This is a genomic window from Acinetobacter sp. S54, assembly GCF_016624945.1.
Lineage (GTDB): Bacteria > Pseudomonadota > Gammaproteobacteria > Pseudomonadales > Moraxellaceae > Acinetobacter.
The window spans coordinates 170,489-401,174 of sequence record NZ_JACVUI010000002.1 but is presented as its reverse complement, the minus strand read 5'-3'; the positions used below and the strand labels follow the sequence as shown (position 1 = coordinate 401,174).

Genomic DNA, 230,686 nt, shown 5'->3' with positions numbered 1-230,686 from the left:
AGTACTCAAAAAGAAAAGTGTTCAGCAAATTGAAAAAATTATTCGCCGTATTGCACCCCATCTTAAAACCATTCCGACTTTGGTTCCAACAGTCAATGAAGTAGAAAAATCGAGTTTAAAAGATTTATTTAATAAAGGCTTTGCCTTTGGCACGTTTTTAATCTGGTTTACCTTTTTTATGAGTCTGCTCATTATTTATATGATTTCAAGCTGGATGCCGACTTTACTCACCAACCAAGGCTTTAATTTATCCAATGCATCGTGGTTGACTTCGATTTTTCAAATTGGGGGAACGTTGGGCGCAATTATTTTAGGCTTATTGATGGATAAAATGGATGCGACAAAAATTCTAAGTACAGCTTATGTGTTTGGTGGTATTTTTCTGATTTGTCTGGGATTTGGTATTGAGCAGAGCAATATTATTTTATTAATGTTTGCCATGTTTGGTGTGGGGGCAGGTATTAGTGGTTCTCAAGTAGGAGCAAATGCATTTGCATCAAGTTTTTATCCGACGCATTGTCGTGCAACAGGAGTGAGTTGGGCTAACGCTGTAGGACGTTCTGGATCAATCGTTGGGTCGATTATGGGGGGATGGCTCATGTCTTTAAATTTATCCAGCTTTGAAATTCTAAGTATTTTAGCAATCCCTGCATTCTGTGCTGCTGGATCATTACTCCTGATTAATCATCTAAAAAAATCAAGATCACAAATTGCAACCCGCTTTAGTTAAAGCCATCTACACGATATCTTGGGACTGGAGAAGACCAGTCTCAATTTATTTCAATCATTGACATCACAATTAAGCTTGTAGAATGATTATAAATAAAAACGATTGTATGAAACAAAATAAGTATTGGCATTTAATGGTCGTTTTTTTCATGCTTAGTCTGTTTTAAATAAACGCTGCTTTAGGTGGATATCTGGATAAAACAAGGAATTGAATTTATCCGAATTGTTTGATGGCAATTTTCTCATTTGTCCTCCTTAAAACGGTATGCGTTCAATTTTGCAGTTTAAGGAAAGATGAATGTCAAACTCTGCTGTTATTGAATCGGTTGCCTTGGCTTTAAGACAAGCTGAATTCTCAAAAATTGCTATTGCTCCCATTCGAACTGAGTTGGGGGATGATCAGGCAAACGTAGACATCGCCTATGCGGTACAGGAAATTAATACTCATCGCGCACTTTCAGAAGGACGTCGTTTAGTCGGGCGTAAGATTGGATTAACGTCGAAAGTTGTCCAGTCGCAGCTTGGTGTAGATCAGCCTGATTTTGGCATGTTGTTTGCCGACATGGCTTATGGTGATGGTGAAGTTATTCCTACCCATCAGTTGATTCAGCCTAAAGTTGAAGCTGAAATTGCCTTGGTTCTTAAAACTGATTTAACTCAAAGCCGCCATACTTATGCCGATATTATTAGTGCAACTGACTACGCTTTAGCTGCTATTGAGGTCGTAGATAGCCGAATCGAAAATTGGAAAATTTCGTTAATTGATACGGTGGCAGACAATGCTTCTAGTGCAGCTTTTGTGTTGGGATCACGACCTGTCAAGTTAGATCAACTTGATCTTGTAAATTGCAAAATGATTATGACACGTAGCAGTGAAATTGTGTCACAAGGCGTAGGAAAAGCATGTCTGGCAAATCCTCTCAATGCAGCAATTTGGTTGGCAGATGAAATGGTACGTCGCGGGAGACCTCTCAGAGCGGGAGACATTGTACTCACGGGTGCATTAGGCCCAATGGTGGTGGTTCAACCGGGCGATGAATTTAAAGTTGAAATCGAAGGTTTTGACCCCGTGACCGCAATATTTGCCAAGTAACAGGATAAAGAATATGCAAAAAATTAAATGTGCCATTATCGGTTCTGGCAATATCGGAACAGACCTCATGATTAAAATCATGCGTAATTCAAAACAACTTGAAGTTGGTGCAATGGTTGGGATTGACCCCAATTCAGATGGTCTGGCTCGTGCGGCTCGTTTTGGGGTGGAAACCACAGCTGAAGGGATCGAAGGGCTGTTAAAATTACCATGTTTTAGTGAGATTCGCATTGCATTTGATGCGACTTCTGCAAATGCCCATGCTCGTCATAATGCCGTGTTGCAGCAGCATGGAATTCAAGTCATTGATTTGACACCAGCAGCAATCGGTCCTTATGTGATTCCTGTGGTTAATCTCGATGAACATCTGGATGCAGCCAATATTAATATGGTGACCTGTGGCGGACAAGCCACCATTCCGATGGTACATGCCGTATCTCAGGTAGCAAAAGTTCATTACGCAGAAATTATTGCTTCTATTGCCAGTAAATCTGCTGGTCCGGGAACACGTGCCAATATTGATGAATTTACCGAAACCACCTCTAAAGCAATTGAAGAAGTAGGGGGGGCGCAAAAAGGTAAAGCTATTATCGTATTAAATCCAGCTGAACCACCTTTAATGATGCGTGACACAGTATATTGTCTGGCTGATAAAGACGCAGATCAGGATGCCATTCGGGTGTCGGTGAATAAAATGGCAGAAGCCGTACATGCTTATGTCCCGGGTTATCGTTTGAAGCAGGAAGTACAATTTGAACGATTTGATGAAGCTCATGCATTGAATATTCCTGGGTTGGGCAAAATGCCAGGCCTAAAAGTTTCGATTTTTCTTGAGGTAGAAGGCGCAGCACATTATTTACCTGCTTATGCAGGCAATCTGGATATTATGACCAGTGCAGCCTTAGCTGCTGCTGAACGCTTTGCAGAAACCCATTTAAGTAAAAAGACCGCATAAGGAGCAGGTAACATGATTGATCAGCAAAGAAAAATATATGTTTCCGATGTGACTTTACGTGATGGGATGCATGCAGTTCGTCATCAATATTCACTTGATCAGGTTCGCCAGATTGCTCGTGCACTGGATGAAGCAGGTGTAGATAGTATTGAAGTTGCACATGGTGATGGTTTGCAAGGTTCAAGCTTTAACTATGGTTTTGGTGCACATACAGACCTAGAGTGGATAGAAGCTGTTGCTAGTGAAGTGAAGAAGGCCAAAGTAGCAACTTTATTATTGCCGGGCATTGGTACGGTTCATGATTTAAAAGCAGCTTATGACGCAGGTGCGCGTGTGGTACGTGTCGCAACGCACTGTACTGAAGCAGATGTTTCTCGTCAGCACATTGAATATGCTAGAGAATTAGGTATGGATACCGTTGGCTTTCTAATGATGAGCCATATGAATACCCCAGAAGGCTTGGCGCAACAAGGTAAGCTCATGGAAAGCTACGGAGCCCAATGCATTTATGTGGTGGATTCGGGCGGTGCGATGAATATGTATGATATCGCGGATCGTTTTAAAGCAATGAAAGATGTACTTGATCCTGCAACAGAAACAGGCATGCATGCGCATCATAATTTAAGTCTTGGAGTTGCAAACAGTATTGTTGCCCTAGAACATGGTTGTAACCGTATTGATGCCAGTTTAACAGGGATGGGCGCAGGCGCAGGAAATGCGCCGTTAGAAGTGTTCATTGCTGCGGTTGAGCGTATGGGGCTAAATCATGGCTGTGATGTCAAAGGATTGATTGATGCAGCTGAAGATATTGTGCGTCCGTTGCAGGAGCGACCAGTTCGTGTAGACCGCGAAACTTTAGCACTGGGTTATGCAGGTGTCTATTCAAGCTTTTTACGTCATACCGAAGTTGCTGCCGCCAAATATGGACTATCGGCATTTGATATTTTGGTTGAACTGGGTAAACGCCGAATGGTGGGTGGTCAGGAAGACATGATTGTTGATGTGGCTTTGACTTTGGCAAAAGCAAAAGAGCTAAAAGTTTAAAATATAATCAATAAATAAAAGCACTCAAATGAGTGCTTTTTTGTTTTTAATAGATTGAGTTATATAAAATAAATCAGATATAAGTGTTTTTTTATATAAAAATAAAAAAGAGAGGATTAAAAATATCGGAATGTATTTAAAGAAAAAAACGATTAAAAAAATAATATTTGATTGTATTTTGGCCATAAATTTGCATATTATTTATAAATAACAAATAGATATAGTATTAAAATTTCCATATTTTATTGTAGAAAGTCATCTATTAAAAATATAAGACCTTGGTGGAAATCATCATTTTTAAGTAATGCCGAAAAAAAGTTTCAAATAATTAATACTCTAGTCGAATTTTTCAAAAAAATAGAGTTCAGCATCATAGCCGTTCTCCACATGGAATGTTCAGGAAAATACGCGATGTATCGTCAAACATTATGGACAGCAATAATGTGTGCAATGACTGCCACAGCTACAACGACTAGTTTTGCTGACTTTATTGAAGATAGTCAAATTCAGCTTAAATTTAAAAATTTTTATTTGGATCGTCAATATAACACTACACCAGCAAAAAATTGGGGAAGCTGGTCACAGGCAGCCACATTGGATGCTAAATCTGGTTATGCACAAGTCGGTAATGTGCAACTGGGCATAGATGTATTGGCCCAGTATGCGGTACGTCTGGATGGCCGTGATCGCAATGCAGACTGGGTACTACCCTATAACGGTGTTTCAGGCACGGGCACAGGTCAGCAAGACCGTGATTTTGGTAAAATTGGGGCTACACTCAAAGCCAAAATAAGCCAGACCGAATTGCGGGTCGGTGAGATTTTGCCTATTACACCTGTGGTGGTATTTGACCCTTCACGCCAGTTATTAACGACTTATAACGGGGTATGGTTAGAGTCTAAAGACATTAAAAATACTAAATTAACATTAGGTTATTTGGATAGTATTAATGCGCGTTATGAAAATCAGCCTATGGATTTTGGGCTATGGCCAAAGCCTTTGAATAATGATGGAAAAACCGATGGTATGTACGTTGCGGGCATAGATTATCAGTTTAATAATCATTGGTCTGCAAGTTACTTTTATGGAGATGTTACCAATATCTATCGCCAAAATTATTTGGGTATGAATTATAAAAATAACTATGATCGATTCAAGCTTGATACGCATATACGTCTTTTTGACAATGCTGAGTCTGGTGATGCCTTATATGGAGATATTGACAATCAAGCATTATCGTTTGGTTCAATGTTGACGTATGGCGCTCATAGCTTTGGTTTGTCCTATCAGCAAATGTTTGGAGATCAGGGCCAAAATGGAAGTGCAGCCACAGGTGCACCTTACTTTCCATCACTTGCAGGCTGGGTGCCACAGCCCTATCTGGACAATTGGTCTGTGGTCAGCTTCGTCCGTAAACATGAAAAATCAGTTGGATTTACCTATAGCTATGACTTTAATGAGTTAGGTCTAAAAGGTTTGAAAACGACTGCAAAATATTGGCATGGTTGGGATGTCAACTCGAATTACGAATCCAGTGCATTAACTGGCAAAGGTAAGGAAGCCGAATTCAATTTTATTTTGAACTATGTAGTTCCAGAAGGAAAATTGAAAGGTCTAGGGTTCCAATGGATGTACATTAATGTCGATTTTGACAATATTGCAGGCCAGCCGAGCGACTTACAGGAACATCGTATTGCAACGACTTACACTTATACTTTTTAATCAATAAATTTATTTAAATAACAGTTGGTTATTAATATTTTTTTTGTCTCAACTGATCATAAAGAAGTATCAGTTAGTCGTTAAATAGCGAGTAAGATGGTCTGGTAAGGACATTAAATCCACTGATTTAAGGCAGCTGTTTTTTAGCATGCTTTGGAAATGACACGAGGAATGATATGGGTACAGTGCAAATCCCCGAATATAAAACAGATCCTTTTTTTGGTCTGGAAGATAAATGGATTGAAACAGCAGCAGGTGAATTGACGCATTATCATGAGATAGGCGAAGGCACCCCACTTTTATTTTTGCATGGTTCGGGAACAGGTGTATCAGCCGCAGCAAATTGGTGGTTGAATTTACCGCAAATTGCTGAACAGGCTCGCTGTATTGCGATTGATTCTATTGGTTATGGTCAGACTGTGGTTGCAGAAGGCACAGCTTATGGTATTCGGGCATGGGTCGATCATGCTGTGCGCGTACTGGATGCGTTGGGCATAGAAAAAACATGGTTAGTCGGGAATTCTTTAGGTGGTTGGCTAGCATTTCAGTTTGTAATGGATTATCCAGAGCGTGTGCTAGGCATCGTTTCAATGGGTACAGGTGGAGCAAAACAAACCGCAGCACTGAAAGCCCATGCTAATCCTGAGTTGACTGAATCGGGTATCCGCAAAACTCTGGAAATGTTTGTGGTAGATAAATCATTGGTCACTGACGAACTGGTCAAAGTCCGTTTTAATGCAGCTAAAAATGATTATGCATCCGATCGTCTGATGGATGTAGTCGGTGCGCGTGATCGTGATCGTTTTGAGTTTCCGCTGGATTTTGACAAAATGAAGACGATTGATATTCCTGTTTTACTGATTCATGGTGTACAGGATGTGGTGATTCCGGTGTCTCGTACATGGGATATTTTAAATATTGTACCTTATGCGGATGCCCATATTTTTAGTCAGTGTGGTCATTGGTCACAAGTTGAAAAAGCGGATGAGTTTAATCAGATTATTAAACAATATTTAGCAAAACATAATGTGACATAAATCCTAAAAAGATTAGGACGAAAAATATTTCGTTCTAATCATTCATTATCAATATATAGACTTTGGTATAACCTAATAAAAGCTAGATTCTATTAATATCTAAATAAAAAACTTTACTCAGTAAATCAATAAACGCTTTTACTCCCGTTGATACGGCATCTTTACGATAACTGACAAATAAATCCAGATGAGGTAAATCTACATCTAAAGGATGTGTCACAATATTATTCAATGTCAATGGGGCAATATAGCTAGGTAAAATACCGCAACCTAGTCCCATCCCAATCGAATTAATATTAAATAGAATATTATCGGCCTGTTGAACAATATTTAATTTAATATGATGTAATTCAGCAAACTCTAAAATTGTTTTATGTAAAACAGCTGACTGTTTTGATGCAGGAATAATAAAGTCAATATGATGCAACGCTTTGATAGGTACGCGATCGTATTTAGTCAATGGATGATCCTTAGGGAGTAATAAAATAAGTGGCTCCCGTAGAACAAATTGGCTTTGAATTTCGTCCGTATTTAAATTATCCCGCATAAAGGCAATATCAATTTCACCTTTTTTTAGTGCCTCCATTTGTTCGGTATTATTCATACTGAGTAATGAAATTTTAAGTTCAGGATTCTGAATACGCAGATTTGGAAGCACATAGGGAAAAACTTTCATTTCAACCACAGGCACAAAACCCACTGTGAGCTGCTGTTTTTTGAGTTTAGATACTTGTCTGGCCATTGCAATGGTTTTGTCTGCTTGAGCCAGTGTCAGCCGTGCTTGTTCTAAAAAAACACTGCCTTCCTCAGTCAGTTCTACTTTGCGTTTAGTACGGTGTAAAAGTTTAACGCCAACTTCATCTTCGAGATCTTTAATTTGCTGGCTCAAAGACGGTTGGGCTGTATAGAGACGTAAGGCAGCTTTGCTAAAGTTAAGCTCTTCTGCAACCATAATAAAATAGCGTAGGTGACGTAATTCCATATCAAGGGTGATCCTAAATCCTGAATTTCACTTTGCTCTGGTAGGCCAAAGTAAGTAAAAAATAAAAAACGATAAATTCCGTTTGTGAAATCACTGTTGTGTATCAGTCTGATCTAAGTCTAGTGGTTAACTCTGGGGATGAGTAATTCATAAAACGTCTAAATTGAAACAAATAAAATATTTCACTTAAAAGTCTTAAAAAATCATTATCCACTCAGATTGAATGTTTACGTTGTGCTTTTTTGGCGACAGCAGGAGTGCTTATCATGAATGGAAAAATTGATGTGTGCGAAATCGATGCATTAGTCGATGCACAAAATGGACGTATCTCGCCATCTATCTATACCGATCCTCATTTATATGAATTAGAGCTTGAACGTGTTTTTGGTCGTTGTTGGTTATTTCTTTGCCATGAAAGCCAAATTCCCAAAGCGGGTGATTTTTTTAATACCTATATGGGAGAAGATCCGATTATTGTTACTCGTCAGAAAGATGGCTCGATTAAAGCACTTTTAAATCAGTGTCGCCATCGTTCCATGCGCGTCAGTTATGCGGATTGTGGAAATACCCGTGCATTTACCTGTCCATACCATGGCTGGTCTTATGGAATCGATGGTTCATTAAAGGATATTCCACTCGAAAATATTGCATTTCCACAGGGGGCCTGTAAAGAAAAATGGGGACTTCAGGAAGTAACGCGTGTTGAAAGTTACAAGGGTTTGGTCTTTGGCTGTTGGGCAGAAGATACTCCTGATTTACGCACTTACATGGGCGATATTGCTTGGTACTTAGATGCCATGATTGATCGTCGTGAAGGTGGTTCCGAAGTAATTGGTGGGATCCATAAATGGGAAATTAACTGTAACTGGAAATTTGCAGCAGAACAGTTTGCTTCGGACCAATATCATGCACCGTATTCGCATGCTTCAGCAGTTCAGGTCTTAGGTGGTAAGCCAAATGATGAGTCATCAAAAGCACTAGGATCAGCACAAACAGCGCGTCCAGTCTGGGAAACAGCCCAAAGTTGCGTGCAGTATGGGCAACGTGGTCACGGTTCAGGTTTTTTCCTGACTGAAAAACCCGATGCAAATTTCTGGGTGGATGGTCAAGTTGCCGATTATTTCCGTGAAACTTATGAAGAGACAAAAGAACGCCTTGGTGATACACGCGCCCTGCGTTTAGCTGGGCATAACAATATGTTTCCCACTTTATCGTGGCTAAATGGTATGACGACCATGCGAATTTGGCATCCACGCGGGCCAGATAAAACGGAAGTCTGGGCATTTTGTATTACCGATAAAGCAGCCCCACAACATATTAAAGAAGCAATGGAACTCAATGCATGCCGTGCATTTGGACCTTCTGGCTTTGCAGAAGCTGACGATGGTGAAAACTGGATTGAGATTCAGAAAGTTTTACGCGGCTACAAAGCCCGTCAAAGCAAGCTGATTATGGAAATGGGTCTGGGTAATGAACAATATCGTGAAGACGGTATTCCGGGTATTACCAATCATGTGTTCTCTGAAACAGCCGCACGTGGATTGTATCGTCATTGGGCGAATTTGTTGATGCATGAAAAATGGGAAGATGTTGAACGTGCAGATGAAGCATATGAGCAGGGACTACTCAGCAAATCAGCTAAAACTGATGAGAAGGAGCTTGTAAAATGAATCAGATAGTTGAAACGTTAACACCTCAACCTGTATGGCGCTCGATCAGCGTGGAACTTTACCATGATCTAAGCCAGTTTCTATATGCTGAAGCGCAGTTACTGGATGATTGGAAGTTTCGTGACTGGCTGGATATTTTAAGTGAAGACATTTTATATACGCTTAAAACGACCACCAATGCGCAAACCCGTGATCGTCGTAAATGTATTTCACCACCGTCCACCTGGATCTATCACGACGACAAATTTGTACTGGAACGCCGTGTTGCGAAGTTAGAAACCGGTATGTCGTGGTCAGAAGAACCTCCATCCCGTACTCGTCATTTGATTACCAATATTCGAGTTGAAGCCACAGAACATGCAAATGAATATGCTGTATATAGCAACTATCTGCTGTATCGCTCACAAAAAGAAAAAGATGTGTTGACCTATGTGGGTAAACGTATTGACCTGATTCGCAGAGACGAAAATAGTCGCTTGGGCTGGATGATTGCCAAACGCGATATTACCCTCGATCAGGCAACCTTGATTTCCCATAATATTACGGTGTTTTTCTAATGGATAAAATTTTTGTTTGTCAGGTTGATGATCTGGAAGAAGGTGAAGCCGTAAAAGTAGATTGCAATCTGGAGGGTATCGCGGCACTGGCAGTCTTCAATTTTAATGGTGATTTTTTTGCCATGAACGATAAATGCAGCCACGGTAATGCTTCGATGTCCGAAGGTTATCTGGAAGATGATGGCACGGTGGAGTGCCCATTACACGCATCACGATTTTGTCTAAAAACAGGTGTTCCCCAGTGTGTACCCGCCACTGATCCAATACAGACATTTCCTGTCGTGATTGAAGATGGTGCTTTGTATGTTGAACTGGTGGGAGCATAGTCATGGGATGGTTACAAGGTGAAGTTGCCCTGATTACTGGCGGTGGTTCAGGACTAGGCTTAGCGCTGGTTGAACGGTTTTTACAAGAAGGCGCACATGTAGGTGTATTGCAACGTTCACAATCCAAAGTCGATGAATTGGTCGCACGTTATGGTGACAAAATTGTTGCTGTGGCAGGCGATGTTGCTAATTTTCAGGACAATGTTCGCGCAGTTCAGGCGACGGTTGAACGTTTTGGAAAACTGGATTGTTTTATCGGCAATGCAGGAATCTGGGATCATTATGCAGATATTGTTCAGATGAGCGGTGAACAACTGGATAAAGCCTTTGATGAAATCATGGGGATTAATACCAAAGGTTATTTGCTGGGCGCAAAAGCTGCATTGGATGAATTATTGAAGACCGAAGGCTCCATAATTTTTACTTTATCCAATTCTGCATTTTACTCATCAGGTGGTGGCCCAATTTATACCGCATCCAAGCATGCAGGGGTTGGTTTAGTGCGTGAGTTGGCTTATGAACTTGCGCCAAAAGTACGAGTTAATGCTGTTGCGCCTTCTGGTATGAATGTCAATGTAAAAGGGGCGGCATCTCTAGGACAAGAAAACGCGGGTTTGTTGGATGTACGTGATCCAGAGAAAATTGGTCAGGGAATGCCACTCAAATTTTTACCAGAACCCGAAGATATGACGGGCTCTTACGTGTTATTGGCTTCTCGCCAAAATAACCGTCCATTGTCGGGTGTTTTTATTAATGCTGATTGTGGTTTAGGGATTCGTGGTTTACGTCAGGCCAATGCTGGATTTTTTGACCTATAAATTACTGCTGATTTTAAAGGAATAAACAGGTAGCAATACGCTTACCTCTGTTTCGGAGTCCACCATGACTGTAAAACTTATTTGTGCTTCGCATAGTCCCTTAATGGAATTTGCATCTCCAGCGGAACAACGTCAGGAACAATTAGTTCGTGCGACCTTTGAAAAAATGGCTGCTGAAGTACGCACTTATAATCCAACATTGATCATTGCTTTTGGGCCTGATCATTTTAATGGTTTTTTCTATGACTTGATGCCAAGTTTTTGTGTTGGTGTTCGTGCGACTGCAGCAGGCGATTGGGATTATGGTCCTGGAAAGTTAAATGTTCCCGAACAAACGTCATTGGCACTCATTCGTCAAGTCTTGGACGAAGGCGTGGATGTTGCCTACTCATATCGTATGCAGGCTGACCATGGTGTGACTCAACCCTTACATTTTTTATGTAATGGTGAGCTTGATCGTTATCCAACGATTCCTATCTTTATTAATGGGGCGGCTGCGCCTATGCCAACGACTAAACGTGTGATTGCATTGGGTCGTGCGGTGGGAGCCTTTATTCAATCCCTGAATGCCGAAAATGAACGTGTTTTGATTTTGGGAACAGGTGGCCTGTCACACGATCCGCCGACGCCACAAATGGGTTCAGCTCCACCTGAAGTTGAGGAGTTTTTGATTGCTGGGCGGAATCCAACCCCCGAAGCACGTCAAAATCGTCAGGCTAAGATCATTTCTGTTGGGCAACGTCTTGCCGCTGGTGATCAATCGGTTGCGGTTCCACTCAATCCAGAATGGGATCGGGAATTATTGGAAACTTTCAAACGTGCCGATTTCGCAGCCTTGGAAGCGATGAGTGAAGATGAAATTCGTCGTGATGGTGGACGGGGGGGACAAGAAGTCCGTACATGGATTGCTGCTTTTGCGGCCTTACAGACCTTGGGCGAATATGACATGACCATCCATTGCTATGAAGCAATCAGTGAATGGATTGCCGGTTTTGGCATAGTGTCTGCTGAGTTGAAATAAAGGACAAGACGGATGAATACTCAAACTATTGTTATTGTGGGAGCTGGGCAGGCAGGTGCAAGTGCTATTTTGGAGTTACGTGGCCACCAATATAATGGGAAAATTATTTTAATTGGTGATGAAGTACATTTACCTTATGAACGTCCACCTTTATCTAAAGATGCTATTTTAAAACCGGATCAGACTAAAGTCGAAATCTTGTCACAAGAAAAACTTGATGAACTCGACGTAGAAATGATTCGTAATAATGCAGTGATACGCATTTTGCCAGACCAGCATCAGGTTGTACTACAAAACGGTGAACAGATTCATTATGACAAGTTGTTAGTAGCAACAGGTGGTGCAGCCAGACGTTTTCCACTGTTAGATGCATTGGGAAAACATGTTTACACTTTGCGTAATCTTGAAGACTCTCAAGCTTTAATTCCTGTCTTTGATGCCGGTCGACGTATTTTATTGGTCGGTGGTGGCGTGATTGGTTTAGAGTTGGCATCCAGTGCGCGTTTTAAAGATTGCCAAGTCACAGTCCTTGAACAAAGTCCTATGATTATGGGACGCTCGCCCGATATTATTCGTCAATTTCTGCTTGAACAGCATCAGACAAAAGGTGTGGATATTCGCTTAAATGCCAAAATTTCCAGCGCCTCTATACGTGATGAAAGCGTTGCGGTGACTTTAGAAAATGGTGAGGAATTGGTCGCTGATGCAATCGTCTATGGCATCGGTATTATTCCAAATGCGCAACTTGCAAGCGAAGCCGGTTTGGATGTCGAATTTGCAATTAAAGTCAATGAAAATTGCCAAAGTTCTCATCCAGATATTTATGCAGCGGGAGATGTCGCGACTCAATTGCGTGCAAATGGACAATATAGCCGTATTGAAACGTGGGAAAATGCGAATCATCAGGCAGGTATTTTTGCACGTCATGTGATGGGCATTGAACATCCGTTGGCTAGTCCATCATGGTTTTGGACAGATCAATTCGATCACAACTATCAATTTGTCGGTGATATGTTGGCAGAAGAATGGTATGTCCGTGGCAATATGAACACTGAGCAAAATCAACTCCCTAAATTCACTTTATTTGGTGTTAATGACGGTATTATCGTCGCGGGAATTGCGGTTAATCAGGGTAAAGATGTCCGTTTTTTAAAGAAAATGGTGTCTCAATCTATGCCATTTAATCAGGAAAAATTATTGGATGTGTCCGTAGAGTTAAAAAAACTTATTTAATTAAGAGGGTTCTGGGTTTAGCATAAACGCTCAAACCAAATTTTCAATTGAGCTTTTAAGTCTTTTAAACACCCATCTTACCCAAAGTAGGATGGTTTTTTTATATTTAACAATATAGTTTAATTTACCAAGATAATAATGTGTCCCTTTTTTAAAATAAGAAATGTACTCGGAAAATGATCAATATTTAATTTGAATCTTATGATCGTTTTTAGCTCTTAGTCTTTCAACCATTTTATCGAGTGAATAAACGTTTTTTTATATCATATAAAATTGAGTAATTTAGTGTGTTTTTTAACACTTTGTAATTTAACATGATTTAAATCTAAAACTAAATTTTTAGATAATTTTTATATAAAAACTCAATTTGATAAATGAGAAAAGTGGAACATTCATAAGCGGCTGTTTTCGCTTTATCAAACTTAAGGCTAGTATGGTCTTTATAAAAATTAATCAATGATCATCGATGAGTTTCTCTAGGGTTAGAAAAGGACTTTTCTATGGATCGTGCAGGACAAAGGCACTCTGTTATTACAATTGCAATTTGTTTTCTCATTGCTGTTATTGAAGGTATTGATATTCAGGCTGCTGGAATCGCAGCCGCTGGTATTCGTGAATCTTTCGGTTTAAGTAGTTCACAACTGGGCATTTTCTTTAGTGCCGGTATTTTAGGTTTACTTCCAGGTGCATTATTGGGCGGACGATATGCCGATGTCGTCGGCCGAAAAATGATCTTAATCTGGTCGGTTGCTATTTTTGCCGTTTTCACACTGTGTACGGTTTGGGTGAATAGTTTTTATTCTTTACTCTTGGTTCGTTTTCTTGCTGGAGCTGGCCTTGGTGCGGCTATGCCGAATTTGATTGCTTTGGTCTCTGAGTCAGTTTCACCAGAAAAACGAGGTCGCGCAGTCGGTTTAATGTATTGCGGTATGCCTATCGGTGCGATTTTAGTCTCTCTTTTGGCCGCTTACGATAGCAACGGTCAATGGCAAACGATTTTCTACGTGGGAGGATTAGCTCCACTGATTGTTATTCCGATCATGATTAAGTTTTTACCCGAATCTAAAGAATTTTTAAGAACAAAATTAGAGGATAAATCTAGCCAGCAAGCCCAAGCAGCCTTTAAGGATTTGTTTAAAAAACCGTATGCGGGACAGACGCTTTTGTTATGGGCCAGCTATTTTTTCACCTTGATGGTGGTTTACATCATGTTGAGCTGGTTACCTTCATTGTTTATGGAGCTTGGATTTTCCCGTCAGCAAGGCAGCATGGCTCAGGTATTTTTCCAAATGGGGGCGGCCGTTGGTACGGTGGTTCTGGGAATCCTGATGGATCGCTGGAATAAAGCCTATGTCATTATTTTAATGTACATCGGAATATTAGCGGGTCTATTTAGCTTAAATGGTGCAAGTAGTTTAACTGCTATGTATGCAGCAGCGGCTTTGATGGGCACCTTTACCATTGGTGGTCAAGGTGTTTTATATGCTTTCGGTAGCATTGTATATCCAACCGAAATTCGTGCAACAGGCATTGGCAGCGCTGCGGCTGTAGGGCGCATCGGTGCAATGTTGGGACCTGCGATTGCAGGTCAATTACTGGCTATGGGTAGCGGTGCGGCAGGTGTAATTTCGGCAGCTATACCAGGAATTATTATCTCCGCCTTATTCATGTTGATTGTCATTCGTAAGCTTAAACACGCCGCATAATTTCAACTCAATATACCGAATGAAACAGTTTTTAAAATGCTTCATTCGGTTTCCATATCAATCCACGTTTTCGTAAGTCGACTTATTATTCTGAGAAGCTAATATTAGTTTGACCAAATGGATTGAATTTTTAATATCAATGATATTGAGGAAAAGATGCATCCTGTTGTAACGCAGAGACTTTGGAATCGTTGTTTTATTCTTTGTATATTGAATAATTTGTTTTTATTCATTTATTACTATGCTTTATTAACAGTACTGCCACTTTATATTTTAAAAGAACTTTCCGGTTCTGTAAGTCAGGCTGGATTAGCATTAACACTATTCCTGATTTCTTCTATTCTTACCCGCCCTTTTTCTGGTCTGATCATCGAACGCCTAGGTAAAAAGTACGCATTACTGGGAACAGCCGTATTATTTGTACTGTTTGCATTTACCTATTTATGGGCCGATCAGCTTTGGGTGTTACTTGGGGTGCGTTTTATGCATGGAATCTGGTTCAGTATTTTGACTACCGTTACTGTACCTGTCGTCAATGATTTTATTCCAGAGCAACGAAAAGGCGAGGGAATGGGATATTTCGTAATGTCGACCAATCTCGCGGTGGTCTTGGGCCCGTTGTTTGCACTGACTGCCATACAATATATAAGTTTTTATCAATTATTTGTTTTACTTAACTTCATTATTTGCTTGGGTTTGATTTTTTGCTTTTTTATTCCAGTTTCGTCTGGGCCTAAAGCTGAAATTCAGAACACACTGAACCAGATCACTTTGCAAGATATCTTTGAGAAAAATGTTATTCCAGTGGGGATGGTTGCTTTGTTTACTGCTATTTCCTATTCAAGCATTATGAGTTTTATTAGTGTTTATAGTGAAACCAAAGGATTATTAGCCGCAACCAGCCTCTTTTTTATGATTTTTGCACTTTCCATGATGATTGTGCGCCCTTGGATTGGACACTCGTATGACCTAAGAGGGCCCAATTCAGTGGTATATCCTTCCTTTATTTGTTTTTCAATAGGATTGTTTTTGATTGGCTGTATGCAGTCTCAATGGATCTATTGGTTAGCCGCTGTTTTTATCGGTGTCGGATATGGTTCTCTTTTTCCTATCTTTCAAACTATGGCGATTCAGTCGGTTGAAAAACAGCGTATTGGTCATGCTGTTTCAACATTTTTTACTTTGTTCGATCTGGGTATGGCAATTGGCTCCGTCGTGATGGGATTGCTGATTGCGCGCATAGGGTATGAGATGACCTATCAATTTTGTGGATGGATGGTACTCGGTACTTTACTTTTATATCGTCTAATATGTCATCAGAGCAGGCAAGCTTTCGTCAGGGATTAATATGGAATTACGTCATTTACGCTATTTTGTTGCAGTAGCAGAAGAACTAAATTTTACCAAAGCCGCTTTACGCATGCACACGGTTCAACCTTCGCTAAGTCAACAGATTAAAGATCTGGAAGAAGAAGTAGGTGTTCAGCTTTTTATTCGTAGTAAACGTAAAGTTGAACTCACACAGGCAGGAGACGTATTTTTTAAAGAAGCTTTGATTATTTTGGAACACACGGAAAGAGCAGTGAGTTTAGCCCGACAAGTGGCCAAAGAACAGCAAGAACAACTCAATATAGGCGTTGTTCCAGTCGCCGAAATGAAAATTTTCCCTTACATCATACCCAATATTCGTGCCCATTTTCCTGAATTAAAAATCGATTTTCATAGTTTAACGGATGATTTACAGTTAAATGCGTTAAAAAAAGGGGAGATCGATATCGCGTTTACACGTTACGGTTTTGAATCAGATGACATCACCTCTATTCAAGTGTTTCAGGAACCATTGACATTAATTATTCCTAAAAACTCAGCAGAAGTAGAGCACGAACGAATTAGCATTAAACGTTTTGAACAACATGATTTTGTAATTTGTAATGAAGGGTCATCTCCACAGCTTTATCGCATTATTCAAGATTTTTTTAAGAAAAATAAACTGAATGTCCCTATTGTGCAGCATTCAACCAATATTTTACTCAATGTTAATTTGGTTGGAATGGAAATAGGATGGAGTTTAGTCCCTCAATATGTAATTCCTTTATTGGGAGATAAAATTGTGGTTAAAAAAACGGTCGAACCTTTACCCATGATTGGCTTATATGTTTCTTATCGCAAGGACCAAGTAAATAATGCAATAGAATTAATTCTAGAGGTATTGAAAAAACAGTTTTATCTGGATTTTACTGGATAAAGTAAAAAGCCACTCTATAAGAGTGGCTAAAGGTTAAGTTACTACTTAAATTAAGTGCATCTTTTCAAAGAGTCTTTCACTGATATTGTTGACCGTTTGCGGAATTGCAAGCCCTGCTACAAAGCGATCGGGACGCAGGATCACCATAGATTGAGTAGTTTGTCCGAACCATGAACGTATTTCAGTGCCAATTTCACCAATCGTAGTCACATTTTCAATGGATTTTCGATTTGGATCATCCAGTTGTAATGATGGTATGACTTGAATAAACTGAACGCCTAATTTTTCCCACTTTTGCATTACTTCTTCAGATAGGCCCCAGGTCGGATTTACTCCCCAGGCCAGTATTGCAAATTGATTACCAATTACATCGTCAAGCAATACTTGTGTCTTATTTTCAAGTTGAACGTAGGGTTGAATAAACATTTTTCCAACGGGCGTTTTTTTATTTGAATCTGAAACTAAAATACCCTCATGGTATTTTGGCATGGGTTTAAAGCGCATTTCTAATAAATAACGCTTAATGGGTTGAATATAATTAAGCATATAAGCAATCCCATCACGCACAACACCTTGCCATTTTTTAGGGGGTGCGAGTACATGGCCTGCCATAACCGATAAATCAATCATAGCTTGAGCGTGATCTTTTCTTTCTATTTGATAACTATCCAGAATTTCTGATCCTGCAATCTTTTTAATAACCAATGCTATTTTCCATGCAAGATTGAAAGCATCCCGCATTCCACTATTGTATCCCTGACCTTGCCATACTGGCATGATATGCGCTGCATCACCCGCCAGTAAAATGCGGTCAACACGGAAACGATCAGCAATACGTGCATTGTGAGTATAGACACGTTGACGAATGACTTCGATATGATTGGTATGTGGAAGTACTTTACTAAGTAAGCGATTAATATTTTCAGGTTTACTGAGTTCTTCTTGCGTTTCTCCAGGCATAACCATAAATTCAAAGCGGCGAATACCGTGCGGGAGTGCTGCGGAAACATAGGGACGGACAGGATCACAACATAAATAAACATGAGGGGTTGCTAAAGGATCGTTTTTTAAATCGATAACAATCCATTGATTGGGTGCTGTTTCACCCTCAAAATTGATATTGAGGTGACGTCTTACAAATGAGTTCCCCCCATCACAAGCAATCAGATATTGTGCTTGAATAGTTTCTTTGGATCTGTCTTTTTGGGTTAAGTTTAGAGTGACAGAGGTTTGATCTTGACTAAACTGATCTAATTGCCGTGAAAAAAGAATTTTGCTTTCTGGATAGGCAGCCAAACCTTCTAAAAGTACACGATCAACCTGTGGCTGAATAAATGCATTGCGACGTGGCCAGCCAAATTCACGTGTTAAAGGTTGAATATCTGCAAAACAGCGCCCTTTCGGAGTTAAAAAACGCATAGCATGGTTGGGCGTGGTATGAGGCAAAACTTGTTTAATTAATCCCAATGACTGGATGGTACGTAAAGATTCATCATCAATACCAATTGCACGAGGATAGTCGATCAGTTGATCAAGCTGTTCAATAACAGTGACTTGTATGCCTTGTTTACTTAAATAGTTTGCAATTGTAAGTCCAACAGGACCTGCGCCCAAAATTGCTACGTCAGTAATGTGATGATGAGCTTGATTCACGATGAATATCCCTATTAACAAATTTTATTACTTCGTAATTAATAGCAAAAAATGGTCGTATATGAACTTAATCTATAGTTCTAATATTTAATAAAATAGATCATGTGGAAAGTTTTATTGTTTATAAGGTTTTGAATTTTAATATATTTTATTTTGGTCTTAATATGTATTTTAAACTCTATGATTGTTTTAAATTATAAGTTGAAGCGTATCTAAATAAGTTTCTTTATCTTAAGAAATTCAGTAATTCTATTTTACGCATTAGGAAAACTATATTTCAAAGATGACAAAGCGTGAGTTGGCCGAACTTCGATTGATGACAAAGGATATAGCTTATTTTAATATTTGAATAGCACAGAAAATCAAAAAAAATTTTAACAGCTGTAAATCTTAGCTCGTTTAAATGAGAGTGTGACCTTTTAATTGATTCTGCACTGAAATGATGTGGGACTGTGTGGGAACTGGTGGGATGGAGTGGGATGGATCGTTTGAGCTGTAAGAGTTTGCGGATTTTTTAAAGTGGGTAAAGCTGGATCAGGGCTTTACCCACTTTTTTGCACTAAATTATGAGGATTCTGGGGAATAGAGATTTTTTTGGGTTTTATTCTGCACTAAATTTTTTTGTCAGGAACGGAGCTTGCCGTCTTTAGACATGATTCAAATATTTTGTGGGCTTCGCCAGCATCTTTTCCGTATACATCCAATTCAATTTTGCACCCATTGATTTCTACTTTCAATGTCGTGCGCTGTTGGCGATTATCTTCTGTGTTGTTGTTGAAGAATTGGATTAAGTTATTTTCGGGCATGTTAAGCAGCACTCCTTACCAGTTGTATTGTTGTTTGTTCAATGGCTTCTTTGTTTGAAGCATCACCAATATATAACGTGTAAATAGCTATTATCAATAAAGTTTTTTTATAAGGCGACATAGAACGACGTGCTTTTTCTAATTCATTTTCCAGGTTAAAAATTGCTGTTTTAAGTAGTTGATTGTCAAAAGGTTGAGCCGAAATATCAATTAATGCTGTATAGAGCATTACAATAAACTCAGACTTTGCACCTGGTTGCATAATTTTATGTTGATCTTTAAGTGCTTGTTCTGTTGTTTCAAATGCTTGCTGTAATTTTGGCTTATCAATTTGGGTCGAAATAACTAAGCCATCTTCTTCAATAGACTCTTCAATCTGCCGTTCAATAATTTCATCATATGAATAGATTGGAAATGGTACTCCAGCGCCATGTCGAATCCAATCCTCATCAGCACCAGTAGCTAGAGAAATTTTACTTGCTACAGAATTATGCATTGTGCTGTTGCCTTTATTAAAAATACCAAAAACAGTTGATCTGGATAAACCTATTCTACCCGTCCACCCATATAAAGATTCATTTTCTCCACGTGGCATTTTGCTATGCACCATTAAAAAGTACATTCGCTTTTGAATTGGTGTTATTTGATGTTCGTATTTAAATTCTTTAAATTGCGAACACTTGTCGAAATTAAAATCAGAAAAACGAACATCTAAATTTCTTTTTTTATCAGTCATTTGTGATTAAACCCTAAAAATTTGTTCGTAAAAATAATTACGAACTATTTACAACGAACAAATTACGAATTAATCTATCGTTAGATTCAACAAACGTTGATTCTAACGAGCTAAAAAAATGCCATTAGGCACGGGTTAAGGAGTTCTTATGGGTGCGATAGCACAAAGCCCAAGCGAACAAATTTGGGATAAACATGCAATTAAAGCTGCAATATGCAGAAAAGGTAAAAGCCTTGCAGCCTTAGCACGTGATCACCAAATGCCTGAATCTTCTTTAAGAAGTGCTTTAGTCAAACCTACTAAAGAAGCGGAGCTAGTTATCTCTCAATTTCTTGAAAAGCCTTTATTTGAGCTATTTCCAGAAAGATGGACTGAAGATAACAAGCGTATTTATCCACGTTATAACAAGAGCGATTGTAAATGAAGGTCTATTACAGCATAGCTGATTTACAAGCACTTGAATTGGCTGGTTTGCCAACGACTCGTCGGGGGTTAGAAAAATACGTTTTAAGCAAGCAATTCAAGTATAGAGAAGTTGCAAGTAGAGGGAAAGGGGGTGTAAAGCGTGAATACGAACTAAATGACGAACTAAAACAGTTGGTTGTTATTAGAAAAGTTAAAAATGATGCTGTTGAATTGGTAAATTGCGAACTAAATACAGTTGTATCAGCCCAACCTAATCATTTTCAAAACCCAAATGATTTAATGGACTGGCAACGTGAAGTTGCTGAGAACAGATTGTTTGTTGTGAGATTTATTGACCAGAAAGTTAAAGCAGGTCTTAAAAAGACTAAGGCTGTTGAGCAATTCATCCTCGATGCAGCATCTAAAAATTTACCAGGTGAAATGCAGGAAGCTGTTCGTAAAGCAAATGCCAAAGCGGGTGAAGATCGCCACGTGAGCAGACGTACTGTATTTGATTGGATCAAAGCCGTTGAAGATGCTGAGAAACACAAAATCAATATTTTGAGTGTATTAGCGCCGAAACAACGTACTAGCTCCATACCTGCATGGGCGGGAGCGTTACTTAAGCTTTGGGGGCAACCACAAAAGCCGACTTTGCCTGCTGTACTGGAAGTACTTCCTAGTTATCTGGAAAACAACATTCAATGTCCAAGCTATGCTCAAGCCTATCGTTTTTTAAATGAAAAAATGGGTAACGTCGATTTGCAGAAAGGACGTATGGGTGCGCGTGAACTCAAGAATATCAAAGGGTTTATCCGTCGCGATACTTCAAATATGTACGCTACCGATGTTTATACAGCGGATGGTCATTGCTTTGATGCTGAAATTGCACATCCGATTCATGGTAAGCCCTTTAGACCTGAAATAACGTCAATCATTGATGTTGCAACACGACGGATTGTCGGCTGGTCAATTGACTTGTCTGAAAACCGTTGGGCTGTATTAGATGCGATCCGCATGAGCGCAACTGAATGTGGCATCCCTGCGATTTTCTATGTCGATAATGGTTCGGGCTATAAAAATGACTTACTCAAAGGTCGGGCGAATGGGATTCTTAGTCGTTTAAACGTCACAGTAAGCCATGCATTGCCTTATAACTCTCAAGCCAAAGGCCTAATTGAACGTAGTCATCAGACTCTTTGGGTGAAGGCTGCTAAGAATTTACCAACATACATTGGTAAAGACATGGATGCTGAAGCCAGTAATAAAGCGCACAAGCTGACACGTAGCGAGATTATTAAGTTTGGTCAATCCAAGTCTTTAATGTCGTGGACTGATTTTGTGAATTATGCCGCCAATGTTGTCGATGCCTATAACAACAAACCGCATAGCAGTCTTAAACGGATTACTGATCCTGTGACGATGAAAAGCCGTCATATGACCCCGTTAGAAATGTGGAATGCAGCGTTAGATCAAGAGCAACCGATTGACCGAGTTGATGATTGGGATTTAGAGAACTTCTTTAGACCAACAATTGAACGCAAAGTACGTCGTTGTGAAATTGAGTTGTTTAGCAATCGTTATTTTCACCGTGATCTTGAGCAGTATCACGATGAATTAGTCCAGGTCGGTTATGACATTCATTGTGCTGAAAAAGTCACAGTCCGCGATATGGATGGTCGACTGATTTGTATCGCAATTTGGAATCACAACAAACGTGATTACTTCCCGAAAACTGTGATCGAACAGGCCAGAGAAAAACGTGCGGATGGTCGTTTACGTCGTCTTGCTGTTAAGCAAGCTGAAGCAATTGCAGAACTGAACCCACAAAAAGTGATTGAGCATCTTGAAAATCAGAATGTTATTCCATTTGACCAGATTAAACGCCAAAAGCTGATGACAGAACTAGAAGCATTACCTGTCCAGCCTAAACCTGAAGAACGGATCTATTTTAAAGATGTGAACTTACCCAAAGATAAAGATGACAAAACAGCGCAGGTTTTCAATACGCCTGTAGAACGCTGGATGTTCATTGATGAACAAATTTTAAATAACGCGGAGGAAATATCAAAAGAGGATCAGGATTTTTGGACTCTGTTCCAAATGTCCAAAAAATTCAAACAACTTAGTTTAGATGACGAAACGCTCAAAACGTATTTAGAGCGTCGTCAGGTGTCGTGATGGTATGACAGTACCAGCACAAAATTCAATCTACACAAATATGGTGATTTAAATGACTGCAAATGTCAATCCTGTTTTAAATAACATCGCTATGAATGGCGGTATTGCCAATATTCGTAATATTGCACAGTGCTATGAAGCGGTAAATCGTACTTTACAGCGTAATCCTCTACTGCCAGGCATATCTGCATTTTATGGCCCAAGTGGGTTTGGTAAATCAACTGCTGCTAACTATGTGGCAACAAAAACCAATGCTTTTTATGTGCAAGTGAAATCAACTTATACCAAGAAAGCTTTTGCTCAAGCGTTATTGCGTGAAATGAGTATTCCTATGCCAGGTACATTGAGCGAGATGATGGAGCTTGCCAGTGCTGAACTGGCAAAGTCTGGTCGTCCATTAATTATTGATGAGTTTGATCATCTGGTGAATAGCTCGAAAGTTGAGATTGTTCGTGATTTGTATGAAGCCAGTCAGGGGACATTCTTAATCATTGGAGAAGAACTGCTAGCACGAAAATTAGAAAAATGGGAACGCTTTCATGGTCGAGTATTGAATTGGGTTCCAGCATTAGCTTCTGATCTTGAAGATGCATTTCAACTAAGCCGTATTTATGCACCTAGCATTGAAATTGATTCAAGTGTTCTGGAACAGTTAATTGTTGCAGTGCGTGGTTCAACACGACGGGTATCAACAAACCTTGAAATGCTACATGAACAGGCATTGGAGGTAGGCGTTAAACATATCTCAACAAAAGAATTAAATCTTGTTTTACCGCATGGCTTTGTCACAGGCGAAAGCCCAAAGCCACGGAGTTTTTGATCATGGATTTAGTCACATTTTTTAGACCACATTTTAAGGAATTAGACATCATGAACTCAAAAACTCCCTATGAGTCACCCCGTCAAAGAGTATGGAACGCGATTAGAAATAATCGTAATGAATTTACAATTATTCAAGTGGCTGAAATTGGTGCTGCAACCTATGAGTCTACTCGTGATTTTGTTTCAAAACTGACTAAAGCAGGTTTTGTTCAATGTACTAATGTTCAGAATAAAGAGAAGACATTTGAATTGATTAAGGACTGTGGTTATGCATACCCATCTTTTAATAAAGATGGTCAAGTGGTCAGTGATATCACTGGTAACAAAGCAATGTGGAATACCCTAAGAATTACAAAAATGGCTGTCAATGCTTATGAGTTAGCCAAAATTTCTAGCACAGATGATCAAGTAATTAGTTTGGAAACAGCTAATAACTATTTGATGACTCTATATAAAGCGGGTTATCTGAAAAAAGTTAAAGCTGCAAAAGTGACAGGTGGTAAGGCTAAATATATTTTGCTCCCTGACATGAATACTGGCCCAAAACCTCCGCAAATTCAGCGTACCAAACATGTGTTTGATCCAAATATTAATACCGTCATGTTTGCAGAACGTCCTGAATTAGATGAAGAAATTAAACATGGAACTTTGTTGGGGGTATTAGATGCATAAATTTAGCCCTGAACATTTTGAACAGCGTGAAAAATATTTCAATCGTCATCGTACTCAGCTTTTTTTAGAGCGTAATGCATTTTTAGAAAGAGCTGAAACGGCTGAGTTTGAATTGCGTTACCAGCGCGAAAAGTTCCGAACCATGTTTTTAACCTTGTTGACAATCATTCTAGCACTTGCATGGAGTCTGACCTATGTCGTGTTCTTCTGATTTGCCTGATTGGAAACAATTGGTTCATGCACGTATTGAACAACTTGGGAGTATTCAAGCTGTTGCTGAAGAACTTAGCTATTCAAGAACCAGTTTGTCACTTGCGCTAAGGGGCAAGTATGTGGGGAAGACTGACAAACTTGAACAAAGAGTATTCGAGGTTTTAGGTCAGATTCAATGCCCATTTTTAAATCAACCGATAAGCACTGCTCAATGTAGAGCTTACTCAGAAAGAGAAGCACCGACACAAAATCCTGCCGAGATGCGGCACTGGAGAGTGTGTCATGGGTGTCCGAATAAGTAATGAATTGTTTAAAGGAAACATTATGAATGTTTTAGAAATTCCATCTGGCTACCGCCAAGACATGAAGGGACGTTTGATTCCAGAAGTTCAAATTAAAGCAATTGACATTGAACGCAGTGATTTGGTTGAGCGTTTGATTGAACAAGCAAAGGAAAAGAAATCGTTTCTACGTGAATTTAAAGAACTAGCTTTTGCTGATATTGCAGCATTTGTCGAATTATCGGCTGAACAATATGAAGTCACTCTAGGAGGTGCAAAAGGCAATTTAACACTCTACAGCTTTGATGGGCGTTACAAGATTGTTCGCCAGTGTCAGGACTATATCCGTTTTGATGAACGTTTACAGGCCGCAAAAGTTCTGATTGATGAATGTATCCAGTCTTGGTCTGCCGAGTCGAATATCAACCTGAAAACTTTAGTTTTAGATGCTTTTCAGGTCGATAAAGAAGGGAAGATTTCAACTGGTCGCGTACTCGGATTACGTCGTTACAACATCGACGATCCGAAGTGGCAAATAGCAATGAAGGCTATTAGTGACAGCATTATTGTGACTGATAGCAAAGATTACGTTCGTTTCTATGAGCGTGATTCAGATGGTAAATATCAAGCAATTTCGCTTGATTTCTCAAATGTTTAATTTTTCGTAAGGTTATGAAAATGAATCAAAAAGAACTTATTCAATCTATCGCAGATAAATCTGGTCTTAGTTTTAAAGATGCTGAAAAGGCATTTACCGCATTTCGTTTATCAGTGGAAACCACACTTAAACAGGGTGGTTCTGTCAATTTGGTTGGCTTCGGTACTTTCAGCGTAAAAGAACGCGCAGCGCGTATTGGTCGTAACCCTAAAACAGGTGAAGAACTTCAAATTGCTGCAAGCAAAGTGCCTACTTTTAAAGCGGGTAAGGCGTTTAAGGAGTCGGTGAATTAATGCTAACTATAGATATTAATGATTTTTGCACACAGTTACGCAAAGGTGATCTGGATGAGCAAATTTCTGATTTAGAGGAAACAGCTCAAGAGCAGCTTGAATATAACCATCCTCTTAAACCACAAACAGTTGCTGAACAACATTTTTGGGGGAATTACAACCTTAAAGCGGTTGAGCTTTTTAAGCAATTAAAGGCGCATATAGAAAGTGGTGAACGTGCTGTAGATGAGTTTAAAGCATAAAGCGAAACATAGGCATTCGTGCTTATGTCTGCCAGTCGTCGTTGACTGGTACTGACGAGCAGCGAGGCAATTATGAAATACATCATGTTTAAACGTGACCAAGGTGATTTAAGCAAATTAATTCCAGTCATATTCCCCAATGATTTAGTACATGCGGATGTGGCAAAAGCATTACAAGAATCAGTTTTAAAAGGTACATCGATAGTTTCAGCAGGTTCAATTAGCCCATTAAATTTACAGGCTGAAGGTCGCTCAGAGACTTTGAATATTGGATCAAATCCTATTCTTGATTCACATGTTATCAAGATGAATGACTACGGAGTTGGCTATATATGATCCTCAAAGAAGATTTAGACAATTTACCGCCTGAAGTCGTGGAAAGTATTAAGGAGACAACATAATGAGCATGACCCGTGAAGAAGCCATTCTAAAAATCAAAAAGTGTTTGGCTTTGGCGAAATCAGCAAATGAAAACGAGGCAGCTATTGCCTTACGCCAAGCACAATCGTTGATGCGCGAGTTTCAGATTGATCCTGATTTACTCGATATTGTTGAAGCCAGTTGTTATAGCAATGTTAAAAAAACGCCACAGGCTTGGGAATCAACATTGGTCTCAATTATTGCACGGTCAATGCAATGCCGATTGATTTTTTCATCAGGAAATCCGTTCTTTGGTACAAAGGCACAATGGACATTTATTGGTGTCGATCCAGCTCCAGAGATTGCATCCTATGTATTTGATGTTCTGTATCGTCAGGCAAATCGTGCAAGAAAAACCTTTATTGAAACAACACTTAAACGTGTCACAGTTAAGAAAAATAAAGTTCGTCGCGCTGATTTATTTTGCGAAGGTTGGGTGGATACAGTTAAACATCTGATTACTGACTCAAATCTTGAAGTACCAGCGAATACTACCGAACGTATAAAAAAGTATATGGATCAGGCTCATACTAATCTTGGTTCATTTACACCTAAAGATCGTAATAGTGGTAAGGCTCTTAATCCACTTGACTACCATGCAGGCAAGCAATCTGGAAAATCAGCAAAGCTTAATCATGCAATGAATGGCGGTAAGCAATATGAAAGATTGGGAGCTGAGTCATGACAGAACTAATACCAATGGAGCTTACTGAAGATGAACAACGCATGATTTTAGAACGTCGTGCTGAAGAGGAACATATTGCAAAGACATATGAATTTCATACAAAAGTTCTAATGGTTGCTAGTGATTATCTAAAATATCTAAATCAAGAGGGCTATGGGACGAGCTTTTCTACTTTTGTGAATTCATTTGGTTACGACCTAAAAGATAGCAGCATGGTGTATCAAGCTGTGCTTAAAATTTTTGATGTAGTGAATACTTTTGAAGTGCCAAAGGAGAAAACCCATGACTCTAACTAAGGCGCAGAAAGATTTTGTAGTTAACCGATTAAAAAGCCAATGGCGACAAGTAAAACTTAAATGTGATGGTTTTGAAGTTACTTTGGGTTTAATTCAGGTTACGGATACAAAACTTGCCGTTGAAATTTATATCAATAATTTTTTTAAAGGTACTTGGGTACTTAACCCTGAGAAACATATTGAAAGTAAGTTTTTACCTATTCGTTATTTATGGCTTTGGAGTCCTAAAGAGAAAAAAGAGATTTTAAAAAAGTTTGGTAAACGTGCTGCATATAAAAATTTCCCTGATCTTGATAAGAGGTTAGAACATAAAACCACTCATTTCACTTCTGGTCGTGCAGCAATCAATCATCTAATCAAAGTTTGTGATTCTATTGAACTCATTACGGAGATACCAGGATGAAAAAAGCATCTCGTAACCAACGCATTGCTGCTATCCACATGGGCAAAAAACAGCTTGGTCTCGATGAAGATATTTATCGAGACCTGCTGGAGCAAGTGACAGGGAAACGATCGGCTAAAGACATGACTGATGATGATCTAGTCAAAGTGTTGCAGCACATGGAAAAACTTGGCTTTAGTAAAAAAGAGTTCGGACACAAGCCAAGTGTCACGCTGAGCAAAGCCCAATTAATCAATAAAATTGAAGCCTTGCTTGCCGATATGGGCAAGCATTGGAACTATGCGCATGGATGCGCACGAAAAATGTTTAAAAAAGACCAGGTGCAATTTTGCACAGAGTATGAGCTTTGGAAAGTTGTTGCAGCGTTAGAAATTAACAAAAAGAGGAAGTCAAAAGATGGATGATGAATTTTTAAGAAAATTCCCTGAAACCATTCAGACGATTATCCGTTTGACTGACGTTTCAACGGCATTAACACTGGTTAAAAAATACGGTGGAGTAGATCTTCATTTTCCACCACTTAAATTGGTCAATCCGAATCATGAGTTGGCTGCCTTGATTGGTTTTAATAATCTGCAACAGCTTTGTCGCTATTGGAATGGCGATACGATCTATATGCCGAAAAGTGACGAGTACGTGAAGTTTCTACGTCTTGAAAAGATCATTCGGGACAGTGAAAAACTTGGTACTAAAGAACTTGCGGTTAAGTATGGATTGAGCAATCGCTGGATTCGTGAGTTAAAGAGTCGGCATAAAAAAGGGATTGTGGTTGAGAGAAAAAAGGATGATCGACAGCTTGATATGTTCAACTGATTAATAGCCCCACAGAATGGGGCTTTATTTTTACCAGAATAAAAATAGGAAGTCGTTCCGTCTAACTTTATAGACTGATTTTTTCACAATAACCCTATCGTATGATGAGGTTTTTTATTGTGTCAAAACAAGTATATGTACTTTCCAAAGAAAGCTTGTCACGCCTTGCAGGGGTTAATCCTAAGCTGGTCAGTGTGGTAAAACGAGCAATTGAATTCACGACCCAAGACTTTAAAGTTTTAGAAGGTGTGCGTACTAAAGAGCAATGCTATATCAATTATGGCAAGGGTCGAACAATGAGCCAATGCCAAGCAAAAGGTGTTCCTGCTGGGTATGCTCAACCGAGTTTAGCTAAGGTTACATGGCTAAATGATCCTCTTGCCAGCAAACATGTTACAGGTCAAGCGGTTGATCTGGTTCCATACCCCGTTGATTGGAATGACCTATCTAAATTCGATGCTGTAGCAAAAGCAATGTTTGCCGCAGCCAAAGAGCTGAATGTCAAAATCCGTTGGGGTGCGGATTGGGATAACGATGGTAAATATCGTGAAAAGGGTGAGTATGATTCACCACATTTCGAGTTGGCTTGAGGGAGAAACGATGAAAAAAACTCAGCGTAAAGTTCCACACAACTTAGTGCCTTCTCCAAAAATTGATCCAGTCGCTCATGCTCAACTTAACTCAAAAGTGGATGAGCTGACTTTGAAATTAGCTCAGGCCAACCAAGATAAATCGGATCAAGCAAAACGTCATCAGATTCGGGTGACTGAACTTAAAGAACAAATTGCTAAACAGGCTGATCAATTAACACCTTTGTTGGGCGTATCGGACGTTCATATCAATGATGGCTTTTTAGTACAGAACTGGAAAACAGGCTGGAAATGGGTAAGCAATTGGATGTTTGTTCTTATTGGTTTTATTTCAGTTTATGGTGTACCCACTGAAATTGTGAATTTAATTCCTGATGCATCACAAGGGAAGGTGACTGCTATATTAGCCATTTTAGGTTTTATATGCCGCTTCATTAATCAAAGCCGACCAAAAGAAAATCCAAATTCAAATGTGGAGGTCAAATGACAATCACGCTTGAACCTTATCAAGTCTTTTTGGTACTGGCGACAATCATTGGTGCAGTTTTCACAATGGTGAAACTTTTAGGTTCACAGATTAATGCGAATCTTCAACAAAGCTTTGTTTCTACAAATGAAAAGATTGAGCAGCTTTCAAAGCAGACCAACGAGAAAATCGATTTAGTTTCAAAACAAAATGAAAAGAGTCAAACAGAACTGCGAGATCTTGAACGCAAGTTTTTTCAGTTTGAAATTGATCTACCTAAAAATTATGTTTTGCGGAATGACTATATCCGTGGACAGACTGTAATTGATGCCAAGCTTGATGCAATCGCCTCAAAGCTTGAAACCGTACAAATTCAACAAGGAATGCAACGATGACAGATATCGAAAAAGCTCGTCGTGAAGGAATGCGCTGGCAGTTATTAAATGCTCTCAATAAAGGCCGTCCAATCGGTGCGATGGACGTTTTACTACTTTCAGTTATGCAGGATCTTTATTCAGATTGCACCGTGAATGAGTTGCATACACAACTTGAATATTTAGATGATCGTAAACTCATCGAAATTGTAAAAAAACCTGACGGTCATTGGTTTAGCAAGTTGACGCATTACGGGATCGACATCGTTGAGTATACGGTGGATTGCTATCCAGGTATTGCCCGTCCGCCTAAATATTGGAAGGGCTGATTATGGGACGCGAATCTGCAATTGATCAATTAAATCCTGATGACAAGCAATGGCTGGATCGTCGCTTCATGGACTGCGGTTTTAATGGTTATGAAGAAATTGCAGCGATTCTGGCAGAGCGCGGCTATAACATCGGAAAGTCCAGTATTCATCGTTACGGTCAAAAACTTGAAAATAAGCTTGCGGCAATTAAGGCAAGTACACAGGCTGCATTATTGTTTCAAGAATCTGTTAAGGATGATGGTGAAGGTCTAAATGCTGCTGTTTTATCAATGGTTCAGACTGAATATTTTGAATGCTTTATTGCACTTCAAGAATTAAAAGAAGAGTCAAGTCCTGAAGATCGTTTGGCACTTTTAGCAAAAGTTAGTAAAGGCGTGGCTGAGATTTCAAAAGCATCCGTCAATCAGAAAAAATGGGAAATGGAGATTCGTGAAAAAGTCGAAGCCGCTGCTAAAGCTGTGGAAAACATTCTTAAAAAGGGCGGTTTATCTGGTAATGCTGCGACTGAAATTCGAGCGCAAATTTTAGGGATTGCTAAAAAATGACAATGAATGCAACGCCAATCGCTGACTTATTGCCTGATTTTGACAGTGTTCCTGCTGTATTACTGCCATACCAACAAGAATGGGTGGCAGATGAAAGTCCTCTTAAAGTGGCAGAGAAATCGCGTCGTATTGGACTAACTTGGGCTGAAGCTGCGGACGTTGCACTTATTGCATCTACGGATCGAAGTGCTGGTGGACAGAATATTTATTATGTTGGTTATAACAAGGATATGACTGTCGAATTTATCCAGGCATGTGCGATGTGGGCAAAAGCTTATGATTTAGCAGCAGCAGAAATTGAAGATGGTATTTGGGAGGATGGTGATAAGCAGATCCAGACGTTTATTATCCGTTTTCCAAAGTCTGGACTGCGTATTGAAGCACTTACCAGCCGACCATCCAACTTACGTGGTCGACAAGGTGTTTTAGTGCTAGATGAGGCGGCATTCCACGAAGACCTAGACGAACTGATTAAAGCTGCAATGGCATTTTTGATTTGGGGCGGTAAGGTTCGGATCATTAGTACCCATGACGGTGAAGACAATCCTTTTAATAATCTGATTCAAGAAATTAAGGCAGGCAAGCGTAAGGGTACAGTCCACCGAACGACGTTTATGGAAGCAGTGCAACAGGGGCTTTATAAACGTGTCTGTATGCGGAAGGACATTCCTTATGATGCAGATGAGGAAATTGTTTGGGTCAAGGATATCTATAGTTTTTATGGTGATGGTGCATCTGAAGAACTGGATGTGATCCCAAGTAATGGAGGGGGTAAATGGCTATCCGTTGCATTGCTTTCCAAGCGTCAAAACTTTGATATTCCTGTCCTGAGGTTCACTGCACCGAAACATTGGGAACATGCGGATACTTCAGAACAAAGCCGCATGACTGAAATGGAAGAGTGGTTTGATGAGAACTTAAAATCATTACTTGAAGCCCTTCCACGCAACGAAGAAAGCTATTACGGACTGGACTTTGCACGTAAGAAAAATGCTTGTTCATTCTGGATGAATCAACGTCGTCAAGATGGCCGTCGTTATTGTCCATTTGTTTTTGAAATGTTCAATGTGCCGTATAAGCAACAGGAAAAAGTCATGCTGCTCATTCTGGCTCAACTGAGCAATTTTAGAAAGGGCGCACAGGATGCAACGGGTAACGGTGGTTATTTGGCTGAAGCTTTAAAAATCATTTATGGCGAGCGCATTGAGGCCGTAATGCTGAATGAAGGCTGGTATCGAGAGAATACACCGCACTTTAAAGCTGCACTGGAAGACGGTGAAATCATTGATATGCCAGCCGATAAAGATATTCAGGAAGATCATCGGGCATTTGTCTTGGTGAAAGGTGTCGCTCGTATTCCAGAGGCAGGCAAATCTAATACAGATAAAAACCGACACGGGGACAGTGGTATCGCGCATTTGCTTTGCGATTATGCAAGCTGTAATCCAGAAGCACCGATTGAATTTATTGCATTATCGGGTCATTCAGAGTTTGAAGATAATCACGACCTTGAAGATGACTTAGAAAGTTTACTGTCAGATTTTAGATATATGTGAGAACGGGGTGACGTTAGATTGCGGGAACAATCTAACGCCCCTATAGACAAATCGAGCTTGTCGCAAGCAAAGCCCCGCTACTGTGATCACAGCAGTGCAAGGCTATCAGTAATTCTAACGCTTTGCGAGAAGGTAAACGATGGAGCCAATCAAATGTAAATCATGTGGACGACTTTTGTTCAAAATTGGGCGTTTTGATGAATTAGAAGTCAAATGCCCGCGCTGTAAAACCCTAAATTATTTGAGCGTCACGAACGCCACGAAAGATTGCCATGAGCAACCAGTGGAGCGTTCTGATGCTACTGGACAAACAAATCAATCTGTATAAAACAGATTGCATAAATTTACTTAAACAACTACCTGATCAATCAGTTCACGCTATCGTGACTGATCCACCTTATTTTAAAGTCAAAGAAGATGCTTGGGATCGCCAATGGAAGAATGAAGATACATTCTTTAGCTGGCTGGATAAGATTGTATATGAACTGGCGAGGGTGTTAAGACGAGATGGATCTCTTTATCTATTCTGCTCAAGTCATTTGCAACATCGAACTGAAGCCGTCATTTGCAAGCATTTTAAAGTACTTAATCATATTCTGTGGGTGAAGAAGGGCGGCAAACATTTAGGTTGCAATCCCCCAAGCTTACGACGCTATTTTCCTCAAACTGAAAGCATTATTTTTGCTGAACATCGAAATGCAATTAAGCCTGATCAATATGTCTGTGAGGCGGTGCTTTTATATTTACAGCAACAATGGCAGGCGGCTGGTTTTAAATATCGAGATGCTGAGTCGGTGGCTGGATCTGCGGCTCGTCATTACTTTTCACGTAGTCAGTGGCATATGCCAACAAGGGCTAAATATGAATTAATGCAAAAGTATGTAGGAACCTCATACCTTCAACGCTCTTATGATGAATTACTGAAGTTAAAACACGATGATCAAAAGCCACCAAGTAAAACAGGATTACGTTGTTTCACGCCTCCAACTAAGTCAGATTTGATTCATCGCCCACACACGAATATCTGGACGTTTGCCCCAGTCCAATTTTATCCAGGTAAACATCCTTGTGAGAAGCCTGAACGAATGCTTGAACACATCATACTAACAAGCACCAAAGAGCAAGATTTAGTGTTAGATATCTTTGCTGGAAGTTGTAGTACGGCTAAAGTCTGTTTAAAGCTAAACAGGCGTTTTGTTGGATGTGATTTGGATGATCGCTATTTCTCAACACTCGAACAATAGGAAGTCGTTCCGTCTAACATTTTACAGTGATTTCTAAACAATAAATGCTGGTAATTACTGGCATTTATTCGTTATGGCAAAGAAAAAAAGCAAAGCAAAAGATGATCGTTCAGCGTTAGATGCGCCTCAAACTGCTGATGTGGGCTGGATCAATCAACAAGAACATCCAACTAATGGACTGACTCCAAGTCGGCTTGCACAACTTCTAATCGCTGCTGAAAGCGGAGATTTGTCTGCACAAGCGGATTTGGGCGCAGACATGGAAGAAAAGGACGGTCATATTTTTAGTGAGCTGTCCAAGCGTAAAAAAGCCATTAACGAGCTGGACTGGGAAGTTAAACCACCAAAAAACGCAACAGACCAGGAAAAGAAAATCGCATCTGAAGTGCATGAATGGATCGACGATATAGATGATCTTGAAATGATTTTCTTTGATGCGCTGGATGCTATTGGTCATGGCTATAGTTGCCAAGCGATTGAATGGGAAAAAGTAGGCAGTCTGATTTTACCCAAGTCTTTTGAACACCGCCTTGCGCGTGAGTTTAAAACTCCAACAAATCAACCCAATGAATTACGTTGGGTTAAAAATGGAGTAGAAGAAGAGCTGTGGGATTATGGTTGGCTGACTCATTACCACAAAGCAAAATCGGGCTATATATCACGTTCTGGTTTGCATCGTGTTCTTTGTTATCCGTATGTATTTAAAAATTATGGAATGGCAGATGTTTTGCGATTCTTAGAAGTTTATGGACTACCGATTCGTATTGGTTCTTATCCAGCAGGCGCGACAAAAGAAGAAAAATGGACATTGCTAAAAGCGGTATTAAGTATTGGCCGCGATGCAGGGGGTATTATCCCACAAGGCATGAAAATTGATTTTCAGAATGCGGCCAGTGGTGACACTGATAATCACATGGGGCTGATAAAATATTGTGATCAGACGGAATCTAAAATCATTGTCGGTGGCACATTACTCAGTGATGTAAGCGGCAAAACAAGTACAAATGCACAGTCTAAAACACATGAAATTGGCTTTGAAACCATTATTAAATCGGATGCTAAACAGCTTGGACGTTCAATTACTGGCACATTGATTAGTTATTTGATGCGTCTTAATTTTCCGAATATCACGCCAGATCGTTATCCAAAGTTTAAGTTTGATGTTTCTGATATTGAGGATATCGAAACTTACGCTAAAGCAATTCCTGAGCTAGTGGACGTGGGCATGCAAATACCACTGGAATGGGTGCATACCAAACTTGGCATTCCACAGCCCGATAGCAAAGATGTTCCTGTACTGTCAAGAATTCAACCGCAGCAACAGGCGGCCAACCGTTTTAATTTTAAAGGTTTTAAACTAGCGTCGTTGTCACAACAATTACAACAAAATCTATATCAGGATCAGGCTCTACTTGATCAAGCGATGAATCAGCTTGATAGCGGTCAGATTAATGCTCAAGCCCAAGCCATTATTGCCCCGATTTTAAAACAACTGGAGCCAGCAAAAACCATCGATGAAGCTTTAGGCATCATCGCAGAAATTGCACCGGGTAAAACAATGGATCAGATGCAGGAAATGCTGACTAAGTTAATCTTCAGTGCGGAAGTGTGGGGAGCAATTGCGGTTCAGTCGGAGCTTAGTTAATGACAATGCCCGATGAGAAAACTTTCCATGCATTCTTTGGTCAGCCTCCTGATAAAGCGATCCAATATCTAAGTGATAAAGAGTTAGTTCCAACTAAAAACTGGTATGACATTTTAGACGGTGCGCATAATAAAGCGTTTGTGATTTCTAATCTGGCACGTGTAGATATTTTGGGTGACATTAAGCAGTCATTGATGGATGCACAGAAAAAGGGTCTGACGATAGAGCAGTGGCGGGAAAACATTTTTCCCACTTTAAAGTCTAAGGGGTGGTGGGGTAAAGATGAAGACGGCAAGGATATGGGGACAGCCTTTCGCATGGAAACCATTTATCGAACCAATCTTCAATCTGCATATATGGCTGGCCGTCGGCATGAAATGCTGCAATCTGTCGATACACATCCGTACTGGCGATATGTCGCTGTCATGGATAATCGGACACGTCCTGCCCATCGAGCCTTAAACGGAAAAGTTATGCCTGCGGATGATCCTGCGTGGGATAGCATCTTTCCGCCCAACGGTTTTAATTGTCGTTGTCGTGTTTCACCAATGACCGAAGGGGCAGTGAAGCGTGGCGACTATACGATTGAAACAAGTAAGGGGCATATCGAAACTGAAGCCGTCGGTGTAGGTTATGGATCGACATCGGCAACTGTGACGAAACTTAAATTGCCAAGTATGGACGTGCCTTTTAAAACCGATGCAGGGTTTAATAGTGCGCCTTCAGTCGGTGTAACCAAGCAACTTATTGATAAGACCAAGCCTGATATTCTTAAACAGTTACCAGAGCATCCAGTATTTACGCCAGAAAATGCCACAGTGAATGATTTTATTGAACTGGGTAAACAACGTCTCACAGACTTACTCAAAGTGCCAGCGTTGGAAAATCAGAGCTTACAACAAGTTTTAGATACAGCTAGTTCTATCGTTGATTATTTGCCACACCATCAAAAGCTCCAGTCATGGACAGTTCGGGAGCTGGAGCGTACCCGTCAGGCTGGAACAATTACTCCAGAGATTAAGGGTGGCGCGCAGGCTAAAAAGTTATTAAAAGAAGCAACCAAAGGCTATCCAGCATCTTGGATGAAAGCAGCCAATGAGATGGGAACATTAAACGTCAAGTTTAGTGTTAAAGATCGAGGCTGGGCATTTACCGCAAAACGTAATGGAATGGTGCAGTTACCGAAGTTTGGCATAGTGAATGCAGCCAAAGGAGAAGGCTTTATGATGGCAGGGCATTTTGGTACTGCGGTGCATGAGTTTGCGCATCGCATTCAATCGGCACGTCCTGATATTGATGATTTATTTCAGCAAGAACACAGGCTCAGAACAGCAAATGAAAGCTTACAACGTCTACGTGATTTAGTGCCTAGATCGGGTTATGCAACTGAAGAAGTCGCTAAGCCTGATGGTTATTACAATGCTTATATGGGCAAGGAATATAAACAGGGAGGTGCGTTAGAAGTTATGACAATGGCACTGCAACCGATACTTGGTGTTGACATGGGAGATGCTAAAATGTTATTCGAGATGTATCACAAAGATCGTCGTATGCTAGAATTAGCACTCGGCATATTATTTCATTGTTTATAGGAGGCTGTAATGGAGCTTGTTTTAAAACATGCATCAAAGCCTGCTGTGCATTTACAGTGGGATAAAGAGCCAGGAACTCTACAAGGCGATCAAAACTTAATTGATCAAATCCACGCGATTGCAGATATGGCATTGCAAGAAGGCTATATTTCGCATCCAATCCCATGCGTTGATTATCCTGTCACGGATCCATTTCATGATGAACAAGAGTTGGCTTTGATTTTTGCCTTTCTTGGTTATGACTGTGATCAAGTTTCTATTCCTCAAATACAAAGCTTTTCGGATAACGTGACTTACTAATGCAAATCGTCATTGATGATTCAGAGTTACAACAAAAATTAAATCATGCTGCACAAAAATTATCGGATACCACGCCGTTAATGCGTAGCTTGTCTTTATCTTTGTTAAATGTCACTGAAGAAAACTTTGCTGCTCAGGGTCGTCCCGCATGGGCAGCTCTCAAGAATCCGCGAGAGGGTGGATTAATTCTACAAAAATCGGGACAGCTTGCAGCCAGTGTCACTCCCTTTCATGGAGTGGATCATGCGGGGGTAGGTTCAAATAAAGTTTATGCTGCGATTCACCATCTCGGTGGTAAAACGAAACCACACATCATTAAACCCAAAAACAAAAAAGCCTTAGCATTTGGCGGTGGTGTTTATAAGCAAGTCAATCATCCTGGCTCAAATATTCCAGCTAGACCTTATTTGCCAATGGACGGCAATGGAAATTTACAACGTGAAGCACAAGAAGAAATCGAAGATGTTATCGATGTTTATCTGAAAAACATTTTTTAATGCTGTTCTCAAGCTTAGATATTGCATTTAATCGCGTTAGAGTAGCGTTAGAATTAAAAGAAAAACTCAAAACGATAAATCGTATAGCTCAACAATTTAGATCGCTTAAATCGTCTTACATCTCCATTTCACTTTTATAGAAAATCGGAAGCCGTTCCGTCTAACTTTTCATGTCTGAAATTTTAATCTCATATCTTCTTTATCAAGATTTGACGATATGAACAAAACTGCGCTGCTTGCATATTGCGCTTTCGATTTAAAAGTTACGCCTGAAGGTGGAAAGCTTTTGCTGATTCCCGAAGGTCAATTTCGTGGAATCGATGGTCGTCCTTATGATGCTCCGTACTGGCAATTGACTGCCGAGAACGGTCGCAAAATTGCAGCGCAATTAAATTTACGTTCAATCGACATGCTGATTGATTATGAGCATGGCGTTATCGTCGCACAGAAAACAGGTAGTCCCGTCATTGCATCGGGTTGGCTCAAGGCTGGAAGATTTGAATATGTAGATGGTGTTGGGCTTTGCTCAAATAACTGGGAATGGACTGCTAAAGCAAAAGGCTTTATTGAAGCCCACGAATATAAATATTTATCACCCTTCTTTTTACATGATGAAGCTGGCGAAGTTACTGGCTTGCTCAATGTCGCATTAACCAATATTCCGAATCTTGATGATGCTCCAGCGGCTTTACTTGCTGCTGCGGCACAGGATTACTTTTCTCAAAATAAACATTCTCAACAAGAGGATTCATTCATGAACGAGTTTTTAAAACTCATGCTTAAAAAGCTTGGGCTTGCTGAAAATGCAACTGAAGCAGATGCCATTGCAGCGGCGAATAGTCAGTTTGCTAGCTTTGATGCGGGCTTTGGAACCACACTTGCGGGTGATCAAGCCTTTGCTCCAGCGATTCAAGCTGCAATTTCGGTGAAAGCCGCTGCAAATAGTCAAACTCCTGATCCAGCCAAGTTTGTCCCAATTGCAGTCGTAACAGGGTTGCATCAGCAAATTGCAGACTTAAAAACCAATCTGCAGGCCAATGAAGTCGAAACCATGATTACTGCGGCATGTAGTGATGGACGCTTGCTTGGTGATGACATGAAAGTTTGGGCTACTCAACTTGGTGAAACCAATCCGCAGGCATTGAAAGATTACCTGGACAAAGCCCCAAAAATTCCTGCGCTCAGTGGTAAGCAAACTGATAATGCTGCGCCAAATAGTCAGCAACCAGGACAAAAACAATATACGGCTGAAGAACTGCAAGCCGCAAATCTTATGGGTGTTTCATTGGGAGAGCCGAAGTGAGCAGTATTTTAAAAAATGGCCGAGATCGCCAAACAGCACGACGAGATCTAGGGCTTATTGCTTTGAAAGTCAAAGCGGATTCGATTATTCGTGCTGGATTTTTGGTGTGTTTGGATTCAACTGGCTACGCGATTGAAGGCAAAGCTGGAACTGATCTTGTCTATATTGGTCGTGCTGAAGAATTTGTGGACAACACCGATGGTTTGGATGGAGATGCTCAAATTGCTGTTCGTACCCACAACGCATTTTTATATGACAACAGTACAAGTGATCCAGTGACTCAAGCATCGATTGGTCGACCTTGCTTTATTGAAGATGGGCAGACCGTTGCAAAAACTGATGCCACTGGCACGTTGTCACAAGCGGGTCGTGTGGTTGGAATTGATTTAGATGGAGTGTGGATCGAATGAATGTAAACGGTACTACGATTGATGCAATTTTTCTGAGCCTATCAACGGCTTTCAACCAGACTTTTGCCGCAACTCCGACAGAGTGGCAAACCATTGCAATGGAAATCCCAAGCTCTGGTGCTTATGTTGATCATCGTTGGTTGGGTGCTTTTCCACAAATGAAAGAGTGGATCGGCAAAAAGAACATCAAAAAGCTTGATGAATACGAATATGTTGTCAAAAACAAATCGTATGAATCAACCATTGAAATCAAGCGCGATGATATTGAGGACGATCAAATCGGGATTTACGGTATCCAGGCGCAGAACGCGGGTGCTGCTGCTAAAAAGCATCCTGATCAGTTGGTTTACCAAGCTGTTAATACAGTGTTTACGGCTAAATGTTTCGATGGCCAGCCTATGGTCTCAAACAATCACAAAGTAGGTAAAAGCACTGTAAGCAACAAAGGCACTAAAAAGTTGTCTACAGCTACAGCCGCTGCTGCTGACTTATCTTATGGTGCAGGCCGTCAAAAAATGATGGAGTTTGAGGACGAGTCTGGAGAGTCTTTAGGTGTTATTCCTAATATCTTGCTTGTACCACCAGCATTGGAAACCGTCGGTAAGAAATTACTGACTGCTGAAAAACTGGATGATGGGTCGATCAATCCTTATGTTGGCACTGCAAAACTTGTGGTTTCAACTCGTATCAAAAATCCAAACTACTGGATGCTGCTTGATACCAGCAAACCAGTGAAACCGTTCATTTATCAAAAACGTAAAGCTGCGAATCTCGTTAAATCGACTAATCCTGAAGCACCTAATGTGTTCCTGGAAGGTGTGTTCTATTACGGTGTGGAAGCGCGTGGGAATGCTGGTTTTGGTTTCTGGCAGCTTATCTATGCTTCTGATGGTTCACAGGGATAAGGGGTAATTTATGAGCTATGTCACTGCTGAAGCGATGATTAACAAATTTGGTGAAACTGAAATCATCGAACTCACCAGTTCTAACGGTTTTAGTCTTGAGATTAATTACGACAAGTTACAGCTTGCGATTGATGCTGCAAACAGTGAAATCGACGGTTATTTAGCAAGTCGTTATCAATTGCCTTTATCTCAAGTGCCGCCTTTTTTAGTCTCAATTGGCTGTGACATGGCTCATTTTCATGCATCGGTTGGTGATACGCAGGAAACGTCCAGAACCAGGACTCGTTATGAAATTGCGATTAAAAACTTGATCAATATTTCTAAAGGGTTAGTGGCATTGGGTGGTAAGCCTGCGGGTGAATCAGCCCCCGCACCCACATCACAAAATAACGTGATGTGGGTGGTTGGTCGTAATGACTTTAAGAATGGGTATTGATCATGAGCTATCTAAATCTTTCTGAAATTGAACAGGGTATTAAAGCGGCAATCGTGGCTTTGAATCGCCCTTATATCGCCAGTATTGAAACGTATGGCGGTGAGTTCGATGCAGGTCTTGCTGACGTTGTGCGTCGTTTCCCCGCGATTTGGACGACGTTTGCTGGAGCTGGTAAAGCTGTTCAGTTATCAGCGCGTAAATTTAAACGTCCTTTAACTTTCGTCACTCTGGTTGGCGCGAAGTCGCTTCGCAATGAAGAAGCGACACGACAAGGTGTGGACGAAAATGGGCAACAGATTAGCTGTGGGACTTTTCAATTACTCAACGATGTAGAACGAGCTTTACTCAATAACAATTTAAAGCTCTTCGGTGTTTCTGGTTTAGATCCGTTTGAGCTTGGCAAAATTGATAAGGTCTATGACCAAAAAACTAAAGATGCCGCTATTAGCGTTTTTGCGCAACATTGGCATACCAATTTTACAACTACTCAATCCGCTGCTGATTTTGATCCAGATTCAGGTGCTGATTGGATGCAAGCCGTAAATGTCGATTATTTCTTTAAGCCACAAGATGACATCAAAGATGGTTCTGATCTTGTTCTGCTTAACAACCAATAGGATTTTAAAATGAACATTCCGTCAAATTGGAAAACGCCTGGCACTTATATTGATATTAATCTCAATGCACAGCGTACTGGCTTACCTGCCAATATTCATAAGATTTTATTTTTAACAAATGATCTTTTGTTAAATGAATCAGAAGCATCAAATGTTCCTTTAAGTATTTATGACAAAGCTGGAGCAGATGTGCTGTTTGGTGAAAATTCTGAAGCGGGTCGTATGATCACTGCTGCAATTAAAGTCAATAAAAAAGTGGATGTGCAATGCTTGGGAAAGTCGGCGACGTGAGTGAACCTTCACAGCCAATCGGTTGTGAAGGTTCAACTTCTGAAATTACCGTCGGATTAATTACTGGAAGTGGAATTCTTGGATTTTCGGTTAATGACGAGAGTTTGGGTTTCTCGCGTCCATTTCGCGACGGAATACCTGCAATCATGGCAACTCACGGTATTTCAATGATTGCGCTTGATGAGAATAACAACATTGTGACTCAAGAAAATTCACCAGATTTTTCAAATGCTGCGCGCGCTCACTTTGTCAATAACTCGAATGAATACAAGCGTATTCAAATTGAAATTGGTGATGCAAGTCAAGTAAAAACAAATTATACGCCTGAAAATGGCTCATTTAATTTTGATACTGTCACTCAAATCACGACATTTTGTTTAGCACCAGTCTAGTGTCTAATAAAAAGGAAAAAACCGATGTCTATTCAAGAAATAATCGCCCCACTTGGGCATACGATTATCGCACTATCAGAGCCGCCTACTAATGGATCTGACAGTCAAGCATGGTCAACGTATCTCAACAATGTAAGTAGTGCGTTAGAACAGCGCGGAGCTATCTTGATAGCCCCATTTTCTAACGTAGATGATGCACAAGAGTTTGCTGCTCAAGCTTCTATTGACACAAATTATCGAATAGTAGCTGCTTGTTATCATGGTGCTGATGATCAATTATCAGAAATTGCGGCTTCAGTTGCGGCAGCATTTGCTGATTCTAACGATCCTGCTGTGCCATTTAATAATTACAACTTGCCAGGACTGAATCCAGTTGAGCCTCAATATGATTTGCTTAATGAGCGAATTGAAGCGGCTTTGTCAGCGGGTGTATGTATGCTCCGAACTGGCCCCGATGGAGTACCAGAAATCATCCGAGCGATATGTACATATCAAAATAATGCTGAAACTGGGGAGCCTGATGGTTTACTTCCCGACATTAACGGTGCGCTGATATTAGACTATGTGCGTAAAGTGGTTCGAGCTGCGGTACGTGCCAATGGCCGACGCAAAAATACGGCTCGTGAACGTAAAAACTTACGTTCATTGATTTTAGTAGAACTGCTCAAACTTGAAGAAGCTGAGATTTTGCAAAATGTTCGTGAACGAGCAAATGAGTTAGTTGTAGCTGAAGACACGACGGATCGTTCGCGTGTGAATGTGAAGATTCCTGCCGACTGGGTGCGTGGTATGCACGTTATTGCTGCTCAGTTAGATGTGTATTGATTCAATTCAAATAAATTAATTATAAAAGTCGCTTCGGCGGCTTTTTTGCTTCAGGGAAGCCGTTCCGTCTAACTTTTCAAAGAATAGTTCTCATCATAGTGATGATGTTAATTCTTTGAGTATGAAAGATGGATGATGAATTTGTCGGGACGATAGTCCTGTATGTCAATGGCGATGAAATTGACTGTGCCAGTGTAAACCCAACGGAGCAAGCTGGACGTAAGCTTGTGTCTACGATGAACAGCAAAGGTCGTGCAAATAAATCGGCACGTACTACAAAATCAGGTGCTATTCAAATCGAAGCCTATATTCCTGAAGAGGGCGCGTTGGATTGGGCTTCGATTAGTGGCGCAACACTTGTTATTGAATCACTGGATGGTTCATACCGTGAAACATATAGCGGTGTTGGTGTAATCACTGTTGGTAAGAAGTACCAAAATGAGAGTGAAGCAACACAATCACTAGATTGTTTCTACAAGAGCTATGTGATTGAGTGAGGTCTAAAGTTATGAAAATTGAAGGTACTCTACCTGTTGCGATGCTCGCGTTGGTTGGGCAACAAACAGTAAAAACTAAAAATATTGTGATGGTTCAACAGACCACAGAACAATATTATCAAGCTCAAGCCACTGCATTACCTGGTCAATGGATCGAAATTATTGATCTTGCTTCTATGACAAAACTAGTCGATGAAAATAGCAAAGAAATTCCTGTTTCTTATGAAATGCTTGCAAGCACGTCACGCCAAAACCGTGATTATTTAATTTCATTACGTTCACAATTGGATGCAAAGGAAATAGCCGAGAGCGAAGATATACCGTCAGTAGAGAGCGAGGATTCGATAGAATCAGCTTAATTACACCGCTTTTGCAAACTGGTATTTCATACACCGAAGCCTTATCAATGCCAGTTTGCACAGCGTTTCACTTGCTCTTGAGTGGGCGGCAAAAAAATACCCATAAAGAATCTACATCCGCAACCCAATCCACACCTAGCTCAGCTACAGGTGGAGGAAAACGTAAAATCGCTACTCGTCGCCAAAAAAAGGGTAAATAGTCATGTCAGGATCAAATACTACTGTAGCTTTAACAATTAAGTTAAAGGGAGATGTTGGCAAAGAGTTAGCTCGTATTGGTGACGTTCAATATAAAGCAGTACAAAAGGTTAATCAGGAATCACAACGCCTCAAGCCAATTCAAGCGGATCAATTGAACACAGCTAAAAAGATTGCGGGTGAATTGGGTAAGCAAGTAAATTTAGTAAAGGCTTCTGATACTGCACGTAAACTTGGGTTGAGAACAGAGAAAGAAATTAATGCTGAAATTCGTAAAACCCAAGCAAATTATGCAGAGCTAGGAAGGCTTCAGCGCAAAGGTGTAATGACTGCGAACGATATGCAACGTGCGTATGCAGCTATGAATCAGCGTGTTGCTCAATTAAATCGTGAATTGGGTAAAACTGATCAAATACAAAAAGCCGTTAAGGTGCAGTCGCCTCAAGTTACTGGAACAGGGATCGGTACTCTACAGAAAGGAACGATGCTTGCTGGAGCTGTTGCTGGTGGGGTTTACGCGATCCAGCGCCCAGTGAGGGATGCAATTCAGTATGAAAAAGATTTAGCTCAGTTATCTATTACGACCTATGACGATAAAAATGATCGTAAAGCTGGTCAGGATAGATTACGTGGAATTATTTCATCTACAGCAAAAAAATACGGCCAGACCACTGATGATGTTTTGACTGGTTTAAATAGCTTAGTGGCTTCAGGTAAATATAAAGGATCAACTAATGCAGAAACAGAAACCAATCTTAAAGGCGCATTAAGTGCTGCGGCTGAAGCCGCTCAAGCTTCAGGCGGTGATATATTGGATTTTACTCAACTATCTGTAGCTGCAAGAGCAAAAAAACTCAATGAACGTGAATATATGAGTTATGCAGTTCAGGCAGGTAAGGAAGGAAATTTTGAAACGAGAGATTTGGCAAAATATTTAAATAAACAATATGGGATGTTGCCATCTGATCCAGCCAATCAAAAGAGACAAGCATCTCAACTTATGGCTTTAAACCAAGTTGCTATGTCAACAGCAGGAGGTGCGGATGAAGCTGGTAATAATGTTGTAAATCTTTTAAATAAAATGAATGCTGATCCGACAAAGAAAACCTTAAAAAAAGATTATGGCATTGATCTTGAGAAAGAATATTTAAAAGGTGCAGAACAAGGTAAAACGCGTTTTGATGTGTTTGGTGAAGCTTTAGCTAAAGCGATGCAAAAGGATTCTCGTTATCGTCAGGTCATGGGTGACTTAAAGAAGGCGGGTAACTCCGAAGAACGTCAGCAAATACTCGAAAGTAAGCAGGGTATTCTTCAACAGTCTGCACTTTCCAATGTCTTGCCAGATATGCAGGCTTTATCTGCTGGTGTGGCGATGGTGTCTCAATGGGATGAGATGCAACGTATCACAAAAGCAAATCAGGAACTCGGTCTCCAGTCGCTTACAGATGATGCAGGGACGATGCGAGATACTGCAAGCTATGGTGTGAATGCTGGTTTGGTTACAAAGAAAAATTCTGAATTTGAGGCTATGCGCGGTTTAACCGATGTGATTGGTGATACCTCTTTAAAACTATCTGAGTATGCTGATCAATATCCAAACTTATCTAAAGCCATTGCGGGAACCACTGTTGCTATGACCGCACTTGCAGGGGTAACAGGTGGGGCTGCTATAGGCGGTGTGTTAGGTGGAAAAGCAGGAGGCGGTGCGGTTGGTGGGTTAGCTGCTGGAGGAGCAGGGACTGCAATGCGAGTGGGTGGTCAGTTAGCCGTTGCAGGTGTGGCAGGATATGGAATTGGTACAGCAGCGCGAAACATGTACATGACGACAGAAACGGGTCAAAAATTTGATGATTGGGCGGGTGAGAAAATTACCCAAGTCCTTGCTGCATTCGGTAATGATGAAGCTCAGGCTGCATTAGATGCTCAAGCTAAGTATGATGAAATGATTGCTCAACAAGAACAACAGAATCAAAAAACAGATCAACAATTACAAATGAACGCGCAATTTCTTACTGAACTCCGAGCTATGCGTGGTGACTTATCGAACTTTGGCAATCGTCCAATTATGATTCATGGTGGCTCTATGTTAGATTCTGTTAGCGGTGAGGCTCAAAAACAGTCAAATCGGTTCGGAACTGTGCCTTATAGTCCTTTAATATCAAAATAGTTTTTTAGCTTTTAAAAGTTAAGTAAAATGGTCAGTTCATATACAGGGGAACTTTATGAAAAAATTAGTATTAACAACTTTTATCTGTATGTTGGGCTTAATAGGGTGTTCAAAAGAACCTAAATCATCTAATGATGAAAATACAATTCAACCAGCTATAGCACAAGAAAAACCAGCCGATAGAGAAAAAACTGATGAAGAAAAAGGACTTGAACTTTTACTATCCAAACAAACATTACCTGATGTAATTTCAATGCTAAAACCTAAAATGTCAGATGAGTTTGATGCTTTCCCAGTAGCAGCAGGACTTATGGCAATTTGGATGGAAAATCACAAAACTAAAATAAGCGATATAAAAAATCTTGAGTCTTCAAGTCGTGGGAAAATTTTAAAAGATTCTTTCAACGAGCGTGGCAAAAGGTTATGTGTTCAAGGTCAAATTGTTGAGATTGAAGTGGATCGATCTGGAGGTTTTCCAGTCTATCATGCTGGTATAGTTACAAATTATACTGATGTAACGAGAGTTCTTGCTGTTGGGTCAACGGGAGATTTAACTGCTGAGTCTCATGGTGCATTCTGTGGTGTTGTAATTGGCAAAATAGGTTTTACTAACTCAACTGGTGGTACAACTAGCGCACCATATTTAGTGGGATTGTTTGATCTTCCTGAAAACAGATAATCTTAAAATATATAATAGGAAGTCGTTCCGTCTAACTTTATAGACTGATTTTTTCACAATAACCCTATCGTATGATGGGGTTATTTTTTATGGGCTGGGAAACAGATTTATATGAAGGCAGTTTTCGGGGTGTAACGTTTGATACCGTTTCGATTACTGACGCTTATACAAAATCTCTAGCAATTCACCAGGCTCCATATTCTAACGCAGCACAAATCGAAGATATGGGGCTTGATCCCCGTAAAATCTCAGTGACAGCACTTTACACAGGTGATTATTATTTACCCTGGCTAAAAGCCCTTACAGCAGCACTTGTTGAAACTGGATCGGGTGAACTGATTCATCCAATTCATGGTATTGCCCAAGTGTATGCGCATTCATGGCAAGAAGTACACGACGCTGAAAACCCTGATTATGTGGGTTTATCGATTGATTTTCTCAAAGCTGAAGATGAAGAACGCTCTTTATTCATTCCAACATCCACAGTTGAAAGTATCGATTATGAGCAAATCTTAGCTACTCCAGCACAATCGTTAGAAAAAGAACTTAAAGCGTTAGAACGATCAGATAGTAACGCCTTTTTCAATACTGTGAGTAAAATCCGAAACGGCCTGCAATCTGCATATAAATTAATCAATAATACACAAAAGAATATTGATAATGTTTTATCGCCTGCGAGCTGGGCGTATGGCTTGGTTAGTGATGTGAGTAAGCTAGTGACGTTTGATGTGACTGATATTTCAGCCATGTCGAAATGGCGTAGTCTTGCTAAACGTGTCGAAAAACTTGGCGCAGTCTTTGACGATAATAATTCTAGCCCTGCATTAAAACAGTTGTGGAGAGCAACAACGGTCACTTCACAAGTTGCGGTGGCTCAACAAATCGTGAATCTGACACGTGAAGAAACGGCAAAAGCCAATTCAACTGAAGCAAGCTTAACCCCGCCAGAACTAGCCGTTATTCGGCAACGTGTACGCCAGGACTTGCAATCTACCATTGTTCAAGAACGTTCTATTTCGGCTGAAATTGCGGATAGCAATAATCTACAGCCTGTTACGCAAATCGCAGTCTATAAGCAAGCCGCAGACCAGATTCATGAGCAGATTCAGGAACTCATTGAAGCACGTCCACCGATCACAACAACGGTCATCAAACTACCATCAACAGTACATTTACTTGCTCACCAACTTTATGGTGATTTCACACGTTCAAGCGAGATCCTGCGTCTAAATCCGAATCTTGAAAATCCTGCGGTACTTCGGGCAGGACAGGAGTTGACTGTCTATGCTCGTTGATAACCAAAATAAAGAAATTCGCCTAGTCGTAAACGGTATTGAATGCACGACTTGGGACGAAGCAAGCCTTGATAGTGCGATTGATACACCAGCAGATGGATGGAGTCTAACATTATGGAATCCAAGCGTAGGCAATCTTGATCCACGTATTAAAGCAGGTGCTACGGCAAAGGTTTACTACGGTAAAGAGCTGGTACTGACGGGCATCATAGATAATTTAAAAGACATTGTGGGACGCGCTGGCCGTGTGATCAATCTAAATGGTCGTGATCTAGCAGGACAGCTTTTAGATTGCTCAGTTCCGATTTTTAACGGTAAGCAGCTTACTTTGCAAGAGCTGGTCAATCGCTATGTCAAAGATGGCAACCTTGCATCTTTATTCAATAAGTTTGAGATTCAAAATACATCTTGGCTGAAGAATAAAGTTTCAGTTGAGCCAGGTGAAAGTATTTGGGATTCACTTGTTAAGGCCGCTCAGGTCACTGGTCAGCATATCTGGCTAGAAGCAAACGGAACACTAGTGGTTGGTGATCCTTTTGCTAGTTCTTATCAGGTTCAAACGGCTTTGACTTTAATGTCTTACGGCAAAGATAATAACGTAATCAATGCTGAATATGACGAAGATGTTTCTCAAGTCTTTACCGATATTCAGATTCTTAGCCAGGACTCGGATGCTAATAAAATTCTGGCTGAAGGTTCATCCAGTACGCCATATTCATATCAACGCTTAAAACTGGTGACTTCGGGTGAAGTTGAAAACCAAGCCGAAGCACAAGCACTTCTGAATAAAGTTATTCATGACAATGACCTAGAAGCCTACACATTAAATTGTGATGTGGCTGGTTGGCTCATTGACGGCAAAGTTTGGCAAACAGGCTGTACAGTCAATTTTCAAAGCGATGCTCTTCTTCGTGCAAATGCAAAGTGGGTCGTCATGGGGCGAACACTTACTTTGTCACGCAACAACGGTAAAACCACACGCTTGAAACTTAAACGTCAGGGCGATTGGGCGCAGCCATTAAAACTTAAACAAGAACAGCCAAAGCAGCAGAAAAAGAAAACCCAAAAACAAAAGCAAAGTGAGGCATCTCATGATTAAAACGATGCGTAAACAAATCGCTAGTACGGCTAATCAAGTGCGCCAGGCTTTTTTTGGATTAGTTGCTCGGACTACTTCAAAAACACTTCAGATCAAAGGTCTGAATGATGAAGTATTACAAGACATTGAAGTGATTCAACATGTCGGTTTTGCTTCATGGATTCCACCAGGTGCAAAAGTGGTGATCTTACCCCTTGATGGCAAAACTAGCCGAACTGTAGTCATCGGATCGACTGGTGCTTCAGTCATGGTCGAAGTTGCAGAAGGAGAAACATGCATTTTTGATCAGTTCGGAAACGAGTTCCGTCTTGGTGAGAATGGGGCAAAGCTGAATTGTGACCTGCATGTTGATGGGGAGGTGTTCGATAAAAAAGGATCAATGCAAGAAATACGCAGTACATATAACGGACATAAACACGGCAACACTTCAGTGCCAAATGAGCAAATGTGAGGTAAATAAAACATGGCGAATATTAATTTAGAAACAAAAGATTATGTGCTGACTTCACTTGATGAGGCTTTTACTGTTGATGTTGTTCAATCGATTTGCAATCGCTTAAATATTCAGCGTGGACGTTATTGGGCGAATCCGAATTTAGGCAGTCGATTCTACACATTGCAACGTTCTAAAGATGTGCCACGCATGATTGGACTTGTGAAGCAAATTGCAGATGAGGCTCTGGCTGGACTTGTACCAGGACGTTTATCGTCAATTACGACGGTTGCATCACAAAAAGAAAGAAGTCGTATTGATTTAACGATTGATGCAGTACGTCTGACTGGTGAAAAACAAACGATCACTTATTTTGTTGCAGTGGGTGGCTAAATGTCATTTTCAATTCCTACTTACAATCAGATTCGTCAACTTATCCTACAGGAAGTTAGGAATTTAACTGGTATTACTGCGCCAGATGATTCTGATGCGGCCATTCGCGCGGATGGCGAAGCTGCGGTGGTTGAAGGCTTATATCAACATCAAAAATATATTGAACGTCAGCTTTTTATCTCAACAGCAGACGAGCCATATTTGTACGTTCATGCGGAGCGTTTAGGCTTGCCACGACTCGCAGGTACTTTTGCGAGTGGAAATGGTAAAGCGATTTCTAACGCGAATCTGACGATTTCTAACGCTGCAAAAGTGACAGATGGAAAGGGTCACTATTGGACTGTAACTTCATCAATTTCTCTTCAGCCGAATATTGAAGCGATTATCGAGATATTGGCTGATCAGGCGGGAGTTGGATGGAACTATAGCGGTACATCTTTAATGTGGGTTGCACCTGAAGCGGGTTTGAGTTCAACCGTAAGCGTTATTAGTCTAAATGGTGGAACTGATCAGGAAGATCTGGAAGATTGGCGCGCGCGGTTGTTAGAAAGAGAACAGCTAGGGCTTTCACGTGATCGTGAGAGTGATCTCAAAGCAAAAATGAAAGATGTGCCAGGCGTTGGGGAAGTTTATGTGTATCCCAAACGTCGAGGGTTAGGGTCGATGGATGTTGCAATCACTGCCAAAGGCACACCACCAACATTACCAAGTTCAGTACTCATTGCTTCAGCTCAAGCTGCGCTTGATGGCGATGCTGGTTTTTGGGCGGATTGTCTAGTTTATTCACCGACTGAGCAAGTTGTGCCCGTAACTGCAATCATCACAGGTTCAAACGTAGATTTAGATACTGTTCGTCAAGTGATTCGTGATTATTTTGCTGAAATTGCACCAGCAGAAAGTTATCAATGGGCAATTTTGTCAGCACGTATTTTAGAAGTTGATAATGTGACTGATGTGCAACTGTCGCCATCTTCAAATATCGTGCCTGAAGTGAATTGGATGTACACCAAGTGGTTACGTCTTGGCACTCTATCAGTGAGTGCGGCATGATGACATTAGAGCAAACCACTGAGCTTTATGCTTCTGTACTGCGTCAATTGCTGCCTGTAGGCGGTTATGATCGCGCTCCTGGTTCAACTATCGACAAAGATATCTATGCACATGCTAAGGCATTTGCTCAGGCTGATTTTGATGCCAAGAGACTTCTTCAGGTAATTAATTCAATACCTGTTGAATTAATCAATGAGTATGAAAATGCGTTGGGCTTACCACTTAAATGCACAACCAATGTGAATCGTACAATCGAAGAACGTTTGGAAATTATCAACTGGATCAGACATACCACCAATGTTTTAAACCGAACTTATGTAGCGCAGCTCTTGCAGATTTTTGGGATTGAACTGGTCGAGCTAGTCAACTTTAAGCCTTTTAAATGCACTGATCCAAGTGATTCACCAGTCAATACTGAAGTACTGCGTTACAAAGTCAAATTAGTCGTTAGAACACCGTTAAATGCCGACATGGCATGCATTATTAAAAATTATTTACCCGCATTTTTGCGAATAGATGTTGTGGAGATATAAATGAAGCGAATTGATACGATCAATGCCCGCGCCGATGTGAATGGACAAGGCAAAGCAGGATTTCATGCCAACGATGATCTGGCTGGTGTTGATGCAACCTATGTCAGTCCGTCTTGGCTCAATATAATGCAAGAAGAAAATGCGAATGTGATAGAGCAATCGGATATTCAGCTTGATCCACAAGACAATAGTCAGCTTTATCAAGCGATTCGATTTCAATTAAAGACTCTGGCTAGTGCGATTTATCATGTCGGTTCATGGCACGGTTCAAATAACACAGATTACAATCCAGCTTTAGCGTTAAAGCCATTTTTTGGCTATGAAACGACATGGGTGTTATGGCCGTATGTGCCTCAAGGTGTGGGTTCACAAGGTGATTCACTCGGTGCTATTTCAGGTATTAATGCGGGTTCATCGTTTCAAACTGCGACAACGCGCATCTGGCAACGTTTGGAAGATGGCGCAACTGGGCCGACTTATCAGCTCACTTCAAATAAAACGGTAGTCGATGAAGGTGGACAAGTCACGTTCACATTGCAAACGACGGGATTAGCGGCTGGAACCCCTGTTGATTGGGTTATTACAGGGATTCAATCCGATGATATTTCACCGTCGGATTTATCGGGTCAATTCATTCTTGACGCTACGGGTAAAGCGACTAAAACACTGGATATTATTGCGGACAATAAGACGGAAGGTAATCAAACGCTCACATTCAAACTGACATATATACCGAATAAACAAGTGGCGGTGTTGATTATGGATACCAGTAAATATCCTGAAGGCCAAACCACATATTATGAAGGATCGCATTCACTCACAGTTGAAGCCAATCAAACCATTACGATTGATATGTTTGCAGCTGGAGGTGGCGGCGGTGGTTCGATTTATACGGGCGGCGATCCAAACTGTTCGGGTACTGATGGCGGCAATATCGTTTTAACGAATGCATCAAACGTGATCACAGTCGGTGGTGGTAAAGGCGGAACTGGGGGACGTTGGGGTAATGGCTCGTATTTCTTCAATGGTGAAGCTGGAGCTGGTGGAACAAACAATATAGTTGCTGATGCTAATTTCAGTATCCTTGCGAATCAGACGGGTAATGCTGCTGTCATCGGTTCGCGCTGGAATCGACAAGAAGGTGCAACAGGTATCGCGTCAAGTATCGGTACTTTAAATGGTGGTGGTGCAGGTGCTTGGGGCATCGGCGATGAAAAATGGTCGTTTGGCGGTGGTGGAGGTTCAGGTGGACGTGTACAAGTACAGTTCACCAATAGCTCTGAATCTTCAATAACAATGTCACTGGTAGTGGGTGGACGTGGTATTGGCTGGAAAAACTCAGGCAATTACGGTGACGATGGCGGTATTGGTTTTGCACTTGTGACTACGTCTTGAGGTGATCAATGAACGCAATTTTCAAAATCGGCGATAGTTTTGCAGTACCAGTTCAGTTTTATGACACTGAATCTGACTCAGGTATGACGATCACGGGTGATATGGTTATTACAGCTCGTATCATTAACGCTCAGAATCAAACGATAGCAGAGCCACAGGTAACAGTGTATCCAGATCAGCAACAAGATGCAGGCATGATTTTACTTGAAGTGCCTATATCTCAGACTGCTCTCTGGAAAGAAGGTACAGCACAAATGGATATCAAGCTTGAAATGAATGGCAACGTTCGTCACTCGCAGAATATCTCATTTCGTATTGTTCGGAGCATTACAGCATGAGCAATATTGCATTACGTGTATTCTGGAATAACAACCCAATTCCTATTTCTGAAAAGTTTAAAAATCCTGATTTACTAATCAATGTGCCTTTTGGTGCGATGATTTCACATCCAGCTTCAGGTGGATCTGGTTCGATTTATTCAGTCAATGGCAAAACTGGAACTGTCGTTTTAGATGCTTCTGATGTTCACGCAGAGCCTATAGGTTCAGTCGCTTCAGCTAAATCAGCATTAGAAAGTGAAATCGAGACAGTTCGCACTTTGGCTCAGACAAATGAGTTAAAAATATCGACTAAGACTGATCAAACTGACTTTGAACAAGCACAACAGCAGATTGAACAGAATCGTTTAGCATTGCTGACGAAAGCTGACATTCAAGCTTTAGCATTGTTATCACAATTAGTTGATACAAAAGCCGATCAATCGTATGTGAATCAACAGATAGCTAATCTTGTCGGCTCTGCGCCTGAAGCACTCAATACAATATATGAACTTGCAGCAGCAATTCAGAATGAACAAAGTATCATTGAAACACTGAATCAATCCGTTGCAAACCGAGTCCGCTTTGATGTTGCAACTCAAGCCTTGACCGAGATTCAGAAAGAGAATGCTCGGACGAATATAGGTGCTGAAAAGCTCGGTACAGCACAACAGCTTGTCAGTCAGATTACAGCGCAAAGCTTGGGTGCGGCTACAGCGGCACAGGGTGCAAAAGCAGATACAGCACTTCAAAGTGCTGACGTGGCTCCAGTGGCTTTGTCGGGTTTATTTTCAAGTCTTAGCGGACAATCAAAGATATTTGATGTGGTGTATAGTGCGTATGCTTTGGGTACGAATACAGCGATTTTAGCGACTGATACACTTGGGCAGATGCTTGGGAAGCTGCAAGCTCAGATTACAGCATTAAGTTCAGGAACGTCTGTAAATTGGGTGAAAGCAAACGTGGTTGGAACATATCCAAGTAGCGTAACTCCTTCTGTTAAAGGGTATGGCGCTACAGTTTCGACAGATTGGGAATTTGCTAAGATTAATGGGATGCTATGGATGCGGGGAGGTTTCACAATCACAGCGAATACTCTTGCTATTCTAACGTTTAATCCAGAGTATAAAGTTAGAGCGGTTGGTACAGGCAGGCTAATAAACATAAATGCAGCTTCTAATGCTTTTAATGCAGAGTCACCATCAACTCAAACCATATTAAGTATTTACTCAAACGGGGCAGTTTTGACAACCACAGATGCATCTACTGTTGGTCAAAGACTAGAAGGGACAGGGAGTAGTAATTTAGGAAGTGGAAGTTGGACGTGTGCCAACGGTGTTTTATGTTTAGGGATATTAGTCAGTGCATAATATAAAAAAGCTTTTCACATGATGAAAAGCTTTAGTCATAAAAAATACGCTTGAAAATTATCTCATAAAAGCATGATGAATTCAATAAGTATTTGATTTGTTTAGATGGTGCAGAATAACTTAAAAAATTTCAGTGCGAAATGAAAAACAAATTAGTGCGAAATTGGCCGAAAACTTACACTTAGCTCGTTTAAATGAGAGGATCGGTCAATTTTTTTAAATACTCTCAAATTTCCTACTAAAACAAAAAAACCACCTTGAATGGTGGCTTTTAAGTTACTGATAAATCAGTATATCTTGGTAGGCATATCCAGACTCGAACTGGAGACCTCTACGATGTCAACGTAGCGCTCTAACCAACTGAGCTATACGCCTAAGTGTGAGTAATCATATTCAGTTTTCAGCAGGATGACAAGTTTTTTCTACGTACTTTATTTTAGATGCACAGACTTTAAGCAATTGATTGAATTTTATATGGTCTTTGTCTGAAACTTGCCCAGAAAACATTATTTTTTCATGTATTTGTATGAGGTCATTAAATAATTCTCGCTGCTGCGCATGTTGAGCCAATCGTAACATCCAGCATTTAAAGGTTTCGCTGGTTTGTCTTTTTAAATTGTGAGGTAACTTTTTCTGAAAGTGTTTAATTTGACGTTCGATTGAAGATATTTCTTTTCTATTTTTAAACCAAAGCCACAGCGTATATACAATAATCAGAAAAATGATTGTAAATACCATGAGAAGTGTATAACTATAAATTGAATAGAATCCAAGTTTCGATAATAAGTTTTTTTGTCGGTCAACATCATAACCAACAACTTTGCTTTGCCATTGATAACCTAAATAATCACTCCAGACCCGCATATTTTTAATCAAGTTAAAGTTTTGTTGTTTCCAGAAAGTTCCAGCTTGCTCACCCCAAATATGATCATCTTGTTGTAAATATTGTTGCATGCCTGCATCCACACGCATTGGCGCGACCACAGCGGTAGGGTCAATTCTTTGCCAATGACCATTTATGTACACCTCTGACCATGCATGTGCATCAAGCTGTCGAACTTCCCAGCTTTTAGCGTCAGGAGCAAGTTGACCCCCTTGATAACCGATGACCACTCGTGCGGGAATACCTGCATAGCGCATGAGTAAAACGAAGCTTGAGGCGTAGTGTTCACAAAACCCTTTTTTTGTTTCAAATAAAAATTGATCAGTACGATTACCATTTAAAACTTCAGGGGAAAGAGTATAAATAAAACCTTGCTGTTGAAACCAATGTAAAATATTTCGGATATAAAGCTCAGGTTGCTCATTACTTTGCTGCCATAAACGTTGGGCGAGTTTCTGAGTTTTGGGTTGCGGCTGAAAATTCATTCGTTGGGCTTGTTTTATTTGTTGTTGATTATATTGATATTCTAAATAAGGTGAGTCGACCCAGCTTAGAAGAATGGGCTGATTGCGTTGAACCATTCGTCGTGGTTTTATGCTTCCATCAGCATATATTTGATAGCTTGATTCAGTAGGAACGGAATGTTCCAACGACATAATCCATGTTTGTTGAGGGTCAGCTGACAAATATTGATAATTTAGCACTTTTAGGCGATTTACATCATAATTGACAGGTGTCTGGTTAATAGCATTATTTGTCCAAACTGCACCATCGTAATCATCTAGCACCATTGCTCGCCAATACATATTTTGTCGTTGTGGAAGTTGACGTAAATCACCTGTAACTCGAAATGCAAGTGCCGAAGATTGTGATAATTGAGCAATATCCCCTGGTGACATACGATCACTCATTCCTGTTACCCCTTGATTCGAAGCAATTGGAACACGCCAGAGTGGGGGAAGTCTGGGGAAGAAAATGAATAGGATAATAAAAAATGGAAGGGCAATCGAGAGAAATCCAGCCACATGCTTTAAATCACGTGTTATAGAGACTTTTTTATTTGGTTGACTAAGAAATTTAGTAATTTGAATACGATATAAACCAATAAAGCAAAAAATTAAGCAAAAAAGTACAGTTAATGTCATTACAAATGACTGACTATGTAAGAACAAGCTGGCGCTAACAAATAGTCCAAAATTAAAAACGATAAGTAAATCCCTAATATTTTTACTTTCTAAACATTTGGCAAATAAGCATGTGCTTAATACAGCAACTCCAGCCTCTACACCCCAAAAACTTTTAAATTTTGTATAAATGGCAGCAAGACAGCTCAAGACAAATGCGATTAGCAACCATTTTGAAACTGGCGCAATTTTACCTTGTGAATATCTCCAAATCATTGTAACAAGCATGATGGCCCAAACCCCAAGCAACGTTATCGGCATATAAACTAATTGCGCGATAAAAATAAATGCAAGTAACGGGATGAGACAAAAATAAAGAATAGACGTCATGATGTTAGGGCTTGAAATATTGGAAGAAACTGCATTTTTAATTATCTCTTGTGCTGTGAATTCACTATACCATTTCAGATCTGTATTTAAACGACAAGATTAAGTAAGCATTACTTCTCACGTTAATTAAAAGCAGAGATAAGGTAGCTGAATGTTCTATTTATAAAGGATTGTGAGAAAAGAATAATTTTGATTTTTTTGAGAAAATATTATGAGTAATAAAAAACCTCTCATAAATGAGAGGTTTTAATGAGATATCAGATCATTAAGCTTCTATAGCTTGTACTGCAATTTTTTTGGCAGGATCAACTTTACGACGAACTGCTGGTACAGGTTCACCACGATATTGGCGATCTGCAAAGTAACTTGAACGAACCATTGGCGCGGACCAGATATTTCTAAAACCGAGTTTACGACCGTGTTCCGCATAGCGCTCAAATTCTTCTGGGCTAACAAAACGATCAATTGGTGCGTGTTGTTTCGATGGCTGTAAATATTGACCGATGGTGACGTAGTCAACATCATGTGCGCGTAGATCATTTAGTAAAGAAATAACTTCTTCTTCGGTTTCACCGATCCCTACCATCAAACCACATTTAGTTGGAATGTCAGGGCAATATTCCTTAAACATCTTAAGCAAATTTAATGAATGTTGATAATCCGAACCTGGACGCATGGCTTTATAAAGACGCGGTACAGTTTCAATATTGTGATTAAAAACATCGGGCGGGCATTCTGTCATGATGCGTAGCGCAATGTCCAGACGGCCACGAAAGTCTGGAACCAGAATTTCTAATAATGTATTTGGGCTTAAAGCACGTGCTTCTTTAATACAATCCACAAAATGCTGCGCACCACCGTCACGCAGATCATCACGATCCACAGAAGTGATTACGGCATATTTAAGTTTTAAATTAGAAATAGTTTCCGCCATATGGCGTGGTTCATCAGCATCCAATGCATTTGGGCGGCCGTGTGCAACATCACAAAATGGACAACGACGAGTACAAATATCACCCATAATCATGAAAGTTGCTGTACCACCTCCAAAGCATTCTGGAAGATTTGGACAAGCTGCTTCTTCACAAACAGTATGGAGTTTTTGCGCACGAAGTGTGGTTTTGATACGTTGAACTTCTTCAGGCGCAGTCATTTTTACGCGGATCCAGTCGGGCTTACGCGGGACTTCAACCGTAGGAATAACTTTTACAGGAATTCGAGCAACTTTTTCTGCGCCACGCAGCTTTACGCCCTGTTCTGGTTTACGGTTTTCAGACATATTCAACTGTTCCACTGTTATTCGAGAGGATTTCATTTGACTATTATAACGGACTTAGCTGTAAATTGGGCAAATTCACTATTCATTTAAAAAATGTCGTTATGCAAAGATATTGGCTTGAGAAATACATTATTCCACAGCATATTAGCAGTACTTTGTTATAAAATAGTATCATTGTTGGATTGGATAGGAGCTTTAAATGCCACGTAAGAAAGAGGTCATTAGTGGGAATTTCGTTAGATATGATGCGGTAGTTCTCGGTTCAGGACCTGCGGGTGAAGGCGCGGCAATGAAGCTTGCAAAAGCGGGTAAGCGCGTTGCAATTGTAGATATTCGTGAGCAATTGGGTGGGAATTGTACTCACGTTGGAACGATTCCAAGTAAGGCACTTCGTCAAACCGTTTCCAGTATTATCCGTTATCAACGTGATCCAATGTTTCAAAAGGTCGGTGAATGGAAAAAGTTCACTATGAAACAGGTGCTCAGTAATGCACATCGTGTGATACAACAACAAGTTGCGACGCATACACGGTTTTATGACCGAAATAATATCGACGTTTTTCATGGGCGTGCTTATATTCAGGATAAAAATACAGTCATCGTTTTTAATCCTGAAGGTGTCAAAGAAACGATTGTATTTGAACAATTAGTTATCGCAACAGGTAGTCGCCCGTATCAGCCACAGGGTTTAGATTTTAAACATCCACGCGTTTTTGATTCGGATAAAATTCTGGATCTGGACTTTACTATCCATAAAATTATCATTTATGGTGCGGGTGTTATTGGCTGTGAATATGCTTCAATTTTTATTGGTTTAAATCATAAAGTCGATTTGATTAATACTCAGCATAAATTGCTCAGTTATCTGGATGATGAAATTGCGGATGCCTTGTCTTATCACTTGCGTGAACAAGGCGTATTAATTCGCCATAATGAACAAATTGATCATTTGGAAACACATGATGATTATGTGGTTTTGCATTTGCAAAGCGGTAAGAAAATTAAAGCCGATGCGATTCTTTGGTGTAATGGACGTTCAGGAAATACCGATGGCTTAGGGCTTGAAAATGTGGGTGTAACACCAAATAGCCGTGGTCAACTTGCAGTAAATGAGAAATATCAGACTGAGGCTGAAAATATTTATGCGGCGGGTGATGTTGTCGGCTGGCCTTCGCTGGCTTCTGCTGCGTATGACCAGGGACGTTGTGCTGGTGCAAACATGAGTGGCGAAGAAAATGTGAAACCTGTAACCGATATTCCCACAGGAATTTACACCATTCCAGAAATCTCATGTTTTGGTAAGACTGAGCAACAGTTGACGGAAGAAAGAATTCCTTACGAGGTTGGGCAGTCATCATTCCGTCATTTGGCACGTGCGCAAATTACAGGTGATACCGTCGGTGAACTTAAGATTTTATTCCATCGAGATACTTTGGAAATTCTAGGCATTCACTGTTTTGGTAATAATGCTTCTGAAATTATCCACATTGGACAGGCGGTGATGCAAAGTCCAAATAATTCGATGAAATACTTTATGGAAACTACATTTAACTATCCAACGATGGCCGAAGCGTATCGTGTTGCGGCTTTGAATGGGTTAAATCGACTTTTCTAAGGCCAAGACTTTATAAATTATTGAGATGCAAATAAAAAATTAAGCCCGTCACTTGACGGGCTTTTTTGCGATGACCTTTGATTATTTTTGTTTTGTGTTTTTCTTTTTATTAAAGCAGAGAAAGTTGATAGTTTTATGACAGTTTAAAAAGGACGACTACCAGCAAGACTAATTCTTTTTAACAAACGTCTTTGATCCGATGGGAAGGGTTCTCTAGCATGTAAAGTCACTTGGTTATCCCAAAAAACAATATCTCCAGTTTCCCATTGATGTTGATAACGAAATTCTGGCTTTTCCAAATGTTGCCGTAATTCAGCGATTAATTTTGCCCCTGATTGGTCATCGTAATTGACCAGTTCAACTTCACTTTTAGTATTTAGCCATAAGGCTTTACGTCCTGTTTCAGGGTGTATACGAACCAATGGATGCGGATAGGCATGTCCTAAAATGGGTTGATCCTTAAAGCGATACAACGGGCTATTACTATAGTTGCCCGAACCTTTATTGCTTTGTGCACGAACAAAAGGATTGTAAGTAATCAACTGTAATTGGTCGATATGGGTTTTAGTTGCTTCATCCAAAGCATCGTAAGCCGCAATAGTATTCACCCATGAGGTTTTTCCGCCATCTTTAGGTAACTCAATGGCATAGAGTAAAGAGCCAAATGATGGAAGTGGGGTCCATTGGTGATCGGCGTGAGGCGCAAGTTCACCGTGTCCTGTATAATCACCCTGACCAACCGCATTGGAAACAGGAACGACATCAGGGGGTACACCTGTTTCCAGATCATAACCTAGCACTGGATTGTCTTTACTTGGACGAAAAATTGAACCGAAATAACTCGCAAATGCTAAAAACTGTAAATCATCTATATTTTGATCTTTAAAAATTAAGACCAGATGATCGGCAAGGGCTTTTTTTAATCTAAAAATAGTTTCACCAGACTGAGCTTTTTGAGCATTTAAACCTGTCACTACTGCACCAAGCGCTTCGTTTTTCTGAGCTTGTATCTGAACTTCCTGTGTATGTTGAAAATAATCAGGTTGATGCCAACGCGGTGCATCATGAATGGCTTGTGAAAGTTGACTTAGGCTGCTCATCAAAAATAGCTCTTGTGATTTTGAATCATCTGAGCATAAAGAAAGTATGAGGGAATATTGAAATGAGAAAAAAAGCAAAGCTTATGATAATCGTTTTTTTTAAATTATCTCCTTGTTTTATATATTTTTAGGTGTTTGTGATAAATAAAGCTTTGATTTTAATGAGGGCAAAACGCCTGATTGAAATAATGAAATAATTCAGGTGTTTGTGACCACATATAGATTGCTAGAATAATAGCGGTTAGTATGACTACGCTGATGAGGTATTTAAGTGAATTTAGACTAATCATTAATAACACTCTCCTCGGTGACAAAGAAATGTACGCATACACCTACTATACTTAATGCAATGGAAATCATCCAGATTGCATTATAATTTCCTGTCATGTCATGGTTAAGTCCCCCGAGATAACCTCCAAAAAAAGAACCGACCTGATGGGTAAAAAATACGATACCGCTGAGCATTGATAAGTATTGAACCCCAAACATATTGGCGACAATACCATTGGTTAATGGAACTGTTGATAGCCAAAGTAAACCCATGACAATACCAAAAGCATAGACCGTGACATTGGAAAGAGGGAGCAGTAAAAACGCAATAATAGCGATGCCACGTAAGCCATACAGAAGCATCAATAATTTAGGTTTTGAATAACGATCACCTAACCAACCCGCGCCATAAGTTCCAAAAATATTAAAAAGACCTACTAAAGCTAAAAAGACAGTTCCAGTCGTTGCATTGAAACCATGATCTATCAGATAACCAGGTAAATGTACGCCTAAAAACACGACTTGAAAGCCGCAGACTAAAAAACCTAATGCTAACCACCAAAAGGGTTTATGGTTTTTTGCAAGCGTTAAAATTTCTTTAAAAGTTTTACTCGGTTGAATTGCGCTAAAGCTCGGTGCTCGATAAGGAGGTGCATTCAGGCTTAATGCGAGCGGTATAATAAGCGCGATCAGAATTGCGCTTATTATTAAAGTTGCTGACCATCCAAAATGCTGCAATAACAAAAGTGTTGTTGGAAGCATGATGAATTGACCAAAAGAACCTGCGGCACTGGCAATACCCATTGCCATACTGCGTTTTTCTGGAGCGGCCGCACGTCCAACAGCAGAAAGCAAGACTGAAAAAGAAGTTGCAGATAGCGCCATTCCCAAAATCAGACCTAAGCTGAGATTGAGCAATAGCCCCGTAGAGCTAAATGCCATCAGGAGTAGACCTAGTGTATAAAGTATCCCACCAGAAGCGACTACTTTTTTACTGCCGTATTTATCGGCCAACGCACCGGTAAAAGGTTGTACTGCACCCCAAATTAAATTTTGCATGGCAATAGCTAGACTAAATACCTGATGGTTCCAGCCAAACTCATCACTCATAGGAACCAAATATAAGCCAAAAGCATGTCTTGTCCCTAAAGAGAGTGCCAAAATACATGCACTTCCTATTAGCATATAAATCATAGTCTTAGAAAATGTATTATTGGCGTTAGACATACTTATTGAATAAAAATAACTGGTTGGCGATATTGTAGATCATGAATCGAAAAAAATCGATATGGTACATACGTTATTTGAAAAGTGTCGTGATGAAAAAAAGCAGCCGAAGCTGCTTAAGGTACTAAAAGACTGATTAAAAACGATAACCTACACCCAGATAAGTAATCACAGGATCAATATCAATTTTGGTTTTGGCATTAATCAACTCTTTGCCCGTGTTGTTATCGGTTACGGTGATTTTGGCTTCATTATTCATTTTCGAATACGACACTGAACCAACCGCAAACCAATTTTCATTGAAGTCATAAGTCGCGCCTACTGTGGCAATCGGGGCAAAGGTATCGGTTGCTTTGACCTTAACACGCGGATCAGCAGAAGAGGTTTTTCCATCTAGAGCAGCACCTGCCTGTCCATCATGGATATTTTGAATCATATGGCCAGCTTTGACCAAGTCTGACTCAATCCCTGAATTTAGTTTAACATTGTCAAAATAAGCATACATTACACCTAGGCCGACATAAGGGCGAAATTTATTAACACCCGTTTTACCAAATTGATAATGTAATTCGGCGGCAGGTAACCATGCTCGTACTGACGCTGCTTTATCGCCCTGAGTTAAATCGGTAATGTGAATATCTTTTTTGAGATCAAGTGATCCTAGAGGAGTATCTGCTGATCCTGATAAAGGTGCATAAATATCGCCTTTGCCTTTAATATCAACTTTAGGTGGAATTCCTGCTTTAATTTCCAATGAAACATTATCAGTAAAATTATAGTTAAACATCATCCCAACTGTATCAACATCATCAGCTTCAAGACCCGTGCCAGCTGCTTGCCAGTTTGATAAACCATTTACGGTAGCTGTTCCAGATAACCCTCCTGGTAAAGTTTCTAACGGTAGGAGCTGAAGGGCTCCATAAAGTAGGGGATTTGAATCTTTTACTGCTGCATCAAGTACCGCATCTTTTGAAACATCACCGACTTTAGCAGTTGTTCCTTCTGCAATGCTGGTATTGATATCAACTGGATTGGCTTTGCCCTGTGGCATGGCATGTAACCAACCAATAGAGGCTGAAAAACGCTTAAATCCATCACCATCCTTAAAACTGAAATAGGGTGAGTCGGCATAAGATAAAGAGGGTAGTACAATAAGACTAGTCGCTATTCCAAGCAAAGACTTTTTCATCAGGGGACTCCATGTCCAATTTACGTTTGTAGATAATTTTTATGCGCTCACCATAGCTTTTTTTTATTTTTAACAGTGTTTAAGAAAAATTAATAAATGTAATGAAAATGAAATACTAGGTATGTTTTTTGAAAATATGAATAATAAGTACTGTAAAAATACACAAAAAAGGCCACAAAAATGTAGCCTTTATGAAGATAAGAGAAGAATTTAACTATTTTTGAAAACGTGATAAGTCTTCTTCTGGGCGAGCCGTTAAAACTTCAAGACCCGTTTCAGTCACCAAAATAGTGTGTTCATATTGTGCAGAAAGTTTATGGTCTTTGGTGACAACCGTCCATTTATCGCCTAAAAGTTTCGTCTGCCAGACTCCAGCATTAACCATAGGTTCAATTGTAAAGGTCATGCCTGCTTCAAGTTGCATACCAGTATCCTTTTGACCGTAGTGCAATACTTGTGGTTCATCATGAAAAACAGTTCCGATCCCATGTCCACAATATTCACGAACGACACTAAAACGTTCCGATTCCACATATTTTTGGATGGCATAACCAATATCACCGATATAAGAACCTGCACGAACAGTTTCCATACCACGGTACATTGCTTCTTGTGCAACTTTACACAAGCGATTCGCTAAAATAGATGTTTCACCACCGACGATATACATCATATTGGTATCGCCATGATAACCATCTTTAATCACGGTCACATCAATATTTAAAATATCACCATTTTTTAACACTTTGTTTTCTGAGGGAATACCATGACAAACCACGTGGTTGACAGAGGTGCAAATCACATGCTGAAACGCAGGACGTCCTGGTGCCGCACCGTACCCTAAACATGCAGGAATTGCGTTTTGCACATTGACGATATAATCATGACAAATCGTATCTAGCTCAAGCGTGGTGACACCCGGCACAATATGCGGCTTAATCATGTCCAACACTTCAGCTGCCAGCTTACCTGCGATGCGCATTTTTTCAATTTCATCAGGAGTTTTAATTAATCGGCGTGGGGCTGTATAAGTACTATTCATGATCTCTAAAAACTTTTGGTAATTTGTAGGTGTATATGGTATAAATAGCCGCCCATTTTATCAAATGCTTTTCGTGAATATCCTTTACGAACAAATTTGATGTAATGGAAAATCCGCACATATGTCGTCACGTTACTCTGGGTGCCTTTTAAAAAGGTGGAGAATGCTGGACATATGGAGGCCTAACCCAATTTAAGGTAAATAAAAATGGCAGATTACAACGTAAGCATGCGCGACCTTCTTCAAGCAGGTGCGCACTTTGGTCACCAAACTCGTTTCTGGAACCCAAAAATGCGTCAATACATTTTTGGCGCGCGCAACAAAATTCACATCATTAACCTTGAGCATACTGTTCCTGCGTTAAATGATGCTTTGAACTTTGCTAACCAGTTAGCAAGCAAAAAGAACAAAGTTTTGTTCGTTGGTACAAAACGTGCTGCTTCAAACATCATCCGTGAACAAGCTCAACGCGCTGGTCAACCTTATGTAGATCACCGTTGGTTAGGTGGTATGTTGACGAACTGGAAAACACTTCGCCAATCTATCAACCGTTTAAAAGATCTTCAAACTCAATCTCAAGATGGTACTTTCGCTAAGCTGACTAAGCGTGAAGCGTTAGAACGTACTCGTGAGATGGATAAACTTGAGCGTTCTTTAGGCGGCGTTAAGAACATGGGTGGTTTACCTGACGCATTATTTGTCATTGACGTTGACCACGAAGCAATTGCAATTAAAGAAGCTAAAAACTTAGGTATTCCAGTTATCGGTATCGTTGATACAAACTCAAATCCAGATAATGTTGATTACATTATTCCTGGTAACGACGATGCGATCCGTGCGGTAACTTTGTATGCTTCTGCTATGGCAAATGCAATTCTTGCTGGTAAAGAATACGCTCAAACTCAAGCGAATGCACAAGCAAAAGGCGAAGAAGCGAAAGAAGCTCCTGAGGCTTAATGCGTTTTGACGCAGGCTTGTCATTTTTGCGACATGTAATGGTGGCAAATTAAAGCGTCGAAAAGCAAACGGCCCGGGTTTTACTTTGGGCCGTTTTTGTTGAACAGATTTATTTTCTACCGATTTAGGAGAACAACATGACTGCAATTACTGCAAGCATGGTAAAAGAATTACGTGACCGTACTGGTCTGGCGATGATGGAATGCAAAAAAGCATTAACAGAAGCGAACGGTGACATTGAGCTTGCGATCGACAACCTTCGTAAATCTGGTCAAGCAAAAGCTGCTAAAAAAGCAGGCAACATTGCAGCTGACGGTGCGATCACAATCGTTCAAGACGGTAACAAAGCAGTATTGCTTGAAGTAAACTGTCAAACTGACTTCGTTGCAAAAGACGAAAACTTTGCAAACTTCTCTAATGCAGTTGCTCAAGCAGTTTTGGCTTCAGGTGAAACTGATCCAGCTAAAATTGCAGAATTAAAACTAGCTGATGGCCAAACTGTTGAAGAAGCTCGTATCGCGCTTGTTCAAAAAATTGGTGAAAACATTCAAGTTCGCCGTGCTAAAATCGTTACTGGTGAAGCATTGGCTGTTTACAAACATGGTCTTCGTATCGGTGTTGTTGTATCTTATGCTGGTGATGCTGAAACTGGTAAAGGTATTGCAATGCACGTTGCTGCATTCAACCCAGTTGCAGTTAATGCTGAAGCAGTTAATGCTGATCTTATCGCGAAAGAGAAAGAAATTGCTGAAGCAAAAGCAATCGAATCTGGTAAGCCTGCAAATATCGTTGAAAAAATGGTATCTGGTTCAGTTGAAAAATTCTTGAATGAAGTTGCACTTGACCGTCAAATGTACGTAATTGACAATGACAAAAAAGTTGCTGATGTATTGAAAGCAACTGGTACTAATGTTGTTGAATTTGTACGTTTTGAAGTGGGTGAAGGTATTGAGAAAAAAGCAGAAATGAGCTTCGCTGAAGAAGTTGCTGCTGCTCAAGCCGCTGCAAAATAATTTTATTTTGCCAAAAAAGGCCCCGTTTGGGGCTTTTTTTATGGCCATTTTTAAATATGGAAAAATGAAAAATGAATAAAAAACTGAGTTATTTATTAATTGCTTTAATTGCATTTGTGGCAGGTTACTATACTTATTCAGTTAAAACTCCCCATTCATCCTTAAAGACTGATAACGTCAGTCATGAAATGCAAAATCAGATTGTATTAGGCCAAAGTCAAACTGATCTCACTCAAGCACAAAAAGGTTTACAAGCCATTTCAACTGCATTTGCCCAGCATCGTAGTAATGTACAAGTGGTGGCAAGTGGTAAAGTTAAAGCAGTTCTGCCGGATGATAAAGATGGTTCACGGCATCAAAAATTTATTCTGAGTTTAGGCAATGGTTTAACTGTTTTAGTGGCTTATAATATTGATCTCGCTTCTCGGATTGAGCATTTAGAAAAAGGAGATGTAGTCGAATTTAATGGTGAATATGAATATAACCCCAAAGGTGGGGTAATTCATTGGACACATCGTGACCCCAAAGGAAATCATGAAGATGGTTGGTTAAAGCATAACGGTCAAATTTATCAATAATTCATTTATGGTTTATTTGGCCATAAAAAATCTTAGGGGTTAGTCTTTATTTATTATTCACAGCAATTTTATTCTAGACACTCATTTTCTACATGTTAAGGTTTCATGTAGATATGGATGAGGCAGGATATGCAGCAAGAGCAGGCTAACTATTTACATTTACGTGAATTAGGCGGCTTAGAACTATTAAAAGCACACTATCATCAGACACAATTTTCTAAACATGTGCATGAAGGCTATTGTATTGGTGTGATTGAAGATGGTGCGCAGTCTTTCTTTAGGACGGGTGAACTTCATATTGCACCTAAAGGCGATATTATTTTAGTCAATGCAGATGAGATTCATACAGGCTCATCTGCTGTTGAATCAGGTTGGCGTTATCGAGCAATTTATCCAACCCCTGAAATGCTGGCTGAGATAGGTCGGGATGTTTTTGTTCATCAACAGGGAGCGCCATGGTTTCCTCAAGCCGTTGTGCGTGATGATGGACTAGCACAGCAACTCTGTTTACTTTTTGATTTACTTGAACAAAAAGATAATTTTTTACTAAAAGAAAGTATGTATTTATCGACTTTGACGTATCTTATGTCACGTTATGGTCAATATCAGCGTAATTTGGTTAATTTACCAGAAGCACATAAGAAAATTTTAATGATCAAGGAATTATTGGCCAGTTCTCCTGAAAAAAATTATAGTCTGACTGAACTTGCAAATTTGGCTGAATTAAGCTCTTGGCATTTTTTACGTCAATTTAAGCGCTATGTGGGGCTTCCGCCACATGGTTGGCTAGTACAAGTTCGCTTGCACAAGGCCAGACAGATGCTAAAAACTGAGCACTCGATTGCGACTGTTGCTTCAATCTGTGGTTTCTCTGATCAAAGTCATTTTAATCGGCATTTTAAAAAAGCTATGGGTGTAACCCCAGCTCAATATATTTCAAATCTAAAGCACTAAAATTAATCAAGTTGTATTGAATACAGCAATTTTATGCAAGGCAAAAATTTAAAAATGGTGAATAATTTATGTTTATTCACATTGGAACATCAATATGGATGAGTACCATGCCTCTTTCTGATTCTTCATCATTTAAGAGTCGCCCTTTTTTTCAGGGTGCAATGGCCATTATGCCTTTGTCGATTGCCGTGATTCCTTGGGGAATTCTTGCAGGTTCTATGGCAGTTAATGCAGGATTATCTTTTGCTAAAGCATTTGCCATGTCATCGATCGTATTTGCAGGCGCGGCTCAATTGGTAAGTTTGAGTCTAGTGATGGAGGGGGCGTCTACACTTACGATTTTAATCACGATTTTCTTTCTTACTTCGCAGCATTTTATTTATGCATTAACGTTTAGAACTAATATTTCGGTGCTACCTGCAACACAACGTTTGCCACTCGGTTTTTTGCTAACAGATGAGTTATTTGCAGTTAGTTTAGCGCCGGAAAAACGTCATCCAGATTATATGTTAGGGGCTGGATTATGTTTTTATCTGTTTTGGGTGGTTTTTAGTGTTGTTGGAATTTTACTGGCACATATGGTTCCAAATCTAATGGACTATCATCTGGATTTCTCAATTGTGGCAATTTTTATTGCGATGGTTGTTCCTTTGATTAAAAATTTTAGAGTTGTTCTGGCTGTGTTGGTTACCTGTATAAGTGGTTTCATATTACGTTTTTATCAGGTTGAAGGTTCGATTCTCATTTCTGGTCTATTGGGAATGGTGACAGCCGTATATCTGGAACGTTTTGCTAGGGGAGATGACGCATGACATGGTGGATGATCGGCGCTTTGGCTACCATTGTATTTTTTAACCGTTATGTTTTCTTGTCGCCTCACATCAATATTCGATTACCTACTTTTATTGAACGGATGTTGAAATATTCTGCACCTTGTTTGTTAACTGCGATTTGTCTGCCTATTGTATTTTTTGAGGAAAATCAAATCAGAGCTTTACCTACCAATGCTTATCTATATGCGGCAATTTTGTGTGTGGTATTGGCTTATTGGCGTATCAAAATTATTTATAACGTGATAATTAGCTTGCTGTTTTTTTACGGTCTAAATTTTGTATTAAGCACATTCTAAGCTCTAGGCTCAATCAGCCTAAAGCTTAAATCTAAATTTAAGAGCGAGAGACGTGCATCTGACGGCTTTTCCAATTAGGGAATACTTTCGCCAGATATGCATCCATACACCAAACAGGTCCAATTAATAAAAATTGTAGGTCTTTAAAGAATGACGGTTTTTTACCTTCAACCTTATGACCATAAAATTGTCCAATCCATGCAATAACGAAGATGCCGATATAAAATCCAACATTTACTGGAAGTAGGTAAATTAACCATGCCATAATCGCAATAAGTGCAGTCATAGCAACAGCAAGAACCAGATCAAGTCGGGCATAAAAAACAAGGGTCAGAACAAGTAAAAGTGCGGTTAGCAGAGCACTGAAATTGGCAATGATCCCAATAATAGAAAAAAGTATGGCAGGGACACAGACCCAGTGAATGGCTTTATTTGTTTTATTTTGATGACTATCACTATATTCATCAAACCATTCGTTAATTGTTTTCATGATGCACTCCATGCATGTTAAAAACGGTTCTGATTTTGACTATAGACCAGAATTTTAAATGCGTCAAAATCCATATTGAATGAACCAGTCATTTTTCTTGTTTTGAATCTTAAAAATATTACTTTTTTGGGGTAAAAGTCTAATCGCTGTAAAATCACCGACAATACAAAGCGTTTTTCCTGCTTTAAAACGCGTGTAAGCATGCTTTTTGGTAAAAATAATACTAGGGTAGCTTTTTTAGAGTTAAATGGCTCTAAACGCAAATGAGGGTGAAATAGAAGAAATAGTTCTATAGGAAAATTTTTATATCTAAAAACCACCTAATTTAAGTCATTTTTGAAGAGCGAAAATAAAGCTCTATAGCCATTAAAATACATTGTAAAAAAATAAAAAAGCCACAAAATGTGGCTCTATAAAGCAGTGAACAGGAGTGTTTAAAGCTTAAGAATTTGGTCCATCAACACGTTCAATACTGACTTTTGCTGTACCAGCATTGGTAAGGCCAATACGTTTTGCTGCACCATAAGATAGGTCTAAAACACGATTGCCATGGAAAGGACCGCGATCGTTGACTTTAACTACGACACTTTTACCGTTGTCTTTGTTGGTCACACGAATGTAACAGTTTAACGGCAAGCTACGATGCGCAGCAGTTAATTCATTCATATCGAATGTATCGCCACTGGCTGTTTTACGACCATGGAATTGGCGACCATACCAAGATGCAATACCTGTTTGTGTAAATTTACGCACAGTGTTTGATGCAACAGTATTTAATTTTTCAATCACTGAAGGCTCATCTTCAGGAACTTCAATTTTTGCAGCAATGGTTTGACGACGAATTTTGTCACCAGAACTTTCGGTGATTGAAAGACTATTCAAATTTGAAAAATGTGAATTAAAACTTTGAGACTGCTTGTTTAGCACACGTGCTGCAAGGCTAGAACTTTCAGTGTCATTTGAAAGTGAGCTTGCTGGCATCATTTCAGCTTGCGATTGGGTAACCGCCAGTCCGACTGTGAGCGCTAAGACATATTTTAGCGAAAACTGCATTACTTAAACTCCTACAGACACGAAAACGCTTTTTAATTCAGGCGGATTCCTAAAAATTAAAGCGAAAAGTGTCTAAATTATTCACTTTTGCAATTGCTTTATGGAGGAGGATAATATTCAGGGGCCAATCATGGTGTCTAGTCTTTGCGAGAAAAAAGTTACAAAAAGGACAAAAACTCACAAAAACAGGTTAATAAATAATCAATATTGTAACATTTTATTTAAAAAGATGTTTTTGTGAGCAATTCCTCATAATTTTTTATTGACTTTTGTGTTTTATTGAAAAATTAGTGTTATCGGCTTGTAACTTCTGTACCTAAAAGCCATACCGCGGTCGCATACATTCTGCTTCTATTATATGTTGTAATAACCTGAAAATTTGGGTAGGTAATATAGTACATCGGCCCATAATTTTCCTGTAGTTGAATGACGTTAACCAAATCGAGATTATCGATTTTAATAATAGGATTAACTGGGGTAATTCCCTGATCTTTTAAAGTTCCGTAAGGAACAGGTTGGGTGAGATCTTTGGCAATCACGCTGTCAGGATTTGAACCTGTGTAGCGAGCAGCAAATCCGATAGGGCGGTTGCGTTGCCATCCATTTTGAGCCAAATAATTTGCAATGGAGGCAATCGCATCTTCGGCAGAGTTTCTTAAATCAATATGTCCACTGCCATCATAATCTACACCGTATTTGGTAATGTTACTCGGCATAAATTGGGGATAACCAATTGCACCTGCATAGGAACCCACAATACTGCTGGTCGGGTAACCTTCTTTATATGTCCATGCAAGAAGAGAACTGAGTTCATCACTAAAATAATCTGCGCGACGAGGATAGCCAAAAGCAAGTGTGGCCAGTGCATCCCGGGTGATAAAAGAGCCTTTATTGGCACCATAGCCTGTTTCAACACCCAAAATCCCCAAAATGATGGATTGAGGTACGCCAAATTGTTGTTCAGCCCGATTGAGTACATCCGCATACTGATTTTTAAAGCGTACTCCGCGTTGAATGGTTCCTTCACTAAGAAACATTGCTTTATAGTCATACCACGGTTTACTTTCGCCAGGGCGAGTCATAATCGTTAAAATATTAGGTAAGTTTCGCGCGCCATTCATAGCGCTATCAATTTGTTCTGCACTTAAACCATATTTGGACATGGTTTTTTGTTTAAATGATACATAATTTGGATCATTAATAAATTCATTGGCTTGAATACAAGTGACTGCGGCAATCAGACCGCTAAAAAAACAAAGCTGTTTCAATGGTTTTTGCAATACCAGTTTCAACATGATTTAAAGTTTTCCTAATTATAAATTTACTCATCAGCGATGAGTGTGGATGGACATAACCAGTCCAAAAGTTGCCATTAGGGTAATAATTGCCGTTCCCCCATAACTCATGAAAGGTAAGGGCACCCCAACTACTGGTAAAATACCACTGACCATGCCTGCATTTACAAATACATAAACAAAAAAGGACAAACCTAATGCACCTGCAACTAAGCGTCCATAGTTATGAAAGCAGTTCATTCCAATTTGAAAGGTTCTAAAAATAATGGCGAAGTACAGCAGGATTAAAATGGTTACGCCAATTAAGCCAAATTCTTCTGAAAACGCCGCGATAATAAAGTCGGTGTGACCTTCGGGTAAAAAATGTAAATGTGACTGAGTTCCTTCCAGAAAGCCTTTACCCGAGAAACCACCAGAACCAATCGCTGTTTTGGATTGGATAATATTCCAACCTGTACCTAAAGCATCTGCTTCTGGATTGAGTAGTGTGAGTACTCGCTGACGCTGATAGTCGTGTAGTAAAAACTCCCAGGCAATGGGAATTACTATGCCGGCACCTATAAGCGCAGCCCCGATCATTTTCCATGACAAACCGCTGAGGAAAAGCACAAATACGCCACTGGCTAAAATGAGCACAGAGGTGCCTAAATCGGGTTGCTCTGCAATAAGCAGAAAAGGAATACCAATCAAGACCAAAGAGATCATGACATTCATAAAACTTGGAGGGAGTGGTTTACGTGATAAGAACCACGCAATCATCATGGGCATTCCAATTTTCATAAACTCGCTGGGCTGCACACTACCAAAACCTGGAATATCAATCCAACGTTTGGCACCCATACGGATTTCACCGAAGACCATGACTGAAACTAATGCAAGTACGCCAAAAGCATAAAAATAAGGCGAAAAAGCTTGATAGACTTTAGGTGGGATTTGAGCCAATGTAATCATCACCGCAAACCCGATACCGAAACTCATGGCTTGCTTGGTGACTAAACCCACATCCTGTGCTGAAGCACTATATAAGACTGTTAGTCCTAAACAGGCATTGAGAATTAAAAAAGTACATAACCAAGGGTCAATATGTAATTTTTGAAAGCGCGAAGGCTGCATCGCTGTGCTTAAGCCATCACGGGGAGCTTGACGTAAAAATTTGTATTGAGAACTTGGAGACATGCGATTTTATACAGGGTCAATCAATGCTTGGCGCATGCTAACATAACTACTGTTTTAGGCAATGTATATCAATATTTTGCAATAAAAAAACCCGACTTTTACCGGGTTTTCGATGAAGATTCTATTATGGCGATCAATCAATTGAAAAATAATGTATCGTGATAATCTGCCAACGCATTAATTTCCTCTTTGTGCAAATGAGGAATCAGCTTATCGATAGCAATATGTACAGCTTTAGTGACCGCAGCTGCACCGATATCCGCGCCTTTACGTTTGATCATGCCCAAATCAAGGGTTTTATTAAAATCGATCATAAAATGGCGAATGGTCGCATCTGCAAATTGTTTATATTGCTCAGACAATACACGACGGTCGACATCATTGCCTGCTTTAATTTCAGCAAAACTGTTCTTTAGATTTGTTACTAGTGTTGCATCCAGATCCTCACCCACACGATAACGACCTTCTGGATCTTTATGTAGACTACGCTCAGAAAACTCAATTGATTGTTGAACTACGTCATTGGGTGCTTTGCTTAGAAGTTGTTTGAGCAAAACAGCAACAGTTGATTTGACATAGCCTGCCAATTTTTCGGCTGTTTCACGTTTATCACTTTCAGGAAAACGACGTACCAACTCAAGCAAAATTGCATCCAGAATTTCATCATTAATCTGTAAAGCAACTTCATCGCGTAAAGGATAAAGTGGTTCACTTGAGTTTTTTTTCTGAATACCTGTTTGAATATTGTTGAGCAATGATTCAGACGGGATAAAACCAAAAAATGGCATATGAGTTCCTCAATTATTCATTTTATTGTCGAGCCAATCGGATAGGGTTTGGCATCCATGACAAATCCGATACACGACATGGATTGATATCCAGTCCTCCACGACGTGTATATGTTGCATATACCATCAGCTTTTCGGGTTGCAGGTGAGTCCAGATATCGGCAAATATCTGTTCTACGCACTGCTCATGAAAGCCATTATGCTGACGATATGAGATAATATACGCCAAAATACTACGATAACAAGGCTTAACTCCTTGATAACGTATAAATACTGTGCCCCAATCAGGCTGTCCGGTAACGGGACAATTACTACGCAATAAATGTGAATAGAGAGTAACTTCCACATTGTCCTGCTGCTCTGTATCAAGTTTTAAAAGACCCGAATTTGGATGATTTTCCAGATGTTCAGGGATCAAATTATCGATACAGATACCTTGCGGCTTGGTAATCTCTAGCGCATCTACATCAAACAATTCAAGGGTAACTTTTGCATTGGCAGCTTGACTTAAATCTTGTTCTACAAGGTCAATTAAAGCTTGTCTAGAATCTAATTGATGAAAGTTCAAACTATTAAAATAAAGTTTGAGCGATTTAGACTCGATAAGATAGGGAGAGGTTGCAGGTAGAGTAATACGGCCGATTGCAACCTGAGGAATACCCATGGAGTTTAACCAAGATAGTTCAAAAACATGCCACCAGTCTTTGCCTTGTGAAATGCCCTGCAATTCTGCGTAATTTTCACGCGAAAGCGCACGGGCAATGGGGAATAAAACACTCGGCTGATATTCGGTTGGGTAGTCAGTTTCTTTACCCAATAAAGATTGTTCAACACTCATTCACGCATTCCTGAACCACGAGCTAATAAATAGTAGGCTACGGCGTATAAAACAGCACAGCAAATAGTGACGATGATGAGGGAAAGCGTTACATTGACATCGCTTTGCCCCAAAATGCCATAACGGAAAGCATTGACCATATAGACAATTGGATTGATCAACGATAAATTTTGCCAGAATTGTCCTAACGCGCTAATTGCATAAAATACACCGCCTAAATAAGTTAGGGGTGTAAGTACGAAAGTGGGAATAATTGAAATATCATCAAAGGATTTGGCATATACGGCATTAATGAAACCGCCCAGTGAAAATAAAAAAGAGGTCACTAAAACTGTATATATAGTCACAAACCAGTTGTGAATATAAAGGTCAGTAAAAAACAGACTCATAATGGTGACGATAATCCCAACCAGAACACCTCTACAGACGCCACCAATCACGTATCCCCATAAAATAAGATGTAAGGGCACAGGACTCATGATCAGTTCTTCAATGCTTTTTTGAAATTTAGCACTAAAAAAACTAGATGATACATTGGCATAACTATTGGTAATGATGGCCATCATAATAAGACCGGGAACAATGAATTGCATATAGCTGAAACCCGCCATTTGTCCCACACGAGAACCGACCAGATTACCAAAAATAATAAAATACAAACTCATGGTAATCGCTGGTGGTAATAAAGTTTGAGGCCAAATGCGCATGAAACGACGAATTTCTTTACGAACCAGCGTCCAAAGTGCAGTTTGTAATTGTGTAAAATTCATGATGCTGCTCCTTGAAGATTTTTTTCGACCATTTTGACAAATAGTTCTTCAAGGCGATTAGATTTATTACGCATACTACGGACAGTGATTCCCTGAGCTTCTAAAAGTTGAAAAAGATCATTGAGCGAATGGGCCTTATCCATCGTGACTTCTAAAGTCATGGAATCAATTTGGTTAAATCGAACTCCAATAATATTAAGGCCATTCAATGGCTCGATTGGATAAGCCAAATCAAAAATAAATGATTCTTCACTGAGTTGATTCAGGAAGTTTTTCATGGAGGTATCTTCTTTGATTACACCGCGATCAATAATGGCAATCCGACGGCATAGCATTTCCGCTTCTTCTAGATAATGCGTAGTAAGAATGATGGAGGTTCCATTATTATTCATTTCGACCAAAAAATCCCACATCGAACGTCGAAGTTCAATATCAACTCCCGCAGTAGGTTCATCTAGAATCAATAACTTGGGTTCATGCATCATGGCGCGGGCAATCATGAGACGACGTTTCATACCGCCTGAAAGCATGCGTGATTGCACATTACGTTTTTCCCAAAGACCTAGTTTTTCTAGATAATGTTCTGCACGTTGTTCAGCCAGTTTCTGTGGAATGCCGTAGTAACCTGCTTGTGTTACTAAAATATCAAAAGTTTTTTCAAATTGACCGAAGTTAAACTCTTGAGGAACGACACCTAAACATTGTTTGGCGTGAGATGGATGGGTATCCAGATCATGTCCAAAAATTTCTACCGTACCTGACGTTTTTTTAGTCAGTGAACTAATAATACTGATAGTCGTTGATTTCCCCGCACCATTTGGCCCTAAAAGTGCATAAAATTCGCCTTCAGGAACGGTTAAATCAATTCCTTTAAGTGCCTGAAATCCATTGCGATATGTCTTTGACAAATCGTGTAACTTCAATGCATCAGTCATGAAAATCTCACAATACGAAATAATAGCGGTATTTTGATCGATCTGAAAACATAAGCCAAGTGTATTAATAGGATTTAGTCGAACTAAATTTGCAACGATATGAATAACGACTATATTTTTTGTAGCGCGATTAATTTTAGGTTAAAGACGTTTTGAATAAAAAAAGGGGAAAAACAAATTAAATATTTATAAATTATATTTTATAGGGCGAATATGACCCAAAACGTTTCTTGATGCTTTGAAAAAAGTGCAATTAGAGCTCAATCAATAAAATGCACTAAGTATAAAAAATGGTGCGCTCGGCGGGGATCGAACCCACGACCCCAGGCTTCGGAAACCTGTACTCTATCCAACTGAGCTACGAGCGCATGCGAGGCACATCATAGGCAAAAAAACTCGGCGGGTAAAGTAGATAAACGCTCATATTCGTATTTATGTTTAATTAATCATCACTTTAAAAGGGGTATAGACGAGCTATCTATATTTTAGACGAAGAAAGTTAGAACTCGAATCGTTGTTAAAAGAGACTCTAGATCGTGCGAGTATCTTTGTCTTACGGTATTCGCAAGGTACTTCATTGGTAAAAAAGCAATTGAACGGCGCGAGATCTATGTCTTTTACTTTGTCTAAAGTAGAAGGCAGCTATTCAAGTATATTTCGATTTCTATAATGGAGTTATTTCGATGGGCTATCTCCACTCTATTTAGGTAAGGTCTTGCTGATGTGGTACTTCATTTTTCTGTCCTCATAGCTTTTATTTGAGTTAAATCTAAACAGGATTTTATTGCTCTTTGTTTCGCTATACGCCTTATTTTAATTTTAGAAAGTTTAGCGCAAACTTAAGACGTAGTGTTGCACTGCGTTTGATGTTTTAGAAATAACAGAGCGTACAAGGCTTTTATTCTTAAATTATTTATAAATAAAACATATGCTTATGTAGTTTGTTTTGAATTTTGGCATGTTCTAAATTTCAAAGTATAAAATTGGCAAATTTATTCTATCTTCTGTCCTTTTTATTATCTTTTTTCATTGTCGACACACTGTATTATTTGGGAAATAGAAAGTTATACACATTGTAGACATTTCTATTAGGTGAAAAATGAGCTTAGGCTTATAGGGATGGAGTGGTGATTATGGATAAGAAAATACGATTAGCCGAAACATTAAAACGCCGCATTATTAGTATGGAATTGGCACCCGGCGCTATTGTCGATGAAATATCTTTAAGTGAAGAGTTTGGAATTTCCAGATCACCAGTTCGTGAACTTATACGCCAAATGGCAGCTGAAGGTTATCTGGAGCTTGAAGCAAATCGCGCAGCTCGAGTTTCTTCAATGAGCCACCAATCTTTACGTAATTTCTTTCTAGCTGCACCCCTAATTTATATTGCGACGACGCAGTTAGCTGCCATTAATGCTAATCCAGTTGAGATTCATCAATTAAAAGAGATTCAGAGGCGATTTCGTCAAGCGATTGATGACAATGATTTGGAAGGCCGTGTCTATTATAACAACCAGTTTCATTTGGAAATAGGGAAAATTGCACAAAATGCTTATCTGTTGCCAAGTTTGGAACGCTTACTGATTGATCATGCACGATTAGGAAAAATTTTCTATCGTCAGCCAAGTTCAACCGATATGCAGGAAGATCTCGATACAGCAGTTCTTCAACATGACCAGATTATTGATGCTATTGAGCGTCATAACGCAGGTGAAGCTGGAGAGTTAATCCGCGTTCATATGGATTTATCTCGCCGTCGAATGACTGAATATGTGGTTCCAGTAGGTATTGATGTTCCACTTGCTTATTAATAAAAGCCAGACCTTGTACACATAATATTTTCGCTTACAGGATAAGTAAGTGGGTGGAAACTATAAATGGAGTTTTGAAATGACTAAAGTTACAGCTTTACCTGCTGACGACCAGCAATGTGGGTGGTATCACCTTAGCCCAAAAAGAAAGGTTAAATCTGCTCATAAAGGTAAGAGTACAGCGCGTTGGGCAATTATTGGCGCAGGGTATACAGGTCTAGCTGCAGCCCGTCAATTGGCATTGCATTTCCCAAATGATGAAGTGATTTTGATCGAAGCTCAGGAGGTTGGCTTTGGGACAGCAGGGCGAAATGCAGGTTTTGCTATTGATTTACCTCATGATATTGGTGCAGAAGACTATATTGGTGATATAGATATTGCCAGAACAACGCTCAAATTAAATTTATTAGGTCAGTCTATTTTGCATAATTTAGTAAATAAACATTCGATTGATTGTCATATGCGTCCAAGTGGTAAATATCAAGGTGCGGTCGAAGATCGTGGAATTAAAGTTCTCGAAGCCTATCAGCGTGGTTTAGACAAATTAGGGCAAGACTACCAGGTGATTAATGGTTCTCAATTGCCAAGTCATATTGGAACAACATTTTATAAAAAAGCTTTGTTTACCCCAGGCACAATGTTGCTTCAGCCATCAGCATTAGTGAAAGGATTGGCAGATAGTTTGCCGCCAAATGTAACGCTTTATGAAAATACGGCCATTACTGAGGTTGAATATGGAAGCAACGTTGTTTTAAAGCACGACCACGGCCAAATTATGGCGGATAATTTGATTCTGGCAAATAATGCGTTTGGTCAGCGTTTCGGTCTTCCACAAATCAAGCGCACCATGTTGCCGGTGTTTTTGTATGCCAGTATGACCCGTCCTTTAACAGTCCGTGAGCAAGCCGAATTGGGTGGTAAGGATTTTTGGGGAGTGATTCCATCCGACCCGTTTGGCAGTACTGTTCGTCGTACTCATGATCATCGTATTTTAATTCGTAACAGTTTTAGTTTTAACCCAAATGGAAAACCAAAACCTCACTGTTTGCAGCGTTTTATTTCCAAGCATCAACGTTCGTTTGACAATCGTTTTCCCATGTTGCCAGACGTTAAATTTGACTATACATGGAGTGGCTCGCTGGCATTGTCGCAAAATCATAAAGGCTTTTTCGGACAACTTGCGCCGAATGTCTATGCTGCGTTGTGCTGTAACGGTCTAGGAATTACTCGCGGAACAGTAACAGGAACTTTGTTGGCAGACTGGATCTCAGGCCAACGCAATGATCTGATTGATTTTCTTTTAGAAACGTCAGGTCCAAATAAAGTCCCACCTGAGCCTTTTTTATCGATCGGTGTAAATGCGACCTTGTGGTGGGGGCAAAGAAAAGCCGGTCTGGAAGAGTAAATTGAATTTAATGAAATTCTTGATTTTTGATTAAGTTAATTCGGTAAAACAGCGTATTTAAGCTTTAGACAGCGAAATTGAATTTTTAGTTTCGCAAGGGCTGTTCAACCTTAAATTTCGTAATTGTGTAGGAAACACATCCACTTGGTGGACGAGTATTGGAGATAAAAATGACAACGAATCATGTATCAATTGATGATGTGCCGTTAAATGGCTTCCATCAGTTGTTGAGTATCCGCACGGGTGGTGGCTGGTTACTTGATGGTTATGTCCTCAGCATTATTGGAGTAGCGCTTATGCAGCTCTCTGCTGAATTGCATTTAACTAATTTCTGGCAAGGCATGATTGCTGCTTCAGCCCTTATAGGTATTTTCTTTGGCGGCTTCCTTGGAGGTTGGATGGGAGGTTTTCTAGGTCGAAAAAAATTGTATTTTGTGGCCCCCGTTTTATTTACCGTTTGTTCACTTACTCAGCTTTGGGTTGAGTCTGGAATGATGCTGTTCCTATGTCGTTTTATTATCGGTGTCGGTGTTGGATTTGAATATACAGCAGGTGGGTCATTATTGGCTGAATTTTTACCGAAACAGGCACGCGGCCCTCGTTTAGCAATGCTTACGATTATGTGGTTCGTGGGCGCTGCTTTAGCCTATATCGTTGGAAATATTCTTCTAACTAGTGGTCATAACGAAGCTTGGCGTTTAGTGTTAGCAAGTCCAGCCATCATAGGTATTTTATTAATTTTAATTCGAATTGGTACGCCTGAGTCACCACGTTGGTTAATTAGTAAAGGCCGTACAGCTGAAGCTGAAGCCATTATCAAAAAAGTTTATGGTCCATCATTTTCACTCGCAAATATACCTGCTCAAGCCCCTGAAAAATCAATGTCTTTTACTGAAGTGCTTGCTTCGGGTTATGGCAAGCGTGTGTTTTTTTGCTCCATGTTTTGGGCGTGTTCGGTTATTCCTGTATTTGCAGTCTATGCATTTGCACCACGTGTTTTAGATGCACTTCATTTAAAAGGCGAGTGGGCTGCATATGGTTCAGTCATTATTACCTTACTGTTTGTCGTGGGATGTGTGGTTGCAACACGTTTAATCAACACCATGGGGCGCCGAAAAATGGTCATCCAAAGCTTTTTATGGTCAGGTCTCGCTTTGCTTGGATTGGGTCTTTTTTCTGACAGTTCACAACTCCTTATTTTGGTTTTGTTTGGACTGTATGCCTTATTTATTGGCGGCGCACAAGTATTACAACTGGTCTATCCAAATGAACTTTTCCCCACAGAAATCCGTGCTGTCGGGGTGGGAATGGGGACGTCATTCTCTCGTATTGGCGCTGCTGTTGGAACATGGCTTGTACCGATGTCTTTAGACAGCATTGGTATTGGCAACACTATGTTTGTTGCGGCTGGCGTGACCCTTGTTGGTCTGATGGTTTCAATTGCTCTGGCTCCTGAAACTCGTGGCTTAAGCCTTGAAGAAGCAACTGCTTTAAATCATTAACAACCTTGAGTTTGTCATTAATCAATCAAATGACGAAACAAATACTACTCTTGATATGGAGAAATTATCATGACATTTTTTGAAGGTATCTATACACCCGCCATTACTCCTTTAACGGCTGATGGTTCAATTGATAAAGCTGCATTTGCTGAAGTCTTAGAATATTTGATCGATGCAAAAGTACACGGGATTATCGTAGCGGCAACTACAGGCGAATATTATGCGCATACCGCTCAAGAACGGTATGACCTCGCTAAATACGCAAAAGATGTTATAGGTTCACGCACTTCATTTATGGTGGGTACTGGAGCCATTCGTACTGAAGATTCAGTTGAATATGCAAAAGTTGCTAAGGAAATTAAAGCAGACAGTATTTTAGTGACTATTCCCCCTTATGCATTGCCTACGGAAAAAGAAGTCGCTACTCATGCTTTAACAATTGATAAAGCAGCCAATTTACCCGTCATGTTCTATAACTATCCAGCACGTATGGGTGTAAGCATGGGTAAAGCGTTTTTTGATGCGGTATTTGCGGAGTCAAAGAATTTTGTAGGGATTAAAGAAAGTTCTGGTGATATGAACCAGTTACATATGCTGGCACGTCACTATCCTGACTTCGATATTTCATGTGGTTGGGATGATCAGGCACTTGAATTCTTTGCATGGGGTGCACGTAGTTGGGTTTGTGCGGGTTCAAATTTTGTGCCTCGCGAGCACATTGCTCTTTATGAAGCGTGTGTACTTGAAAAAGACTTTGATAAAGGTCGCCGTATCATGACTGCTATGCTGCCATTGATGGATTTCCTCGAAACGGGTCATTTTATTCAATGTATTAAATATGGCTGTGAGCTTAATGGTCTAAAAACAGGCGGTGTGCGTGCGCCATTACAAGAGATGGATGTAGAAAAAAAACAAGCATTCAAAATCATTGTAGATGCACTTAAACGTGATGTTGCAGCCATTACAGGAGGTGCATAATGTCTGGACTTTTAACCGCTTCGGAATATGCGAAAATTGCTCAAAATCTTGTATTTCCTACGCAAGCATTTATTGATGGTCAGTTTCAGGCATCAATATCAGGAAAAACCTTTAACACCACTAATCCTGCAACGGGTGAATTACTTGCTGAAATTACCGCATGTAATCATCAAGATGTAGATCATGCTGTTTCAAAGGCCAAGGCCGCTTTTGATGATGGTCGTTGGCACCGCTTATCGCCGAATGAGCGTAAGCAGGTTTTACTCAAGTTCGCCGATCTTTTAGAACAAAACACGGTTGAACTGGCAGTTATGGAAAGTTTGGACAGTGGTAAACCTGTCAGTGAATGTCAGTTAACAGATGTACCTGAAATGATCCATACTATCCGTTGGCATGCCGAGCTTATTGATAAAATTTATGACAGTACTGCACCTGTAGGCTCAGATACTCTATCGCTTGTGGTACGTGAAGCAATTGGTGTGGTAGGACTGGTTTTACCTTGGAATTTTCCACTTTTAATGTTGGCATGGAAAATTGCACCTTCTTTAGCTGCTGGGTGTTCAGTGGTGATTAAACCTGCCAAAGAAACCACACTGACAGCACTTCGCGTCGCTGAATTAGCTATTGAGGCAGGTATTCCAGCAGGTGTATTTAATATTTTACCTGGCGGTGGACGTGAAGTAGGGGAACCATTGGGAAGGCATATGGATGTCAACATGGTGAGCTTTACAGGATCAACTGAAACAGGTCGTTTATTCTTAAAATATGCTGCCGAATCGAATCTAAAACGTATTGTTCTTGAATGTGGTGGGAAAAACCCTGCTGTTGTTATGAATGATGTAGAAGACTTGGATCAAGTTGCACAACATATTGTAAATGGTGCTTTTTGGAATATGGGTGAGAACTGTTCTGCATCTTCACGTTTGATTGTACATTCGGATGTAAAAGATGAATTGCTTGGTTTGATCGGTGTACATCTGAATGACTGGAAAATGGGCAATCCACTTGATCCAGAAAATAAATTGGGTTCGATGGTGAGCAAATCACATTATGAAAAAGTGAAATCTTACATTGATCAGGTAAAAACTGAAAAGCAAAACATCGTTTTCGGAGGCAATACTGAAAAAGATATTTTTGTTCAGCCAACGGTAGTGGATGGCATTAAGGCAACCGATACTTTATTTAAAGAAGAAGTCTTTGGCCCCATTCTGTCAGTCACAACATTTAATACAGTGGATGAAGCGATTGCGCTGGCAAATGATTCTGTTTATGGCCTCGCTGCTTCGGTTTATACCAGCAACTTACGTCATGCCCTCAAACTTTCACGTGCGATTCGGGCCGGCGTAGTGACGGTAAACTGTTTCGGCGAAGGGGATATTACGACACCTTTTGGTGGTTATAAAGAATCAGGCTTTGGTGGTCGCGATAAATCAATTTGGGCACATGACCAATACACAGAATTAAAAACCATTTGGATTGATGTATCTGAACCCGAGATTCATTAAAAATCCTGAAAAATTTTCTGTAGTTCTTAAGCTTTTGGTTCGAAATGAGCCAAAGCTCAATCTCATATAAATGAAGTAATTCGAAAACAAAAAAGTTTTTGAAGGGATAATTTTTTTCAAAAATTCATTTAAATAAGGAAATGTAAATGAATAAAGTTTCTAACAAAGTGGGAATAAGTCTACTGGTTATGGGAGCATCATTTCCAGCTTTTGCTGAAGTGACATTTGGAGACCCTAACAGTGAATTAGGTGCTGTAACGATTTCAGGTGCCTTACGTGCCAATTATCAAGATAAAGAATATAGTGAAAGCTCATCCGACCAGAAAATAAAATTTGATGCGGCTATTTTAAAATTAGGCTATGAATCCCCAGACTGGTTTGGGAAAGCGGAATATCGTTGCTATCAGTACGATAAATTTTGTGACTTTTCAACTCTGGTTTATGGGTATGCAGGATATCACCTGAATTCAACCGATAACATCACTGTGGGGGTACAACCCATTCCATTTGGACCAGGCCGTTTCTGGGATACTAGCTTTTATGCGGGTCTCAATAACACCATGGGCTTACAGGATGTTTCCAATTTAGGGGCGAATTACCATGTTGAATTGGCCACTGCGACCAAAGTGGATTTAGCCTACTTTGCAACGGATGGAGGAAACTACCACGGGGCAAGTCAAGATTCAGCGCGTTATACCGCCAATGTTGTGAAGTCCGCTGATCCATTAAAAACTGATCTAAATGAAAAAAACATGTGGATGGCGAGGGTGGATCAGGATCTTAAATTTTTAAGTGGAGATGATTTAAACATATCGGTGGGAGGAGGTTACTGGTATTCCGATATTGAAAACAAGAAAACGGCTGAGGATGGAAATAGAAATACATGGGCGATATTTAATCGAATTCGCTATAAAAATTTAAATATTGTTTTTACGGGTGGCAGGCAATCGATCAGTAATCAAGACAAACTCAGTCCCCAAGCTTCCACCTTTGGATCGTTTGATAGCGAATATGACATGGCGAACAAGGGCTATTTCTACACTGTGGATACCAGTTATAGCTTTAAAAATGTAGGTGATTTACTCAATGTGACACCGTATTTGGTATTGAGTGGATTTGACAAGAAAGAACCAGGCTTTGAAAACTCGCAACGCAACATCATTGGCGTGGCATGGGACTATAAAAAAGTATCGTTATATACCGAATACGTGATGAGTAAGAATGACCCCTTTGTAGGAGGAACAAGGAGTTCACTTGCCGAAGGGGATGATGGCAAATGGAACAAGCTGCTGAATTTAATGCTGGTTTATAACTTTTAAGGACTCTCTTTAAAAGATTACAGCTTATTCACAAGTTGATCCTAATAATCCAAAACATAATGGTGTTTCCATGCCAGAAATGATCAGTACGTAAAGATATAACAGCAGTTTGGCTGCTCTAGTTCTGATGTGAATTTGATAAGTGATGAAAGATATGACAAGCAAAAGACATGCAACGCTCATTGGACTAGTTGCCGTTTTATTATGGAGTTCCATTGTTGGACTGATTCGTAGCGTAAGCGAAAGTCTTGGAGCAACAGGTGGTGCTGCAATGATATATAGCGTTGCTTCTATTTTTCTTTTATTTACAGTTGGTTGGCCTAAACTTAGGGAATTTCCTAAACGTTACTTAATTTGTGGAAGCATTTTATTCGTAAGTTATGAGCTATGTCTTTCCTTGTCGATTGGTTATTCAAATACCAGCCGACAAGCCATTGAAGTGGGGATGGTCAACTATTTGTGGCCAGCTCTCACCATGGTCTGTGCAATTTTATTTAATCAGCAAAAATCAAATTTACTGATCATTCCCGGTTTTATGATTGCCATTTTGGGAATTTGTTGGGTGCTGGGTGGCGATCAGGGGCTGGATATGTCAAGTATGTTAAATAATATCAAAGATAATCCTTTAAGTTATGGTCTGGCTTTTTTCGGGGCATTGATCTGGGCGGCTTACTGTACAGTTACTGCCAGAATTGCACAGGGAAAAAATGGGGTCACTTTATTCTTTATACTTACTGCGTTGGCTTTATGGATCAAATATTTCTTATTTGGTGGGGCAGCCATGCATTTTGATTTACACGCCATTATTTATCTGGCGTTAGCAGCAGCGGCCATGGGCTTTGGTTATGCGGCATGGAACGTAGGAATTTTACATGGCAATGTAACAGTTCTTGCAGGTGCATCTTATTTCATCCCCGTATTCTCGGCTGCGCTTGCCGCACTAGTATTGCGTACTCCACTGTCAATCTCATTTTGGCAAGGCGCCGGAATGGTGTGTATAGGTTCTATTTTGTGTTGGTTAGCTACCCGACAGAAACGCTAAAAATCTAAATTTAAATCTGTAAGTTTTAAACAAAAACGAGAGTCTTAAAAAAACTCTTGAAGGGAACTTTTGCCTGAAAAATGGAGTCTAACGAAATATTGATCGAAATAAGGTTCATATTTGACGGTTCTATCGACTCAGGCATAAAAATGAAGAGGGAAATAGATGAATCAATCCGTGATATCTGTAGAAGATGCGCCATTGAATGCATTTCACAAACGACTCACAATTACAGTCGGTGGTGCATCATTAATGGATGGTTATATTTTAAGTATTATTGGCGTCGCTTTGGTTCAAATGACAGCTAATTTGCATTTGAGTAATTTTTGGCAAGGCATGATTGCGACTTCTGCTTTATTGGGAATTTTTGCAGGGGGACTATTTAGTGGCTGGCTAACCGATAAATTTGGTCGCCAAAAAATTATTTTTGTAGCACCTATTATTTTTCTCATCTGTTCAGTTTTACAATTCTGGATAGATTCTCCATTGGCAATTTTTGGTTTGCGTTTTTTCATTGGGATAGCCATTGCTATTGATTATTCGGCTGCAACCAGTTTGTTCGTTGAATTTGTACCTAAAAAATATCGTGGTTCGCGCTTGGCTGGTTTTACCATTTTATGGTTTGCTGGTGCAGCCATGGCTTATATTTTTGGCGACATTATTATCCGTGTAATGGGAGATCAAGGCTGGAGGTGGGCATTATCAAGCTCAGTTATTATCGGTGGGTTTTTATTATTATCCCGATTGGGCACAGTTGAATCAGCACGCTGGCTCATCACGAAAAATAAGAGAGATAACGCTGAAGCAATTATTAAAAAAGTCTATGGTAATGATTTTTCTCTGGCCAATTTACCCAAAGAACCCACAACTGCAAAGCTCTCGTTAGCAGATATGTTGCGTATGGGATATGGGAAGCGTCTGATGTTTGTCATTATCTTTTGGACATGTGCAATTATTCCTGTGTTTGCTGTCTATGCTTTTGCACCCAAAGTGTTGGCTGCATTAAAACTACAAGGTGATTGGGCGGCTTATGGTTCGGTGGCCATTACTTTATTGTTCGTAATTGGTTGTATCATTGGGACTAAACTTATTGATGTGTTAGGCCGCCGTAAAATGCTGATTCATAGCTTTTTGTGGTCAGGGCTGGCATTACTTGGCCTTGGCACTTTTTCTTCTTCTTCGGAAATGGTGGTATTGGTATTTTTTGGTGCCTATGCCTTATTCATTGGGGGAGCTCAAGTGTTAGAACTGGTTTATCCGAATGAGATTTTCCCAACGGAACTACGACCTTATGCAATGGGTTGGGCTGTATCGGCAACACGTATTGGTGCTGCGATAGGGACTTTTCTCGTTCCGATGTCACTGGAAACAATTGGTATTGGAAACACCATGTATGTGGCAGCGGCAGTTACACTGATTGGGCTTATCGTATCAATTGCGTGGGCACCAGAGACTAAATCGAAAGATCTCTCGGAAGCGGCAGCCTTAAATTAAGCTATTAGAAAATTTCAAAGATAGGTGGGACACAGGGCAAGCGTTGTGTCCTACGCACTAAATTAATATTCTCTCATTCAAAATTGAAGAAGCTTTCTAAAGAAAGGTTTAATTGCAATCCAGTTGCTTGAAAGCCAACAAATAAAGGAACCTAATGTGACTAGTATTGTACCTTGCCAAAATGTAACAGGTAGCTCTGTATTCAGTAAAAACATTGCCAAGACAGAAGAGATAATTGGGGTAAAATAAGAAGCGACCACTAGAATTGTGATATTGCCGTGAATAATTCCAATGTTCCAAGCGGCATACCCCAGACCAACTGCTGAAGCAGCCAATAAAAGGTATAGTGATAAACTAAGATCAAACGTTGGCATCACTAATTGATGAGTCAGCCCTAACTTTAACCACAATGTGAGCGCGACCCCAATAAAAAAAATCGAGATGGGATTCTGTCCGTTACTCATTTTTCTGGTTACTACACAATAAAATGCCCAGATAATGGCACCTGAAAGCGCTAAAACATAACTTAGAGGATTATCTTTTAAATTGGTGACAACGCTTTGGGCACTAAATGAATCATTACCGGTCTGAATATATATAATGCCACTAATGGAAACGAACAATCCGAGTAAAATCAGCAGATTGAACTTTAATTCTTTGAAAATTACAAAAGCCAAAATAGTAAGGCTTGGCCATAAATAATTTACAATACTCACCTCAATAGCTTGCTGTGAGGTTTTAGAATAGGCAATGGCAAAGGAAAAACAAAGCTCATATACAATAAAAAGTGTAGTTGCAACAATTAAATATTTTTTTGAAATCAGTTTTAAATTTGGGAATCTAAAAATTGCTAAAACAATCAGCGCACTAAACGTATAGATTAATGTAATGCTCATGTTCGGGCCAAGGATAGCGCTTATATATTTCACTAAGCCCACCATGGATGCCCACATGACAATCGCGCTTAGGCCGATAAGTGTTGCTAGATTTTTAGACATAAAAATTCAATTAGAGGCAGGAAAATGGCAAGAAATGGGTGAGAAAGCTTAATAAAGCCGTACAGAATAAAAGAAAGCTGAGAAATCGGGTAGCATGATTAGGACTGAATATAGAAAATAGCTGCACTGAGTTGTATTTTAACGATTGAAAGACCTGAAAATACTTTAATTTTATAACATTTATTATTTCAGTTTTTCTACCTCGTGGCGCCGTTTTCTATAAGCAAATGGTGTTTCACCATATTGTTTTTTGAACCAGAGAATAAAATGTGAACCATCGGAAAAACCACATTCAGCAGCAATATTCGTAATGTATGCACTTGTATTTGCCAGTAATTTACGTGCATGTTCCAATCTTAAGCGACGCCAATAATTGGCTGGGGGTTCGTTGGTGTTGGCAATAAAAGCACGATGTAATTGTCGAGGACTCGTGTTTACATGTTCAGCGACTTCTTTTAGCGTGATATGCGCACTAAAGTTTTCGCTCATAAATGCGATGGCTTTAGAGACCATATTATTTTCATAAGTCGCAGGATTCTCTAGCGCCGTTATTTGTTTTTCTGTTGTCGTGGTCTTTTTACCGTTAATCAATAAGTAATCCAGACTTTTTTGTGCACGAATTTCACCACAATGTAGCCGAATTAAGTCAGCGGCCAAATCAATCGCAGTACCACCCGGGCAGGTAAAGACTCCCTGATCTTCAATATAATGCTGTTCGACCAACGTGATGGCTTTAGGAAAACGCTCTACAAATTCATCTCGGGTGGTAAAGTGAATGGCACACTTACGACCATCGAGCAAGCCTGCATTGCCCAAAACAAAGCATCCAGAACACAGGGCAATAATCGGGATTTTCGCACTATGGAGAGCCTGCAAGGTTTCCAGTAGGTATTTGGGTGGTTCACGAGTTTCGCTTAATAGTCCTCCTGCAATAATAATATAATCATAATTTTGCTTGAGTTCTTTTAAATCCATTTCTTTCGTGGGATTGACGGATAAACCACAACTGGCATTAACGGGCTGATTGTTATACGTCATCCAGTCCCATTTACAATAAATTTGCAGGCTTCTAAAAGATTGATCCGCAGCGAACCTAAGCGATTCGACAAAACCAGAAACGGGCGCTAGAGTAAATTTATCCATAAGGATAAAACCGACACGCAGGTCTGGTTTAATTTTTGCGAGGCTTTCTTGCGTAGGAGAAACCTCATCATAAGCATTAGATAAATGCTTCATATTTTTCACCGTCAAGATCCATAAGCGCCGTGTTAAGTCAAAATGATTTACTTGTTTTATTGAATTAACGATCCAGTATAAGCCCCTATTTTAGCAGGAGTTGATGCAAGCTTTCTGTAAAAATATGAGTTCAATAGTTCTAGATGGTTGCTCCAATACGGGAGTTTTGCTAGCAAATGAGTTTTGTTTTTAATCCTTGCAAAGCGGTTTGTTTGCATGAAATAAATAGGTTAGTTCCTTAATTTCTTTAAAAGTAGTTGAAGACTTTCCCAATTGGTTGATAGCCAGCAAATAAAGGAACCCAGCGTGACCATAGCCGTCCCTTGCCAGAATATCGTAGAAAGATGAGTTTGGAGGACAAACATGGCGATCACAGAAGAAATAACCGGAGTAAAATATGAAGCAATCACAAGCACAGGGATATTGCCATGAATGATGCCGATATTCCACGCGGCATAACCTAAGCCTACAGCGCAGCCCGCGCACAGGATATAGAGAAACGTCATTGGATCATGTGGAAAGATCAGTGGCTCATGAGTTAAAAATAGTTTTAACCAGAGAGTTAGCGCAAGAACAATAAAAAACACGGAAATCGGGTTATGTCCATTACTCATTTTTTTGGTTACCACACAATATGTGGTCCAGGTAATGGCCGAGAAAAATGCTAAAATATAGCTGACAGGGTTTGACTGTAGGTTTGTTATGATGCTTTTAAAACTAAAACCGTTGCTACCCGTTTGAATAAAAATAATTCCGCTGATTGATAAAATTAAACCTAAAATAATAAACAAGTTAAATTTTAATTCTTTAAAAACTACAAAAGCAAAAATCGTCAGGCTTGGCCATAAATAATTAATAATACTCACTTCAATAGCTTGCTGGCTGGTTTTAGTTAAGGCAATCGCAAAGGAAAAACAGAGTTCACATACTGCAAAAAGTAAAGTGGAAAAAATCAAATATTTTTTAGAAATTTTTTTAAAATCTGGCCATTTAAAAATTGTAAAAACAAGCGCAGCACTACAGCTAAAAATTAAAGTAATGCCTAAAGCAGGGCTAATCCCTGTACTCACTTGCTTGATCAGACCCACCATGGAAGCCCACATGATGATGGCACTCAGGCCAATCAAAGTCGCAATATTTTTAGACATAAACAGATAATCAACTCCACATTATAAAAAATAACACACAGAGAGGCCGAAAATAGATACAAAGATAAAGTCGACCCAAATAAGGCGATATATTACTTAGGACAATATATATAATATTCGATTTTTTTCGATGAAATTAGTTAAAACATTCATGATAAAAAATTAATATTGGGGTGACTTTATGGATTTTTTCTATTTATATTATTTAAAGAGTAGAAATTTATTTAAAGAGTAGAAATTGAAAACATGGATATGAAGGTAAAATAACCATTATGAACTTTTTAAATTATGAACAAGCCAAAAATGCGATCAACTGGCATGAAGCCGTAAATGCAATACGTCAGGGGCATCTTTTGCCTCGAGCCCATTTACATGATGTACTGATTGGGCCAGCAGAAGCCATGTTACTCAACCGTACAGCACGAATTGAAGGTCTGGGGTATGGCGTCAAAGTTGAATCAGTATTTAATGAAAACGCCAGTAAAGGATTACCCAATACACATGGTGCAGTTTTGGCTTATTCTCCAGAAAATGGGGTATTACGTGGGGTGATCGATAGCCATATTATTACGGATTTTAAAACTGCCGCAGATTCAGTATTAGCAGCCAGTTTACTGGCACGTCCAGAAAGTAACCATCTGGTTATTATTGGCGCGGGTCGGGTAGCAAAAAATCTGGCACAAGCTTACAGTGCATTGTTTCCTGAACTCAAAAAAATATCGATTTGGGCTCGTCAAATAGAACAAGCCAAAAAGTTGGTTGACGAATTAAAGCTGCTCAGTTTACCTGCTCAGGTGGCAACTAACCTGCCTGATACATTGGCAACAGCTGACATAGTTTCAAGTGCCACTATGGCAAAACAGCCTGTTGTTTTAGGCAAATGGATTCGTGCTGGTACGCATGTTGATTTGATTGGTGCATTCACAGCAGATATGCGTGAAGCTGATGATGAATTGATGGCACGAGCTCAACTTTATGTCGACAATCTAGAAACGACTAAAAATGTCGGGGAACTTACCATTCCAATGAACGCTGGAATGATTCCTGCTGATCATGTATTAGGCGACCTTTATGATTTGGTCGCGAAAGGTCAGTTTAATACTGTGCAGGGTCACGGTATTACAGTGTTTAAGAATGGAGGCGGTGCACATCTCGATTTGATGATTGCAGACTGCGTATTGAAGAAATTAGGATTATAAATAAGCTAAATGAAGAGAGAGAATTTTTCTGGAACATTTAGTTTATTCTTTTCGTACTGCATAGAAGGCTGGGAATTGAACAATTTCTAGTCTTCTAGATATCGACATAGTTTCATTTTGAAGTTGTTTAAAATGCTTTTGGGCGCAGCTTACAACGCTATACATGAGGCTTAGTTTGATTGTAAAATTTCTATGTAATCAAGCCTATATACATTTAAAATTTTTATAATTTCTTTTTTAATCCGTTCTTTTCATTTTCAAAATACTAAAAAATGATTCTGGGGTAACATTCTCGATCTTAGAGTTTTTTTGGCATTTACCTTTTAACTTAAATGAAGAATGCATGAGAAAAACTCATGAGATTTATAGTTTTTCTCACTTTTTATTGTTTTGCGTTTATGACATTTTATTCAGAATAAAATTCCCACCAAATCACTTGGATAATCCAATACAACTCAGATAGAGGATAGAACTAAATACTTCATCATATTTTATAATGAGAATTTTGATTCTAAATCAAAATTATTAATAGGGAAGTACAGGACAAATGAGGAGTGTCCATGAAAATTAAACCATTGCCACCCATGAATAGCTTAATTGTATTCGAGGCAGCTGCACGCCATCTGAGTTTTACTCAGGCGGCAAATGAACTCAATGTAACTCAAGGTGCAATTAGCCGCCAAATTCGACAGCTAGAAGAATATTTAGGTAAAGAGCTATTTGTGCGGGCAAATCGCAATATTTCTTTAACTCCCGCGGGTTTACAGTATTATCACACGATCTATAGTGCATTGTTAAATGTAGCTCAAGCGACAGCTGAAATTAAAAAATGGCAGGGAGAACATCAAGTTACGGTGGTAACTACGAATGCAATGGCTGCCCTTTGGCTATTACCTAAAGTGGCAAATTTTCAGCAGAACGAAGGTATCGATTTGAGGATATTAACTACAGAAAATATTCTTGATCTACACAAGATGGACTATGATCTAGCCTTATTTTATTGCAAAGTTCCTCCTACGAATATGAAGGTCACTCCTTTATTTCCTGAGGAAGTTTTTCCTGTATGTAGTCCTAGTTATCTTGCACAATTTCAAGAAAAAACTTTGGATAATATTTTTGGAAAAAGTTTACTATCTTTAGATGAATCCCAAAAAGATTGGATTAATTGGGCAGAATGGTTTGCATTGGTTGGATATCCGATGTTTAAACCGAAAAGCCGAGTGAATATCAATAATTATCCTTTATTAATTCAAGCTGCAATTAATGGTCAGGGTGTGGCTTTGGCATGGAGTTCTTTAGTTGATGAATATTTGCAGAATGGAGCTTTGGTTCGTCCCGTAGAGACGGTGTTAAGAAGCAATGCAAACTTTTGTATGTTAGAGCCCTCTGATAGGGGAATGATTCCTTCAAGTGTAAAACAGTTTCGCCATTGGTTATTAGGTCAACTGCCAGGACAAGTCGGGCAAAAAGGTTTAAGTTAAATCTATATCAGTCTCATAAAATAAAAACAGGGATCCTCAAGATCCCTGTTTTTATTGAACGTTTTTGTGGTTCAATTTTCAGGGGTTTCTATAGATTCTTTGACTGTCTTGAACTCACATGGACGTAAATGTTCAGGCATCATGACCCATGCTTGAGGGTCTTGGCGTAGACTCTTGATGAGTGAAAAACACATAATACCAAGCAAAATTGAGATAGGAAAACCAGCAATCACACAGGCTGTTTTAATGGCAGAAAGTCCACCAGCCAATAATAAACCGCCACTAATTAAAGGAATAATAATTGCCCATGTTAAACGAACTCCGACAGAGGGATTAGTTGAGCCATTGGTGTCCAGAAAACACAATACCAGTGCACCTGAGTTTGCAATGGTAATAATATGGATGGATAAAAGCAGACATAACAATGCGCTTAAAAATAGGGTTACTGTGTGATCGGTGGACAAGTGATCAAAGAATACGAAAACGGCACGGGCAGGATCTTGCTTAGTTGCTTGAGTAATCGTGATCTCATGATTTACTGTTGTAGCCGGTTTTACAATCGGAGCTTGGGTTGCACTAATGACCATTTCTTGGCTTTGTGCTTGATGGTTATTTTTTTCGATTTTAAGTGCTGCACCGCCAAAAGCTGCAATCCAGATAAAAGTGAGTAAGGTAGGTGCTGCTAATGAACCTAGAATAACTTCGCGAATGGTGCGACCTCGAGAAATACGAGCGATAAAGAGTCCAACAAATGGCGCCCAAGTCATCCACCAAGGCCAATAATAAGCGGTCCACCAACTTTGCCAAGCTGTATCTTTTTGCGCATCACTCCATAGACTCATTCCAATAATATTTTGTAGGTAGTCCCCTAAACCTTCAAAAAAACTATTAAAAATATAACGCGTGGAACCAATTAAAATAACTGCAATAACAAGAAAGTAAGATAAAATCATATTGCCTTCAGCAATAATTTTAAAACCTTTACTAATTGTTGAAAGGAGAGATAATGTCGCAAATACACCTAAAATCAGCACTAAAAGTAATTGGATTTTAACGTCAATATTTATACCAAAACTATGATTCAAGCCCACATTAAGTTCTAAAATACCCATACTAATGGCTTGAGAAACACCAAATGCGGTCAAAACAATAGTGACAATATCTACAAAATTTCCAATCGGACCGTAAATTTTATCACCAATAAAAGGATATAGAACTGAACGGCAAGCCAGAGGTAAATCTTTACGATAACCAAAATATCCTAACGCAACCGCAGATAAAGAAAATAATGCCCAAGGGTGCAATCCCCAATGGAAGAATGTCAGTTGCATTGCCATGCGTGCAGATTCATCAGAAAAATCTTTGGTAAAGGGGTTATTTGCATAATGGCTGATAGGTTCAGCAACTGACCAAAACATTAAACCGATGCCCATACCGCATGAAAACAACATGCAAATCCATGCAATGTTACTGTATTCGGGTTTTTCGTTATCTTTACCGAGACGAATGTGCCCAAAACGACTCATACATAGATAAATAAGAAAAGCTAATAAAAAAGTCGCTAAAAAAAGTAAATACCATTTTGCATTGGTCAGTAAGGTATTGGAAATCATTCCAAAATATTCACCTGCCTGTTTTTCAAAGAAAATACAAAAAGCAATGAAGAGAAATAATAATACTTTGGAAACAATGGCAACAGTAGGATTTAATCCCGATGGGGATTTTGTTGTTGTACGCATAACTCCTCCTTGGATGCGCTCAGAAACGAACTGCCTGTTCGCTGCTGTAATATGCAGATGGTAAAGAGTAGTGATGAGCGCAACTAAAGCTCAACTGATTTATTATCATTCATTAATGAGTTTTTATCATGCACAAACTTTGAAAATAAGCGTGAATCTAACTTCAAGAAATACTATCTAGCATCCATGATAAAAACTCATAGATACCTAGCTTAAAAGTCGTTTGTCAGTTTTAAAGACGTTTACCACAATCTCCATTAAGCAGCACAGGGTGCTAACTCATAGTTAATACCGACGCAGGGAGTTCTGCGTTATTGAAAATAAATGGAGATTATCAAATGAATAGTCAAGTTAACCCGCAATTGATTTCGGTTCAACAAATCGACAATGTTTTAAACCCCATTAATGAATCCAATGGTATGCCAAATTTGGCTTATACCAGTGATACATATTTTAATTTTGAGCGTGACAATATCTTAAGTAAAACTTGGGTATGTGTCGGTTTTGCTTCGGATTTACCTAAAAATAATTATGTAAAACCTTTAAATTTTATGGGAATGCCACTGGTCATGATGCGAAATCGTGATGGACTGGTACAAGTTTTTCATAACGTCTGTAGTCATCGTGGTATGCAACTTGTTCATGATGAGGGTGCAATTGAAGGTGTGATTCGTTGCCCATATCACTCTTGGAGTTATGACCTTAATGGCAATTTAAAAGGCACACCGCATGTGGGTGGAATTGGTCAGCACAAAGATGAACGTTTTAAATGTGAGAAACATGGCTTGAAAGCACTCCGCTCAGCGATCTGGATGGATATGGTGTTTGTCAATATTTCTGGTGATGCTTTAACCTTTGACCAGCATATTGCGCCCCTAGTGGAACGTTGGAAACCTTTTCTTGGGGAAAATGGTTTAGCGTTGATTCGTAGTAGTAAAGTCGGCTCACATTTTGAGCTTCCTGTAAAAAGTAACTGGAAATTGACGGTTGAAAATTATTGTGAAGCCTATCATTTGCCGTGGGTGCACCCTGCTTTAAATACGTATTCAAAGCTTGAAGATCACTACAATATTATGTTTGAAGATCGGTTCGCTGGTCAGGGCAGCTATAAATACAACCTATCAGCAACAGCAGGAACACATTTACCTAAATTTCCAAGCTGGCCAGAAGATCAATTGCGTCATGCCGAGTATGTGGCAGTGTTCCCAAATGTACTGTTAGGTATTCAGGCAGATCATGCTTTTGCCATGATGATCGACCCGATTGCGCCTGAACAAACCATTGAAAAGCTACGTTTGTATTATGTAGGCGATGAATCTCTAAATGCTGAATATGATGAATGTCGTAAAGCCACGTTGGAATCATGGAAAGTCGTTTTTGCTGAAGACGTTTTTGCAGTTGAAAGCATGCAAAAAGGTCGTCATTCACCAGGATTTGGTGGTGGCGTGTTCTCTCCTGAAATGGATTTACCGACACATTTTTTTCAAAAATGGTTAGCCGCACAAGCTAAAACAGCGTTGGAGGCATAACATGCAACACTATCTTAATTATGTAGATGGTCAATGGCGAGATGCTTCTCGCCAATTGGATGTAGTTAATCCAGCAACAGCTAAAGTTTTTGCAACCATTGCACAAGCGAACATAGAAGATGCAGATGCCGCGATGACTGCTGCTCGTCGTTGTGTCAATAGCGGAGCTTTAACAGATATTCGTCCTGCGCAACGTACTGCATGGATGCTTAAAGCCGCTTCAGCTATACGTGAAATGGCAGATGAAGGCGCTTTAATTCTTTGTCGCGAAAATGGCAAAAATTTGCAAACAGCACGTGAAGAGTTTGATGAGGCGGCGCGTTATTTTGAATATTACGCGGGTATGGCAGATAAAATCGAAGGCGTATCTGTGCCTCTCGGTAAGGATTATGTCGATTTTACTTCGTATATTCCAATGGGGATTTCAGTTCAGATTGTACCGTGGAATTTTCCAGTTTCGATTTGTGCTCGTTCGCTTGCGCCTGCTTTGGCAGCAGGGAATGCTGTCGTCGTAAAATCGCCAGAGGTGTCACCCCTTGGCATGGTGGTGTTATTTAAGGCATTGGAAAAAGCTGGTTTTCCTCAAGGTGCAATGAATTTGCTTTGTGGAAAAGGCTCAGAAGTGGGTACTCATTTGGTTAAACACCAAGATACCAATCAAATCGTATTTACAGGTTCAGTGCCAACGGGCCAACGCATTTTGAAAGATGCGGCCGAACGTGCGACACCCTCAGTAATGGAATTAGGGGGGAAATCTGCCGCGATTGCCTTTGCTGATGTTGATTTAGAACAATTATTACATAGTGTCAAACTCGGTATTTTCTATAACTCAGGACAAGTTTGTTCTGCGATGTCTCGTTTACTGATACATCGTAGTCGTTATGATCAAATCAAAAAAGCTGTAGTGACATTAGCAGAAAGTCTAAGTGTTGGGCTGGGTGAAGACAATGCAGAACTAACGCCCGTAGTATCCAAAGATCAGCAACAACAAATCTTGGCAATGATTGAGCAAGCTCGAAAAGAAGGAGCAAATATCCTAACGGGTGGAGCAGCTCCTGATGCAGCAGGTTTTTTTGTTCTGCCTACGATTATTGAAGCAAGCGCAAAAATGTCGATTGCTCAGCAGGAAGTGTTTGGACCTGTCATGGTGATTATGCCCTTTGATCATGAAGATGAAGCAGTTGATATTGCTAATGGTACTGACTTTGGTTTGGTGGCTGGAGTCTTTGGGGAAAATCTTAATCAAAATTTACGTGTTGCTAATCGCTTGATTGCAGGTCAGGTTTTTATTAATGAATGGTTTGCAGGTGGTATTGAAACACCATTTGGTGGTGTTGGGTTATCTGGTTTTGGTCGTGAGAAAGGGCAGGAAGCCATCTACAGTTATGTTCAGACCCGCAATATCGGGATTCGTTTAAAACATAACGTATAAAGTTTAGATATAAGGGAATAGACACGATGAGAAAGTGGTTATGTATTGTCTGTGGCTGGATTTATGATGAAGCCAAAGGGTGGCCTGATGATGGAATTGCCCCAGGCACCAAATGGGAAGATGTTCCAGAAGATTGGTTATGTCCCGATTGTCAGGTCGGCAAAGCTGATTTTGAAATGCTGGACATTACTGATGTTGAGATGGAAGAACCACAAATAATAAATTCGGTTGAACCTATCGTCATTATTGGTAGTGGACACGCGGGTTATCAGTTGGCTTTGGCATTACGTAAGCAATCTCAGGATGTCCCTATTACTGTATTTACCGCTGATGATGGAGCAATTTATAGCAAACCTGCTTTATCAAATGCATTGGCGTTGGGTAAAGATGGGGACAGTTTGGTTCGTGAGACAGCCTTAGACTGGGAAAAGCATCTAAATATCCGAGTGTATGCGCATACTAAAGTTAATCAAATTGATCGTACCAACAAAACTCTCCAGACTTCAATTGGTCACTATCCCTATGGTCGGTTGGTTTTGGCAACAGGTGCAACTCCAGTTGTAATTCCTATTCAAGGGGATCTTTCAGCTGTCGTTAGTGTGAATGATCTAAATGATTACCGTTATTTTCGTAATAAATTGTCGGAAAAACAGCATATTACCGTTTTGGGTGATGGACTGATTGGTTGTGAGTTTGCCAATGATCTGGCTGCACATGGTCGTCAGGTGACTGTGGTTGGATTGGGACAGTGGGCAATGCAACGTCTTATTCCACAACAGTTAGGTAATGCCTTACAACAAGCACTCAGTCAGCTAGGTGTGGAATGGAAGTTACAAAACAGTATTCATTCAATTTTGGCAGTGAATCATCGCTACCAAGTCAGTTTGAAAGATGGACAGCAATTTGAAACAGACTTGATTGTTAGTGCGGTGGGCTTACGGCCAAATATTACCTTGGCTCAGTCTGCAGGTTTGCAAACCGCACGCGGAATCTTGACAGGGCTAGACCATCGGACCAGTGATCCATCTATTTTTGCATTAGGTGATTGTGCTGAAGTCGATGGACAATGGACACCTTATATTGCGCCAATTAATCAAGCAATTCCGACTTTGACTGAAAATTTACTTGGCAAAATTAAAATTACGCAATTACAAGACAGTCCTGTCATTGTCAAAACACCTATATTACCGCTTTCACTTCTCCCTGCAAGTGGAGAGGGAGAATGGCGTGTCGAATACCAAAATAGTGAATGGGCCGCAGGTTTCTATGATGCATCAGGCAAATTGACTGGTTTTGCATTGCTTGGTCGCCAATTGCAGCAACATCGTAGCCAATGGCTTGCCAAGCTCAATACCCATTCAACTTTAGTTTAAGGATAAACAAAATGATCACTTTGCCAAATGATGATAAAAGTTGTGGTTGGTATGCAGTGTTGCCACCGAGAATCAAGCCAATCAAAAAACTTATAGGCAAACAGCAAGCTGACTATGCAATTATTGGTGCTGGTTTTGCAGGCTTGGCGGCAGCCCGTAGACTTTCGGAACTAAAACCTGAAGCTCGAATTATTCTTGTGGATGCGCAATGTGTTGCAGAGGGGGCATCTGGGCGTAATTCTGGTTTTGTCATTGATTTACCCCATAAATTTTCTTTGGAACATCCAGATGCAGCATTAAAGCAAAAGTTATTGAGTTTGAACCGTTCAGCCATAGCGCAGTTACAAGGTTTGGTAAATAAATTTCAGATTGATTGTCAATGGTCGGCAGCAGGCAAATATCAAGGGGCCGTGGGCGAGTTAGGGGAAACCCATCTCGCTCATTTTGAAAATCTGATGAAAGATTTGGGTGAAGAATATCGGTGGGTGGAAAGAGCTGAACTGAAAAAAGTGTTGGGCACGGATTATTATAGCCGAGCGATTTTTACACCAAATTCTTATTTGATGCAGCCAGCAGCTTTAGTGCAGGGAATGGGAGAACATTTACCTGAAAATGTTGAGTTGTTAGAACAGTCTCCAATTCGGAGTCTAGAAAAACAAAATGGAAAGTGGGTACTAAATGGCGACAATGGCTCGATTGTTAGCCCTAAATTGTTATTGGCAACCAGTATTTTTACCAAAGAATTTGGTTATTTAAAAAATCGGTTATTGCCTGTAATGACTTTTGCCAGTTGGACACGCCCACTGACAGATCAGGAAATGAAGGTCTATAACGGTCAATTGGATTGGGGGCTGACCCCAGCCCATCATGCAGGTACGACCTTACGCATGACTACAGACCGCCGTATTCTGATCCGTAATACTTACAAACATGTGCCCAAATATGGTTCCAATGTAAGTGATTATGCACGTCAACAAATTCATGACGAACATCGTAAAGCATTCTTAAACCGATATCCTGACTTGGCAGATGTCACCTTTACTCATACCTGGGGTGGGGTCTATGCGATTTCACGTAACTTCACCAACTTTTTTGGGGAGTTGGATGAGGGCGTTTATGCCAGTGCTTGCGACAATGGTGTAGGTGCAGCTTGGGGAACAATTTCAGGAACACTTCTCGCTGATCTTGTCGTAGGTGTTGATTCACAAGCCTTAAACGATATTCGTTATGTCACAGGAATGCCAAGTTTGAATCCGCCAGAACCATTTTTAGGCATGGGGGTGAAATTCCGTATTGCCTTGGCAAAATGGCAAAGTAAATGTGAGTTATAAAATGGATAGGACGATGAAAGAAGTACATTTAGTTGATTATAAAGATCTTGAGTTTAATCTACGCGGGGATACGCCGACAGGCACAGCTTATGTAGCTCGAGCGTTGAGTTCTGATATTTCGCCAAACATGGGAATTGGTTTTGCTCGTTGGGAGGGGGCAGAAGTAACATGGAAACTACTTTATGACGAAGTAATTTTCGTGATTGAGGGCTGTTTTGAACTTACTGCCAATGGACAGAAATATGAAGTCCATCCAGGACAAATGCTCTGGATCCCAGAAGGAACTGAGCTCATTTATGCGGGTCACGCAACTTTTGGATATGTAGTGCATCCAGGGAACTGGAAAGAGCTACATGGTTTAGCTTAATAATTTCTATCCAGTTGGACATCCTTTTTAAAGCGGATTGAAAAGGATGTTTTATTTCATAGATTCCATCTAAATACATAATTTTAAAAATTAACTTCAGGAAAGGATTGACCTGAAAAGGGTCTTTTATTTTCAAGAAAATGGAAATATGAAAAAGATTTAAGTGTTCTATATACTGAATTAAACAGGGATTTGTTCATGAATACAAAGGTTTACTATTATATTGCATTAGGTGTATGCATGTTTGGAATGACATTGCCTACTTTTGCAGGGTTCACTGTGGGTGATCCAAAACTTGATACGGGTGCATTCACCATTTCAGGCACATTGCGTGCTAAATATAACTATAAAGATTATGGTGCTGATATTGACCCCGATAATAGTGTGCAGTTTGATGCAGCCATTTTGAATTTGGGATATGACTCTCCAAAAGTATTTGGTAGTGCACAATGGCGGTGTTATCAGTGGTCTGATTTATGTGACTTTTCAACGTTGGTCTCTGCATATGCGGGCTATCGTTTAAATCAAACAGATCATCTTACTTTCGGCTTACAGCCTGTTCCTTTTGGGCCAGATCGTTATTGGGATAGCAGTTTTTATGCAGGTCTTAACTATACATTGGGTTTACAGGATGTGCTTAATTTAGGCCTTAATTATCATACGGAATTTCCATCTGCGACCAAAGTTGATTTGGCTTATTTTATAAGAGATGGAGGTAATTATACAGGGACATCAAACAATGATACTGCCCGTTATTCTGCTAATACCATAAAAACAGATAATGCAATGATGACTAGCCTTAAAGAAAAAGACATGTTTGTTACGCGTATAAGCCAAGATCTCAATTTTTCAAAAAATGATGATCTTAACGTAAAGATTGGCGGAAGTTATTGGTATTCAAAGCTCGATAATCAACGAAATGATCAAGAGGGTACTCGTAAAATTTGGTCTTTATTTAATACTATTCATTACCAAAACATGGGGATAACTCTGACTGCAGGTCAGATGAAAATAGACAATAAAGATTCAATTTCTACTTATTCGACTTTTGGTTCGTTTGATAGCGAATACAATATTGCCAATAAAGGAACCTTTTATTCAGTTGATATGAACTATGTTTTTAACAATGTCAAAGGTGATCTTAATGTCACGCCTTATATTGTTTTGAGTGGATTGAAGAAAGATGAAGATGGTTTTAAAAATTCACAACGCAATATCTTGGGCGTAGCTTGGAATCATAAAAATATTTCAGTTTATACAGAATACGTCATGAGTAAAAATGATATTTTTATTGGTGGAAATGTGGATTCACTTGCTAAAGGCGATGATGACCAATGGAACAAATTATTCAATATGGTGTTTATATATAATTTCTAATTTTAGAGTGGTATGAAAAGTATGACATTTCCCGCCACTTTATCCATAAAAATATAAGGTAGTTTTAGAAGTGATGAGTCCAATCTATTTTAGTGGATTGAAAAGAAAACTGGGTTAAGATTTTAACCCAGTGATCAATAAAACATGATGAATTTATTTCTCGCTATAGTCGCGAATGAAATGTTTTAATGAACATGTTTAACTCTACTTAATTGATGCAATACGGATACCAGTAAATCAATTTCCTCAGTGGTATTGTAAAATGCCAGGGAAGGACGGACAGTTTGTTCAACACCAAAACGGCGCAAAATAGGCTGGGCACAATGATGGCCTGAACGCACGGCAATCCCGTGTTGATTTAAGGCTTTACCGACCTGTTCAGTAGAATATCCTTCAAGTACAAAAGACATTACACTGGCTTTATTTTTAGCAGTACCAATGGGGCGCACTCCCTTAACACTACTCAGCGCCTGTTGCCCATATTCAAGTAAGTCATGTTCATAACGAGCAACGTTATGAATACCTAAACGTTCTACATATTCCAATGCAGCACCTAAACCCACCGCATCCGCAATATTTCCTGTACCTGCTTCAAACTTATTCGGTGCAGGCTGATAAATGATTTGTTCAAATGTTACATCCTGAATCATATTGCCGCCACCTTCCCATACAGGCATGGTTTCTAGAATGTCAGGTTTGGCGTAAACAGCACCAATTCCTGTAGGTCCAAACACCTTATGTCCAGAAAATACGAAGAAGTCAGCATCAATGGCCTGTACGTCGGTTGGCATATGTGAAACAGATTGTGCGCCATCCACTAAGACACGAACCCCTTTGGAATGGGCGATCTGAATCACTTCAGGAATAGGTGTTACTGTACCTAGGGCATTAGAAACTTGAGTAATTGAAATTAGTTTAGTGCGTTCGTTAATCAGTTTGGGCAATTCTGCTAAAATAATCTGTCCTGTATCATCGACAGGAATCACGCGTAATTTTACACCATTTTTTTTGCTAAGTTGAAACCATGGGACAATATTGGCGTGATGTTCCAGATGAGACACAATAATTTCATCGCCTTCGCCAATATTTTGCTCCCCCCATGTTTTCGCAATCAGATTAATTCCTTCAGTCGTACCACGAACAAAAATAATTTCTTTCGGTGATTTTGCTCCAATAAATCGAGCAACTACATTACGTGCATGCTCATATGCATCTGTTGCCCGTGCGGCCAATTCATGTGCTGCACGGTGAATATTTGAGTTTTCATGTTGATAAAAATAGGCAATCCGATCAATCACACTTTGAGGCTTTTGTGTCGTAGCCGCATTGTCAAACCAAACGAGAGGACGGCCATTCACTCTTTCTTGCAAAATTGGAAAATCACGACGTATAGCATGCACATCGAAAGGTTGTGCCGCACTCGTAAGAAATTGAGGCTGTGACGGTTGATAATTCCCATAAGCCTGATTGTTTGATGGAATATCCAAAAAGTAAAAACCAGAAGATGACTGACTTTGCGGCTTTGCTTTCTGCTCATCAGACAATAGATTTGCTAGTGCATCACCTTGCGGAAGTTGAAATGATTGTGCTGTTGCAAAATGGGCAGCCTCAAATACAGAATTAGATGTTTGCGGCGCTACAAAATCATTTAAAAAATAAAAGGGGGAAGCTTCACTGGTTGAGGTGCTAGACGGTTCAACCAAAGGAATATTGGGAGCACTATGAATAGCCGCTGGAAAATTTGGCTCAATCGGAGGCTTAGGTAAGTTTGCACCACCGATTACAGGTGAAGATGCTATCGCACGGCGTTCAGGAGAGTCTGGATAATTTGGGATATGCTCAGGATACTCTGGATTTAAACTTTTTTCATAAGCAATATTTGGCGCACGCCCACTTAAAGCTGCCAATGGCTCAGCAGGTTGTGGTGGATGTGGGGGAGCACCAACATTAGGTAAATCCAAATTCAAGCCAGAAGAATGATTACTACCTGAGCTGGGCAATGCGGCAAAAAATTCAGAGGCAAGTCGTGAAAGTGTTGCTTCATCTGGAAAGTGAGATGGCGGGTAAACATTGGCCTTTTCAGAACCAGTTGAATTACCTTGCTCCTTACTGGTAGATGCTAGATTATTTGTAATTAACTGGGTAGTCATGATACTTGTCCACCTCCACATCTTCGAGCACAGCCAAAGCATCTTCAGTTAAAACTGCTAATGAGCAATATAATGAGATCAGATAAGATGCAATCGCATTACGGTTAATCCCCATGAATCGTACCGAAAGACCAGGTGACTGTTCTCCTGCCAAACCCGGTTGAAATAAACCAACCACGCCTTGACGTTTTTCACCCACACGTAATAACAAGATTTTTGTTTTACCATCTTCGACCGGAATTTTATTGGATGGAATAAGAGGAACGCCACGCCAAGTAATAAACTGTGAGCCAAATAAACTAACAGTGGGTGGTGGTACACCGCGACGAGTACACTCACGGCCAAATGCTGCAATTGCATCCGGATGCGCGAGGAAAAACCCCGGTTCTTTCCAGACCTTACGTAATAAATCGTCAAAATCATCTGGTGTAGGGGGGGCCACTTAGAGTTGACAGGCGTTGTTCATCTGTCACACTTGCCAAAAGACCATATTCAGGATTATTGATTAGTTCGCTTTCCTGACGTTCTTTAATCGTTTCAATCGTGAGACGGAGTTGTTCTTTGATCTGATCATGTGGACTGCTGTAAAGATCAGCAACGCGTGTATGAATATCTAAAACGGTTGAAACTCCATTCAGAAAATATTCGCGTGGTTGAGCATCATAGTCGACAAAAGTTTGTGGCAAAGTTGCTTCATCACGTTGAGTACATGCCACTTGAATATCATCGGTGTTGCTTACTCGATTGACGCGATAAATACCCGCTTCTACAGGGAGCCATTGCAATAAATGCGTGAGCCAACGTGGGGTAATGGTCGAAAGTTGTGGAACAGTCTTAGTTGCATTAGCAAGTTGCCTTGCTGCATGATCACCAAGTGCAAGTTGAACTTTATCAGTGTTTTTTGCCATGGATATATTTTCCTGTTTATAGTGGCGTTGTTAATAAAAAGTGTAATTCATCTGTGTTTATTTAATTTCGTTAAATAGATTATTTGGTTTGTCAGATTTTTAAAAATAATAAATAAAGCTATTTCTATTTATTATTCTGCTTATTCTTTATAAATTTATAGTTATAAAAAATGGTGATAAAAATAAATACTTATTTAAAAGATTCAATAAAACTTAACCTGAATTTGATTATTTATAGGTTTGATAAACTCACTTAGATATATTTTAAGCTGTATTCTTTTTTTGAGATTCTGAGGGGGACTGTAAGATTTGACTAGCGGGTGGAACACTATGAGTTAACCAGACATTGCCGCCGATGATAGAGCCTTTACCAATCGTAATTCTTCCTAGAATGGTTGCACCTGCATAAATAACTACATCATCTTCCACGATCGGGTGACGTGCATAATCTTTTTTAAGTGCACCATCCTGATTAATTTCAAAACGTTTAGCACCTAAAGTCACCGCCTGATAGATTTTGACATGCTCGCCAATCACGCAAGTTTCACCAATCACTACACCTGTCCCATGATCAATAAAGAACCCCTTGCCAATTTCTGCGCCCGGATGAATATCAATACCAGTAGCGGAATGTGCGAGTTCAGAGATGATTCGTGAAAGTAAGGGAACACTTGCATATAATTGATGCGCTACTCGATGATGAATGATCGCTAAAATTCCTGGATAGCACAGCAAAACTTCATCTACGCTGTGTGCTGCTGGATCGCCTTCATACGCAGCACATACATCCGCATCCAATACACGACGAATATTCGGTAGAGTATTGGCAAAATCCTGAACGATGGTTTTCGCTAAAGTGACCTGTTGTTCGTATAACAAACGCTCATTACTGGAAACAGGAAGTTGTTTAACATGAGTTTTTGCCTGATAATTCAATGCTAATTTAACTTGTGAAAATAGTTCGTTAAGGACTCGATCCAGCGTATAGGCAATATAATAGTCTTCTGTTTCCTGGCGAAGATCACTGGGCCCAAGCCGCATTGGAAATAAAATGCCACACAAATCTTCTAAAATAGATTTAAGTGATTGTTTAGACGGAAGTTCACGTCCACCAAATTCTTTGATTCGATGTTGACGCTCTCTCCAGTCATGGCGTGCTTGTTGTAAACCTTCAACGACAGGCTGTATGTTCCATTGGCTCACGAGAATTCCTTAGCAAACAAAGGGTTAAATAAATTAAAAGCAAAGACCCAAATAATCATTCTTAATCTTGTAGCCAAGGTAAATGATGAATACGCCAGCCATTGCTTTGGTTGCGTTGGTGTTGTTCATTTAGGTCACCTTCAAAGCCTTCAAGCACGTTATACACGTGATTAAAACCTGCTTTAAATGCTGCTTCAGCAGCCAACGCAGAACGCTTACCACTACGACAAAGTAATAAAATGGTCTGATCTTTGCCTACTTTATTTTCAAGCTCTTTAGTAAAACGTGGATTACGATTAAATGATGTTCCTGTGGCCCAAGCGACATGAATACTTTCAGGAACATAGCCAACAAATTTTCGTTCTTCATTCGTTCGGACATCGACCAAAATAGCATGACCTTGTTCCACTAAAAACCAAGCTTCTGTGGGAGGAACGCTCCCCGTAAAATTGAGTTCATTTTCAAGCGAATATTGTTGTGCTTTTTTTAAAATTTCATCTACAGAAGCAATCGTCAAAGACGTAGAATGATTGAACTTGGCATTCATGATTAAATCCTTAATATTAACTTATCAAGATCAGTAGCGTTTTATGCTACGCTTGTAAGCTTATTCTTAAAAATAAATAAATTGAATTTCCATATATTTAATATGAAAAAGGTCGACCAGAAGATTTTAGGATTGAAAATAAATTTAGATAAAATATAAATTACGGCAGATTGGTTTTATATTTTTTAAAGTAAATATTATTTAATTTTTAATATTTCCTAGAAGTGAAATGGACTAATCAATAGGTAATAAAGATTAAGAATAGTTTAAGCAATTTCAAAGAAGTTCAGATATGAAAAATGGTGAAGGATAAGCTTTAATTATTTTTTATAAGACATGAATATATAAAATTTAAGTTTTGTTATAAAGTAAAAATTTAAGAAAGCATTTTATGACAAATTAGCACTCCCAATCAGCGAATGGGAGTGCGTTGCATTTATTTATTTTTTAACTGAATCACGACTTTTCCATCGCTATTCATAAGCTCTAATTTTTTGTCAGAGACTTTGTAGCTAGTTGTTTGTTCCAAGGCATTTGAGAATTTCTCAGGAACATCGGTTGCATTCAAGCAAGCCATTTGAGTTTTCGCAAGTTGGGTAAAGGCAATTTGAGAACCTTTAACAGTGTAGCCACCCATAATACGATTACATCCATCAGATCCACTCAATGCGCTATTATCAAACATGAGTGATGGAATATTAGTGGTTTGGGCAGGATTTGCTTTATATTCAACCCCATTAATTTCTGTTACCAGCCATGATTTATTTTGTAGCATGGCAAGATTACGGTCAGTTGATGGGTTGGTCATTGTGGCACAGCCCGCCATTGTGAGTGCTGAAACAATACCAGTAGTAATGATGATTTTTTTTAACATGTTTTTCTCCGATTCGGTTTTATTCACTTAATAGAATAGATGAGCGATTTATTTTTGATCTAACATGGATGAAACCAACTTAAGCATTCTAAGATAAAAATATGCTTTTAATTCATTATTTTACTGATTAAGTACAATTTTAGAATATTTAATAAGAATTGCTGCAAAAGCACATCAGTTCATTTCTTTTGCTTACAGAAGCAAATTAGAGACTAAAAAATCTAATTTCACTGAAATGGGTGACAGCAAATGAGATCAGCATAAATGAAAATGATAATTGTTTTATTTTGTTTAATTGTGTAAAGTGGGCTTGCCTATCAAATTTTGGGTATCTCCTATGCGTCAGTATCATCTGAGTTTTTTGTTTTTCGCTTTATTAGTTGTTTTCTCGTTATTATTTTTAATTTTGGGAATTGTAGAAATGGATCTAATTTTTGCAATTATTGCATTATTATGTATGACTGCGGCCTGGTTGGCATATAAAGAATTTGGCCTAACGATCCATTACATCAAAAAAACCAAAGAAACGGTTGAGTAAAACTTGACCGTTTTAGTTTAAAGTGCTAATTTAAAACTAAGGTATTCATATACTGCTTGGTTTATAAGAGTTAGGTCTCGGCCGAGATACATCAGATATGGTAACCTTGATTTGTAATTAGCTAACAACAAACAATGCCTGAGGATCTTTACTCACATTGTTTAGGTTCTAGAAAAGCCCGTAAAAACGGGCTTTTTAGTGTCTAAATTTATTTTTTTACAATAAGAACAGGTAACTCAGTACTACCTAATACATCTTGCGCAAAGCTTCCAAGGAAAAACTTCTGAAACCCTTTGCGACCATGGGAACCCATCACGATTAAATCAACTTTTAAATCTTCGGCTGCTTGTAAAATTCCTTCTGATGAGACTTCACCCTTGACCACTTGAGTCTCAACCTCAACACCCAATTCAGTGCCTATGGCTTTTGCTTTAGCCAAAGTTTCTTCTGCCTGCGCACTTGCCTCAATAAAATAGTCTTTCATAATTGGGGAAACATAATAAAAATCGACACCACTAAACGGATCGACAGCCAATAAACTGATAGCAGTAATTTTACTGTCAAATGCTTTTGCAATTGAGGCTGCTTGTCTAAGTGCAGCGAGAGAAATGTCAGAGCCGTCAACTGGGACCAAAATATGTTGATATTTCATGATGTATTATTCCTATGTGAACTAATCATTCTTATAAATCTAAAATGCGATCTCTATGAAAGTATAAGCGGAGTCTGCACCTTGATCTCCATCATAAAAACAAATGAAAACAACTACAAGGCGAATTACAATTCAGAAATAATGTTTCTGTGTGGTGAAGCTAAAAGTTGTATAGACCTTTATGCGTAAATCAGACTTAAAGTTAGGCGCTGGTCAGAAATAAGTACAAAGTTTAAATGGTGGCTATATTAATACAGGCGATTTGCATAACGGGGTAATGAAAAACCGCCTTGCAATAAATTACAAGGCGGCTAGAGGGATGAATTTATGATAAATCATAATTCAAGAAAAAATTAACATATGTCACATAAAAGGTCAAATATTGTGATTTTTATCTCATTTTTCATTGTTTAATTTTAAGATATCTAAATAAATTATGGGTTTTATCTGGTGAAAAAAATAAAGCAAAGTCGAAACTTTGCTTTATTTAGATCGGAAATGAACCGATTAGTGGTGATGACCACCCGCACCATGTACGTGACCGTGATCTAACTCTTCTTGAGTAGCATCACGAATTTCAACAATTTCAACTTCAAACGTTAAATCTTGACCAGCAAGAGGGAAGTTTGCATCAACAACAATATTATCGCCTTCAACTGCTTTTACAGTAACGATTTGAACGCCATCATCTGTTTGAGCTTGGAATTGCATACCAGGTTGAATATTTTCAACACCTTGGAACATTTGTGCTGGCACTTCTTGTACAAGGTCAGGATTATATTCGCCGTAACCTTCAGCTGCTGGTACATTTACTGTAAATTTTTCACCCACAGTTTTTCCAGCCAAAGCATTTTCTAAACCAGGGATGATATTGCCTGCACCGTGCAAATAGGCAAGTGGTTCACCTTGTGATTGGTCAAGAGTTTCACCCTCTGCATTAGTCAGCGTATAGTGGAATGAAACCACGTGGTTATTTGCAATAGCAGTCATGTTATTTGATCCATTCAATCAATTTAAGTACACATCATAAAGTGAAAAATTCGTTTTGTAGATTAAAAATCGTAAAAAAGCACAAGTTTTCACATTTAAACAGTCATTTTTTCATAAATAGGGATGATTTTCTCGATTTCAATGCAAAATTAAATTTTTATGCTTTAAATATGGCCATATGGTTTATAAAAAAGAAAAGGCAGCACAAAAGCGACCTTTTCAAATATCAAATCATTTGCAATTAATTGAGAGGATAGAGTTTAACGCTTTGTTCATCATGCCCGAAAAGTGAAAAAAGGCTTTTCACCCACATGAAGAATCGTTCAAAAATATTAGCTTCCTGAATTTGAACATTGTCATTAATCTGGATGCTTTGAATCAATTGATTGTTTTGATAAACCTGAACAGTTGCAAGATTAACCGCTTTCATTAATGGAGCTGTAAGCTGTTTTTCATTCAGTTCAACGTTGACATGAGTTTTAGTGGTTTGCAAAGGTTCAATAGTGGTCATTATTCCATTATCAAAAGTGACATGCAGGCGTTGAGTTTGCATATCAAATTGATTTAGATCAATCGGTTGCGCTAAGTCATATAAAGACGTAGTGACAATAGTAGGTTGTTGCGTTTCAACTTTAAACATCTTTAAGGTTGATTTGATCACAGGTAATTCAGCAATTAACTGTTTATCTTTTATAACTTCTTCATCGCGTGTGTAGGTATACGCTAGATTCATCAGCTTATGCGCAACTTCAGCACGTTTTATCGCACTTTTAGTCCCTAACACTACCACGATCAGACGGCGTTCAGGTAAATCTGGATTCAAGGTTGGGCGTTTGGCAGTTAGTGCCAGATTATAACCCGCTGCTTTAGTAAAACCTGTTTTTAAACCATCCACACTTGGGTCATTTTTGAGCACTAAATTAGTCGCATGATGAAAACGCTGGTTATAACTAAAACTTGGTAATTTTGAATAGCTTAAATAATCAGGTACTTCATTGACTAATGCTTTAGCAAGTAAACCTAAATCATGGGACGTTGAATAATGATCTGGCATGGTGACGCCAGCAGGATTAGAAAAGTGCGTATCTTTCATGCCTAAAGCTTGAGCTTCTTGATTCATCCGTTTCAAAAATGCAGGTACATTTCCTGAAATACGCTCGGCTAAGGTAACAGCAGCATCATTGGCTGACATGACAATGAGGCCTGCCAAAAGCTGGTCAACAGAAATTTGTTCACCTTCTTTTAGGTACATTTGTGATTCATCCCACTGAACCATTTTAACCACAGGTGTTGCAGTTAAAATCTCATCTTTACGCAATTTTCCTGCTTTAATTTCCTTTAAGGCAATATAAGCCACCATCATCTTGGTTAAAGAAGCAGGAGCGCGCTGCGCATGACTATTGTATTCAGCTATGATTTGTCCTGATTGTGCATCGATGATGCTCCATGCCTGAGCTTCGACACTTTCAGGTGCAATATTCAAGAGTTGTGCATTGGCAAGTGTTGTACAAAATAGACTAAATAGCGTAAAGAGTGAAAGAAAAAATCTCACGTGTTCACCTGCATGACCATCCTGTGGTGTGAAATGCTAAAAATAGTTGCATGCTATGCCTTTTTTTTCATGATGGCTAGTGACTTTTGTAGACAAATGCGACAACCGCTCATGAGGTCGTAAAAAAATGTTAAGCTAACTGAAATTGACTGACTTGATATCCTGAAAATATGTTGCATTACCAAATTGAATTTGATGATTATCGCCAACACCTAATCCATGTCACCATGCGTTTTTTGGCCAATCCAAATCAGGAACTTTGGCTACCCACATGGATTCCAGGAAGTTATCTGATTCGTGAATTTGCAAAGCATATTGAATCGGTCAAAGCTTATGATGAAGCTGGGCGATTACTGTCAATAAGAAAAGATCAAAAAAATAGATGGCAATTATTCAATACGGATCATGAACTGATTACAGTTGAATATGATGTTTATGCTTATGATTTATCTGTTCGCGGTGCCTATGTCGATCAGACGCGTTTATATGTCAATCCTGCTTGTGTGTGTCTAGGACTACAAGATCAAGAGCAATCGGCCTGTGAAGTCGAATTGTTTTTACCCGATGAACTTAAACATTTCCAGCTTGCGACGGGTTTAACATCAAAAAGTCTGGTGAAAGGGCGTTTTACTTTAAAAGCGGACAATTATGATCAACTCATTGATAGTCCATTTGAGCTGGCAGAGCAAACCCGTTTTAGTTTTGAGTCAAAGGCGATTCCACACGAATTTGTGGTTTCTGGTCAGCATCAAATGAATGTTGAACGTTTAAAGGCAGACTTAAACAAAATTTGTGAAACTGAAATTGCAATTTTTGGTTCAGCACCATTTAAAAATTATACTTTTATGACTATGGCGACGGGCAATAGTTATGGTGGACTTGAACACTGTAATAGTACTAGCCTGATTATACCGCGTAATGATTTGCCTAAAGTCAGTGAACCTGAAGAGCCATCGGAAGACTATCAGCGCTTTTTGGGTTTATGCAGCCATGAATATTTTCATTCCTGGTTAGTCAAATTTATACGCCCTGAAAATTTTGCCCAGTACAATTTACATCAAGAATCATATACTTCTTTGCTATGGATTTTTGAGGGTTTTACTTCGTATTATGATGATCTGATTTTGCTGCGTAGTGGAGTGATTTCACAAGCATCCTATCTAAAATTACTCAAAGCACAACTTGATCGTTATCTACAAAATCCGGGGCGTTTTATTCAGTCAGTAGCCGAATCAAGTTTTGACGCATGGATCAAGTTTTATCGTCAAGATGAAAATTCAAATAATGCAGGCACCAGTTATTACAATAAAGGCGCATTGGTCGCTTTATGTCTTGATCTTGGGTTACGCACTTATGATTCTAGTCTTGATGCACTATTGCGTCGTTTATATGAAAATACGCAAAAAGGTGTTCAGGTTAATGAACGAACTATCTTTAATTTGTGTAAAGAGTTGACAGGCCAGGATTGGACCGAACGCTTGAGCTTCTTGATCAACACTACGGAAGAACTGCCGCTCAATGAATTACTGCCATCGTTTGGATTAAGCTATCAATTTAAACATGATAAAGCGTTGCCATTTGGCTTAAAGCTGTTAGATAAACCTGAAGGTGTGCTGATTCAGCAAGCCAATCGTGCTGGAGAAGGCGCAAAAGCTGGTTTATCTGCCAATGATGTGATTATCGCGATTGATGGATTAAAAGCGTCTGAAAAGTTATTAGCACAATATGCAAAACAGCAAGGACAGTTCACTGTACATGCGTTTCGCCGTGACGAGTTAATTCAGTTTGCTGTAGTGGGTGGCGAAATTCCGTTACAGACAGTCGAGTTTAATATTGAAGACCAAGCCAAACTGGATTTATGGCTTAAATAAATGAGGGGCTGTATAAGACGAGCTTATACAGTCTTTTATGTTCCAGTCTAAAATAAATGAAGAGATTTTAATTTAATGCGCGGTTTATATTTAATTACCAATGACGATCCCATCGAGCTTTTATTAGAAAAATTGGAAGTCGCATTGGCAACGGGACATATAGCAATTTTGCAATATCGTCGTAAAAAAGTAGCTCCACTAAATCAGCCTGTCGAAGTCGATGCGATTAAATGGCTTTGCGAAAAATATCAAGTTCCTTTTATTATTAATGATGATCTAATTTTAGCGGCTCAGTTTAAGTTAGGTATACATTTGGGTCAGTCAGATGGTGAAATTACCGATGCGAAAGCTCGACTCGCACCTAATGCTATTATTGGTCGAACCTGTGCCAACTCAATTGAACTAGCGGAACAGGCTATTATTGACGGTGCAACCTATGTGGCTTTTGGTGCAATTTATGCGACCAATACTAAACCAGAGGCAGGAAACATCGGTTTAGAAACGCTAAAACAGGCACGTTCAAAAATTGGTGTACCGATCTGTGCGATCGGCGGTCTGACAGTTGAAAATTCCAGAGAAGTGATTGAAAACGGGGCTGACCTGTGTGCCGTGATTAGTGATATATTAGGCCGTTCGGTTCAAGAAATTCCTGCGCGCGTAAATGCGTGGGCTGCGTTATTTGCAGAAGATTTATCTAAAAAATAATGTTCTGCATTCTGATTTAATACAAAGTTACAAATATCGAGAGTATTCATGAGTTTATCTCCAAAACAAGTGCAATTATTTGAGCAAGCCAGTAAGCATATTCCTGGTGGTGTCAATTCTCCTGTTCGCGCATTTAATGGTGTGGGTGGAACTCCGGTATTTATTAAAAAAGCCAACGGCGCATATCTTTGGGATGAAGATGATCAGCGCTATATCGATTATGTGGGTTCATGGGGCCCTATGATTTTGGGGCATGCACATCCTGATATTATTCAGGCGGTACAAAAGGCAGCAGAAGATGGTTTGAGCTTTGGTGCGCCAACCGTGCATGAAACCACTTTGGCCGATATTATTTGCGAAATTATGCCATCTATCGAATTGGTACGTATGACCAATTCGGGTACTGAAGCGACTATGACTGCGATTCGTTTAGCACGTGGCTATACGGGTCGCGATAAAATCCTGAAGTTTGAAGGCTGTTATCATGGACATTCAGATTCACTTTTAGTAAAAGCTGGTTCGGGTCTATTAACTAAAGGTGAAGGCGAACCCACTTCTAAAGGTGTACCAGCGGATTTTGCTAAACATACTTTAACACTTCCTTATAACGATATTGCTGCCTTAAAAGAATGCTTTGCCAAATTCGGCCATGAAATTGCAGGGGTTATTGTCGAACCTGTAGCAGGTAATATGAATTTAGTGAAGCCGATTGAGGGTTTCTTGCAAGCCATCCGTGATGTTTGTGACGAGTACGGTTCAGTCTTTATCATTGATGAAGTGATGACTGGCTTTCGAGTTGCATTGGGCGGGGCGCAATCTTATTACAACGTCAAGCCAGATTTGACCACACTTGGTAAAATTATTGGTGCTGGCTTACCTGTTGGTGCATTTGGTGGTAAGCGTGAAATTATGGAATGCATTGCGCCATTAGGTGGCGTATATCAAGCAGGAACTTTATCGGGCAATCCTTTGGCAATGCGCGCAGGGATTGAAATGTTCAAGCATTTGCGTCAGCCTGATTTTTATGAAAATCTAAATGTTAAACTTGAAAAGTTACTTACTGGTTTACAAGCTGCAGCGGATGAAGCGGGCATTCCTTTCAAAACCCAACAGGCAGGTGCCATGTTCGGTCTGTATTTCACTGATCAAGAAGACATTACCAGTTTTGATTCAATGCTTGCCTGTGATACCGACGCTTTTAAAAGGTTCTTTCATGGTATGTTAGATCGTGGTGTGAACTTTGCGCCTTCAGCATTTGAAGCTGGATTCATCTCAGCAGCGCATAGTGATGCAGACATTGAATCTACGATTCAGGCTGCCAAAGAAACATTTCAATCAATGAAAGCATAATATTGAAAGAAAGCCCAGTATTGGGCTTTTTTACTGGAGCAAACTGAATGAAAACCAAACATTATCTAACGTTGGCAGATGCAGAAATTTTAATGAATCGTGCCGTTGAACTGTCCGCCCAACGCGGTTTTAGTATGAGTATTTCTATCGTTGATGAGTCAGGTGCTTTACTGATTATGAAACGTATGGACGGTGCAACTCCATTAACAGCGAATTTAAGTCTGGAAAAAGCCAAATGTTCAGCCATGAGTCGTCGGCCATCTAAATTTTATGAAGATATTATTCGTAATGGCCAAATGGGGTTTTTAACGCTGGAAAGTGTAACAGGTATGCTTGAAGGCGGAGAACCTATTATTTATGAAGGACAATTGATCGGGGCGATTGGTATTTCAGGAGCAAAAGCTTTTGAAGATGCTGATATTGCTCAGACAACAATCCACGATTTCTTTCAGCAAATTTTATAAATACTGAATAGAACTCTCTTTATCTTTTATGAAATTGTTTCTTGATCAGAGATCTAGCTAAAATTTAATGAAAAATTCTGTTTTTGCATTGTATTTCTGCCTCAAGATTTTTATTATTGCCCGCTGATTTAAAAATCACTTCTGGAATAGAGTTTGAGTAATTTTCTAAGCGATCACCTGATTTATCGTGATGATGATTTTATTGTCATTCACAAACCAGCAGGCATACTCAGTGTTCCGGGAAAAGGCGATTTAAATGATAGTGTCTTAACGCGACTGATTGCAGAGGAACCTCGTACCTTACTGATTCATCGGCTGGATCGGGATACGTCGGGAATTTTGGTTTTTGCTTTATCAAAAGTAGCGCAAACACATATTTCCAAACAGTTTCAGGCACGTCAGACGGATAAACTCTATCAGGCGGTTGTCGCAGGCAATTTGACGGGTGAGGGTACGGTTGATATTCCAGTGGTATATGATCCAGAACGCCCCCCTTTACATATTGTTGACCCTGCACATCATAAACCCGCATTAACATACTGGAAGGTGATTGAAAACCTTGAATGGAACAGACAACCTGCAACACGAGTGCAGTTGACACCTATTACGGGACGGTCACATCAGTTACGTGTACATATGCAATATTTAGGACATCCTATTGTTGGGGATACTTTATATGCAGATGAAAAATATCAGCAACTTACACCTCGTTTGTGTTTACATGCAATGAGTTTAAGTTTTCAACATCCTAAAACGGGAGAGCATTTGACATTTGATTGTCCTGTTCCGTTTTAAGGTCAAAACTTTTTTAACAATCGTGAAAAGCTCATTCTTTTTAATGAGCTTTGTGTCAAAATATGTGCTTAAAGACTACACAAAATGACTGACATTGAACTCAATGAACAGCGTAAAATGTGTGGTGCAAATTTGAGATAAAGGTGGAAAAATTGCAGCAGTTTGCTATTGGTCAACGTTGGTTATCAGATACGGAAACTGAACTCGGCTTGGGTGTACTAATTGATGTTGATGAGCGTTCGATCAGCATTTTATTCCCAAAAAGTGATGAAACACGTGTCTATGCACGCAACAATGCACCTTTATCGCGTATTATTTTTAATATTAATGATGAAGTGCAGGATCAAGAAGGCAAGAAATGGCTGGTTGAATCCATTGAAGATCGTCATGGAGTATTGCGCTACAATGTGATACGCACTTTAGAAGGCGGTGAGCAGGAGCGCAAGGCACTCAATGAAACAAGAATTGGCGCACAAATTCAGCTTTCCAAGCCTGTAGATCGTTTGCTTGCAAGTCAGGTCGATTATAAAGAATGGTACGATTTGCGTATTGAAGCGTTAATCATGCAAGCACAAATGCAAACTAGTCCTTTGCGTGGTTTAATTGGCGCGCGAGTTGGCCTTATTCCGCATCAACTTTATATTGCACATGAAGTTGGTCAGCGTTTTGCACCACGTGTATTACTTGCAGATGAAGTGGGCTTGGGCAAAACCATTGAAGCGGGATTGATTATTCATCAACAGCTTAAAACAGGTCGTTCAGAACGTATTCTGATTTTAGTCCCAGACTCTTTGCAATATCAATGGATGATTGAAATGCGTCGCCGTTTCAATCTGCATTTTTCACTATTTGATTTGACGCGTACCGCTTCAATTAAAGAACATGATCCTGACTTAAATCCCTTCTCGACTGAACAATGCATTATTGCAAGTGTCGACTTGATGGTTGACCATGAAGACTTGCGTGAACAAGCGCTCGAAGCAGGTTTTGATTTATTGGTGGTGGATGAAGCACACCATTTAATGTGGAGTGAAGAAGAAGGCGGTAATGATCGTTATGATCTGGTTGAAGAATTTGCACAACAAACAGCGGGGGTATTGCTCTTAACAGCGACGCCTGAACAGTTAGGTGTAGAAAGTCATTTTGCTCGATTGCGTCTGCTTGATCCACAACGTTTTAATCGCTTGGATCGTTTTTTGGATGAAGAAGAAAAATATCAGCAAACCGCTAAAGTTGCTGAAGTGCTCATGTCTAATGAGGCATTAACAGATGAACATATTAATGCTTTAGAGAGTTTATTGGGTCATCGTATTCAGGACCAGCCCGAACAGCGTTATCAGGCAATTCAAGAGCTGTTGGATCGGCATGGTACGGGTCGTATTTTGTTCCGTAATACGCGTGAAGCAATTCAGGGTTTTCCAGGTCGTGATTGTCAGCCAGCACCTTTACCAGCACCAGCAGATTGGTCGATGGATGGCAAGTTACGTGAGCAAATGTGGCCAGAAGAGGGTCAGCTTGATGGCTCGTGGATGGAGACTGATCCGCGTGTTGCCTGGTTAATGGAAGTTCTGAGAAAAGATTTAAAACATAAAAAAGTATTACTTATTGCGCGTAGCGGACCAGTAGTTGAAGCACTGGAAAATGCTTTGCGTTTACATGCGGGCATTCGTACAGCCATGTTCCATGAAGGCATGAGCTTGCTTGAGCGTGATCAGGCTGCGGCATACTTTGCTGAAGATAGCTATGGCGCACAGATTTTATTGTGTTCTGAAATTGGTTCAGAAGGCCGTAATTTCCAGTTCGCCAGTGATTTGATTCTATTCGATTTACCAGCTAATCCAGACGTACTGGAGCAACGTATTGGTCGTCTGGATCGTATCGGTCAGGAAAATCGAATCCAGATTCATGTGCCTTATTTAATTGGAACTGCCCAAGAGCGTATGTTCCGCTGGTACAACGAAGCCTTAAATATTTTTAGTAGTATTTCACCAACGGCTCAAACGCTTCAGGAAAATTTTATTGTTGATCTAAAAGAATGTTTGCTTGCTGATCTTGGTCAGCGCTTTGAAGATTTACTTGAGGAAGTTAATGTTCAGCGTCAGGCCTTAGAAGCAGAATTACAAGCGGGTCGTGACCGTTTGCTAGAATACAATTCTTGTCGTCCGGTGGTGGCTCAAAAAATTGTAGAAGCGCTTGAAGATTATGATGACAATACGACATTGCCTATGTTTATGAAGCGATTTATGTCATCGACCAATATCGACTTTGATGAGCAAAGTAATGGTACGGTTATTATCAAGCCAACTGACCAAATGCAAGTGCAGGGTTTAACGCTTGATGAAGAAGGAATGACTGCTACGTTCTATCGCGATCAGGCACAGATTCGCGAAGATGCACAATACCTGACATTGGAACATCCATTTGTTGAAAGCGTGATGGAAATGATCAACACCCAAGCTTTTGGTAGTACCAATGTTGCGGTGTTGAAGTCGAATGCACTTAAACAAGGTTCAGTGCTCATTGAAGTCTGGTTTAAAGTGGATGTAGTTGCACCAAAAGCTTTAAATCTTCCATCAAGCTTACCAAAACAATTAATTCGGGTATTATTGAGTGAGACTGGTCAGGATTTGTCTGAAAAAATTGATCCATCAATTTTAAAACCTTATTTGCATCATCTTGATGGTAATAGCTGTCGTCAAGTGGTTAAAGCGCGCCGTGAAGTAATCGAACAACGCTACACACAGGCGCTAGAGATTGCAAAAACATCTTTACCGACATTGATTGAACAAGCTAAACAGCATTATGGTCAAAAATGGCAATATGAGATTGAGCGTTTAAGTTATTTAAAACAATTCAATCCGAGCATCCGTCCAGATGAAATTGAACGTTTGCAAAAATTACAGAAAGAAGGTTTAAGCCTTCTTGATGGATTATCTGTAACGCCTGAAGCGATTCAAGTAATGGTCGTGGTAAAACCATAAATTTTTTGATTAATAAAAATGCAAAAAGGAGGAATGTATTCCTCCTTTTTATTGCTTAAAATATTTATTACTTAAAACACTGATTAAGCAGTTTTGTCCTGATCAATATTAGCTTCAAGGAACCATAAATATTGATCCAGATCTTCTAAAGCCGCATGAATAATATCTTCAGAAATCGGATCTTCAATTTCCTCAATCGTATCTCGTAAATGATTAGCCACAATCGCATAACGATCAGCAAGCTCTTTTAAATGATCCTGCACATCATGAATTTCAACAGGATACGCTTTAAGATGCGAGGTATTTGTAACTGCTTGGGTTGTACCTAGAGCTGTACCACCAATTTGTACTGCACGTTCAGCCACGTTATCCAAATGTGTGATAAGTGATGTTCTAAAAGTATCCAGCATTTCGTGTACAGCAATAAAGTTGCTACCACGCATATTCCAATGCGCTTGTTTGGTCAATAATGAAAGATCAATCAGATTGGCTAAAATCTGATTTAAAATTTGAACAGTCGCTTCTTTCACTGACGCATCTAAATTATTTCGTGTATATACTTTTAATACTTTTGAAGTTGATTTACTCATGATAACCCCGTATTGAGATAGCGTTATTTACCTATTAGCTTTAGGTAACTTAATGTTGTGTTTTTAAGCTATCACACTATCTAATTGAGAATTGTTTTTATTTTTCAAGTTTTGTATCAGAAGTTTTTGTTTGGCTTTTATTTGTAAAGTCAAATGATTAGCGTATTTTTGATTCATCCAGATGACGCGCACCTTCTAAAATCATGCGAATCATGATCATTGTTTGTTCAGCAACTTCTTCTCGTTCTTCATAGGGCAAATCAATAACTTTTGCGCCCATATTAAAGACCAATTGAGTGATTGCTTTCGCTACCAAATCGGGATGAAACAATTTACTACGATTCAAACGTTCCAGCCGAATTAAATCTTCTTGTAACTCTTGTTGAAAGAAAATTAATTGGCGTTCGACAGCCTCTTTATAAGATTTAGACCCTGTAAAGCCTTCACGTAACAATAAACTTAGATTGCCTTCATCAGTATCTAACTGCTGAATAAAGACTTCAACAGAACTGCGGATAATACTGTTTTGTTTAGAGGCTTGTAACCGAGATTCACGAATAATTTGACGTAATACAATCCCTGAACGATCAATCAAAGCAATTGCCAGTTCATCGATATCCTTAAAATGACGATAAAAACTATTAGGGGCAATGCCTGCTTCACGTGCAACTTCGCGTAAACTTAAAGAGGCTATACTTTTTTCTGATCCAATCAGATTTAACGCGGCTTCAAATAATTCCTCTTTAGTAATCGTTGCTTTGCGTCCTACAGTACGGCTAGGAGCTTTCTCATTAAATTCAGACATATCCGCATGAGAAGCAAGGGTTGAAGAAAAAGAAGAAGCAGTCATATTTTTCAATACATTGTAAGTATTCAATCATTATAACCACAGTCTAGTCAGTTGTGAAATGTAAATAAAAGTACACGTGTATATACAAGTTTATATACATGTGTATAATAATTGGAAAGCAACCTAGAGTGGCATTCCTATGCAAGCAATCCCTAAGAGTCCATCACTCTTTCGTACATTGACACAATCAGTGTTTGATCCGCATGCAGCTGATTTTTGGCTACAAAAAGTTAATCCAATTTGGTCAACCTCTCGTGCCTTGGCACAAATCATAGAAAAAAAACAAGTTGCAAAAGATACGATCAGTTTAACTTTGCAAACGAATCGTCATGTGAAAGTTGGACAGGCAGGGCAGCATCATCCTGTTAAAGTAAAAATAAACGGTCGATTATATGAACGTAGTTATAGTTTAACTGAACGTGAAGGCCATCTTATTTTGACAGTGAAGAAAATTGCAGATGGTAAAGTGAGTACATGGCTACATGAGCAAAGTCAAATTGGTGACCTTGTGGAAATTGGGCAGCCATTTGGCGATATGCAACTTAGCAACCAACCGAATATTATTTTATTGGCGGCGGGTAGTGGGATTACCCCCATGTATAGCCTGATCGAACAACTAAAACGCAATCAGCAATTGACGCAATCGCATGTCAAACTTTTATATTGGGTTAAACATCGTGACGAAGCGGCTTTTGCCTCAGAATTTGAACAACTTACAGTTCAATATCCTCAGTTTGACTTAAAAATCTTTACGACTCAGGATACACAACATGACGATCGTTTAAATGTAACGCATCTGGCTGCAATCGAGAATCTGGAAAATACAACTGTCTATGCGTGTGGGCCATCCGGGTTTGTACAAACAGCGGAAGAATTATTTGGTCACGCGCAAGTGTTTATGAGTGAAGCATTTAGTTTGACTCGAATCGCCGATAATGACACAGGTTTTATTAATGTAACTTTGAGCCGTTCTAATAAAACCGTCGCAATCCCTAAGGGTCAGTCGATTCTGGCAGGACTTGAACAGGCCAATGTAAAACCTACTTACGGCTGTCGCATGGGCGTTTGTCATAAATGTGTCTGCCAAAAAACAGAAGGCACTACCAAAGATTTACTTAATGCCAGTGAAAATAGCGAACCGAAAAATTTCATTAAAATCTGTGTTAGTTCTGCCAAGTCTGATCTTGTGATCGACCTTTAAAGAGAAAACTCCCATGAATATGCCTGTAAAAATTGAATATTTTAAAAATCCCAAAAATAGAGAATTGACTCAAGCTGAACTCGATCAATTTGCTAAAGAGCTCGATCAAATCAAACAGGATGTACTTGATGATATCGGCGAAAAAGATGCCGCATATATACGCCGTGTTTATAGTGCAATTCGTTATACGAGTTTTCTAGGCCGCGCTTGTTTATTTGCAGGTTGGTTTCCGCCAGCTTGGGTTTTGGGAACGGGTTTGTTAGGTGTTTCTAAAATTCTGGAAAATATGGAAATGGGTCACAATGTGATGCATGGACAATACGACTGGATGAACGATCCAAAATTTAATGGACAAACTTATGAATGGGATACCGTAGGAACAGCAGATAACTGGCGTCAAACGCATAATTTTAAACATCATACTTATACCAATATTAAAGGTATGGATGATGACATTGGCTATGGACTGTTACGTTTATTCCCAGAACAACGCTGGAAACCTGGTTTCTTGCTGCAACCTATATATAGCATCCCATTTTGTTTACTATTCCAATGGGGGGTAGCTATTCAGAATCTTGAAATTGGTAAGTTGATCTATAAACGTAAAACATGGAAACAGTTTATGGGAGATTGGAAGCCTGCCCAGAAAAAAATGGGTAAACTTTTGTTCAAGGATTATGTATTTTTCCCATTGATTGCTGGTCCTGCGGCTTTGCCTGTATTTACAGGAAATCTTGTGGCAAATGGCATGCGTAATATTTGGACATTTAGTATCATTTTCTGTGGTCACTTTACTAAAGACGTTGAAGTTTTTCCTAAAGCAGTTTTGCAAAATGAAAGCCGTGGACATTGGTACATGCGTCAGATTCGTGGTTCTTCAAATCTGACAGGTTCTGAAGTTTTCCATATTTTAACCGGACATTTGAGCCACCAAATAGAACATCATTTATTCCCAGACGTACCCGCACGACGCTATCGTAAAATGGCTCCAAAAGTTGAAGCAGTATGTAAGAAATATGGGATTAACTATAATAATGCCAGTTTATTTAAACAATATGGTCAGGTGTTAGGGCGTATTGTAAAATATGCATTTCCATTTAAAAAGTAAATATAACAACGAGAGTGCAGCCTAATGAAAATTTGGCTGCATTTTTGAACTATTGAAATACAGCTATCATTTTATGTAGTGATCAAAACCAGAATAAAATAGCTTGAGGATGGGTTGGGCTTTATATCTAATTTAAATACACTGTGGTTAGTAATAATAGACAATATCTGAAAACAAGAAGGCTGAATAACAAAAAAATAAAAATAAGGCATTATTTTTTATGAATTTAAATCATTTTAATTTTAAATGGGTAAAGACGTTTGTTGCGATTGTAAAGAGTCCTGCTCATTGCCAGCTTACTTTTCTAAAATAATAATTACGTTAGAATAAAACATCAAAATAAAGCCTGATTTAAGATGTCAAACTTCTCTCAAAATATCGCACTTGCTTTACAACCAATTTTAAAAACTCAAATAATTCCATTTCTTGCATATTTAGGATTATGCGCCGCCTATTTACAAGGTGGTTTTAATAAACTAAGCGATTTTCCAACTGCAATTGCAGAAATGAATCATTTTGGGTTAACACCAGCGTCCTTATTTGCGACCTTGGTCATTATGCTGGAATTAGCTGCTTCCATCATGATTCTGTTAGGTTTTTTTCGTTGGTTAGGGGCACTGGCATTAGGGGGATTTACGCTCATGGCAACGTTTATTGCGCTGCAGTTTTGGGAGTTACCTCTTGGACAGCAACGCTTTATGGCTGCTAATTCATTCTTTGAGCATTTAGGTTTAATCGGCGGCTTTTTATTAGTCGCATGGTTGGATTTAAAATCGAAATTGGATTGACTAATAAAATAAACAGCCACTCACTCTACCGAGAGCTACTCTCTTAATGTCAATCCCATTCCGACAGTTCTACTTAAATTGAATGGCACCATTTGCATTCACGGTAATTTTAGACTCACCTGCGGCAACATCTTGTGCAGGAGCTGCTTCCGCCGTAGCAAATTTTGCCATGCTGGCGCGCATCATGACGGGCTGTGGGAAATAATTATTGGTGTTCAAATTTAAATTGACGAGATTATAGCTACTTTTATTCCATGCCTGCGCAATCACTTGAGCCCGCTGTTGAAAGTTCTTTGAAGCTTCAACCATGAGTTCATTTTCAACTTTTTTACGCTGTTCATCAGAGACTGTAAAGTTAATCGATTGGGTCTGGAAGTTTTGTTGTAATTCGCTAATCAATTGGCTAGCAGCTTTAAAGTCTTTACTTTCAAGACGAATTTCAGCGCGGCCACGCCATTCCTTCAATTTTCGGCTGTCATTATCGTAAACTGGATAAGTGCTTTGAGCGCCTGTTTCAACTTTTACTTGTGGGTATTTACGTGATAAAGACATTGCTTCATTCATGAGTTGATTAATTTGTGTTGCAAGTGCAGCGGGCTGTTTGTTGCTCTTTTCAATATAAAGTGTGGCATGCATTTCATCATTAGAGACCTGACGTGAGGCTTCAGCTTGTACATTAACGACATTATAATTAAGGGATTCGTTTTCTGCTGCAAATACGGCAGGGCTGATGGTAGCTGAAAGTAGTAGACTGCTTAATATTAAATGACGCATAAAGTTTCCTTGGAATTTAAAATAAAAACTTGTTTTTATCTCAATCTATCTTAATGATGAGTGGTGTAGAACTTAAAAATCTTTTGTGGAGAGTTTGTAAGAGTTTAGATGCAATTAGAATCTAAATATTGACATCTAAAACATTAAAAATCAGCCGGTTAATATTTTTATATAGAAAAATAAACGATAAATTTAAGGAAAGAAAAAAAATGAATAAAAAAAGCGTATTTTCTTTCGCTTGTCACATAGTATGATTATAAATTGTTCAAGGAGTTAGGCATTTATTTTTTTTAATCTGGTTGAGTAAAATTATAGATCAAAAGGTCTTTATTTTTATACAAAAAAGGGTATCATCGCCCTCCTAGTGATAAGAAAGCAAATGTTGCCTAACTAGAATCCTACAAGCACCGAGTCAAAGGACCGCAAGTCACCAGACTTATTTCTTTCAACCCATATCAGAGATGGTAATTCGATATGAGCGTTAATTCCGTAAATCCTGCCACCCATTCAACTAACGAATACTACTTGACTCGCCAAAGTCAGATGGAATCGAATGTTCGTAGTTATCCGCGTAAATTACCGTTAGCTATTGCCAAAGCGCAAGGCTGCTGGGTTACAGACGTTGAAGGTACACAATATCTCGACTGTTTAGCGGGGGCGGGGACACTGGCTTTAGGCCACAATCATCCTGCGGTGATTCAAAGTATTCAGGACACGTTAGCAAGCGGTCTACCTTTGCATACTTTAGATTTAACAACTCCTTTGAAAGATGCATTTACTGAAGCATTATTATCTTACTTGCCAGGTGGTCAGGAAGAGTATTGCTTGCAGTTCTGTGGTCCATCTGGTGCAGATGCGACCGAGGCTGCGATTAAACTTGCCAAAACTTATACTGGGCGCAGTTCAGTCATTAGTTTTTCAGGCGGTTATCATGGTATGACGCATGGTTCTCTTGCAATGACAGGTAACCTTAGCGCTAAAAATGCTGTGAATAATTTAATGCCAGGCGTACAGTTTATGCCATATCCGCATGAGTACCGTTGTCCATTAGGGCTTGGCGGTGAAGCAGGTGTTGATGCATTAACTTATTATTTTGAAAATTTAATTGAAGATGTTGAAAGCGGTGTCACTAAACCTGCTGCCGTAATTCTTGAAGCGATTCAAGGTGAAGGTGGAGTCGTGACTGCGCCAGTAAAATGGTTGCAAAAAATTCGTGAAGTGACTGAAAAGCACAACATTGTTTTAATTCTCGACGAAGTGCAGGCTGGCTTTGCACGTTCAGGCAAAATGTTTGCATTTGAACACGCAGGGATTGAACCCGACGTGGTAGTCATGTCAAAAGCTGTAGGTGGTGGTTTACCACTTGCTGTGCTTGGTATTAAACGTAAATTTGATGCTTGGCAACCTGCTGGTCATACTGGTACGTTCCGTGGTAACCAATTGGCAATGGGTACAGGTTTAGTGGTTTTAAATACCATTAAAGAACAAAATCTGGCTCAAAATGCGCAGGAGCGTGGTGATTATCTACAAGCTGAGTTGAAAAAACTGGCTCAAGAATTCCCATGTATCGGTAACGTACGTGGTCGTGGTCTTATGATCGGTGTCGAGATTGTAGATGAACGTAAACCTGTAGATCGTATTGGTTCACGTCCTGCCGATGCTCAATTGGCGGCTGCTATTCAAACTGCTTGTTTCAACAATAAACTCTTGCTTGAAAAAGGTGGTCGTAACGGTACAGTGATCCGTCTCCTTTGCCCACTTATCATTAGTCATGATGAATGTGTCGAAGTGATTGCACGCTTCAAGAAAGCAATGGGTGAAGCACTTAAAGCAGTTCGGGGCTAATACACATGGTTGATTTTGCAGAACATCGTAAAGCTTTACTCTGCAATGATGCTGCATCCATTGCTGACTACCAGTCAGCAATGGATGAGGCGGTAAAAGCCGTCGCTGCATGGTTGCAAAATGACAAAATGTATACGGGTGGCAGCATTAAAGAATTGCGTTCAGCAATTTCTTTTAACCCGTCTAAAGAAGGGATGGGCTTACACCAGTCTTTGAGCCGAATGGTTGAATTATTTCTCAATAAAAGCTTAAAGGTCCATCATCCTTATTCACTTGCGCATTTGCATTGTCCAACAATGGTGACTAGCCAGATCGCAGAAGTGTTAATTAATGCAACTAACCAGTCGATGGATTCATGGGATCAAAGTCCTGCGGGTTCGTTAATGGAAGTGCAATTGATTGACTGGTTACGTCAAAAAGTTGGCTATGGATCAGGTCAGGCGGGTGTATTTACCTCAGGGGGTACACAGTCTAATTTGATGGGTGTTCTTCTGGCACGTGATTGCTGTATGTCCAAAAACTGGAAAGATGAAAACGGTCAGCCTTGGTCTGTTCAGCGTGATGGTATCCCCGCAGATGCTATGAAAAACGTCAAAGTAATTTGTTCTGAAAATGCACATTTCTCTGTGCAAAAGAACATGGCGATGATGGGGATGGGTTTTCAGTCAGTTGTGACCGTTCCTGTGAACGAAAATGCACAAATGGATGTCAATGCGCTTGAAAAAACGATGGCACATTTACAAGCTGAAGGCAAAATTGTTGCATGTGTGGTGGCAACTGCAGGTACGACTGATGCTGGTGCGATTGATCCCCTCAAAAAAATCCGTGAAATCACCAATAAATATGGTGCATGGATGCATATTGATGCAGCTTGGGGTGGAGCATTGATTTTATCTAATGCCCATCGTGATATGTTGGATGGCATAGAATTATCAGACTCGATCACATTGGACTTCCATAAGCATTATTTCCAAAGCATTAGCTGTGGTGCTTTCTTATTGAAAGATGAGGCGAATTATCGCTTTATGCATTATGAAGCAGAATATTTGAATTCTGCCTATGATGAAGAACACGGTGTACCAAATCTCGTCTCTAAATCATTGCAAACTACACGTCGTTTTGATGCCTTAAAGCTCTGGATGACTGTGGAAGCATTGGGTGAGGAGCTTTATGGTTCCATGATTGATCACGGCGTGACGCTAACTCGTGAAGTTGCTGATTATATTAAAGCAACGGATGAGCTTGAGCTTCTAGTGGAACCACAGTTCGCTTCGGTCTTGTTCCGTGTTGTACCCAAAGATTACCCTGCTGAATTTATTGATAGTCTAAATCAAAACGTAGCAGATGAATTATTTGCGCGTGGAGATGCCAATATTGGTGTAACCAAAGTTGGTGCAGTGCAGTCTTTAAAAATGACCACGCTTAGTCCTGTAGCAACATTGGAAAATGTGAAGAACTTGTTGGCAATGGTTCTTGCTGAAAGTGATCGAATTAAAGATGAAATCGTGGCTGGAACATATACTCCAGCGATTGACTAGATATTCGTAGTATAAAAGGTCACTTCGGTGGCCTTTTTTATGACAATACAATGAAATATTACATTTTAAATGATAAATAAAAATACAAAGCCTGTATTGAAAATTGAAGTTACATATTGAAATTAAAAGAATTTTATAAAAATCAAAGTTTAGGCATGAATTATCATAAAAGCGTCATCAAGATGTCACTGAATTGTCACATTTTAAAATCAAAATGCTGTTATCCAAAGTACAAACACTGATTGATAAAGTGCTGTACGCACATTACGCTAAATAAAGAGAGAAGAGCATGCGCTTAAATCCACGTCAACTTGCCATTGCACTTGCAGTTTCTGGGGCCGCTGTAGCGACAACTGCGAATGCAGCCCGTGATACGATTCAGATCGCTGGTTCATCAACTGTTTTGCCTTATGCAAGTATTGTTGCAGAAGAGTTTGGTAATACTTTCCCGCAGTTTAAAACACCTGTAGTGGGTTCTGGTGGTACATCGGGCGGTTTAAAACAGTTTTGTCAGGGTGTTGGCGATAACACGATTGATATTGCAAACGCATCACGTAAAATTAAAGATACAGAATTAGCCGCTTGTAAAAAAGCTGGTGTAAATCAAGTACAAGAAATCAAAATCGGTTATGACGGTATTGTATTTGCTTCAAACTCAAGTAAAGCTGCTTATAAATTAAAACCTGCATTTGTTTTTGCTGCACTTGCTGAAAAATTACCATCAAATGGTCAGCTTGTACCAAACCCATATACACGTTGGAACCAGATTGATAAATCACTTCCAAACGAACCGATTACTTTAGTTGTTCCTGCATCTAACCATGGTACACGTGAAGTATTCCAAGAAAAAATGGTTGAAGCTGGCTGTGAAGCTTATGATTACTTCAAAAAATTAGACAAAGAAGAACAGAAAAAAGCATGTTCTGCTTTCCGTAAAGATGGTCGTGTAATTGAAATTGCTGGTGACTATACTGAAACTCTAGCGCGTTTGAAAACTTCTCCAAGTGCTGTAGGTGTATTTGGTTTAGGTTTCTATGATCAAAACCGTGACAAACTTCGTGTAGCCACAGTCAATAATGTAGCACCTTCTGAAAAAACCATTTTGAATGGTAGCTATCCTGTATCTCGTCCTTTATTCTTTTATGTAAAAGGCGAGCATGTGAAATCAATTAAAGGTTTACCTCAATACGTAGAATTTTTCCTGAATAAAAAGACTTCAGGTAAAGGTTCTAAGCTTGAGAAAGCTGGTTTAATTTCAATGTCTGATTCAGAGCGTGCAAAAGTACTGGCAGACTTTAAAGCAGGTAAATCTGTTAAATAATAGATTTAAAATGAGAGCTGATGATGGTGTAACACCTTCATCAGCTTTTTGTCTAGCAAGATGTTTAACTGGGTTTTTTCAAAGAATGAAAATTGAAAAAACGGTGGAGATTACATGAATCTGCTATTGATTGGCGTGCTATTGGCACTCATCGCCATAGCTTATCAAATTGGGTTGAGCAAAAGCCGCAGCCTAGCAGGTAAGGGAAATAACTCTGCATTATTACATTCACGACCGGGCTACTATGGAGCATTGGTTGCGTTATGGTGTGGTATCCCTGCTTTTTTAATTTTGATTGTTTGGAATTTGGTTGAGCCAAATATTTTAAAACATGTCATTTTAGATCAGGTGCCAGCAGCAACTTTGGCGGGTATGGATCAGGCAAGTATTGAAGTATTGATGAATCGTGTAAAAGCGATTGCTTCTGGTTTTGGAGTGACTGACCAACCAGCGCCTTACGAGCTGGCAGCGGCAGCGCAACTGGCTAAAGTTCAGACTATTGGTTCATATGCCAAACTAGCGGTGGTGCTTTGTGCTGCAATTGTGGGCTTGCTGATCGCAAAAAAACGTGTTGCGCAAAGTTTCCGTGCACGTAATAAAGTCGAAAAGATTATTAACATTACGCTTGCACTGTGTTCGGGTGTTGCAATTTTGACGACACTTGGCATTGTGATGTCCATGTTTAGCGAAGCCTTAAGATTCTTTTCTTTTGTGAGTCCAATCGATTTCTTCTTTGGAACTGAGTGGAATCCAGGCTTTAGTACGTCTGGTAGTGCTGAAGGCAGTTATGGTTTATTACCATTACTCTGGGGCACACTTATGGTAAGTGGAATCGCATTGCTAGTCTCAGTGCCAATTGGTTTGATGATTGCGATCTATCTGGCTGAATATGCCTCACCAATGCTACGTTCATGGGCAAAACCAGCTATTGAAATTTTGGCAGGTATTCCAACCATCGTTTATGGCGTATTTGCCCTGATGATTATTGGCCCATTTTTCAAAATGGCAGGTGAAATGGTTGGCATTAATATTAATGCGACTAGTGCACTGACTGCAGGTTTTGTTATGGGAATTATGATTATCCCATTCGTATCCTCTCTTTCAGATGACATTATTACTCAAGTTCCGCGCGCATTACGTGATGGTTCGCTTGGGCTAGGGGCGACCAAATCTGAAACGATTCGTCAAGTGGTGATTCCAGCAGCATTGCCCGGCATTATCGGTGCATTCTTATTGGCGGCATCTCGTGCTATTGGTGAAACCATGATCGTGGTACTGGCAGCGGGGAATAGTCCTTTACTTCATGTCAATCCACTGGAAGCAGTTTCTACAGTTACAGTGACAATTGTCAACCAATTAACGGGTGACACAGATTTTGCAAGTCCTCAGGCATTGGTTGCATTCGCCTTAGGTTTGACGCTGTTTGTGATTACTTTAGGTCTTAACATTGTTGCACTTTATATTGTGCGTAAATATCGCGAGCAATACGAATGAGTACATCAAATACTTCTACACCTTTAGATCAAAATAGTTTTGATCCACGAGTTGCCGCGGAATTGCGCGAGAAACGTAAAAACACTATTCAAAAGTCTTTGGCGAAACGCCATCGTAAAGAAACAACTTTTCGATTATTTGGTTTTTCTGCGGTTGTTATTGGTCTGTTATTTGTTGCCTTATTATTCGGCAGTATTCTGGCAAAAGGTTTACCTGCTTTTTGGCAAACCAGCATGACAGTTCCTGTTTATTTTGATCCCACAGTGATTGATGCGGGGCCTAAACCTGTACAGGCGGCGGGAGAAACACCAGCACATTTTCAAGAACGCTATATAGAATGGCAAACAAAAATGGGCATGGTGGATTGGGATGCATTAATTATTAATGGTTTGATTGCTAAAGATCCCGCTTTAGCCTCAAAACGCGATGATTTAAGTAGTTTATATACCAGTTCCGAGTCGTATCGTTTACGTGATATGGTGTTTAAAGATCCTTCACTGATCGGTAAACGTGAAGACCTCAAGTTTCTGGCAGATGCAAATATAGATGTCTGGCTAACAGGTAAAATTGATCGCAGTTTGCCAGATGATCAACAGCAACTGAGTCTAGAAGTACGTCAATTAGCTGATCAATTAGATAAGAATGGTATCCTTACTCATTCATTCAATACCAATATTTTTACCAATCCAGACTCACGTAGTTCACCAGCGACCAGTGGTTTAGCTGGGGCATTCATGGGCTCACTGTTCATGATGCTGATTGTGATCTTTATCTCGATTCCAATTGGTGTTGCCAGTGCGGTATATCTGGAAGAGTTTGCTAAACAAAATATCATTACCGATGTTATTGAAGTCAATATTAACAATTTGGCTGCGGTTCCATCAATTGTGTTTGGTTTATTAGGGGCTGCGATCTTTATTAACTGGATGCATTTACCACTTTCTGCGCCATTAGTGGGCGGTTTGGTCCTAAGTTTAATGACTTTACCGACAGTGATTATTACCACTCGAGCCGCATTAAAAGCGGTTCCACCGTCGATTCGTCAGGCTGCTTTAGGTTTGGGTGCTTCACGTGTGCAGGTGGTCTTTCATCATGTATTACCATTGGCTTTACCGGGAATTTTAACGGGTGCAATTATTGGTGTAGCTCAGGCTTTAGGTGAAACTGCGCCGTTACTTTTAATTGGTATGAGTGCTTTCGTGGCAAGTATACCGACCAGCCCACTTGATCAATCAACCGCTTTGCCTGTACAGATTTTCTTGTGGCAAGGCAATGAACTACGTAACTTCTTTGAAGGACGTACCGCAGCAGCCATTATTGTATTACTGGCAATGATGATTGGTTTAAATAGCCTCGCAATTTGGTTACGTAAAAAATTCGAAGTGCGTTGGTAATAGAAGGTGAGATGATGAATACTATTGATACAACAAATGCCTTAGAAAAGGATAAAACAGTGACTTCTGATCAAAAGCAATTTACCACTGCTGAAACTGAACAAAAACGTCAGACTTCATTTGTCTCGCAGTTTGATACTCAAGCGAGTCCGAAAAAAGAAACTAAGCAAAAAGTTAAATTAAGTGCCAATGATGTACATGTCTATTATGGTGACAGTGAAGCCATTAAAGGCATCGACATTAGCATTTATGAAAATGAAGTGATTGCTTTTATTGGGCCTTCTGGTTGTGGTAAATCAACTTTTCTACGCACACTAAATCGGATGAATGATACGATTGATAGCTGTCGTGTAACTGGTAAAGTTTTACTGGATAATCATGATATCTATGATCCGAATCTGGACGTGGTATTGTTACGTGCACAAGTTGGTATGGTGTTCCAAAAGCCAAATCCATTTCCAAAATCAATTTTTGACAATGTTGCCTATGGTCCGAAACTTCATGGTTTAGCACGTGATAAATATGATCTGGAAGAGATCGTTGAAAATAGTTTACGTAAAGCTGGACTTTGGGAAGAAGTCAAAGACCGTTTGAATCAACCTGGTACAGGTCTATCTGGTGGTCAGCAACAACGCTTATGTATTGCACGTACCATTGCGGTAAGTCCAGAAGTGATTTTGATGGATGAACCATGTTCGGCACTCGATCCAATTGCAACAGCAAAAGTAGAAGAGTTAATTTCAGAACTTTCAACCCAGTACACCATTGCGATTGTAACGCACTCTATGCAACAGGCTGCTCGTGTTTCTGACCGTACGGCGTATTTCCATTTAGGCGACTTGATCGAAGTCAACTCAACTGAGAAAGTATTTACTCAGCCCGATCATCAGCTTACAGAAGCTTATATTACTGGTCGTTTTGGTTAATTCTCAGTACGTTTTAAAGCACCTTCGGGTGCTTTTTTATTGAAAAAAATAAGCCATATATCATCTTGTTTTCAAAAGTCATATTGAAATTTAGGTGTTTAGCCCTCATCTTTTGAACATAATCAGGAACTCTAGAGAAAAAACAGCTCATGCTATTTCATTTACCAAAATTGCCCGCTGAAATTCGTGTTAGTCACCTCAATGCACGTGTGAATGAGCAGCGCAAAAAAATTGCACAAACCACGGCGTCGAAATTTGAGCTATTACAATTAACTCAGCAAATAGCAAAAGAAGCTCGTGTTCGTAAAAAAAATAACCAGAAAATCTTTGTGCTTGATTTTAAGGGCGATATTCAGGCATCAGCTGTTGAACAATTACGTGAAGAAATTACATTAATTCTTGCTACTGCTAAAGCCGGAAAAGATCGCGTTGTGGTACGTTTGGAAAGTCCAGGCGGTATGGTACATGGCTACGGTCTGGCAGCAGCACAACTGGTTCGTTTACGCGATGCTGGTTTTCATGTCACGATTATCGTCGATAAAGTTGCTGCGAGTGGCGGCTACATGATGGCCTGCATTGGCAGTGAAATTATTTCTGCACCTTTTGCAATTTTGGGATCAATTGGAGTTGTAGCTCAGGTACCAAACTTTAACCGTTTGCTCAAGCAACATAATGTTGATTTTGAATTGTATACGGCAGGGGAATATAAGCGTACAGTGACGATGTTTGGCGAAAATACGCCTGAAGGTAAAGCCAAATTTGAAGAAGAGTTGCAACAAACCCATGCGCTTTTCAAGCATTTTGTAGAGAAATACCGTCCACAACTGAATGTTGAAAAAGTAGCAACTGGTGAACACTGGTATGGTCAGGATGCACTGGATTTAAATCTGGTCGATAAATTGCAAACTTCTGATGAATATCTTTTGGGTTTATTACCTCAACACGATGTCTATGTTATTACTACACGTAAACGCCCAACGTTGGGTGAAAAATTGGGTCTTCAAGCGGCACAACTTGCAGATAATTTGATTCCCGCAGTCATGAATAAAGTTGTTGAAAGCTTGGTTAATGCAAATAATCATTTGGTTCAGATACGTGATCCTAAGCTTTAATTTGAAAATTTATCGATAAAATCACGAGCAAAATAAAAGCCTACTTCAATTTGAAGTAGGCTTTTATATAGAGTTAACGCTTACATTCTAGATTATCGATAGTATTTTGATCTAAATACTGAATCGTTGGTAGATAATCACCCATAATTGACTTTTCATCACCCCAAGTCACAGTATTTTGAACTGCTTGATTAAAGCCTGGATATGGCAGTAAATTTCTCATAATTAACAACCCAAAGTCTTCATGACCATAATCCTCACCCACTGGACTCTTGAGACCACTGCCGCGTGGAGATAATGCTAAGAACTTATAACCACACTCTTCAGTTGCATTTTTTGGTCGATCTTCAGGCAAAGAAACAATGATTTTATATTTACCTTCAGCATCCAGATTTTTACTTAGATCACCATCATATAAGCAATAATTGGTCGCTGTAGATGTAATTTCGTTGGTACAAATCGACATATAGCGAAGATCACCTGCCCCTAGAATGGCTTCGTTATTTTGAGTTGAAGCAATTTTTGGTAATTTACCATTTAATAGCAGTACCTTGCCTATTCTTCGACTAGTGGTAGCGAATACATATTCATTGTCGGGAGTTGCCCAAAAATTGAGTTTACGTTCAGGAGTTAATCCTTCACATTTTTCTATACCAATCTTATAAGCACATTGGGCATTGGCTGTTCCATTACGCGCAGCATACCATGTTGGGATTAGTTGTGCTGGGAAGCCAGGGTATAATTGTCTAGAAAATGCTTTTTGGACGATGTCCCCTGAAAAAGCATTATAATTTTGGACAGGTTTATCTTTAACATTTAGGAACTGACAGACCTCTTGACCTTTAATTTCCTTTCCTTCTTTAGTGACTACTCTAAAATGTGGAAACTCGACGCCACCTTTATTATCGTAACCTTCATTTGGAACATAAACGCGATACCAAATGACTAAAGAATTATCATTTGTTGGGGGTGCATATAATGTATTTTTCTCAGGCTTTGCGGGTAAATTTCCAATTTTAATTTCTGTTGAATAGCCACGTTCTTTTTCTAAGCGCTTATTGCCAACCACGAATGGGTTGGTAACTCCAGTATTTGGCTGAATCTCCGCATCTAATAGTGAATTGACACGCGTTCCATTTGATTCATAGCTTACCAAAGACATATGGCGAGAATAGGGGAAGTCACCATCGACAAATACTCTTGCACCGTCTGGAATACTAAATTGGCTAGTGTAATAATTTACATTGGTATCAGGATAGGCAAAATTCATTGCATCTTCGCCAGTATGCGATTTACTGGTTACTCCATCATGCCACATACAGTCAGTTAACGCTGGTGGTGGAGTGATTTGTACCACCTCATTATCATCGTCATCGTGACAAGCCGTGAGGAAGCATGTACTTGAAAGTGCTATCACTAAAGTACGATTTAAAATTTTCATATTTTGAATCCATTCTCTATACTTTAATCAGTACCTGAATAATTTTATATATTCTATAAAGGCGCTTATAAATAAAATTAAAATAGTTTGGCTTTTTAATACTGTGAATCTATTTTAAATGTGATTCCTCCTTCAATATAATCAATCAGGTATTTTGATATTAATTTACGATCTTTAATATCTGTAGCCCAATATTGCTCTAGTCCTACATCACTAATGACATTTAAAATAATGTTAAAAGTAAATAAGACTTTTAAATCAATGGCATCTTTACTGGCTTCCGGAAATGCCTGAGACAGAAGTTGAGTTGCCTTTTTTGCAATAGGTGATAATTCTTTTGCAATCATTTTCCGTCCTTCTTCTCCAGTACTAATCATTCGAGAAAAAAACTTGAGATATTGAAGCCCGTTGTCCTGCAATAAAATATCCACCATTGGCCTGTACATAGCTTTTACAATGCTGTTAGGTTCAATATGGTCTTCTGAAATTTTATTAAGTTCCTCTAAGCTTTGTTTGGCATAGGGTGTCAATACATAGCTCAATGCTGCTTCTAACAGTCCCCATTTAGATTTAAAGTGATAATACAATGCAGATTTATTTGAAACTCCTGCTAAATCATTGATTTGTTGAACGGAAAGACGAGTTGCATCATTCTGTGAAAAGAGAAGAATGGCCGCTTCCATCAGTTTTAGTTGGGTTTCGCTATGTTGCATTTCTGATTACACTTCAGATCTAAAGTCTGTTGACAACATTAATCTAATTGGATTAATGTTGTCAACAGATCAGAATGACTTGGATTCAAAGCCAAAATTTTAATGATTTTTTTATTTTGATAATCATCACATAAGTGTTAAAAAATTATTTTTTAATTGTGAGGATGCTTGTCTTAAATATATAGATGTACTTAAATTCAACGGATGAAAAATAAATGCAAATAAAAAATTTTAATTTAAATCATAAATCGTTAGTGATTTCGATTTTATTTTCTATGTATGCACCTGTATCTTTCTCCGGCAGTATTCCTGTTGAACAGACTACTCTGAATTATCAGAAAAACTTCACACAAGCCTATGATTTAAATAATACCCAAGAAATAAAAAATGCAATGAAAGGATTTATTGCCAAACCTTCGGGAAAAATTAGTGATGATCAGGGGAATATTGTCTGGGATTTTGACAGTTTTGATTTTGTGCAAGGAAATGCACCAGATACAGTTAACCCAAGTTTATGGAAGCAGGCAATTTTAAATAACCAAATTGGGTTATTTAAAGTCAGTGATGGAATTTGGCAGCTTCGTGGTTTTGATTTAGCCAATATTACATTAATTCAGGGGAAAACAGGCTGGATTGTGGTGGATACGTTGACTTCTAAAGAAACAGCAACTGCAGCTATGCAGTTTGCTCGTCAATATTTGGGTAATCAGCCAGTATCTGCCATTATATTTACTCATAGTCATGTTGATCATTTTGGTGGAGCGCTCGGTGTTTTATCTGAACAAGAGGTTAAATCAAAAAACATTCCTGTGATTGCACCTGTGGGTTTTATGGAAGAAGCAACCAGTGAGAATTTAATGGTTGGCCCTGCAATGGGGCGCCGCGCAAACTATATGTATGGTCGTTCACTTCCTCGAAATGAAATGGGTCTAGTTGATAATGGTTTAGGAAAAGCTGTGTCATTTGGTCATATTGGTATTCTTGAACCAACTGTATTGATCACTCAGCCACGTCAACCGATGACTGTCGATGGGGTTGATTTCATTTTTTATAATGTTCCAAATTCTGAAGCACCAGCAGAATTAACGTTTTATTTACCGCAGCAAAAAGCCTATGGTGGCGCTGAAATCCTCTCACATACTTTGCATAATTTGTATACTTTAAGAGGGGCAAAAGTTCGGGATACATTAAAATGGGTGAGCTATCTCGATCAAGCACTTGATCATGCAAAAGACGCAGATGTATTCTTTGCCCAGCATCATTGGCCTGTTTGGGGAAATGATAATATCAAACAATTTATTACTGTACAGCGAGATAGTTACAAATACATCCATGATCAAACTGTACGTATGATTAATGCGGGTATGACTGGAAGTGAAATATCCGACAATATTAAATTACCACATCAACTCGATCAGTATTTAAATGTGCACGGTTATTATGGAACGGTTAAACATAATGCACGAGCAGTGTATCAATACTACATGGGCTGGTTTGATGCTAACCCAGCAAATCTGGATAATTTACCCGTTAAGCAAGCTGCACAAGGCTATGTGGATTTGGCGGGTGGCGAAGCTAAGATGATTGCAACGGCACAACAAGCATATGATCAAGGTAATTATCGTTGGGGGGCTGAACTGCTAAAACATGTTATATATGCGAATCCAAATAATCAGCAGGCTAAGGACTTGCAGATCAAAACATTTAGTCAATTGGGCTATATGTCAGAAGCATCTACATGGCGAAATTTCTATTTAACAGGCGCTCAGGAACTAAAAAATGGTACTCCAAAAACAGGAGTGACGCCGGTTATATTATTGGATATGTTGCAACATACGCCAGTTGAGCGTTTTTTGGAGTCGATGGCAGCTAGCTTAAATGCAAATCGTGCTGAAAATGTAAATTTGACATTAAATTTAGTTTTCTCTGATTTAAATCAAATATATGAAATTAAAGTCAATAATGCGGTTATGAACTTTAAGGAAGTTAAGCAACCTACAACAGATGCTGCTGTAACTCTCACGCTGACCAAACCCTTCTTTTTGAATATGATGACAGGGCAGAGTGGCGCACTAGATCTTATGTTTTCTAAAGATACTCAAATACAAGGAAGCCGCATGAGTTTAAGAAAGTTTTTTTCTTTGTTTGATAAAGCAAATGGTATATTTCCCATCGTAACTCGAAACTAATCTTTTAATAGTACGCATTAAAAAAGCGGAATCATTCAAAATGATTCCGCTTCACTTTAATTAATATTATTTAAAGCTTATTAATTAAATCATTGATTTGTTTGGCTTGCTCTGCTGCATTACCTATATATGTTGCAGGCGTAAGTTCAGCAAGACGTGACCGTTCATCAGCTGGAACTTGTGCAAGTTCATCACCATTTACGAAATTCACCATCATGTCACGAGTCATGGCTTGTCCACGAGTCAATGCTTTTAATTTTTCGTATGGTTGTTCAACATTATAACGACGCATCACTGTTTGAATTGGTTCGGCCAGAACTTCTTGAGCTTGATTTAAATCTTCATTTAATCGATTAGCATTCAGTTCAAGTTTACCTACACCTTTTAAACAAGCATCGAAAGCAATCAAGCTTTGAGCAAAACCAACACCCATATTACGCAATACAGTTGAGTCAGTTAAGTCACGTTGCCAGCGAGAAATTGGAAGTTTTTCACCTAAGTGAGCCAATACTGCATTAGCAATACCTAAATTTCCTTCAGAGTTTTCAAAATCAATCGGGTTAACTTTATGTGGCATGGTTGAAGAACCCACTTCGCCATCTTTTAATTTTTGTTTGAAATAACCCAAAGAGATATAACCCCAAACATCACGGTTAAAATCAATCAAAATGGTATTATAACGGCGTAATGCATCAAACAATTCAGCCATATAATCATGTGGCTCAATTTGTGTGGTGTATGGGTTAAAAGCTAAACCTAAAGATTCAACAAATGCTTGTGAATGTGCTGCCCAGTCAATTTCAGGATAAGCTGAGAAATGTGCATTGTAATTACCTACAGCACCGTTGATCTTGCCCAGTAATTCTACATTTTCAAACTGCTTGATTTGACGTGCCAAGCGATAGGCAACATTTGCCATCTCTTTACCCAATGTGGTTGGGCTTGCTGTTTGACCATGTGTACGAGATAACATAGGTTGTTCAGCATGTGTGGTAGCTAGAGCTGCAATCGCATTTAAGATTTGCTTCATACTTGCAACTAAAACGTCTCGACCATTTTTAAGCATTAACGCATGCGACAAGTTATTAATGTCTTCTGATGTACAGGCAAAGTGAATAAATTCACCTGCATTTTTAAGTTCATCAATTCCTGCAATTTTTTCTTTCAGAAAATATTCAACTGCTTTTACATCATGATTTGTAGTACGTTCAATTTCTTTAATACGATTCGCATCATTTTCAGAGAAATTGCTGACAATCGCATCTAGAGCGGCATTGGTTTCAGTTGAAAATGGCGCGACTTCAATGATTTCTGGATGGTTAGCAAGCGCTTGTAACCAACGCACTTCAACGGTCACACGAGCATGAATTAAACCAAACTCAGAAAGAAAAGGACGTAAAGCATCACATTTGCTAGCATAACGTCCATCAAGTGGCGAGAGTGCGGTTAACGCGTTCATAAGGATCCCTTAAATTTTGGAATGAATATAAAACGAAACCCGTTATCGTATCAAAGTTCCACCATTTGATACTGTAAACGAGCGAGAGTTTGAATGTCTTGAAGCAATTTACGTTTGCTAAAAATCATATTCCATGAGCTACCCCCCAGTTGGCGCCATAAATGTGCCATTTGCAGTCCAGTAAACAGACAGGCGCGGATACGGTTGGTATGATGACTATCTTTAAATGCTTCGGCATTACCACGAACCATAATACGCGGATTAATTTGACCCGCTGTTTCGACATAGGTTTGGGCAAGATTGGCAATAATACTTGGATGTAAATAGTTGTTATCAAAAAATGACAGTTGTTTTAGTATTTTTTGCTGCGATTTTTCAATAATTTCAACATATTCTGGATTTCTATAAACTTTCTTTTCAAGTTGCAGTAGCGCCATTGCATAAGTCATGGGCAGCTTGGCATTTGAAAGTTTAGGCAGGCGGGATTTAGGCGCGCTACTAAAAGGCTGGGTAATACTACTTTCCAGCGTTTTTAAGCCCAATGAAATATCTGCAAGCTGATTAAAGAAATCCAATGTTTGCATACTGGAATTCATCGTCGGACGTATATTTAGACAAGCTTTGATTAATTGTTCAAAGTAAAAGTTGCCACTTTCACCGATACTTTGTTGGCCTGTCATTGCAGTCATATGCGTTAGTTGTGCGGCCTGAAAAACGCCCGCAAGAGCTAACGCACGGTTTTGACGTACATTCAGTGCTTGAGGCTGTTGAAAAGGGGTATCAACCATGCCTAAGATTCCTTTAAATATACTTTAAATAAAATCGGGTTTCGGTGCATTCGTGGTTAAGATTACACCACCACCTAAACAAACTTCATCGGCGTAAAATACGACGCTTTGTCCCGGAGTGACCGCACGTTGTGGCTGATCAAATTCAACACAAATACCATTTTCAGTGTTTTCATCACGGTAAATTGTACACGCTTGATCAGGTTGACGATAACGAGTTTTTGCTGTGCATCGGAAACCTGCATTTGGGATTTCCTGCTCACCTGCAACCCAATCAATATTTTCACTCCAAAGTTGTGTGCTTTGCATGAGTGGGTGTTCATGTCCCTGACCAATCACAAGTCGATTATTGGCAATATCTTTATGGAGTACAAACCATGCACCTTCAGGTGCATTTTTGAGGCCACCTAAGCCAATACCACCGCGTTGACCCAGCGTATAGTACATTAAGCCGTGGTGTTCACCAACTTCTTTACCATTATCCAGTACAATTTTTCCAGGTTGTGCAGGTAAATATTGTTTAAGAAAATCATTGAAACGACGTTCACCAATAAAACAAATACCTGTCGAATCTTTTTTCTTAGCTGTTGCTAGATCAAGTTGTTCAGCGATTTTCCGGACTTCTGGTTTTTCAATTTCACCGACAGGAAATAAAGTTTTATTAATTTCCCGACCATGTACCGCATGTAGGAAATAGGTTTGATCTTTATTGTTGTCGACACCACGAAGTAGTGGTGCGTATGTTTCGCCTTTAGAGTTTTGTGTACTTGCACCACGACGCGCATAGTGGCCTGTCGCAATAAAATCAGCGCCCAAAGTCATGGCATGATCTAAAAATGCCCGAAATTTAATTTCTTTATTGCACAAAATATCTGGATTTGGAGTACGCCCAGCTGCGTATTCAGCAAGAAAATGTTCAAACACTCGATCCCAATATTCCATGGCAAAGTTTGCTGTATGAAGTTTGATTCCAATTTTGTCGGCGACCGCTTGGGCATCGGCCAGATCTTCAAGCGCTGTACAGTATTCTGTTCCGTCATCTTCTTCCCAGTTTTTCATGAAAAGACCTTCAACCTGATATCCTTGTTGAAGTAAAAGTGCAGCAGAAACTGATGAATCAACTCCACCAGACATCCCGACGATGACGCGTTGTTGCATAGGACTAAGCATCCAGATTTGAATTAAAAGAAGGAGAGTGGTGCTCATAAATAAGCGATAAAGGATAACGTTGTCCGCTTAGTGCATCTTGAATGGCTTTGGTAACTAACGGACTGCGAGCACGTGCTGTTTCCTGTAATTCATTCAGGTTCATCCAGACAGCACGGATAATGCCAGTATCTAAAGTGGCATTTAGATCTGCCTTTATACTATGGGCTAAAAAGCAAAAACGGTAATAAGTCCGATCTGGAAACATTGGCGGGGTATAGGTATAAATGCCAAGCAGAGCATCAATTTCAACGCTATGACCTGTTTCTTCTAGTGTTTCACGAATAGCTGCTTCGATTAGGGTTTCACCACATTCAACATGACCCGCGGGCTGATTAAATACAGTGTGGGTCACGCCTTCGGTATGTTCTTCTACAAACAGAAAACGACGATCTTTTTCAACAACTGTGGCAACGGTAATATGCGGTGTCCAAGCGGTCATAAAAAGCACCCTGATTTAAAAGCAGTATGATACAAAATTTGAGGCTTTTTGGCTATGACTTAGAGCAAGATTGAGTTTTTATTAACTCAAAAAATGCTGACAATATTCAACTTTCAAAACATGCGATGGTTGAAATTGAATACTATCTTATACTTCGGAAAATGCTACTTAACGTGGCAATAAAAGCAAACATAGCACCTATCCAAAGCATGCTGGCTATGGGACTATTACTTAAATGAAGGCTAAAAGCAACCAGAGTAGCGCCCAATGCTTGACCAGAGATTCTCGCAACATTAAGCATGCCACCAGCGACACCACTTCGTGCCAAAGGTGCACTTGAGAGTAGTAGTCGTTGATTTGGCGTTAAAAATAATCCAAAACCTAAACCACACATCATCATGATGATAACAAATGCCCAAATAGGTAATTCACCATTAAAAGAGGCCAGCACAGCGATGCTACTTCCTAGTAACAATAACCCTATATTTCCAAGATGTGCAGCTGAAAAGTGATTAGTCAATAAACCTGCCAACGGCGCGACCACAGCCCCCATGATCGGCCAGGGTGCAATTAAAAAACCGATATATAGGGCTGAAAGACCATATTTAAATAAAATATAGGGTAAGGCAATAAACATTAGTCCTTGAGTAACAAATGCAGAAAATCCTGTGAAGATCGAAAGTGAAAATATTGAATTCTGGAATAGGTCAAATGGAAAAATGGGCTGATTATGTTTAGAGTCCCGAATAAATAGAAAAATAGCGCTTATAATGCCTATAAATAAAAAGAGTAAAACCCATGAAAGAGAAATCGTAACCGCATATTCACCTAATGCATAAATGATGCAAGAAAACATAATAATAGTGAAAATAGCTGAAACATAATTAAAAGGTGTATTGACGTTATTTTTATGATTAGGTAGAAATAATGAAAAAATTAATGCGCATATTCCGATGGGAATATTGACCAGAAATAACCAGTGCCAACTCATTTTTGACAAAATAATGGATGCAGTAACGGGGCCTCCTGCTAAACCAAGCGCAATAATAAAAGCATTAATCCCTAGACCAAACCCTAATTCTTTTGGAGTGTAAAGTAACCGAACCAAAGCAATATTTGTTCCGAGAATGCTGGCTGCTCCAAGTCCTTGTAAAGCTCGGGCAAAAATTAATTCATGAATTGAGTGCGCATAACCACAAAGAAATGAAGCAACGATAAAAATGCATAAACCAGATAAAAAGACTTTTTTATAGCCAATTCGATCTGAAAGGACAGTAAGCGGTAACATCAAGGCTGCCATTACAAGTTGATAGCTATTTATTACCCAGATGGACTGAACGAAAGAGCTGTTCAGCTCTTTGCCAATATAGGGAAGTGCTGTATTTGTAATCGCAGTATCTAGACTCGCAATAATTACTGCAAGACTTAATCCAGAAATGGCAAGATACTTTAGCCAAAATGGCTGGTAATGATTCATAGATTCCGCAACTTTAATCAACCTTGTTTAAAACTAACATGTGCCTTATATTTGTGAGAATAATCAAAATTGCATAAAACTTTTGCATATTTGCAAAAATAGAAAAGTTTAGGAATTAAAAAAATGGATGCAATTCAATCGTTCATAAATATAGTAGAGACTGGTAGCTTATCTGGTGCAGCAAAGAAAATGGGGATATCAGTGTCTACCATTAGTCGCCAAATTACGACACTGGAGGAAAGGCTGCGATTAAAACTACTCATCCGTTCAACGCGTAAAATTGTTTTAACCGAAGATGGCAATGCATATTATGCTTCGGTAAAAGAAATATTGAATGAATTAAATCAATTAGAAAATCAGCTCAAAGATAAAAACAGGGAACCATCTGGTGACTTGCATATTAGTGCGCCTACATTATGGGGACGCAACCACTTAGTTCCTATGCTTTCTGATTTTATGATGCAATATCCAAAAATAAATTTGACAGTTACCTTATTGGATCGACCTGTAAGCCTTTTAGATGAAGGGATCGATATAGCTATCAGGGTGGGTACATTAGAAGACTCATCCTTATTATGTCGTACATTAGGACATATCCGATGGGTTTTATGTGCATCACCTAGATATCTTGAAAAAAATGGTACACCTTTGCAACCCGATCACCTGATGCAGCATACGTGTTTAATCTATAGTCAAAATAAACATGGAAATGAATGGGAATTTCAAGGGAAAAACTCAAAAAGAAAAATTAAAGTACCAGTCAGAATGAGATCCAATTCGCTAGATGCTGTGGTTACTGCATCTTTAAAAGGAGCTGGAATTGTCATGACACCAAAATGGTTTGTAGATAAGCAAATACAGCAAAAAGAACTCGTGATATTAATGCCTGAATATGAGCTACCTGCGCGGCCAATCTATGCTTTATTTACCCATAACCATTTGATGACAAATAAGGTTCGAGTTTTATTGGATTATTTAATTTTTAGGCTCGAACAAATCTATTTTTAGTGCGTATTTCTTAGTCTCCTCCATATTTTGTACAAGGATATTGATTTTAACACGACTTGAAAGCTGAATTGTTTTTCAGAAGTTTTAAAACAGCTCGAACATACGGCTTAGCTGTTTTTATAATTATCCTTCACTTTCACATAATTCTGTGCTGAATAAGCTAAAAATGCTTTTTCTTTGTCAGTCAGTGGCCGAACTTTCTGTACAGGACTGCCGACATATAAATAACCACTTTCCAGAACTTTTCGTGGAGGTACTAAACTCCCTGCGCCAATCATGACATCATCTTCGATTATGACATCATCCAGAATGACGGTATTGATACCTATTAAAACTCGATTGCCAATAGTACAACCATGTAGGGTAACATGATGGCCAATCGTTACATCATCACCAATAATTAAAGGTGAACCTTCAGGTTTTGTCGTCTGCTTATGCGTAACATGCAGCATGGAATGGTCTTGTACGTTACTATTTTTACCAATTTTAATGCTATTGACATCGCCACGAATCACTGCAAAAGGCCAAACCGAAACATTCTCAGCCAATTGAACATCACCGACAACCACAGACATCTCATCAATATAACAACTGTCATCAATTTGAGGATATTGATTTAAATAAGGGCGAATGTTTTTGGTCATGACGGGCTTCAAAATCAAATAGGATGAAATTATAAAATAAAAAAGCATTCAGACTAAAGCATCTGAATGCTCATTTTACAGCTTCTAAAAATTAGAATAGGTTACTAAAGAACATTTTGATATGGTCAATCATGCGAGCAAAGAAACCTGCTTCTTCTACTGGTTTTAAAGCAACCAGTGGTTTTTCTGCAATAACTTTACCATCAAGGCTTGCAACAAGTTTACCAACCACTTGGCCTTTAGCTAATGGCGCATTTAGTTTAGGCTGTACCACTAATTGGGTTTTGATATTGTCAGCCTGACCTTTAGGCATTGTAACGTTAAAGTTTTCAGCTAAACCAATTTGAACTTCATCCTCTTTACCGAACCACACTTTTGCTTTGGCCAAAACCTGATTTGCTGGCTGAACATTGACCGTTTCAAAGTTAGCAAACCCCCAAGCCAATAAAGTACGCGTTTGAGAGGCGCGTTCATTCATGCTCGGTGTTCCAAAGATGACCGAAATCAAACGCATTGGGCCACGTTTGCTGGATGTGGTCAAGCAGTAACCCGCTTCATTGGTGTGGCCAGTTTTTAAGCCATCTACACTTGGGTCAGTATAAAGTAAGGCATTACGGTTACCTTGTTTGATCCCATTAAATGTAAATTCTTTTTCTGAATAAATTGGATAATATTTTGAACTGTCTTTAATAATATGTTGCGCAAGGATAGCCATATCTTTTGCAGAAGAATAATGACCATCAGCAGGCATTCCCGTTGAATTTATAAAGTGTGTATTGACCATGCCAATACGTTTCGCTTCCTGATTCATCATGTGGGCAAAGGTGCCTTCATTACCCGCAATATGTTCAGCCATTGCAACAGAAGCATCGTTACCCGATTGAATGATAATTCCACGCAGCATTTCCAGAACTGTTGCTGTACCATTAAGTGGTACATACATACACGATTCTGTGCTGCTTCCACGACACCATGCTGATTCGTTCATACGAACGCTTTCATTTTCAGTCAAATCGCCCTTTAAAAGTTTCTGCTCAATGATGTAACTAGTCATCATTTTTGTCATTGAGGCAGGGGCGAGATGTTCATTTTCATTCTTCGATGCGAGAATTTGCCCAGTCTCATAATCCATTAATACATAAGCTTTATTATTTAATTCTGGGGGTGCTGATAAAACAGTTGCTGCATATGAAAATGAAGGTAAAAGTATGAGTGCAGCAAGGGCGCTTTTTTGAATCATTCTAGGTGGTTCCGATAACTTGTGTGAAGCAGACGAGCCTAGCATTTTAGGATAAAGCCAAGCCGACTTCTACGGCAAAAGTCGGCTTATTTCATACATATTGTAAATAATAAGTTATTTCGAATAATAATTACGGACATCATCGCAAATTTGACGATTTTCATCATCCGATGCCTTTTTGGCATCTGCACGGGCTTCTTTTAAAGCAGGTTGAAAATCTTTAGATTTTGCGCGTTTTTTTAAAGTTTCAACCGCATTTGGTTCATTATTTAAATAGGCTTTAACCAAATTTTCGTAGGCTTTATTAAACTTTAAATCTTTACCGATCAAACTCGGACAGACTTCAGAAAGTACATAAATTGCAGCAAGTTCCTGTGGTGTCACGCTGTCAGATGTTGGGGTAACTTCAATTTGTTCGGCTTCTGCTTTTTTGTCTTTTGCGAATGCAGGGGTTGCGAAAGCGCTCGTTGCAAGAAAAAAAGACAACCCAGCTATTTTAAACACATTTTTCTTCATAAAAACTCAAAATAAGACTTAAGGAATTTGAACCACTTATAGCATAAAAAAGGGTTTAAAATTGTATCTTTGCTGTAGGGCTTATGCAGTTATGTGGTTCTAAATATGAAGAATTTAGAACCCATAGAAGATTTTCTGGGGCAGATTTATTCTTGAAAACTGAGTACATCTTCACATACAGATTTTTGTTCCTCTGTAGATGTTTCTTTGAGAGTTATATGTGCTTCCGCTAATAAAGATTTGTACTCAGCATCATTTTGTAGAGTTGCAAATGTCATAGATTGGTCAGAATACTCTTTTAAATTTATTTGAATCAATTTTTGAATATTCTGTTCAAATTTAGCTTGCTTGCCAATTAGCGCAGGACAAACTTCACTTAAAACCTGTGTTCCAGCAATATCTTCTTTGACTAAAGCATTACTTTCTACCTGAGTTAGACCTTCAGCTGCTAAAGTTGTTTGACTAAAGGTGATCGCCATTAAACTAATAAGACAAAAGTGAGATGTAAATAACGTTCTCATGATTTCACAAAATTATTGATGAATTAAGTGGCTAAATATATATAATTCAATGAATATTTCAATTGAATAACCTCATCAGTCATTTATCGAGATCGTGTTTTGTGAATATTCTTATTGCCAATGATGATGGTGTATTTGCACCAGGGATTCAGGCACTTGCTCAAGCTTTAAAACCTTTAGGTCGTGTTGTAGTGGTTGCTCCAGAAAGTGAACGAAGTGGTTTCTCCAGTGCTTTAACGCTGGATCGACCTTTACGTCCAATTCAGATTGCACAAGATGTATGGGCGGTTAATGGGACGCCTGCCGATTGCGTTTATCTTTCCATGAATGGGTTGTTTGACTTTGAATTTGATCTGGTTGTAAGTGGGATCAATAGTGGAGCAAATCTTGGGGATGATGTGCTGTATTCGGGTACAGTAGGCGCAGCATTTGAAGGTCGCTTGATGAAACAGCCTGCGATCGCGGTGTCACTAGCGGGTAGTAATGTGCGTTCTTATGAACATGCTGATAATTACGCCGTTGCCGCTAAATGGGTACATGATTTTATTGCAAGAGGGTTGCCAAGTTTGCCGCCCCGTCACATTTTGAATATCAATATTCCTGATGTTGCAAAGCTTCAAGGCGAAAAAGTAACTTATCAGGGGCTTCGTGCACAGTCCAAACCTATTACCAGTCATGTTGATCCGCGTGGTCGCCAAGTGTATTGGATTGGGCTTGCTGGTGAGGCTGTGACAGATCCGAAAAGAGCTCCAAGTCATGTGCAGTCCGATTTTTTTGCGGTCGCCAATGGTTATGTCAGCATCACACCGATCCAAATGGATGCGACCAATTATGGAGTACTTGAAGATTTACAGAGAACATTATCTTCATCTATTTGATAAAACGCATGCTTAAGCTGCATAGAATGTTATAACTTTGTGAAAAAAAGAAGGAGGAACGTGCGTCTTCGTCCTTTTTTGGTACTCTTAGCGCAAATGTCTGTTGTTTTATATTGATGAGAGAGGGAGATCGATGCGATTGCTTCGACATGAGACTGAAATATTATTTATTTCCAGCCATAAATTTCTAAAAATAATAATGATGTCTGTGGCGGTTGGTTCCGCACTTGCAATCACGGGGTGTGCCTCTAAACCGCAAGTTTCTAATTCGACACGCGTGTTGAATTCGCCAGATTATTATACAGTACGTTCGGGAGATACCTTAAGTGGCATCGCCGCACGTTATGGATTGAATTATATTAATATTGCTGAATTAAACGATATTGCGCCCCCATATCGCATTTACGTAAATCAGTCTTTACGTCTGAAAGGATCAGCAACCAAACGTACCACGACGACACAGGCGATTACTCAAACAGCTCCAATACAACGTCAAACTATTGCATTACCTACTACACCGACAACCACAACTCAGACGACAACATCGCGTCCAGTCACACAGCCTGTTGCACCAGTAACGACGACAGCACCCGTGATTACACCCACACCTACATCCAGTAGTTTACGTTGGGTTAAGCCTTCAACAGGGCCAATTATTCAACAATTTAATCTGGCTAGTAATGTCAAAGGGTTACGCTATGGTGGAAATGTTGGGGATCCTATTTATGCCGCTGCAAATGGGCAGGTCGTTTATGCTGCCGATGGCCTTAAGGAATATGGTAATTTAGTTCTGATTAAGCACATAGATGGCTACATTACAGCCTACGCTCATAATAGTAAAACGCTAGTAAAAAGTGGCGATAATGTCACAGCAGGACAAAAAATTGCAGAAATGGGCTCATCGGGGGCCAGCCGGGTCATGCTAGAGTTCCAAATTCGTTTGGATGGCAAGCCAATTAATCCTGCAAATATTATCCCAATTAACTAGTTGGAAATTGAAATTAAATAATGCAAAAGCTGGATTTCTCCGTATAATACAATGAGATGCCTTTATCAAATAGTGATAACTGCGTCTCATAAGTTTAGAGGGAAATTTATGTTAGATCAACTTCGAGCAATGGGAGTGTTTGCTTGTGTTGTAGAGAAAAGTTCGTTTAGTGGTGCTGCCCGTGATCTGGGTATTACCACCAGTGCAGTGAGTCAACAGATTCGGTCTCTAGAGCAGGACATGGAAGTTACACTTCTACACCGTTCTACCCGTAAACTAAGCTTAACTGAGGCTGGACAGGCTTTTTTCCACAGTTGCCAGGAAATGCTAGCTGCTGCGGAACGTGGCAAGATTCGTATTAATGAACTGCGTGACGATTTGGTGGGGGATTTGCGTATTGCAACAACTCCTGAATTAGGCGCCTTACATGTTGTCCCAGCTTTATCTCACTGGATGTCCGCACATCGTGGATTATCTATAAATTTTGAAGCAGATCATCGGTATATTGATCTCATAGAAGGGCGAATTGATATTGCCATTCGTATGAGTCCAAAAATCGAAGATCAAAATTTAACCGTGATTCCAATGGCGAGAGTCGATCAGGTATTGGTCGCTTCACCAAGTTATTTGAATCAATCAGCCCCCATTTCGCGTCCTGAAGATTTAAAGAATCATGATCTGATTCCAGTTAATCTAATGAATAATTATCAGCATTTTTCATTTCAGCATGCGACCAATGGTGAATCTGCAAATATTGACATGAAAACTCGTCTACAAACGAATAATGTTTTTGTAGCGAAATCTTTATGTCAACAAGGACATGGTTTAACTAGAATTCTATATCTGGATGTACAAAAAGAGTTGATCAATGGCTCTTTGGTTGAAGTATTGCCAGAGTGGAATTTACCCGCATTTACACTTTATGCAATTACGTCCAAACGTGAACAGCAGCCAATGAAGATTCATCGTTGTTTGGATGCTTTAAAGCAATATTTTAGTCAGTTACCCGGTGGTCGAACTTTTCAAGAAGCCTCTTAAAAATTAGAGAGGGGTTATGGACTAAATTTTAAATGCCATACGGATCGAGTTATGCAAATAGCTCGATTTTTTATGTTTGGAGTTCATTAAAAAGCCACAACATCGTCGCGGCTTTTAAGGCGGAACGTTTAACTGAAACGGACTAAGCTAAAAATTGCTTAATTGCAGGGACTAAACGTGACAATAAATCATCAGCTTGATCCTGAGTCATATTTAGTGGTGGAAGTAAGCGAACCACTGAACCTGCCGTGACATTTACAATCAGTTTATATTCATCACGAGCAATTGCGACGATTTCAGCACATGGTTTTGGTAATTCGACGCCAATCATCATACCAAAACCACGGACTTCAACATTAAAATCTGAAAGTTGTTTACGTAATTGCTCGACAATATAACTTCCTACTTTCGCAGCATTTTCAACAGCATTTTCTTGTTGGATAGTATCAATAACGGTATAAACCACACGTGAACCAAGCACCGTGCCACCATAAGTTGAACCATGACTACCTGGTCCAAGTATACCAACAGCTTTTGCTTGGGTCATTACGGCACCAATAGGAAAGCCATTTCCTAAGCCTTTAGCGGTTGTTAAAACATCTGGAATAATATTGGTATGTTGATAAGCAAAATATTTACCGGTACGACCATTTCCAGTCTGGATTTCGTCTAGCATCATGAGCCAGTTATGCTGATTACATAAAGCACGAACATCTTCTAGATAACTAAAACCTTGCGGTGCGGTATTAATACCCCCTTCACCTTGAATAGGTTCGATTAAAATAGCAACAATATCAGGATGTTGTAGAGCAACCTCTTGTAATGCCTCTAAGTCCCCAAACGGTACGCGGATAAACCCTTCAACTAGAGGAAAAAAACCTTCTTGAACTTTACTGTTACCTGTTGCAGATAATGTGGCAAGCGTTCGGCCATGAAAAGACTTTTCAGCAACTACGATTTTTGGATTTTTAATCCCTTGTTGACTAGCATATTTACGTGCGATTTTAATCGCACCTTCGTTCGCTTCTGCACCACTATTTGAAAAGAAAATTTCTTGCATACCTGCAACTTCAGCTAGTTTCTGTGCAGCAGCGGTTTGCCAAGGTATTTCAAATAAATTGCTGGTATGAATTAGGGTTGCAGCCTGTTCTGCAATTGCTTGCGCTATAACAGGATGTGCATGACCCAGTCCACAAACTGCAATACCTGTAAGTGCATCCAGATACTCTGTACCATCTTCTGTATAAAGATAAGAACCTCGTCCTCGTACAAAACTGATCGCTTGGCGGCCATAAGTCGCCATCAAATGCGAAGGTTGATCAGGTTGTACAGGGGCGAGAGTAATGTGATTCATGACGAACTCTTATCTGTTGGATAAAAAGGAAAGCGTTTATATAAGCAAAAATGACCAAAGAATGAAAGAGCTAAACGAAATTAAAATAGAATTATCGTATTCGATCCTAACAAAGAGACTGGTTTTAGGTATAATGCATGCAGAATAGTTGAGGATTTATCTATGACTGAACAAGCACGTGACACCGAAGCATTGATTCGCGATCAAATTGCCAAACATTCGGTTTTACTTTATATGAAAGGCACTCCACAGTTTCCACAATGTGGTTTTTCTGCGCGTGCAGTTGAAGCGCTCAGTCAAATTGGTCGTCCATTTGCCTATGTGAATATTCTGGAAAATCCAGATATCCGTGCAACACTTCCACAAATTGCTAACTGGCCAACATTTCCACAACTTTGGGTAAATGGTGAGTTAGTGGGTGGTAGCGATATCATGCTGGAAATGTTCCAAAATGGTGAATTAAAACCTTTAATTGAGCAATATAGCCCAGCGCCAGAAGCTTAATTTTAGTGATTGATATAAAAAAACCTGAGATTTTCTCAGGTTTTTTTATGGACTTTCATATCAGAGTGTAATTTAAACATTACTTTCATATTGCTGTTTTAGATGCGCTAAAGCTTCAATGCGGTATTGGATCAGCATTTCTCCAATCTCCGCTCCGTGAATATCCTCTGGTAAATCCGAGGCTTTAATTGAACGGACAATTTGCATGGCTTTACGCATATAATCTGCTTGCGGATAGGCACGATCTTCTAAACCTAATCGCCCACGTGCATCACACTCACATGCCTGAATGAAAGCTTCAACGCGTTCAGGGCGTCTAAGAACATCTAAGCGTTGTAACAGGCGCCATAGGGTTCCCGGTTTAAGAGTAATGGACTGATGGCATTTTAGGTGCTCTTTACAGACGGATACAGCTAATTGTTTAAGTAGCGTAGGGACTTTTAATCGATCAGATAAGTTTTGTACAGGCAGCACCCCACGTTCTTCATGCATGATATGCCGTGGAAGTTCATCTGGAGGGGTTAATGCTTTGCCCAAATCATGCACTAAAACGGCATAGCGGACATCGAGTCCATAATTTGCATTACATGCCTGTTGTAACGCCATGAGAGTGTGTATGCCGCAGTCAATTTCTGGATGGTATTCAGGGCGTTGTGGTACACCAAAAAGAGCCTCAATTTCTGGAAATAAGCATTTGAGTGCGCCACACTGGTGTAAAACCTCAAAATACACGTGAGCATGTGTTTCCATTAATGCTCTGGAGGTTTCCTTCCAGATACGTTCAGGCGTAAGCGCGTCAAGTTCGCCAGAATCACTTAATTTTTGCATTAAATTCAGAGTTTCGGGGGCAATTTGAAAACCGTATTGAAAATAACGAGCTGCAAATCGCGCTACCCGGAGTACTCGAAGAGGGTCTTCCAAGAAAGCATCTGATACGTGGCGTAATAGTTTCAGTTCCAAATCCTGACGACCCCCGTAAGGATCGTATATCTCGCCAGAAGCTTCATCCATCGCAATAGCATTGATGGTCAGATCTCGTCTTATTAAGTCATCTTCTAAGGTAACGTCTGGATCTGTAAAAAATTGAAACCCATGATATCCCACACCAGATTTGCGTTCTGTGCGTGCAAGCGCGTATTCATCCTTTGTTTTTGGGTGGAGAAATACTGGAAAATCTTTGCCAACAGGTTGATAACCTTGATCCAGCAATTGCTGTGGTGTAGCTCCAACCACGACATAATCTTTTTCGTGATAGGGATGCCCAAGTAAATGATCGCGTACGGCACCGCCTACTAAATAAACATGCATGAAAAAACCTCTGTTCTTAAGCTAATCATGCTACAGAACAGAGGTTTTCTCAAGTCACAAAGTTAAGCTTTTCTTTTAACTTCAGTCTTAGAAATTAGCCACCACTTTGTTGAATTTCAGCTACAGTAAGTGCAGTCATGTTCAAAACACGTCGAGTCGTTGCTGTCGGTGTGAGGATATGAACAGGTTTTGCCGCACCCAGTAAAATAGGGCCAATAGTAACATTATTGCCAGAAGTTGCTTTAAGCAGGTTGAATGAGATATTCGCTGCATCCAGATTTGGCATAATCAATAAATTTGCAGACCCTTTAAAGCGTGAATTTGGGAATGCAAAATGGCGAATACTTTCATCAAGCGCAGCATCGCCATGCATTTCACCTTCAACTTCAAGCTCAGGTGCACGCTCAGATAGTAAACGATAAACCTCACGCATTTTTTTAGCGCTTGAATCATTTTGGTCACTACCAAAACTAGAATGAGAAAGTAAGGCGATACGTGGAGTAATACCAAAACGGCGAACTTCTTCAGCAGCCATGATCGTCATATCGACAAGCTGTTCAGCAGTCGGATTAGTATTGACATACGTGTCTGCAATAAACAGATTACGATCTTGAAGCATTAATGCATTAAGGGTAAAGAAGTTATTTACACCTTCTTTAAGTCCGATCACATTACTGACAAAATCCAAATGGATATCATAACTACTGTATGTACCACAAAGCATACCGTCTGCTTTGCCAAATTTTACCAAGAGTGATGCAATTAGAGTTGAACGACGACGCGCTTCACGTTGAGCATATTCTTCGGTTACACCCTTACGTTGCATAATCTGATGATAATCTTTCCAGAACTCTTCATAAAGTGGATTTTTCTCTTGATCAACAATCTCAATATTGGTGCCGTGTTCTAAGCGTAGTCCCAATTTTTTGATGTTGGATTCAATCACAGCGGTACGACCGACCAAAATCGGGAAAGCAATACCTTCATCAACCGCGATTTGTGCAGCACGAAGTACGCGCTGATCTTCACCTTCTGCATATGCAATACGTTTAGGATCAGTTTTAGCCTGTGAAAAAATAGGTTTCATCATAAACGCTGAGTTATATACAAACTCAGAAAGTTTTTGACGATAAGCTGAAAAATCTTCGATTGGACGAGTCGCAACACTTGAATCCATTGCTGCTTTTGCAACAGCCGGAGCAATTTCAAGAATTAAACGTTGATCTAATGGGCGTGGAATCAAATAATCACGACCGAAGGAAGCCGATTTTTCACCATAAGTGGCTGCATCTGCTTCCACATGTGCCATACGTGCAATTGCATGGACACAGGCGATTTTCATTTCTTCGTTAATCGTTGTTGCGCCAACATCTAACGCTCCGCGGAAAATGTAGGGGAAACATAAGGCGTTATTAACCTGATTTGGATAATCAGAGCGACCAGTTGCCATAATGACATCTGGACGAACTTCATGTGCATGTTCCGGTAGAATTTCAGGATCAGGGTTGGCCAATGCAAAGATAATTGGATTCTCTGCCATTTCTTTGACCATTTCTTTGGTCAGAATACCTGCCGCAGAAAGACCCAGGAACATATCCGTACCCGCCATAACTTCATGAAGTTTGGTCTGTGGAATATCCTGAACATAGCGCTTTTTAGAATCATCCAGACCTTCACGTGAAGTGGTTAGAAGACCACGTGAGTCAGCAACGGTAATGTTTTCTTTGCGAACGCCAAGAGCACATAATAAATCTAGACAAGATAATGCTGCGGCACCTGCACCAGAAGCCACAATTTTAATATTTTCAATTTTTTTATTGACCAGTTGAAGCGCATTTAATAATGCTGAACCGACAATAATACTGGTTCCATGTTGGTCATCGTGGAACACAGGAATGTTCATGCGTTCGCGTAGCTTTTTCTCGATATAGAAGCATTCTGGTGCCTTGATATCTTCAAGGTTAATACCACCAAAAGTAGGTTCCAGGGCAGCAACAATGTCCACAATTTTATCTGGATCATTTTCCGCAATTTCAATATCAAAAACGTCTACGCCCGCAAATTTTTTAAAGAGAACGCCTTTACCTTCCATAACAGGCTTAGATGCCAAAGGTCCAATATTACCTAGACCTAAAACCGCCGTACCATTACTGACCACTGCGACCAGATTTCCGCGGGCAGTATATTTTGCCGCTGTAGAAGGATCGCGTTCAATCTCTAAACATGGAGCTGCAACTCCTGGAGAATACGCAAGTGCCAAGTCATGTTGGTTGACAAGTTGCTTGCTAGGAGTAACGCTGATTTTCCCTGGAGTAGGATTTTCATGATAATACAACGCAGCCTGTTTTAATGATTGATCGTCCATCTGAATCTCGATTGTTACATGAGTTAACTAGTGAATGCTTGGGTGTAAGGGTAAATCCTTGCGAATATAACATTAGTTGGGCTTCACGCCCAGTCAAAAACTATCAATTTGCTTTAAACGCGTTGTCGTTAAAATTGCTTCAATGGCTAATCGACAAATTTATGCGTTTTTAAAAATTCAGTGCTATCTATTGGATTTAGGGGTTTAGAAAATAAAAAACCCTGTAAAATGTCACATTTCTGCTGGTTTAAGAAGTCTGCTTGTTCTTGTGTTTCAACACCTTCCGCAACCAAAGTCAAATTCATGGCTTTGCCCATAGCAATCATGGCGCTGACAATAGCTTCTTGTTTTGGGTTACCTATTTTGGAAATAAAAGTACGATCAATTTTTAAAATGTCAATTGGATATTCGGTCAGATAGGCAAGAGAAGAATAACCCGTTCCAAAGTCATCGAGTGAAATAAGAATGTCCCTTTGTTTAATTTCCTGTAGCATTTCCTGAACAATTTCAGAACTATCCATGAGCGAAGATTCAGTAATTTCCAGTTCTAATTTATTACCACTAATCTGATAAAATTTCATGGCATCATCCAGATCATTGAGAAGTTGGCCTCGATGAATTTGCTGGGCGACTACATTGACGGAGACACAGATGTTTTCAAATCCAAGATCTTGCCAAATACGGATTTGTTTGGCGGTTTCCATAATGACAAATCGACCAATATCAGAAATTAAGCTCGTTTCTTGCGCAATTGGGATAAATAGATCTGGTCCAATTAAACCGCGGGTAGGATGACTCCAGCGAGCTAATGCTTCAAATCCATAAATATTATGGCTTTGTGCACAAACTTTGGGCTGGTAATAAACCACCAGTTCATTGTTTTTGATGGCGTTTCTCAATTCACGTTCAATATTGACCCCTTGAGTTAATAAAGCTGATTTTTCTGGTGAATAATAACAAACGGTATTACCTCCTAAGCGTTTTGCATCATTTAATGCTTGCTCAGCATGATTGTTCAAACTGTCAATTTGACGTCCATGTTCAGGATAATAGGCGACACCCATTGAAACTGTAATGACAAAGTCTTGACATTGAATCTGGAAAGGTTCCAGAAAACTTTCAAAAATACGTGCGCAATGCTGCTCTATAGAAGGGCGAATATGTGAAATTTCATAAAGGATCGCAAAGTCATCACCGTTTAAGTGAGCAACCAGCAGTGCTTCAGGTGTAGTCAAACGCAAGCGTTGCGCGACTTTTTTTAATAATTCATCGCCTCCATTGTTGGTCAAAAACTCGTTTAATGTTCTAAACCGGTCAATATTGAAACGAATTACCGCAAATTGTTTAATAGGATCTTTTTGACTTACTAAATACTGATGAAGCTGATAGTTATAGTAAAAACGGTTGGGGAGATCGGTTAAGGTATCGTAATTTTCCAAATAAGATAAACGTTGTTCTTGACGTTTGCGTTCAGTTTGATCGGAGACAATCCCGATATAATTGATGATTTGATCATTATCATTTTTTACAGCGTTGATATGCGTCCAGATAGAGACTTCTTTACCAGAGAGAAAGCTTTCGTTTAATTCACCATCGAACTCGCCTTTTTGTAAAAGCTGTTTGGTGATATTTAAATGCATATTTTTTTGTTGAAATTTATCATTTTGCGTAATATCAAATAAATGCTTACCCAACATTTCGTGTTTATTAAATCCTGTTAGATGTTCATAACAAGGATTGGCATCAACGTAACATAGGTTCTCATCCAGAACGAAGATGCCTTCAGCAGCTTGCTGAACCACACTTGCAGCAAGTTTTAAACGATCCTGATCTTTTTTCTCTTGACTAATGTCTCGGCGAATTCCCACCATGCGCAAAGGAATATTGCTTTGAGCATGACGTAAAACCACTTGCCCTACTTCTTGAACCCAATACCAATGATCATCATGCTGAATCCGCATAGTCACATCAAAACGGTGCGTATAACCACGTAAATGTCGATATAGTGCTCTTTTTACAAGAAATAAATCGTCAGGATGCACGATATTCTCAAGATATTGCTGATGTGATTTCCAATCTTTGGTGATTTTATCTTGTTCGGGTGTCGTAAGTTCTATTTTTCGGTGTTCAATATCCCAGTGCCAAGGCCGAATACCTGCAATTTCATGAGCCAATCTTAAATTTTGAGCGTTGTTTTCTAATCTTTCATTCATTTTTTCAATATCATAAGTTCGTTCTTTGACTTTTTGTTCAAGAAGCTGATTATGTAATTGCAATTGCAGCTCAATTTCTTTGGACTTATCCATTTCAACTTGGAGTTGTTGATAAAGTTCATCTGTCCATTTAACTTGTTGTTCGGCATTTTGTTTCAGTTCTTTATTTTTGAAAAATAAAATCGACATTCGCCTTTTATTACGATGGGAGGCGAATGCGCTAAAAATGAAAATGATCAGAATAAAATTATATGCGACATAAAAAAGCGTGTAATTACCTTGGGGATGAGTAAATTGTGAAATAAATAGAGGCAATACCGTGGGTATAAAAACCAGAAAAAAATGACGTAAAGATTGAGTGAGATAGGTAAGACAGATAATCCCTGTAATAATGTACAAGACTGAACTTAAGGTTAAAACATGGGGAGCAGAAATGGGTGGGGTGAGCTGAGTTAGGTTATAATTAATCAGTACAATACCTGTACCAATGATTGAGCCACTACCTAAACAAAATAATTGCATCCAAAGTTTGGCGGTTTTGAGGCTATAATTATTTTCTTTGAAATAAAACTCAGTAATGCACCAGCAACCTAAAAAAAATAAACTACCAATTGCAATCCATGTATTGAACCAAAAAGAAGAAATTGGGCTATAAAATAAACGATATAATAGATAGTCAAAAATACATAATAAAAATAGATTGAGTAATAAAGCTTTACTATGTCTGATTGAGCTTTTGATATGAGCCGTATCGACGTGATCGTACAATTCAGTTTCTTGTATTTCAGACATATAAATATGATCCGGTTAATGTTTATACAGCAATAAGTAAATGCAAAAATAAAATCAGAAAGCTTTTTTAATGTTAATGAGCGTGTTTGTTAATATCGTTTTACGTTGTCATACCTGACATGGAAAATCAATATTTGTTTCGACTAAATTAGTCAGCTTTTGACAAAAAATGATAATTCAAAATAGAAAGAGCAACGATAGGTGCGGTTTCAGTACGTAGAACTCTTTCGCCTATACACCAACTTTTAAAGTTATTCTCATTTGCAGCTTGAATTTCAATTTCGCTCAAGCCTCCTTCTGGACCAATCAATAAGGCCAAATGATCATGGCTATTTTGCAGAACATTTTCTTGATTTTTGTTTGGTGCTAAAACAAAACGTGAGGGAGGTAATGTGGACTGAAACCACTCATTTAAAGAAATAGGGGCAATAATCTCTGGAACTCGATTCATGCCGCATTGTTCACATGCTGCGATTGCGACAGATTGCCAATGGTCAATTTTCTTCTGATCACGCTCATATTTAAGGCGCATTTCACAACGTTCGCTAGTCAAAAGTTGAATTTTGGTTACGCCAAGCTCAGTTGCTTTTTGGATCGCATAATCCATGCGGTCACCCTTGCTCATGACTTGGCCTAAAACCACCTGAAAAGGTGGCGTTCGATCAATGGGATCAAAAAACTCAACCGTAACAAACGCATTTTTTTTATTGATTTCAGTGAGTGTTACAACATATTCACCACCTTTTCCATTGAAAAAGATGGCTTGTTCTTGCTCTTTTGCACGAAGCACACGTACCCAATGATGAAATACTGGTTCGGTTAGTTCAATGGTATGACCAGTATTTAATTCGGTTTCGATATAAAAGCGATTCATGTTTGGGTAAGGCTCATACAAATTTAGTTTAAACCAAGATCAACAACAAGTTGTCGAGTTGGTTCAATTTGGTTCATTGAATAAAAGTGTAAAGTTGGCGCACCGCCAGCGATTAAACGTTCACAAAGTTTGACAATAACTTCGTGACCAAATGCTTTAATACTTGCACTGTCATCACCATAGGCAGCAAGTTGTTTACGAATCCAGCGAGGAATTTCTGCGCCTGTACCATCCGCAAAGCGAATTAAATTACTGGCATTGGTAATCGGCATAATCCCAGGTGCAATTGGTATATGAATGCCTTCTTTTTCTAAACGTTCAATAAAGTAGAAATACGCATCTGGATTGAAGAAAAATTGGGTAATTCCTGAGTTTGCGCCTGCATTTACTTTTTCAATAAAGCGTTTGATGTCAGCATCAAAAGTTTCTGCTTGTGGATGCATTTCAGGATAGGCTGCTACCTCAATGTGGAAGTGATCACCTGAATGTTCACGAATAAAACGGACTAAGTCTTGCGCATAAGGTAACTCACCTAGCCCAACTTGACCTGAAGGCAAATCACCACGTAATGCTACGATCCGGCTAATACCTTGTGATTTATACAAATCTAATAGTTCAGCAATACGGCTTTTGTCATCACCAATACATGAAAGATGGGGTACAACTGGTGTACCCTTGCCATTAAAATCATGAATAGCAGCTAAAGTGCGTTCACGAGTAGAACCACCAGCGCCATACGTAATCGAGAAAAATTCTGGATTCAGTCGTTGGAGCTCTTGATGAACATTTTTTAACTTTTCTGCACCAGCATCAGTCTTTGGTGGGAAAAATTCAAAAGAAATAGGAACACGTTTCGTCATTTCAAATCCTTTTTAAAGCGCTTGGAAAATTTTAGAAAAAGGGCAGTCCATAAATCGTCTGCCCCAATTTTCTTAGTATTTATAAGCGTCAGATTTGAATGGACCTTCAACAGCAACACCCAAGTAATCTGCTTGTACTTGAGTAAGTTGTGTCAATACACCACCAAAGCCCAAAACCATTGCAGCAGCAACTTCTTCATCTAATTTTTTAGGAAGAACTTCTACGCGAATCGCAGCTTGTTTTTGGTCAGCAGGCAAGTCAGCAAATTTTTCAGCAAATAAATGCATTTGACCTAAAACCTGGTTTGCGAAAGAACCATCCATGACACGGGATGGATGACCAGTTGCATTTCCGAGGTTAACTAGACGACCTTCTGAAAGCAGGATCAAGTAGTTATTTTCATCTTCTGAACGATACACTTGATGTACTTGAGGTTTTACTTCAACCCATTTGTAACCACGTAAATAGGCGGTATCAATTTCGGTATCAAAGTGACCAATATTACAAACCACTGCGCCTGCTTTTAAACTGTCTAACATCGCAGAATCACATACGTGATAGTTACCAGTTGTGGTCACAACGAGGTCAGTATTGCCAAGTAAGTCGTGATTGATATCTTCTTTTTTACCTGTTTGTACGCCATTTTTGTATGGAGAAACAACTTCATAGCCATCCATACATGCTTGCATCGCACAAATCGGATCAACTTCAGTCACGCGAACGATCATGCCTTCTTGACGTAACGATTGTGCAGAACCTTTACCTACGTCACCATACCCGATTACAAGCGCACGGCGACCAGAAAGCAGCATGTCAGTTGCACGTTTGATTGCATCGTTCAATGAATGACGGCAACCATATTTATTGTCATTTTTTGACTTGGTGATCGAATCATTAACATTAATTGCAGGCACTTTAAGAGAACCATCTTTCCACATTTCTAAAAGACGTTGTACGCCTGTGGTAGTTTCTTCAGTAATTCCATGAATTTTTTCTAAAAGTGCAGGGTATTTGTCGTGAACAAGTGCAGTTAAATCACCGCCGTCATCCAGAATCATGTTGGCATCCCATGGCTTGCCATTCACGTTGATCTGTTGCTCTAAACACCAAACATATTCTTCTTCTGTTTCGCCTTTCCACGCGAAAACAGGAACACCGCTTGCAGCAATTGCAGCAGCAGCGTGGTCTTGAGTAGAGAAAATGTTACAAGAAGTCCAGCGAACTTCAGCCCCGAGTTCAACCAGAGTTTCAATTAAAACCGCAGTCTGGATTGTCATGTGGATACAACCCAAGATTTTTGCGCCTGCAAGTGGTTTAGCGGCTGAATAACGTTTACGTAAACCAATCAAAGCTGGCATTTCAGCTTCAGCTAGTTTGATTTCTTTACGGCCGTAGTCAGCAAGAGAAATATCAGCAACTTTATAATCTGTAAATGAAGCATTAACCGCGTTCATCACGATCTCCTTTTAAAAAAACAAATATTGATCATTCAGTTCGCGGATGCCGTTGTTCTGCGAAGCATTGCTTCTTACGTCGAGCCTAGCGATTTCACATTTATATGCCTGTGAAAAAGTCGCAGCATCCCTCGACTAGTGCGCTATTGTACTGATAAATTGTTACAGTGCCAACGCTGTTTTGTGTATGATTCGCATAAATATAAAACGAGTCCAGAGCTATGGCATTAGAAATTCCAGAGTCTTTATTAAACCTTGAAGCCAATTGCGGAATTTTTGCACTATGGATGTTATTTCAACATCATGGGATTGAAATAGATATCGCAGAATTGGTGCAAGCGACTCAGCATGATGAGGAAAATGGAACTTTTACTATTGCCTTGGCTGTTGCCTTAAAAAGATTTGGTTTTGATGTGTCTTTCTATACAGATCCTGATCCTTATATTGATCCAAATGAGCGTTTAATTTATCAACAAACTGAAACTCTTCATATTCCTATTGATGCAGCGTTAAGCTATTCAGATATACAAAATGCAATTGAAAATGGTCAAATGGCAATAGTGTCTTATGACACGCTGGATGGGGTAGGTAATCAGTCATTGGTCTATTCAATAGATGAACAGGAAATTTGTTTTTTTGACAGTTTTGATCCTATGCCTGTCGCTGTATTTGAACAACAGCGGAATGCAGAAGGGATTTGCCGACAAGTTATTTTGATTAATGACCGCGATATACAACCGATCCACTCTACAAAAATTAGTTAAACTTTAGAAACTATATAATAAAATTTTGTTATATTTTTTTTAGAATAGTTCTAAGATAAATACTGGCATTATTAAAATAAAATAGAGGGCAAGTTGTGTTAAAGAAAATGCTGAGTTTTGCACTCATAAATCTATTTACATCTTCTGTTTTATATGCCAATGATTCAACTGGATATATAGCGACTGGTGGGGTGGAATATATTAAAAACCCCAATATTAGTATGCAGAAAGAAGATCTTTTTATTAGTAAGCAACAAATCCGCGTAGATTATGATTTTAAAAATTTGACCAATCGTAATATTTCAGAAAATGTATTATTTCCTTTGCCGAAAGTTGGAAGTTCACGCGAAAGTGATTTTGCACATACTGAAGCATTAATTAAAAGTTTTAAAGTCAGGGTAAATCAGAAACCTATTGATTTTTCTATACATGTTCGTGCTTTTTTACTTCCTTTAAATCAAAAGGGTGAGCTGGATTGGAAAAAAGCTTCTGTGGATGTCACTCAAGAGTTAAAAAAATGTGGTTTTAGTGATCAAGAGCTGATGAATCCCTGGACGCAAAAGATCAGTGAAGAGCTAATCAGCCAACGTATTTTTCAGTGCAAACAGCCCCGTGTGCAGAAATTATTAAAGCCTTATCATCAAGGCGATACAATTTATTGGGAAGCACAAATCATTTATAGTTGGCAGCAATTGTTCAGGGCCAACAGTGTGACTCATGTTCAGCATCAATATCAACCCTTGGTCGGTGGCTCAGTTTATTTGGATGACGAGATTGCAAAAGATCACTGCGTTAATCAGAGTTTTAAAAATGCTTTAGATAAAACGGAAAACCCACATCCACCTTATATGGGCCTGAGTTATATTGTAAAAACAGGAGCGAATTGGGCAAAACCTATCGAAAATTTTAATATGATTATTGAGCGAAATAAAAATGAATTAGTTTCGCTGTGCTGGAAAGGAAAAATAAAGAAATTAAATGCAACACAGTTTAAATTTTCAGAAAATAATTTCATGCCATCGCAAGATATAAATATAATTTTTGTTCCATTATTGAGATAAAAAATTACTTATTTTTGATGCTCTTATATTATTAATAAATATAGTTGTAAAAAGTATTTTTAGTTATTAAATCAGACCTAAATGCTTGGATTTAAAAACCTGATCGCTATACAAAGTTTATACAGAATAGCGCAGAAAATAATAGCGTCTATGAGCATACTCATAAGTTCTTAAATAATATGTTCCTGATAATAAATCCGAAGAGGAAATCATGAGTAAAATTACGTCTAAATTTGATAAAGTTCTCAATACATCAAAATTTTATGGAAACATGGTTCACGAACCAGATTCGAGTACAGAAACTTATCAAAACTCTCCCGATGTAACGACACCGCCTGCGGATTACGTGGGTAATTACCAAAGAAATCGAGGAATCGGTGCAGAAATATATAAAAACAGTAAAATTTATATTATCGGAAGTGGAATTGCAGGGCTGTCCGCTGCGTATTACTTTATCCGAGATGGGCAAATACCTGCTTCAAATATTGTATTTTTAGATCAGCTTGGTGTAGAAGGCGGATCCTTAGATGGTGCTGGTAACGCACAAGATGGTTTTATTATTCGTGGCGGTCGTGAGATGGAGTTCGCTTACGAGAATATCTGGAATATTTTTCAGGATATTCCCGCATTGGAGCTGCCTGAACCATTTAGCGTATTAGATGAATATCGATTATTAAATGATAACGATCCAAATTTTTCCAAAGCACGCTTGATTCATCAACAGGGAAAAATTCAGGACTTTAGTCGGTTTGGCTTATCCAAAAAAGATCAACTGGCTATTGTAAAATTACTTATGACAAAAAAAGAAGAACTGGATGATATTACGATTGAAGAATATTTCAGTACTGAGTTTTTAGCGTCAAATTTCTGGACACTTTGGCGCACTATGTTTGCTTTTGAAAACTGGCATAGTTTACTTGAATGTAAACTTTATATGCATCGCTTTTTGCATCAGTTTGATGGTTTTAAAGAAATGACGGCATTGTTGTTCCCTAAATACAATCAGCACGATACGTTTGTTAAACCCCTAGAGCAGTTTTTAAAGAAAAAAGGTGTCACTATTCAACTCAAAACTTTGGTCAAAGATGTCGAGTTTGAACAAAAAGAACAAGACAAGATTGCAAAAACTTTATTCATTGAACAAGAGGGGAAAGAGAAAAAAATTAGTCTGAGTGAAAATGATTTTGTGGTTATTACGACAGGCTCAATGACAGAAGATACCGCATATGGCAATAACACCGCTGCGGCAGTGAGTAAAATTGATAATAGCAGCAGTGGACAAAGTGCGGGGTGGTTACTCTGGAAAAACCTTGCGCAGAAATCTCCAGTTTTTGGTAAGCCTGAAAAATTTTGTAGCAACATTGAAAAGTCTTCATGGCTTTCAGTGACGCTGACTTGTAAGCCATCAGTTTTTGTGGAAAAACTTAAGCAATATTCCGTGAATGATCCCTATTCAGGCAAAACAGTTACAGGGGGAATTATTACGATTACAGATTCAAACTGGTTGATGAGTTTCACCTGTAATCGTCAACCGCATTTCTCTGAACAGCCTGATGATGTACTGGTACTGTGGGTGTATGCGTTATTTATGGATAAGCAAGGCAATTATGTCAAAAAAACCATGCCAGAATGTACAGGTAATGAAATATTGACCGAGTTGTGTTATCACCTAGGAATTCTCGATCAAATCGACCATGTAATTGACAATACAATTACCCGTATTGCCTTTATGCCTTACATTACTTCAATGTTTATGCCGCGTGCTAAAGGAGATCGTCCACGTGTGGTGCCAGAGGGATATAGAAACTTGGCGCTTGTTGGGCAATTTGTTGAAACCAATAATGACGTGGTTTTTACTATTGAAAGTTCAGCTCGAACAGGACGTTTAGCAGTTTACAAACTTCTTAATATTGATAAACAAGTGCCTGATCTTTCACCTTTGCAATATGATATTCGCCATTTAATTAAAGGCGCTAAAACGCTAAATGATGGCGGCCCCTTTCCTGGTGAACGATTGCTTAGACATGTATTGAAGGGAACTTATTACGAACATATTTTGCCAAAAGACATCGAGCAACCTGAGACTGAATCATTTCTTTCCGAACAGTTTGGTCACTTTAAAGATTGGATCAGTTCTATAAAAGATAAAGTAAAATAATTTTAGAACCAACAAGCCCTCAGGATGAAGGGGCTTGTTTTTGAGGTAGAGTGAAGTTAATCAATATCAGGATGTTGTTTGGCTAAGTGATCCCTTTTTTCCTGAAGCTCTTCGATTTTCTGGTCAATTTGTTCAATTCTTTGTTCAATATTATCGTGATATTGTTCCAACAATTCTTCGGCTTCTTCAGGATTAACTGCCATTGGCGTTGCACCTTTGAGCGGTAAATTGGCTGTTTCTTTCAAATAAATAGCAGTAATGATTCCAAATACACCACATAACATTAAATAATAGGCAGGAATCATAATATTTTGCGTAGTTTCAACCAAAGTTGCGGTAACTGTCGGCGTTAAGCCTGCGATCACCACTGAAATATTAAAAGCAATAGCTAGAGCACTATAACGAATCTCGGTTGGAAACAATGCGGGAAGAGTCGATGCCATAACACCAATTAACATATTAAGCGAAAGTGCTAAAATTAAAAGACCTAGAAAAATTAAATAAACATTATTGGTATCGAGTAAAAGAAATGCAGGATAAGAAAACAGAACCAATGCGATACTGCCTGCAAATATAAAGGGACGACGACCAATTCTGTCGCTGAACATGCCAACAAAAGGCTGAACAAATAACATTCCGACCATGACTGCAATAATGATTAATACACCATGATCTTCTGAATAGCCTAAGTTATGCGAAAAATAGCTCGGTAGATACGTGAGCAACATGTAATAAGTAACATTGGTGCAAATGACCAAGCCAACACAGACCAGCAGGCTGCGTTTATGTTGAGCCAGAATTTGCCTGAATCCAATTTTCTTGGGTTTCTTGATCTGCGATTGATTTTCAGTATGGGCCTGAAAAGTTGGAGTTTCATCAAGTGAATGACGTAAATACAGCCCAATTAAACCCAAGGGTAAAGCCAGATAAAAAGGAATTCTCCAACCCCATTCCATAAATGTGGTTTCACCTACTGAAAAGCTAATTAAAGAGACAATACCTGCACCTACCACAAACCCCAAGATAGAACCAAAATCCAGCCAGCTTCCCATAAAGCCGCGTTTACGGTCAGGTGAATACTCCGCAACGAAAATGGCTGCACCTGCATATTCACCTCCCACAGAAAAGCCTTGTGCGATTTTAACAATCAACAACAAGATGGGGGCCCAAATACCAATACTGTCGTAAGAGGGGATTAATCCAATACCAAAAGTACTGACTGACATAATAATAATCGTAATGGCCAGCACTTTTTGCCGTCCATATTTATCACCTAAGCGACCAAAAAATAAGCCACCTAATGGCCTGAAAATAAATGGAATTGAAAAGGTCGCTAGTGCAGCAATCATCTGTACACTAGGCGATGAATTTGGGAAAAAAACTTTCCCAAGCACATACGCTACATATCCATAAACACCAAAATCAAACCATTCAATTGCGTTGCCTAAGGCAGCGGCTTTAATCGCTTTTTTGGTCTTATCATAATCAACAATTTCAACATCATCTATTTCAAGAGGCTTTATTTTTCTTTTGGACATAAGGGGCTTATTTCCTGTAACAACTAAATTTTATGGTTTCAATAGAAATATAAAATCAAGTTGTATTTAACAATGAATGAAGTTTAACTTTTCAATAAACGGCTTAAGTTATACCCAAAATTCTAATGAATTAAAGATACATACTCTTAAAATGATTAAATATCAGTTAATTATAATTTTAGATTGATCTTGGATTTTATGTGTTGAATGATCATGAATAAAATGTTGTAACTTTGCTGTGTTTATGTAATTAAATTCTATATTTAGAATTTTTCTGAATAGGGTCTTTTGATCGTATGTGGTTAATTATTATTTTTTATTATGATGATTCAAATGCCATAAATAGAAGAAATGTGATAGCTGTTATTTTTGGATATAAATAAAATTATTTTGAATCGAATATATTTAAAGAAATTGGTATATAAGTACATTATATTCGGAATAAAATATCGATAGAATTATCTGGATCAAGATGAAGCACCATTGATTGGCAGCTTATTAATAGGCTATTTGTTTATGATTGTTCAGAAAGCGGCTAATGACCTATATAAAAACCGATGAAACGATACTACTTGAGCGTAGCAAACGGTATGTTTATCGTATTTTTTTGATGCGGCAAACAGGAACAATATTGTGCTTTTTGTCTATCGCTTCGGTCCTACACTATTTAAATTCTCCTTTTTTTGTATATATTTTGCTTGGTATAAATGCATTTTGTTGGCCTGTAGTTGCCTATTTTTATGCAAAAAAGACAATTGATACAGTGAAAACCACCAATTTAAGTTTGGTGGTTGACGCCGCTTTAGGTGGTTTTTGGGTTGCATTGATGGCAGTTAGTCCTTTTCCTGCCTTAATTATGATCGCAATTTTAATTTCAGATCGTTATGCAGCAGGAGGGTGGGAAGTACTCAAGCCTTCTCTCGTTGCAATGTCTGTTACATTTTTAGCTGTATGGATGGCTTTAGGTTTTCCATTAAATCTGAGTTTTGATGCAGAAATGGTTTGGTTCTCATTACCTTTGGCGACAGTTTATATCATGTCTTTAAGTATGTTGACCCGAAATCTGGCAGTCCAGTTAATTAGTAAAAATCGTGAGTTTGAACGAATCGCATTGATGGATCCGCGATTGCATATTCCTAACCGACGTTTGTTTGAACAGCGCTTATCGTCAACCTTTATTCAAACCCAAAGAAATGGTACACATGCGCATCTGATGCTGTTGGATATAGATGATTTTAAACATATTAATGATACTTATGGACACGAAGCCGGTGATTATTTTCTGGCAGAAATTTCCAGTATTCTAAGGCATATGATTGGGCCTAAAGATACGCCCGCTCGCTTTGGAGGTGATGAATTAGCCATCATTGTGGTAGATCATACCAATGATGAAATTTTAATGCTTGCACAGAATATTTCAGAGAGTATCAAGAAAATTCGATTACAAAGTGCTGAACAGTTTTTTGCCAGTATTAGTATTGGAATCGCATCCGTAGAGACTGCAACAACAGTCTCCGAATGGTTTGGTTTAGCCGATAAAGCATTATATTATGTAAAACGTAATGGTCGAGACGGAATACAAATTTACTAGAAGTCTTCAAAATCTAAGTTAAAAATGGTCATTTACGTTTTACCATTTTGATATTCCTGAATGACTTCAAGTGCCGCCCGAAATGCCTCTTGAGCAGCGGGTGCACCACAATAAGGCAAACTATGTAAAAGCGTTTCCTGTATTTCTTCAACGGTACAGCCATTATTTAATGCACCGCGAACGTGTCCTTTAAGTTCTGTAGGCGCTTTAAGCGCGGTTAACATCGCTAAAGTAATGAGAGAGCGGTACTTACGTGGTAATACACCTTCACGTTGCCATGTTGAGCCCCATGCATGTTCATTAATCCAATTTTGAAGAGGTTCAGTGAAGGGAATGGTATTTTCTTGAGCGCGTTTGACAAACGATTCACCCATCACTTCTGTTCGAACCTTTAACCCGTTTTCATAATCTTGCTGTGACATGATTTTTTCCTGTGAATTGCAAAAATAAAAGCGTCCGTAGACGCTTTTATCATATTCTGTAAAGGGCTTAAAGCCTCAAATCGTTGAACGCTGCTTCGCCTGTCATAGGCATGTGTGGATTTTCCAATTCAAGATCATGATTGAGTTCCATGTCAAAAATATCGGTTAGCATGCTGTCGAAACGTTTAGCATTATAAAGAATCAAACTTTGTGCTTCTGCTTCTGTAATAAAACCAGTCGAGACAGCATCGGTGATATGTTCTTCAAAAGTTAAGCCTGTAAACTGATCTTTGGATTCAGCTTTTTTAAATTTATGCCATAGTGGTTCAATTTGTAATAGCATTTGGAAGGCTGACTCCATACGACCCGTTACATCGTTGGCATCTTGTGAATAGTACACATGTTTTTTCAGTTGAGCTCTAAACGGATTTTCCTGCATGATCAGTTCTGCAACAGCCTGTTTGAGTTCATCACTTGGTTTATTAACCGGACGCCCGAGAGGAAAACACACAAACTTAACCAATGCTGCGCCAAGTTTGATCGGGAAATTCTCAAACAACCCATAAAATGCTTCTTGCACATTATAAAGTGATTTTTCTAATGCCAATTGTGCGTGTAACTGTTCTGCTTCAGATTTTGTTCCATGAGCATAAAATTTTAAAATAGAAGTCGCAATAAAGAGATACGCATGAATATCCGCTAAACGCCCAGATAACATCTCTTTGCGTTTAATATCACCTGCCAATAGTCCTAATGACATATCTGCGGTTAAGGCCAAATTTGCACTTAAACGATTGATTATTTTGTAATAAGGCTGTGTAAAGTCATCAGAAATGACAGGCGCATCATTTGAGCCACCGCTAAAGCCATAAGCAAATGAACGAGCTCCTCGATTAAAGGTATAGCCTAAATGTTTAAACAAAATTTCATGGAACTGTTTTAATGCGCTCGGTTTATCGTCAGATTGTAATAATTGTAATTCTTCAAATAAATAAGGATGACAGCGCATTGAGCCTTGACCAAAAATCATCAATGAGCGCGTTAAAATATTTGCGCCTTCAACGGTAATCGCAACAGGAATAGCTTGATAAGAAAGTGCAAGGAAGTTACGCGGTCCAAGTTGAATCGCACGTCCTCCGACTACATCCATACCATGATTAACCACTTTGCGCATGGTTTCAGTAGCGTAATATTTGGCCATTGCAGTCATAACGGCTGGAGTACCTCCCTGATTTAGTCCACATGTGACTAAATAACGAAAAGATTCCAACATATAAGCATCGCTAGCAATATCACTGGTGGCTTCCTGCACACCTTCAAATTTACCGACAGAAAGTTTGAACTGTTCACGAACTTTAGCAAATGCACCAACAGTTAAATAAGACATTTCTCCTGCGGCTGTAGATAATGCTGGAAGTGAAATCCCACGGCCCACACCCAGACATTCCATTAACATGCGCCAGCCTTTCCCTGCATTTTTAGGGCCACCAATAATATAGTCAATTGGAATGAAAACATCACGGCCTTCAACCGTACCGTTCATAAATGGGGAACCAGGATAATGTCTTGGTCCGACTTTAACTCCCTCATGACTCGCGGGAATTAGGGCACAGGTAATACCATATTCTGTTTTGGATGTATCACCAAGCAAACCATCCGGATCATATAATTTAAATGCTAAACCCACAACCGTTGCAATTGGTGCAAGTGTAATCCAGCGTTTAGAGAAGTTCATGCGTAAACCCAGCACGTCTTGACCTTCAAACTCACCATAACAGACGACGCCTGTATCAGGGATGGCACCCGCATCAGAACCTGCTTCTGGACTGGTCAGACCAAAACATGGAATTTCGGTACCAGCGGCTAGTCCCGGTAAATAACGCTGTTTTTGTTCATCTGTCCCATAATGCATAAGTAATTCGCCTGGTCCCAAAGAGTTGGGAACCATACAACTCACAGCTGTAGTTAAAGAACGAGAGGCGATTTTACTCATGATGCGGCTCTGTGCAAACGAGGTAAATTCTTTTCCACCGTACGATTTGGGAATAATTAAACTTAAAAAACCTTTGTCTTTAATGAATTGCCATACATGTTCAGGTAAGTCTTTCGTTTGATGATGAATTTCCCATTCATCTAACATACTGCATAATTGTTCAGCTTCATTGTCAATAAAGGCTTGCTCTTCTTCAGATAACTGTGGAAATGGATACGCATTAAAAGCGTCCCAATTCGGCGCGCCCATAAATAATTCTTTTTCCCACCAGCTTGTACCAGCTTCAAGTGCTTCTTGTTCGGTGGTACTAATACTTGGCATCGAATTACCCAAGCTATTAAAAGCGGGTTTGGTTATGAGATTAAAACGTAGCGGATCAATTAACAGAATGAGACTAACAATGATCAGTGGAAGCCCTAATAATAATGACCAAGCTGTAAAAATAAAGGCAGAAGCAATCGCTACCACAATGGTCACAATACTGCCCACAGTTCGGGACAGGCTAAAATAGAAGACAGCCCAAATAGTGAATAGCTGTACCAAAATAGCAACGATAAACAGGAAAAAAGTCATGCTTACTCCTTGGGTTGTTGCATTTTAAATCAAATCAATGCGTTAAAAAGAGTGGAAAAATGTCTAACTTTTTACTTAAATCAATGACGTATTAATGCCGTTATAAGAGAAATCTTTATAAAATGAATAATTTAGTTTCTCTGTTTTAATGATCAAGCTAGAAAGTTATATTTGTTCTTCTTATAAATAGTTTATTTTTTCAACTTTTCGCATAACAGTTAGGTTATTGATTTGTCACAAAAGGTTATTGAAAATTTAAATTTTATATTTTCCGTTTTTTAACATAATTTTTTATTAAATAAATACTAAACAATGAGTTTAGTATTTATTTGTATATGGGGCATTTAATTGATAAGTTTATTCAAATTCTTTAGGTTGTCATTCTAAGATTTTAAAAAATTTAGAATCAAGTGGCTAATTCAACCTGAGGAATAGATTTTTTCCGAATCGAAAACCAGCAGATGAGTGATCCAAAGCAGACAATCGCGGCCCCATACCAAAAATATGTCGATAAATTTGAATGTAAAACCATCACAGAAAAAGTAGAGGATAGGAGAGGAGAGAAATAAGACAGCATGACTAAAACAGGCATATTGCCTTTAATAATGCCCACATTCCATGCTAGATATCCCATCGCAAAGAATAAAGCATTGATGGCAATGAAAACATAGCTATTCATTTGGGTAACATGGGGAATGTGAAAACCCTGTGTGGATAACGTGAGAATCCACAATGCTGTTGCAGTAAGTATAAAATATAAAGAAATGGCATTAGTTCCATTGCTGTGCTTTTTGGTATAGATACAATAAATCGCCCAAAGCAATGCTGCTAAAAAAATAAGTAAATAACTGACAGGATTTTTGGAAAAGCTATCAATAAAGTTAAGACTTGGATGATAATTAATAAGAATAATCCCAAGAAAACTAATGATAACGCCTAAAATAGTTAAAGAATTCACCTTTTCTTCTTTTAAAAATGCCAGTATTAAAATAATAAGGGTCGGCCAGAGACTAAAAATAATATTCATCTCAATGGATTTTTCAGAAGACTGAGCCAGTGTAATTGAAAAAGCGAAACAGGTTTCAAACACCACAAAAAGAGCACTGGAGCAAATTAAAAATGTCTTTGAAACTTGTTTAAGATCAGGCAGACCATAACTGAAATATAAGATAATCGCACTTAAAGTATAGACATAGGTCACTGTATACATTGGGCCAAATTTTTCAGTAGACAGCCGTAGCATTCCAACTAAAGTTGACCAAAGTAATAAAGCCAAAATACCTATACACGTTGCAATCTGGCGATTCATGAGATGTGCCTGATGTAAATAATGCGATCATAATTTTTTACTGATTATTTGAAAAGTGAAATTCACTTGATAAATTTTCATGAGTCAATGAGTTTTTGTGAGGCAAACTATAGAGCTTTAAAACGATGCTTATTTTTTATTCTTTTCTTGAAAAATTAAGCACCTAGCATAAGTATGTAAGTGCTTAAGAGAATTATTTTTTAATGAACTTTTTTGAAAATAAAGTCATTAATTTTATGACCTGACTCTAGACCACGACGTTCAAATTTGGTTTGAGGTCTCCAATCTGGACGAGGGTAGCTATTGCCTTTACCTGCGAGATTTTCAAGATTTTCTCTATTATCTAGTACCTCTAGCATCCAGTCAGCATAAGGTTCCCAGTCGGTAGCGGCATGGAAAGTGCCCTGAAGCTCAAGTTTTTGTTCAACCAGTTGCATACGCTCATGAATAACAAAACGGCGTTTAAAGTGGCGTTTTTTCTGCCATGGATCGGGGAAATAAAGCTGGATGCAATTAATACTATTATCTGGCATTTCACGAAGTACTTGAATCGCATCGGCATCAAGTACACGAAGGTTCGTTAGGCCAGCCATTCCCGCTTCGTATACACATTGTGCAATACCAGGTACATGCACTTCGATACCCACAAAGTTTCGTTCGGGATTAGCTTTTGCCATCAATACTAGAGAGCGTCCCATTCCAAAACCGATTTCAACAGTTAAAGGACGTTCTGGATGTTCAAAATGTTGACGAAGATCACCAACAGGATATTCCAAAATTAAGTACTGATACTGTTCCAGAGCAGTACGTTGTGACGTATTTAAAGGCGCGGAACGGCGCATAAATGTCACAATTTCACGATGTTCTGGCAAATTATCCAGTTCAGTAATCTGCGTTTCTAACTGATCAGTCGACATAATTTTGGTATGACTCAAAAATCTGAATGCCGTATTTTAAAGGCTTCATAAATGAAGTCAAACCCAATCTGGCAATTGTGCCTTGCATATTAAAACTTTTACAGTTTAACTCGAATGAGGGTCTGACCAGTCTTTGAGTAAATTTCAAAACTTCCACCAATACGATTGACCCTAACTTGCATGCTCTGTAAGCCCACATGTAGGCCTTCCTGAACCATATTCGGATCAAACCCGATACCATTATCCTGAATTTCAAGCACTAATTGCTGATAATCTTGGGATAAGCTGACCTGAACCAGAGTGGCATGACTATGTTTAATAATATTGGTTAGTGCTTCTTCTGCTACACGAGCGAGTGTAAGGCATTGCAAGGTATTGGGTTCTTTTAACCAATAATCTGGTAAATGCCATTCGGATTCAATTTCAAGTTCTTCAAAAAGTTGTACAAAACGACGTCGAATTGAAGACGCCCAAATAATCGGAGATTCTGGTACTTTTGCACCTATTGTCGATCCACTGTCGATGACCTGACGTAAGTCATTGCGTAACAATTTTAAAATCGATAAAAAATGCTGTTTATCCATATCATTGCTTTTATCCACTAAAATCATGGAACGAACCAGAGAACCACCTAAGCCATCATGCAACTCATGAGATAGATTGAGTCGTTCCTGTAGGCGCATATTTTCGATTTCAAGTTGATGTTTTTTATCTAGAGAGTTTTTTAAATCAGCCCTCACATGTTCAACTGTTTGAGCTAATGTATGATTGAATTCTTCAATATAATTAACATTTTGTGCGATACGCCAAGCCAAGATCATGGAGATAGCTAGAGCGGTTAAAGGCGCTGCAAATGGAGTAATGTAAGTTTGTTCAGTATTTTGAGTCAAAATTAGATAGACATCATGCAAACTGATTCCAACAAAGCCAAGTAGAATGAGCGCAAGAAAACGGATATCAGCTTTAGGTGTTTTATAGGCAATCCATTGATAAAAAAGGCAACAACCTAGAAATACGAGGGTCACAAATAAAAATAAAAACAGTAAGGTAAAACCTAAATATATGGAGGGAACAAAAAATAAACTAATCCCACCGATAAGACTGATAAACCATAATAAATTTTCGATCTTTTTATATTTTTTCCCAGCAAAACGCCATGTATAAATAGTGAAAGAAATCACATAACCGACCAAAAAAAGCATATTAATTTTGGCAAGTTGTAAAGTGTGAAAAAATGGATAAGTCTCCGTCGTTAAAATATTGCTGATAAAAAGCCCCCACAATAACGACGCCAAAGCAAACCAGCCAAAAGTTGAGTCTTTTCTGCGTATGAGCCAGACGAGAAAGGTAATAGTTCCCAATGTCAGGGAGATCACAAGATTAATAAAATACAGCGTTCGATGTTCAAATATATATTTTGAATTTTGTTCAATAATCGCATGTGGCGTCCCTATATAAACTTTACCTAAACCAGGACTTTGAGTCGCGATTCCTATCACTCGGATCAAAATTTCGTTTTGACCTTGTTTCAGTTCAGAATCAGGTAAAACCCAATAGCGCGGCATATTCCAGCTACGGCTTAAAGGTTCGATTAGATTTTTATCTCGCCAAATCAATTGCTTATTAAGATAAACTTCGCCCGCCATGTTGATGCTGTCAATATTTAATGCAAAAGGTTCAATTTGAGATGTAGGACAGTTTTTTGACCATAAAATACGATACCAGACTGTACCCGAATAGTTTTTCCAGCGATTTTCCCAAAAATCTGGCAATTTTACCGTTTGCCAGCTTTTTATATTATTGATATGACTGATCTGGAGGTCTGGTGAGGTTTGAGCAGATTGGATACTGATTATATTGACATGACAAGCATGATGTTTAGGAAGCAGTACCAATTCATGCAATGCAAAGGCGTAAGCTTGAGAAATACTACCGAATAGAATAAATAAAAAAGCAATACATAAACGTTTTAATCGAGCAAACCAAGTGATCGTGCAGTATCGACTGCTTTGATGCGTGTACATACTGCAAGTTTCCGATAAATATGCTTGATATGAGATTCAACTGTATAACGTGATAAGTTGATCTGATTGGCAATTTCCTTATTACTCAAACCTTGCGCAACCAGCAATAATATTTCATGTTCACGTTTTGAAAGTAAAGCGTCATCTATCTCATTTTCAATATTTTTTTTAGAGCTTGCTTCATTACTCACGGGAAGTTGTTTTAAAATTTGACGGGCAATAAAAGGGTCGATGGGGGCACCACCACGTAAAATACTGCGTATAGAAAGTGCGACTTCAATATCATCGCGTTCTTTTAATACATAGCCAGTAGCACCTGCCATCAGCGCATTCAAAATAGCGTCTTCAGTACTCCATGCAGAAATGACCAGAATAGCAATGGTGGGATCATAGTTCTTAAGCTGCTTGATAAACTCAATGCCATTTCCATCGGGTAACCCTAAATCAACCAATGCCAAGGAGGCAGAATGTTGTTCAAGTTGTTTACTTGCTTGAGCTAACGTTTGGGCAAAGATAAGATTTTCAGGTAAATAACCGATACCTAATAATATTTCTTTCAGCCTTTTTTGTATGAGTGGCTCATCTTCCACCACGATGACAGGTACAGGTAAAACCAAGTCTGGATCCAGCATTACATTACTCAAAAGATTCATGTCCGCTCCTAATTTGCCTGTGTCTTTATCATTGTTATATCCCTGAGATTGGGTATTTTCCGATGAATAACAAAAATATCACTAATTTCAGGTATATCGTAAAACTTGTGATCATGATCAAATAATAAGTGCATAAATTTAAATCATAAAATAATCGGCGGGGATGAGCATATGAACAAGATTTTTAAACTGATCTGGAATAAATCACTGGGGCAGATGGTGGTGGTTTCGGAAAATGCTAAAAGTGTGGGGAAAACGGATAATACCACTGGGGCAGTAGTTAGTTCGGAGATTCTAACTACAGATTCTGGATATCGGTTACTTGGTTTGCAAACTCTGGTTTTGAGTATTGCAACGATTATGGGGGCTCATGCTTGGGCTGAGGTCTGTGATGTAAACGGTAGTGGTGGAACTGGAGGAAGTACAGCAACCGGTTCCAATGCTTTTGCATGTGGTAGTAATAATATAGCTTCAGGAATAGGAAGTGCAGCAGTTGGAAATGGTAAAAATTTACATTCTAGCGAAACGTACAATCATTTGGATAGTACGTTGACGTTTGATAATTTTGTAATAAAAACAAATCGACCCTCTGGTAGTTCAGCGGTGTGGGTAGGTACTGGTACTCTTACGGCCGAAATGATTACTTCAATTAATGGGCAAGAAAATTTAACTGATGCTGCCAAGCAGGCATTTATAGATTATGTAACAGGTGCTGGATTTTCAAAAAAAGTCAATCAAGCAAGTGGTATTGCTAGTAGTGCTTTAGGTGTAATCAATAATGCTTCTGGACTAGCAAGTAGTGCAGTTGGGTTTAATAATATTGCATCAGGAGATGCGAGTGCTGCATATGGGGCTAGCAACCAAGCAACTGCACAATACAGTAGTGCTTTTGGTAGTTACAGTTCGGCAACTGCTGATAAAGCCACCGCGATTGGATATAATTCTTTAGCCAATGAAGCCAATACTGTTTCCGTAGGTAAAGCGGGCGCTGAAAAACGTATTACCAATGTAGCCACTGCAACAAACGGGACAGATGCAGTCAATTTAACCCAAGTGCAGTCATTACTCTCTACTGCCGCTATAGGGGCTTCCGATAATTATGCCCAAAAAGATATCAATGCCAATGCTTTAGGCTCTGCATCTGATACAGCCTATAATTCACAAAGTAATGGAACACAACTGACAAGTGTTGCAGGTGTGACCGTTACCGCAACCACGACTAATATTGATGATATTACATCATTTACATTACCTAATGGTATTGTCGTTACAGATGCGACCCAAGTAGCTGCCTTTAAAAATGCTGCAAAAAAAGGCGGTAATATCGCTTTAGGAGTTGCAAGTAATGCGGTGGGTAGTCAAAACCTTGCAATGGGTAATTATAGTAATTCTGTAGGTTCAAATAATACTGCAACAGGTGATAGTAGTAGTGCTTTAGGTCGCTCCAATATTGCAAGTGGTGATTATAGTGCTGCGGTAGGTCATCATAATACAGCTTCTAATACAGATAGTAGTGCTATAGGTTCTGAAAACTTAGCAAGTAATGTAAATGCTAGTGCCATAGGTCGATCCAATACTGCATCTGGTGACTCAAGTAATGCTGTTGGTAACTCAAACATAGCATCAGGCGAGTCTGCTAGCGCCGTAGGCGATTCTAATAGAGCGTTCGGTAAACAAAGTAGTGCATTGGGTTCTGATAATACTACAAATGGTGAAGCGAGCAGTGCCATCGGTGATTACAATAGGGCATTGGCTAATTTGAGTAGTGCAGTTGGTTCTAACAATACAGCTTCAGCTGAGGCAAGTAGTGCAGTTGGTAGAAGTAATACGGCATCAGGTACTTATAGTAGTGCAGTAGGTTATAGCAATACCGCATCTGGTGACTCAAGTAATGCGATTGGTTTTGCAAATAATGCAATTAATTCTTATAGCAATGCGATAGGCGCAAGTAATACGGCAAGTGGTATTTTCTCGAATGCCATTGGTACACAAAATAATGTTACTGGTACATATAGTACTGGCGTTGGTTTTAATAATAATATTACTGAAGAGCAAAGCGTTGCTTTAGGCATTAGCAATACTGTTTCTGGAAAATTGAGTAATGTGGTTGGTACTTATAATAAAGCAACTGGCACCGGGAGCTTTGCCGCAGGTTCGCAGAACTTGGCAAAGGGTAGTGGCGCTACAGTTGTAGGGGCTGCCAGTGGACAAAACTATAATACAGAAAATGATGGGACAAAACTCACTGCTATTAATGGCATTAAAGTTGAGGCAACAGATTTAACGACTGCATCCATTACCAAAATTGGTGATACATCTGTAAATGCACAACAAGCAGCAGATTTTGAAACTACACTTCGAAATGGAGGCTCTGTGGCATTTGGAGATCGTAGTTCTGCGGTTGGTTCACATAATATTGCATTAGGTGGTCAAAGTGCGTCAATGGGCTATGACAATCAGGCGCTAGGCGTAAATAGCACAAGCGTAGGGAATTCAAATAAGGCAATAGGTGGTGTTTCCACTGCGGTTGGTTCAAATAATATTGCATCTGGTATTTATAGCAGTGTTTTTGGTAGTAGTAGCCAAGCTACAGCTTATGGTTCAACTGCGATTGGTTATGACTCTTTAGCCGATGAAGCAAATACCATTTCTGTAGGTAAAGCGGGCGCCGAAAAACGTATTACGAATGTTGCTGTTGCAACAAAAGACACAGATGCAGTTAACTATAGTCAGTTAAAAGATACCAATGCGATTGTGGCAACAAAAGCTTCGCAAACAGATTTAACAACTGGGCTTGCATTAAAGGCAGATAAAACTGCATTTGACAGTTTAAATGCTCAGGTTACTGACACTGCAACTGGATTGGCAACAAAAGCTTCGCAAACAAGTGTCACTAATCTGGATACGCGAGTAACTAATGAAGTTGGTACTTTAAACACCCGTATTGATGGAGAAGTGACGACTTTAGATACCCGCATTGGTAATGAAGTGACAACGTTGGATGGCAAGATTACGACGAATACCGCGGCGATTGGACAAAATGCTACCGCGATTAGCAATCTGGATGGGCGCGTTACAACTGAAGTAGGAACATTAAATAACACTATTTCAGGCATTGATGGACGTGTTACCACCAATACCAATGACATTGTCACACTTCAAACGGGTTTGAATAGTATTTCAAATAATGCCGTAATTTATGATAACGCTGCAAAAGATAATATTACTCTGAGTGGCGCAACAGGCACAAAGCTGACCAACTTGAAAGATGCCACACTGTCAGCAAATTCAACCGATGCTGTGACTGGTAAACAGCTAAATACGACTAACACCAATGTCACCACGCTGGATACGCGAGTAACCACTGAAGTCGGTACTTTAAATACACGTATTGATGGAGAGGTTACGACTTTAAATACCCGAATCGGTAATGAAGTGACAACGTTGGATGGCAAAATTACGACGAATACTACTGCGATTAATAATCTAGATGGCCGTGTAACGACGAACGAGGCTGATATTGCATCCCTCCAGCAAGGACAAGGAACATTGAATCAATTGGCGGTTCAATATGACAGTCCAACAAAAGATAGTATTAGCTTAAAAGGCGTGAATGGAACTAAATTGACCAATTTGCAGGAAGGGGATATTAGCTCTGCTAGCTCTAAAGATGCAATAACTGGCGGTCAGCTTTATACTACTAATCAAAGTATTAGCACTCTTTCAAATCAGTTTAGCAATAGTGCAAACCAACTCGCTTCTGTATTAGGTGGGGGCGCTAGTTTTAATAATGGCGTATTTGCTTTGCCAACATTTACGATACAAGGTGCAAGTTATTCTAATATTGGAGCAACTTTTGGTGCTGTAAATAATGAATTATCTGCATTAAAAGGTTCGGTCAGTAATTTGAAAAATTATGTTGATCAACAGGATGCTCAAACATTAGCTGATGCAAATACTTATACAGACACCCAAAGTTCTGGCACATTGGCAAATGCAAAAAGCTATATTGATCAGCAAGATGCAAAAAATCTAAATGATGCAAAAACCTACACAGATCAGCAAACCGCTCAATCATTGACTGATTCAAAAAGTTATACGGATCAGCAAGCAACAACGACATTAAACAATGCAAAAAATTATACGGATCAGCAAACAGCTTCAACCTTAAATACTGCTAAGTCCTATACGGATCAAAAAGTTGCTGATGCAGGTAAATATATCAGTATTGATGGAAATGGTGCTGGTTCAAGTGCAGGTTCCAATGCAACAGGAAAAAACTCAACAGCGATTGGTCCAAACACGGTGGTCACGGGTAATAATTCAACTGCGGTGGGTGTTAGTAATACTGTTTCGGGTAATAAATCAGGGGCATTTGGAGATCCGAATACTGTAAGTGGTAATGGTAGCTATGTAGTGGGCAATGACAATACAGTAAAAGGTGATAATACCTTTGTTCTTGGAAATAATGTCACTACTGAGGCAAAAAATGCTGTGGTATTAGGCAATGATTCAAGCAATGATCGTGATAATACTGTATCTGTAGGATCAGCGACCAATCAAAGACAAATCACCAATGTGGCTGCAGGTACGGCTGATACAGATGCGGTAAATGTCGCACAAATGAATAAATCAAGTTCTGAGACGCTTTCGAGTGCAAATACTTATACAGATACTCGTTTCGCAGGACTAGAAAATGCATTTAAAGACTATAGTTTGCAAACAGAACGCCGTTTCCAGGAAGTTGATAAACGTTTTGACCGTCAAGGCGCAATGAGTGCAGCCATGATGAATATGGCAACCAGCACTTCTGGATTACGTGGTCAAAACCGTGTGGGTGTAGGTGCGGGTGTGCAAGGTCAGGAGCAAGCAGTTGCTGTGGGTTATCAGAGAATGATCAATGAAAATACCAGTTTGAGTATTAGTGGTGCTTTAAGTAAAGAAGAAAGCTCGGGCGGTGTTGGTGTTGGCTTTAGTTGGTAATATTAATTTTGCTTAAAAACCAAAGAAAACCAGTCTAATAAGACTGGTTTTTTTATGACGGCTAAATTAGATAAAAAAGGAATTGAAATACATAGAGAAAAATCACCAATTTCAGGGATGCGCAGCATTCAAAAAGCATCTTAAAATGGATCTGAGTTTTAATTTCAGTAAAGTCTTAAAAGCTCAACTATAGAGGGAGAAATGACACTTTATAAAAACTCTGACATTCTAATAACAACTTATTTTGAGCCAGTCTATTGATGAATAAGACTGGTTTTCTTTTTATGTTGATTTCATTTTATCTGGTTCATTTTTTTGTCATACACATTGGTAAATATAAAAGACAACGTTTTTCACTTGAAAAAATTAGTATTTTACTCAATAGTCTAATGGTAAGTATTTTCAGGTAGTTACGTTTTTTTAAAATTTAAAACGAGTAGAGCTTGAAAGTTTGAGTAAAGCGTTCTAAAACAGTGAAGAGAGCTATAACAAGGATTATCTATGAAGTTGTATTATTCCCCTGGTGCATGTTCATTGGCTGCACATATTCTTTTGAATGAAATTAATGTTGATTTTGATCTGGAACGGGTTGACTTAAAAACACATAAAACTGAAAAAGGTGCAGATTATTATGAGATTAATCCTAAAGGTTACGTGCCTGCACTTGAAATAACACCAGGCTTGGTTCTCACCGAGAATGTAGCTGTACTTCCTTTTATTGCACAACATGATCCAGCTCAAAACTTGATTCCCCCATCAGGTTTAGGACGTGCCAAAGTGTTGGAATGGCTTGGGTATTTGAATTCAGAGCTCCATGATGCCTATGCGGTATTCTTTGGGGGCGCATTAGATGCTGAAGCAAAAGAAAAAGCCTATGCTGAAATTGATCGATTACTGGCTTATATCGATAAAGCAATAGGTGAATCAGACCATGAATATCTGGTCGATGATGGGTTTGGTCCAGCCGATGCCTATTTGTTTGTTCTCACCAATTGGTCAAATAGTATTGAACATGATTTGAGCCCTTACCAAAATATTGTGGCATTACGCAACAAAGTTGCAGAACGTCAATCAGTGAATATTGCTATGCGAGATGAAGGCCTAATTTCTTAAAGATGGCATTTGTATGAAAAACGCTTCATATTGAAGCGTTTTTTATTGAAATTCTGGTGGTTCTTTAAAATTAACGTGTTCTAAATTCAAGTCATAATGCTGCTTTAACTTTTTCCATTCAACCCTAGCAGGCTTTGCTGTTTCTTCAAACTCATTTCCGTCGGTAGTTTTTTTCAATTTTCCAGTTAAAAAATTAATGCTCACGCCACTTTCTTCACCTGAAGCGCGATGAAAGCTATTTTGATCAAAGCCAATTAATTTAAACTTTCCATTTTGATAGCGAAAGCTAAAATTATTGTTGGTGACATACCATGAACCGCAGCTTAACCAATAATGTAAATTTATTTTCAATATCCCTTTTGAAATCATAATGCCACCATCTTCTAATGGGTCGGCTAGGCAAGGGGAGTCTGCATCATTTTCACTTGGAAGTTGCAGGCTTTTACTGATCAATTGATAACCTTGCGCGGTTCTAAATAAAACCAACAAAGCTCTAGGGTTGGTATTGAGCTCAGGACTACCCAGTCTATCATTGGAAATAATCTTCTCTGGATTATTTTCCTCAATCACTAAAGCGAGGTCTTCCATCCCGTCTTGGTTTAAATCGCCTTTGCCAGTTTCAATAATTTTCCAGTTTTTAGGGATAAATGACTGATACTTTGCCTGATCAGAGTTTGCAAATGTAGTTGCTGTAACAGCAAGACAACCCAGTGCAATAATAGTTTTTAGCATATTAATTTTACTCTTATTCTTTATTTTTAATAAAAAAGGATCCCAAAGAATCCTTTTTTTAACCATTGCTTATTTAAAGAAATATCCTGTTTCTGGAGAACTGGCATTGGCCATACGTTTACGAGGCATACGTCCCGCGAGGTAGGCTTCTCGACCAGCTTCTATTGCTTTTTTCATGGCAGATGCCATCAGTATAGGGTTTTGTGCCGCAGCAATTGCAGTATTCATGAGAACCCCATCACAGCCCAGTTCCATCGCAATTGCCGCATCACTTGCGGTGCCTACACCGGCATCTACCAATACAGGCACTTTGGCATTTTCTTTAATAATAGAAATGGTGTGAGGGTTTAAAATACCTAGACCTGAACCAATGAGACTTCCTAGAGGCATAATCGCTGCACAGCCCATACTCTCCAGTTCTTGAGCAATAATAGGATCATCTGAGGTGTAAACCATGATTTCAAAACCATCATCAATCAGGGTGCGAGCAGCTTTAAGCGTGGCTGTAACGTTGGGATAAAGTGTTTTTTCATCCCCTAAAACTTCAAGTTTGACTAGATTATGTCCATCCAGAAGTTCACGTGCCAACATGCAGGTGCGTACTGCACTGTCTGCATCAAAACACCCTGCTGTATTTGGCAGAATGGTATATCTTTCGGGTGGTATGACTGAAAGTAAATTCGGTTGATCGGGGTGTTGCCCAATATTTACACGACGAATCGCCACAGTTACAATCTCTGCACCGCTGGCTTGAATCGCCAAATCTGTTTCATCAAGATCTTTATATTTACCTGTGCCGACTAAAAGGCGGGATTGAAATGTACGTGAACCGATAGTTAAAGGTGAATCTTGCATGGCTTACTCCATTTTAGCCGCCGCCGACAGCGTGAATAATTTCTATACGATCATGTTCTGAAAGGGGAGATTGTTCGAGTTTACTCTTTGGAACTATCTGCTCATTTCGTTCGACGGCAAACCGTTTACCTTCAAGTGCTAATTCCTGAACAAGTTGCAATAAGTTTTGACAAGCAGTTTGCTTAAGCTCGCCATTTAAATAAATTTGCATGTGGTTTTCCATTATTTCGCGTACTTTATGGCCTTCCATGCAAGGACTAGCCAGCCTAAAATCATAAATACCCCTCCAAGTGGAGTAATTGCACCTAATCCACGCGGTAAACCTAATGCCATGATATATAAAGAACCACAGAATAATAAAATACCGATTTGGATTAGGATAAAAGATGCTTTAATCGAAAATGGAGAGTTGATTCTGGCTAAAATACCTAACGCAAGTAAACCCAACGCGTGGTAAAAGAAATACTGTGTTGCTGTGCTCCACCAGCCAAGTTGTTCTGGTGTTGCAAAGGCTTTTAGGCCGTGAGCGCCAAATGCGCCCAATATGACAGCCAAAGCAAGATTAACAGCTGCAATTGCGATCCACATAAGCCAAAAACACTTAAAAAAAGACCCAAGCACCTTAGCATAAATCCACCGAGCTAAAAATACTTAAGCTTAATAAAAAAGAGGCAAATGCCTCTTTTAAATACCAGAAAAAATTAGCTTGCTGACATTGCAACCTTAATCTTTTCCATCGCATTCTTTTCAAGCTGGCGAATACGTTCAGCTGAGACATTGTATTCTGCTGCAAGCTCATGCAGTGTGGATTTATCATCATCTAGCCAGCGGCGCTGTAAGATGTTACGTGAACGATCATCCAATTGATTCATTGCTTCATACAACGCAGAACTACTTTGTTCTTCGTAGTCTTCATTTTCCACCAATCGTGCAGGATCGTAACGGTTATCTTCGAGATATAAAGCAGGCGCGACATGCGTTGAATCATCGTCGTCATCACCTTGTGCCTCAAAAGCGGCATCATAGGCTGTCAATCGGCCTTCCATTTCTAGCACTTGCTCAGGCGTGACGTTTAGGTCAACTGCAATTGCCTTAGCTTCCTCAAGTGTTAGTTTTTTACTCGACTTTTTTAGGCTGCGTAAATTAAAAAATAATTTACGTTGCGCTTTGGTTGTTGCAATTTTCACGATACGCCAGTTACGAATGACATATTCATGTATTTCAGCTTTAATCCAGTGAACTGCGAAAGAAACTAAACGCACACCCATATTCGGGTCAAAACGCTTTACTGCTTTCATCAAGCCAAGGTTGCCTTCTTGAATAAGGTCACCTTGTGGTAAACCATAGCCTGCATAGCTGCGTGCAATATGCACAACAAAACGTAAATGCGACATGACTAGCATTTTTGCCGCATCTAAATCCTGATCATAATAGTAACGCTCAGCCAGTTCTTTCTCTTGCTCAGCGGTCAAAATTGGAATTTGATTAACGGTGCTGATGTAAGCACCGAGATTTACACCGGGCGCAGATAAGGACAGGGGCATCAATTGATTGCTGCTGTCACTCATGAGTTCTCCTTATAGGATGGTGGTATAACCAATGATTTCATCTTAATGCGAAGCAAGTTCATAATTAAGGAAAATTGGGTAGAGAAATGTAAAATTTTATACACTAGTTGCTCTAAAGAACAAAGCTGTATGTTTAAGAGTGAATCAAATAGTGAAATTCATGGTCAGATATTCGGGTCAACTGACACTTTAATTGATGGAGTTGACAATAACGAATGACATCAATTTCACTATGTGGATCAGAGGATTTTAATAAAAAAACCTGATGCTGATCTGCTTTTTTTAAACCACGTTTTAACATCAAAAGGGGCATAGGGCACGGTTGGCCTATAGCGTTAATTTCAGTGGGAATTCCGAGATTTGAATCACTCATCCGTAAAAATATTTAAAGATCGTTATGAGCTCCGATTTTATCAAATATTTGCATAAATGTGCAAAAAGTCGCACGCTTTAAAAGCATATATTTTATTGATAGTAAAAAAATATTATGGAGTTTAAAAATCAATCAAAATTTTATATAGAATTATCTAAAAAATTTCTATTAATTGTCACAAACCCGTGTTAAGCTCGAAGCGTTTTAGGAATCACTAGTATAAACAAATCATTGTTTTATTAAGCCTATAACAAATGGATGTAACCGGAAATTGTTGATAGTTTTACAGAATGATTACAAGCTTTGAAATAATAACGAATTTTAAACTTGTTTGCTCTGCTGTTTGCAACACCGGAAGGTCCTTTATTTTCACTTCTGAGGATTGACTTATGACAGCTCGCGAACAAGGCGTTGTTAAATGGTTTAACGACACTAAGGGTTTTGGCTTTATTCAACGTAATGGCGGCGACGACGTATTTGTACATTTTCGTGCAATTATGGGTGACGGACATCGTTCGTTACGTGACGGTCAGCGTGTTGAATTTAGCGTTGTGCAAGGACAAAAAGGTTTTCAGGCTGAGAATGTACAGCCTTTAGACTAATCAACATTTTATTATGTTGAATAACGCCTCAATTTTATAATTGGGGCGTTTTTGTTTTATACTACTATTCTCATCAGAGTGATTAACAGTTAGAGCACGAATTTATGGTATCTGGTTTTGAAACCTTGAATCTACATCCGCAACTTAAAAAAGCGATTGATGCATTAGGGTTTAAGCAAATGACCCCAATTCAACAAAAGGTTTTAAAATATACACTTGCAGGGCACGATGCGATTGGGCGTGCGCAAACGGGAACAGGGAAAACCGCAGCATTCCTGGTGAGTATCATTAATGATTTGCTAAATAATCCGATTCAGGAGCAGCGTTATCGTGGAGAACCACGTGCATTGATTCTGGCACCGACTCGTGAATTGGCTTTGCAAATCGAAAGCGATGCTAGAGAGCTGACCAGATTTACTGATTTAAAACTGCTGACACTAGTGGGTGGTGTGGACTTTGATAAGCAAAAGAAACCGCTCAATGCTCACTTTCTAGATATTCTGGTCGCAACTCCAGGACGTTTGATCGACTTTATTGAGCAAAAAGAAGTGTGGCTCGATCAAATTGAGTTTCTGGTGATCGATGAGGCAGATCGGTTGTTGGATATGGGCTTTATTCCTTCGGTTAAACGGATTGTGCGTTACTCTCCGCGTAAGGAACAACGTCAGACTCTAATGTTTTCTGCTACTTTTAGTTATGATGTTTTAAATCTGGCACGTCAGTGGTTGTTTGAACCTGTCACAGTTGAAATTGAACCTGAACAAAAAACCAATAATGACGTAGAGCAACGTGTTTATGTAGTAGAGAAAAAAGATAAATATCGTCTATTGCAGGATATTCTACGTGATGAACCAATTGATAAAGTCATGATCTTTGCCAATCGTCGAGATCAAGTGCGTCGTTTATATGATCATTTGAAAAGAGATGGTTATCGTGTGGGAATGTTGTCAGGTGAAATTGCACAGGACAAACGCTTAAAAATGCTTGAGCAATTTAAGCAGGGTAAAAACAATATTATGATTGCAACAGATGTTGCTGGTCGTGGTATTCATGTGGATGGTGTATCGCACGTGGTGAATTTTACTTTGCCAGAACAGTCAGATGATTATGTACATCGTATTGGACGTACTGGTCGTGCAGGTTCTCAAGGTGTAAGTATTAGTTTTCTTTCAGAAGATGATGCATTTTATTTACCAGAAATTGAAAAAGCGATTGGCAAAAAACTACCACTGACACGTTTGGATGGGTATTGTTAGACTGTCATCTGAATAATTTTTTATAAAAAGCGCTCTTAAATACAGAGCGCTTTTTATTTAGTCGGTATGTGATTAACTGGCTTTACAATAAAAAGTAAGCGTTGTCTGATAATCATCATCTTTTGCTAAAGACGCATTTTTACCCGTAATCGAACCAATAACGCCTGCTGCTGCCTCTACTATTTTTCCAGTTTCTTCATCTACTACACCTTTAAGTACACCGTTATAAGTTGTTTTTTCGTCAACTATAACGGCCGAGCTGCGTTTACAGGTCTTATTTGCTGCATCAACGGCATTATTTTTCGCTATGAGATTAGTTTTGCCTACCCCCGTCACTTCAAATTGATTATTTTCTTTTTGAATCGCGGTTGTGGCAGTAGGGTTAGAGGCACACGCTGTTAATAAAATGACGGATGCAGTCAATACGCTGGCGGTGATTTGTTTTTTCATAAACCAGTCCTTCAGAAAATTTAAAAATTATTTTTTTAGTTGACCATAAAAATTTTTATTTGTTTTGAGTATGTTGTATAGATTTTGATAATTTTTGCAGTAAAGCTGTCAAATTTGAGAAAACTAGTGAAATGCCCTAGATTGACATGGCAGAATGAAAAAGGAATGTGCTAATCTACTTTTGTTTTTTTCTATTAGATTAATGTTCATGACGGATTTAGACGTAAGTAAGGTTCATCAAAATATTCATCAGCGTCAATCAATTGGGCATCTCATTGAGCCTGCACCATCTTCTGAACAATTAAATAAAGCATTTGAAGCAGCACTGACTGCGCCGGATCACCATCGTTTAAAACCGACCCGATTTATTGTGATTCAACCTGAACAGCGAGCGGCCTTTGGCGAGAGTTTATCTCAAGCCTTAGCAGATCTTGGTGAAACTGATCCAGTTCAGCTTGATCGTGTTAAGCAACACCCTTTTCGTGCACCATTGATAGTAATAGCGGTTACTCAATTTCAGGATCATCCTAAGGTTCCATTATTTGAACAAACTTTGAGTTCTGGGGCGGCTATTCAAAACTTTTTATTGTCTTTGCAGGTACAAGGGTTTTCAACGATGTGGCGTTCAGGTGCTGTTGTTGAGTCAAAATGGATGAAGCAGCATTTAGGATTGGCTGATCGTGATTTGATCTCAGGTATTATTTATATTGGCACTGCCGCCAAATCAATTGCGCCACGTGCAGACATAGTGGTCAGTGATTTTGTAAAAAAATGGCAGTCTTAAAAAAATATTGATATTGATGTAGCAGGAATGAAGAACGCATGACGGAATTAAATTTTTCGGATCTCGTTGAACCCATCGAAGTTGATAAGAAAACAGCACTTCGTATCACGGTGCTTGGGGGGGGCAGTTTTGGTACGGCGATGGCAAACCTAGCAGTGCGTAATGGCTGCGATACGATGATTTGGATTCGTGATCAAGATGCTGCAGATGATATTAATGAGAGCCATATCAATAAACGCTATTTGCCAGATTTTACGTTGGAAGCTGCTTTGCGTGCAGTCTGCGATATTGAAGAGGCTGTTTGTAATCGGGACATCATTTTAGTTGCGATCCCTAGTCATTCGTTCCGTAATGTGCTTAAGCAAATTGCACCTTTTATTACGTCGCAGGCCGTCGTCTCACTGACCAAAGGAATTGAAGCTGATACCTTTAGTTTTATGAGTGATATTATTCGAGAAGAATTACCAGAAGTGCCATATGGTGTTCTTTCTGGGCCTAATCTTGCAAAGGAAATCATGGCAGGCATGCCATCGGGAACGGTAATTGCCAGTCATTCTGAACTGGTACGCTACGCTGTTCAACATGCCTTACATAGTGCGTTATTTCGTGTTTTTGGTAGTGATGATGTGCATGGGGTTGAACTTGGTGGCGCACTAAAAAATATTTACGCAGTCGCCATGGGGATGGCAGTTGCTTATAATATCGGTGAAAATACGAAAAGTATGATTATTACCCGAGCCTTAGCTGAAATGAGTCGATTTGCAGTTAAATTAGGTGCTAATCCTTTAACATTTTTGGGTTTATCTGGAGTGGGGGATTTATTTGCGACTTGTAATAGTCCGCTGAGTCGTAATTATCAGATTGGTTATGCTTTGGGTTCGGGTAAGACGCTGGACCAAGCGACAAAAGAACTTGGACAAACAGCTGAAGGCATTAATACGATTGTACAGGTTCGCAAACGCGCACAAGAGCTGGATGTATATATGCCGATTACGAATGCATTGTACGAAGTAATTTTTGAAGGCGCGCCACCCCTAAATATTGCGCTTGCCCTGATGAAAAATGGACACCGTAGTGATGTAGAGTTTGTATTACCTCATCATGAAGTTTAAAAACATCATTTAATGAAAACTGTCATAAAGACTTGTTATCATAAAGAAAGATTGGAAAAGGAATGGTTATGCAACTAACTTTAGTTCGCCACGGTGAAGCAGCGTCTCCAGTGGATGGTAACGATACCAAGCGGCCATTGACGGCATTGGGCCATGCTCAGGCTGAGCAGACGGCACAGCACCTGAAAGATAGGGTTCAGCCAGAGGTTTTTGTCGTGAGCCCTTTGCTACGCGCACAGGAAACACTTGGTCATATTCAGGCATATTTTCCTAAAGTTCCTGTTTTACTTTGTGATAAGATCAAACCAGAAGATGATGCGAAAGATGCGATAGACTGGCTTTCCCAGCTTCCATTTGAATCTGTTGTTGTGGTGTGTCATATGAATGTTGTGGGACATATTGCTGAACAATTAACCCATGAACATTTTAATCCTTTTGCTTTGGCTGAAGCACGCATTTATAGCCAGAGCGTGATTGCCAATGGATTGTCAACACAAGAACATAGTTTTATACCTACGCTATAACGAAAACACGGTACATATAATTTATGCTGTATTTATGGATGCCTGAAGCCAATGGGGCTTGGTTTTGGTCAACAGGTGAAAATTGGTTACAGGCTTCCAGCCTTGAACAGCTTATTCATGATTTGCAACCGCATCAGGGAGAAGAAACAGTGGTTTTCTTTTCCAGTCGCCATATCCAGATTTTGCAACAACACATGAGTAAAACACATGTGAAGCAACTGGGGGCAGATGGTGTTAAGTATCTCATGGAAGAATATGTGACTCTACCGATCGACCACATGCGCATTGTTCACCATTTTGAGTCACCAGATCAAATAACAATAGTAGGGGTTGCGCAAAGTCTGGTTGAGACATGGCAACATGCACTCAATTTATTGCCCATTAAACTGGTCGCGTTACTCCCTGATTTTCTGATATTACCTGTCCCTGAACAAGGTCAAGTTAATATTGCCCATTTACATGGTCAGACTCTAGTACGTGAAAATCTTTATAAAGGTATGACAATAGATGATTTGGCTATTTATCTTGAGTTCCAGACTACGGAAACCTTTTATCATTACAGTAATTTGACTCCACAACAACTTGATAGTCTGGCTACAGCTTCTACACTAGAAACTCGACAACCGTTTGATTATCAGTTTCAGAAAATCCAAAAACCGAAGCAGCATCCATTCAATATTTTACCAAAAGCCAAAAATGAAACTAAAGTTTCGGGTTATTGGAAAGCATGTATTGCGGTTTTGATCGCGGTTTTGATTGTTCAGTTTAGTTATGATGCTTTACGTTGGTACAAACTAAAAAAACTTGCAAATCAGACAGCAACACAAGCCGTAGACCAATATAAATATTGGTTTGGTGCCAATAGCCGAGTGACTGAGCAAAATGTAAAAAGTATGTTTGAAAGTCAACTGAGAATGAGTCAAAGTGGTGATACCACAGCTTTAAGTCTGTTAAGCAGGGTTGGGCCAATTCTTATGCAACGCCAAATTGTAGCTCAACAACTAAGTTATAATGCTCCATCTTTAAGCATGTCATTAAAAGCCAAATCGGCCAATGATTTGCAAAGCTTAACACAGCAACTCAATCAACAAGGTTTCAAAGCAGAACTAGGTAATGTTCAGGCAGATGGTGCAGGGGCAATTGGGACGGTAAAAGTACAATAATGAATGCTATAACTCGAATTCAACAGGGTTTTGATCAAAAAATCGAACGTATTATTGACGCATTGCAACGAATGTCTGCGCGTGAGCGTTATATGGTGATTTTTGCCAGTATTTTTGTTGTGATTGCACTGCTTGGTTTTTCACTTTGGAAAATGCATAGTCTGGCGGATCAACAACAAAAACGAGTAAATGATCTAAAGGATTTAATGGTCTGGATGCAAAGTAATGCGGTGACCATGAAACCCGCCTCAGAGAGCCAGTTGAGTTTGGCTGAAAAGGTTCAACGAGTTTCACAACAGCAAGGACTCACGGTTTCATCTCAGCAAATGGGTGAACAGTTGCAAATTGTGGCAGAACATCAAAATTATGCCGTTTTGGCAAATTTTATAACTCAGCTTGCGCAAATGGGCTTATCGATTGAAAAAATGGATATGGTTTCGAGTAACAATCAGATTAAATTAACGGCTACGGTACAATAAGTCCTCAAAATAAAAGGGTTGCAAGCATGGTGTTTTATCTTACCTATGCCTATAATACGCCTACCTGAAAAAGCAGTAGACTTTGATTGATATGTTATATTCGCTTGCTCGCCCTATGTTGTTCTCCTTGTCACCCGAGCGTGCACATGAACTTACCTTATCTCTTTTAAAGTCCGCTCATAAAATCGGATTATTACGTCAACATATAGCACCTAAGCCTGTCACTTGCATGGGTATTGAATTCCCAAATGCTGTAGGACTTGCAGCTGGTTTAGATAAAAATGGCGCTTATATTGATGCGTTGGCAGGTTTGGGCTTTGGTTTTATTGAAATAGGAACGATAACCCCGCGCCCGCAGTCTGGAAATCCACAACCACGATTGTTCCGTATTCCTGAAGCGAAAGCCATCATTAACCGTATGGGGTTTAATAACGATGGTGTCGATCAGTTGATAGAAAATGTCAAGGCGTCAAAGTTTAAAGGCATTCTGGGAATCAATATTGGTAAAAATGCGGACACTCCTGTTGAAAATGCAGTAGATGATTATCTGATTTGCCTTGAAAAAGTTTATAATTACGCATCCTATATCACGGTCAACATTTCTTCACCTAACACAAAAAATTTGCGTAGTTTACAAAGTGGCGATGCCCTGACGGAATTGCTAGAAACACTCAAGCAACGGCAACTGGAACTAGCTGAACAGTATCATCATTATGTGCCACTTGTTCTCAAAGTAGCACCTGATTTAACTGAAGAAGATATTGAGTTTATTTCAAATCAGTTATTGCAGTTTAAAATTGACGGTCTAATTGTTACCAATACTACCTTGTCACGTGTAGGGGTAGAAAATTTACCTTGTGGTGATGAGTCAGGCGGTTTATCGGGTGCGCCTGTATTTGAAAAAAGTACCGAATGTCTGCGCCAGTTTGCAAAATCTTTAAATGGGCAAATTCCTTTGATTGGTGTGGGTGGAATTACGCAAGGCGAGCATGCGATTGCAAAAAAAGATGCGGGTGCTAACCTTGTACAAATTTATAGTGGCCTCATATATACAGGTCCGTCCCTAATTAAAGATTGCGTGAGTGCTTTCAATTAAGTGATGAATACACTGGATATCATTATTCTGATACTCCTGCTCATTGGAGGGCTAAACGGTTTGCGACAAGGATTCGTAAAAGCCTTTGCGAACTTAATTGGTTGGATATTGGCTCTGATTATCGGTGCAAAATATGCCAACTTTTTGGCGCCAAGCATGGTGGTGTTAAGTCATGATCCTGTTGTGCAGAAGATTGCGGCATTTGCATTTATCGTCCTGATTATTATTGTCCTAACGTGGATTGTAACGGGGTTACTCAATTTAATACTCAAAAGTATGAGCCTTGGCCCTTTAAATCGTTTGGCTGGTGGTGCTTTTGGTACATTAAAAGGGTTGCTGATTGTATTGGTAACCATGCAAGGTCTCGGTCCGTGGGTTGAAAGTTCACCACACTGGAAACAGTCCAAATTTGTTCAGGTTTTATTGCCTTATGCGCCATTAGCAACAGAGTTATCAAAAGATGCTGCCAATGAAGCATTGCAACATGTGACATCTGAAGGGAGTATTTTTCATCGCCCTTCACATGAGGTGGCTGAGTCTGATCCTGAAAAAGATCAATCTAGTCACTCAACCCAAAATCCTTTTTATTAATCCTAGCTCGTCTGCGAGGTTGCTATGTGTGGAGTAGTTGGTATAGCCGGTAAAGCACCCGTTAACCAAATGTTGTTTGATGCATTAACGATGTTGCAGCATCGTGGACAGGATGCAGCTGGGATAGTGACTTGCCATAATGGTCGTCTTTTCCTGCGCAAAGACAATGGTATGGTGCGAGATGTGTTTCATACTCGTCATATGCGTGCATTGATTGGTAACTACGGTATCGGTCATGTGCGTTATCCAACTGCAGGTTCGGCAAGTAGTGCAGAAGCACAGCCATTTTATGTGAACTCTCCATACGGAATTACATTGGCTCATAATGGTAATTTGACCAATGCTTCTGATATTCATGATGATTTGTTTAAAACAGATTTGCGTCATATGAATACTGATTCTGATTCTGAAGTTCTTTTGAATGTTTTCGCACATGAATTACAAAAAAGTGGAACTTTGAATCCAACAGCTGAAGATGTTTTTCATGCAGTAAAGCGTGTTCATGAGCGTTGTAAAGGCGCTTATGGTGTGGTTGCCATGATTACTGGACATGGCTTGGTTGGTTTTCGTGATCCTAATGGTATTCGTCCATTAATTTATGGCTCACGTGAAACTGAACACGGCCTTGAATATATTATTGCCTCTGAATCGGTTGCAATTACTGCGCTTGGCTTTAAGATCGAGCGTGACATTCAGCCGGGTGAGGCTATTTTTATCAATGACCAAGGTGAGCTCTTCACTCAGCAATGCGCTGCCGAACCTCGGCATCGACCTTGTATTTTTGAATATGTGTATTTTGCACGTCCTGATGCAATTATTGATGGGATTTCGGTGTATAAAGCCCGCTTAAAAATGGGTGAAAAACTGGCGCATAAAATTTTGCGTGAATGGGGTGAAGAACACGATATCGATGTGGTTATTCCAATCCCAGATACCAGCCGTACTTCTGCACTGGAACTGGCGAATATTCTTGGCGTCAAATTCCGTGAAGGTTTTATGAAAAACCGTTATATCGGTCGCACCTTCATTATGCCAGGTCAACAGCAGCGTAAAAAATCAGTACGGCAAAAACTCAACCCAGTTGAACTTGAGTTTAAGGGCAAGAATGTACTGCTTGTGGATGATTCGATTGTTCGTGGCACAACTTGTAATGAAATCATTCAGATGGCGCGTGATTCGGGTGCTAAAAAAGTTTATTTTGCTTCGGCTGCACCTATGGTGAAATACCCAAATGTCTATGGTATTGATATGCCAGCAAAAACTGAATTGATCGCTTCACAGCGTAGTGTTGAAGAAATTCAGGATATTATTGGTGCGGATCGTTTGATCTTTCAGGATCTGGAAGATTTAAAAAATGCAGTGCGCACTAGTAAAGTTCCAGATTTAACTGAATTTGATAGCTCGGTTTTTGATGGTATTTATGTGACTGGTGGTATTGATCAAGTCTATCTTGAAAACCTCGAGCGTAAGCGTAACGATACGGCTAAAGGTACAGATGGTTATATTGATGTCAATATTGATGCTGCATCTGTTGATTTAACTGGAATCAAAGAAGAGTTATAAGATAAATTCTGTAGGAAAAAGCGGGTTTTTCCCGCTTTTTTCATTTATGATGGGGCAACAATGTAATCAGGACATATTTACATTGAAAGAAGTCAGTCATTATCTCGTTGAAAATAAAAATATGATGTGGTCGGCAAGCATGTGTGTAGTCGCAATGTTGCTGACAATGTTCATCTTAAATACCACACTTGGACTTTTGGTTCATTATTTTGATTATAGCCAGTCTATTTTGTGGCATAGCTTGAGTCCGTATCTAATAGTTTTATTGTTCTTTATTGCAATGAGTTCTGCGATATACGAATTTTATATTTTTCGTGAAGGTGGCCATTCTTTAGCTAAACAACTGCAAGGTCGTCGTTTAGATTTGCTTGAAAGCACGCCTGAAGAAAGTGTTGCACTTAAAATTTCACAACAATTGGCGGAACGTTTTAGAATTGAAGTCCCTGTATTATATGTCTTGCCTGATGAAGTCGGGGTTAATGCTTTAACGGCGGGTTTTGATCAGCAGAATGTGGTGATTATATTGACGTGGGGGGCATTACAAAATCTGGATGAGGTCGAATTGTATGGTTTGCTCGGTCATGAGTTTAATCAGATTTTATCTGGTGAAGCAGTAGAAAATACAAAACTCAAAATTTTATACAGTGGTTTAATTACCTTTAGTCAATTAGGAAGTAGAATCGCCAAACGTGGTTTTAAACCTTATCAAAAAAATAAACAGCGTAAGTTTGAAACATTTTTTATTGCATTAGGTGGCATTATTTGGTTATTGGGAAGTATGGGAGTATTAATAACCCGTTTAATCAAGTATTTAACTTTAAGTGGGCGCACCTTTCGTAATGATTACAAAACCATGCAGCTCATTCAGAACAATGCCAATACTCAGACGTTGCTGCGCATTTATGTGCATCATGCGGGTTCGCAAATTCATAGTGTATTTTCTGAATCGATTGCTCATATGTGCTTTGCTAATTCATTGAGTCCACAAAGCTGGTTAAATATTCATCCCAGTATTGAAGATCGTATATATGAACTTAATCCAACGATTTTGCAGGAATTACAGCTCGAAAACTTAAAAAAGTTACGAAATCGGCCATTATTTAGCTTATTTCGCTCACTCGAAGAAATGGATGGAAATGTTCATACGCCGTGGGTCTCGCCGCAACCATTACCCTTGTTGCGTCTATCTCCTATAAGTTTTGCTTTAAATGATGCAATAAAACCGCTTAAAGCTGAAATACGTCAAAATATTAAGCGACCAGAATTAATTCAGCGGGCTTTACAGACAGCAACAGGATCGCGTGAAGTGATGGTCGCGATTTTAATGATTCGACAATATCGAGAATTTCTTCCACAAAATGCACAGGTGAGTCGGGCCATTGTGGATGCATTACTGTATCTGGATGGGCGTGTTCATGTGCAGATTTTTCATGAAGCCTGTCGCAATATTGGTTCGCTTCCAGCCAGTATTGCACGGCAGTTTTTAACTCGCTTGGCTTTAATTATCCAGGAAGATGGTGAGGTGGGTTTGCTTGATGCCTTGCTTTTAGAGCGGGTAAAATTCGAATTAAATCTGATGCCTGTGCATATGCCAACGTCGATTGAAGAAGTAAAACCACAAATTGTCCGTTTAATCGATGCGTTATTGCACGTACAACAAATCAATAGCCCAAATCAACTTGAAGTACGTGATCGGATACTGAGCCACATTCTGACTTTGGAGGAAATGGTATTGTATGAAGAAATTTCAGACGAACCGATTGATCTGGCGGAAATTCTGAATGATTGTGCCGGGCTATTATTACGCGATCGACTAAGTATATTGGGTATTGCAGAAATGTGTTTATGGAGTGATCGTATCATCACTCAGGACGAGCTTGATGTTTTGGAATTATTATATTGGCGATTTGGATTTGAAACAGCCGATATTGTCGATCAAATGCAAAAGAAAAATACCCTAATGATTATTTAAACTGCATTTAGTGTCTGTTTCGATCAAATCACTGAAAAAGCTTGTAAAGCAGAGTAGAATGACTTGGATATAATTTTGATAGTGTGAATATGACAGGGCAACAGCGGAGTATTTTGGCAACTATGGGCGTGGATGTCTGGATTCCACGAGCAGTGTCCTGCCATAAAAAACAGGCTGTGAGTCTTTGGCGTGATCAAATTCCATCTAAAAGTCAGGAGTCTAGCCAAGTTGTAAGCCAACAATTGGCTACAGTTGGATCTGAACCGCAACTGGCAAAAACTATTGAGAGTATACCTGCGCAAATCGTGCCCACTGTTGAAATTGCATTACAAGATATTGAGTCGCCAACTGCTATTTCTTTGCCACTAGAACAGCCTAAAGTTGTCCTTATGCAGCAGGCTTTTACATTGGAAGCCTATTGCCTCGATCAAGTCATTTTAGTGATTGAAAGTTCGCAATTGTCTAAAGAACAAAGACAACTTTGGGCAAATATTCAAGCAAGTTTGCCTGGCTTTTACAATGAATTGAAATGGCCATTACCACTTGAAAATTTTCGGGACGGGCGCGGTGTACATGCCTATGTTCAAGGTTTTCTGGATGCGCTTGCGATTGATAAGCGTGTTTTGGTTTTGGGTCAGCTTGACTTTATATCCCATGTTCAAAGCATGCAAATTTCCAGTTTACAAGAAATGATTGATCAACCTTTGCTCAAACGCCGCTTATGGCAACTTATGTTATCCCCATAAACTTTTATTTATTGGTATTTTAGTTGGTATCAGTCTCTTTGATATATGTACCTCAGTGAATAAGGATATGTAATGAAAAAGAAAGTCGTCGTTTTTAGCCAAATTGACTCAACGGTATTGGTTCAACTTCAACAAGATTATAATGTCGTAGTTTTAAACCCAAAGCAGGGTGATATTAATGAACAAATTCGCAATGAAGTGGTCGATGCTGACGCCATGATTGGTGCTGGGCGTTTACTCAATGAAAGTAATCTTGCTCCTGCGCAAAAATTAAAAATTATCTCCACCGTTAGTGTGGGATATGATAATTATGATGTGGATTATCTTACAAAAAAGCAAATTTGGTTGGCTCATACTCCGCATGTTCTTACGGAAACAACTGCCGATCTCGCTTTTACTTTATTGGTCAGTGCTGCGCGGAGAGTGCCTGAACTTGATCAATGGACCAAGCAAGGTGAATGGAAGCGCACTGTAGGCCCTGCTCAATTTGGACAGGATATTTTTGGTAAAACATTGGGCATCGTTGGTCTTGGAAATATTGGTGCAGCAGTCGCACGTCGTGGCTTTTATGGCTTTAATATGAATATTCTTTATCATAATCGCCGTGAAAAATTAGAATTAGCACAGCCTTTAAATGCACGTTATTGTGGTTTGGATGAACTATTAAGCCAGTCTGATTTTGTGGTGGTTGCAGTTGATTTAAATACCGAATCAAAAGCGTTGATGGGGCAGGCTCAATTTGAAAAAATGCAGTCGAACGCTGTTTTTGTCAATATTGCACGTGGTTCAGTAGTGGATGAACAAGCACTGATTCAAGCATTGAAACAACAAAAAATCTTTGCAGCGGGTCTCGATGTTTATCAAAAAGAACCTTTGCAGTCTTCTGAGTTATTTGATTTACCTAACGTGGTTACTTTACCGCATGTGGGTTCTGCAACCGCAGAAACACGGTCAAAAATGGCTAAACTTGCATATAAAAATTTGGTTGATGCACTTGAAGGCAGAACCCCACAATATTTGGTAAATGGCTAAAATTGTTATAACACTTTATTGCAAATCCTTTCTGTTTCCAATGTTATATTGGGGATCACTGATTAAATTATTCTGGTCAGTTATCCCTTATTTTTTTGATGAGAGATCATGATTTGAAACAGGCGGCAACTGTCTTGATTTTAAGTGTAGTAACGAGTGTTGCACAGGCACATTCTGACTATTTCTACCAATCTACAACCACGCAGGTTGAAGTTCCTGAAATTGGTAGTGGTATTGGACTGATTGATCAACAAAAAGAAAAAATGATTGGTGAGAAGGTTTATCGCCAAGTACAAAGACAATTACCAGTTTTGCATGATCCTTGGCTCGAAGATCAGTTTTTTCGAGTCTTTGCTCAGATATTAAGTCAGACTCAATTGGGCCAGCCAATCGGAATGGTGGTAATTAATGATCCCCAGATTAATGCGTTTGCTGTTCCGGGTGGACTTTTTGCCTTAAATTCCGGTTTGATTGCTTCTGCCCACAATATTGATGAGGTGGCAGGGGTGATGGCGCATGAAATTGCTCACGTCAGTCAGCGACATTATAGCCGTTCACAGGAAGCGTTTAAGGGGCAGGGATTATTGGCACTAGCAGGAATTTTGGTTGGGGCCGCCATTGCTGCTCAGACTAAATCTGATGCGGGTGCTGCGGTGATGCTAGGTACACAAGCCGCTTTGATGGATAATCAATTGACATATAGCCGCAATCAGGAACGTGAAGCTGATCGTATCGGTATGCAATATATGTATGCAGCAGGCTATAATCCACAGAGTATGGCAGATTTTTTTGAAACCATGAATCGCTCAACCAGTCGGTTAAGTTATTTGCCCGATTTTTGGATGACACACCCATTAACATCTGAACGTATGAGTGAATCGCGTCTACGTGCTAATCAGTTCCCTAAAGTAAAGTCTAAATTATATGACCCAGATTTTCAGATTTTAAAATGGTATACCTTAGTTGAAACTAATCAGGTCACAGAGCAGCTGTTACAGACTCAAGTTAATCAAAACAATAAACCTGCTCAGTTAGCGATGAGTGCTTTTTATAATAATCAGGGTGATTATGCTAAAGCACAAGAAATGCTTGATGGTGTTAAGACAACGTTTTCGGACAATACTTTGACCATCCTATTGCAAGCTGATATTTATTTAAATCAAAATAAACTAGATGAGGCTTATCAAGCAATTATTAATACGCAGCGCACCATGCCAGAAAATCGTCCTTTGGCATATAAATTGGCGGAAATCCTAATTCGACAAAATAAAAGTAGTGACGCACAAAAATTGGTGCAACGATTTATTAATAACAATAATAAAGATATTGAGGGATGGAGACTTTTACAACAATCAGCTAATGTAGATAAACAATCACCTTTAAGGACAGTCAATGTACTTCGTTACCGGGCGGAAGTCGAATATTGGTCTGGCTATGAAGAAAATGCCATAAAATCAATGTTACATGCACAACGTTTAGCTAAAGGTAATAATGCCATGAGTGCGACCATTGAAAGTCGCTTAAAACAAATGCAGTCAGAACGCTTATTAAAAATTTAATATAAAGCGTAGAGCAATTTATCTTAAAATTCCATTTCAACATGAAATTTACTTTGCAAAAAATACTTTAACCATTAAGCTAGATATGGAAATATCATATTGATTATATTTATGAAAAAGATCACATTATTGTTGAGTTTGGTGATTTTAGGGCAATCCGTTTTGGCCGCTCCACCTGAGCGCTATATACGTTCGGTAGAAAAAATTTCAAATAGCTATAACACTGATATGCGTAATTTTTTGCGTTCACTTAATCCACAACAGACACAATTTACACCTGCGCAACAAACACAGTTTTGCGGCATTGTGAATCAATATGTACAAGATTTATATCAGGTTAATGATCAATATCGACAAGACTTACCACTTTCATATGCCAAAATGACTAAACAAGATTTTATTAATCAAGTATTGGCATCAAAAGAAATGCAGATATTGAAGAAATATAATATTCAATGCCATTTACAATAAGTAAATGCATTAGAAAAGGACAATTAAATAGGTGTTCTTTTAGAGTTAATCCTAGTCGCTTATACTCTTCGCGAAGGACAGGCGAGTTCAGCTAGATAGAATTAGCTTAATTTTGCTTTTATTTTAGAAGAAACTTGTGCAGGATCGGCACGTCCGGCTATGATCGGACGTAGAGAGTTCATCACCTTACCCATATCTTTCATGCTAGTAGCACCTTGAGCAGCAATCGTTTGCTCAATGAGAGAATCAAGCTCTTCCTCAGTCATAGCTTCTGGTAGAAATTGAGATAGTACCTCAATTTCGGCTTGTTCTTTACTAGCTAAATCATCACGGCCTGCACCTTCAAAGGCTTTGACCGATTCTTTACGCTGTTTAATTTGCTTTTCAATGACCGCAAGAACTTGCGAATCGTCAAGCTCTACGCGCTCATCGACTTCGATTTGCTTAATTGCTGCCTGTAAACTACGAATCACCGTTACCGTTGCCATTTCTTTGGCACGCATATGTGTTTTTAATACATCAGTAATCTGGTTTTTTAAAGTCGTCATAGTCTTTCAGCAGTCAATCACAAATTAATTAATAAAGGCGAGTAGTACGTACAGATTCGCGTGCCAATTTCTTTTGGTAACGCTTAACAGCAGCAGCTTTTTTACGCTTACGTTCTTGAGTCGGTTTTTCGTAGAACTCGCGCTTACGAACGTCAGCTAAAACGCCAGCTTTTTCGCATGAACGTTTAAAACGACGGATCGCTACGTCAACTGGTTCGCCTTCTTTCAACTTAACTTGTGGCATGTAAAATCCTCTAGATTATGGATAACATCGAGCGCAGGATTGCCCCGATGACAAGTGAAGGTCAGTATTTTACTCATTTACAACTGATATCACAAGTCTATAATAGCTCTGGCAGAATTTTAGTCGTAAAAAATAGGTATTTTAATGATTGTTTTGGGCTTGGAAACCTCTTGTGATGAAACTGGCTTGGCGATTTATGATAGCGAGCAGGGATTACGCGGACAGGTACTTTACAGTCAAATTAAACTCCACGCAGAATATGGTGGTGTAGTGCCTGAGCTTGCTTCACGTGACCATGTGCGCAAATTAATTCCATTATTAAATGAGCTACTAACTCAAAGTCAAATCGATAAGAAACAGATTGATGCAGTGGCCTATACTCGTGGGCCAGGGTTAATGGGTGCTTTGATGACAGGTGCCTTATTTGGGCGTACATTGGCATTAGCATTGAATAAACCTGCGATTGGTGTACATCATATGGAAGGACATATGCTTGCACCATTATTATCTGCAACGCCACCCGAGTTTCCTTTTGTCGCCTTACTGGTGTCTGGTGGACATACCCAGCTTATGGCGGCTTATGGTATTGGTCAGTACCAATTGTTGGGTGAATCTATTGACGATGCGGCCGGCGAGGCGTTTGATAAAGTCGCTAAAATGATGAATTTACCTTATCCGGGAGGTCCAAATATTGCAAGATTAGCTTTAGACGGTAATGCCCAAGCTTTTGAATTTCCGCGACCAATGTTGCATCAGGGGTTAGATTTTTCATTTAGCGGTTTAAAAACGGCAGTTTCTGTCCAACTTAAAAAATTAGGTGAAGAAAAACGTGATGCTGATATTGCTGCATCTTTTCAGGAAGCGATTGTCGATACTTTAATTAAAAAATCAGTCAAAGCTTTAAAGCAAACTGGTCTAAAACGCTTGGTAATTGCTGGGGGAGTGAGTGCTAATACACGTTTACGTGAGCAATTAGAAATATCACTGAAAAAAATCAAAGCACAGGTCTATTATGCTGAACCTGCTTTGTGTACAGACAATGGCGCGATGATTGCTTTTGCAGGTTATGAAAGATTAAAAGCTGGACAGCATGATGGTCTTGAAGTAACTACAACGCCGAGATGGCCAATGACGGAACTTAAAAATCCGAGCGCAATATAAAATTATAAAAATAAGTAAAAAATAAAAGGGCAATATGCCCTTTTATTAAAATTGAAATGGCTTATTAGAAATTATATTCCATACCTACGCCAAATACGGTTTTCTTATCATCGCTTGATAACCAGTCACGTTTTTGTTGAGCTAATACGCCATAAAAACGAGCTTGTTTGTTGAAGTTGTAATCTACGCCTAGACCATATTGAGAAATTTTACGATCTGAACGGTTATCTACAGATGTATTTGATTCAATATATTCACCCTTGATTTTCCAAGGTGTAGATGCAATTGCATAAGCAGCGGTTAAGCCCCATGCATCTTCTTCTAAGCCATTATACGATGTCACGGTTGTGCCGCTTGTAGTGGATACAGTGTCATCAGTAGGCTGAGCGTTTTGCCATAAAGCACCGAATACTAAACCATCTACACCTGCTTTAGCTAAATCAATAGAACCTGTTACACGAATTGCGTCTGAATAGATACCAGAAAGGCTATAGGCGTTATATTTACCTGCTAATCCAAAGTTACCCGCAATACCAGCAGCCAAACCATAATCTTTATTTTCATAAGTTAAAGAGGTTGAGATACCATCGCCAAATCCGTCACGCTTACCTTCTTTACCAAGACTAGTATTATCAGTTTTGGTGTCTTCGCCCTGCTGAGCCATGATGTTGAACTGTAGGCCTGGAATAATCAAATCTTTATCTGTTTCAAAGCCAATCGCGTTATTTGAACGCTCTTCACCATGAAGTACAGAGGTCATATCCAAGATCGTGTGATCATTAAAAATATCTTGATTGTTACCAGCATTGGTTTTGAAGTAAGTATCGTAACGACCTGCTTTTAGAGTTCCTATTTTATTGAATTTTAAGCCTAAAAAGCGGTTACGCATACTCAAGTCAGTATCTGAACCTGAACCATCAGTTGAAATTGCCCATTCTGCTAAATATACAACAGATACTTTGTCTGTTAATTTTTCTTCACCTTTTACCCCAATACGTGAAGCATTTGAATTAAGTGCAGTGACATCATTTCCTGCAAAATCACTGTTGTCAACTTGGTCAAGGGAAACATTAAGTTTACCGTACAAAGTTGGCGCTGCTTGCGCTGCGGTTATGCTAAGCGTTGATACTGCAGCAGCGATAAGCAATTTTTTCATTGAGATTTCTCCAAAACACAAGTTCAGTGGCATATGCCTAAATTCACTATTTTTTTAAAAGTTTGCCTATGTACAAAAAGTTACAGAAGCTCACCAACTTGCTAAGCAGTATCTTTAAACTTTGTTACAAATGGGTGAAAAATACGTGACAGTTTGATGACAAGTGATGGATCGAAATTTATTTTAATATTTGATTTTATTATTTTTATATAAAAAAAGGAGCATAAGCTCCATTTTTATATACGTTACTTTTATTCAAAGTTCGGCTTTGATTTTTTCTGCAAGTGCTTTAATTTTTTCCTGATCACCCATTTGGGCAGCATGACGACCCAGTTGGTGGATCGAGCTTGGAATCAAATGGAAATGTACATGTGGAACGGTTTGACCTGCGGATTCCCCAGACAATTGCATCAACACAATACCTTCAATACCCAAAGCTTTTTCAATTGCCTGAGCTATTTTTTGTACGACCTGAATCGTATAAGCAGCCGCTTCAGGTGGTAAGTCAAGCAAGCTAACAGCGGGTACTTTAGGAATGACTAAGGCGTGGCCATCTGCTTGCGGCATAATGTCCATAAATGCTAGAACCTGATCATCTTCATACAACTTAATTGCAGGAAGTTCACCACGAATGATGCGGGCAAAAATATTCTGGTCATCGTAAGCCATATTTGTATCCTTCAAACATCTTAAAATGTTTTGTTCTTACTTACAGTTCAATTCTTTCTGACGCTGTTCAATTTGGTCAAGACGCTGCTGTTCTTTATCAGAGAACTTTGGCTTGGTGGTATGACAGTTTTCATTTCCATATTTGGCTTTAGCTTCTGGATCTTTAAAGCAAAAGCCTTTTGATGCATATATGAGGTTAGAATCATCCTGAAGTTTTTTGCACTCTTGTTCAGGTGTTGCAGCATGCACTGAGACACCTGCAAGGGTAATCATTCCAGTAAAAAGTGCAACAGCAAACTTATTCATGCGAGTTTCCTCTTTTTAATCGGTGTAAATGTAACGACCTATGTCTAAATATAGGGGCTTTACAGGAAAAAGCAATGATGAATCATTACTCAATTGTTATTTTACTCCATGATTCATACATTTTTACGGCAGCGGAAAAGTCACTGTTTTGTTCAGCAGTTGCATTTGCCGCCTGTATCAGACTTTGCGTTAATGCAATGACAGGTGCTGGCAAATTGGCATCCCGCACAAGATCCAGCGCAATACCTGTGTCTTTGGCCAGCAAAGGCAAACCAAAAGTTACGGGGAAACTACGATTTAAAATACGTTGTGGCAAAATAGTTTCTGTAACACCGCTTTTCCCGCTTGAAGCATTGATGCAATCCAACGCTTCTGTCAAATTCACACCATGGGCTTTAAGTGTAGTAAAGCCTTCTGCGACAGACCATAGATTAACTGCGAGTAACATGTTATTCACGGCTTTTACCGCAAAACCTGCTCCTGATGTGCCCACATGTTTAATCAGTTTTCCAAATGCTTCAATAGCGGGCAACGCACGTTCAAAAGCAGCTTGATCTCCACCAACCATCACGGTCAAAGTCGCATTATCAGCACCAATAGTTTGGCCACTTACGGGAGCATCCAGAAAGTCAACGCCCTGATTTTTCAGTTGTAGCGAAACTTTGCGGGCAGACTCTGGGACACCACTCGTACAATCTACCCAAATACTGCCCGCTTTTAACTGAACACGATCGATCAGATTTTCTATATCAGCACTGGTGGGTAAACATGAAAAAATGATATCTGCTTGTACCGCTTGGGCTAAATCAACAGCTTGAGTTCCGTATTCAATTGCATGCTGATGGGCTTTATCCATATTTCGATTCCAGACATAGACGGTATCGAAATGCTTAGGTAAATGCGATGCCATACGATAACCCATCGCGCCCAGACCAATAAATGCAACTGATTGAACCATAATATAATCTACTCTTTTTTTATCTGTGTTGAACGTTGTATTAACCAGTCTTTAAACATCGGCCAAAACTCTTCGGAACTGGCTTGACTGGACATGAGCCCTAAATGCCCGCCGGGAATTAGAGTAAACGTGACATCATGACTGTTTGTCAATTGGGTCAGCGGTTTTACTGCATCGGCTGTAACCAATTGGTCACTACGACCGGCACCGACCAATAACGATGATTGGATATTTTTTAGCTCAATCAGCTGATCTTTAAGACGAATGACACCTTGTTTAAGCGGATTTTGTAGCCAGACATTAAACAACATGTCCTGATTTATTCCACCGGGATAATCAATCATATTATTCAAGAAATTGCCCAGTGTGGCATGTTCCTCAACCAGTTTTTTATTTTCAAGATTTTTAAGAAGTTGAATATGTCCATCTATCCAGCCTTTAGGATCAAGAATTTTAAACCCTAACGCATTTAAAATACCTGGAGTATGAATCAGTCGTTTGGGTAATCCATTGTAAATTCGGTGCTGAAGTTTTTTGTTCCGATTAATAGTTTTATGCATAAACTGATAAAGCTTGCCAATACGCCCCGATGCATAACTATCAATCGGACTGCCTAAAACGATTAAATTTTTGACATAGTTAGGTTGATTCAGCGCACTGTATAACAATACAAAAATGCCAGCCATGCTCCAACCATGCAGTGAAATTTCGTCACTTTTTGAATGTTCACGAATAACTTGAATATATTGAGGTAAGGCTTTACTAACAAAAGATAAAAAATTGAGATGTCGATCACGATAAGTTAAACGGCCCCAATCAATTAAATACACATCAAACCCATGGTTTTGAAAGTATTGAATAAGAGAGCGGTAAGGATACAGATCGTAAATGGCCATGTTGATGGCAAGAGGCGCAACAAAAACTAAAGGTTCTTTATAGCATTTACGGGTTGCTGCATAATAACGGATTCGTGTCTGACCAAACTCTCCAATCACTTGATAAGGCGCAGTTTGAGATAAAACAAGTGATTCTTCATTAAAAAGACGTGCTGAAAGATGTTTGAGCTTGATTTGCTGATGATGGATAAGGGATTTAAATGACTCCATTCTTTGCATATTTCTCAGATCCGAAAAAGTTTGGATGAAGTCTAAGCGATAATTTGATCTTTTACCTTGACCTTAAATACCGTACACGCTCAAAATGTTGGCAAGTTTTTCACTTGAGCGGTCTTTTGACTGAGAACAGAGCAATGCATAGCCAAAACGATGAATTAGACTACCAGTTAGATACTCTGGCGATCCGTACAGGGCATACCCGCAGTTTTGAGGGTGAACATGCTGAACCTATTTTTCTGACCTCATCTTTCGTTTATGAAAATGCAGCTGAAGCAGCTGCAAAATTTTCGGGTGAAGTTGCAGGAAATATCTATTCTCGGTTTACCAATCCTACCGTTGCGATGTTTGAAAAACGACTAGCAGCAATGGATGGTGCAGAACGTGCCGTTGCAACCAGCTCGGGTATGGGTGCAATTTTGTCCGTTTGCATGGCTTTTTTAAAAGAGGGTGATCATGTTATTTGTTCACGTGCTGTATTTGGTTCGATTGTCGCTTTATTTGAAAAATATGTCGCAAAATTTGGGGTAGACGTTACATTTTTGGATTTAAATGATCTGGATGCATGGAAAAATGCAATGCGACCAGAAACTAAAATTTTATTTATCGAATCACCTTCAAACCCATTGGCGGAAATTGCTGATATTCCAGCACTAGCAGATATTGCGCATACTCAAAATGCTATGCTTGTCGTGGATAATAGCTTTTGTACCCCCGTCTTGCAGCAACCGCTAAAACTGGGTGCGGATTTAGTTGTTTATTCAGCAACTAAATATATTGATGGTCAAGGACGCGCTTTAGGTGGGGCAGTGACAGGTAATCATAAATTACTTGAAGACGTATTTGGTGTCGTGCGTACACTAGGTCCCTCAATGAGCCCATTTAATGCATGGGTATTCTTAAAAGGTTTGGAAACTTTGCGCTTAAGAATGAAAGCACATTGTGAAAATGCACAGCAACTGGCTGAATGGCTAAATCAACATGATAAAGTTGAAAAAGTCTATTATGCGGGTTTACCTGAACATATTGGTCATGAACGCGCAGCCAAACAACAAAATGGTTTTGGTGGCATCGTTTCTTTTGTGGCTAAAGGTGGGCGTGAAGGTGCATGGACAGTTATCGATAACACTCAATTTATCTCTATTACAGGTAATCTGGGCGATGTGAAATCAACGATTACCCATCCTGCTACTACAACTCATGGTAAATTATCACCTGAAGCAAAACAGGCAGCAGGGATTCAGGAAGGTTTAATTCGAGTTTCTGTTGGAATTGAAGATATTTCAGATATTATTCGTGATTTAGATCGCGGTTTGGCTCTAATTTGAACTTATTTGCGTTAAATATTTTGGAGAAAAATTTATGAACATTAATATGCTCATGCAGCAAGCTCAGCGCATGCAAAAAGATATGGAAGTCAATGTCAAAAAGGCAAAAGAAGAACTGGCTAACACCGAAGTTCAAGCGGAAGCAGGTGGTGGTTTGGTCAAAGTCACCATGACAGGCCGTTTTGTGGTGAAGCGTATCGAAATTAGTCCTGATCTGCTTCAAGATGAACCAGATATGATTGAAGATTTAATCGCTGCTGCGGTGAATGATGCGGTACGTCAGGCCGAAGCTGTCTCTGATGAGAAAATGAAAAGTGCAAACTCAGGTATGGGCTTACCACCTGGCCTGTCAGGTTTATTCTAAGCCGACTTTATCAGAGGATCATCTGTGTTTAGTGATCGATTTGAACAACTGGTTCAGGCATTACGAATTTTACCAAGCGTTGGGCCGAAATCGGCTCAACGTATGGCATTACATCTGCTAATGAAAAATCGTGAAGGGGCCTTTGGTTTAGCCCATGCTTTACATGAAGCCTCTTCTCATATTCATGAATGTAAAATTTGCCATTCACTGACTGAAAATGAAATTTGCGATATTTGTCTTTCAAATGATCGAGATCAACAACTTTTATGTGTAGTTGAGTCTCCAGCAGATGTTATGGCGATTGAGCAAAGCGGTAGTTTTCGGGGAAAATATCATGTTCTTGGTGGTCATTTATCTCCACTTGATGGAATAGGTCCAGAAGAAATTGGAATTCCTTATTTGATTCAGCGTCTAAGTGAAGGTCAAATTGAAGAAGTGATTTTGGCAACCAATGCTACGGTAGAAGGGCAGGCAACTGCACATTATCTGGTAGAAGCCACCAAGCACTTACCCATCCATATGACTCGTATAGCACAAGGCGTACCACAAGGTGGTGAGCTAGAATATGTAGACAGTCATACATTAAGTCAGGCTGTACACAATCGTATGCGTATGAAATAAGTTGAACTTATTTCATACCCATCCAATTCGGTCACTTTTTGAAATTCCAAAATCAAATTTTTAATTCAACTATCAAGGAAATATTGGCAAAGAAAATTTATACTCATGATATTGCTCAAAAAATAAAGCATTAATAAAGCTTTAGCTAGAATATTCTAAGGTTGTAGTGTTATATATACAGACGCAGTTAACTGCGCTAGTTGTTAAATCGAGAAAACATGTTTCATTTTATCCAGCAGCAAGATGATTTTGCTCACGTCCTCCAGCAAATGGATCAATATCCCGTTTATGCTTTGGACACTGAATTTATTAAGGTTGATACGCTTTGGCCAAAGTTGGGTGTATTCCAGATCAATGTAAATGGTCACATCTACCTACTAGATGGCACTGCGCTGGATTTGACTCCATTTTGGCAAAAGTTATATACAGCGAGACAAAATGTTTTCCATGCTTGCGGTGAAGACATTGATCTAATTTATCATTATGCACAGCAGGATGTTTTACGAAATGTCTTTGATACTCAAGTTGCTCTGTCTTTTTTAGGGCATGGTTTACAGGTTAGTTATCAAAATGCTTTGAAACTGATTTTAGGTATTGAAATCGAAAAGGATCAGACTCGTTCTGACTGGCTAGCCCGCCCATTAACTGCTGAACAATTGAATTATGCAGCTAATGATGTAATTTATTTGTTGCAGCTTTCGGATCAATTGAAACAAGAATTACAACAAAAAAATAAATATGATTTTGTTCTCGAAGACTGTCAAAGTTTGACCAAGGAAATTGCGCGAGAAACACCGAATCATTTACTTTACACTGATATTGGGAATTATCGACATTCACGCAAGCAACTGATGCAATTACAGCAGTTGAGTGTATGGCGTGAACAACTCATTAAAGCACTAAATCAACCGCGTAGTTTTATTTTAAGAAACTCAACCATGATTGATCTGGTAGAGAAAAGTCCAAAGAATAATTTTCAACTGTCTCAAATCAAAGATATTCGACCAAATATTATCCGTGAACATGGTAAAACCATTCTGGATTTACTAAAGTTTCTTCCTCCTGAAAATGAATGGCCATTACGTTTGGCGCGACCGATCAAACAATGTTCAGAAAATGTCAGTACAAAAATGCAACTGTTGATTCAAAACATTGTTGAAACAACCGAGATCCCCAAAGAAGTCCTATTGCGTAAAAAATGGATAAACGCACTTTATCAACATATTGTTTTTCATGGTGATGAACAGGATTTACCAGACTATTTGTTGGGATGGCGCTATGAGAGGTTAACCCAGCCATTGATTCAAATTCTAAGAGAAGATGAACACTTTCTAATGACGCAAATGCAGGTGGAGCGATAAGCTCTTACAAAAGATTGATCTTTCAGGACGACTGATGGGTTAATATTCGCTAATGTCTCTACCGTTTTTTTGATGTATGCTTTTTACCCTGTGATGAGAGTTAAGTTAAATATGCACTGTGATATTTATAGATCGAGCAAAAAAGATGAAATGTACATTTATATTGTTCGTCCAGATTATCCAAATGATGATACAGAAGGCAAAGATCCTTTAGAAAATGTACCTGAAAGTATTCGTCAGGCCTTTGGTCGCCCAACATTTGTTATGCATCTTGAGCTTTCTCAGTCACGCAAACTTGCACGGGTAAACGTGTTACATGTGATAGATTCACTGCAAACTAGTGGCTTTTTTATACAAATGCCACCAGAAGGATTTATCAATCCCGTAGATGAACCAGAGGGGTTAAGAGGTGCTTGAGCAACTAGCTGCAATCTGGAATGGTCTATTATCCTCACTTGATTCGCTTCCTGAAGATAGTATTGCTGTGACAGTATATGTCGTCGGAACAATTATTGTCTTATGGTGTTGGTATGGCGTGGCAAAACGGCTACCAAACCTCTTAGGTGGCGTGAGTTGGATTATTCTGTTTGCAATTTTGGCAACACCCACGGTATCTGATGGTACAAATGCCGAAATAGCACCTGCTATTTTCGGTTTACTATTTGGTATTTTGACCAAAGAGCAACCGTTGGTATGGGCAAATGCATCACTTATTCTTCTAGTCATTGGGGTGGGTTTGGTCCTTGGTTATTTGTGGTCAAAATATCGCATCAATAAAGCTGTTTCTCATAAAAGCAGTACACCCATTTAAGTAAAAAAATAAAGGTTAAAACATGGCTGTTGATTCACAACATTTCTCTGGTACAGATCAATATATCGCAACGGATAGTTTAAAACTGGCCGTCAAGGCCGCACGTGCTTTACAAAAACCGCTGCTAGTCAAAGGCGAGCCCGGAACAGGTAAAACTTTATTGGCAGAGCAGGTGGCAGAAAGTCTGGGACTTAAGCTGATTACTTGGCATATCAAGTCCACCACCAAAGCACAGCAAGGTTTATACGAGTACGATGCTGTATCACGTTTACGTGATAGTCAGTTAGGTGATGATCGGGTTTATGATATTAAAAACTATATTAAACCTGGAAAACTATGGGAAGCTTTTACTAGTGAAGAGCGCTGTGTTTTATTGATTGATGAAATTGATAAAGCAGATATTGAGTTTCCAAATGACTTGTTGCATGAATTGGATAAAATGTCATTTTATGTCTATGAAACAGGTGAAACCATTACTGCAATTCAGCGTCCGATCGTGATCATTACTTCAAATAATGAAAAGGAATTGCCTGATGCATTTTTGCGTCGTTGTTTCTTTCATTATATTGAATTTCCAGATGAAGCAACTATGCGTGAAATTATTGCGGTACATTTTCCAAATATTTCAACGACACTAGTGAGTGAAGCTTTACAGATTTTCTTCAAATTGCGTCAGGTTCCGAACCTGAAAAAACCACCTTCAACTTCTGAGCTGATTGATTGGTTAAGTTTACTTATGGCCGATGATATGCCAGAAGGGGTATTGCGCAACCATGATAAAACCAAGGCTATACCTCCCTTGTATGGCGCATTGATTAAAAATGAACAAGATGTACAACTGTTAGAACGACTCGCCTTTATGTCACGTCGTTAAGGGTGGTCGCTTATGTTTGTGCGGCTGTTTTATACTTTAAGAAAATATGGCGTCCCAGTCACAACTCGTGAATTGATCGATTTAAATCAAGCCATTGCTGAAGGATTGGCATTTGCAGATCAAGATGAGTTTTATCAACTTGCCAAGACTATTTTGGTTAAAGATGAGCGTTTTTTTGATAAATTTGATCGTGCTATCAAGGACTATTTTGAAGGCATAGAAACTTTTGATCTAGATGAGTTACTTAAACAGGTTCAGAAAATTCCGAAAGAATGGCTGGACTTGGAGCTGCTCGAAAAACATTTGACACCAGAACAAAGAGAGGCTTTGCAGAAAGCCGGTTCTTTGGAAGAACTGATGAAAATGCTGGAAGAACGTTTACGTGAACAGCATAAAAAACATCAGGGTGGCAACCGAATGATTGGTACTGGAGGCACTTCGCCTTTTGGAGCATTTGGTGACCATCCTGAAGGTGTCCGCATTGGCGGGCCAGGACGCAAACGTTCAGCAGTGAAAGTCTGGGAACAGCGTAAATATCAAAATCTGGATGATGATCAGATTTTAGGAACGCGTCAGATGCAGTTGGCTTTGCGTCGCTTACGTAAGTTCGCACGTCAGGGTGCAGCAGAAGAACTGGATGTAGATGGTACGATTCGTGAAACTGCCAAACAAGGCATATTGGATGTTCAATTAGTTCCTGAGCGACGTAATCGGGTTAAGGTTCTTATGTTATTTGATGTCGGTGGTTCTATGGACTCTTACATCGCACAATGTGAAAAACTATTTAGTGCTGCCAAAACTGAATTTAAAACACTTGAGTATTTCTATTTTCATAACTGCTTATATGACTATGTTTGGAAAGATAATCACCGTAGACAGGCGAGTCGTTTGGAAACATGGGATTTATTTCATAAATATGGGCGTGATTATCGTGTGATTATCGTGGGAGATGCCAGTATGGCACCTTACGAACTTCGTTCAGTAGGTGGCTCTGTGGAGTACATGAATGATGAAGCAGGCGAGATTTGGTTACGCCGTTTACGTCAGCATTTTGATAAAACTGCATGGCTTAATCCAGAAGAAGAAAATTATTGGCAATACACACAAACGATCGGATTGATTAAACAGATCTTTGATGATCATATGTATCCGATGACTTTAAAAGGTATTGAAGACTTAACGCGATATCTCTCACGGTAAAGAGTTGAGCTGGTCAAGCTAAAAAATTTGTTAAAAGTTGATTTGAATAAAAGGCATCCTTAAAAGATGCCTTTTTAATTATCCAGAAATATATTGCTGGAGCTGATCAATTAAATTCTTTTGGTCTTGCATGGCCGCTTTTACCAAGTCACCAATTGAAATTAAACCGACCAATTTATCATCTTCAACCACAGGTAAATGACGTAAATGACGATCTGTCATTAGTTGTAAGCATTCTTCAACCGTATTTGAACGGGAAATTGTTAATACTTTTGCAGTCATAATTTCATTGACAGTGGTGTCGTAAGATGAGCGCTCCATAAGGGCGACTTTACGGGTGTAATCGCGTTCAGAGAATATACCAACAACTTCTTCGTCCTGCGTAACAACCAAAGCCCCTATGCCTTTATCTGCCATGATCGAAATTGCTTCAAGTACGGTTGCATCTGGCGAAACAGTATAAATAGCTTGTTCAGCTTTATCTTGTATAACTTGAGCAACGTTTGTCATATTTTTGTCCCTCTGGCTAGTTTATCATTTTAATTTAACTTAGCGCGATTTTATGAAAATGCAAAGTCTTTGAAAGTCTAAATGAATAATATTTTGCCACCTGTAATGGATCTTTTATATAAGATTGAGTCTGGTTGTGATCTACAAGACTCGTTCTCATTTATCTTATGCAATGTTAAAAGAGGAGGGAGACGCAAAGAAAAAATGGCGCATTTGCTGGGTAGATAATTTGAATTTGCGCTGATTTGAATTAAAAAGCGCAGGAGTTACTTTTAAGCGCGTCAATGTTGGCAATAAAGATTCCTGAAAATCTTTAGGTGTGATTTTTTTGGGAACATAATGGGGCCAGTGCTTTTTAGCATAACGATGCGCTTGTACACCATTGAGCCAAAAGGGAAAAATAAAATCGTCTTGATCTGATTTTATTGCCCAGCCTTGATGATAAAGTCCCCAAAGTGCACCGCAATACATCATCGTTTTTAAAATTGAAATTTTAATTATCAAGTCTTTAGAAACAGGGTGTAACTGTGTATAAGTTTTCATGAATTTGCTGCAATTTAAACTCGTGTTTATTATAAAAAATAAATACTTAATTTCAGTGACAACTTTGCATTAAATCGTAATAAAGTTTTACTGAGGTAATAAAAAACGCCACCTAAGTGACGTTTGATTATGCTTGCATGGTGGCCATTCGTTGCCAATATTGAGCTTTCAATGAATCTCGTTCTACACGAAAGCCTTGATAGTAAAGCTCTGCCAGAAACATCGCTGCTTTACCGTGTCCTGCACGTGCTGCATCTTCAAGCTGCTTTACCGCATCCTGAAAATTCATCTGTGATTGAATTGTATTTACCGCAGATGCATACACATGCTCTAAGTCATGATGGGAAATTTGTTGAATCATATTAAAAACTCCTTATAGTTGTAATTATGATCACATCAACTCGGCTTACTTGCCTTGCAAAATTAATTTTAGCAGTTGATTGTTAAACTAATATTACAATAAGCGTGATAAGTCAAGTAATAGATGGGGTGTAATGTGTGAATTACAAGCTTACATGATTAAACATTAAACAAAAATATTTTTTAGTAAAATCAATATAACAATTAAATATGACATGACAAGGAGAAGAACATGCTAACAACGATAGATGGCTTTAACTTTGAAGTTCCACCAGATGAATCCCAAATTATTGCTTTGGCGCAGTATCATCGCAAACAGTTGGACGAAGCGATTTTTCATCAGGAAATTCATTTAGGTGATTATTGTCTGGCACAGCGTAAACGTGTTTATGATTTTACTCGACAACTTGATCCGCAGATAAAAGCTTGGTTTTACCGTGTTTATGATGGAGAATTATTGCGTTTGGCAGATGAAGATGATTTGCATCCAGCGGATGCAGAAACAGGGGTAAGCTATTTTGCTATTTTGATTGTTCTGGCTATTATTGCTTTTATCTTATATTTTGCATTCGTCCGTGCCTTAATGACTTAATTTTATAAGTTTTAAGCATTCTATAGCGCCTAATGATTTTTTATCTGGAGAATTAGGCGCTTTGACTTGTATGCAAAGCAAATGAGCCATACACTACATCTATTCGAGGTAAGGTATGCTCATATCAAGACAAAATTTTCTAAAACTTGGAAATGAATTTAAATTAGAGCGCATTTACAATATTGTAGTCGCCGTCATTATTATCACAATGTTGATATTGGCCTTTATGGCGTTACAGCGTCCTATTTCTAAGCCACAGCATCAATCTATTGTGAATTTATCGCATATGGCAAATAATCCAGAAACTCAGAAAATAGCACAACAGCTTTTGCAGCATGACGGAATTAGTCGTGCTGAATACTTTAAATTGATGCGTGCGTATCAGTATGAAAATTCAAAGGCGCAACATTATCCTGCGATGGCGCTGGAGGATGAATAGCTTCTGGATCAATCTGTACGGGTTTTATGGGAGATAAATTATCTTTAAGATCTTGTAGTAATTTTTCTTTATCTAGTTTTTCACTTGCAACAATGACGGTCAGGTTGTCTGGATGTATATGTTTTCTGATGGCTTGTTGTACATCTTGAGCTGTAAGTTTTCTAAGCTGTTCAGGATAAATAGATAAATAATCTGCGGGTAATCCATAAAATCCGATTGAACCAAGTTGTGCATTGATATTGGCATTACTACTGAAGCTCATGGGAAACGCACGCAGCATACCGCTTCTTGTTTCTTCGAGTTGTTTTCTATCAATAGGTTGTTTTACAAAATCAACTAATGTTTTATGTGCTACCTGAATACTCTCCATGAGCTGATCTTGTTTAGTCGAATAATTTAAACTGAAAATACCGTTTGTTTGGGTAAAGCTAAATGCACTGTACGCACCATAAGTATAACCACGTTTTACTCGAAGTTCTTTCATTAGCAATGAATTAAACCCTGATCCACCAAGCATTTGATTAGCAAGTTCCAGTGCAGGCTGATCTGGATCATTTCGACTGATGCCTAAATGTCCCATTGTGACATAAGCTTGGGTGGACTGATATGGAATATGCTGGATGTTAAAACCGCGTTCTGAATCGGGTTGATTAAGAGGCAGAGCGGCTCGACCTTGTGGAAGCGATTGAATAATTTTTATACTAAGGTCGCTGGCTTGTTGCGTGGTGAGTTGTCCCGTCATCGCAATATTCATATTTTGTGCAACCAATAATTGCTCACGAAACTGTTTAAGTAATGCGGGTGTAATTTTACGAATACTGGCATTAGTGCCGGTAATAGGCTGGGCATAGGGATGGGTTCCGTACAAAGTACGATAGAGTTTGATATCAATTAAACGATTAGGATTTTCTTGTAATTGGCGCTGACCAACCTGTGTATTGCTATACACCAAATTTAGACTTGACGGGGTAAATGTTGCATGATTAAGTACTTCTAGCATTAGATTGATGGCAGGCTGTATTTTCTGGGGATCAGACATCACTCTCAAACGTACAACAAACATATCCCGATACGCTTTGACACTAAACTGCGCACCAAGTTGCTCAAATGTATTGGCAATTTGAGTGGCACTATAATTCTCAGTGCCTTCAGTCATTAGATTGGCAGCCATATTGGCTATGCCGAACAAACCTTTGCCTATACTTTCATCACGTGCGGATCCAGCATTGAATGTGAGTTGTAGATCGACTATAGGTAAAGCAGAAGATTCAACAAATAATGTACGCACTTGATATGCATTTTTTAAATCGTGCACATAAGGCGCTTGATCAGTCTGTTTGGCAGGAATATTTTTGAGACTGTTAAGTTGGGTTATGGATTTTAGTTGTGAGGGATCATCCTGCTCAGGCAGGTCTTGATCTACAATATCTGCAAACACCGGGAAAGTGAGAAAGGAACTGGCTAATATAATTAATAGAGACGTTTTCATGCGGATTCCTTTATTTTCCCTGTTCTTGTTCTGGTTCTAAATATAAAGTCGTAAGGTTACTTTTAACAAAATAGGCATTAGCAACGCGCTGTATATCTTGCGGGGTAACAGTTTGGTAGTGTTCTGGCAATTCATCAACCAGTCGATAGCTTAGACCATTAACTTCAAGTAATCCGATCATATGTGCCTGACCAATAATATCGTCTTGGCTGTAAATCAAATTAGAAACAAAATTATTAGTGACACGTTCAAGTTCAATGGGTTCAACTAATTCCATTTTGAGTGCATCAATTTCTTTTTGAATCGCATCTTGTGCAGATATGAGACTTACTCCATCCGCAGGTAAAGCGGTAATAGTAAATAAACTATCACCACGGTTATACGGATCATAATTCACACTAATAGAGGTTAGCGTTTTTTTGTCACGTACTAGACGTTGTTGCAAGCGAGAAGAAATATTGCCATCAAGAAGTGCTTGAATAATGGTAAGGGCATAAGCATCTTGTGGGTTTTTAGCAGTTTTGATTGATCGAACATTCCATGCCATATAAAGATTAGGCACTTGTACAGGTAGCTCGACTTCCATATGGCGATACCCAACACGATCAAATTCAAGTACATCATTACGTTCTGGTGTCAGTTGTTTGGGAATATGAGCGAAATATTTTTGAACCTGTTTTAAGGTGGTTTCCGCATCAACGTCACCAATAATGATCAATGTGGCATGATTTGGGCTATACCATGTTTTGTACCATTTTTTCAGATCGTCCAATTGAATATTCTGTAGATTTTTCATGTACCCAATGATGGGTTGTCGTGCATGACTAGTGGGGTAAGCTAGCCATTTAAAACGCTCAAAAGCCAGTGAGCGTGGATTATCATCGGTGCGTTGTCGCCGTTCTTCCATAACGACATTCATTTCAGTTGAAAAATCGCTTTGACGTAATACCAGATTGGTCATGCGATCTGCTTCAAGCTCAAGTGCCATCGGTAAATAGGCTTTAGGATAAAGCTGGTAATAATTGGTGTAATTAGTAGAGGTCGCAGCATTGACTCGACCACCATATATTCTGCTGAGGCGAGTAAACTCATTATCTGGAACTTTGCTGGTTCCTTTAAACATCATATGTTCAAGTGCATGAGAAACGCCTAGAATGTTGCCAGATTCATCGCTACTACCTACTGAATACCAGATCTGAGCAATCGCAATAGGTGCGCGATGATCTTCACGGATAATCACTTTTAAACCATTTGCCAGTGTAGTTTCAAAGGTAGTGCGACCAAGTTGGCTTTGTGTTTCTGCATAACTAACATTGATACTTAGAAAAGATAAAAAAGAAAATAAAAAGATGAATTTAAAATCTTGAAACAACGATTTGAACACAAGCCGTCCATAAGTATTTCTCATATTTCAGTCTATTTTTAAGAAAATAGCGTTTAAACTCAAGCATATCCTGTTGTGTTTTAGTGAAGATTATTTATTTGAAAAAAGCACTATTTTTTGAAATAGGACATCTGGAAAATGACGTTTTGAATATTTAAGAGAGGTACCAAAGCAGGGTGAATAAGGTCGGGCAATGTAGTGAATCTGTGCTAAAATCTCTCTTTTTAACCCGCTGCTTTTCAAGGGAATCGGTATGCAACAGCAATCGAATATGCAAAATAAATTCTTGATTGATGCTGACATTGGGGATGACGATGTCACGTTACCAAACTTACCCGCTATCAATGTCCCAATTATTGATGAGGTTGTAAAGACCCAAGAATCCGCTTTACCTATTGCTGCTGAATCTGAAACTCCTGATATTCAGGATGCTGGTCAAAACTCTGATGAACTTCATTCTAAAGGTGGTTTCTTTAGTCGTATGAAGGACGGACTAACCAAAACACGCCGTAACTTGGCGGATGGTATGGTTAATATCTTGATTGGTGGTAAAGAGATCGATGATGAGCTTTTAGAAGAGGTTGAAGAGCAACTACTAGTTTCGGATATTGGAGTAGATGCTACCAAAACCATTATTACTAATCTAACTGAGCGAACAGCGCGCGGTGATTTAATTTATTCACATTCACTCTACAAGGCGTTACAAGAAGAATTGGTCGCCTTGCTTGCGCCACGGGTAAAGCCGTTACATATTGATCCCAATAAAACCCCTTACGTGATCCTCATGGTGGGGGTAAATGGTGTGGGTAAAACCACTACGATTGGTAAGCTGGCAAAGCGGTTACAGGGCGAAGGTAAAAAAGTTATGCTGGCAGCAGGGGATACATTCCGTGCAGCGGCAACTGAACAGTTACAAATTTGGGGTGAACGTAATAATATCGCTGTGGTGGCTCAGGGGCACGGTGCAGATAGTGCATCTGTAATTTTTGATGCCTTTGAAAGTGCGCGTGCTAAAGGTATTGACGTACTTATTGCAGATACAGCAGGTCGTTTACATAATAAAAGTAACCTGATGGAAGAGCTTAAAAAGGTAAAGCGTGTGATGCAGAAGATTGATGCAACTGCTCCACATGAAATTATGTTGGTTGTTGATGCGGGTACAGGACAAAATGCCATTAATCAGGTTCAAGAATTTGATCAGGCAGTTGGCTTAACAGGAATTACCATTACCAAACTGGACGGAACTGCCAAAGGCGGTGTGCTGTTTAATATTGCCAGTCGTAGTCATGTACCTATTCGTTTTATCGGTGTGGGTGAAAAAATTGATGATTTGCGTCCATTTTCGGCAAAATCATTTGTAGCAGCTTTATTTGAAACAGATAAATAAGCGGTTTTAAGTTTTGAAACTCCACAATATGTGGAGTTTTTTGTTCTTGATACTTTTAAAACAGCCCAATTGTTCTAAAAATAAAACAGTATGTAATAAAATTAGTAATGAATACGCCATAAGAGATGCATAGACTTATACCTATTCCAGATCACGACCTTCAGGTCAAATGCACACACAGGATATAACAAATGACATCGTTCTTAGATAAAATTAAAAATCGTCGTAGTATCTATGCAATCGGAAAAAATGTTGCATTAGAGCAAGCTGAGATTGAGCAAATCATCAAAGATGCGGTAAAACATAGCCCATCTTCATTTAACTCACAATCTTCACGTGTAGTGATCTTGTTTGGTGATTCTCATCATAAATTTTGGGAAATTGTTCGTGAAACTTTAAGAAAAATTGTTCCAGAAACTGCATTTGCTGCAACAAGTGGCAAACTTGATAGCTTCTCTGCTGGTTTTGGTACGGCATTATTTTATGAAGATCAGGCTGTTATCAAAGGTCTGCAAGAGCAATTCGCATTATATGCGGATAACTTTCCAGTTTGGTCTGAACATTCAACTGCGATTGCTCAATTTGCTGCTTGGACGGCTTTGGCAGAACATAATGTAGGCGCGTCACTTCAACACTACAATCCAATTGTTGATGATGAAGTTGCAGAAGCTTTTGAGATCCCGCATAACTGGAAACTTCGTGCCCAGTTAGTATTTGGTTCAATTGAAGCGCCAGCAGGTGATAAAGATTACATAAGCGATGATGTACGCTTCAAAACGTTTAACTAAGTTTAAATTTATTTTGTAAATAAAGAGTGCATTTATGCGCTCTTTTTTATACTTAAGTATTTCAAATGAAATGTGTAAACATAGCCTAATTTCTTTTTTATTCATTTAAATATCATTAAAAAATTGAATAACTTAGTAAAATTATTGAAATATTTGTCATAAAATTGTCACAACTGCACTGCATAGTGCTCATGATTTGAAAAATGAATAGAGAAATCCGACAATGACTTTAAAGTTCACCCTCGCAGCATTAAGTTTATGTTTAAGCAGTTCTGTTTTTGCTGCTGCTACGATTACAGCACCAGAGGAAATCGTGATACTTGCGGTTAATGACCAAGAGGTGAATTCAGGTTTATTGCGCCAAAAAGAAAATGCTTATAAAGTTGATGCGGGTGAAATAAGTATTAGTGTTCGTTATCAAGAGTTTTTTCAGCATCTGGATGGGGAGCACGATATTGTAAAATCAGGAATTGTGACCTTGAAAACACCGCCTTTAAAAGACGGGGCAAGCTATAAACTGGATTTGCTGAATGCACCTGCAAATTTTGAAGACGCAAAGAAGTATGCCGAACAACCGACCATTGGCCTTTATAATGCTAGCCATCAGTTACTTGTACGACAAACAGGGGCAAATACAGAAGCTAAGCCTTGGTTTAACAGAGGACTTTTTGGCAAAGCTTATGATTTAACACAAAATAAATCTGCACCAGCCAATCAACCCGCGCCCGTGTATACTGCTCAAGCAGCAACAGTTAAAGAAACAGTAGATATTCCTTCTACAATTGTAACGACTCAGACCGTTAGTGCTGGGAAAACTCATGATCAACAATTAGTTGAGTTATGGCAAAAATCCTCAAAAGTGGAACGTCAAAAATTTATGGCATGGTTGGCTGGACAAACGAATTAATTTGAAGAATAAGGAATAGGTTAAATACTGACCTATTCTATTTTAGAACTTATACTTATAAAATAAATCAGTATTTATAATTTGTTAAATTAATAATAATAACGATAATGAGTTTCATTTGTTTGGTGTGGGGTTGTTATGGATTTTAAAATCAGCTATTTGAGTTATACCATTCAAATACTTTTGCTCTCGGCTTCATCCATGCATTTATATGCAGCAAATGCAAGTCAGACAAATGATTCAACAGAAGAGGCGCAGCAACTCCCTACCATTATAGTTAAAGCTGAAAACCAAAAAAGTGAGACAACTGAAGGGACTGGTTCCTATACAACACCGGTAACATCTGCAGCCACTGGCTTGGCACTATCATTAAAAGAAACGCCTCAAATGGTCAGTGTTTATACGCAGCAACAGATGAAGGATCAAGGACTTACCCAGCTTATGGATGTTGCATCAATTGCGGCTGGTTTAAGCGTGAGCTCATCGGGAGGGTATGGTTCAGATTCTTCACCCATTTATTCACGTGGTTTTACAATAAATAATTATCTGTTAGATGGTGTAAAACAGCTTAGCTCTTATGACAGTATTTATCAAAGTCAAGATATGGCTATTTTTGACAGAGTTGAAGTCATCCGAGGGGCAAGTGGCCTCATGACTGGCGCTGGTTCACCTAGTGCAAGCATTAATCTGGTTAAAAAGAAACCTTTGCCGACGCAATATGCAAGTATAAATGTGACTGGTGGTAGTTGGGACTTTGGTCGTGTTGAAACAGATGTATCTTCACCTTTAAATGAAGATGGTTCAATTCGTGGTCGTTTAATTATGGCCGTTCAAAAAAACGATAGTTATATCAATAATCTGAGTGAGGATAGAAAAGTTATTTATGGGGTGGTTGAAGGGGATATTGGTGATAAAACCAAGCTGAGCTTTGCTTTTAATCATTCGGCAATTGACTTGGATGGTTCTTCACGAGGTGGTTTACCTGCATGGTTTTCTGATGGAACAAAAACATCATGGGCTCGTTCAGCTACGGCGGGAGCAGACTGGGCATATTCCAATCGAGAAAATACAGGGCTATATTTAGATCTTGAGCATAATTTTAACGAGAACTGGACACTAAAAAGTACACTTTCCCGAGTAATTACAGATTCAGATGAATTGATCGGTTATGTATTAGGTACGCCAAATAAAACAACGGGCAGTGGATTAAAATTGTGGGCAAGTCGTTGGGACTATAGACCGATACAGGATGTGTTTTCGACGTCATTAAATGGTAAATTTGAATTATTCGGCTTAGAGCATCAAGCAGTTCTAGGCACAACTTTGGCCCAAAATAAAAATGATAAAAGACAGGCCTATAGCTGGAATACTACAAGTGACCCTAATTGGAATACTACTGTAAACAATATCTATGAATGGAATGCTACACAAATCTCACGTCCTGATTTAGTAGCTACAGGCTGGTATTCACAAGAAGTCAAAGATTACTCTGCTTACGCTGCTTTTAAATTTCAACTACATAAAAAGCTTTCTTTACTTACAGGGGCACGTGTAGAGGATTGGAAAACTGATAATATTGATTATAGTTATGCAGACTCAACGACAACCAGAGATAAGCGACATGAAACAGGTGAAGTAACTCCATATGTGGGATTGGTTTTCGACATTAATGATTATTGGTCAATCTATTCAAGTTATACGACAATTTTTCAGCCACAAAACTATAAAAACATAAATAACCAAATGCTGGATCCTCTAGAAGGCAAAAGTACAGAAATTGGTTTAAAAGGTGCTTTTTATGACAATATGCTAAATATTGCAGCTGCGGTATATAAAACCAAACAGGATAATGTCGCATCGGCTTTATATGATGAAAATGGGGATCCACTAACAAATTCAAATGGTGAAACTCTTTATGAAGCTTTAAGTGGTACAGAAAGTAAAGGGATAGAATTTGAGGTAAGTGGTCAAATACTACCAGAATGGCAGGTTTCTACCAGTTTTTCACGGAATATATCGCGTGATAGTGATGATCAGAGGATTAATACAGACGTACCTCAAACCACAGCCAGAATTTTTACTACGTATGTTTTACCTTATTTGGATAAATCATTGCAAATAGGGGGTGGAGTACGTTGGCAAAGTGAAATATATAAACTTGATTCTGGACCAAATAAAGTTAAGCTCGACCAAGGTTCATATGCTTTAGTGGATCTTATGGCACGTTATAAATTTAATCAAAATCTAAGTGGTAATTTAAATATTGCTAATTTATTCGATAAAAATTATTACACTACTATAGGTAATAGCTACTATGGAACTCCAAGAAGTTTTCGATTAGGGCTAACTTATACTTGGTAATATCAGCAATATATCTTGATAGCTATAAAAAACCTCCGAATTTCGGAGGTTTTTTATTTAATAAGTGGCTATTTAACAAACCACAAATAGTAACCAATTAACATGAATGGCCATGCGATATATGGACTAAATAACCATTTCCATAACCAGAATTGAGGAATATATCCGACTCCATGAATAAAGCCGCCAGAGATTCCTAACATGACCAGCATAAGTACACTATGATTATAATGACCATTCGCATCAAGCATCATGGCAGGGTGAACTAACAAAACAGCCGCAAGTGGCAACGCCAACAAAAATGAAACTGCCATCGCAAATGTTTGCGCTTTACTTCTCTTTGCTGTTGTCATTGCTTCTGCCATGATGTTATTCCTCATCCAGATTTTGATGGTGCTCAATATAAAGAGCGCTTAGAACACCTGCAAAACAAGCCATTAATATTCCAAGAATCCATGCGAAATACCACATATTTATTCTCCTCGTCACCTTAGTACAAACTATGTGAATTAGCTTGAATGTCTTTACTCGTAATAACGCCCCACATTTTATAGTAGCACCAGCATGTATAACTTAATATGATTGGCACAAAAATACATGCAGCAACCGTCATAACCCCTAGTGTTTTATGGCTTGAAACGGCATCCCACATCGTGAGGCTAGAAACAGGATTGATACTAGATGGCATTAAGAACGGGAATAATGCGAAACCAGCAGTAAGAATTGTTCCAACAACGGCTAAAGCAGAACCCATAAAACTAAAACCAGCTTTATTTTTACCAGATGCAAATAGAGCAATTAGACCACCGAGAATACCTAAAATAGGGGCAATCATAGTAATTGGGTATTGGCTATAGTTGTTTAGCCAGCCATGGTTACCATGGGTAATTACTTCTTTTGCTAGAGGGTTTGCTACGCCATTGGTATTGAATGGTTGCGCAAGCGTATAACCTTCAATATTACCCAAATATAGCCATGCGCCAGCTGCAATAAAACAGACTAAATATACAAGCGCCATAATTTGTGTTGCTTTTGCTGCACGACGATGCAAATCCCCATCTGTACGGAGCATTAACCATGCGCCCCCGTGTGCGCACAGCATGGTGACGCTGACTAAACCACAGACTACAGAAAATGGATTAAGCAGCGCAAAGAAACTACCATCATAGTGAGAACGAACTGTTTCATCCAGACTAAAAGGTACACCCACTAGCATATTACCGAATGCTACACCAAATACGAGAGCTGGAACAAAACTACCAATACATAGACCCCAGTCCCATGATTTACGCCATTTGGTATTTTCAAGTTTTGAGCGATAATCAAAACCGACAGGTCTTAAAAATAGACCAAACAAGACCAACAATAAAGCCCAGTACATTCCAGAGAAGGCAACTGCGTATACCATTGGCCATGCGGCAAAAATTGCACCACCTGCGGTAATTAACCAGACTTGATTACCATCCCAATGTGGAGCAATCGTATTGATTGCTACACGACGTTCGTTATCGGTTTTACCAACGAAAGGCATGAGTATCATGGCACCCATATCAAAACCGTCAGTTAGGGCAAGTCCAATCAAGAGTACTCCGACCAGGACCCACCAGATAATTTTTAGGAGTTCATATTCGATCATGATTGAGCCTCCCCAGCCACCATATTCGAGTTTTCTTGTTGTTCAAAATGGTATTTACCAGTATGAAGTGAGCTTGGACCCAAACGTGCGAACTTGATCATTAAGTACATTTCAATAATGAGTAGTACTGTATAAAACGCTGCAAGTGCGATAATTGAACCCCAAACATCTCCTGTACTTAAGCTTGAAGCAGATAAATGGGTTGGTAAGACCTCACCAATCGTCCATGGTTGACGTCCACCTTCTGCAACATACCAACCAGTTTGGGCTGCAATCCACGGCAAAGGTAAAGCAAATAATGCAAACTTAAGTAACCATGGTTTCTCTTCAGCATTACGTTTAGCCACAGACCATGCTGCCAAAATAAATAGCAGTAGCATAAGGAAACCACAAGCGACCATGATACGGAAAGTAAAGAACAGCGCAGTGACATTAGGAATACTGTCTTTTACAGCGGACTGAATGTTTGACTCAGTTGCATCTGTGACATTGTCTGTATATTTTTTCAATAACAAACCATAGCCCAAATCTTTTTGATTTTCTTTAAATGAATTGAGCAGTTCTGGAGATCTATCACCAGCGCGAAGTTTTTCAAGTTCACTATAGGCGACCATACCATTACGAATGCGCAGTTCATGTTCTTTCATCAAGTCGGTAATACCTGTGACTTGCTTGTCAGTTGAACGTGTTGCAATTAAGCCCAGTGCATAAGGGATTTTAATGGCATAGTCAGTTCGCATTTCTTGCTGATTTGGAATACCAAATAAAGTGAAACTTGCAGGGGCTGGCTGAGTTTCCCATTCCGACTCAATAGCGGCAAGTTTCGCTTTTTGAACATCGCCTAGCTCGTAACCTGATTCATCACCTAGTAAGATAACAGACAGGGTCGATGCCAAACCGAAAACTGCTGCGATTGCAAAGGAACGACGTGCAAATGGTAGATCACGTTTTTTCAATAAGTAGTAACTAGAAATGGCCAATACGAAAATTGCACCAGTGACGTAACCTGCAGAAACAGTATGTACGAATTTGACTTGAGCGACAGGATTAAAAATCAATGCAGCAAAATCGGTGAGTTCCATACGCATGGTTTCATAGTTAAATGCAGCACCAACGGGGTTTTGCATCCAACCATTTGCGACCAAAATCCACAAGGCTGACATGTTCGAACCAATGGCTACTAACCAAGTTACACCCAAATGCTGTACTTTAGATAGACGATCCCATCCAAAAAAGAATAAACCAATAAAAGTTGATTCTAAGAAGAAAGCCATTAAGCCTTCAATTGCGAGTGGCGCACCAAAAATGTCTCCCACATAATGCGAGTAGTAAGCCCAATTTGTACCGAACTGGAACTCCATGGTTAGGCCAGTTGTTACACCTAAAGCAAAGTTGATACCGAAAAGTTTTCCCCAGAATTTGGTCATGTCTTTATAAATTTCTTTACCTGAAATGACGTACGTCGTTTCCATAATGGCAAGTAGAAAAGCCAGACCTAAAGTCAGTGGAACAAAAATGAAGTGATACATTGCGGTCATAGCGAACTGGAACCGCGAAAGATCGACCACGCTTT

General features: G+C 39.2%; 225 protein-coding genes, 2 tRNA genes, 1 other RNA gene and 2 pseudogenes (2 of these 230 cut by a window edge). 147 read left to right on the top strand and 83 right to left on the bottom strand.

The features are described from left to right. The 6 genes from IAE20_RS04910 to IAE20_RS04885 all read left to right on the top strand — a co-directional run. Window positions 1-730, top strand: the 3' portion of a protein-coding gene (locus tag IAE20_RS04910) for an MFS transporter (RefSeq protein ID WP_200459706.1). It extends 614 nt beyond the left edge of the window; the window shows 730 of its 1,344 coding nt (coding positions 615-1,344); its start codon lies beyond the left edge, outside the window; its stop codon occupies window positions 728-730. A 297-nt stretch (window positions 731-1,027) separates the two neighbouring features. Further along, window positions 1,028-1,822: a 2-keto-4-pentenoate hydratase gene (locus IAE20_RS04905; protein ID WP_200459705.1), complete on the top strand. Its 795-nt coding sequence runs from the start codon at window positions 1,028-1,030 to the stop codon at window positions 1,820-1,822. Window positions 1,823-1,835: 13 nt separating this feature from the next. Beyond that, window positions 1,836-2,777: an acetaldehyde dehydrogenase (acetylating) gene (locus tag IAE20_RS04900; RefSeq protein WP_200481344.1), complete on the top strand. Its 942-nt coding sequence runs from the start codon at window positions 1,836-1,838 to the stop codon at window positions 2,775-2,777. A gap of 12 nt (window positions 2,778-2,789) precedes the next feature. Further along, entirely contained in the window at window positions 2,790-3,821 is a 1,032-nt protein-coding gene (gene dmpG / locus IAE20_RS04895) for a 4-hydroxy-2-oxovalerate aldolase (RefSeq protein WP_200481343.1), read from the top strand. Between the two features lie 411 nt (window positions 3,822-4,232). Further along, window positions 4,233-5,543, top strand: coding sequence for an OprD family outer membrane porin (locus IAE20_RS04890; RefSeq protein WP_200481342.1), 1,311 nt, complete (start codon window positions 4,233-4,235; stop codon window positions 5,541-5,543). Window positions 5,544-5,719: 176 nt separating this feature from the next. Next, window positions 5,720-6,580 (top strand): alpha/beta fold hydrolase, encoded by an 861-nt coding sequence (locus IAE20_RS04885; protein ID WP_200481341.1) that lies wholly within the window; start codon window positions 5,720-5,722, stop codon window positions 6,578-6,580. A gap of 82 nt (window positions 6,581-6,662) precedes the next feature. Here the strand turns inward: IAE20_RS04885 and hcaR are convergent, their stop codons facing one another. Beyond that, complete coding sequence (gene hcaR, locus IAE20_RS04880) at window positions 6,663-7,562, bottom strand: DNA-binding transcriptional regulator HcaR (RefSeq protein ID WP_200481340.1); 900 nt, start codon at window positions 7,560-7,562, stop codon at window positions 6,663-6,665. A 266-nt stretch (window positions 7,563-7,828) separates the two neighbouring features. On the opposite strand from hcaR, the gene hcaE reads away from it, so the two are divergent. The 9 genes from hcaE (at window position 7,829) to IAE20_RS04835 (ending at window position 17,138) form a co-directional block, all read left to right on the top strand. Further along, window positions 7,829-9,232, top strand: a complete 1,404-nt coding sequence (hcaE, locus tag IAE20_RS04875) for a 3-phenylpropionate/cinnamic acid dioxygenase subunit alpha (protein ID WP_200481339.1) — start codon at window positions 7,829-7,831, stop codon at window positions 9,230-9,232. Next, window positions 9,229-9,789: a 3-phenylpropionate/cinnamic acid dioxygenase subunit beta gene (gene hcaF, locus IAE20_RS04870; RefSeq protein WP_200459698.1), complete on the top strand. Its 561-nt coding sequence runs from the start codon at window positions 9,229-9,231 to the stop codon at window positions 9,787-9,789. Before hcaE ends, hcaF begins: the two co-directional genes overlap by 4 nt. Then, window positions 9,789-10,115, top strand: coding sequence for a 3-phenylpropionate/cinnamic acid dioxygenase ferredoxin subunit (hcaC, locus tag IAE20_RS04865; protein ID WP_200481338.1), 327 nt, complete (start codon window positions 9,789-9,791; stop codon window positions 10,113-10,115). Before hcaF ends, hcaC begins: the two co-directional genes overlap by 1 nt. A gap of 2 nt (window positions 10,116-10,117) precedes the next feature. Continuing rightward, the gene (gene hcaB / locus IAE20_RS04860; RefSeq protein WP_200481337.1) at window positions 10,118-10,933 is read left to right on the top strand and encodes a 3-phenylpropionate-dihydrodiol/cinnamic acid-dihydrodiol dehydrogenase; all 816 of its coding nucleotides are present in this window, start codon (window positions 10,118-10,120) and stop codon (window positions 10,931-10,933) included. A gap of 64 nt (window positions 10,934-10,997) precedes the next feature. Next, window positions 10,998-11,954, top strand: a complete 957-nt coding sequence (locus tag IAE20_RS04855) for a 3-carboxyethylcatechol 2,3-dioxygenase (protein WP_200481336.1) — start codon at window positions 10,998-11,000, stop codon at window positions 11,952-11,954. Window positions 11,955-11,966: 12 nt separating this feature from the next. Then, window positions 11,967-13,187 (top strand): 3-phenylpropionate/cinnamic acid dioxygenase ferredoxin--NAD(+) reductase subunit, encoded by a 1,221-nt coding sequence (gene hcaD / locus IAE20_RS04850; protein ID WP_200481335.1) that lies wholly within the window; start codon window positions 11,967-11,969, stop codon window positions 13,185-13,187. Between the two features lie 500 nt (window positions 13,188-13,687). Beyond that, a complete protein-coding gene (mhpT, locus tag IAE20_RS04845) occupies window positions 13,688-14,893 on the top strand; it encodes a 3-(3-hydroxy-phenyl)propionate transporter MhpT (protein ID WP_200481334.1) in 1,206 nt (401 codons plus the stop codon). A gap of 156 nt (window positions 14,894-15,049) precedes the next feature. Beyond that, window positions 15,050-16,240, top strand: a complete 1,191-nt coding sequence (locus IAE20_RS04840; protein ID WP_200481332.1) for an MFS transporter — start codon at window positions 15,050-15,052, stop codon at window positions 16,238-16,240. A gap of 1 nt (window position 16,241) precedes the next feature. Next, the gene (locus IAE20_RS04835; RefSeq protein WP_200459691.1) at window positions 16,242-17,138 is read left to right on the top strand and encodes a LysR substrate-binding domain-containing protein; all 897 of its coding nucleotides are present in this window, start codon (window positions 16,242-16,244) and stop codon (window positions 17,136-17,138) included. A 45-nt stretch (window positions 17,139-17,183) separates the two neighbouring features. Here IAE20_RS04835 and IAE20_RS04830 read toward each other — a convergent pair whose 3' ends face one another. From IAE20_RS04830 to IAE20_RS04820, 3 genes are all read right to left on the bottom strand, one after another. Then, entirely contained in the window at window positions 17,184-18,791 is a 1,608-nt protein-coding gene (locus IAE20_RS04830; RefSeq protein ID WP_200481330.1) for a bifunctional 3-(3-hydroxy-phenyl)propionate/3-hydroxycinnamic acid hydroxylase, read from the bottom strand. Between the two features lie 611 nt (window positions 18,792-19,402). Continuing rightward, on the bottom strand, window positions 19,403-19,597 hold the full coding sequence (locus IAE20_RS04825) for a hypothetical protein (protein ID WP_200481328.1): 195 nt from the start codon (window positions 19,595-19,597) through the stop codon (window positions 19,403-19,405). Window position 19,598: 1 nt separating this feature from the next. Then, entirely contained in the window at window positions 19,599-20,333 is a 735-nt protein-coding gene (locus tag IAE20_RS04820; RefSeq protein ID WP_200481326.1) for a hypothetical protein, read from the bottom strand. Window positions 20,334-20,481: 148 nt separating this feature from the next. Here IAE20_RS04820 and IAE20_RS04815 point away from each other — a divergent pair, with 148 nt between their 5' ends. From IAE20_RS04815 to IAE20_RS04575, 49 genes are all read left to right on the top strand, one after another. Then, on the top strand, window positions 20,482-20,757 hold the full coding sequence (locus IAE20_RS04815; RefSeq protein ID WP_200481325.1) for a helix-turn-helix domain-containing protein: 276 nt from the start codon (window positions 20,482-20,484) through the stop codon (window positions 20,755-20,757). Continuing rightward, window positions 20,754-22,919: a Mu transposase C-terminal domain-containing protein gene (locus IAE20_RS04810; RefSeq protein ID WP_200481323.1), complete on the top strand. Its 2,166-nt coding sequence runs from the start codon at window positions 20,754-20,756 to the stop codon at window positions 22,917-22,919. Before IAE20_RS04815 ends, IAE20_RS04810 begins: the two co-directional genes overlap by 4 nt. 52 nt (window positions 22,920-22,971) lie before the next feature. Then, window positions 22,972-23,739: an AAA family ATPase gene (locus tag IAE20_RS04805; RefSeq protein ID WP_200481321.1), complete on the top strand. Its 768-nt coding sequence runs from the start codon at window positions 22,972-22,974 to the stop codon at window positions 23,737-23,739. Window positions 23,740-23,789: 50 nt separating this feature from the next. Then, window positions 23,790-24,413: a hypothetical protein gene (locus IAE20_RS04800; protein ID WP_200481320.1), complete on the top strand. Its 624-nt coding sequence runs from the start codon at window positions 23,790-23,792 to the stop codon at window positions 24,411-24,413. Then, window positions 24,406-24,624, top strand: a complete 219-nt coding sequence (locus tag IAE20_RS04795; protein ID WP_200481318.1) for a hypothetical protein — start codon at window positions 24,406-24,408, stop codon at window positions 24,622-24,624. Before IAE20_RS04800 ends, IAE20_RS04795 begins: the two co-directional genes overlap by 8 nt. Further along, entirely contained in the window at window positions 24,608-24,928 is a 321-nt protein-coding gene (locus IAE20_RS04790) for a LysR family transcriptional regulator (RefSeq protein ID WP_200481316.1), read from the top strand. Before IAE20_RS04795 ends, IAE20_RS04790 begins: the two co-directional genes overlap by 17 nt. A gap of 22 nt (window positions 24,929-24,950) precedes the next feature. Continuing rightward, a complete protein-coding gene (locus IAE20_RS04785) occupies window positions 24,951-25,565 on the top strand; it encodes a DUF3164 family protein (RefSeq protein WP_200481314.1) in 615 nt (204 codons plus the stop codon). A gap of 20 nt (window positions 25,566-25,585) precedes the next feature. Beyond that, window positions 25,586-25,858, top strand: a complete 273-nt coding sequence (locus IAE20_RS04780) for an HU family DNA-binding protein (protein WP_200481312.1) — start codon at window positions 25,586-25,588, stop codon at window positions 25,856-25,858. Further along, window positions 25,858-26,100 (top strand): hypothetical protein, encoded by a 243-nt coding sequence (locus IAE20_RS04775; RefSeq protein WP_200481310.1) that lies wholly within the window; start codon window positions 25,858-25,860, stop codon window positions 26,098-26,100. Before IAE20_RS04780 ends, IAE20_RS04775 begins: the two co-directional genes overlap by 1 nt. Next, an RNA gene (locus tag IAE20_RS04770) (hammerhead ribozyme type II) lies at window positions 26,100-26,168 on the top strand. The genes IAE20_RS04775 and IAE20_RS04770 overlap by 1 nt, the downstream gene beginning before the upstream one ends. 16 nt (window positions 26,169-26,184) lie before the next feature. Continuing rightward, window positions 26,185-26,436 (top strand): hypothetical protein, encoded by a 252-nt coding sequence (locus tag IAE20_RS04765; protein WP_200481308.1) that lies wholly within the window; start codon window positions 26,185-26,187, stop codon window positions 26,434-26,436. Window positions 26,437-26,500: 64 nt separating this feature from the next. Beyond that, window positions 26,501-27,205: a DUF2786 domain-containing protein gene (locus IAE20_RS04760; protein ID WP_200481306.1), complete on the top strand. Its 705-nt coding sequence runs from the start codon at window positions 26,501-26,503 to the stop codon at window positions 27,203-27,205. Continuing rightward, window positions 27,202-27,501 carry a hypothetical protein gene (locus IAE20_RS04755; RefSeq protein WP_200481304.1) on the top strand — a complete coding sequence of 100 codons (300 nt, stop codon included), beginning with the start codon at window positions 27,202-27,204 and terminating at the stop codon, window positions 27,499-27,501. The genes IAE20_RS04760 and IAE20_RS04755 overlap by 4 nt, the downstream gene beginning before the upstream one ends. Next, window positions 27,488-27,904 (top strand): hypothetical protein, encoded by a 417-nt coding sequence (locus tag IAE20_RS04750; RefSeq protein ID WP_200481302.1) that lies wholly within the window; start codon window positions 27,488-27,490, stop codon window positions 27,902-27,904. Before IAE20_RS04755 ends, IAE20_RS04750 begins: the two co-directional genes overlap by 14 nt. Next, window positions 27,901-28,308 carry a gp16 family protein gene (locus IAE20_RS04745; RefSeq protein ID WP_200481300.1) on the top strand — a complete coding sequence of 136 codons (408 nt, stop codon included), beginning with the start codon at window positions 27,901-27,903 and terminating at the stop codon, window positions 28,306-28,308. Before IAE20_RS04750 ends, IAE20_RS04745 begins: the two co-directional genes overlap by 4 nt. After that, the gene (locus tag IAE20_RS04740; protein ID WP_200481298.1) at window positions 28,301-28,717 is read left to right on the top strand and encodes a Mor transcription activator family protein; all 417 of its coding nucleotides are present in this window, start codon (window positions 28,301-28,303) and stop codon (window positions 28,715-28,717) included. The genes IAE20_RS04745 and IAE20_RS04740 overlap by 8 nt, the downstream gene beginning before the upstream one ends. A 119-nt stretch (window positions 28,718-28,836) precedes the next feature. Next, window positions 28,837-29,307, top strand: coding sequence for a M15 family metallopeptidase (locus IAE20_RS04735; RefSeq protein WP_200481297.1), 471 nt, complete (start codon window positions 28,837-28,839; stop codon window positions 29,305-29,307). A 10-nt stretch (window positions 29,308-29,317) separates the two neighbouring features. Continuing rightward, window positions 29,318-29,794, top strand: a complete 477-nt coding sequence (locus tag IAE20_RS04730) for a hypothetical protein (protein WP_200481295.1) — start codon at window positions 29,318-29,320, stop codon at window positions 29,792-29,794. After that, the gene (locus tag IAE20_RS04725; RefSeq protein ID WP_200481293.1) at window positions 29,791-30,168 is read left to right on the top strand and encodes a hypothetical protein; all 378 of its coding nucleotides are present in this window, start codon (window positions 29,791-29,793) and stop codon (window positions 30,166-30,168) included. Before IAE20_RS04730 ends, IAE20_RS04725 begins: the two co-directional genes overlap by 4 nt. Further along, a complete protein-coding gene (locus IAE20_RS04720) occupies window positions 30,165-30,476 on the top strand; it encodes a hypothetical protein (protein ID WP_200481292.1) in 312 nt (103 codons plus the stop codon). The genes IAE20_RS04725 and IAE20_RS04720 overlap by 4 nt, the downstream gene beginning before the upstream one ends. A gap of 2 nt (window positions 30,477-30,478) precedes the next feature. Beyond that, window positions 30,479-31,024, top strand: a complete 546-nt coding sequence (locus IAE20_RS04715) for a DUF3486 family protein (RefSeq protein ID WP_200481290.1) — start codon at window positions 30,479-30,481, stop codon at window positions 31,022-31,024. After that, window positions 31,021-32,580, top strand: coding sequence for a hypothetical protein (locus tag IAE20_RS04710; RefSeq protein WP_227610756.1), 1,560 nt, complete (start codon window positions 31,021-31,023; stop codon window positions 32,578-32,580). Before IAE20_RS04715 ends, IAE20_RS04710 begins: the two co-directional genes overlap by 4 nt. Window positions 32,581-32,719: 139 nt before the next feature. Next, window positions 32,720-32,908, top strand: coding sequence for a Com family DNA-binding transcriptional regulator (locus tag IAE20_RS16910; RefSeq protein ID WP_200481288.1), 189 nt, complete (start codon window positions 32,720-32,722; stop codon window positions 32,906-32,908). Next, on the top strand, window positions 32,877-33,824 hold the full coding sequence (locus IAE20_RS04700) for a DNA-methyltransferase (RefSeq protein ID WP_200481285.1): 948 nt from the start codon (window positions 32,877-32,879) through the stop codon (window positions 33,822-33,824). Before IAE20_RS16910 ends, IAE20_RS04700 begins: the two co-directional genes overlap by 32 nt. 73 nt (window positions 33,825-33,897) lie before the next feature. Further along, a complete protein-coding gene (locus IAE20_RS04695; protein WP_200481284.1) occupies window positions 33,898-35,469 on the top strand; it encodes a DUF935 domain-containing protein in 1,572 nt (523 codons plus the stop codon). Beyond that, the gene (locus tag IAE20_RS04690; protein WP_200481282.1) at window positions 35,469-37,061 is read left to right on the top strand and encodes a phage minor head protein; all 1,593 of its coding nucleotides are present in this window, start codon (window positions 35,469-35,471) and stop codon (window positions 37,059-37,061) included. Before IAE20_RS04695 ends, IAE20_RS04690 begins: the two co-directional genes overlap by 1 nt. A 9-nt stretch (window positions 37,062-37,070) precedes the next feature. After that, complete coding sequence (locus IAE20_RS04685; RefSeq protein ID WP_200481281.1) at window positions 37,071-37,361, top strand: hypothetical protein; 291 nt, start codon at window positions 37,071-37,073, stop codon at window positions 37,359-37,361. Next, complete coding sequence (locus tag IAE20_RS04680; RefSeq protein ID WP_200481279.1) at window positions 37,361-37,858, top strand: phage virion morphogenesis protein; 498 nt, start codon at window positions 37,361-37,363, stop codon at window positions 37,856-37,858. Before IAE20_RS04685 ends, IAE20_RS04680 begins: the two co-directional genes overlap by 1 nt. Before the next feature lie 217 nt (window positions 37,859-38,075). Beyond that, window positions 38,076-39,161: a phage protease gene (locus IAE20_RS04675; RefSeq protein ID WP_200481277.1), complete on the top strand. Its 1,086-nt coding sequence runs from the start codon at window positions 38,076-38,078 to the stop codon at window positions 39,159-39,161. After that, complete coding sequence (locus IAE20_RS04670; protein ID WP_200481276.1) at window positions 39,158-39,571, top strand: hypothetical protein; 414 nt, start codon at window positions 39,158-39,160, stop codon at window positions 39,569-39,571. The genes IAE20_RS04675 and IAE20_RS04670 overlap by 4 nt, the downstream gene beginning before the upstream one ends. Continuing rightward, window positions 39,568-40,476 carry a Mu-like prophage major head subunit gpT family protein gene (locus IAE20_RS04665; protein ID WP_200481274.1) on the top strand — a complete coding sequence of 303 codons (909 nt, stop codon included), beginning with the start codon at window positions 39,568-39,570 and terminating at the stop codon, window positions 40,474-40,476. Before IAE20_RS04670 ends, IAE20_RS04665 begins: the two co-directional genes overlap by 4 nt. Before the next feature lie 10 nt (window positions 40,477-40,486). Then, the gene (locus IAE20_RS04660) at window positions 40,487-40,912 is read left to right on the top strand and encodes a gp436 family protein (protein WP_200481273.1); all 426 of its coding nucleotides are present in this window, start codon (window positions 40,487-40,489) and stop codon (window positions 40,910-40,912) included. Window positions 40,913-40,914: 2 nt separating this feature from the next. Next, a complete protein-coding gene (locus tag IAE20_RS04655) occupies window positions 40,915-41,529 on the top strand; it encodes a phage protein Gp37 (protein ID WP_200481271.1) in 615 nt (204 codons plus the stop codon). A 9-nt stretch (window positions 41,530-41,538) separates the two neighbouring features. Beyond that, window positions 41,539-41,820 (top strand): hypothetical protein, encoded by a 282-nt coding sequence (locus IAE20_RS04650; protein WP_200481269.1) that lies wholly within the window; start codon window positions 41,539-41,541, stop codon window positions 41,818-41,820. Next, on the top strand, window positions 41,817-42,212 hold the full coding sequence (locus tag IAE20_RS04645) for a hypothetical protein (RefSeq protein ID WP_200529615.1): 396 nt from the start codon (window positions 41,817-41,819) through the stop codon (window positions 42,210-42,212). The genes IAE20_RS04650 and IAE20_RS04645 overlap by 4 nt, the downstream gene beginning before the upstream one ends. Window positions 42,213-42,236: 24 nt before the next feature. Next, window positions 42,237-43,037, top strand: a complete 801-nt coding sequence (locus IAE20_RS04640) for a phage tail sheath C-terminal domain-containing protein (RefSeq protein WP_200481266.1) — start codon at window positions 42,237-42,239, stop codon at window positions 43,035-43,037. A gap of 128 nt (window positions 43,038-43,165) precedes the next feature. Continuing rightward, entirely contained in the window at window positions 43,166-43,534 is a 369-nt protein-coding gene (locus IAE20_RS04635; RefSeq protein ID WP_200481264.1) for a hypothetical protein, read from the top strand. A gap of 11 nt (window positions 43,535-43,545) precedes the next feature. After that, window positions 43,546-43,893 (top strand): hypothetical protein, encoded by a 348-nt coding sequence (locus IAE20_RS04630; RefSeq protein WP_200481262.1) that lies wholly within the window; start codon window positions 43,546-43,548, stop codon window positions 43,891-43,893. 202 nt (window positions 43,894-44,095) lie between these two features. Next, window positions 44,096-46,258 (top strand): hypothetical protein, encoded by a 2,163-nt coding sequence (locus tag IAE20_RS04625; RefSeq protein WP_200481260.1) that lies wholly within the window; start codon window positions 44,096-44,098, stop codon window positions 46,256-46,258. Window positions 46,259-46,313: 55 nt separating this feature from the next. Then, the gene (locus IAE20_RS04620) at window positions 46,314-46,937 is read left to right on the top strand and encodes a hypothetical protein (RefSeq protein ID WP_200481259.1); all 624 of its coding nucleotides are present in this window, start codon (window positions 46,314-46,316) and stop codon (window positions 46,935-46,937) included. A gap of 89 nt (window positions 46,938-47,026) precedes the next feature. Then, on the top strand, window positions 47,027-48,232 hold the full coding sequence (locus IAE20_RS04615; protein ID WP_200481257.1) for a DNA circularization N-terminal domain-containing protein: 1,206 nt from the start codon (window positions 47,027-47,029) through the stop codon (window positions 48,230-48,232). Further along, window positions 48,222-49,331, top strand: a complete 1,110-nt coding sequence (locus IAE20_RS04610) for a phage baseplate assembly protein (protein WP_200481255.1) — start codon at window positions 48,222-48,224, stop codon at window positions 49,329-49,331. Before IAE20_RS04615 ends, IAE20_RS04610 begins: the two co-directional genes overlap by 11 nt. Then, on the top strand, window positions 49,324-49,782 hold the full coding sequence (locus tag IAE20_RS04605; protein WP_200481254.1) for a phage baseplate assembly protein: 459 nt from the start codon (window positions 49,324-49,326) through the stop codon (window positions 49,780-49,782). The genes IAE20_RS04610 and IAE20_RS04605 overlap by 8 nt, the downstream gene beginning before the upstream one ends. Window positions 49,783-49,794: 12 nt before the next feature. Then, a complete protein-coding gene (locus IAE20_RS04600) occupies window positions 49,795-50,157 on the top strand; it encodes a phage GP46 family protein (RefSeq protein ID WP_200481253.1) in 363 nt (120 codons plus the stop codon). Next, window positions 50,158-51,207 carry a baseplate J/gp47 family protein gene (locus IAE20_RS04595; protein WP_200481252.1) on the top strand — a complete coding sequence of 350 codons (1,050 nt, stop codon included), beginning with the start codon at window positions 50,158-50,160 and terminating at the stop codon, window positions 51,205-51,207. Next, window positions 51,207-51,740, top strand: coding sequence for a hypothetical protein (locus IAE20_RS04590; protein ID WP_200481430.1), 534 nt, complete (start codon window positions 51,207-51,209; stop codon window positions 51,738-51,740). Before IAE20_RS04595 ends, IAE20_RS04590 begins: the two co-directional genes overlap by 1 nt. After that, window positions 51,741-53,135 (top strand): hypothetical protein, encoded by a 1,395-nt coding sequence (locus IAE20_RS04585; protein ID WP_200481250.1) that lies wholly within the window; start codon window positions 51,741-51,743, stop codon window positions 53,133-53,135. Window positions 53,136-53,143: 8 nt separating this feature from the next. After that, window positions 53,144-53,473, top strand: a complete 330-nt coding sequence (locus IAE20_RS04580) for a hypothetical protein (RefSeq protein WP_200481248.1) — start codon at window positions 53,144-53,146, stop codon at window positions 53,471-53,473. Continuing rightward, window positions 53,470-54,822 (top strand): hypothetical protein, encoded by a 1,353-nt coding sequence (locus IAE20_RS04575; RefSeq protein ID WP_200481247.1) that lies wholly within the window; start codon window positions 53,470-53,472, stop codon window positions 54,820-54,822. Before IAE20_RS04580 ends, IAE20_RS04575 begins: the two co-directional genes overlap by 4 nt. Before the next feature lie 298 nt (window positions 54,823-55,120). Here the strand turns inward: IAE20_RS04575 and IAE20_RS04570 are convergent. From IAE20_RS04570 to lipA, 3 genes are all read right to left on the bottom strand, one after another. Next, window positions 55,121-55,197 (bottom strand) — tRNA-Val (locus IAE20_RS04570). A gap of 18 nt (window positions 55,198-55,215) precedes the next feature. Next, a complete protein-coding gene (locus tag IAE20_RS04565) occupies window positions 55,216-57,219 on the bottom strand; it encodes a transglutaminaseTgpA domain-containing protein (protein ID WP_200481246.1) in 2,004 nt (667 codons plus the stop codon). Window positions 57,220-57,484: 265 nt separating this feature from the next. Beyond that, window positions 57,485-58,498 carry a lipoyl synthase gene (gene lipA, locus IAE20_RS04560; RefSeq protein WP_200459688.1) on the bottom strand — a complete coding sequence of 338 codons (1,014 nt, stop codon included), beginning with the start codon at window positions 58,496-58,498 and terminating at the stop codon, window positions 57,485-57,487. Between the two features lie 199 nt (window positions 58,499-58,697). Here lipA and sthA point away from each other — a divergent pair, with 199 nt between their 5' ends. Continuing rightward, complete coding sequence (sthA, locus tag IAE20_RS04555) at window positions 58,698-60,113, top strand: Si-specific NAD(P)(+) transhydrogenase (RefSeq protein ID WP_200481244.1); 1,416 nt, start codon at window positions 58,698-58,700, stop codon at window positions 60,111-60,113. A 143-nt stretch (window positions 60,114-60,256) separates the two neighbouring features. Here sthA and IAE20_RS04550 read toward each other — a convergent pair whose 3' ends face one another. From IAE20_RS04550 to map, 4 genes are all read right to left on the bottom strand, one after another. Continuing rightward, on the bottom strand, window positions 60,257-61,213 hold the full coding sequence (locus tag IAE20_RS04550; RefSeq protein ID WP_200459686.1) for a TauD/TfdA dioxygenase family protein: 957 nt from the start codon (window positions 61,211-61,213) through the stop codon (window positions 60,257-60,259). Window positions 61,214-61,495: 282 nt separating this feature from the next. Further along, window positions 61,496-62,710, bottom strand: coding sequence for an MFS transporter (locus tag IAE20_RS04545; protein WP_200481242.1), 1,215 nt, complete (start codon window positions 62,708-62,710; stop codon window positions 61,496-61,498). A 136-nt stretch (window positions 62,711-62,846) separates the two neighbouring features. Next, window positions 62,847-63,899 carry an OmpW/AlkL family protein gene (locus IAE20_RS04540; protein WP_200459684.1) on the bottom strand — a complete coding sequence of 351 codons (1,053 nt, stop codon included), beginning with the start codon at window positions 63,897-63,899 and terminating at the stop codon, window positions 62,847-62,849. Window positions 63,900-64,113: 214 nt separating this feature from the next. Next, a complete protein-coding gene (gene map / locus IAE20_RS04535; RefSeq protein ID WP_200459683.1) occupies window positions 64,114-64,941 on the bottom strand; it encodes a type I methionyl aminopeptidase in 828 nt (275 codons plus the stop codon). 207 nt (window positions 64,942-65,148) lie between these two features. Here map and rpsB point away from each other — a divergent pair, with 207 nt between their 5' ends. From rpsB to IAE20_RS04505, 6 genes are all read left to right on the top strand, one after another. Further along, entirely contained in the window at window positions 65,149-65,898 is a 750-nt protein-coding gene (gene rpsB, locus IAE20_RS04530) for a 30S ribosomal protein S2 (RefSeq protein WP_200459682.1), read from the top strand. A 137-nt stretch (window positions 65,899-66,035) separates the two neighbouring features. Further along, window positions 66,036-66,911, top strand: coding sequence for a translation elongation factor Ts (gene tsf, locus IAE20_RS04525; protein WP_200481241.1), 876 nt, complete (start codon window positions 66,036-66,038; stop codon window positions 66,909-66,911). Window positions 66,912-66,982: 71 nt separating this feature from the next. Then, the gene (locus IAE20_RS04520; RefSeq protein ID WP_200481239.1) at window positions 66,983-67,489 is read left to right on the top strand and encodes a DUF3465 domain-containing protein; all 507 of its coding nucleotides are present in this window, start codon (window positions 66,983-66,985) and stop codon (window positions 67,487-67,489) included. Window positions 67,490-67,618: 129 nt separating this feature from the next. Further along, window positions 67,619-68,443, top strand: coding sequence for an AraC family transcriptional regulator (locus IAE20_RS04515; protein ID WP_200459679.1), 825 nt, complete (start codon window positions 67,619-67,621; stop codon window positions 68,441-68,443). A 107-nt stretch (window positions 68,444-68,550) separates the two neighbouring features. Beyond that, on the top strand, window positions 68,551-69,255 hold the full coding sequence (locus IAE20_RS04510; RefSeq protein WP_413784484.1) for an AzlC family ABC transporter permease: 705 nt from the start codon (window positions 68,551-68,553) through the stop codon (window positions 69,253-69,255). Beyond that, window positions 69,252-69,572, top strand: a complete 321-nt coding sequence (locus IAE20_RS04505) for an AzlD domain-containing protein (protein ID WP_200481238.1) — start codon at window positions 69,252-69,254, stop codon at window positions 69,570-69,572. Before IAE20_RS04510 ends, IAE20_RS04505 begins: the two co-directional genes overlap by 4 nt. A 37-nt stretch (window positions 69,573-69,609) precedes the next feature. On the opposite strand, the gene IAE20_RS04500 is transcribed toward IAE20_RS04505, so the two are convergent. The 9 genes from IAE20_RS04500 to IAE20_RS04460 form a co-directional block, all read right to left on the bottom strand. Continuing rightward, complete coding sequence (locus tag IAE20_RS04500) at window positions 69,610-70,062, bottom strand: DUF962 domain-containing protein (RefSeq protein WP_200481237.1); 453 nt, start codon at window positions 70,060-70,062, stop codon at window positions 69,610-69,612. A 441-nt stretch (window positions 70,063-70,503) separates the two neighbouring features. Beyond that, window positions 70,504-71,115 (bottom strand): septal ring lytic transglycosylase RlpA family protein, encoded by a 612-nt coding sequence (locus IAE20_RS04495; protein WP_200459676.1) that lies wholly within the window; start codon window positions 71,113-71,115, stop codon window positions 70,504-70,506. A gap of 293 nt (window positions 71,116-71,408) precedes the next feature. After that, the gene (mltB, locus tag IAE20_RS04490; RefSeq protein WP_200459675.1) at window positions 71,409-72,410 is read right to left on the bottom strand and encodes a lytic murein transglycosylase B; all 1,002 of its coding nucleotides are present in this window, start codon (window positions 72,408-72,410) and stop codon (window positions 71,409-71,411) included. A 33-nt stretch (window positions 72,411-72,443) separates the two neighbouring features. Further along, window positions 72,444-73,586 (bottom strand): rod shape-determining protein RodA, encoded by a 1,143-nt coding sequence (gene rodA / locus IAE20_RS04485; RefSeq protein WP_200459674.1) that lies wholly within the window; start codon window positions 73,584-73,586, stop codon window positions 72,444-72,446. 137 nt (window positions 73,587-73,723) lie between these two features. Continuing rightward, window positions 73,724-74,374: a hypothetical protein gene (locus IAE20_RS04480; RefSeq protein ID WP_200481235.1), complete on the bottom strand. Its 651-nt coding sequence runs from the start codon at window positions 74,372-74,374 to the stop codon at window positions 73,724-73,726. 22 nt (window positions 74,375-74,396) lie between these two features. Next, window positions 74,397-75,212 carry an NADPH-dependent 7-cyano-7-deazaguanine reductase QueF gene (gene queF / locus IAE20_RS04475; protein ID WP_200459672.1) on the bottom strand — a complete coding sequence of 272 codons (816 nt, stop codon included), beginning with the start codon at window positions 75,210-75,212 and terminating at the stop codon, window positions 74,397-74,399. After that, window positions 75,209-75,982, bottom strand: a complete 774-nt coding sequence (locus tag IAE20_RS04470; protein WP_200459671.1) for an ABC transporter permease — start codon at window positions 75,980-75,982, stop codon at window positions 75,209-75,211. Before IAE20_RS04470 ends, queF begins: the two co-directional genes overlap by 4 nt. After that, entirely contained in the window at window positions 75,979-76,917 is a 939-nt protein-coding gene (locus tag IAE20_RS04465; protein WP_200481234.1) for an ABC transporter ATP-binding protein, read from the bottom strand. Before IAE20_RS04465 ends, IAE20_RS04470 begins: the two co-directional genes overlap by 4 nt. 291 nt (window positions 76,918-77,208) lie before the next feature. Further along, window positions 77,209-77,285: transfer RNA gene (locus tag IAE20_RS04460), tRNA-Arg, on the bottom strand. Window positions 77,286-78,050: 765 nt separating this feature from the next. Between IAE20_RS04460 and IAE20_RS04455 the strand changes: the two genes are divergently transcribed. The 8 genes from IAE20_RS04455 (at window position 78,051) to IAE20_RS04420 (ending at window position 87,973) form a co-directional block, all read left to right on the top strand. Next, window positions 78,051-78,728 (top strand): GntR family transcriptional regulator, encoded by a 678-nt coding sequence (locus IAE20_RS04455; protein WP_200459669.1) that lies wholly within the window; start codon window positions 78,051-78,053, stop codon window positions 78,726-78,728. A 79-nt stretch (window positions 78,729-78,807) separates the two neighbouring features. Continuing rightward, window positions 78,808-80,133: an NAD(P)/FAD-dependent oxidoreductase gene (locus tag IAE20_RS04450; RefSeq protein WP_200481232.1), complete on the top strand. Its 1,326-nt coding sequence runs from the start codon at window positions 78,808-78,810 to the stop codon at window positions 80,131-80,133. Window positions 80,134-80,303: 170 nt separating this feature from the next. Next, window positions 80,304-81,635: an MFS transporter gene (locus IAE20_RS04445; protein ID WP_200481231.1), complete on the top strand. Its 1,332-nt coding sequence runs from the start codon at window positions 80,304-80,306 to the stop codon at window positions 81,633-81,635. 69 nt (window positions 81,636-81,704) lie between these two features. Beyond that, entirely contained in the window at window positions 81,705-82,613 is a 909-nt protein-coding gene (locus tag IAE20_RS04440; protein WP_200481229.1) for a dihydrodipicolinate synthase family protein, read from the top strand. Continuing rightward, entirely contained in the window at window positions 82,613-84,118 is a 1,506-nt protein-coding gene (locus IAE20_RS04435; RefSeq protein WP_200481228.1) for an aldehyde dehydrogenase, read from the top strand. The genes IAE20_RS04440 and IAE20_RS04435 overlap by 1 nt, the downstream gene beginning before the upstream one ends. A gap of 146 nt (window positions 84,119-84,264) precedes the next feature. Further along, window positions 84,265-85,437 (top strand): hypothetical protein, encoded by a 1,173-nt coding sequence (locus tag IAE20_RS04430; protein WP_200481226.1) that lies wholly within the window; start codon window positions 84,265-84,267, stop codon window positions 85,435-85,437. 154 nt (window positions 85,438-85,591) lie between these two features. Continuing rightward, on the top strand, window positions 85,592-86,479 hold the full coding sequence (yddG, locus tag IAE20_RS04425) for an aromatic amino acid DMT transporter YddG (RefSeq protein WP_200459663.1): 888 nt from the start codon (window positions 85,592-85,594) through the stop codon (window positions 86,477-86,479). A gap of 165 nt (window positions 86,480-86,644) precedes the next feature. Further along, on the top strand, window positions 86,645-87,973 hold the full coding sequence (locus IAE20_RS04420; RefSeq protein ID WP_200481224.1) for an MFS transporter: 1,329 nt from the start codon (window positions 86,645-86,647) through the stop codon (window positions 87,971-87,973). Window positions 87,974-88,050: 77 nt separating this feature from the next. Here the strand turns inward: IAE20_RS04420 and yddG (IAE20_RS04415) are convergent, their stop codons facing one another. The 3 genes from yddG (IAE20_RS04415) to yddG (IAE20_RS04405) all read right to left on the bottom strand — a co-directional run bounded on the left by yddG (IAE20_RS04415) (window position 88,051) and on the right by yddG (IAE20_RS04405) (window position 91,355). Further along, a complete protein-coding gene (yddG, locus tag IAE20_RS04415) occupies window positions 88,051-88,971 on the bottom strand; it encodes an aromatic amino acid DMT transporter YddG (protein WP_200481223.1) in 921 nt (306 codons plus the stop codon). A 183-nt stretch (window positions 88,972-89,154) separates the two neighbouring features. Continuing rightward, on the bottom strand, window positions 89,155-90,207 hold the full coding sequence (locus IAE20_RS04410) for a GlxA family transcriptional regulator (protein ID WP_200459660.1): 1,053 nt from the start codon (window positions 90,205-90,207) through the stop codon (window positions 89,155-89,157). A gap of 230 nt (window positions 90,208-90,437) precedes the next feature. Beyond that, the gene (yddG, locus tag IAE20_RS04405) at window positions 90,438-91,355 is read right to left on the bottom strand and encodes an aromatic amino acid DMT transporter YddG (protein ID WP_200481221.1); all 918 of its coding nucleotides are present in this window, start codon (window positions 91,353-91,355) and stop codon (window positions 90,438-90,440) included. A gap of 272 nt (window positions 91,356-91,627) precedes the next feature. Between yddG (IAE20_RS04405) and IAE20_RS04400 the strand changes: the two genes are divergently transcribed. Together IAE20_RS04400 and IAE20_RS04395 are read left to right on the top strand one after the other, a co-directional pair. Further along, the gene (locus IAE20_RS04400; RefSeq protein ID WP_200481220.1) at window positions 91,628-92,554 is read left to right on the top strand and encodes an ornithine cyclodeaminase family protein; all 927 of its coding nucleotides are present in this window, start codon (window positions 91,628-91,630) and stop codon (window positions 92,552-92,554) included. A 560-nt stretch (window positions 92,555-93,114) separates the two neighbouring features. Then, entirely contained in the window at window positions 93,115-94,035 is a 921-nt protein-coding gene (locus IAE20_RS04395; RefSeq protein WP_200481219.1) for a LysR substrate-binding domain-containing protein, read from the top strand. A 71-nt stretch (window positions 94,036-94,106) separates the two neighbouring features. Here IAE20_RS04395 and IAE20_RS04390 read toward each other — a convergent pair whose 3' ends face one another. Then, window positions 94,107-95,774 (bottom strand): BCCT family transporter, encoded by a 1,668-nt coding sequence (locus IAE20_RS04390; RefSeq protein ID WP_200481218.1) that lies wholly within the window; start codon window positions 95,772-95,774, stop codon window positions 94,107-94,109. Window positions 95,775-96,112: 338 nt separating this feature from the next. On the opposite strand from IAE20_RS04390, the gene IAE20_RS04385 reads away from it, so the two are divergent. From IAE20_RS04385 to IAE20_RS04360, 7 genes and pseudogenes are all read left to right on the top strand, one after another. Beyond that, complete coding sequence (locus IAE20_RS04385; protein ID WP_200459655.1) at window positions 96,113-97,303, top strand: aromatic ring-hydroxylating oxygenase subunit alpha; 1,191 nt, start codon at window positions 96,113-96,115, stop codon at window positions 97,301-97,303. A gap of 1 nt (window position 97,304) precedes the next feature. Further along, on the top strand, window positions 97,305-98,735 hold the full coding sequence (locus tag IAE20_RS04380) for an aldehyde dehydrogenase family protein (protein WP_200481217.1): 1,431 nt from the start codon (window positions 97,305-97,307) through the stop codon (window positions 98,733-98,735). 26 nt (window positions 98,736-98,761) lie between these two features. After that, window positions 98,762-98,923, top strand: a pseudogene (locus tag IAE20_RS16755) (rubredoxin); the annotation flags it as partial. Beyond that, entirely contained in the window at window positions 98,912-100,108 is a 1,197-nt protein-coding gene (locus tag IAE20_RS04375) for an NAD(P)/FAD-dependent oxidoreductase (protein WP_320159388.1), read from the top strand. The pseudogene IAE20_RS16755 and the gene IAE20_RS04375, both read left to right, overlap by 12 nt. An 11-nt stretch (window positions 100,109-100,119) precedes the next feature. Further along, window positions 100,120-101,439 (top strand): NAD(P)/FAD-dependent oxidoreductase, encoded by a 1,320-nt coding sequence (locus IAE20_RS04370; protein WP_200459652.1) that lies wholly within the window; start codon window positions 100,120-100,122, stop codon window positions 101,437-101,439. 13 nt (window positions 101,440-101,452) lie between these two features. Further along, window positions 101,453-101,806 (top strand): cupin domain-containing protein, encoded by a 354-nt coding sequence (locus IAE20_RS04365; RefSeq protein ID WP_200459651.1) that lies wholly within the window; start codon window positions 101,453-101,455, stop codon window positions 101,804-101,806. Between the two features lie 198 nt (window positions 101,807-102,004). Continuing rightward, window positions 102,005-103,183 carry a hypothetical protein gene (locus IAE20_RS04360; protein WP_200481215.1) on the top strand — a complete coding sequence of 393 codons (1,179 nt, stop codon included), beginning with the start codon at window positions 102,005-102,007 and terminating at the stop codon, window positions 103,181-103,183. Between the two features lie 185 nt (window positions 103,184-103,368). On the opposite strand, the gene IAE20_RS04355 is transcribed toward IAE20_RS04360, so the two are convergent. The 5 genes and pseudogenes from IAE20_RS04355 to IAE20_RS04335 form a co-directional block, all read right to left on the bottom strand. Next, window positions 103,369-105,333 carry a family 2A encapsulin nanocompartment cargo protein cysteine desulfurase gene (locus IAE20_RS04355; protein WP_200481214.1) on the bottom strand — a complete coding sequence of 655 codons (1,965 nt, stop codon included), beginning with the start codon at window positions 105,331-105,333 and terminating at the stop codon, window positions 103,369-103,371. Beyond that, window positions 105,308-106,241: pseudogene (locus tag IAE20_RS04350) on the bottom strand (family 2A encapsulin nanocompartment shell protein). The gene IAE20_RS04355 and the pseudogene IAE20_RS04350 overlap by 26 nt, the downstream one beginning before the upstream one ends. A 264-nt stretch (window positions 106,242-106,505) precedes the next feature. Further along, window positions 106,506-107,444: a serine O-acetyltransferase EpsC gene (gene epsC, locus IAE20_RS04345; protein ID WP_200459647.1), complete on the bottom strand. Its 939-nt coding sequence runs from the start codon at window positions 107,442-107,444 to the stop codon at window positions 106,506-106,508. 61 nt (window positions 107,445-107,505) lie between these two features. Next, on the bottom strand, window positions 107,506-107,991 hold the full coding sequence (locus IAE20_RS04340) for a rhodanese-like domain-containing protein (RefSeq protein ID WP_200481213.1): 486 nt from the start codon (window positions 107,989-107,991) through the stop codon (window positions 107,506-107,508). A gap of 436 nt (window positions 107,992-108,427) precedes the next feature. Then, window positions 108,428-108,865, bottom strand: a complete 438-nt coding sequence (locus IAE20_RS04335) for an META domain-containing protein (protein WP_200459645.1) — start codon at window positions 108,863-108,865, stop codon at window positions 108,428-108,430. A gap of 337 nt (window positions 108,866-109,202) precedes the next feature. Here IAE20_RS04335 and IAE20_RS04330 point away from each other — a divergent pair, with 337 nt between their 5' ends. Then, window positions 109,203-109,403, top strand: a complete 201-nt coding sequence (locus tag IAE20_RS04330; RefSeq protein WP_200459644.1) for a hypothetical protein — start codon at window positions 109,203-109,205, stop codon at window positions 109,401-109,403. A 208-nt stretch (window positions 109,404-109,611) separates the two neighbouring features. On the opposite strand, the gene IAE20_RS04325 is transcribed toward IAE20_RS04330, so the two are convergent. From IAE20_RS04325 to IAE20_RS04315, 3 genes are all read right to left on the bottom strand, one after another. After that, window positions 109,612-110,055, bottom strand: a complete 444-nt coding sequence (locus IAE20_RS04325; protein WP_200459643.1) for a universal stress protein — start codon at window positions 110,053-110,055, stop codon at window positions 109,612-109,614. A gap of 507 nt (window positions 110,056-110,562) precedes the next feature. Then, entirely contained in the window at window positions 110,563-111,045 is a 483-nt protein-coding gene (locus IAE20_RS04320; RefSeq protein ID WP_200459642.1) for an FKBP-type peptidyl-prolyl cis-trans isomerase, read from the bottom strand. 241 nt (window positions 111,046-111,286) lie between these two features. Further along, window positions 111,287-112,597: a D-alanyl-D-alanine carboxypeptidase PBP6B gene (locus IAE20_RS04315; protein WP_200459641.1), complete on the bottom strand. Its 1,311-nt coding sequence runs from the start codon at window positions 112,595-112,597 to the stop codon at window positions 111,287-111,289. Between the two features lie 170 nt (window positions 112,598-112,767). Between IAE20_RS04315 and IAE20_RS04310 the strand changes: the two genes are divergently transcribed. The 6 genes from IAE20_RS04310 to rapA all read left to right on the top strand — a co-directional run bounded on the left by IAE20_RS04310 (window position 112,768) and on the right by rapA (window position 120,763). Beyond that, complete coding sequence (locus IAE20_RS04310; protein ID WP_200481212.1) at window positions 112,768-114,468, top strand: M61 family metallopeptidase; 1,701 nt, start codon at window positions 112,768-112,770, stop codon at window positions 114,466-114,468. Window positions 114,469-114,543: 75 nt separating this feature from the next. Beyond that, window positions 114,544-115,173 carry a thiamine phosphate synthase gene (gene thiE / locus IAE20_RS04305; RefSeq protein ID WP_200481211.1) on the top strand — a complete coding sequence of 210 codons (630 nt, stop codon included), beginning with the start codon at window positions 114,544-114,546 and terminating at the stop codon, window positions 115,171-115,173. A 48-nt stretch (window positions 115,174-115,221) separates the two neighbouring features. Next, a complete protein-coding gene (gene hemL / locus IAE20_RS04300; protein ID WP_200481210.1) occupies window positions 115,222-116,523 on the top strand; it encodes a glutamate-1-semialdehyde 2,1-aminomutase in 1,302 nt (433 codons plus the stop codon). A gap of 47 nt (window positions 116,524-116,570) precedes the next feature. Next, entirely contained in the window at window positions 116,571-116,987 is a 417-nt protein-coding gene (locus IAE20_RS04295) for a GlcG/HbpS family heme-binding protein (RefSeq protein WP_200481209.1), read from the top strand. Window positions 116,988-117,140: 153 nt separating this feature from the next. Continuing rightward, window positions 117,141-117,782: an RluA family pseudouridine synthase gene (locus IAE20_RS04290; RefSeq protein ID WP_200481208.1), complete on the top strand. Its 642-nt coding sequence runs from the start codon at window positions 117,141-117,143 to the stop codon at window positions 117,780-117,782. A gap of 143 nt (window positions 117,783-117,925) precedes the next feature. After that, complete coding sequence (gene rapA, locus IAE20_RS04285) at window positions 117,926-120,763, top strand: RNA polymerase-associated protein RapA (protein ID WP_200481207.1); 2,838 nt, start codon at window positions 117,926-117,928, stop codon at window positions 120,761-120,763. 83 nt (window positions 120,764-120,846) lie between these two features. On the opposite strand, the gene dps is transcribed toward rapA, so the two are convergent. Continuing rightward, window positions 120,847-121,353, bottom strand: coding sequence for a DNA starvation/stationary phase protection protein Dps (dps, locus tag IAE20_RS04280; RefSeq protein WP_200459634.1), 507 nt, complete (start codon window positions 121,351-121,353; stop codon window positions 120,847-120,849). A gap of 157 nt (window positions 121,354-121,510) precedes the next feature. Then, window positions 121,511-122,203 carry an HTH-type transcriptional repressor FabR gene (fabR, locus tag IAE20_RS04275; protein ID WP_200481206.1) on the bottom strand — a complete coding sequence of 231 codons (693 nt, stop codon included), beginning with the start codon at window positions 122,201-122,203 and terminating at the stop codon, window positions 121,511-121,513. A 139-nt stretch (window positions 122,204-122,342) separates the two neighbouring features. Between fabR and IAE20_RS04270 the strand changes: the two genes are divergently transcribed. The 3 genes from IAE20_RS04270 to IAE20_RS04260 all read left to right on the top strand — a co-directional run bounded on the left by IAE20_RS04270 (window position 122,343) and on the right by IAE20_RS04260 (window position 125,300). After that, entirely contained in the window at window positions 122,343-123,404 is a 1,062-nt protein-coding gene (locus tag IAE20_RS04270) for a ferredoxin reductase (protein ID WP_200481205.1), read from the top strand. 13 nt (window positions 123,405-123,417) lie between these two features. Then, the gene (locus IAE20_RS04265; protein ID WP_200459631.1) at window positions 123,418-124,512 is read left to right on the top strand and encodes a fatty acid desaturase family protein; all 1,095 of its coding nucleotides are present in this window, start codon (window positions 123,418-123,420) and stop codon (window positions 124,510-124,512) included. Window positions 124,513-124,868: 356 nt separating this feature from the next. Next, entirely contained in the window at window positions 124,869-125,300 is a 432-nt protein-coding gene (locus tag IAE20_RS04260; protein WP_200481204.1) for a DoxX family protein, read from the top strand. 69 nt (window positions 125,301-125,369) lie between these two features. On the opposite strand, the gene IAE20_RS04255 is transcribed toward IAE20_RS04260, so the two are convergent. After that, entirely contained in the window at window positions 125,370-126,074 is a 705-nt protein-coding gene (locus IAE20_RS04255; protein ID WP_200481203.1) for an SIMPL domain-containing protein, read from the bottom strand. Between the two features lie 474 nt (window positions 126,075-126,548). Here IAE20_RS04255 and IAE20_RS04250 point away from each other — a divergent pair, with 474 nt between their 5' ends. The 7 genes from IAE20_RS04250 to sohB all read left to right on the top strand — a co-directional run bounded on the left by IAE20_RS04250 (window position 126,549) and on the right by sohB (window position 135,704). After that, window positions 126,549-127,919 carry a diaminobutyrate--2-oxoglutarate transaminase gene (locus IAE20_RS04250; protein WP_200459628.1) on the top strand — a complete coding sequence of 457 codons (1,371 nt, stop codon included), beginning with the start codon at window positions 126,549-126,551 and terminating at the stop codon, window positions 127,917-127,919. Window positions 127,920-127,924: 5 nt separating this feature from the next. Beyond that, entirely contained in the window at window positions 127,925-129,457 is a 1,533-nt protein-coding gene (locus IAE20_RS04245) for a pyridoxal phosphate-dependent decarboxylase family protein (protein WP_200481202.1), read from the top strand. 289 nt (window positions 129,458-129,746) lie between these two features. After that, window positions 129,747-130,778, top strand: coding sequence for a substrate-binding domain-containing protein (locus IAE20_RS04240; RefSeq protein WP_200459626.1), 1,032 nt, complete (start codon window positions 129,747-129,749; stop codon window positions 130,776-130,778). A 114-nt stretch (window positions 130,779-130,892) separates the two neighbouring features. Beyond that, window positions 130,893-132,272: a phosphate ABC transporter permease subunit PstC gene (gene pstC / locus IAE20_RS04235; protein ID WP_200459625.1), complete on the top strand. Its 1,380-nt coding sequence runs from the start codon at window positions 130,893-130,895 to the stop codon at window positions 132,270-132,272. Beyond that, the gene (pstA, locus tag IAE20_RS04230; RefSeq protein ID WP_200481201.1) at window positions 132,269-133,666 is read left to right on the top strand and encodes a phosphate ABC transporter permease PstA; all 1,398 of its coding nucleotides are present in this window, start codon (window positions 132,269-132,271) and stop codon (window positions 133,664-133,666) included. Before pstC ends, pstA begins: the two co-directional genes overlap by 4 nt. An 11-nt stretch (window positions 133,667-133,677) precedes the next feature. Next, the gene (gene pstB / locus IAE20_RS04225) at window positions 133,678-134,592 is read left to right on the top strand and encodes a phosphate ABC transporter ATP-binding protein PstB (protein ID WP_413784480.1); all 915 of its coding nucleotides are present in this window, start codon (window positions 133,678-133,680) and stop codon (window positions 134,590-134,592) included. A 149-nt stretch (window positions 134,593-134,741) separates the two neighbouring features. Continuing rightward, on the top strand, window positions 134,742-135,704 hold the full coding sequence (gene sohB / locus IAE20_RS04220; protein ID WP_200459622.1) for a protease SohB: 963 nt from the start codon (window positions 134,742-134,744) through the stop codon (window positions 135,702-135,704). Window positions 135,705-135,777: 73 nt separating this feature from the next. Here the strand turns inward: sohB and IAE20_RS04215 are convergent, their stop codons facing one another. After that, the gene (locus tag IAE20_RS04215) at window positions 135,778-137,145 is read right to left on the bottom strand and encodes a hypothetical protein (protein ID WP_200481199.1); all 1,368 of its coding nucleotides are present in this window, start codon (window positions 137,143-137,145) and stop codon (window positions 135,778-135,780) included. Window positions 137,146-137,240: 95 nt separating this feature from the next. Further along, window positions 137,241-137,858 carry a TetR/AcrR family transcriptional regulator gene (locus IAE20_RS04210; RefSeq protein WP_200459620.1) on the bottom strand — a complete coding sequence of 206 codons (618 nt, stop codon included), beginning with the start codon at window positions 137,856-137,858 and terminating at the stop codon, window positions 137,241-137,243. A gap of 215 nt (window positions 137,859-138,073) precedes the next feature. On the opposite strand from IAE20_RS04210, the gene IAE20_RS04205 reads away from it, so the two are divergent. Next, window positions 138,074-140,047: an alkyl/aryl-sulfatase gene (locus IAE20_RS04205; protein WP_200481198.1), complete on the top strand. Its 1,974-nt coding sequence runs from the start codon at window positions 138,074-138,076 to the stop codon at window positions 140,045-140,047. A 70-nt stretch (window positions 140,048-140,117) separates the two neighbouring features. On the opposite strand, the gene purB is transcribed toward IAE20_RS04205, so the two are convergent. The 5 genes from purB to IAE20_RS04180 form a co-directional block, all read right to left on the bottom strand. Then, window positions 140,118-141,506 carry an adenylosuccinate lyase gene (purB, locus tag IAE20_RS04200; protein ID WP_200459618.1) on the bottom strand — a complete coding sequence of 463 codons (1,389 nt, stop codon included), beginning with the start codon at window positions 141,504-141,506 and terminating at the stop codon, window positions 140,118-140,120. 50 nt (window positions 141,507-141,556) lie between these two features. Beyond that, window positions 141,557-142,294: a high frequency lysogenization protein HflD gene (hflD, locus tag IAE20_RS04195; RefSeq protein ID WP_200481197.1), complete on the bottom strand. Its 738-nt coding sequence runs from the start codon at window positions 142,292-142,294 to the stop codon at window positions 141,557-141,559. Between the two features lie 24 nt (window positions 142,295-142,318). Further along, the gene (mnmA, locus tag IAE20_RS04190; protein WP_200481196.1) at window positions 142,319-143,452 is read right to left on the bottom strand and encodes a tRNA 2-thiouridine(34) synthase MnmA; all 1,134 of its coding nucleotides are present in this window, start codon (window positions 143,450-143,452) and stop codon (window positions 142,319-142,321) included. 4 nt (window positions 143,453-143,456) lie between these two features. Further along, a complete protein-coding gene (locus tag IAE20_RS04185) occupies window positions 143,457-143,942 on the bottom strand; it encodes an NUDIX hydrolase (protein ID WP_200481195.1) in 486 nt (161 codons plus the stop codon). A 142-nt stretch (window positions 143,943-144,084) separates the two neighbouring features. Beyond that, window positions 144,085-145,419: an MFS transporter gene (locus IAE20_RS04180; protein WP_200481194.1), complete on the bottom strand. Its 1,335-nt coding sequence runs from the start codon at window positions 145,417-145,419 to the stop codon at window positions 144,085-144,087. A gap of 123 nt (window positions 145,420-145,542) precedes the next feature. On the opposite strand from IAE20_RS04180, the gene IAE20_RS04175 reads away from it, so the two are divergent. Beyond that, on the top strand, window positions 145,543-146,427 hold the full coding sequence (locus IAE20_RS04175; protein WP_200481193.1) for a LysR family transcriptional regulator: 885 nt from the start codon (window positions 145,543-145,545) through the stop codon (window positions 146,425-146,427). A gap of 107 nt (window positions 146,428-146,534) precedes the next feature. Here IAE20_RS04175 and IAE20_RS04170 read toward each other — a convergent pair whose 3' ends face one another. The 4 genes from IAE20_RS04170 to IAE20_RS04155 form a co-directional block, all read right to left on the bottom strand. Beyond that, entirely contained in the window at window positions 146,535-147,071 is a 537-nt protein-coding gene (locus tag IAE20_RS04170; RefSeq protein ID WP_200459612.1) for a gamma carbonic anhydrase family protein, read from the bottom strand. A 91-nt stretch (window positions 147,072-147,162) separates the two neighbouring features. Beyond that, the gene (gene dacC / locus IAE20_RS04165; protein ID WP_200459611.1) at window positions 147,163-148,311 is read right to left on the bottom strand and encodes a D-alanyl-D-alanine carboxypeptidase PBP5/6; all 1,149 of its coding nucleotides are present in this window, start codon (window positions 148,309-148,311) and stop codon (window positions 147,163-147,165) included. Between the two features lie 114 nt (window positions 148,312-148,425). Beyond that, window positions 148,426-148,827: an MCR_0457 family protein gene (locus IAE20_RS04160; RefSeq protein WP_200481192.1), complete on the bottom strand. Its 402-nt coding sequence runs from the start codon at window positions 148,825-148,827 to the stop codon at window positions 148,426-148,428. A gap of 146 nt (window positions 148,828-148,973) precedes the next feature. Next, a complete protein-coding gene (locus IAE20_RS04155) occupies window positions 148,974-149,348 on the bottom strand; it encodes an MCR_0457 family protein (RefSeq protein WP_200481191.1) in 375 nt (124 codons plus the stop codon). 101 nt (window positions 149,349-149,449) lie between these two features. Between IAE20_RS04155 and surE the strand changes: the two genes are divergently transcribed. The 3 genes from surE to IAE20_RS04140 all read left to right on the top strand — a co-directional run bounded on the left by surE (window position 149,450) and on the right by IAE20_RS04140 (window position 152,252). Next, on the top strand, window positions 149,450-150,226 hold the full coding sequence (gene surE, locus IAE20_RS04150) for a 5'/3'-nucleotidase SurE (protein ID WP_200481190.1): 777 nt from the start codon (window positions 149,450-149,452) through the stop codon (window positions 150,224-150,226). A 133-nt stretch (window positions 150,227-150,359) separates the two neighbouring features. Then, a complete protein-coding gene (locus IAE20_RS04145; protein WP_200459607.1) occupies window positions 150,360-151,214 on the top strand; it encodes a peptidoglycan DD-metalloendopeptidase family protein in 855 nt (284 codons plus the stop codon). Window positions 151,215-151,322: 108 nt separating this feature from the next. Then, a complete protein-coding gene (locus IAE20_RS04140) occupies window positions 151,323-152,252 on the top strand; it encodes a LysR family transcriptional regulator (protein WP_200459606.1) in 930 nt (309 codons plus the stop codon). A 142-nt stretch (window positions 152,253-152,394) separates the two neighbouring features. Here IAE20_RS04140 and IAE20_RS04135 read toward each other — a convergent pair whose 3' ends face one another. Beyond that, a complete protein-coding gene (locus IAE20_RS04135) occupies window positions 152,395-153,606 on the bottom strand; it encodes an aspartate aminotransferase family protein (protein ID WP_200459605.1) in 1,212 nt (403 codons plus the stop codon). Between the two features lie 162 nt (window positions 153,607-153,768). On the opposite strand from IAE20_RS04135, the gene grxD reads away from it, so the two are divergent. After that, window positions 153,769-154,110 carry a Grx4 family monothiol glutaredoxin gene (grxD, locus tag IAE20_RS04130; protein ID WP_004988322.1) on the top strand — a complete coding sequence of 114 codons (342 nt, stop codon included), beginning with the start codon at window positions 153,769-153,771 and terminating at the stop codon, window positions 154,108-154,110. Between the two features lie 72 nt (window positions 154,111-154,182). On the opposite strand, the gene IAE20_RS04125 is transcribed toward grxD, so the two are convergent. From IAE20_RS04125 to ahcY, 6 genes are all read right to left on the bottom strand, one after another. Further along, window positions 154,183-155,418, bottom strand: a complete 1,236-nt coding sequence (locus IAE20_RS04125; protein ID WP_200481189.1) for a multifunctional CCA addition/repair protein — start codon at window positions 155,416-155,418, stop codon at window positions 154,183-154,185. A 94-nt stretch (window positions 155,419-155,512) separates the two neighbouring features. Continuing rightward, complete coding sequence (locus tag IAE20_RS04120) at window positions 155,513-157,783, bottom strand: NADP-dependent malic enzyme (protein ID WP_200481188.1); 2,271 nt, start codon at window positions 157,781-157,783, stop codon at window positions 155,513-155,515. A 146-nt stretch (window positions 157,784-157,929) separates the two neighbouring features. Further along, window positions 157,930-160,788, bottom strand: coding sequence for a putative bifunctional diguanylate cyclase/phosphodiesterase (locus tag IAE20_RS04115; RefSeq protein WP_200459602.1), 2,859 nt, complete (start codon window positions 160,786-160,788; stop codon window positions 157,930-157,932). 148 nt (window positions 160,789-160,936) lie between these two features. Then, the gene (locus IAE20_RS04110; protein ID WP_200459601.1) at window positions 160,937-161,662 is read right to left on the bottom strand and encodes a 16S rRNA (uracil(1498)-N(3))-methyltransferase; all 726 of its coding nucleotides are present in this window, start codon (window positions 161,660-161,662) and stop codon (window positions 160,937-160,939) included. 23 nt (window positions 161,663-161,685) lie between these two features. Continuing rightward, on the bottom strand, window positions 161,686-162,522 hold the full coding sequence (gene metF, locus IAE20_RS04105; protein WP_200481187.1) for a methylenetetrahydrofolate reductase [NAD(P)H]: 837 nt from the start codon (window positions 162,520-162,522) through the stop codon (window positions 161,686-161,688). A 72-nt stretch (window positions 162,523-162,594) separates the two neighbouring features. Next, a complete protein-coding gene (gene ahcY / locus IAE20_RS04100; RefSeq protein ID WP_200459599.1) occupies window positions 162,595-163,977 on the bottom strand; it encodes an adenosylhomocysteinase in 1,383 nt (460 codons plus the stop codon). A 221-nt stretch (window positions 163,978-164,198) separates the two neighbouring features. On the opposite strand from ahcY, the gene IAE20_RS04095 reads away from it, so the two are divergent. From IAE20_RS04095 to IAE20_RS04085, 3 genes are all read left to right on the top strand, one after another. Then, window positions 164,199-164,741 carry a cysteine peptidase family C39 domain-containing protein gene (locus tag IAE20_RS04095; protein ID WP_200481186.1) on the top strand — a complete coding sequence of 181 codons (543 nt, stop codon included), beginning with the start codon at window positions 164,199-164,201 and terminating at the stop codon, window positions 164,739-164,741. Window positions 164,742-164,848: 107 nt separating this feature from the next. Next, a complete protein-coding gene (locus tag IAE20_RS04090) occupies window positions 164,849-165,802 on the top strand; it encodes a DUF4424 family protein (protein WP_227610777.1) in 954 nt (317 codons plus the stop codon). A 211-nt stretch (window positions 165,803-166,013) separates the two neighbouring features. Further along, the gene (locus IAE20_RS04085) at window positions 166,014-167,960 is read left to right on the top strand and encodes an oleate hydratase (protein ID WP_200481184.1); all 1,947 of its coding nucleotides are present in this window, start codon (window positions 166,014-166,016) and stop codon (window positions 167,958-167,960) included. Between the two features lie 56 nt (window positions 167,961-168,016). On the opposite strand, the gene proP is transcribed toward IAE20_RS04085, so the two are convergent. Then, window positions 168,017-169,498, bottom strand: coding sequence for a glycine betaine/L-proline transporter ProP (proP, locus tag IAE20_RS04080; RefSeq protein ID WP_200459596.1), 1,482 nt, complete (start codon window positions 169,496-169,498; stop codon window positions 168,017-168,019). A 538-nt stretch (window positions 169,499-170,036) separates the two neighbouring features. Here proP and IAE20_RS04075 point away from each other — a divergent pair. Continuing rightward, window positions 170,037-171,089, top strand: coding sequence for a diguanylate cyclase (locus tag IAE20_RS04075; RefSeq protein WP_200481183.1), 1,053 nt, complete (start codon window positions 170,037-170,039; stop codon window positions 171,087-171,089). Between the two features lie 32 nt (window positions 171,090-171,121). Here IAE20_RS04075 and IAE20_RS04070 read toward each other — a convergent pair whose 3' ends face one another. The 6 genes from IAE20_RS04070 to IAE20_RS04045 all read right to left on the bottom strand — a co-directional run bounded on the left by IAE20_RS04070 (window position 171,122) and on the right by IAE20_RS04045 (window position 178,980). Beyond that, the gene (locus IAE20_RS04070) at window positions 171,122-171,511 is read right to left on the bottom strand and encodes a carboxymuconolactone decarboxylase family protein (protein ID WP_200459594.1); all 390 of its coding nucleotides are present in this window, start codon (window positions 171,509-171,511) and stop codon (window positions 171,122-171,124) included. Between the two features lie 67 nt (window positions 171,512-171,578). Next, the gene (locus tag IAE20_RS04065) at window positions 171,579-174,077 is read right to left on the bottom strand and encodes an acyl-CoA dehydrogenase (protein ID WP_200459593.1); all 2,499 of its coding nucleotides are present in this window, start codon (window positions 174,075-174,077) and stop codon (window positions 171,579-171,581) included. A gap of 406 nt (window positions 174,078-174,483) precedes the next feature. Next, complete coding sequence (gene yddG / locus IAE20_RS04060; protein ID WP_200481182.1) at window positions 174,484-175,386, bottom strand: aromatic amino acid DMT transporter YddG; 903 nt, start codon at window positions 175,384-175,386, stop codon at window positions 174,484-174,486. A gap of 200 nt (window positions 175,387-175,586) precedes the next feature. Next, on the bottom strand, window positions 175,587-176,303 hold the full coding sequence (trmB, locus tag IAE20_RS04055; RefSeq protein WP_200459850.1) for a tRNA (guanosine(46)-N7)-methyltransferase TrmB: 717 nt from the start codon (window positions 176,301-176,303) through the stop codon (window positions 175,587-175,589). A gap of 98 nt (window positions 176,304-176,401) precedes the next feature. After that, entirely contained in the window at window positions 176,402-178,327 is a 1,926-nt protein-coding gene (locus IAE20_RS04050) for an ATP-binding protein (protein ID WP_200481181.1), read from the bottom strand. Then, window positions 178,273-178,980: a response regulator gene (locus IAE20_RS04045; protein ID WP_200481180.1), complete on the bottom strand. Its 708-nt coding sequence runs from the start codon at window positions 178,978-178,980 to the stop codon at window positions 178,273-178,275. The genes IAE20_RS04050 and IAE20_RS04045 overlap by 55 nt, the downstream gene beginning before the upstream one ends. Before the next feature lie 171 nt (window positions 178,981-179,151). On the opposite strand from IAE20_RS04045, the gene IAE20_RS04040 reads away from it, so the two are divergent. After that, window positions 179,152-183,963, top strand: coding sequence for an ESPR-type extended signal peptide-containing protein (locus tag IAE20_RS04040; protein ID WP_200481179.1), 4,812 nt, complete (start codon window positions 179,152-179,154; stop codon window positions 183,961-183,963). Window positions 183,964-184,464: 501 nt separating this feature from the next. Next, on the top strand, window positions 184,465-185,076 hold the full coding sequence (locus tag IAE20_RS04035) for a glutathione binding-like protein (protein WP_200459588.1): 612 nt from the start codon (window positions 184,465-184,467) through the stop codon (window positions 185,074-185,076). Between the two features lie 42 nt (window positions 185,077-185,118). Here IAE20_RS04035 and IAE20_RS04030 read toward each other — a convergent pair whose 3' ends face one another. From IAE20_RS04030 to IAE20_RS04005, 6 genes are all read right to left on the bottom strand, one after another. Further along, a complete protein-coding gene (locus IAE20_RS04030) occupies window positions 185,119-185,808 on the bottom strand; it encodes a hypothetical protein (protein ID WP_200459587.1) in 690 nt (229 codons plus the stop codon). Between the two features lie 69 nt (window positions 185,809-185,877). Beyond that, window positions 185,878-186,663: a thiazole synthase gene (locus tag IAE20_RS04025; RefSeq protein ID WP_200459586.1), complete on the bottom strand. Its 786-nt coding sequence runs from the start codon at window positions 186,661-186,663 to the stop codon at window positions 185,878-185,880. Between the two features lie 13 nt (window positions 186,664-186,676). After that, window positions 186,677-186,874, bottom strand: a complete 198-nt coding sequence (thiS, locus tag IAE20_RS04020) for a sulfur carrier protein ThiS (protein ID WP_200481428.1) — start codon at window positions 186,872-186,874, stop codon at window positions 186,677-186,679. An 11-nt stretch (window positions 186,875-186,885) separates the two neighbouring features. Continuing rightward, window positions 186,886-187,251 (bottom strand): DUF423 domain-containing protein, encoded by a 366-nt coding sequence (locus IAE20_RS04015; protein ID WP_200459584.1) that lies wholly within the window; start codon window positions 187,249-187,251, stop codon window positions 186,886-186,888. A gap of 113 nt (window positions 187,252-187,364) precedes the next feature. After that, window positions 187,365-188,231: an RNA polymerase sigma factor RpoH gene (gene rpoH, locus IAE20_RS04010; protein ID WP_004988265.1), complete on the bottom strand. Its 867-nt coding sequence runs from the start codon at window positions 188,229-188,231 to the stop codon at window positions 187,365-187,367. 133 nt (window positions 188,232-188,364) lie between these two features. Beyond that, complete coding sequence (locus IAE20_RS04005; RefSeq protein ID WP_200459583.1) at window positions 188,365-188,604, bottom strand: sulfurtransferase TusA family protein; 240 nt, start codon at window positions 188,602-188,604, stop codon at window positions 188,365-188,367. Between the two features lie 389 nt (window positions 188,605-188,993). On the opposite strand from IAE20_RS04005, the gene IAE20_RS04000 reads away from it, so the two are divergent. Together IAE20_RS04000 and rhlB are read left to right on the top strand one after the other, a co-directional pair. Continuing rightward, window positions 188,994-189,206 (top strand): cold-shock protein, encoded by a 213-nt coding sequence (locus tag IAE20_RS04000; protein ID WP_004653893.1) that lies wholly within the window; start codon window positions 188,994-188,996, stop codon window positions 189,204-189,206. 104 nt (window positions 189,207-189,310) lie between these two features. After that, window positions 189,311-190,462 (top strand): ATP-dependent RNA helicase RhlB, encoded by a 1,152-nt coding sequence (gene rhlB / locus IAE20_RS03995; RefSeq protein ID WP_200459582.1) that lies wholly within the window; start codon window positions 189,311-189,313, stop codon window positions 190,460-190,462. Between the two features lie 72 nt (window positions 190,463-190,534). On the opposite strand, the gene IAE20_RS03990 is transcribed toward rhlB, so the two are convergent. Further along, on the bottom strand, window positions 190,535-190,912 hold the full coding sequence (locus IAE20_RS03990; RefSeq protein WP_200459581.1) for a hypothetical protein: 378 nt from the start codon (window positions 190,910-190,912) through the stop codon (window positions 190,535-190,537). Between the two features lie 208 nt (window positions 190,913-191,120). Here IAE20_RS03990 and IAE20_RS03985 point away from each other — a divergent pair, with 208 nt between their 5' ends. The 13 genes from IAE20_RS03985 to IAE20_RS03925 all read left to right on the top strand — a co-directional run bounded on the left by IAE20_RS03985 (window position 191,121) and on the right by IAE20_RS03925 (window position 204,004). After that, window positions 191,121-191,696, top strand: a complete 576-nt coding sequence (locus tag IAE20_RS03985) for a nitroreductase (protein WP_200459580.1) — start codon at window positions 191,121-191,123, stop codon at window positions 191,694-191,696. 38 nt (window positions 191,697-191,734) lie between these two features. Further along, a complete protein-coding gene (locus IAE20_RS03980) occupies window positions 191,735-192,808 on the top strand; it encodes an NAD(P)H-dependent glycerol-3-phosphate dehydrogenase (RefSeq protein WP_200459579.1) in 1,074 nt (357 codons plus the stop codon). A gap of 68 nt (window positions 192,809-192,876) precedes the next feature. Next, complete coding sequence (locus tag IAE20_RS03975; RefSeq protein WP_200459578.1) at window positions 192,877-193,332, top strand: phosphoglycerate mutase family protein; 456 nt, start codon at window positions 192,877-192,879, stop codon at window positions 193,330-193,332. Window positions 193,333-193,355: 23 nt separating this feature from the next. After that, window positions 193,356-194,495 carry a type II secretion system protein GspL gene (gspL, locus tag IAE20_RS03970; protein ID WP_200459577.1) on the top strand — a complete coding sequence of 380 codons (1,140 nt, stop codon included), beginning with the start codon at window positions 193,356-193,358 and terminating at the stop codon, window positions 194,493-194,495. After that, window positions 194,495-194,974, top strand: a complete 480-nt coding sequence (gene gspM / locus IAE20_RS03965; RefSeq protein WP_200481178.1) for a type II secretion system protein GspM — start codon at window positions 194,495-194,497, stop codon at window positions 194,972-194,974. The genes gspL and gspM overlap by 1 nt, the downstream gene beginning before the upstream one ends. Window positions 194,975-195,065: 91 nt before the next feature. Beyond that, entirely contained in the window at window positions 195,066-196,070 is a 1,005-nt protein-coding gene (locus IAE20_RS03960; protein ID WP_200459849.1) for a quinone-dependent dihydroorotate dehydrogenase, read from the top strand. A gap of 3 nt (window positions 196,071-196,073) precedes the next feature. Beyond that, window positions 196,074-196,661, top strand: a complete 588-nt coding sequence (locus tag IAE20_RS03955; protein WP_200459575.1) for a CvpA family protein — start codon at window positions 196,074-196,076, stop codon at window positions 196,659-196,661. A 24-nt stretch (window positions 196,662-196,685) separates the two neighbouring features. Continuing rightward, window positions 196,686-198,224 carry an amidophosphoribosyltransferase gene (gene purF, locus IAE20_RS03950; protein WP_200459574.1) on the top strand — a complete coding sequence of 513 codons (1,539 nt, stop codon included), beginning with the start codon at window positions 196,686-196,688 and terminating at the stop codon, window positions 198,222-198,224. Between the two features lie 82 nt (window positions 198,225-198,306). Then, entirely contained in the window at window positions 198,307-200,196 is a 1,890-nt protein-coding gene (locus IAE20_RS03945; protein WP_200459573.1) for a M48 family metalloprotease, read from the top strand. Between the two features lie 89 nt (window positions 200,197-200,285). Beyond that, a complete protein-coding gene (locus tag IAE20_RS03940) occupies window positions 200,286-200,942 on the top strand; it encodes a hypothetical protein (RefSeq protein ID WP_200459572.1) in 657 nt (218 codons plus the stop codon). A 72-nt stretch (window positions 200,943-201,014) separates the two neighbouring features. Continuing rightward, on the top strand, window positions 201,015-201,974 hold the full coding sequence (locus tag IAE20_RS03935) for a 2-hydroxyacid dehydrogenase (RefSeq protein ID WP_200459571.1): 960 nt from the start codon (window positions 201,015-201,017) through the stop codon (window positions 201,972-201,974). Window positions 201,975-202,072: 98 nt separating this feature from the next. Continuing rightward, the gene (locus tag IAE20_RS03930; protein ID WP_200459570.1) at window positions 202,073-203,533 is read left to right on the top strand and encodes a M48 family metalloprotease; all 1,461 of its coding nucleotides are present in this window, start codon (window positions 202,073-202,075) and stop codon (window positions 203,531-203,533) included. Window positions 203,534-203,644: 111 nt separating this feature from the next. Further along, complete coding sequence (locus tag IAE20_RS03925) at window positions 203,645-204,004, top strand: hypothetical protein (RefSeq protein ID WP_200459569.1); 360 nt, start codon at window positions 203,645-203,647, stop codon at window positions 204,002-204,004. A 101-nt stretch (window positions 204,005-204,105) separates the two neighbouring features. On the opposite strand, the gene IAE20_RS03920 is transcribed toward IAE20_RS03925, so the two are convergent. Next, window positions 204,106-204,552 (bottom strand): GatB/YqeY domain-containing protein, encoded by a 447-nt coding sequence (locus IAE20_RS03920; RefSeq protein WP_200459568.1) that lies wholly within the window; start codon window positions 204,550-204,552, stop codon window positions 204,106-204,108. Between the two features lie 28 nt (window positions 204,553-204,580). Further along, complete coding sequence (gene rpsU / locus IAE20_RS03915; protein ID WP_001136722.1) at window positions 204,581-204,796, bottom strand: 30S ribosomal protein S21; 216 nt, start codon at window positions 204,794-204,796, stop codon at window positions 204,581-204,583. 144 nt (window positions 204,797-204,940) lie between these two features. Here rpsU and tsaD point away from each other — a divergent pair, with 144 nt between their 5' ends. Beyond that, complete coding sequence (gene tsaD, locus IAE20_RS03910) at window positions 204,941-205,957, top strand: tRNA (adenosine(37)-N6)-threonylcarbamoyltransferase complex transferase subunit TsaD (protein WP_200481177.1); 1,017 nt, start codon at window positions 204,941-204,943, stop codon at window positions 205,955-205,957. Between the two features lie 64 nt (window positions 205,958-206,021). Here tsaD and IAE20_RS03905 read toward each other — a convergent pair whose 3' ends face one another. The 5 genes from IAE20_RS03905 to IAE20_RS03885 all read right to left on the bottom strand — a co-directional run bounded on the left by IAE20_RS03905 (window position 206,022) and on the right by IAE20_RS03885 (window position 210,152). Beyond that, entirely contained in the window at window positions 206,022-207,113 is a 1,092-nt protein-coding gene (locus IAE20_RS03905) for a porin (RefSeq protein WP_200481176.1), read from the bottom strand. Window positions 207,114-207,368: 255 nt separating this feature from the next. Further along, window positions 207,369-207,782: an HIT family protein gene (locus IAE20_RS03900; RefSeq protein ID WP_200481175.1), complete on the bottom strand. Its 414-nt coding sequence runs from the start codon at window positions 207,780-207,782 to the stop codon at window positions 207,369-207,371. 36 nt (window positions 207,783-207,818) lie between these two features. Then, window positions 207,819-208,088 carry a YARHG domain-containing protein gene (locus tag IAE20_RS03895; RefSeq protein ID WP_120370530.1) on the bottom strand — a complete coding sequence of 90 codons (270 nt, stop codon included), beginning with the start codon at window positions 208,086-208,088 and terminating at the stop codon, window positions 207,819-207,821. An 85-nt stretch (window positions 208,089-208,173) separates the two neighbouring features. After that, entirely contained in the window at window positions 208,174-209,046 is an 873-nt protein-coding gene (locus IAE20_RS03890; protein WP_200481174.1) for an NAD(P)-dependent oxidoreductase, read from the bottom strand. 8 nt (window positions 209,047-209,054) lie between these two features. After that, window positions 209,055-210,152, bottom strand: a complete 1,098-nt coding sequence (locus IAE20_RS03885; protein WP_200459848.1) for an alpha/beta fold hydrolase — start codon at window positions 210,150-210,152, stop codon at window positions 209,055-209,057. Between the two features lie 143 nt (window positions 210,153-210,295). On the opposite strand from IAE20_RS03885, the gene IAE20_RS03880 reads away from it, so the two are divergent. The 8 genes from IAE20_RS03880 (at window position 210,296) to IAE20_RS03845 (ending at window position 216,717) form a co-directional block, all read left to right on the top strand. After that, entirely contained in the window at window positions 210,296-211,486 is a 1,191-nt protein-coding gene (locus IAE20_RS03880) for an O-succinylhomoserine sulfhydrylase (protein WP_200459563.1), read from the top strand. A 34-nt stretch (window positions 211,487-211,520) separates the two neighbouring features. Then, window positions 211,521-211,850: a YbaB/EbfC family nucleoid-associated protein gene (locus IAE20_RS03875; protein WP_200459562.1), complete on the top strand. Its 330-nt coding sequence runs from the start codon at window positions 211,521-211,523 to the stop codon at window positions 211,848-211,850. A gap of 24 nt (window positions 211,851-211,874) precedes the next feature. Beyond that, complete coding sequence (recR, locus tag IAE20_RS03870; RefSeq protein WP_200459561.1) at window positions 211,875-212,471, top strand: recombination mediator RecR; 597 nt, start codon at window positions 211,875-211,877, stop codon at window positions 212,469-212,471. 218 nt (window positions 212,472-212,689) lie between these two features. Further along, window positions 212,690-213,832, top strand: a complete 1,143-nt coding sequence (locus IAE20_RS03865) for a ribonuclease D (RefSeq protein ID WP_200481173.1) — start codon at window positions 212,690-212,692, stop codon at window positions 213,830-213,832. Between the two features lie 111 nt (window positions 213,833-213,943). Next, a complete protein-coding gene (locus IAE20_RS03860; RefSeq protein WP_200481172.1) occupies window positions 213,944-214,249 on the top strand; it encodes a YcgL domain-containing protein in 306 nt (101 codons plus the stop codon). Continuing rightward, window positions 214,242-214,643: a hypothetical protein gene (locus tag IAE20_RS03855; protein ID WP_200459558.1), complete on the top strand. Its 402-nt coding sequence runs from the start codon at window positions 214,242-214,244 to the stop codon at window positions 214,641-214,643. The genes IAE20_RS03860 and IAE20_RS03855 overlap by 8 nt, the downstream gene beginning before the upstream one ends. Before the next feature lie 22 nt (window positions 214,644-214,665). Then, window positions 214,666-215,517 (top strand): AAA family ATPase, encoded by an 852-nt coding sequence (locus IAE20_RS03850; protein ID WP_200459557.1) that lies wholly within the window; start codon window positions 214,666-214,668, stop codon window positions 215,515-215,517. Between the two features lie 12 nt (window positions 215,518-215,529). Continuing rightward, entirely contained in the window at window positions 215,530-216,717 is a 1,188-nt protein-coding gene (locus IAE20_RS03845) for a vWA domain-containing protein (RefSeq protein ID WP_200459556.1), read from the top strand. Window positions 216,718-216,795: 78 nt separating this feature from the next. On the opposite strand, the gene IAE20_RS03840 is transcribed toward IAE20_RS03845, so the two are convergent. From IAE20_RS03840 to IAE20_RS03830, 3 genes are all read right to left on the bottom strand, one after another. Next, entirely contained in the window at window positions 216,796-217,227 is a 432-nt protein-coding gene (locus tag IAE20_RS03840; RefSeq protein WP_200459555.1) for a CBS domain-containing protein, read from the bottom strand. A gap of 165 nt (window positions 217,228-217,392) precedes the next feature. Continuing rightward, window positions 217,393-217,770, bottom strand: a complete 378-nt coding sequence (locus IAE20_RS03835; protein ID WP_200459554.1) for a DUF2750 domain-containing protein — start codon at window positions 217,768-217,770, stop codon at window positions 217,393-217,395. Window positions 217,771-217,897: 127 nt separating this feature from the next. Continuing rightward, on the bottom strand, window positions 217,898-218,131 hold the full coding sequence (locus tag IAE20_RS03830) for a hypothetical protein (protein WP_004989307.1): 234 nt from the start codon (window positions 218,129-218,131) through the stop codon (window positions 217,898-217,900). 231 nt (window positions 218,132-218,362) lie between these two features. Here IAE20_RS03830 and IAE20_RS03825 point away from each other — a divergent pair, with 231 nt between their 5' ends. After that, window positions 218,363-218,722: a hypothetical protein gene (locus IAE20_RS03825; RefSeq protein WP_200459553.1), complete on the top strand. Its 360-nt coding sequence runs from the start codon at window positions 218,363-218,365 to the stop codon at window positions 218,720-218,722. Window positions 218,723-218,837: 115 nt separating this feature from the next. Beyond that, window positions 218,838-219,161 (top strand): hypothetical protein, encoded by a 324-nt coding sequence (locus IAE20_RS03820; protein WP_200481171.1) that lies wholly within the window; start codon window positions 218,838-218,840, stop codon window positions 219,159-219,161. On the opposite strand, the gene IAE20_RS03815 is transcribed toward IAE20_RS03820, so the two are convergent. Then, window positions 219,085-220,650 carry an insulinase family protein gene (locus tag IAE20_RS03815; RefSeq protein ID WP_200481170.1) on the bottom strand — a complete coding sequence of 522 codons (1,566 nt, stop codon included), beginning with the start codon at window positions 220,648-220,650 and terminating at the stop codon, window positions 219,085-219,087. The two genes, IAE20_RS03820 and IAE20_RS03815, sit on opposite strands and share 77 nt — an antisense overlap. 10 nt (window positions 220,651-220,660) lie before the next feature. After that, window positions 220,661-222,034 (bottom strand): pitrilysin family protein, encoded by a 1,374-nt coding sequence (locus tag IAE20_RS03810; RefSeq protein WP_320159410.1) that lies wholly within the window; start codon window positions 222,032-222,034, stop codon window positions 220,661-220,663. Between the two features lie 253 nt (window positions 222,035-222,287). Here IAE20_RS03810 and ftsY point away from each other — a divergent pair, with 253 nt between their 5' ends. The 4 genes from ftsY (at window position 222,288) to IAE20_RS03790 (ending at window position 227,477) form a co-directional block, all read left to right on the top strand. Further along, complete coding sequence (ftsY, locus tag IAE20_RS03805) at window positions 222,288-223,421, top strand: signal recognition particle-docking protein FtsY (protein ID WP_200459549.1); 1,134 nt, start codon at window positions 222,288-222,290, stop codon at window positions 223,419-223,421. Window positions 223,422-223,612: 191 nt separating this feature from the next. Further along, complete coding sequence (locus IAE20_RS03800; RefSeq protein WP_200481169.1) at window positions 223,613-224,209, top strand: nitroreductase family protein; 597 nt, start codon at window positions 223,613-223,615, stop codon at window positions 224,207-224,209. Between the two features lie 223 nt (window positions 224,210-224,432). Then, on the top strand, window positions 224,433-225,116 hold the full coding sequence (locus IAE20_RS03795; protein WP_200481168.1) for a DUF2057 family protein: 684 nt from the start codon (window positions 224,433-224,435) through the stop codon (window positions 225,114-225,116). A 138-nt stretch (window positions 225,117-225,254) separates the two neighbouring features. After that, window positions 225,255-227,477, top strand: coding sequence for a TonB-dependent siderophore receptor (locus IAE20_RS03790; RefSeq protein WP_200481167.1), 2,223 nt, complete (start codon window positions 225,255-225,257; stop codon window positions 227,475-227,477). A 68-nt stretch (window positions 227,478-227,545) separates the two neighbouring features. On the opposite strand, the gene IAE20_RS03785 is transcribed toward IAE20_RS03790, so the two are convergent. The 4 genes in view from IAE20_RS03785 to IAE20_RS03770 are tightly spaced (at most 19 nt apart) and all read right to left on the bottom strand, a layout consistent with a single transcriptional unit that may run on beyond the window. After that, window positions 227,546-227,845, bottom strand: coding sequence for a cyd operon YbgE family protein (locus IAE20_RS03785; RefSeq protein ID WP_200459847.1), 300 nt, complete (start codon window positions 227,843-227,845; stop codon window positions 227,546-227,548). A 1-nt stretch (window position 227,846) separates the two neighbouring features. Further along, window positions 227,847-227,948 carry a cytochrome bd-I oxidase subunit CydX gene (gene cydX / locus IAE20_RS03780; RefSeq protein WP_000270276.1) on the bottom strand — a complete coding sequence of 34 codons (102 nt, stop codon included), beginning with the start codon at window positions 227,946-227,948 and terminating at the stop codon, window positions 227,847-227,849. Window positions 227,949-227,967: 19 nt separating this feature from the next. Beyond that, window positions 227,968-229,113, bottom strand: coding sequence for a cytochrome d ubiquinol oxidase subunit II (cydB, locus tag IAE20_RS03775; protein ID WP_200481166.1), 1,146 nt, complete (start codon window positions 229,111-229,113; stop codon window positions 227,968-227,970). Next, a protein-coding gene (locus tag IAE20_RS03770) for a cytochrome ubiquinol oxidase subunit I (protein WP_200459544.1) crosses the window boundary here: on the bottom strand, window positions 229,110-230,686 show its 3' portion. The gene runs 10 nt beyond the window's last position; 1,577 of the gene's 1,587 nt are visible here — the last part of the coding sequence; its start codon lies beyond the right edge, outside the window; it ends in the stop codon at window positions 229,110-229,112. The genes cydB and IAE20_RS03770 overlap by 4 nt, the downstream gene beginning before the upstream one ends.

Coding starts and splice junctions, on each gene's coding strand:
- gspL (WP_200459577.1), top strand. CDS start 193,356: ATGCTGTATTTATGGATGCCTGAAGCCAATGGGGCTTGGTTTTGGTCA.
- IAE20_RS04565 (WP_200481246.1), bottom strand. CDS start 57,219: ATGACGTCTATTCTTTATTTTTGTCTCATCCCGTTACTTGCATTTATT.
- IAE20_RS04700 (WP_200481285.1), top strand. CDS start 32,877: ATGCTACTGGACAAACAAATCAATCTGTATAAAACAGATTGCATAAAT.
- IAE20_RS04755 (WP_200481304.1), top strand. CDS start 27,202: ATGACAGAACTAATACCAATGGAGCTTACTGAAGATGAACAACGCATG.
- IAE20_RS03935 (WP_200459571.1), top strand. CDS start 201,015: ATGAAAAAGAAAGTCGTCGTTTTTAGCCAAATTGACTCAACGGTATTG.
- IAE20_RS04815 (WP_200481325.1), top strand. CDS start 20,482: ATGGGTGCGATAGCACAAAGCCCAAGCGAACAAATTTGGGATAAACAT.
- map (WP_200459683.1), bottom strand. CDS start 64,941: ATGAATAGTACTTATACAGCCCCACGCCGATTAATTAAAACTCCTGAT.
- IAE20_RS04000 (WP_004653893.1), top strand. CDS start 188,994: ATGACAGCTCGCGAACAAGGCGTTGTTAAATGGTTTAACGACACTAAG.
- IAE20_RS04725 (WP_200481293.1), top strand. CDS start 29,791: ATGACAATCACGCTTGAACCTTATCAAGTCTTTTTGGTACTGGCGACA.
- IAE20_RS04265 (WP_200459631.1), top strand. CDS start 123,418: ATGAATATGCCTGTAAAAATTGAATATTTTAAAAATCCCAAAAATAGA.
- rpoH (WP_004988265.1), bottom strand. CDS start 188,231: ATGAGTGACAGCAGCAATCAATTGATGCCCCTGTCCTTATCTGCGCCC.
- IAE20_RS04480 (WP_200481235.1), bottom strand. CDS start 74,374: ATGCCATTTTTTGGTTTTATCCCGTCTGAATCATTGCTCAACAATATT.
- IAE20_RS03925 (WP_200459569.1), top strand. CDS start 203,645: ATGAAAAAGATCACATTATTGTTGAGTTTGGTGATTTTAGGGCAATCC.
- IAE20_RS04125 (WP_200481189.1), bottom strand. CDS start 155,418: ATGCATGTTTATTTAGTAGGCGGTGCCGTACGCGATCATTTACTTGGG.
- mhpT (WP_200481334.1), top strand. CDS start 13,688: ATGGATCGTGCAGGACAAAGGCACTCTGTTATTACAATTGCAATTTGT.
- IAE20_RS04340 (WP_200481213.1), bottom strand. CDS start 107,991: ATGAATGCCAAGTTCAATCATTCTACGTCTTTGACGATTGCTTCTGTA.
- yddG (WP_200481182.1), bottom strand. CDS start 175,386: ATGAATCGCCAGATTGCAACGTGTATAGGTATTTTGGCTTTATTACTT.
- IAE20_RS04885 (WP_200481341.1), top strand. CDS start 5,720: ATGGGTACAGTGCAAATCCCCGAATATAAAACAGATCCTTTTTTTGGT.
- IAE20_RS03800 (WP_200481169.1), top strand. CDS start 223,613: ATGACATCGTTCTTAGATAAAATTAAAAATCGTCGTAGTATCTATGCA.
- IAE20_RS04170 (WP_200459612.1), bottom strand. CDS start 147,071: ATGACCAAAAACATTCGCCCTTATTTAAATCAATATCCTCAAATTGAT.
- IAE20_RS03820 (WP_200481171.1), top strand. CDS start 218,838: ATGCTCATATCAAGACAAAATTTTCTAAAACTTGGAAATGAATTTAAA.
- hflD (WP_200481197.1), bottom strand. CDS start 142,294: ATGGTTGATACCCCTTTTCAACAGCCTCAAGCACTGAATGTACGTCAA.
- IAE20_RS04210 (WP_200459620.1), bottom strand. CDS start 137,858: ATGCAACATAGCGAAACCCAACTAAAACTGATGGAAGCGGCCATTCTT.
- IAE20_RS04255 (WP_200481203.1), bottom strand. CDS start 126,074: ATGCGTCATTTAATATTAAGCAGTCTACTACTTTCAGCTACCATCAGC.
- IAE20_RS04025 (WP_200459586.1), bottom strand. CDS start 186,663: ATGCAAGATTCACCTTTAACTATCGGTTCACGTACATTTCAATCCCGC.
- dps (WP_200459634.1), bottom strand. CDS start 121,353: ATGAGTAAATCAACTTCAAAAGTATTAAAAGTATATACACGAAATAAT.
- IAE20_RS04430 (WP_200481226.1), top strand. CDS start 84,265: ATGAATAAAGTTTCTAACAAAGTGGGAATAAGTCTACTGGTTATGGGA.
- ftsY (WP_200459549.1), top strand. CDS start 222,288: ATGCAACAGCAATCGAATATGCAAAATAAATTCTTGATTGATGCTGAC.
- IAE20_RS04145 (WP_200459607.1), top strand. CDS start 150,360: ATGCGATTGCTTCGACATGAGACTGAAATATTATTTATTTCCAGCCAT.
- IAE20_RS04335 (WP_200459645.1), bottom strand. CDS start 108,865: ATGTTAAAAAAAATCATCATTACTACTGGTATTGTTTCAGCACTCACA.
- IAE20_RS04655 (WP_200481271.1), top strand. CDS start 40,915: ATGAGCTATCTAAATCTTTCTGAAATTGAACAGGGTATTAAAGCGGCA.
- IAE20_RS04250 (WP_200459628.1), top strand. CDS start 126,549: ATGAGCGTTAATTCCGTAAATCCTGCCACCCATTCAACTAACGAATAC.
- sohB (WP_200459622.1), top strand. CDS start 134,742: ATGCTATTTCATTTACCAAAATTGCCCGCTGAAATTCGTGTTAGTCAC.
- IAE20_RS03930 (WP_200459570.1), top strand. CDS start 202,073: ATGAGAGATCATGATTTGAAACAGGCGGCAACTGTCTTGATTTTAAGT.
- grxD (WP_004988322.1), top strand. CDS start 153,769: ATGACTGAACAAGCACGTGACACCGAAGCATTGATTCGCGATCAAATT.
- IAE20_RS04765 (WP_200481308.1), top strand. CDS start 26,185: ATGTTTAAACGTGACCAAGGTGATTTAAGCAAATTAATTCCAGTCATA.
- IAE20_RS03835 (WP_200459554.1), bottom strand. CDS start 217,770: ATGAAAACTTATACACAGTTACACCCTGTTTCTAAAGACTTGATAATT.
- IAE20_RS03920 (WP_200459568.1), bottom strand. CDS start 204,552: ATGACGACTTTAAAAAACCAGATTACTGATGTATTAAAAACACATATG.
- IAE20_RS04500 (WP_200481237.1), bottom strand. CDS start 70,062: ATGAAAACAATTAACGAATGGTTTGATGAATATAGTGATAGTCATCAA.
- IAE20_RS03980 (WP_200459579.1), top strand. CDS start 191,735: ATGACGGAATTAAATTTTTCGGATCTCGTTGAACCCATCGAAGTTGAT.
- IAE20_RS04710 (WP_227610756.1), top strand. CDS start 31,021: ATGACAATGAATGCAACGCCAATCGCTGACTTATTGCCTGATTTTGAC.
- IAE20_RS03900 (WP_200481175.1), bottom strand. CDS start 207,782: ATGGCTTACGATGACCAGAATATTTTTGCCCGCATCATTCGTGGTGAA.
- IAE20_RS04545 (WP_200481242.1), bottom strand. CDS start 62,710: ATGTCTAACGCCAATAATACATTTTCTAAGACTATGATTTATATGCTA.
- IAE20_RS04120 (WP_200481188.1), bottom strand. CDS start 157,783: ATGGACGATCAATCATTAAAACAGGCTGCGTTGTATTATCATGAAAAT.
- IAE20_RS04370 (WP_200459652.1), top strand. CDS start 100,120: ATGATCACTTTGCCAAATGATGATAAAAGTTGTGGTTGGTATGCAGTG.
- IAE20_RS04045 (WP_200481180.1), bottom strand. CDS start 178,980: ATGAATCTTTTGAGTAATGTAATGCTGGATCCAGACTTGGTTTTACCT.
- IAE20_RS04140 (WP_200459606.1), top strand. CDS start 151,323: ATGTTAGATCAACTTCGAGCAATGGGAGTGTTTGCTTGTGTTGTAGAG.
- dacC (WP_200459611.1), bottom strand. CDS start 148,311: ATGATTCAAAAAAGCGCCCTTGCTGCACTCATACTTTTACCTTCATTT.
- IAE20_RS04065 (WP_200459593.1), bottom strand. CDS start 174,077: ATGACTTTTTTCCTGTTTATCGTTGCTATTTTGGTACAGCTATTCACT.
- sthA (WP_200481244.1), top strand. CDS start 58,698: ATGCCACGTAAGAAAGAGGTCATTAGTGGGAATTTCGTTAGATATGAT.
- thiE (WP_200481211.1), top strand. CDS start 114,544: ATGCGCGGTTTATATTTAATTACCAATGACGATCCCATCGAGCTTTTA.
- IAE20_RS03960 (WP_200459849.1), top strand. CDS start 195,066: ATGTTATATTCGCTTGCTCGCCCTATGTTGTTCTCCTTGTCACCCGAG.
- IAE20_RS04650 (WP_200481269.1), top strand. CDS start 41,539: ATGAACATTCCGTCAAATTGGAAAACGCCTGGCACTTATATTGATATT.
- IAE20_RS03880 (WP_200459563.1), top strand. CDS start 210,296: ATGCATAGCCAAAACGATGAATTAGACTACCAGTTAGATACTCTGGCG.
- IAE20_RS03955 (WP_200459575.1), top strand. CDS start 196,074: ATGAATACACTGGATATCATTATTCTGATACTCCTGCTCATTGGAGGG.
- hcaE (WP_200481339.1), top strand. CDS start 7,829: ATGAATGGAAAAATTGATGTGTGCGAAATCGATGCATTAGTCGATGCA.
- IAE20_RS04685 (WP_200481281.1), top strand. CDS start 37,071: ATGGAGCTTGTTTTAAAACATGCATCAAAGCCTGCTGTGCATTTACAG.
- IAE20_RS04035 (WP_200459588.1), top strand. CDS start 184,465: ATGAAGTTGTATTATTCCCCTGGTGCATGTTCATTGGCTGCACATATT.
- IAE20_RS04205 (WP_200481198.1), top strand. CDS start 138,074: ATGCAAATAAAAAATTTTAATTTAAATCATAAATCGTTAGTGATTTCG.
- IAE20_RS04840 (WP_200481332.1), top strand. CDS start 15,050: ATGCATCCTGTTGTAACGCAGAGACTTTGGAATCGTTGTTTTATTCTT.
- rhlB (WP_200459582.1), top strand. CDS start 189,311: ATGGTATCTGGTTTTGAAACCTTGAATCTACATCCGCAACTTAAAAAA.
- IAE20_RS04785 (WP_200481314.1), top strand. CDS start 24,951: ATGAATGTTTTAGAAATTCCATCTGGCTACCGCCAAGACATGAAGGGA.
- hcaR (WP_200481340.1), bottom strand. CDS start 7,562: ATGGAATTACGTCACCTACGCTATTTTATTATGGTTGCAGAAGAGCTT.
- IAE20_RS04075 (WP_200481183.1), top strand. CDS start 170,037: ATGACCTATATAAAAACCGATGAAACGATACTACTTGAGCGTAGCAAA.
- IAE20_RS04395 (WP_200481219.1), top strand. CDS start 93,115: ATGAAAATTAAACCATTGCCACCCATGAATAGCTTAATTGTATTCGAG.
- IAE20_RS03975 (WP_200459578.1), top strand. CDS start 192,877: ATGCAACTAACTTTAGTTCGCCACGGTGAAGCAGCGTCTCCAGTGGAT.
- IAE20_RS03860 (WP_200481172.1), top strand. CDS start 213,944: ATGCACTGTGATATTTATAGATCGAGCAAAAAAGATGAAATGTACATT.
- IAE20_RS04605 (WP_200481254.1), top strand. CDS start 49,324: ATGATTAAAACGATGCGTAAACAAATCGCTAGTACGGCTAATCAAGTG.
- IAE20_RS04420 (WP_200481224.1), top strand. CDS start 86,645: ATGAATCAATCCGTGATATCTGTAGAAGATGCGCCATTGAATGCATTT.
- IAE20_RS04715 (WP_200481290.1), top strand. CDS start 30,479: ATGGGACGCGAATCTGCAATTGATCAATTAAATCCTGATGACAAGCAA.
- IAE20_RS04180 (WP_200481194.1), bottom strand. CDS start 145,419: ATGAATCATTACCAGCCATTTTGGCTAAAGTATCTTGCCATTTCTGGA.
- IAE20_RS04780 (WP_200481312.1), top strand. CDS start 25,586: ATGAATCAAAAAGAACTTATTCAATCTATCGCAGATAAATCTGGTCTT.
- IAE20_RS03875 (WP_200459562.1), top strand. CDS start 211,521: ATGAACATTAATATGCTCATGCAGCAAGCTCAGCGCATGCAAAAAGAT.
- IAE20_RS16910 (WP_200481288.1), top strand. CDS start 32,720: ATGGAGCCAATCAAATGTAAATCATGTGGACGACTTTTGTTCAAAATT.
- IAE20_RS04360 (WP_200481215.1), top strand. CDS start 102,005: ATGAATACAAAGGTTTACTATTATATTGCATTAGGTGTATGCATGTTT.
- IAE20_RS04495 (WP_200459676.1), bottom strand. CDS start 71,115: ATGCAGTTTTCGCTAAAATATGTCTTAGCGCTCACAGTCGGACTGGCG.
- IAE20_RS04015 (WP_200459584.1), bottom strand. CDS start 187,251: ATGTGGATCGCAATTGCAGCTGTTAATCTTGCTTTGGCTGTCATATTG.
- IAE20_RS04355 (WP_200481214.1), bottom strand. CDS start 105,333: ATGACTACCCAGTTAATTACAAATAATCTAGCATCTACCAGTAAGGAG.
- IAE20_RS04690 (WP_200481282.1), top strand. CDS start 35,469: ATGACAATGCCCGATGAGAAAACTTTCCATGCATTCTTTGGTCAGCCT.
- IAE20_RS03825 (WP_200459553.1), top strand. CDS start 218,363: ATGCTAACAACGATAGATGGCTTTAACTTTGAAGTTCCACCAGATGAA.
- IAE20_RS04440 (WP_200481229.1), top strand. CDS start 81,705: ATGACATTTTTTGAAGGTATCTATACACCCGCCATTACTCCTTTAACG.
- IAE20_RS04595 (WP_200481252.1), top strand. CDS start 50,158: ATGTCATTTTCAATTCCTACTTACAATCAGATTCGTCAACTTATCCTA.
- IAE20_RS04270 (WP_200481205.1), top strand. CDS start 122,343: ATGCAAGCAATCCCTAAGAGTCCATCACTCTTTCGTACATTGACACAA.
- IAE20_RS04400 (WP_200481220.1), top strand. CDS start 91,628: ATGAACTTTTTAAATTATGAACAAGCCAAAAATGCGATCAACTGGCAT.
- IAE20_RS04680 (WP_200481279.1), top strand. CDS start 37,361: ATGCAAATCGTCATTGATGATTCAGAGTTACAACAAAAATTAAATCAT.
- rodA (WP_200459674.1), bottom strand. CDS start 73,586: ATGTCTCCAAGTTCTCAATACAAATTTTTACGTCAAGCTCCCCGTGAT.
- IAE20_RS03850 (WP_200459557.1), top strand. CDS start 214,666: ATGGCTGTTGATTCACAACATTTCTCTGGTACAGATCAATATATCGCA.
- IAE20_RS04615 (WP_200481257.1), top strand. CDS start 47,027: ATGGGCTGGGAAACAGATTTATATGAAGGCAGTTTTCGGGGTGTAACG.
- IAE20_RS04110 (WP_200459601.1), bottom strand. CDS start 161,662: ATGAATCGCTTTTATATCGAAACCGAATTAAATACTGGTCATACCATT.
- IAE20_RS04775 (WP_200481310.1), top strand. CDS start 25,858: ATGCTAACTATAGATATTAATGATTTTTGCACACAGTTACGCAAAGGT.
- IAE20_RS04040 (WP_200481179.1), top strand. CDS start 179,152: ATGAACAAGATTTTTAAACTGATCTGGAATAAATCACTGGGGCAGATG.
- IAE20_RS04730 (WP_200481295.1), top strand. CDS start 29,318: ATGAAAAAAACTCAGCGTAAAGTTCCACACAACTTAGTGCCTTCTCCA.
- IAE20_RS04240 (WP_200459626.1), top strand. CDS start 129,747: ATGCGCTTAAATCCACGTCAACTTGCCATTGCACTTGCAGTTTCTGGG.
- IAE20_RS04825 (WP_200481328.1), bottom strand. CDS start 19,597: ATGCCCGAAAATAACTTAATCCAATTCTTCAACAACAACACAGAAGAT.
- hemL (WP_200481210.1), top strand. CDS start 115,222: ATGAGTTTATCTCCAAAACAAGTGCAATTATTTGAGCAAGCCAGTAAG.
- rpsB (WP_200459682.1), top strand. CDS start 65,149: ATGGCAGATTACAACGTAAGCATGCGCGACCTTCTTCAAGCAGGTGCG.
- hcaD (WP_200481335.1), top strand. CDS start 11,967: ATGAATACTCAAACTATTGTTATTGTGGGAGCTGGGCAGGCAGGTGCA.
- IAE20_RS04515 (WP_200459679.1), top strand. CDS start 67,619: ATGCAGCAAGAGCAGGCTAACTATTTACATTTACGTGAATTAGGCGGC.
- IAE20_RS04800 (WP_200481320.1), top strand. CDS start 23,790: ATGAACTCAAAAACTCCCTATGAGTCACCCCGTCAAAGAGTATGGAAC.
- IAE20_RS04160 (WP_200481192.1), bottom strand. CDS start 148,827: ATGAAGAAAAATGTGTTTAAAATAGCTGGGTTGTCTTTTTTTCTTGCA.
- pstA (WP_200481201.1), top strand. CDS start 132,269: ATGAGTACATCAAATACTTCTACACCTTTAGATCAAAATAGTTTTGAT.
- IAE20_RS03895 (WP_120370530.1), bottom strand. CDS start 208,088: ATGAATAAGTTTGCTGTTGCACTTTTTACTGGAATGATTACCCTTGCA.
- IAE20_RS04760 (WP_200481306.1), top strand. CDS start 26,501: ATGAGCATGACCCGTGAAGAAGCCATTCTAAAAATCAAAAAGTGTTTG.
- gspM (WP_200481178.1), top strand. CDS start 194,495: ATGAATGCTATAACTCGAATTCAACAGGGTTTTGATCAAAAAATCGAA.
- IAE20_RS04635 (WP_200481264.1), top strand. CDS start 43,166: ATGGATGATGAATTTGTCGGGACGATAGTCCTGTATGTCAATGGCGAT.
- IAE20_RS03790 (WP_200481167.1), top strand. CDS start 225,255: ATGGATTTTAAAATCAGCTATTTGAGTTATACCATTCAAATACTTTTG.
- IAE20_RS04030 (WP_200459587.1), bottom strand. CDS start 185,808: ATGCTAAAAACTATTATTGCACTGGGTTGTCTTGCTGTTACAGCAACT.
- IAE20_RS03795 (WP_200481168.1), top strand. CDS start 224,433: ATGACTTTAAAGTTCACCCTCGCAGCATTAAGTTTATGTTTAAGCAGT.
- IAE20_RS04900 (WP_200481344.1), top strand. CDS start 1,836: ATGCAAAAAATTAAATGTGCCATTATCGGTTCTGGCAATATCGGAACA.
- IAE20_RS04175 (WP_200481193.1), top strand. CDS start 145,543: ATGGATGCAATTCAATCGTTCATAAATATAGTAGAGACTGGTAGCTTA.
- IAE20_RS04665 (WP_200481274.1), top strand. CDS start 39,568: ATGAATGTAAACGGTACTACGATTGATGCAATTTTTCTGAGCCTATCA.
- IAE20_RS03840 (WP_200459555.1), bottom strand. CDS start 217,227: ATGACAAACGTTGCTCAAGTTATACAAGATAAAGCTGAACAAGCTATT.
- IAE20_RS04375 (WP_320159388.1), top strand. CDS start 98,912: ATGCTGGACATTACTGATGTTGAGATGGAAGAACCACAAATAATAAAT.
- IAE20_RS04450 (WP_200481232.1), top strand. CDS start 78,808: ATGACTAAAGTTACAGCTTTACCTGCTGACGACCAGCAATGTGGGTGG.
- IAE20_RS03985 (WP_200459580.1), top strand. CDS start 191,121: ATGACGGATTTAGACGTAAGTAAGGTTCATCAAAATATTCATCAGCGT.
- IAE20_RS04510 (WP_413784484.1), top strand. CDS start 68,551: ATGCCTCTTTCTGATTCTTCATCATTTAAGAGTCGCCCTTTTTTTCAG.
- proP (WP_200459596.1), bottom strand. CDS start 169,498: ATGTCCAAAAGAAAAATAAAGCCTCTTGAAATAGATGATGTTGAAATT.
- IAE20_RS04505 (WP_200481238.1), top strand. CDS start 69,252: ATGACATGGTGGATGATCGGCGCTTTGGCTACCATTGTATTTTTTAAC.
- IAE20_RS03830 (WP_004989307.1), bottom strand. CDS start 218,131: ATGATTCAACAAATTTCCCATCATGACTTAGAGCATGTGTATGCATCT.
- metF (WP_200481187.1), bottom strand. CDS start 162,522: ATGACGAAACGTGTTCCTATTTCTTTTGAATTTTTCCCACCAAAGACT.
- IAE20_RS04215 (WP_200481199.1), bottom strand. CDS start 137,145: ATGAAAATTTTAAATCGTACTTTAGTGATAGCACTTTCAAGTACATGC.
- IAE20_RS04630 (WP_200481262.1), top strand. CDS start 43,546: ATGAAAATTGAAGGTACTCTACCTGTTGCGATGCTCGCGTTGGTTGGG.
- IAE20_RS04325 (WP_200459643.1), bottom strand. CDS start 110,055: ATGAAATATCAACATATTTTGGTCCCAGTTGACGGCTCTGACATTTCT.
- IAE20_RS04070 (WP_200459594.1), bottom strand. CDS start 171,511: ATGTCACAGCAAGATTATGAAAACGGGTTAAAGGTTCGAACAGAAGTG.
- IAE20_RS04470 (WP_200459671.1), bottom strand. CDS start 75,982: ATGAATTTTACACAATTACAAACTGCACTTTGGACGCTGGTTCGTAAA.
- IAE20_RS03890 (WP_200481174.1), bottom strand. CDS start 209,046: ATGGTTCAATCAGTTGCATTTATTGGTCTGGGCGCGATGGGTTATCGT.
- IAE20_RS04520 (WP_200481239.1), top strand. CDS start 66,983: ATGAATAAAAAACTGAGTTATTTATTAATTGCTTTAATTGCATTTGTG.
- IAE20_RS03940 (WP_200459572.1), top strand. CDS start 200,286: ATGACAGGGCAACAGCGGAGTATTTTGGCAACTATGGGCGTGGATGTC.
- hcaB (WP_200481337.1), top strand. CDS start 10,118: ATGGGATGGTTACAAGGTGAAGTTGCCCTGATTACTGGCGGTGGTTCA.
- IAE20_RS04385 (WP_200459655.1), top strand. CDS start 96,113: ATGAATAGTCAAGTTAACCCGCAATTGATTTCGGTTCAACAAATCGAC.
- yddG (WP_200481221.1), bottom strand. CDS start 91,355: ATGTCTAAAAATATTGCGACTTTGATTGGCCTGAGTGCCATCATCATG.
- ahcY (WP_200459599.1), bottom strand. CDS start 163,977: ATGAACGCGGTTAATGCTTCATTTACAGATTATAAAGTTGCTGATATT.
- IAE20_RS04600 (WP_200481253.1), top strand. CDS start 49,795: ATGGCGAATATTAATTTAGAAACAAAAGATTATGTGCTGACTTCACTT.
- IAE20_RS04465 (WP_200481234.1), bottom strand. CDS start 76,917: ATGACTGATGCATTGAAGTTACACGATTTGTCAAAGACATATCGCAAT.
- IAE20_RS04750 (WP_200481302.1), top strand. CDS start 27,488: ATGACTCTAACTAAGGCGCAGAAAGATTTTGTAGTTAACCGATTAAAA.
- IAE20_RS04695 (WP_200481284.1), top strand. CDS start 33,898: ATGGCAAAGAAAAAAAGCAAAGCAAAAGATGATCGTTCAGCGTTAGAT.
- lipA (WP_200459688.1), bottom strand. CDS start 58,498: ATGTCTGAAAACCGTAAACCAGAACAGGGCGTAAAGCTGCGTGGCGCA.
- IAE20_RS04625 (WP_200481260.1), top strand. CDS start 44,096: ATGTCAGGATCAAATACTACTGTAGCTTTAACAATTAAGTTAAAGGGA.
- IAE20_RS04580 (WP_200481248.1), top strand. CDS start 53,144: ATGAACGCAATTTTCAAAATCGGCGATAGTTTTGCAGTACCAGTTCAG.
- yddG (WP_200459663.1), top strand. CDS start 85,592: ATGACAAGCAAAAGACATGCAACGCTCATTGGACTAGTTGCCGTTTTA.
- hcaC (WP_200481338.1), top strand. CDS start 9,789: ATGGATAAAATTTTTGTTTGTCAGGTTGATGATCTGGAAGAAGGTGAA.
- IAE20_RS04435 (WP_200481228.1), top strand. CDS start 82,613: ATGTCTGGACTTTTAACCGCTTCGGAATATGCGAAAATTGCTCAAAAT.
- IAE20_RS04155 (WP_200481191.1), bottom strand. CDS start 149,348: ATGAGAACGTTATTTACATCTCACTTTTGTCTTATTAGTTTAATGGCG.
- IAE20_RS04115 (WP_200459602.1), bottom strand. CDS start 160,788: ATGTCTGAAATACAAGAAACTGAATTGTACGATCACGTCGATACGGCT.
- IAE20_RS04905 (WP_200459705.1), top strand. CDS start 1,028: ATGTCAAACTCTGCTGTTATTGAATCGGTTGCCTTGGCTTTAAGACAA.
- IAE20_RS03815 (WP_200481170.1), bottom strand. CDS start 220,650: ATGAAAACGTCTCTATTAATTATATTAGCCAGTTCCTTTCTCACTTTC.
- IAE20_RS04550 (WP_200459686.1), bottom strand. CDS start 61,213: ATGAGCAGCCTAAGTCAACTTTCACAAGCCATTCATGATGCACCGCGT.
- IAE20_RS04610 (WP_200481255.1), top strand. CDS start 48,222: ATGCTCGTTGATAACCAAAATAAAGAAATTCGCCTAGTCGTAAACGGT.
- IAE20_RS04410 (WP_200459660.1), bottom strand. CDS start 90,207: ATGAAGCATTTATCTAATGCTTATGATGAGGTTTCTCCTACGCAAGAA.
- mnmA (WP_200481196.1), bottom strand. CDS start 143,452: ATGCAACAACGCGTCATCGTCGGGATGTCTGGTGGAGTTGATTCATCA.
- cydB (WP_200481166.1), bottom strand. CDS start 229,113: ATGATCGAATATGAACTCCTAAAAATTATCTGGTGGGTCCTGGTCGGA.
- IAE20_RS04365 (WP_200459651.1), top strand. CDS start 101,453: ATGAAAGAAGTACATTTAGTTGATTATAAAGATCTTGAGTTTAATCTA.
- IAE20_RS04585 (WP_200481250.1), top strand. CDS start 51,741: ATGAAGCGAATTGATACGATCAATGCCCGCGCCGATGTGAATGGACAA.
- IAE20_RS04795 (WP_200481318.1), top strand. CDS start 24,406: ATGCATAAATTTAGCCCTGAACATTTTGAACAGCGTGAAAAATATTTC.
- IAE20_RS04330 (WP_200459644.1), top strand. CDS start 109,203: ATGCGTCAGTATCATCTGAGTTTTTTGTTTTTCGCTTTATTAGTTGTT.
- IAE20_RS04540 (WP_200459684.1), bottom strand. CDS start 63,899: ATGAAAAAGTCTTTGCTTGGAATAGCGACTAGTCTTATTGTACTACCC.
- IAE20_RS04090 (WP_227610777.1), top strand. CDS start 164,849: ATGCTGAGTTTTGCACTCATAAATCTATTTACATCTTCTGTTTTATAT.
- IAE20_RS04310 (WP_200481212.1), top strand. CDS start 112,768: ATGTTGCATTACCAAATTGAATTTGATGATTATCGCCAACACCTAATC.
- IAE20_RS04445 (WP_200481231.1), top strand. CDS start 80,304: ATGACAACGAATCATGTATCAATTGATGATGTGCCGTTAAATGGCTTC.
- IAE20_RS04260 (WP_200481204.1), top strand. CDS start 124,869: ATGTCAAACTTCTCTCAAAATATCGCACTTGCTTTACAACCAATTTTA.
- IAE20_RS04890 (WP_200481342.1), top strand. CDS start 4,233: ATGTATCGTCAAACATTATGGACAGCAATAATGTGTGCAATGACTGCC.
- trmB (WP_200459850.1), bottom strand. CDS start 176,303: ATGTCGACTGATCAGTTAGAAACGCAGATTACTGAACTGGATAATTTG.
- IAE20_RS03845 (WP_200459556.1), top strand. CDS start 215,530: ATGTTTGTGCGGCTGTTTTATACTTTAAGAAAATATGGCGTCCCAGTC.
- fabR (WP_200481206.1), bottom strand. CDS start 122,203: ATGACTGCTTCTTCTTTTTCTTCAACCCTTGCTTCTCATGCGGATATG.
- IAE20_RS04295 (WP_200481209.1), top strand. CDS start 116,571: ATGAAAACCAAACATTATCTAACGTTGGCAGATGCAGAAATTTTAATG.
- IAE20_RS04790 (WP_200481316.1), top strand. CDS start 24,608: ATGTCGTGTTCTTCTGATTTGCCTGATTGGAAACAATTGGTTCATGCA.
- IAE20_RS04620 (WP_200481259.1), top strand. CDS start 46,314: ATGAAAAAATTAGTATTAACAACTTTTATCTGTATGTTGGGCTTAATA.
- IAE20_RS03865 (WP_200481173.1), top strand. CDS start 212,690: ATGTTTCATTTTATCCAGCAGCAAGATGATTTTGCTCACGTCCTCCAG.
- IAE20_RS04455 (WP_200459669.1), top strand. CDS start 78,051: ATGGATAAGAAAATACGATTAGCCGAAACATTAAAACGCCGCATTATT.
- IAE20_RS04575 (WP_200481247.1), top strand. CDS start 53,470: ATGAGCAATATTGCATTACGTGTATTCTGGAATAACAACCCAATTCCT.
- yddG (WP_200481223.1), bottom strand. CDS start 88,971: ATGTCTAAAAATCTAGCAACACTTATCGGCCTAAGCGCGATTGTCATG.
- IAE20_RS04245 (WP_200481202.1), top strand. CDS start 127,925: ATGGTTGATTTTGCAGAACATCGTAAAGCTTTACTCTGCAATGATGCT.
- IAE20_RS04590 (WP_200481430.1), top strand. CDS start 51,207: ATGACATTAGAGCAAACCACTGAGCTTTATGCTTCTGTACTGCGTCAA.
- purF (WP_200459574.1), top strand. CDS start 196,686: ATGTGTGGAGTAGTTGGTATAGCCGGTAAAGCACCCGTTAACCAAATG.
- queF (WP_200459672.1), bottom strand. CDS start 75,212: ATGAGTGTTGAACAATCTTTATTGGGTAAAGAAACTGACTACCCAACC.
- IAE20_RS04745 (WP_200481300.1), top strand. CDS start 27,901: ATGAAAAAAGCATCTCGTAACCAACGCATTGCTGCTATCCACATGGGC.
- cydX (WP_000270276.1), bottom strand. CDS start 227,948: ATGTGGTATTTCGCATGGATTCTTGGAATATTAATGGCTTGTTTTGCA.
- IAE20_RS04640 (WP_200481266.1), top strand. CDS start 42,237: ATGTCTATTCAAGAAATAATCGCCCCACTTGGGCATACGATTATCGCA.
- IAE20_RS03905 (WP_200481176.1), bottom strand. CDS start 207,113: ATGAAAAAATTGCTTATCGCTGCTGCAGTATCAACGCTTAGCATAACC.
- pstB (WP_413784480.1), top strand. CDS start 133,678: ATGATGAATACTATTGATACAACAAATGCCTTAGAAAAGGATAAAACA.
- IAE20_RS04390 (WP_200481218.1), bottom strand. CDS start 95,774: ATGCGTACAACAACAAAATCCCCATCGGGATTAAATCCTACTGTTGCC.
- IAE20_RS04720 (WP_200481292.1), top strand. CDS start 30,165: ATGACAGATATCGAAAAAGCTCGTCGTGAAGGAATGCGCTGGCAGTTA.
- IAE20_RS04740 (WP_200481298.1), top strand. CDS start 28,301: ATGGATGATGAATTTTTAAGAAAATTCCCTGAAACCATTCAGACGATT.
- IAE20_RS04135 (WP_200459605.1), bottom strand. CDS start 153,606: ATGAATCACATTACTCTCGCCCCTGTACAACCTGATCAACCTTCGCAT.
- pstC (WP_200459625.1), top strand. CDS start 130,893: ATGAATCTGCTATTGATTGGCGTGCTATTGGCACTCATCGCCATAGCT.
- IAE20_RS04320 (WP_200459642.1), bottom strand. CDS start 111,045: ATGACTGCTATTGCAAATAACCACGTGGTTTCATTCCACTATACGCTG.
- thiS (WP_200481428.1), bottom strand. CDS start 186,874: ATGCAAATTTATTTAAATGGCGAGCTTAAGCAAACTGCTTGTCAAAAC.
- purB (WP_200459618.1), bottom strand. CDS start 141,506: ATGAACGCGTTAACCGCACTCTCGCCACTTGATGGACGTTATGCTAGC.
- IAE20_RS04085 (WP_200481184.1), top strand. CDS start 166,014: ATGAGTAAAATTACGTCTAAATTTGATAAAGTTCTCAATACATCAAAA.
- rpsU (WP_001136722.1), bottom strand. CDS start 204,796: ATGCCACAAGTTAAGTTGAAAGAAGGCGAACCAGTTGACGTAGCGATC.
- IAE20_RS04675 (WP_200481277.1), top strand. CDS start 38,076: ATGAACAAAACTGCGCTGCTTGCATATTGCGCTTTCGATTTAAAAGTT.
- mltB (WP_200459675.1), bottom strand. CDS start 72,410: ATGTTGAAACTGGTATTGCAAAAACCATTGAAACAGCTTTGTTTTTTT.
- tsaD (WP_200481177.1), top strand. CDS start 204,941: ATGATTGTTTTGGGCTTGGAAACCTCTTGTGATGAAACTGGCTTGGCG.
- IAE20_RS04855 (WP_200481336.1), top strand. CDS start 10,998: ATGACTGTAAAACTTATTTGTGCTTCGCATAGTCCCTTAATGGAATTT.
- IAE20_RS04005 (WP_200459583.1), bottom strand. CDS start 188,604: ATGAGTGATTCAAATCTCGGAATTCCCACTGAAATTAACGCTATAGGC.
- IAE20_RS04835 (WP_200459691.1), top strand. CDS start 16,242: ATGGAATTACGTCATTTACGCTATTTTGTTGCAGTAGCAGAAGAACTA.
- IAE20_RS04805 (WP_200481321.1), top strand. CDS start 22,972: ATGACTGCAAATGTCAATCCTGTTTTAAATAACATCGCTATGAATGGC.
- IAE20_RS04380 (WP_200481217.1), top strand. CDS start 97,305: ATGCAACACTATCTTAATTATGTAGATGGTCAATGGCGAGATGCTTCT.
- IAE20_RS04660 (WP_200481273.1), top strand. CDS start 40,487: ATGAGCTATGTCACTGCTGAAGCGATGATTAACAAATTTGGTGAAACT.
- IAE20_RS04185 (WP_200481195.1), bottom strand. CDS start 143,942: ATGACCGCTTGGACACCGCATATTACCGTTGCCACAGTTGTTGAAAAA.
- IAE20_RS04095 (WP_200481186.1), top strand. CDS start 164,199: ATGGCATTAGAAATTCCAGAGTCTTTATTAAACCTTGAAGCCAATTGC.
- IAE20_RS04810 (WP_200481323.1), top strand. CDS start 20,754: ATGAAGGTCTATTACAGCATAGCTGATTTACAAGCACTTGAATTGGCT.
- IAE20_RS03990 (WP_200459581.1), bottom strand. CDS start 190,912: ATGAAAAAACAAATCACCGCCAGCGTATTGACTGCATCCGTCATTTTA.
- IAE20_RS04050 (WP_200481181.1), bottom strand. CDS start 178,327: ATGTACACGCATCAAAGCAGTCGATACTGCACGATCACTTGGTTTGCT.
- hcaF (WP_200459698.1), top strand. CDS start 9,229: ATGAATCAGATAGTTGAAACGTTAACACCTCAACCTGTATGGCGCTCG.
- IAE20_RS03885 (WP_200459848.1), bottom strand. CDS start 210,152: ATGGAGTCATTTAAATCCCTTATCCATCATCAGCAAATCAAGCTCAAA.
- dmpG (WP_200481343.1), top strand. CDS start 2,790: ATGATTGATCAGCAAAGAAAAATATATGTTTCCGATGTGACTTTACGT.
- IAE20_RS04820 (WP_200481326.1), bottom strand. CDS start 20,333: ATGACTGATAAAAAAAGAAATTTAGATGTTCGTTTTTCTGATTTTAAT.
- tsf (WP_200481241.1), top strand. CDS start 66,036: ATGACTGCAATTACTGCAAGCATGGTAAAAGAATTACGTGACCGTACT.